The 230,686-nt window shown below is 44.1% G+C and carries 190 protein-coding genes, 2 tRNA genes and 3 pseudogenes (2 of these 195 only partly in view); 88 read left to right on the top strand and 107 right to left on the bottom strand.

From position 1 onward, the window contains the following. Positions 1-241: the 5' end (the start) of a rhomboid family intramembrane serine protease gene (locus ACZIX4_RS14300; protein WP_463336322.1), read on the bottom strand. Its footprint begins 530 nt before the window's first position; only the first 241 of its 771 coding nucleotides appear in the window; its start codon is at positions 239-241; the stop codon falls past the left edge of the window. A gap of 84 nt (positions 242-325) precedes the next feature. Further along, positions 326-904 (bottom strand): hypothetical protein, encoded by a 579-nt coding sequence (locus tag ACZIX4_RS14295; RefSeq protein ID WP_463336321.1) that lies wholly within the window; start codon positions 902-904, stop codon positions 326-328. 160 nt (positions 905-1,064) lie between these two features. On the opposite strand from ACZIX4_RS14295, the gene ACZIX4_RS14290 reads away from it, so the two are divergent. Beyond that, the gene (locus tag ACZIX4_RS14290; protein WP_463336320.1) at positions 1,065-2,342 is read left to right on the top strand and encodes a replication-associated recombination protein A; all 1,278 of its coding nucleotides are present in this window, start codon (positions 1,065-1,067) and stop codon (positions 2,340-2,342) included. A 171-nt stretch (positions 2,343-2,513) separates the two neighbouring features. On the opposite strand, the gene ACZIX4_RS14285 is transcribed toward ACZIX4_RS14290, so the two are convergent. The 6 genes from ACZIX4_RS14285 to ACZIX4_RS14260 form a co-directional block, all read right to left on the bottom strand. Next, positions 2,514-3,281 (bottom strand): hypothetical protein, encoded by a 768-nt coding sequence (locus ACZIX4_RS14285; protein ID WP_463336319.1) that lies wholly within the window; start codon positions 3,279-3,281, stop codon positions 2,514-2,516. Beyond that, on the bottom strand, positions 3,282-3,971 hold the full coding sequence (locus tag ACZIX4_RS14280) for a YjjG family noncanonical pyrimidine nucleotidase (protein WP_463336318.1): 690 nt from the start codon (positions 3,969-3,971) through the stop codon (positions 3,282-3,284). 1 nt (position 3,972) lies between these two features. Beyond that, positions 3,973-4,470, bottom strand: a complete 498-nt coding sequence (locus tag ACZIX4_RS14275) for a hypothetical protein (protein WP_463336317.1) — start codon at positions 4,468-4,470, stop codon at positions 3,973-3,975. After that, positions 4,463-5,764 carry an ABC transporter permease gene (locus ACZIX4_RS14270; RefSeq protein WP_463336316.1) on the bottom strand — a complete coding sequence of 434 codons (1,302 nt, stop codon included), beginning with the start codon at positions 5,762-5,764 and terminating at the stop codon, positions 4,463-4,465. The genes ACZIX4_RS14275 and ACZIX4_RS14270 overlap by 8 nt, the downstream gene beginning before the upstream one ends. 2 nt (positions 5,765-5,766) lie before the next feature. After that, a complete protein-coding gene (locus ACZIX4_RS14265; protein ID WP_463336315.1) occupies positions 5,767-6,393 on the bottom strand; it encodes an ABC transporter ATP-binding protein in 627 nt (208 codons plus the stop codon). Between the two features lie 170 nt (positions 6,394-6,563). After that, positions 6,564-6,950 (bottom strand): hypothetical protein, encoded by a 387-nt coding sequence (locus tag ACZIX4_RS14260; protein WP_463336314.1) that lies wholly within the window; start codon positions 6,948-6,950, stop codon positions 6,564-6,566. 304 nt (positions 6,951-7,254) lie between these two features. Here ACZIX4_RS14260 and ACZIX4_RS14255 point away from each other — a divergent pair, with 304 nt between their 5' ends. From ACZIX4_RS14255 to ACZIX4_RS14240, 4 genes are all read left to right on the top strand, one after another. Further along, positions 7,255-7,593 carry a hypothetical protein gene (locus tag ACZIX4_RS14255; RefSeq protein ID WP_463336313.1) on the top strand — a complete coding sequence of 113 codons (339 nt, stop codon included), beginning with the start codon at positions 7,255-7,257 and terminating at the stop codon, positions 7,591-7,593. A gap of 203 nt (positions 7,594-7,796) precedes the next feature. Further along, positions 7,797-8,834: an NAD(P)-dependent alcohol dehydrogenase gene (locus tag ACZIX4_RS14250; protein ID WP_463336312.1), complete on the top strand. Its 1,038-nt coding sequence runs from the start codon at positions 7,797-7,799 to the stop codon at positions 8,832-8,834. 70 nt (positions 8,835-8,904) lie between these two features. Further along, positions 8,905-9,912: an aldo/keto reductase gene (locus ACZIX4_RS14245; protein WP_463336311.1), complete on the top strand. Its 1,008-nt coding sequence runs from the start codon at positions 8,905-8,907 to the stop codon at positions 9,910-9,912. 55 nt (positions 9,913-9,967) lie between these two features. Further along, entirely contained in the window at positions 9,968-10,879 is a 912-nt protein-coding gene (locus ACZIX4_RS14240) for a helix-turn-helix domain-containing protein (protein ID WP_463336310.1), read from the top strand. 119 nt (positions 10,880-10,998) lie between these two features. Here the strand turns inward: ACZIX4_RS14240 and radC are convergent, their stop codons facing one another. Then, positions 10,999-11,697, bottom strand: a complete 699-nt coding sequence (gene radC, locus ACZIX4_RS14235; protein ID WP_463336309.1) for a RadC family protein — start codon at positions 11,695-11,697, stop codon at positions 10,999-11,001. Between the two features lie 98 nt (positions 11,698-11,795). Between radC and ACZIX4_RS14230 the strand changes: the two genes are divergently transcribed. Together ACZIX4_RS14230 and ACZIX4_RS14225 are read left to right on the top strand one after the other, a co-directional pair. Next, the gene (locus ACZIX4_RS14230) at positions 11,796-12,374 is read left to right on the top strand and encodes a DUF1287 domain-containing protein (protein WP_463336308.1); all 579 of its coding nucleotides are present in this window, start codon (positions 11,796-11,798) and stop codon (positions 12,372-12,374) included. A gap of 404 nt (positions 12,375-12,778) precedes the next feature. Continuing rightward, positions 12,779-13,804: a family 43 glycosylhydrolase gene (locus ACZIX4_RS14225; protein ID WP_463336307.1), complete on the top strand. Its 1,026-nt coding sequence runs from the start codon at positions 12,779-12,781 to the stop codon at positions 13,802-13,804. A 159-nt stretch (positions 13,805-13,963) separates the two neighbouring features. Here ACZIX4_RS14225 and ACZIX4_RS14220 read toward each other — a convergent pair whose 3' ends face one another. Beyond that, positions 13,964-15,322: a UDP-N-acetylmuramate--L-alanine ligase gene (locus tag ACZIX4_RS14220; protein WP_463336306.1), complete on the bottom strand. Its 1,359-nt coding sequence runs from the start codon at positions 15,320-15,322 to the stop codon at positions 13,964-13,966. 193 nt (positions 15,323-15,515) lie between these two features. On the opposite strand from ACZIX4_RS14220, the gene ACZIX4_RS14215 reads away from it, so the two are divergent. After that, the gene (locus ACZIX4_RS14215; protein ID WP_463336305.1) at positions 15,516-15,758 is read left to right on the top strand and encodes a type II toxin-antitoxin system ParD family antitoxin; all 243 of its coding nucleotides are present in this window, start codon (positions 15,516-15,518) and stop codon (positions 15,756-15,758) included. Further along, the gene (locus ACZIX4_RS14210; RefSeq protein ID WP_463336304.1) at positions 15,755-16,051 is read left to right on the top strand and encodes a type II toxin-antitoxin system RelE/ParE family toxin; all 297 of its coding nucleotides are present in this window, start codon (positions 15,755-15,757) and stop codon (positions 16,049-16,051) included. The genes ACZIX4_RS14215 and ACZIX4_RS14210 overlap by 4 nt, the downstream gene beginning before the upstream one ends. 32 nt (positions 16,052-16,083) lie before the next feature. On the opposite strand, the gene ACZIX4_RS14205 is transcribed toward ACZIX4_RS14210, so the two are convergent. Further along, complete coding sequence (locus ACZIX4_RS14205) at positions 16,084-17,148, bottom strand: type I restriction endonuclease (RefSeq protein ID WP_463336303.1); 1,065 nt, start codon at positions 17,146-17,148, stop codon at positions 16,084-16,086. Positions 17,149-17,250: 102 nt separating this feature from the next. On the opposite strand from ACZIX4_RS14205, the gene ACZIX4_RS14200 reads away from it, so the two are divergent. After that, positions 17,251-17,622, top strand: a complete 372-nt coding sequence (locus tag ACZIX4_RS14200) for a group III truncated hemoglobin (RefSeq protein ID WP_463336302.1) — start codon at positions 17,251-17,253, stop codon at positions 17,620-17,622. Positions 17,623-17,835: 213 nt separating this feature from the next. Further along, positions 17,836-18,894, top strand: coding sequence for a 3-oxoacyl-ACP synthase III family protein (locus tag ACZIX4_RS14195; RefSeq protein ID WP_463336301.1), 1,059 nt, complete (start codon positions 17,836-17,838; stop codon positions 18,892-18,894). Positions 18,895-19,127: 233 nt separating this feature from the next. Here ACZIX4_RS14195 and ACZIX4_RS14190 read toward each other — a convergent pair whose 3' ends face one another. The 3 genes from ACZIX4_RS14190 to ACZIX4_RS14180 form a co-directional block, all read right to left on the bottom strand. Next, the gene (locus ACZIX4_RS14190; RefSeq protein WP_463336300.1) at positions 19,128-19,919 is read right to left on the bottom strand and encodes an ABC transporter ATP-binding protein; all 792 of its coding nucleotides are present in this window, start codon (positions 19,917-19,919) and stop codon (positions 19,128-19,130) included. Then, positions 19,916-20,659, bottom strand: a complete 744-nt coding sequence (locus ACZIX4_RS14185; RefSeq protein ID WP_463336299.1) for an MlaE family ABC transporter permease — start codon at positions 20,657-20,659, stop codon at positions 19,916-19,918. The genes ACZIX4_RS14190 and ACZIX4_RS14185 overlap by 4 nt, the downstream gene beginning before the upstream one ends. Positions 20,660-20,860: 201 nt before the next feature. Next, positions 20,861-21,712 carry a glycosyltransferase family 2 protein gene (locus tag ACZIX4_RS14180; RefSeq protein WP_463336298.1) on the bottom strand — a complete coding sequence of 284 codons (852 nt, stop codon included), beginning with the start codon at positions 21,710-21,712 and terminating at the stop codon, positions 20,861-20,863. Between the two features lie 59 nt (positions 21,713-21,771). Here ACZIX4_RS14180 and ACZIX4_RS14175 point away from each other — a divergent pair, with 59 nt between their 5' ends. After that, positions 21,772-22,641, top strand: a complete 870-nt coding sequence (locus tag ACZIX4_RS14175; RefSeq protein WP_463336297.1) for a glycosyltransferase family 2 protein — start codon at positions 21,772-21,774, stop codon at positions 22,639-22,641. After that, positions 22,641-24,116: a lipopolysaccharide biosynthesis protein gene (locus ACZIX4_RS14170; protein ID WP_463336296.1), complete on the top strand. Its 1,476-nt coding sequence runs from the start codon at positions 22,641-22,643 to the stop codon at positions 24,114-24,116. The genes ACZIX4_RS14175 and ACZIX4_RS14170 overlap by 1 nt, the downstream gene beginning before the upstream one ends. A gap of 151 nt (positions 24,117-24,267) precedes the next feature. Here ACZIX4_RS14170 and ACZIX4_RS14165 read toward each other — a convergent pair whose 3' ends face one another. From ACZIX4_RS14165 to porU, 12 genes are all read right to left on the bottom strand, one after another. Continuing rightward, positions 24,268-28,548 (bottom strand): gliding motility-associated C-terminal domain-containing protein, encoded by a 4,281-nt coding sequence (locus ACZIX4_RS14165; protein ID WP_463336295.1) that lies wholly within the window; start codon positions 28,546-28,548, stop codon positions 24,268-24,270. Positions 28,549-28,685: 137 nt separating this feature from the next. Continuing rightward, positions 28,686-29,288 carry a SprT-like domain-containing protein gene (locus ACZIX4_RS14160; RefSeq protein WP_463336294.1) on the bottom strand — a complete coding sequence of 201 codons (603 nt, stop codon included), beginning with the start codon at positions 29,286-29,288 and terminating at the stop codon, positions 28,686-28,688. An 18-nt stretch (positions 29,289-29,306) separates the two neighbouring features. After that, positions 29,307-29,987 (bottom strand): SDR family NAD(P)-dependent oxidoreductase, encoded by a 681-nt coding sequence (locus tag ACZIX4_RS14155; protein ID WP_463336293.1) that lies wholly within the window; start codon positions 29,985-29,987, stop codon positions 29,307-29,309. Then, a complete protein-coding gene (locus ACZIX4_RS14150; protein WP_463336292.1) occupies positions 29,987-30,940 on the bottom strand; it encodes a M28 family peptidase in 954 nt (317 codons plus the stop codon). The genes ACZIX4_RS14155 and ACZIX4_RS14150 overlap by 1 nt, the downstream gene beginning before the upstream one ends. Before the next feature lie 38 nt (positions 30,941-30,978). Further along, entirely contained in the window at positions 30,979-31,590 is a 612-nt protein-coding gene (locus ACZIX4_RS14145; protein ID WP_463336291.1) for an alpha-ketoglutarate-dependent dioxygenase AlkB family protein, read from the bottom strand. Positions 31,591-31,642: 52 nt separating this feature from the next. After that, positions 31,643-31,792 (bottom strand): hypothetical protein, encoded by a 150-nt coding sequence (locus ACZIX4_RS14140; RefSeq protein ID WP_463336290.1) that lies wholly within the window; start codon positions 31,790-31,792, stop codon positions 31,643-31,645. Further along, positions 31,792-32,265, bottom strand: coding sequence for a DUF6934 family protein (locus ACZIX4_RS14135; RefSeq protein WP_463336289.1), 474 nt, complete (start codon positions 32,263-32,265; stop codon positions 31,792-31,794). Before ACZIX4_RS14135 ends, ACZIX4_RS14140 begins: the two co-directional genes overlap by 1 nt. A gap of 528 nt (positions 32,266-32,793) precedes the next feature. After that, on the bottom strand, positions 32,794-34,479 hold the full coding sequence (locus ACZIX4_RS14130; protein WP_463336288.1) for a 2-oxo acid dehydrogenase subunit E2: 1,686 nt from the start codon (positions 34,477-34,479) through the stop codon (positions 32,794-32,796). An 8-nt stretch (positions 34,480-34,487) separates the two neighbouring features. Then, entirely contained in the window at positions 34,488-35,489 is a 1,002-nt protein-coding gene (pdhA, locus tag ACZIX4_RS14125) for a pyruvate dehydrogenase (acetyl-transferring) E1 component subunit alpha (RefSeq protein ID WP_463336287.1), read from the bottom strand. Between the two features lie 192 nt (positions 35,490-35,681). Continuing rightward, positions 35,682-36,164, bottom strand: coding sequence for a cytidine deaminase (locus tag ACZIX4_RS14120; protein ID WP_463336286.1), 483 nt, complete (start codon positions 36,162-36,164; stop codon positions 35,682-35,684). A gap of 3 nt (positions 36,165-36,167) precedes the next feature. Next, on the bottom strand, positions 36,168-37,406 hold the full coding sequence (porV, locus tag ACZIX4_RS14115; protein ID WP_463336285.1) for a type IX secretion system outer membrane channel protein PorV: 1,239 nt from the start codon (positions 37,404-37,406) through the stop codon (positions 36,168-36,170). Between the two features lie 42 nt (positions 37,407-37,448). Next, positions 37,449-41,318: a type IX secretion system sortase PorU gene (porU, locus tag ACZIX4_RS14110; protein ID WP_463336284.1), complete on the bottom strand. Its 3,870-nt coding sequence runs from the start codon at positions 41,316-41,318 to the stop codon at positions 37,449-37,451. A gap of 204 nt (positions 41,319-41,522) precedes the next feature. On the opposite strand from porU, the gene gldJ reads away from it, so the two are divergent. The 4 genes from gldJ to ACZIX4_RS14090 all read left to right on the top strand — a co-directional run bounded on the left by gldJ (position 41,523) and on the right by ACZIX4_RS14090 (position 46,907). Continuing rightward, on the top strand, positions 41,523-43,196 hold the full coding sequence (gene gldJ / locus ACZIX4_RS14105) for a gliding motility lipoprotein GldJ (protein ID WP_463336283.1): 1,674 nt from the start codon (positions 41,523-41,525) through the stop codon (positions 43,194-43,196). A gap of 65 nt (positions 43,197-43,261) precedes the next feature. Next, positions 43,262-44,545 (top strand): UDP-N-acetylmuramoyl-tripeptide--D-alanyl-D-alanine ligase, encoded by a 1,284-nt coding sequence (locus tag ACZIX4_RS14100; RefSeq protein WP_463336282.1) that lies wholly within the window; start codon positions 43,262-43,264, stop codon positions 44,543-44,545. Positions 44,546-44,700: 155 nt separating this feature from the next. Then, complete coding sequence (locus ACZIX4_RS14095; RefSeq protein ID WP_463336281.1) at positions 44,701-45,444, top strand: alpha/beta fold hydrolase; 744 nt, start codon at positions 44,701-44,703, stop codon at positions 45,442-45,444. Positions 45,445-45,623: 179 nt separating this feature from the next. Beyond that, the gene (locus ACZIX4_RS14090) at positions 45,624-46,907 is read left to right on the top strand and encodes a Glu/Leu/Phe/Val family dehydrogenase (RefSeq protein ID WP_463336280.1); all 1,284 of its coding nucleotides are present in this window, start codon (positions 45,624-45,626) and stop codon (positions 46,905-46,907) included. A 311-nt stretch (positions 46,908-47,218) separates the two neighbouring features. On the opposite strand, the gene ACZIX4_RS14085 is transcribed toward ACZIX4_RS14090, so the two are convergent. Further along, positions 47,219-47,779: a DUF6642 family protein gene (locus ACZIX4_RS14085; RefSeq protein WP_463336279.1), complete on the bottom strand. Its 561-nt coding sequence runs from the start codon at positions 47,777-47,779 to the stop codon at positions 47,219-47,221. 110 nt (positions 47,780-47,889) lie between these two features. On the opposite strand from ACZIX4_RS14085, the gene ACZIX4_RS14080 reads away from it, so the two are divergent. The 3 genes from ACZIX4_RS14080 to ACZIX4_RS14070 all read left to right on the top strand — a co-directional run bounded on the left by ACZIX4_RS14080 (position 47,890) and on the right by ACZIX4_RS14070 (position 57,054). Next, complete coding sequence (locus ACZIX4_RS14080; protein ID WP_463336278.1) at positions 47,890-49,575, top strand: pseudouridine synthase; 1,686 nt, start codon at positions 47,890-47,892, stop codon at positions 49,573-49,575. Between the two features lie 138 nt (positions 49,576-49,713). Further along, positions 49,714-52,485, top strand: a complete 2,772-nt coding sequence (locus ACZIX4_RS14075) for a carboxypeptidase-like regulatory domain-containing protein (RefSeq protein ID WP_463336277.1) — start codon at positions 49,714-49,716, stop codon at positions 52,483-52,485. Positions 52,486-52,497: 12 nt separating this feature from the next. After that, a complete protein-coding gene (locus ACZIX4_RS14070) occupies positions 52,498-57,054 on the top strand; it encodes a TonB-dependent receptor plug domain-containing protein (protein ID WP_463336276.1) in 4,557 nt (1,518 codons plus the stop codon). Between the two features lie 226 nt (positions 57,055-57,280). Here the strand turns inward: ACZIX4_RS14070 and ACZIX4_RS14065 are convergent, their stop codons facing one another. Together ACZIX4_RS14065 and ACZIX4_RS14060 are read right to left on the bottom strand one after the other, a co-directional pair. Then, positions 57,281-58,207 (bottom strand): glycoside hydrolase family 43 protein, encoded by a 927-nt coding sequence (locus ACZIX4_RS14065; protein ID WP_463336431.1) that lies wholly within the window; start codon positions 58,205-58,207, stop codon positions 57,281-57,283. 434 nt (positions 58,208-58,641) lie between these two features. Further along, positions 58,642-58,848, bottom strand: coding sequence for a hypothetical protein (locus tag ACZIX4_RS14060; RefSeq protein ID WP_463336275.1), 207 nt, complete (start codon positions 58,846-58,848; stop codon positions 58,642-58,644). Between the two features lie 171 nt (positions 58,849-59,019). Here ACZIX4_RS14060 and ACZIX4_RS14055 point away from each other — a divergent pair, with 171 nt between their 5' ends. Together ACZIX4_RS14055 and ACZIX4_RS14050 are read left to right on the top strand one after the other, a co-directional pair. Beyond that, the gene (locus tag ACZIX4_RS14055) at positions 59,020-60,825 is read left to right on the top strand and encodes a tetratricopeptide repeat-containing sensor histidine kinase (protein ID WP_463336274.1); all 1,806 of its coding nucleotides are present in this window, start codon (positions 59,020-59,022) and stop codon (positions 60,823-60,825) included. Next, complete coding sequence (locus tag ACZIX4_RS14050; protein ID WP_463336273.1) at positions 60,822-61,571, top strand: LytR/AlgR family response regulator transcription factor; 750 nt, start codon at positions 60,822-60,824, stop codon at positions 61,569-61,571. The genes ACZIX4_RS14055 and ACZIX4_RS14050 overlap by 4 nt, the downstream gene beginning before the upstream one ends. A gap of 24 nt (positions 61,572-61,595) precedes the next feature. Here ACZIX4_RS14050 and ACZIX4_RS14045 read toward each other — a convergent pair whose 3' ends face one another. From ACZIX4_RS14045 to ACZIX4_RS14035, 3 genes are all read right to left on the bottom strand, one after another. Continuing rightward, positions 61,596-64,007: a glycoside hydrolase family 2 TIM barrel-domain containing protein gene (locus ACZIX4_RS14045; protein WP_463336272.1), complete on the bottom strand. Its 2,412-nt coding sequence runs from the start codon at positions 64,005-64,007 to the stop codon at positions 61,596-61,598. A 180-nt stretch (positions 64,008-64,187) separates the two neighbouring features. Next, complete coding sequence (locus ACZIX4_RS14040) at positions 64,188-65,606, bottom strand: T9SS type A sorting domain-containing protein (protein WP_463336271.1); 1,419 nt, start codon at positions 65,604-65,606, stop codon at positions 64,188-64,190. Between the two features lie 189 nt (positions 65,607-65,795). After that, a complete protein-coding gene (locus tag ACZIX4_RS14035) occupies positions 65,796-67,382 on the bottom strand; it encodes an ABC-F family ATP-binding cassette domain-containing protein (protein ID WP_463336270.1) in 1,587 nt (528 codons plus the stop codon). 528 nt (positions 67,383-67,910) lie between these two features. Between ACZIX4_RS14035 and ACZIX4_RS14030 the strand changes: the two genes are divergently transcribed. Continuing rightward, positions 67,911-69,212 carry a phage integrase SAM-like domain-containing protein gene (locus tag ACZIX4_RS14030; RefSeq protein ID WP_463336269.1) on the top strand — a complete coding sequence of 434 codons (1,302 nt, stop codon included), beginning with the start codon at positions 67,911-67,913 and terminating at the stop codon, positions 69,210-69,212. Between the two features lie 311 nt (positions 69,213-69,523). Here ACZIX4_RS14030 and ACZIX4_RS14025 read toward each other — a convergent pair whose 3' ends face one another. Continuing rightward, positions 69,524-69,760 (bottom strand): helix-turn-helix domain-containing protein, encoded by a 237-nt coding sequence (locus ACZIX4_RS14025; RefSeq protein WP_463336268.1) that lies wholly within the window; start codon positions 69,758-69,760, stop codon positions 69,524-69,526. A gap of 87 nt (positions 69,761-69,847) precedes the next feature. Between ACZIX4_RS14025 and ACZIX4_RS14020 the strand changes: the two genes are divergently transcribed. Both ACZIX4_RS14020 and ACZIX4_RS14015 read left to right on the top strand, forming a co-directional pair. Then, a complete protein-coding gene (locus ACZIX4_RS14020; RefSeq protein WP_463336267.1) occupies positions 69,848-70,216 on the top strand; it encodes a hypothetical protein in 369 nt (122 codons plus the stop codon). After that, positions 70,216-71,043, top strand: coding sequence for a hypothetical protein (locus ACZIX4_RS14015; protein ID WP_463336266.1), 828 nt, complete (start codon positions 70,216-70,218; stop codon positions 71,041-71,043). Before ACZIX4_RS14020 ends, ACZIX4_RS14015 begins: the two co-directional genes overlap by 1 nt. Positions 71,044-71,098: 55 nt before the next feature. On the opposite strand, the gene ACZIX4_RS14010 is transcribed toward ACZIX4_RS14015, so the two are convergent. From ACZIX4_RS14010 to ACZIX4_RS14000, 3 genes are all read right to left on the bottom strand, one after another. Continuing rightward, a complete protein-coding gene (locus ACZIX4_RS14010; protein WP_463336265.1) occupies positions 71,099-72,016 on the bottom strand; it encodes a hypothetical protein in 918 nt (305 codons plus the stop codon). After that, positions 72,016-72,291 carry a helix-turn-helix domain-containing protein gene (locus ACZIX4_RS14005; protein ID WP_463336264.1) on the bottom strand — a complete coding sequence of 92 codons (276 nt, stop codon included), beginning with the start codon at positions 72,289-72,291 and terminating at the stop codon, positions 72,016-72,018. Before ACZIX4_RS14005 ends, ACZIX4_RS14010 begins: the two co-directional genes overlap by 1 nt. A 504-nt stretch (positions 72,292-72,795) precedes the next feature. Next, positions 72,796-72,877 (bottom strand) — tRNA-Leu (locus tag ACZIX4_RS14000). A 144-nt stretch (positions 72,878-73,021) separates the two neighbouring features. Between ACZIX4_RS14000 and ACZIX4_RS13995 the strand changes: the two genes are divergently transcribed. The 3 genes from ACZIX4_RS13995 (at position 73,022) to ACZIX4_RS13985 (ending at position 75,927) form a co-directional block, all read left to right on the top strand. Next, positions 73,022-74,410, top strand: a complete 1,389-nt coding sequence (locus tag ACZIX4_RS13995; protein ID WP_463336263.1) for a dipeptidase — start codon at positions 73,022-73,024, stop codon at positions 74,408-74,410. A gap of 205 nt (positions 74,411-74,615) precedes the next feature. Continuing rightward, positions 74,616-75,161, top strand: coding sequence for an RNA polymerase sigma factor (locus ACZIX4_RS13990; protein WP_463336262.1), 546 nt, complete (start codon positions 74,616-74,618; stop codon positions 75,159-75,161). Next, entirely contained in the window at positions 75,151-75,927 is a 777-nt protein-coding gene (locus tag ACZIX4_RS13985; protein WP_463336261.1) for a hypothetical protein, read from the top strand. The genes ACZIX4_RS13990 and ACZIX4_RS13985 overlap by 11 nt, the downstream gene beginning before the upstream one ends. Positions 75,928-75,958: 31 nt before the next feature. Here ACZIX4_RS13985 and ACZIX4_RS13980 read toward each other — a convergent pair whose 3' ends face one another. Continuing rightward, positions 75,959-76,735, bottom strand: coding sequence for a hypothetical protein (locus tag ACZIX4_RS13980; protein WP_463336260.1), 777 nt, complete (start codon positions 76,733-76,735; stop codon positions 75,959-75,961). Positions 76,736-77,033: 298 nt separating this feature from the next. On the opposite strand from ACZIX4_RS13980, the gene ACZIX4_RS13975 reads away from it, so the two are divergent. After that, on the top strand, positions 77,034-77,516 hold the full coding sequence (locus ACZIX4_RS13975) for a hypothetical protein (protein ID WP_463336259.1): 483 nt from the start codon (positions 77,034-77,036) through the stop codon (positions 77,514-77,516). A gap of 74 nt (positions 77,517-77,590) precedes the next feature. On the opposite strand, the gene ACZIX4_RS13970 is transcribed toward ACZIX4_RS13975, so the two are convergent. Beyond that, entirely contained in the window at positions 77,591-78,529 is a 939-nt protein-coding gene (locus ACZIX4_RS13970; RefSeq protein WP_463336258.1) for a hypothetical protein, read from the bottom strand. Positions 78,530-78,552: 23 nt separating this feature from the next. Here ACZIX4_RS13970 and ruvC point away from each other — a divergent pair, with 23 nt between their 5' ends. The 7 genes from ruvC (at position 78,553) to ACZIX4_RS13935 (ending at position 83,217) form a co-directional block, all read left to right on the top strand. Continuing rightward, positions 78,553-79,107 carry a crossover junction endodeoxyribonuclease RuvC gene (gene ruvC, locus ACZIX4_RS13965; RefSeq protein WP_463336257.1) on the top strand — a complete coding sequence of 185 codons (555 nt, stop codon included), beginning with the start codon at positions 78,553-78,555 and terminating at the stop codon, positions 79,105-79,107. Between the two features lie 10 nt (positions 79,108-79,117). After that, positions 79,118-79,444, top strand: a complete 327-nt coding sequence (locus ACZIX4_RS13960) for a cupin domain-containing protein (RefSeq protein WP_463336256.1) — start codon at positions 79,118-79,120, stop codon at positions 79,442-79,444. A 43-nt stretch (positions 79,445-79,487) separates the two neighbouring features. After that, positions 79,488-80,621: a radical SAM family heme chaperone HemW gene (gene hemW / locus ACZIX4_RS13955; protein WP_463336255.1), complete on the top strand. Its 1,134-nt coding sequence runs from the start codon at positions 79,488-79,490 to the stop codon at positions 80,619-80,621. 104 nt (positions 80,622-80,725) lie between these two features. Continuing rightward, positions 80,726-81,490, top strand: coding sequence for a cyclase family protein (locus tag ACZIX4_RS13950; protein WP_463336254.1), 765 nt, complete (start codon positions 80,726-80,728; stop codon positions 81,488-81,490). A gap of 204 nt (positions 81,491-81,694) precedes the next feature. After that, a complete protein-coding gene (locus tag ACZIX4_RS13945) occupies positions 81,695-82,066 on the top strand; it encodes a hypothetical protein (RefSeq protein ID WP_463336253.1) in 372 nt (123 codons plus the stop codon). 19 nt (positions 82,067-82,085) lie between these two features. After that, positions 82,086-82,451, top strand: a complete 366-nt coding sequence (locus tag ACZIX4_RS13940) for an MmcQ/YjbR family DNA-binding protein (protein ID WP_463336252.1) — start codon at positions 82,086-82,088, stop codon at positions 82,449-82,451. Positions 82,452-82,461: 10 nt separating this feature from the next. Then, entirely contained in the window at positions 82,462-83,217 is a 756-nt protein-coding gene (locus tag ACZIX4_RS13935; protein WP_463336251.1) for an enoyl-CoA hydratase/isomerase family protein, read from the top strand. Between the two features lie 85 nt (positions 83,218-83,302). Here the strand turns inward: ACZIX4_RS13935 and ACZIX4_RS13930 are convergent, their stop codons facing one another. The 16 genes and pseudogenes from ACZIX4_RS13930 to ACZIX4_RS13855 all read right to left on the bottom strand — a co-directional run bounded on the left by ACZIX4_RS13930 (position 83,303) and on the right by ACZIX4_RS13855 (position 108,520). Further along, positions 83,303-84,403, bottom strand: coding sequence for a DUF4407 domain-containing protein (locus ACZIX4_RS13930; protein WP_463336250.1), 1,101 nt, complete (start codon positions 84,401-84,403; stop codon positions 83,303-83,305). Between the two features lie 154 nt (positions 84,404-84,557). Then, the gene (locus ACZIX4_RS13925; RefSeq protein WP_463336249.1) at positions 84,558-86,588 is read right to left on the bottom strand and encodes a M56 family metallopeptidase; all 2,031 of its coding nucleotides are present in this window, start codon (positions 86,586-86,588) and stop codon (positions 84,558-84,560) included. Continuing rightward, positions 86,588-86,956: a BlaI/MecI/CopY family transcriptional regulator gene (locus ACZIX4_RS13920; protein WP_463336248.1), complete on the bottom strand. Its 369-nt coding sequence runs from the start codon at positions 86,954-86,956 to the stop codon at positions 86,588-86,590. The genes ACZIX4_RS13925 and ACZIX4_RS13920 overlap by 1 nt, the downstream gene beginning before the upstream one ends. A gap of 532 nt (positions 86,957-87,488) precedes the next feature. Beyond that, on the bottom strand, positions 87,489-87,779 hold the full coding sequence (locus ACZIX4_RS13915) for a hypothetical protein (RefSeq protein ID WP_463336247.1): 291 nt from the start codon (positions 87,777-87,779) through the stop codon (positions 87,489-87,491). 118 nt (positions 87,780-87,897) lie between these two features. Continuing rightward, positions 87,898-88,767: pseudogene (locus ACZIX4_RS13910) on the bottom strand (RHS repeat-associated core domain-containing protein); the annotation flags it as partial. A 245-nt stretch (positions 88,768-89,012) separates the two neighbouring features. Then, positions 89,013-89,474 (bottom strand): hypothetical protein, encoded by a 462-nt coding sequence (locus ACZIX4_RS13905; RefSeq protein WP_463336246.1) that lies wholly within the window; start codon positions 89,472-89,474, stop codon positions 89,013-89,015. Next, on the bottom strand, positions 89,467-90,114 hold the full coding sequence (locus ACZIX4_RS13900) for a M91 family zinc metallopeptidase (protein WP_463336430.1): 648 nt from the start codon (positions 90,112-90,114) through the stop codon (positions 89,467-89,469). The genes ACZIX4_RS13905 and ACZIX4_RS13900 overlap by 8 nt, the downstream gene beginning before the upstream one ends. Positions 90,115-90,123: 9 nt before the next feature. Further along, positions 90,124-90,249 (bottom strand): annotated as a pseudogene (locus ACZIX4_RS13895) (RHS repeat-associated core domain-containing protein); the annotation flags it as partial. A 26-nt stretch (positions 90,250-90,275) separates the two neighbouring features. After that, the gene (locus ACZIX4_RS13890) at positions 90,276-90,446 is read right to left on the bottom strand and encodes a hypothetical protein (RefSeq protein WP_463336245.1); all 171 of its coding nucleotides are present in this window, start codon (positions 90,444-90,446) and stop codon (positions 90,276-90,278) included. Between the two features lie 183 nt (positions 90,447-90,629). Beyond that, the gene (locus tag ACZIX4_RS13885; protein ID WP_463336244.1) at positions 90,630-91,172 is read right to left on the bottom strand and encodes a hypothetical protein; all 543 of its coding nucleotides are present in this window, start codon (positions 91,170-91,172) and stop codon (positions 90,630-90,632) included. Positions 91,173-91,181: 9 nt separating this feature from the next. Then, positions 91,182-91,976, bottom strand: a pseudogene (locus tag ACZIX4_RS13880) (RHS repeat domain-containing protein); the annotation flags it as partial. 318 nt (positions 91,977-92,294) lie between these two features. Then, complete coding sequence (locus ACZIX4_RS13875; protein ID WP_463336243.1) at positions 92,295-92,837, bottom strand: hypothetical protein; 543 nt, start codon at positions 92,835-92,837, stop codon at positions 92,295-92,297. A gap of 3 nt (positions 92,838-92,840) precedes the next feature. Next, positions 92,841-94,130, bottom strand: a complete 1,290-nt coding sequence (locus ACZIX4_RS13870) for an RHS repeat domain-containing protein (RefSeq protein ID WP_463336242.1) — start codon at positions 94,128-94,130, stop codon at positions 92,841-92,843. A gap of 62 nt (positions 94,131-94,192) precedes the next feature. Beyond that, a complete protein-coding gene (locus tag ACZIX4_RS13865) occupies positions 94,193-95,290 on the bottom strand; it encodes a hypothetical protein (protein WP_463336241.1) in 1,098 nt (365 codons plus the stop codon). A gap of 11 nt (positions 95,291-95,301) precedes the next feature. Continuing rightward, positions 95,302-105,876 (bottom strand): SpvB/TcaC N-terminal domain-containing protein, encoded by a 10,575-nt coding sequence (locus ACZIX4_RS13860; protein ID WP_463336240.1) that lies wholly within the window; start codon positions 105,874-105,876, stop codon positions 95,302-95,304. 1 nt (position 105,877) lies between these two features. Continuing rightward, positions 105,878-108,520 carry a T9SS type A sorting domain-containing protein gene (locus tag ACZIX4_RS13855; protein WP_463336239.1) on the bottom strand — a complete coding sequence of 881 codons (2,643 nt, stop codon included), beginning with the start codon at positions 108,518-108,520 and terminating at the stop codon, positions 105,878-105,880. 741 nt (positions 108,521-109,261) lie between these two features. Here ACZIX4_RS13855 and ACZIX4_RS13850 point away from each other — a divergent pair. From ACZIX4_RS13850 to ACZIX4_RS13830, 5 genes are all read left to right on the top strand, one after another. After that, positions 109,262-109,939: a response regulator transcription factor gene (locus tag ACZIX4_RS13850; protein ID WP_463336238.1), complete on the top strand. Its 678-nt coding sequence runs from the start codon at positions 109,262-109,264 to the stop codon at positions 109,937-109,939. Beyond that, the gene (locus tag ACZIX4_RS13845; RefSeq protein ID WP_463336237.1) at positions 109,932-111,203 is read left to right on the top strand and encodes a sensor histidine kinase; all 1,272 of its coding nucleotides are present in this window, start codon (positions 109,932-109,934) and stop codon (positions 111,201-111,203) included. The genes ACZIX4_RS13850 and ACZIX4_RS13845 overlap by 8 nt, the downstream gene beginning before the upstream one ends. A gap of 59 nt (positions 111,204-111,262) precedes the next feature. Continuing rightward, entirely contained in the window at positions 111,263-113,668 is a 2,406-nt protein-coding gene (locus ACZIX4_RS13840; protein ID WP_463336236.1) for a TonB-dependent receptor, read from the top strand. 68 nt (positions 113,669-113,736) lie between these two features. Beyond that, positions 113,737-115,695, top strand: a complete 1,959-nt coding sequence (locus ACZIX4_RS13835; protein ID WP_463336235.1) for an LTA synthase family protein — start codon at positions 113,737-113,739, stop codon at positions 115,693-115,695. Positions 115,696-115,798: 103 nt separating this feature from the next. Further along, the gene (locus ACZIX4_RS13830) at positions 115,799-116,563 is read left to right on the top strand and encodes a phosphatase PAP2 family protein (RefSeq protein ID WP_463336234.1); all 765 of its coding nucleotides are present in this window, start codon (positions 115,799-115,801) and stop codon (positions 116,561-116,563) included. A 222-nt stretch (positions 116,564-116,785) separates the two neighbouring features. Here ACZIX4_RS13830 and ACZIX4_RS13825 read toward each other — a convergent pair whose 3' ends face one another. From ACZIX4_RS13825 to ACZIX4_RS13765, 13 genes are all read right to left on the bottom strand, one after another. Then, positions 116,786-117,298, bottom strand: coding sequence for a hypothetical protein (locus ACZIX4_RS13825; RefSeq protein WP_463336233.1), 513 nt, complete (start codon positions 117,296-117,298; stop codon positions 116,786-116,788). 187 nt (positions 117,299-117,485) lie between these two features. Further along, positions 117,486-117,560, bottom strand: a tRNA-Val gene (locus tag ACZIX4_RS13820). Between the two features lie 84 nt (positions 117,561-117,644). After that, on the bottom strand, positions 117,645-118,859 hold the full coding sequence (locus ACZIX4_RS13815) for a bifunctional folylpolyglutamate synthase/dihydrofolate synthase (protein WP_463336232.1): 1,215 nt from the start codon (positions 118,857-118,859) through the stop codon (positions 117,645-117,647). A gap of 54 nt (positions 118,860-118,913) precedes the next feature. Beyond that, entirely contained in the window at positions 118,914-120,140 is a 1,227-nt protein-coding gene (locus ACZIX4_RS13810) for a Glu/Leu/Phe/Val dehydrogenase dimerization domain-containing protein (protein WP_463336231.1), read from the bottom strand. 70 nt (positions 120,141-120,210) lie between these two features. Further along, positions 120,211-122,229: a tetratricopeptide repeat-containing sensor histidine kinase gene (locus ACZIX4_RS13805; RefSeq protein WP_463336230.1), complete on the bottom strand. Its 2,019-nt coding sequence runs from the start codon at positions 122,227-122,229 to the stop codon at positions 120,211-120,213. A 67-nt stretch (positions 122,230-122,296) separates the two neighbouring features. After that, on the bottom strand, positions 122,297-122,449 hold the full coding sequence (locus ACZIX4_RS13800; protein ID WP_463336229.1) for a hypothetical protein: 153 nt from the start codon (positions 122,447-122,449) through the stop codon (positions 122,297-122,299). A 34-nt stretch (positions 122,450-122,483) separates the two neighbouring features. Beyond that, on the bottom strand, positions 122,484-122,636 hold the full coding sequence (locus ACZIX4_RS13795; protein WP_463336228.1) for a hypothetical protein: 153 nt from the start codon (positions 122,634-122,636) through the stop codon (positions 122,484-122,486). Between the two features lie 33 nt (positions 122,637-122,669). Further along, complete coding sequence (locus tag ACZIX4_RS13790) at positions 122,670-122,822, bottom strand: hypothetical protein (RefSeq protein ID WP_463336227.1); 153 nt, start codon at positions 122,820-122,822, stop codon at positions 122,670-122,672. 33 nt (positions 122,823-122,855) lie between these two features. After that, positions 122,856-123,008: a hypothetical protein gene (locus ACZIX4_RS13785; RefSeq protein WP_463336226.1), complete on the bottom strand. Its 153-nt coding sequence runs from the start codon at positions 123,006-123,008 to the stop codon at positions 122,856-122,858. A gap of 38 nt (positions 123,009-123,046) precedes the next feature. Then, positions 123,047-123,199, bottom strand: coding sequence for a hypothetical protein (locus ACZIX4_RS13780; RefSeq protein WP_463336226.1), 153 nt, complete (start codon positions 123,197-123,199; stop codon positions 123,047-123,049). A gap of 35 nt (positions 123,200-123,234) precedes the next feature. Continuing rightward, positions 123,235-123,387, bottom strand: coding sequence for a hypothetical protein (locus ACZIX4_RS13775; protein ID WP_463336225.1), 153 nt, complete (start codon positions 123,385-123,387; stop codon positions 123,235-123,237). Between the two features lie 34 nt (positions 123,388-123,421). Beyond that, positions 123,422-123,574 carry a hypothetical protein gene (locus ACZIX4_RS13770; protein ID WP_463336224.1) on the bottom strand — a complete coding sequence of 51 codons (153 nt, stop codon included), beginning with the start codon at positions 123,572-123,574 and terminating at the stop codon, positions 123,422-123,424. 183 nt (positions 123,575-123,757) lie between these two features. Continuing rightward, positions 123,758-124,570, bottom strand: a complete 813-nt coding sequence (locus ACZIX4_RS13765) for a LytR/AlgR family response regulator transcription factor (RefSeq protein ID WP_463336223.1) — start codon at positions 124,568-124,570, stop codon at positions 123,758-123,760. Between the two features lie 114 nt (positions 124,571-124,684). Here ACZIX4_RS13765 and ACZIX4_RS13760 point away from each other — a divergent pair, with 114 nt between their 5' ends. Then, positions 124,685-125,362: a response regulator gene (locus ACZIX4_RS13760; RefSeq protein WP_463336222.1), complete on the top strand. Its 678-nt coding sequence runs from the start codon at positions 124,685-124,687 to the stop codon at positions 125,360-125,362. On the opposite strand, the gene ACZIX4_RS13755 is transcribed toward ACZIX4_RS13760, so the two are convergent. After that, entirely contained in the window at positions 125,357-126,436 is a 1,080-nt protein-coding gene (locus tag ACZIX4_RS13755) for an anhydro-N-acetylmuramic acid kinase (RefSeq protein WP_463336221.1), read from the bottom strand. The genes ACZIX4_RS13760 and ACZIX4_RS13755 overlap by 6 nt on opposite strands. Positions 126,437-126,522: 86 nt before the next feature. Here ACZIX4_RS13755 and ACZIX4_RS13750 point away from each other — a divergent pair, with 86 nt between their 5' ends. From ACZIX4_RS13750 to ACZIX4_RS13740, 3 genes are all read left to right on the top strand, one after another. Then, positions 126,523-127,665, top strand: a complete 1,143-nt coding sequence (locus ACZIX4_RS13750; protein ID WP_463336220.1) for an acyl-CoA dehydrogenase — start codon at positions 126,523-126,525, stop codon at positions 127,663-127,665. A gap of 438 nt (positions 127,666-128,103) precedes the next feature. Continuing rightward, entirely contained in the window at positions 128,104-128,448 is a 345-nt protein-coding gene (locus ACZIX4_RS13745) for a helix-turn-helix domain-containing protein (protein ID WP_463336219.1), read from the top strand. 86 nt (positions 128,449-128,534) lie between these two features. Next, complete coding sequence (locus tag ACZIX4_RS13740; RefSeq protein ID WP_463336218.1) at positions 128,535-130,925, top strand: ATP-binding protein; 2,391 nt, start codon at positions 128,535-128,537, stop codon at positions 130,923-130,925. Between the two features lie 235 nt (positions 130,926-131,160). Here the strand turns inward: ACZIX4_RS13740 and ACZIX4_RS13735 are convergent, their stop codons facing one another. The 9 genes from ACZIX4_RS13735 to topA form a co-directional block, all read right to left on the bottom strand. Then, positions 131,161-132,519, bottom strand: coding sequence for a sigma-54-dependent transcriptional regulator (locus ACZIX4_RS13735; protein WP_463336217.1), 1,359 nt, complete (start codon positions 132,517-132,519; stop codon positions 131,161-131,163). A gap of 135 nt (positions 132,520-132,654) precedes the next feature. Further along, the gene (locus ACZIX4_RS13730; RefSeq protein WP_463336216.1) at positions 132,655-132,948 is read right to left on the bottom strand and encodes a hypothetical protein; all 294 of its coding nucleotides are present in this window, start codon (positions 132,946-132,948) and stop codon (positions 132,655-132,657) included. A 178-nt stretch (positions 132,949-133,126) separates the two neighbouring features. Further along, positions 133,127-136,408 (bottom strand): T9SS type B sorting domain-containing protein, encoded by a 3,282-nt coding sequence (locus tag ACZIX4_RS13725; RefSeq protein ID WP_463336215.1) that lies wholly within the window; start codon positions 136,406-136,408, stop codon positions 133,127-133,129. A 156-nt stretch (positions 136,409-136,564) separates the two neighbouring features. Further along, positions 136,565-137,479, bottom strand: a complete 915-nt coding sequence (gene porN, locus ACZIX4_RS13720) for a type IX secretion system ring subunit PorN/GldN (RefSeq protein WP_463336214.1) — start codon at positions 137,477-137,479, stop codon at positions 136,565-136,567. Positions 137,480-137,497: 18 nt separating this feature from the next. Beyond that, positions 137,498-139,027 (bottom strand): type IX secretion system motor protein PorM/GldM, encoded by a 1,530-nt coding sequence (gene porM / locus ACZIX4_RS13715; protein ID WP_463336213.1) that lies wholly within the window; start codon positions 139,025-139,027, stop codon positions 137,498-137,500. 66 nt (positions 139,028-139,093) lie between these two features. Further along, on the bottom strand, positions 139,094-139,726 hold the full coding sequence (porL, locus tag ACZIX4_RS13710; protein ID WP_463336212.1) for a type IX secretion system motor protein PorL/GldL: 633 nt from the start codon (positions 139,724-139,726) through the stop codon (positions 139,094-139,096). A 73-nt stretch (positions 139,727-139,799) separates the two neighbouring features. After that, on the bottom strand, positions 139,800-141,188 hold the full coding sequence (gene porK / locus ACZIX4_RS13705; RefSeq protein WP_463336211.1) for a T9SS ring complex lipoprotein PorK/GldK: 1,389 nt from the start codon (positions 141,186-141,188) through the stop codon (positions 139,800-139,802). 147 nt (positions 141,189-141,335) lie between these two features. Further along, positions 141,336-142,493, bottom strand: a complete 1,158-nt coding sequence (locus ACZIX4_RS13700) for a formimidoylglutamase (protein ID WP_463336210.1) — start codon at positions 142,491-142,493, stop codon at positions 141,336-141,338. Between the two features lie 6 nt (positions 142,494-142,499). Continuing rightward, positions 142,500-145,010 carry a type I DNA topoisomerase gene (topA, locus tag ACZIX4_RS13695; RefSeq protein WP_463336209.1) on the bottom strand — a complete coding sequence of 837 codons (2,511 nt, stop codon included), beginning with the start codon at positions 145,008-145,010 and terminating at the stop codon, positions 142,500-142,502. 219 nt (positions 145,011-145,229) lie between these two features. Here topA and miaB point away from each other — a divergent pair, with 219 nt between their 5' ends. The 8 genes from miaB to ACZIX4_RS13655 all read left to right on the top strand — a co-directional run bounded on the left by miaB (position 145,230) and on the right by ACZIX4_RS13655 (position 154,735). Then, positions 145,230-146,675: a tRNA (N6-isopentenyl adenosine(37)-C2)-methylthiotransferase MiaB gene (miaB, locus tag ACZIX4_RS13690; RefSeq protein WP_463336208.1), complete on the top strand. Its 1,446-nt coding sequence runs from the start codon at positions 145,230-145,232 to the stop codon at positions 146,673-146,675. A 187-nt stretch (positions 146,676-146,862) separates the two neighbouring features. After that, on the top strand, positions 146,863-148,146 hold the full coding sequence (locus ACZIX4_RS13685) for a sigma-54 interaction domain-containing protein (protein ID WP_463336207.1): 1,284 nt from the start codon (positions 146,863-146,865) through the stop codon (positions 148,144-148,146). Next, the gene (locus ACZIX4_RS13680; protein ID WP_463336206.1) at positions 148,136-148,660 is read left to right on the top strand and encodes an LptE family protein; all 525 of its coding nucleotides are present in this window, start codon (positions 148,136-148,138) and stop codon (positions 148,658-148,660) included. The genes ACZIX4_RS13685 and ACZIX4_RS13680 overlap by 11 nt, the downstream gene beginning before the upstream one ends. A 90-nt stretch (positions 148,661-148,750) precedes the next feature. Continuing rightward, complete coding sequence (locus ACZIX4_RS13675; protein ID WP_463336205.1) at positions 148,751-149,749, top strand: tetratricopeptide repeat protein; 999 nt, start codon at positions 148,751-148,753, stop codon at positions 149,747-149,749. Positions 149,750-149,757: 8 nt separating this feature from the next. Then, positions 149,758-150,108, top strand: a complete 351-nt coding sequence (secG, locus tag ACZIX4_RS13670; RefSeq protein WP_463336204.1) for a preprotein translocase subunit SecG — start codon at positions 149,758-149,760, stop codon at positions 150,106-150,108. 151 nt (positions 150,109-150,259) lie between these two features. Then, on the top strand, positions 150,260-150,535 hold the full coding sequence (locus tag ACZIX4_RS13665) for a co-chaperone GroES (RefSeq protein ID WP_411409843.1): 276 nt from the start codon (positions 150,260-150,262) through the stop codon (positions 150,533-150,535). Positions 150,536-150,576: 41 nt separating this feature from the next. Beyond that, positions 150,577-152,208, top strand: a complete 1,632-nt coding sequence (groL, locus tag ACZIX4_RS13660; RefSeq protein WP_463336203.1) for a chaperonin GroEL — start codon at positions 150,577-150,579, stop codon at positions 152,206-152,208. 175 nt (positions 152,209-152,383) lie between these two features. Further along, a complete protein-coding gene (locus tag ACZIX4_RS13655; RefSeq protein WP_463336202.1) occupies positions 152,384-154,735 on the top strand; it encodes a hypothetical protein in 2,352 nt (783 codons plus the stop codon). Positions 154,736-154,771: 36 nt separating this feature from the next. Here ACZIX4_RS13655 and ACZIX4_RS13650 read toward each other — a convergent pair whose 3' ends face one another. The 9 genes from ACZIX4_RS13650 to xrtF form a co-directional block, all read right to left on the bottom strand. After that, positions 154,772-155,683, bottom strand: a complete 912-nt coding sequence (locus ACZIX4_RS13650) for a YARHG domain-containing protein (RefSeq protein ID WP_463336201.1) — start codon at positions 155,681-155,683, stop codon at positions 154,772-154,774. Positions 155,684-155,816: 133 nt separating this feature from the next. Next, the gene (locus ACZIX4_RS13645) at positions 155,817-156,704 is read right to left on the bottom strand and encodes a YARHG domain-containing protein (protein WP_463336200.1); all 888 of its coding nucleotides are present in this window, start codon (positions 156,702-156,704) and stop codon (positions 155,817-155,819) included. Next, positions 156,701-157,372 (bottom strand): DUF2306 domain-containing protein, encoded by a 672-nt coding sequence (locus ACZIX4_RS13640; RefSeq protein WP_463336199.1) that lies wholly within the window; start codon positions 157,370-157,372, stop codon positions 156,701-156,703. The genes ACZIX4_RS13645 and ACZIX4_RS13640 overlap by 4 nt, the downstream gene beginning before the upstream one ends. Before the next feature lie 684 nt (positions 157,373-158,056). Beyond that, positions 158,057-158,431 carry a hypothetical protein gene (locus ACZIX4_RS13635; protein ID WP_463336198.1) on the bottom strand — a complete coding sequence of 125 codons (375 nt, stop codon included), beginning with the start codon at positions 158,429-158,431 and terminating at the stop codon, positions 158,057-158,059. 111 nt (positions 158,432-158,542) lie between these two features. Further along, on the bottom strand, positions 158,543-158,881 hold the full coding sequence (locus tag ACZIX4_RS13630) for a heavy-metal-associated domain-containing protein (RefSeq protein ID WP_463336197.1): 339 nt from the start codon (positions 158,879-158,881) through the stop codon (positions 158,543-158,545). Positions 158,882-159,088: 207 nt separating this feature from the next. Beyond that, a complete protein-coding gene (locus ACZIX4_RS13625) occupies positions 159,089-161,344 on the bottom strand; it encodes a TonB-dependent receptor (RefSeq protein WP_463336196.1) in 2,256 nt (751 codons plus the stop codon). Positions 161,345-161,418: 74 nt separating this feature from the next. Next, positions 161,419-161,838 carry an HYC_CC_PP family protein gene (locus ACZIX4_RS13620; RefSeq protein WP_463336195.1) on the bottom strand — a complete coding sequence of 140 codons (420 nt, stop codon included), beginning with the start codon at positions 161,836-161,838 and terminating at the stop codon, positions 161,419-161,421. Between the two features lie 54 nt (positions 161,839-161,892). Then, positions 161,893-162,333: an exosortase F system-associated membrane protein gene (locus ACZIX4_RS13615; RefSeq protein WP_463336194.1), complete on the bottom strand. Its 441-nt coding sequence runs from the start codon at positions 162,331-162,333 to the stop codon at positions 161,893-161,895. After that, positions 162,311-162,856: an exosortase family protein XrtF gene (xrtF, locus tag ACZIX4_RS13610; RefSeq protein ID WP_463336193.1), complete on the bottom strand. Its 546-nt coding sequence runs from the start codon at positions 162,854-162,856 to the stop codon at positions 162,311-162,313. Before xrtF ends, ACZIX4_RS13615 begins: the two co-directional genes overlap by 23 nt. An 81-nt stretch (positions 162,857-162,937) precedes the next feature. Between xrtF and ACZIX4_RS13605 the strand changes: the two genes are divergently transcribed. The 5 genes from ACZIX4_RS13605 to ACZIX4_RS13585 all read left to right on the top strand — a co-directional run bounded on the left by ACZIX4_RS13605 (position 162,938) and on the right by ACZIX4_RS13585 (position 168,164). Then, entirely contained in the window at positions 162,938-163,393 is a 456-nt protein-coding gene (locus ACZIX4_RS13605; RefSeq protein WP_463336192.1) for a GAF domain-containing protein, read from the top strand. 182 nt (positions 163,394-163,575) lie between these two features. Further along, a complete protein-coding gene (gene rpsO / locus ACZIX4_RS13600; protein WP_463336191.1) occupies positions 163,576-163,845 on the top strand; it encodes a 30S ribosomal protein S15 in 270 nt (89 codons plus the stop codon). A 139-nt stretch (positions 163,846-163,984) separates the two neighbouring features. Continuing rightward, on the top strand, positions 163,985-166,306 hold the full coding sequence (locus ACZIX4_RS13595; protein WP_463336190.1) for a polyribonucleotide nucleotidyltransferase: 2,322 nt from the start codon (positions 163,985-163,987) through the stop codon (positions 166,304-166,306). A 125-nt stretch (positions 166,307-166,431) separates the two neighbouring features. Beyond that, positions 166,432-167,871: a TlpA family protein disulfide reductase gene (locus ACZIX4_RS13590; protein WP_463336189.1), complete on the top strand. Its 1,440-nt coding sequence runs from the start codon at positions 166,432-166,434 to the stop codon at positions 167,869-167,871. Positions 167,872-167,927: 56 nt separating this feature from the next. Then, positions 167,928-168,164, top strand: coding sequence for an addiction module component CHP02574 family protein (locus ACZIX4_RS13585; RefSeq protein WP_463336188.1), 237 nt, complete (start codon positions 167,928-167,930; stop codon positions 168,162-168,164). A gap of 365 nt (positions 168,165-168,529) precedes the next feature. On the opposite strand, the gene ACZIX4_RS13580 is transcribed toward ACZIX4_RS13585, so the two are convergent. The 3 genes from ACZIX4_RS13580 to ACZIX4_RS13570 all read right to left on the bottom strand — a co-directional run bounded on the left by ACZIX4_RS13580 (position 168,530) and on the right by ACZIX4_RS13570 (position 171,072). Further along, complete coding sequence (locus tag ACZIX4_RS13580; RefSeq protein ID WP_463336187.1) at positions 168,530-169,129, bottom strand: CDP-alcohol phosphatidyltransferase family protein; 600 nt, start codon at positions 169,127-169,129, stop codon at positions 168,530-168,532. Positions 169,130-169,354: 225 nt separating this feature from the next. Then, positions 169,355-170,128 (bottom strand): LA_2272 family surface repeat-containing protein, encoded by a 774-nt coding sequence (locus ACZIX4_RS13575; RefSeq protein ID WP_463336186.1) that lies wholly within the window; start codon positions 170,126-170,128, stop codon positions 169,355-169,357. A gap of 119 nt (positions 170,129-170,247) precedes the next feature. Next, the gene (locus ACZIX4_RS13570) at positions 170,248-171,072 is read right to left on the bottom strand and encodes an LA_2272 family surface repeat-containing protein (protein ID WP_463336185.1); all 825 of its coding nucleotides are present in this window, start codon (positions 171,070-171,072) and stop codon (positions 170,248-170,250) included. A gap of 100 nt (positions 171,073-171,172) precedes the next feature. Here ACZIX4_RS13570 and ACZIX4_RS13565 point away from each other — a divergent pair, with 100 nt between their 5' ends. The 6 genes from ACZIX4_RS13565 to ACZIX4_RS13540 all read left to right on the top strand — a co-directional run bounded on the left by ACZIX4_RS13565 (position 171,173) and on the right by ACZIX4_RS13540 (position 176,755). Next, positions 171,173-172,135, top strand: a complete 963-nt coding sequence (locus ACZIX4_RS13565) for a hypothetical protein (protein ID WP_463336184.1) — start codon at positions 171,173-171,175, stop codon at positions 172,133-172,135. A gap of 200 nt (positions 172,136-172,335) precedes the next feature. After that, on the top strand, positions 172,336-172,887 hold the full coding sequence (locus ACZIX4_RS13560) for an RNA polymerase sigma factor (RefSeq protein WP_463336183.1): 552 nt from the start codon (positions 172,336-172,338) through the stop codon (positions 172,885-172,887). Continuing rightward, positions 172,877-174,613: a hypothetical protein gene (locus tag ACZIX4_RS13555; RefSeq protein ID WP_463336182.1), complete on the top strand. Its 1,737-nt coding sequence runs from the start codon at positions 172,877-172,879 to the stop codon at positions 174,611-174,613. The genes ACZIX4_RS13560 and ACZIX4_RS13555 overlap by 11 nt, the downstream gene beginning before the upstream one ends. A 213-nt stretch (positions 174,614-174,826) precedes the next feature. Then, positions 174,827-175,690 carry a sigma-70 family RNA polymerase sigma factor gene (locus tag ACZIX4_RS13550; RefSeq protein WP_020212501.1) on the top strand — a complete coding sequence of 288 codons (864 nt, stop codon included), beginning with the start codon at positions 174,827-174,829 and terminating at the stop codon, positions 175,688-175,690. A gap of 233 nt (positions 175,691-175,923) precedes the next feature. Next, positions 175,924-176,430: a Panacea domain-containing protein gene (locus ACZIX4_RS13545; protein ID WP_463336181.1), complete on the top strand. Its 507-nt coding sequence runs from the start codon at positions 175,924-175,926 to the stop codon at positions 176,428-176,430. Further along, complete coding sequence (locus ACZIX4_RS13540; RefSeq protein WP_463336180.1) at positions 176,408-176,755, top strand: hypothetical protein; 348 nt, start codon at positions 176,408-176,410, stop codon at positions 176,753-176,755. Before ACZIX4_RS13545 ends, ACZIX4_RS13540 begins: the two co-directional genes overlap by 23 nt. Here the strand turns inward: ACZIX4_RS13540 and ACZIX4_RS13535 are convergent. The 3 genes from ACZIX4_RS13535 to ACZIX4_RS13525 are packed head-to-tail and all read right to left on the bottom strand — an operon-like array spanning position 176,752 to position 182,212. Then, the gene (locus ACZIX4_RS13535; RefSeq protein WP_463336179.1) at positions 176,752-178,056 is read right to left on the bottom strand and encodes a TolC family protein; all 1,305 of its coding nucleotides are present in this window, start codon (positions 178,054-178,056) and stop codon (positions 176,752-176,754) included. The two genes, ACZIX4_RS13540 and ACZIX4_RS13535, sit on opposite strands and share 4 nt — an antisense overlap. 2 nt (positions 178,057-178,058) lie before the next feature. After that, positions 178,059-181,136 carry an efflux RND transporter permease subunit gene (locus tag ACZIX4_RS13530; protein ID WP_463336178.1) on the bottom strand — a complete coding sequence of 1,026 codons (3,078 nt, stop codon included), beginning with the start codon at positions 181,134-181,136 and terminating at the stop codon, positions 178,059-178,061. A gap of 2 nt (positions 181,137-181,138) precedes the next feature. Next, positions 181,139-182,212: an efflux RND transporter periplasmic adaptor subunit gene (locus tag ACZIX4_RS13525; RefSeq protein WP_463336177.1), complete on the bottom strand. Its 1,074-nt coding sequence runs from the start codon at positions 182,210-182,212 to the stop codon at positions 181,139-181,141. Between the two features lie 182 nt (positions 182,213-182,394). Between ACZIX4_RS13525 and rpe the strand changes: the two genes are divergently transcribed. The 3 genes from rpe to ACZIX4_RS13510 all read left to right on the top strand — a co-directional run bounded on the left by rpe (position 182,395) and on the right by ACZIX4_RS13510 (position 187,331). Further along, a complete protein-coding gene (gene rpe / locus ACZIX4_RS13520) occupies positions 182,395-183,057 on the top strand; it encodes a ribulose-phosphate 3-epimerase (RefSeq protein WP_463336176.1) in 663 nt (220 codons plus the stop codon). A gap of 395 nt (positions 183,058-183,452) precedes the next feature. After that, positions 183,453-185,687, top strand: coding sequence for a TonB-dependent receptor (locus tag ACZIX4_RS13515; protein WP_463336175.1), 2,235 nt, complete (start codon positions 183,453-183,455; stop codon positions 185,685-185,687). Between the two features lie 216 nt (positions 185,688-185,903). Next, positions 185,904-187,331 carry a glycosyltransferase family 2 protein gene (locus ACZIX4_RS13510; protein ID WP_463336174.1) on the top strand — a complete coding sequence of 476 codons (1,428 nt, stop codon included), beginning with the start codon at positions 185,904-185,906 and terminating at the stop codon, positions 187,329-187,331. Between the two features lie 73 nt (positions 187,332-187,404). On the opposite strand, the gene ACZIX4_RS13505 is transcribed toward ACZIX4_RS13510, so the two are convergent. Beyond that, a complete protein-coding gene (locus ACZIX4_RS13505; RefSeq protein ID WP_463336173.1) occupies positions 187,405-188,217 on the bottom strand; it encodes a purine-nucleoside phosphorylase in 813 nt (270 codons plus the stop codon). Continuing rightward, positions 188,189-189,214 (bottom strand): tetraacyldisaccharide 4'-kinase, encoded by a 1,026-nt coding sequence (gene lpxK / locus ACZIX4_RS13500; protein ID WP_463336172.1) that lies wholly within the window; start codon positions 189,212-189,214, stop codon positions 188,189-188,191. The genes ACZIX4_RS13505 and lpxK overlap by 29 nt, the downstream gene beginning before the upstream one ends. Positions 189,215-189,528: 314 nt before the next feature. On the opposite strand from lpxK, the gene ACZIX4_RS13495 reads away from it, so the two are divergent. Together ACZIX4_RS13495 and ACZIX4_RS13490 are read left to right on the top strand one after the other, a co-directional pair. After that, complete coding sequence (locus ACZIX4_RS13495; RefSeq protein WP_463336171.1) at positions 189,529-190,053, top strand: hypothetical protein; 525 nt, start codon at positions 189,529-189,531, stop codon at positions 190,051-190,053. A gap of 87 nt (positions 190,054-190,140) precedes the next feature. After that, on the top strand, positions 190,141-191,235 hold the full coding sequence (locus ACZIX4_RS13490) for a Nif3-like dinuclear metal center hexameric protein (protein ID WP_463336170.1): 1,095 nt from the start codon (positions 190,141-190,143) through the stop codon (positions 191,233-191,235). Between the two features lie 456 nt (positions 191,236-191,691). Here ACZIX4_RS13490 and ACZIX4_RS13485 read toward each other — a convergent pair whose 3' ends face one another. From ACZIX4_RS13485 to ACZIX4_RS13470, 4 genes are all read right to left on the bottom strand, one after another. Next, positions 191,692-193,533: a fibronectin type III domain-containing protein gene (locus tag ACZIX4_RS13485; RefSeq protein ID WP_463336169.1), complete on the bottom strand. Its 1,842-nt coding sequence runs from the start codon at positions 193,531-193,533 to the stop codon at positions 191,692-191,694. Between the two features lie 298 nt (positions 193,534-193,831). Further along, a complete protein-coding gene (locus ACZIX4_RS13480) occupies positions 193,832-194,671 on the bottom strand; it encodes an SDR family NAD(P)-dependent oxidoreductase (protein ID WP_463336168.1) in 840 nt (279 codons plus the stop codon). Between the two features lie 18 nt (positions 194,672-194,689). Beyond that, positions 194,690-195,529 carry an SDR family oxidoreductase gene (locus tag ACZIX4_RS13475; RefSeq protein ID WP_463336167.1) on the bottom strand — a complete coding sequence of 280 codons (840 nt, stop codon included), beginning with the start codon at positions 195,527-195,529 and terminating at the stop codon, positions 194,690-194,692. A 95-nt stretch (positions 195,530-195,624) separates the two neighbouring features. Next, positions 195,625-196,521 (bottom strand): helix-turn-helix domain-containing protein, encoded by an 897-nt coding sequence (locus ACZIX4_RS13470; RefSeq protein ID WP_463336166.1) that lies wholly within the window; start codon positions 196,519-196,521, stop codon positions 195,625-195,627. A 401-nt stretch (positions 196,522-196,922) separates the two neighbouring features. On the opposite strand from ACZIX4_RS13470, the gene ACZIX4_RS13465 reads away from it, so the two are divergent. Continuing rightward, a complete protein-coding gene (locus ACZIX4_RS13465; RefSeq protein WP_463336165.1) occupies positions 196,923-198,005 on the top strand; it encodes a sensor histidine kinase in 1,083 nt (360 codons plus the stop codon). A 9-nt stretch (positions 198,006-198,014) separates the two neighbouring features. Further along, positions 198,015-198,734 (top strand): LytR/AlgR family response regulator transcription factor, encoded by a 720-nt coding sequence (locus tag ACZIX4_RS13460; protein WP_463336164.1) that lies wholly within the window; start codon positions 198,015-198,017, stop codon positions 198,732-198,734. Between the two features lie 205 nt (positions 198,735-198,939). Here the strand turns inward: ACZIX4_RS13460 and rluF are convergent, their stop codons facing one another. Beyond that, positions 198,940-199,845 carry a 23S rRNA pseudouridine(2604) synthase RluF gene (rluF, locus tag ACZIX4_RS13455; RefSeq protein ID WP_463336163.1) on the bottom strand — a complete coding sequence of 302 codons (906 nt, stop codon included), beginning with the start codon at positions 199,843-199,845 and terminating at the stop codon, positions 198,940-198,942. A 178-nt stretch (positions 199,846-200,023) separates the two neighbouring features. Further along, positions 200,024-201,469 (bottom strand): cellulase family glycosylhydrolase, encoded by a 1,446-nt coding sequence (locus ACZIX4_RS13450; RefSeq protein WP_463336162.1) that lies wholly within the window; start codon positions 201,467-201,469, stop codon positions 200,024-200,026. Between the two features lie 314 nt (positions 201,470-201,783). On the opposite strand from ACZIX4_RS13450, the gene argS reads away from it, so the two are divergent. From argS to ACZIX4_RS13425, 5 genes are all read left to right on the top strand, one after another. Next, positions 201,784-203,568, top strand: a complete 1,785-nt coding sequence (gene argS, locus ACZIX4_RS13445; RefSeq protein ID WP_463336161.1) for an arginine--tRNA ligase — start codon at positions 201,784-201,786, stop codon at positions 203,566-203,568. Between the two features lie 35 nt (positions 203,569-203,603). Then, positions 203,604-205,286 carry an SGNH/GDSL hydrolase family protein gene (locus ACZIX4_RS13440; protein WP_463336160.1) on the top strand — a complete coding sequence of 561 codons (1,683 nt, stop codon included), beginning with the start codon at positions 203,604-203,606 and terminating at the stop codon, positions 205,284-205,286. Then, on the top strand, positions 205,276-206,712 hold the full coding sequence (locus ACZIX4_RS13435; RefSeq protein ID WP_463336159.1) for a LysM peptidoglycan-binding domain-containing protein: 1,437 nt from the start codon (positions 205,276-205,278) through the stop codon (positions 206,710-206,712). The genes ACZIX4_RS13440 and ACZIX4_RS13435 overlap by 11 nt, the downstream gene beginning before the upstream one ends. Before the next feature lie 7 nt (positions 206,713-206,719). Further along, positions 206,720-208,387 (top strand): MBOAT family O-acyltransferase, encoded by a 1,668-nt coding sequence (locus ACZIX4_RS13430; RefSeq protein WP_463336158.1) that lies wholly within the window; start codon positions 206,720-206,722, stop codon positions 208,385-208,387. 119 nt (positions 208,388-208,506) lie between these two features. Then, positions 208,507-209,871 carry a peptide-N-glycosidase F-related protein gene (locus ACZIX4_RS13425; protein WP_463336157.1) on the top strand — a complete coding sequence of 455 codons (1,365 nt, stop codon included), beginning with the start codon at positions 208,507-208,509 and terminating at the stop codon, positions 209,869-209,871. Positions 209,872-209,933: 62 nt separating this feature from the next. On the opposite strand, the gene ACZIX4_RS13420 is transcribed toward ACZIX4_RS13425, so the two are convergent. Genes ACZIX4_RS13420 through ACZIX4_RS13410 form a run of 3 tightly spaced genes read right to left on the bottom strand, consistent with a single transcriptional unit; the run spans position 209,934 to position 213,940 of the window. Continuing rightward, complete coding sequence (locus tag ACZIX4_RS13420; RefSeq protein WP_463336156.1) at positions 209,934-212,468, bottom strand: TonB-dependent receptor plug domain-containing protein; 2,535 nt, start codon at positions 212,466-212,468, stop codon at positions 209,934-209,936. After that, on the bottom strand, positions 212,465-213,361 hold the full coding sequence (locus ACZIX4_RS13415; protein ID WP_463336155.1) for a FecR family protein: 897 nt from the start codon (positions 213,359-213,361) through the stop codon (positions 212,465-212,467). The genes ACZIX4_RS13420 and ACZIX4_RS13415 overlap by 4 nt, the downstream gene beginning before the upstream one ends. 57 nt (positions 213,362-213,418) lie before the next feature. Then, the gene (locus ACZIX4_RS13410) at positions 213,419-213,940 is read right to left on the bottom strand and encodes an RNA polymerase sigma factor (protein ID WP_463336154.1); all 522 of its coding nucleotides are present in this window, start codon (positions 213,938-213,940) and stop codon (positions 213,419-213,421) included. Between the two features lie 659 nt (positions 213,941-214,599). On the opposite strand from ACZIX4_RS13410, the gene ACZIX4_RS13405 reads away from it, so the two are divergent. The 9 genes from ACZIX4_RS13405 (at position 214,600) to ACZIX4_RS13365 (ending at position 224,586) form a co-directional block, all read left to right on the top strand. Continuing rightward, the gene (locus tag ACZIX4_RS13405) at positions 214,600-215,064 is read left to right on the top strand and encodes a hypothetical protein (protein WP_463336153.1); all 465 of its coding nucleotides are present in this window, start codon (positions 214,600-214,602) and stop codon (positions 215,062-215,064) included. Between the two features lie 212 nt (positions 215,065-215,276). Further along, on the top strand, positions 215,277-215,960 hold the full coding sequence (locus tag ACZIX4_RS13400) for a hypothetical protein (protein WP_463336152.1): 684 nt from the start codon (positions 215,277-215,279) through the stop codon (positions 215,958-215,960). Between the two features lie 598 nt (positions 215,961-216,558). Beyond that, on the top strand, positions 216,559-218,268 hold the full coding sequence (locus ACZIX4_RS13395) for a type VI secretion system amidase effector protein Tae4 (RefSeq protein WP_463336151.1): 1,710 nt from the start codon (positions 216,559-216,561) through the stop codon (positions 218,266-218,268). Between the two features lie 5 nt (positions 218,269-218,273). Further along, positions 218,274-218,642, top strand: coding sequence for a hypothetical protein (locus ACZIX4_RS13390; RefSeq protein ID WP_463336150.1), 369 nt, complete (start codon positions 218,274-218,276; stop codon positions 218,640-218,642). 226 nt (positions 218,643-218,868) lie between these two features. Beyond that, on the top strand, positions 218,869-219,264 hold the full coding sequence (locus tag ACZIX4_RS13385; protein WP_463336149.1) for a hypothetical protein: 396 nt from the start codon (positions 218,869-218,871) through the stop codon (positions 219,262-219,264). 185 nt (positions 219,265-219,449) lie between these two features. Further along, complete coding sequence (gene ffh, locus ACZIX4_RS13380; protein WP_463336148.1) at positions 219,450-220,787, top strand: signal recognition particle protein; 1,338 nt, start codon at positions 219,450-219,452, stop codon at positions 220,785-220,787. Between the two features lie 199 nt (positions 220,788-220,986). After that, positions 220,987-221,868 (top strand): bifunctional 5,10-methylenetetrahydrofolate dehydrogenase/5,10-methenyltetrahydrofolate cyclohydrolase, encoded by an 882-nt coding sequence (locus ACZIX4_RS13375; RefSeq protein WP_463336147.1) that lies wholly within the window; start codon positions 220,987-220,989, stop codon positions 221,866-221,868. Positions 221,869-222,016: 148 nt separating this feature from the next. Next, the gene (locus ACZIX4_RS13370; protein WP_463336146.1) at positions 222,017-223,240 is read left to right on the top strand and encodes an aspartyl protease family protein; all 1,224 of its coding nucleotides are present in this window, start codon (positions 222,017-222,019) and stop codon (positions 223,238-223,240) included. A 119-nt stretch (positions 223,241-223,359) separates the two neighbouring features. Then, the gene (locus ACZIX4_RS13365; protein ID WP_463336145.1) at positions 223,360-224,586 is read left to right on the top strand and encodes a retropepsin-like aspartic protease; all 1,227 of its coding nucleotides are present in this window, start codon (positions 223,360-223,362) and stop codon (positions 224,584-224,586) included. 51 nt (positions 224,587-224,637) lie between these two features. On the opposite strand, the gene ACZIX4_RS13360 is transcribed toward ACZIX4_RS13365, so the two are convergent. Next, a complete protein-coding gene (locus ACZIX4_RS13360) occupies positions 224,638-225,066 on the bottom strand; it encodes a lipocalin-like domain-containing protein (RefSeq protein ID WP_463336144.1) in 429 nt (142 codons plus the stop codon). Positions 225,067-225,167: 101 nt separating this feature from the next. Further along, positions 225,168-225,695, bottom strand: a complete 528-nt coding sequence (locus ACZIX4_RS13355; RefSeq protein WP_463336143.1) for a DUF6584 family protein — start codon at positions 225,693-225,695, stop codon at positions 225,168-225,170. Positions 225,696-225,854: 159 nt separating this feature from the next. On the opposite strand from ACZIX4_RS13355, the gene ACZIX4_RS13350 reads away from it, so the two are divergent. The 3 genes from ACZIX4_RS13350 (at position 225,855) to ACZIX4_RS13340 (ending at position 230,245) form a co-directional block, all read left to right on the top strand. Beyond that, a complete protein-coding gene (locus tag ACZIX4_RS13350; protein ID WP_463336142.1) occupies positions 225,855-226,634 on the top strand; it encodes a zinc ribbon domain-containing protein in 780 nt (259 codons plus the stop codon). Positions 226,635-226,685: 51 nt separating this feature from the next. Continuing rightward, positions 226,686-227,561, top strand: a complete 876-nt coding sequence (locus tag ACZIX4_RS13345; RefSeq protein WP_463336141.1) for an alpha/beta hydrolase — start codon at positions 226,686-226,688, stop codon at positions 227,559-227,561. A gap of 272 nt (positions 227,562-227,833) precedes the next feature. Next, a complete protein-coding gene (locus tag ACZIX4_RS13340) occupies positions 227,834-230,245 on the top strand; it encodes a TonB-dependent receptor (protein ID WP_463336140.1) in 2,412 nt (803 codons plus the stop codon). Positions 230,246-230,392: 147 nt separating this feature from the next. Here ACZIX4_RS13340 and ACZIX4_RS13335 read toward each other — a convergent pair whose 3' ends face one another. Then, positions 230,393-230,590, bottom strand: coding sequence for a hypothetical protein (locus tag ACZIX4_RS13335; RefSeq protein WP_463336139.1), 198 nt, complete (start codon positions 230,588-230,590; stop codon positions 230,393-230,395). An 86-nt stretch (positions 230,591-230,676) separates the two neighbouring features. After that, positions 230,677-230,686, bottom strand: partial view of a Fic family protein gene (locus ACZIX4_RS13330; RefSeq protein WP_463336138.1) — the final stretch only. 782 nt of this gene lie beyond the right edge of the window; only the last 10 of its 792 coding nucleotides appear in the window; its start codon lies off the right edge, out of view — the gene reads right to left on this strand; the stop codon is at positions 230,677-230,679.

The following is a 230,686-nucleotide window of genomic DNA, read 5'->3' as shown; positions in this document are numbered from 1 at the left end:
CGGCTATGAGCAAAAAAAGCGGTATGCTGTTGTTGTATATATGCTGAAGGCTGCCGTGCAAAAACGGGCTGAATATAATGCCGCGTAAGCCACGTATGGTGCGGGGCATAATGCCGTACTGGTTAAGGTACAGGTGGTATTTTGTTTCGGCCCAGTAGCAAATCCAGATGGAGAGCACGGCAACAAGCGGCCACAGCACTACCGAGGGCGAAAAACGGAAAGGTTCGTTATCCTGTTTCATAGGCTTAGGATAACTCAAAAAGGCAACCAAACTTTTTTTCCTGTTAAAATGGCAGGCATCTCTACGGCTATACGTTTACGAAAATCAGGCTTTAATAAGCTTCATGCATTGCTGTAAAATAGCATCCTTGTCAGTTTCCGGTATGGCTATTTGTGCCAGCACATTGCGGATGTTTTCATCAGTATGCTTAAAAATATTATTCCTGATTGCATAAAATTTGCCCTGGTATGAGAAAAGCAGGCTACCCCGCTTTACATTCTTATTATCAAATGTATACCAATTATCATCGTATACCGTTACCCCAAAGCTCTCAAAAAGCCTGCGGTGCATAAACCCGTCATATTCTTTCAGGCGCTCAATATAAAGCGTACTGCTCTCTCCTCTAAGATGCAGCAAAGTAATCCTGCTGTCGTATATTGGCACATAAAGCTTTTCTGTTTCCAGTACACCCTGCTTTACCGCAAAGTTGCCGGTTATAGTATCATTATAGTATACGGCCGTACCTTCCCACTTACCGGGAAACGATATACGTGCTGAGGATGTATGATGGTGTGGCAAAGCCCCAGTAAATATAATAAGGTTCAGCAACGGGGATAATCCGCCGCCATTTTGGGCAATTCCCATCGAGGGGATAAGCAACAGGAGTACAAGTATCTTTTTCATACTAATAACAGATTGGTTTAAAATGACATACACCCTATAAATGTAGCTATTTTCCTGTTTCGGTCAAAAACTTTAACACCGCAAAACACTGGCCCCAAACAAATTATAACACTTTACCAAAGCAGCCGCACAATAGTTTTAAAATCCGTAATTTTACGCTATGGAAGCACCCTTGGCAGAACGCATACGCCCGCAGCATTTATCAGAATACATAAGCCAGCAGCACCTTGTGGGGCCAAACGGCTCGCTTACACACCAGATAGCCCGCGGCATCATCCCATCGCTTATACTGTGGGGGCCTCCTGGCACAGGTAAGACTACCCTTGCGCAGATAATGGCACAGGAAAGCAACCGCCCGTTTTATGTACTGAGTGCCATAAACAGCGGCGTTAAAGACGTGCGTGAGGTGATAGATAAAGCCAAGCAAAGCGGCGGTATGTTTACCACCAAAAACCCTATTCTGTTTATTGATGAGATACACCGTTTCAGCAAGTCGCAACAGGATTCGCTGCTGGCGGCGGTAGAGCGCGGTTGGGTTACGCTTATAGGTGCCACTACCGAGAACCCGAGCTTTGAGGTGATTCCCGCACTACTTTCGCGCTGCCAGGTATACGTGCTGAACCCTTTTACGCGCGAAGACCTTGAAGCCCTGCTGCACCGCGCCATGGAGGTAGACAATGTACTGAAAACAAAAAACATAGACCTTAAAGAAACGGAAGCACTGCTGCGCCTTAGCGGTGGTGACGGCCGCAAGCTGCTTAATATTTTTGAGTTGGTTATTAATGCCGTTGACGGCGATACCATAGAAATAACCAACGAACGTGTGATGCAGCTGGTGCAAAAAAATACTGTGCTGTATGACAAAACGGGCGAACAGCACTATGACATTATTTCCGCTTTTATAAAAAGCATGCGCGGCAGCGACCCTAACGGCGCCGTGTATTGGCTGGCCCGTATGATTGAAGGTGGCGAAGACCTGAAGTTCATAGCCCGCCGTATGCTTATCCTGGCCAGTGAAGATATAGGCAATGCCAACCCCACTGCACTGATTATGGCAAACAACACCTTTCAGGCAGTGACTGCGATTGGTTATCCTGAGTCACGGATAATATTAAGCCAGTGTGCGGTGTACCTGGCCAATTCACCCAAAAGCAATGCCACGTATATGGCTATTGGCAAGGCGCAAAGTGTAGTGAAGCAAACCGGCGACCTGCCTGTACCGCTGCACCTGCGCAATGCCCCTACCAAACTGATGAAGGAACTGGGCTATGGCGACGACTATAAATATGCCCACGACTACAATAATAACTTTGCCGACCAGGAGTTTTTGCCCGATGCTATAAGCGGCACTGCTTTCTACGAACCCGGTGCCAACAGCCGCGAAAATGCCGACCGCGAGGCCCTAAGGAAGCGCTGGAAAGGGAAGTATGGGTATTGAGAAAGATGCTGAGATACTTAGATTCTGAGACGCTGAGTTTCTCAGCAGCTAAGTTTACACTCATAAGAAATAAGAAAAGGCTTCACCTAATTTTCAGTGAAGCCTTTTATATATGACTTAATATCTTTTAAAAACTAAGAATCTAAGCGTCTCAGAATCTCAGAAACTTTATTAAAATTTGATATCCAACTTCTCGCTGATTAGCTTGTCGTTTTGGTAGTATTCGAAAAACCATTCGTTGCCTTTTTTAAATACCACACCATTTTTGGTATCGCCCACAGCGGTGTATGAATCGGGTTGCGATGTTTTGTACATTTTCAGTACCACTTTAGGTGTGCTGTCTACCAGCTGGTAACCGTTGGCAATAGGCTGTGCAAATAGCGTATTCTGGTTTACTACCTGTTGAGGCACCACTGCCGGGGCAGCGGGTGCAGCAGGTACAGCCGGAGGTTGCGGCACGGCAACAGCCTGCCCCTGGCCTGCAAAATATTGCGCAGAAGCGGCATCGCCTACGTAAGTGTAATTAAGTTTTTCTAATGCCTGTGCGGCTTCGCGGGTAGCTTCAAAATAGGCTTTACTAAAATCTTTGTTCTTGCTGGATCCCTGTTCTGACGTAAAAATTGTTTTCCCGAAACAGTCTTTAATCAGTATACTCACCTTGGTAGTAAGCATACCACTGTTATTGTCCAGATCGCCATACAGCGCACGGCAGCGGTTAAGGGCTACTTCGGCAGGCAGCTGCTCGTCTACAAACAATACCTTGAAGCCGTATTTTTCAAAGGCCAGCTTGGTAATCTGGTTCAGGTTATACTTATTCTCTTCCTTAAAAAATTCGAATTTCCTTGGAAGGATAACATATTTATAGTTGTTGATGATTTCGCTTTGGGCAAAGGTAATGCCACTGAAAAGCAACGCGATATACAGCGCAATCTTTTTCATTTATAAGAGGTTTTTAAGTTCAAGGAGATGGTTTACCTGCGGTATGGTAACCGGCGCTTCGGCACGGTGCTCGTTAAAGAAAATAGCATCAATACCGCAGTCTATAGCACCCTGCACATCGGCTTCTATGCAGTCGCCTATCATTACACTGTGGTGCTTTTCGGCTCCGGCAGCAGCAAGTGCATATTCAAAAATAGCAGGGTGCGGCTTTTTGCAACCGGCATTTTCGCTGTTGGTCACCGTTTCAAAATACCCTTCCAGTCCACTGTTTTTCAGTTTGCCTTCCTGCACGGTATGGAAACCGTTGGTTATAATATGCAGGCTGTACATGGGTTTCAGGTATTCCAAAATTTCAATAGCACCTTCATACAGGTGGTTGTTCAATGGCAAATTGGCCACATATTGTTCCGACAGCGTTTCTATAAGCGTCTCGCTTACTTCGTACTCCAACGCATCGAATACATCCTTCAGTCGGCCGTAGCGCAACTGCTGTTGGGTGATAAGCCCGTCGCGGTACAGTTTCCAGTAACCGGCATTTATAGGCACGTGCAATGCCACGAATTGTTGTATATCAACCGCTACCCTATTTTCGGTAAGTATGTGTTCAAAGGCTAAAGCCGAATTCTTCTCGAAATCCCACAGGGTATGGTCGAGGTCAAAAAAGATGGCTTTCTTATTGTGCAGCTTCATATTATTTAACCACTTCGGCGTTTTCTATGTGGTAAATCCAGTCGTCCACATCGCTGTCGTTATAACGGAACGTACCTTTCAGTGTAAGGTATTCGTCAGTCTTAAAGCGTTGCCCCGGGTTTTTCAGCTTAATGCCCATAATGGTTTCAGGCCCGGCCTGCCCACAGAAGAAACACGCCTTAAACATATTTTTACTTATGGCGTAGCTCTTGTTATCTATAGGGATAACAAAGCCCGTCATTACAATTGGCTTGCCCTGTTTGGCTTTCAGCGTGGTGTTTATTACCGGGTACATTACCCCTTCCGGATAATCTTTGCTCGGTTTCTTCAGGTATTTTATTTGTCCCAAAAGCTTCCAGCTCAGGGTATCGGCATAGGCAAAAGTGTTTTCGCCGCTAACCGAAACTTTAGCAGGTGCCGGGTTTGAAGACGGCAGGCCTACCGAAGTAAGTACCACGCCCGATAGTGCCACAAGGGCTATAATGAGTGTTTTACGCATTTGCAAGTGTTTTAGAAATATTCAATCCATACGCCTTAACCGCGGGTATTACGGCTGCCAGTATGCCCACAAAGATAGTAAGCCCCAGCAAATATCCTTCCTTATCCCAAACGAACTCGTAGGGGTTAAACGCCATTTTAAATTCTGACTCACTGGTACCCGAAATAAGGCCCAATCCTATACGCCCAACAATAGTGCCAAAGATGAAGCCGGTAACACACAGCAGCAGGCTTTCTATAAGTACCAGCAGTAGCAGTTGCAGGCGGCTTGCACCATTAACGCGCAGCAGGGCAAACTCGTATTTACGTTCCTTTAATGTATTGTAAAGCGCAATGAATATGCTGATACCCGAAATAAGCATGATGCCGTATGCCAGGTATTGCAGCGCCTGCAGCCCTATACCGAACAGCGAAAACAACCTGTTGATTTCCACCCCCGGTGCGGCAGCCTGCATCTTGGTATTCATGGCTACCATATTCGGCCAGATTACATACGCCTTAGGCCCGCGGAACTTGATAAGCGCCGCCGTTATTTCGTGGCCCTCACCTTCATGGGCTTCTTCATCGTGGTGGTTTTCCTCGTGATGGTCCTGCTGCATATAATCCACAGGCTCATGGCCTTCGTGTGCGTGGTCTTCTTCATCGGCATCATCATGGTGCGCTTCGCCTTCATGGTGTGCATGGCCGTCGTGCATGCCCCATACGGTAGGTATGGTACACAGTATAAGGTTATCCACTACCTTGCCGGTAGGTTCGGTTATGCCCGTAACTATGTAAGCGTGTTCTTTGTGTACCTCACCCTCGGCAGCGTCGCCGTGTGCACCAAAGAATTTATCGCCAACCTCAAGGTTCACTTTTTTTGCAATATCGCTGCCTACTACCACCTGGTAATCTTTAGTGAATACGGCACCTTTTTGAAGCTTTGCACCATAGTGCGTAAGGTATTGCGGCGTGGTTCCCACTATGCGGTAGCCCTTGTAGTTATCGCCAAAGGCCAGCGGAATGGCTTCCTTCACCATAGGGTTGTGCATCCACATTTTGGCCTCGTCATAGTTAATGTTCCCGGTGGGAGAATCTACCTGGTACACCGCCGAAAGGATAAGCTGCAACGGGCTGCCCTGTGCTCCCAGCACCATATCGATGCCGTCTATATTATCGTTAAATTTCTTTTCAAACTGTTCCTGCAACAATATCAGCAGGGTGATGATGGCTACGCTGGCCGTAAGCAGTACAATGCTCAGGGTGGTATTCAGCGGCTTGTGCCAAATGTTTTTCCAGGCTATTTTAGTAATCATGGCTACAGTGCTATCTGGTTAGTAAAACGGTCTTTCAGCCTTTGGTCGTGCGTTACGATAACCAGCGCGGTGCCGTACTGCTTAGCCAATCCCGAAAGCATATCGGCCACAATAAAGGCATTTTCATCGTCCAGGCTGCTGGTAGGCTCATCGGCAAGTAACAACTGCGGGCTGTTTACCAATGCACGGGCAATGGATACGCGCTGCTGCTGGCCTATGCTGAGTTGCGACGGTAGTTTGTGCAGGTGTGCTTCTAATCCAAGTTGGGTAAGCAATCCCGTTGCTTTATCGGTGGCTTTCCTGCCATTGCCCAGCCACGATGCAAGCACCACATTATCCAGCACCGAAAGCGCCGCTACAAAGTACGACTGCTGCAATACAATGCCTATGTGCTGCCCACGGAAACGGTCGAGCTTTTTATCGGAAAGGGTTTCTATATCAGTACCACCTATGGTTACCTGCCCCTGTTGCGGGCGCAGCAGCCCTCCCAGAAGGTGCAGCAGTGTGGTTTTCCCCTTACCCGAACCGCCTGTAATCAGCAGGGTTTCGCCTGCCTGCGCCGTAATATCTGGAAAGGAAAAATCAGTGCCCTTCCCGTAGGAAAAGCGTATATTTTGGGTCGAAATCATGTACTTATTTAATAAGCATGCAAGATACGCAAAGCGCAATTATTATAAAAGTAATTTTATAGTGTGTGGCCTGGCTAAACCACAACAAACACCCTTATTTCAGCATGGCTATTGTGTAGATTACAATAAATACAATAGGTTGCGTACAGGCTTAAGAATTAACACTAAGGTTAAGAAGCCTGCGCATGGTTTTTCATATCAAAGATAAAGATATTGTAAGGCTCACCGCTTTGCAGGGTTTCATCGGTAAAATCGCTAAGGTATACATCGCCGTGCATCAGTGCGTTAAGGCAGCGGTTGTATATGGCATCGCGGCTTTTAAGGTCGGCACGGTTAAGGTCCAGCCGTATCTCTACCATTGTTTTATAAGCTGCGCCACGCGAGGTATAGCCCGGGGAAATGTGGTAATTTTGGGTAAGGTTAAAATCTACCAGTTCCAGTTTATGCTCGGTCATTTTATTAAGCACCTGGCTCTGTACCTCGCGCATACGCATACGGGGGTCGGGCGGTACTACAAGGCAGTCCCTGCAATAAAATGTCATTGTATAATTGTCCATATCCAAGCAATTTTGGTGTAAAATTAAACCTTATAATCCATTCAACCATATGGATTAACAAAGCGCTAATACAATATGAGGTTTTTTTGCACAACTTTACCAGTTACACCTTCATTTTTTAGATTTTTTAAACATATGCTCCGTACTTGCCCGCCTGCATTTAAGACGGGAACAACCTGATGCACACAAAACCGCCCCCGCAACAGGCTAATAATTATTATAATAGCACCTGTTATTACTACCCAAAATTGAGTACTTTTATAAACCTCTTTAAAAGGCATTAACAACTATAAACCAATGAATTATGAAACATATTTTCTTTTGTTTTCTTTTTGTGATTATGGGTTGTAAGTCCGGTAAAGATGCGGGCAATTTTGAAGTTGTAACAGGAACTGCACGAAATGATAAAGCCGGGGCCGTACTAAGCAGTAGCCGTGGCACATGCCTAATGTCGGGCTTAAGCCATTGGGATAGCACTTACGTAGGTAAAACACTAAAGGTAAAGGGACATTTTGATTTACATGTTGGTGAGGATGTTGTAAACATTAAAATCAATGACACCGTTTATCCATTTGCAGCGCAAATGTATCATAGGTATTACCTTGTAAAAAATGCTACATGGGAATTGTACGATCCTAATTAGGTTTTGTTTCAAACCACTAAAATCAAAACTATAATATTCAACTTGAGTGAAGCTGCCCCCTCTCTTTTGGAGAGGGCTGGGGAGAGGCAGCTAAAAAGTATCAATTTGGCTACAACGGCATTCAATTTGGCTACAGCCAAAACGGATGGATTGTGCCAACTTTGTACTATCAGATTAAAAATAGACAAATAAAAACAATAGCCATGACAAAAAGTAAAGGATATGCGGCACAAAGCGCCGAGACTGATTTAGCCCCCTGGAATTTTGAACGCCGCGAAGTAGGCCCGCACGATGTGCTTATAGATATCATGTACTGCGGCGTGTGCCACAGCGACCTGCACCAGATTAAAAACGACTGGTTCCCGGGGATATTCCCTATGGTGCCGGGCCACGAAATTGTGGGCCGTATAGCAGCCGTGGGCGCTCATGTAAAAAAGTTTAAGGTGGGCGACCTTGCCGGTGTAGGCTGTATGGTAGACAGTTGCGGCCACTGCGAAGACTGCACCCACGACCTGGAACAGTTTTGCAGCCACGGTGTGCAAACCTATAACGGCCTTGGACATGACGGCGTGCCTACCTATGGCGGCTACAGCAACAACATTGTTGTAAAAGAGGAATTTGCCCTGCACGTTTCAGATAAGATAGAGCTTGCAGCCGTGGCTCCGCTGCTATGTGCCGGCATTACTACCTATTCGCCACTACGTTACTGGAAGGTAGGTCCGGGGCATAAGGTAGCCGTACTGGGGCTTGGCGGCCTTGGGCATATGGCGGTAAAATTTGCCGTAGCCTTTGGTGCCGATGTTACTGTGCTGAGTACTTCGCCGGCTAAGGAGGAAGATGCCAAAAAACTGGGCGCACATCATTTTGTGGTAACCAAAGACCCTGAGCAGGTAGCCGCTGCAACCAAAACCTCTGATTTTATTGTAGATACGGTGTCCGGGCCGCATGATGTAAACATGTACCTGGGCATGCTGAAAAGCCGTGGCACACATATAGCCCTGGGCGCCCCTAACGAGCCTTACGTAATACCTGCGTTTTCGTTACTGGCAGGCGGTAAAGCCATAGCCGGCAGCGGTATAGGCGGACTGGCCGAAACCCAGGAAATGCTGGACTTTTGCGCCGAGCACAACATCGTATCAGACATTGAAGTCATTGATATTAAAGACATACACGCAGCATACGAGCGCATGGAGCGCGGCGATGTACGCTACCGTTTTGTAATAGATATGGCTACGCTGTAACTTCAACAATAATAAAAAGAAACAGAACGCTTTACGGGATTTCAATATTCAATCATTAAACAAAAACGACATGAGCATCAGTAAAATAAACTTAGGAAACCAGGGCCTTATAGTACCCGCAGTAGGCCTGGGCTGTATGGGCATGACCACCATAGCCGGAAACGATATATATGGCAAAGCCGATGAAGCCGAAGCTATAGCTACAATACACCGTTCGCTGGAACTGGGCGGTAACTTCTTGGACACCGCCGACTTATACGGCCCGTTACTTAACGAACGCCTGATTTCCAAAGCCATTTCGGGTAATCGTGACAACTACATTATTGCGACAAAATTTGCCTGGGAAATAGATGATAACGAGCAGCTTACATGGCGCATTAACGGTAAAAAAGACTACGTAAAAAAAGCTGCCGAGCGTTCGCTTAAAAACCTGGGTACAGACTATATAGACCTGTACTACATGCATCGCCTTGACCCGGAAACGCCTATTGAAGAAACCGTAGGTGCTATGGCCGAGCTGGTTAAGGAAGGCAAGGTACGCTACATAGGCCTGAGCGAAGTTGCCGCCGAAACCATCCGCCGTGCGCATGCCGTGCACCCGATAACGGCACTGCAAAGCGAGTATTCGCTCTTTGAGCGCAGCGTGGAGGAAGCAGGCATACTTGATACGCTTAAAGAGCTGGGAATAGGCTTTGTACCGTATTCGCCGCTGGGCAGGGGCTTTATTTCGGGAGATATAAAAAGCCCGGATGACTTTGCAGAAAACGACTTCCGCCGCAGTATCCCGAAATTCCAGGGGGAACAGTTTTACAAAAACATTGAATTGCTTGAGGCTATAAACCAACTGGCTGCCGATAAAGGGGTTACACCTTCGCAGTTGGCCATAGCATGGACGGTAAACAAAGGTTTTGTGCCGATACCGGGTACCAAACGCGTGAAGTATGCCGAACAAAACCTTGCGGCGGCTGATATTACCATCACTCCCGCAGAAATGGAGCGCCTGGAAAGCATAGTGTCGCTGGGAACCGATACCGGCAACCGCTACGACGCATCGGGCATGAATATGGTGAACCTTTAATATAACTAAAGAAAAGCTATCTTTACGGTAGCTTTTCTGCTTTAAAAAATAACTTATGAAAAAGCCTGCAAAACCCATAATCCCAATAGCTACGATTACAGAACTGCACCGCCTGCTGGGCATCAGGGAGCCTGAACACCCGCAGGTTAGCATTGTAGATCTTGCTGAACTGAAAGGTTCGCATACTGATTTCTCACAGGGGTTCGCACTTGATTTTTATATGATTGCCGCCAAGCGCGACTTCACCGGAAAAATCCGCTACGGGCAAAGTTATTATGATTTTGATGAAGGTGTGATGAGCTTTCTGGCGCCCGGCCAGCTGTGCTATGAAGATGAACCTTCAGACCGCCCCGCAAATGGTTTTATGCTGCTCTTCCACACTGATTTTATACAGGGGTATGCCCTGGCAAAAAGCATTAAGCAGCACGAATATTTTTCGTATAACAGTAAGGAAGCGCTTTATGTTTCCAAGAAAGAAGAATTGCTCATAGACCAGATACTGAACAATATAGCCAACGAATACCACGGCAACATAGACCGGTTTACACAGGATGTAATAGTATCGCATATAGAGTTGCTGCTTAACTACTGTAACCGTTTCTACAACAGGCAGTTCATAACCCGGAAACAGGCCAATAACGACCTCGTAGGCAAACTGGAGCAGGCGCTTAACGACCATTTTAACGGTACCGAAACCTGCCTGCCCAGGGTAAAAGACCTGGCCGACCACCTGAATGTTTCACCCGGCTACCTCAGCGATATGCTGCGTGCACATACCGGGCAGAATGCCCAGCAACACATACACAACAAACTGATAGACAAAGCAAAAGAGATACTGGTAAACACGCCCCTTACCGTAAGCGAAATAGCCTACCGACTGGGGTTTGAGCACCCGCAATCGTTCAGTAAATTATTTAAGGCAAAAACCGAGGTAAGCCCACTGGAATACAGGAAGTTGTTTAATTAGCTATCAGTTGTTAGCTATCAGCTGTCAGCTTTAATTGAGCAACTTATTTTTCTTAAAATCTGGAGTTATGCCAATGGCTGAAAGCTGACTGCTGACTGCTGACTGCTGACTGCTGAAAGCTACAAAATTCCTTCATCAGCAAAGCTAAAATAGCTGTGTTCGGTAACGATAACGTGGTCTAACACTTTAATATCCAGCGTTATGCCAGCACTTTGCAGCTGGCGTGTTATCTGCTTATCGGGGCCGCTGGCCTGCAGCACCCCACTGGGGTGGTTGTGAACCAAAACAATGGCTACCGCGTTGTGTTCCAGTGCAGTTTTATAAACCAGGCGTGCATCTACAACGGTGCCGGTAAGGCCGCCTTTACTCAGTTGGGTCTTATAAATCACCTTGTTAGAATTATTAAGGTAGAGCACCCAAAACTCCTCGTGCGGCAGCTCCCCTATTATCGGCTGCATAATCTGGAACACTGATTTACTGCCTGTTACCCTGTCCAGCTCGCGTACCGCCTCATCTCGGCGGCGGCGTCCCAGCTCCATGGCAGCAGCTATGGTTACAGCCTTTGCCTCCCCTATCCCCTTAAACTGCATCAGCTGTTTTATGGTGAGTTTTCCCATGGCATTCAGGTTGTTATCTGCTGATTTCAAGATGCGTTTGCTCAGTTCCACGGCGCTTTCATTGCGGCTGCCCGAACCTATAAGTATGGCTATCAGCTCAGCATCGCTAAGTGCGGCCTGCCCTTTAAACATCAGCTTTTCACGGGGTTGGTCGTCTTCAGCCCAGTATTTTATGGAGAAGTTAGTAAGGTTGTCTTCCATGGTAAATCGCGGTTGGTTATTTCACGAAGATACATATTTTTTACCGATGTTAAAATACTATACCCGTAAGCCACAGCGTTAGTTATAAAAACCACGCCATGAAGCACTTACTCGCCCTACTGCTGCTTATTGCATGCAGCCAAAACCCTGATAAACAGCAGGATTTTTACGGGAAGCTATCCGATGCTGCGATTAGTATCATCGACCCAAATGTAGCATACAACTCAGCCTATACCTCCATACCCTACCCCAACGGCGATGTGCCTAAAAACCAAGGCGTTTGCACTGACGTAATAATCCGAAGCTACCGAAAACTGGGCATCGACCTGCAAAAAGAAGTGCATACAGATATGGCGGCCAACTTCGCTAAGTACCCGAAAACATGGGGTTTACGCAGTACCGATACCAATATAGACCACCGCCGTGTGCCCAACCTTGAGGTTTTCTTTTCCCGCAAAGGGACAAGCCTGCCAAAAACCACTAAACCAACCGATTACAAGCCCGGAGACATCGTTACGTGGAGGTTGGCAAACGGCCTCCCTCATATTGGCCTGGTGGTAGACAAAAAAGGAGCCGGTGGCAGGTACAAAATGGTACACAATATCGGCAACGGGCAGGTGATGGAAGACTGCCTTTTCAGCTATACCATTAATGGACATTACAGGTACCAAAAATAGTGTTGATAACTTTTTGGCCCAAGCCAAAAACACCCGAATATTCCACAATTTTTACATTCTTTTACAATTTCCTGTGGAAGATTAGACTTGCCTAAAAATCACAAGCAACTGTTTTTAAGCAAATTAAAATTTTGACCCTTTCACACCTAACAGGTAATATTCCACATTTTTACTGAAAGAATGCGTTCAGTACAAGTTATGATTTTTTGTTTCAGGTTTAAAGTTTAAAGTTAGAGCTTCACTCAAATCCTTAAACTTTATGGGTTGTTTTTTTTTAAATTTCAGCTGGTATAGACGGTCGAGTAGGAACTTGAAACCTGAAACTTTAAACTTGGAACAAACCCCAACTATAACGTTGTAATTTTTCTTATCTTGCATAAGTGTAAAATAAACATTTATAACTTATGTTCAGAAAACTTCTTCTCTGCTCCCTGGCTTTTATAGCCGTAAATTCTTACAGCCAGGAAGTACCGCCACCCGAACTGCCGGTGCTACCCTTCAACCCTAAAAATCCCGGCGTGCACGATCCCGTTATGGCCAAAGAAGGCGATACGTTTTATGTATTCGGCACAGGTAAAGGGATTACCACCATGTATTCTAAAGACCTGAAAACATGGACAGAAGGCAAACCCATCTTTGACAAGTTACCCGAGTGGGTACTGAAGGCACTGCCAAATTTTAAAGGCGACATCTGGGCACCAGATATTATTTTCTATAAGGGGCAGTACCATATTTTTTATGCCTGCAATGCCACGCCCGGCAAGCCCGATGCTGCCATAGGCCATGCTACCAGCCCTACCCTCGACCAGAAAAGCCCGAAATACAAATGGACCGACCAGGGTAAAATAGTGCAGTCAGTTTTAGGGCGCGACCTGTGGCAGGCCATAGACCCTAATGTGGTGGTAGACGATGCGGGTACGCCGTGGTTTGTATTCGGGTCGTTTTGGGACGGGATTAAGGCCGTAAAGATGACGCCTGACATGATGGGCTTTGCGCATCCGGAGGAATGGCATACCATAGCCCGCAGGCCTACTACCCAAAAGCCTTACAACTACGGGCTGGAAGACAGCCAGATAGAGGGCGCGTTTGTGTACAAGCACGGCGAGTACTACTACCTGTTTGCCTCGTTTGATATGTGCTGCCGTGGGGTAAACAGCAACTACCATGTGGTGGTAGGCCGCTCTAAATCAGTAACCGGACCGTATGTAGACAAGCCGGGCTACGACATGATAGACGGAAACGGTACCGACATTGCCATAGGCGACGGCGTGAAATGGGCTGCGCTGGGGCACAATTCGGTTTACAAAATTGACGGTAAGGAATACTTTGTGGCACACGGATATTCTATAGCCGACAACGGCGCCAGTAAGCTGATTGTCACCGAACTGAAATGGGATAAAAACGGATGGCCGTATATAGAAAAGTTTTAATTTGTTTAAAGTTTAAAGTTTCAGGTTAAAGCTTCACTCGTACCCAAACTCCCGACCCTGAAGGGGTCGCGTGTATTAGCCCCGGACAACGTCCGGGGTATATTGCAATATAAAAGCTGAGTGAAACTAAATCTGAAATCTACCTTCTAAAATCTGAAATTAAATCAGGTCCTTCACCTCATCAAAGTTCAGCCCACCGTAGTTGCCGCTACTCATTAATAAAAGTGCAGCGCCGTTGGTATCGTATTTCAGGTGGTACAGGTATTCTTTAAACGCAGCCGGATTAGTATAAATAATCAGGTCTTCGCGGTTAAAGGCTGTAGCTATTTGTTCGTAGGTCACCTCTTCAAGCTGCTTGATTTTAACCACATCAGGACTGTAGAATACCACCGCTACATCGGCAGCATCCAGCGCGCCACGATACTCCTTAAGGAACTCAGCATTAAGGCTGCTGTAGGTGTGCAGCTCCAGGCAGGCAATCAGGGTTTTGTCAGGATACTGCTCCTTCACCGCCTTAGTGGTCGCAGCCACTTTACTTGGCGAATGCGCAAAATCCTTATAGGCAACGTTCTTTCCGTTCTCGGCTATTTTTTCAAGGCGCTTGCTGGCTCCTTTAAAGGTAGCAATGGCCTCGTAGAATTCGGCTTCGTCTACACCCATGCACTGGCAAATCCATTTGGCACCCGCAAGGTTATTAAGGTTGTGCGCGCCAAACACCTCTATAGGCATAGGGCCTTCGGGTGTGGCAAGCAGCGTAACGCCGTTCTCCACGGCATACTCGGGCGTGCTGTACGGAATACGTCGTATCGGGTTGGTCGATGCCTCCGAAATACGCTTTACCTCAGGGTCATTTTCGTTATATACCAAAATCCCGCCGTTGGTTATCTTCTGTATAAAAATCTCGAATTGCTCCACATAATTCTCAAACGTAGGGAACACGTTAATGTGGTCCCACGCGATGCCGCTTATCAGGGCAATGTTGGGCTGGTACAGGTGGAACTTCGGCCTGCGGTCCATAGGGGACGACAGGTATTCGTCGCCCTCCAAAACAATGAAATCGTTATCTGACGTAAGGTGCACCATGGTATCAAAACCTTCCAGCTGCGCGCCCACCATATAATCCACATCTATATCGTGGAAGTGCATTACGTGCAGTATCATGCTGGTAATGGTAGTCTTTCCGTGGCTTCCGCCAATAACCACACGGGTTTTGTCCTTGCTTTGCTCGTATAGAAACTCGGGGTAACTGTATATTTTCAGGCCAAGTTCCTGCGCCTTAAGCAACTCAGGGTTGTCGGCTTTGGCATGCATGCCCAGGATAATTGCTTCTATGTCGGACGTAATACGCTCCGGGAACCAACCCAGTTCGGCAGGCAGCAGCCCGGCTTTTTCCAGGCGGGTACGGCTGGGTTCAAAAATGGCATCGTCGCTGCCGGTTACGTGATATCCTTTGTGGTGCAGGGCAAGTGCCAGGTTGTGCATGGCGGCGCCCCCTATAGCGATAAAATGTGTACGCATTTATTGGGAAGTTTCGTAATGTAATGTTTCGCCCAAATGTAGCGAATAGATTTTAAAAATGTAAATTTGGAGGGAAAGAACCGATGGGAGAATTTACATTCCGCAACGCTAACCATTTCATCTAAAACTTTAAAATCAAATTTTAACACTCTTAAATACCATTTTTTGGTATTTTTGATAAAATGAAAATTTTATGGCTAAGAACACTTCCATCCTTTTAGGGCCTCACTTCGATAATTTTATCAGTAGTGAAATCGCTTCAGGCAGGTATAAATCAGCCAGCGAGGTTATCCGTACAGCACTCCGGCTGTTAGAAAACGAAGAAGACAAAATAAAAAAATTAAGGGCCGAGCTCGAAGAAGGTGAAAATAGCGGGTTCATAGAAAATTTCGACCCGCAGGCACACTTAGAAAGCCTTCATAAAAAACATTCATGAAACGGTATCGGATTTCAAGTAGGGCTTTTCTGGATTTGGAAAACATTTGGAAATATACAAACTATAAATCGTCTAAAGAACAGGCTGACCGATACTATAGTCTTTTAATTGCCGAAATTGAATACATTTCTCATCACCCTGACATTGGAAGGGATATGCACCACATAAAGTTGGGTTATAAAATGACCAAAGTAAAATCACACCTTATTTTCTACAGGGAGGGGTATGACGGGGTAACTGAGATTATCAGAATACTCCATGAGATGATGGATATATCAAGTAAATTCCAATAAAAAACCGCCCTGTGAGGGGCGGTTTCAATTTTCTATTTATCATAAAACTCCACAATGCTGAGGAGTTTATCTGCGTAACTATAAATATCCTCGCTACTTTGGATTTCAAATTTGGTTTCCTTTTTCTCCTCATCAAAAATGCCGATTACTTTTTTCTTGTCTGTAAAGTATAACCTGCAAATAGTTTTCCTGTTGTTATCATCAAACAAAATAGCAAAATATGATTGGGCATCACGATAATGAATCCTGTTACCCCTCACCTTTGCACAAAGAATAGCTTTTACTATATAGAAACCTTCAAGCTCATCGGCCGTAGTGATAACTTTACTATCTTCAACTTTGGCCTCAATATATTCTTCTTCGATTATTTTATCCTGAATTTCAGATTCGTTTAAAGCCAGTTTAAGCCTATCTGTAACTATGTCATTTATCTGCTGGGCAAAAGACTTTTTAGTCAGGTTTGTAAACTGGTCTAAAACCTTTTGGGTAACCATACCAGGATAAACCTGCTTGGCAAAAAACTTAACAAACTCAGCCGATGGGTTGTTTATTTCCTCGTTGATAAGCTTCTTAAGCTCTCCGGTAAATTTCAGCTCACTTGCCGTATTTACAATATTGTTGAAATCAAAATAGACCTTATGGAATTTCTTTAATTCTTCAACCTGATTGTCTTTTATTTCGGTTACATCAAAGGAAAAGAAAGGCTTGTCATCCATTTTATTTGGCTCAACCAAATCGGTATAGAACCTGTATTCGATACCGTTTGTCAGGATCGCAAACTTTGCGGTTGTTGTATGGAAATACCTGAACAGTTGCGATTCATTATGCACATTCAGGTTGCCCGCATGATGTTTACATTCAATAAGTATAATAGGTGCACCATCTTTTAGTATGGCATAGTCTATTTTTTCGCCTTGTTTTATGCCGATGTCTGCTACAAGTTCAGGCGTTACTTCAAAAGGATTGAATACATCATACCCAAGTTCTTTTATAAAAGGCATTATAAATGCATTTTTTGTCGCTTCCTCTGTAAGAACCTGGCTCTTTAGGGTTTGCACTCGTTCCCCAAGAGATTTAATTTGTGTTTTAAAATCCATGATGAGATTAATTGGTTAATTATTGTGATAAAGTTAGTGTTTTTTATTTAACAATCTTTAACGCAATATTCTATTTACTTTTGTAATATAAAAACTCCCGCCATGCACGACATACACTCCCGCCACGACCTGGAACAACTGCTGTGGGCGTTTTACACCCGCCTGCTGGCCGACCCTTCCATAGGCTATATATTTACCGATGTGGCCAAAATAAACCTGGAGAAACACATGCCGTCGCTTACTGATTTTTGGGAACAAAGCCTGCTGCAACGCAACGGTTACCGCAAAAATGTAATGCAGATACACCTGGACCTCAACGCGCTGGAACACCTTACCGCCACACACTTCACCACATGGCTGGGGCACTTTAATGCTGCGGTAGACGAAATGTTTGCCGGGGAAATAGCCGAACTGGCCAAAACACGCGCCCTTTCCATTGCTACCGTAATGCAGGTGAAGCTGTACAACCAATAATTTTTCCTCTGTAAAAAGTTTATAAAAACAGCTAAAAATTCAAACGTTTTAGTTGTTAAAACTCCATTTTAGCACCATATATTCAGCCGATTACACAATTTACCGACACCTGTTAGCGTTTTCACAATTGTTATGCACGCATATTGTTTTGACTGGTTTACTCAGATTTAATGTTTACATTAGCAAAACATAAACAAACGAGAAAGAGGACTTATGAATATTAAAATAACAGGCTCCGGCAGCTATATCCCCACAAGGGCTATCCCCAATATAGATTTTGCCGGCCACCAGTTCCTGGACGAGGAAGGCGTACCGCTGCCCTACCCTAACGAGGTGGTTACGGAGAAATTTAAGCAGATAACCGGCATTGAGGAACGCCGCTATGCCGACGAAGATTTGCTTACCAGCGACATTGCTTACTTTGCCGCCCAAAAGGCCATAGAAAGCTCGGGTATCGACCCGGAAACGCTGGATTATATTATCCTGGCACACAACTTTGGCAACGTAAAGCACGGCGCCATACAAACCGATTCAGTTCCCAGCATTGCCAGCCGTGTAAAACACAGCCTGCGCATTAAAAACCCGCGCTGTGTGGCTTATGATATACTGTTTGGCTGCCCGGGTTGGGTAGAAGGCGTTATACAGGCTATGGCGTTTATAAAGTCAGGTATGGCTAAGCGCTGCCTGGTTATCGGCGCCGAAACCCTGAGCCGCGTGGTAGACCCGCACGACCGCGACAGCATGATTTACAGCGACGGTGCCGGTGCTACCGTGATAGAAGCCACCGAAGACGAAGGCGGCATACTGGCACATGCAAGCGCATCGTTTACCTATGATGAGGCTTACTTCCTGTTCTTTGGCAACTCGTACAACAAAGCGCACGACACCGATGTACGCTACATAAAAATGTACGGACGCAAAATATATGAATTTGCCCTGAGCAATGTACCTAAAGCCATGAAGGAATGCCTGGAGAATAGCGGTATAGACATCAGCGAGGTGAAGAAAGTACTCATACACCAGGCAAATGAAAAGATGGACGAAGCCATTATACAACGCTTCTATAAGTTGCACGGCACCACCCCACCCGATGGCGTTATGCCTATGAGCATCCACAAGCTGGGCAACAGCAGCGTGGCTACCATACCTACCCTGTACGACCTGCTGGTAAACGGCCTGCTACCCAACCAGGAGCTTAATAAAGGCGACGTGGTTATCTTTGCCAGCGTAGGCGCCGGCATGAACATCAATGCGTTCACTTACAGGGTGTAAAGGCCTCACCCCGGCCCTCTCCACCCGAGCGTAAGCGAATTGGCGTAGCAAAGGAGAGGGAGCAGCTTCACTCTAACATCCCGTCATTGCGAGCGGAGGTACGGAGCGAAGCAATCTCATTATTAGCAACATATACCTTTAATAAGATTGCTTCGTGCAATGACAGGAGAAAACAAAACACAACAGCCACCCGAAAAGGTGGCTGTTGTGTTTTATATCAGGCAATGCCGTGATTACTTCTTATCGTTGTGGTGGTTCTCTTCCTCTTCGGCAAGCAGGCTTTCGCGTACTTTCTTAAACAGGTCGCTTGAGTATACAAACTCCACAATAGATTTGTTGCGGGTTTCCAGTATCTGCTCGTTGTTTCCTTCCCACTCCTTAATACCGTTTTTCAGGAACACGATTTTCTCGCCTATCTGCAGTACCGAGTTCATGTCGTGGGTGTTTATTACGGTAGTAATGTTGTACTCTTTGGTAATTTCCTGTACCAGTTCGTCTATCACTATACTGGTTTCAGGGTCAAGGCCCGAGTTAGGCTCATCGCAAAACAGGTACTTAGGGTTGTTTACAATAGCACGGGCTATGGCTACCCTTTTCTGCATACCGCCCGATATTTCATTCGGGAACTTTTTATTGGCATCCTTCAGGTTTACGCGGTCCAGAACCTCGTTTACACGGCTCCTTATTTCGCTGCCCTTTTTATTGGTAAACATTTGCAGCGGAAACGCCACATTCTGTTCTACCGTCATACTGTCAAACAAGGCACTCCCCTGGAACACCATACCTATTTCGGTACGCAGGTTTCGCTTTTCATCGGATGTAAGCTCGCCATATATACGTCCGTCAAAGGCTATGGTACCGCTGTCGGGCGTGTGTATGCCCAGCAGGGTTTTCAGCATTACGGTTTTACCCGATCCGCTTCGGCCTATGATAAGGTTGGTCTTGCCGGCCTCAAACGTGGTGGAAATACCCTTTAGCACTTCGGCATCGCCAAACGATTTTCTTATGTCTTTAACTTCTATCATTGGCTCAAAAGTAAAGTAGTAATAATGTAATTGATAAGGATGATAACCACACTGCACCACACAAATGATGTGGTACTGGCTTTACCTACCTCAAGCGCTCCGCCCTTCATGTAAAAACCGTGGAACGACGGTATGGTAGCCAGCACAAAGCCGAACACCGCTGTTTTAAAGAAGGCATAAAACACGTGGAACGGTATAAATTCGCGCTGTATACCCTGCAAAAACTCCTCGCTGCCTATAAAGCCGCCGTATACACCGGCCAGCCAGCCGCCCATAATACCCAAAAACATGGATATGGAAATAACAAACGGGTACAACAGGAACGCAATGATTTTAGGGAATACAAGGTAGTTAAGCGAGTTAACCCCCATAACCTCCAGTGCATCTATCTGTTCGGTAACGCGCATGGTACCGATGCTCGATGTAATGTACGAACCCGCACGCCCGGCCATAATGATGGATATGAACGTAGGGGCAAACTCCAGTATTACCGACTGCCTGGTGGCAAAAGCGATAAGCGATTTCGGGATAAGCGGATTGGTAAGGTTAAGCGCCGTTTGTATGGCCACAACCCCGCCTATAAAGAACGAAATAAACGCCACTATACCCATGGAGCCTATAATAAGGTCGTCTATTTCTTTAAATATTAAGGGCCGCATTACCTGCCATTTGGTAGGTTTATTAAATACCTCCTTTAGCATCAGGAAGTAACGGCCTATTTGGTCTAAAGCTTTTATCATGTAATGTGTACGAAAATATCGGCTAAAGTACCGATTTACATCCGTTATTTAATTGAACTTAATAGTTTTTTAATAAAAAAGCTGCTGAGCTACTGAGATTCTAAGCTGCTGAGCCACTTAGCTGCTGAGCCGCAAAGTGATTTAAATCAGTGTCATTCGCGTCCTATTCTGTTCGTAAAAACTGCGACTAAATACTGAAAACTACTTAAAAACCTTCTGCTTCATTTTCTTCCAGCGGTACGCGCGGATAAATTTCGCCTGCTCTGCCGTTACCAGCATTTGTTTTTTATCGGCCTTCGCTTTCAGGAAACCGTTTATATAATCTATGAATAACAGCGGCTTACCCTTACGCATGGCCAGCTTGGCACCCGCTATCGCAGTAATAATAAATCCATAGCCCAGGCTGTAAAACGCTTCGCCCTGCTTGTAGCGTGCTGCCTTGTTGTAGTTGGCTCCGGTAGGCTTCAGGTGTTTTACCTTCAGGCTTTCTATGGTAACTACCTTCCAGTTATAAAACTTAGCAATCAGCTCATCGGCGGTATCCCAACCCATGGCAGTACGCAGCCCGCCCATCTGGGCAAACAACGCCTTACGGTACGCTTTAAACGCCCCGCGGATGTGGTCTTTATCGGTAAGGTTTTCCAGTATCCATTCGCCATTCTTTTCTATGTAGGCAAAACCCCCAGCCATGCCCACGGTGTCATCGGCTTTAAAAGCATTGAGTACCGTTTCAAAATAATCGGCAGGGAGTATCAGGTCGGCATCCAGCTTTACAATGATGTCGTAATCTTCGTCTACCGTGGCATACCCGGCATTAAAGGCCTGTATTACCTTACTGCCCGGCAGGTGTACTGCAGCCGAGTCTTTGTTTACCAATGAAATCCATGGGTATTGCGCGGCATATTGGCTCACAATCTCGCCGGTACGGTCGGTACTGTTGTCATTTACTACCACGGCTTTTGCGGGGAGTACGGTTTGCGCCGCAAGCGAATCGAGCGTTACGCCCATAAAGGCTTCTTCGTTGTGCGCAGGTATTATTACATAGTATTTCATACTGAAATATAAAAGAAGTGCAAATATCCTTAATTTTGCCGTAACCGAAAAACGAAACCTTGGATAAGAACGTATTTGTAATTATTGTTACCTACAACGGCGCCCGCTGGATAGATAAGCTTATACCGTCGTTGCTGGCATCGTCTTATCCGGTGCAGATTATAGCGGTAGACAACCAGAGTACCGATAATACCGTAGCCCTGCTGCGACATTACCCCGAAGTAGATATTGTAGAAACCGGCAGCAACCTGGGTTTTGGCAAGGCCAATAACATAGGGATGCAAAAGGCGTTGGCGCTTGGTGCCGATTACCTGTTCCTGCTGAACCAGGATGCATGGGTGTTTGATGATACGGTAAGCAGCCTGGTTACAAATATGGAAGCCAATCCGCAAATAGGTTTGCTTAGCCCGATGCACTTCCAGGCGAACGAAACGGAGTATGACACGTCTTTCGCAACGTACCTTAACCGAAAAACAGGCGAGGTAAATGGACTGCCGTTAGTACCCTTTGTAAATGCAGCAGCATGGATGCTGAGCCGCGCATGTGTAGAAAGAGTCGGTTATTTCGAACCGCTGTTTGGGCATTATGGCGAGGACAGGAACTATTGCGACCGTGTGGCGTACCACAACTTCCGGATTGCCATAGACCCGAATGCCAAAATTGTGCATGACCGTGTGATTACGCGTAATTTTACTAAAGACATTACCCAGAGCCAGTATAAAATCCTCTCGGCATTAATCAACCCGAAATATAGCCTTATGCAGGCGTATGTACATGGCGTTAAGGAAACCCTTGGGCTGCCAAAGTATTTTGCCAAATTTTACGGTTGGGGTAAAGCCCTTTCCATGCTGGGTAAGCTCAGCGGCTACTACCTGAAATTTTTGTTTAACCCCGCGCCTGTAAAAGCCGCCCGAAAACGCGCCCTGTAATGGAAAAGCAACGTGTAGCCCCCATAAAACAGGTGGTTTGGTTTGCCCTATTTAATTATATGGGTACCGGTATCGGCATTATATCGTCGCTGTTGCTGTACCCGAAGAATTACGTGTTCCAGGGCATGATACGCTATATAGACAGCGTATCGCAACTGCTGTTCCCCGTTATGGTACTGGGGGCCAGCCAGGCACTGATAAAGTTTTACCCCGCCTTAGACGAACGCCGCCGCAAACAGCTGTTCAGCTACAGCATGCTGTCGGTAATCGTGGTGAGCCTGGTAGTGTTGTTAGGGTTGGTTATCTATGCCAATGTATCGGACGATGAATTTATAGGGCTGGTGTATTATGCCTATCCCATAGCCATAGTGCTGGCCTTTGTAGAGCTTTTTAAAAAGCAGTTGCAGGATCTACAGCGCATAGCCGCACCCACACTGTTTGAAAAAATAATCCCGAAAATCACCCTGCCGCTGGCATTCCTGCTGTTACTGTACGGCTCGGCAAATGTAAATACGGCAATATGGGTATACATGGCAGGCTTCGGGCTGATATTGCTGCTTACAGGAAGCTACCTTTTTAAGTACTATAAACCCGGCTTTAATTACCGCTTTAAGACCCTTTTTGGCGAAATTTCACGTAAGGACTATTTCCGTTACAGCCTGTATGCGCTGGCGGGCAGCCTGGGTTCGCTGCTGGCCTTCCGGATTGACGGGCTCATCATCCCGAACTACATTTCCATGGAGGCAAACGGGGTGTTCAGCACGGGTTCTATACTGGCGAGTACACTGCAAATACCTGCCGTGGGCATGTTTGCGCTGTATGCACCCATTATTTCCAACTACCTGAAAGACCACAACTTTAAGGAACTCGACGTAAAATACAAAGAAATCGCCCGACTGCTGTTCTTCATCGGGGCAGTGCTGTACGGCTGTATTTTCCTGGGCGTGGAAGACCTTTTCCGCCTGATGCCCGATTACAATAAACTTGCAGCAACCGTTCCCATTATCCTGATACTGGGCTTTAGCGTGCTCATCAACATGGCTACGGGTTTTAACGGCGAAATAATAACCTACAGCAAATACTACCGTTTTAACCTGATAGCCGTTGCCATACTCGTAGTGCTGAACGTATCGCTTAACCTGTTGTTCCTGGATATGGGTTACGGTATTGTAGGCGTGGCATGGGCGTCACTTATCAGCATGACGATATTTAACATCAGCAAGCTGGCATTTATTTACAAGAAATTTAAGTTGCTGCCGTTTGATGCCAAGTTCTTTAAAATGGGGATGATATTCCTGCTGGCGGGCTTCGCGCTGCACATATTGCCGCAGCTTGGTTCGCACCTGTTTACACTGATTTATAAAATAGGGACGTATGTAGCGGTTACCGTTTTTGCCGTATACAAACTAAGGCTCGTGTACCAGCTGAATGTATGGATAGAGCAGGCTATGAAGAAATTCGGGTTTGTGAGGTAATCAAATACACTAATACCACTTTCCGGTAGAGACGCATTGCATGCGTCTCGTGTAAACCATTATACAAGACGCATGCAATGCGTCTCTACACAAAAAACAAAAAAGCCCTCATTACTGAGGGCTTTTTCTTTGCAGACATTGATATAAGGAATTATACTTTCCTTAAAAGGTACACCCATCCGGTAACCTGCTTACCTTGAGACAGGGTTATAACATAGAAATAGGTACCTGTAGGCAGGTCGCCCTTATCTGACTGGCCATGCCATTCGTTTATGTAATCATTCTTTTCGTATACCTGCATGCCATACCTGTTAAATATTTGCAGGTGCCTTACATCCAGGTTGCTTAGGTCAAACTCATTGTTACTTTCAGGGTCGCCCGGCGAAATACCGCGTGGTATAAAGCAATGTGTATTATCCACTTCTATTTCTGCGAAAGCGCTACAGCCGTTTTGCGTGGTTACGGTAGCTATATAGGTACCGGTAGCGCCATCAGTAATATCTGCCAACTCCCCTACTGCGGTAAATCCGCCCGGGCCTGTCCAGTCTATAGATGCCACATCGGCTATTTCACCAATGTTTGCCACCTGTATTATATAGCGCTCGTTTTCACAGCCTGCATCCAGCACTACCTCAAAGGCATTGGTGTTTGGCGAAACGGTAAAATCAAGCGGGGTGGTACAGGTACCGTTAGAAACTTCTACTGTATAAATACCCGTTTCAGAAATCTGTATCGAGCCTGAGTTAACACTTGCCTGCAGGCTGCCATCGTGGTACCAGGTATAGGTAACAGACCCGGCTGTAAAGTTGCCCGGCACTACATCAAGCTGAATGGTTTGCCCATCGCACAGCACCGTTTCACCGCTAAAGGTAAACTGAGGGTATGCACTAACCTGTACACTTACCGTACCTACCGGCGATGCACAGCCGTTTACGGTAACCGTAAGGCTATACGTTCCTGAAGTTGCCATGGCAGCACCTGCAATCAGCGGGTTTTGCTGTGCAGATGTAAAGCCGTTAGGGCCCGTCCATGCGTAGATAGCGTTAGGCACCGTTGTGGTGGTAAGCTGTATATCGGCACCTTCGCACAATGGCGCTACTGCCGCAATGGCCGGTTGCACCGGTATATCGTTCAGTGTTATGGTTACTATAGCCTCATCGGGGATGTTACAGAAGTTGTTTACCTCATATTTAAAGTGGTACACGCCTGCCGCTACACCCGCTGTATCAAAATCAGCATTGGTAAGCGTACCCGATCCGTCTACATCGGTCCAGGTACCGCCGGTGGTATACCCTGTACCAAGGAATGTAGTAAGATCTACAGTGGTACCGGTATTACACAGGGTCTGTGCTCCATCGGTACCGGCATACGGCAGCGGGCTTACGGTAAGGGCTACAGTAGCCGGTGGCGACGTACAGCCGTTTAGCGATATGGTAACCGAGTACGTACCCGACTGCGCCACGGTAACGTTATTCAGTAACGGGTTTTGTAATGACGATGTAAAGCCGTTAGGGCCTGTCCATGCATAGGTAGCACCCGCAAGGGTATTGGCGCCAAGCTGCACATCGGCACCTACGCACACACCCGGTACTGCAGTAAGCACAGGGATTTGCGGCGTGTCTTTAAGCTCTATGGTTATGGTAGCCGAATCTGTAAGGCTACAGAAACCGTTTACCGTATACGTAAAGTGGTAGATACCCGCAGCCATGGTTTGGGTATTAAATACCGAACCCGTAAGCGCGCCGGTAGCATCGTCATCGGTCCAGGTACCGCCTGCATCGGTAGCAGTGCTTAGGTAAGTGGCAAGGTCTATGGCAGCAAACGGGTTGCATATGCTTGCCGAATTATTGTTACCTGCATTTGGCAGGGCGTTTGGTGCTATGGTATAATCCAGTTGCTGGTTAAGGCACGATTCAGGATTTTCAGCAATGATATTCAGCACATACGTACCCGCATCGTTAGCCGACGTATACGACGGGAACGTAAGCGTAGCCGATGTACTCAGTATGGTTGCCGGGCTGCTTTGTTCGTACCACTGGTAGCTCAGGAAGGTGTATTCCGGTACGCTAAGGGTACTGGCCTGGCCTTCGCAGAAGCCGTTGGCAGTTATCACTATAGGGTTTTCTTCAGTAATGGTAAACTCGCGGTTACGCATGTTTCCGCAGCTGTCTACCACCTGGAAAATATACACTGCAGGCTCCAGTCCGCTAAAAAGGTTGCTGTTACCGTTGTCTACATCAAATGTATCGTCGCCGTTTTTGCTGGTTATATAGTACGTAAACGGCGGCACACCGGTAACCTCAAGGGCCACTTCGGTAAGGCCGCCTGCACACGGAAAACTGTACGCATTGGTTATTTGTGGCCCACCGTCAAAGTCAAATTCATAAAGGCTAGACGTACAAATACTGTTAAAGCTGCTTCCGTTACTAAAGGTGTAGAATACCTTCAGTATCCTGAAATGGCCGGTATACGGGTTATTCAGGTTAAGCCCAAGCGCTATATTTACCGCGTTGCCTAAATTTGGCAGCCCCGAAACATAGGGATTACCTGTAAGCGGATGCCCCCATGTATTGGTATCGGGATTATACTTCTGCAACCAGAACGACTGCACATAGCTGCCGTTACTTTGGTGGTCAAACTGCACATCAAATGAACCGCAGTGCTGTATTATGCTAACATCATTTGTACCAATGGCATAGCCCGTTACTGTAAACGTCTGTGTTTGTGTAAAGTTACACTGGTCTGTAAGCTCTATTACATAATCGCCTTCGGGCAGGGTATTCATAAAGAAGTTGCCCTGGGTATTGCCCGGCGCTGTATTTATATTAGCGCTAACATCCTGCGGTAGTGTGGCAGTATAGTTGGCCGGTGCCGAAATTATGGTAGCTTCCTCAAACTTTGTATTGGCATCTATGCTGAATATCCTTACCGAACCAAAGCCTATTTCGCAACCGGCGCGGTTGTTTACGTTAACACCCTCAACTCCTGCACTGGGTGCCAGCGTGCCGGGGTAGTTGTCAAATTCTTCGCCACACTCATCCAGTATGTAAAATGTATAGTCGCCCAGGGGCACATCGGAAATCACCAGGTCGCCCTCGTCATTTATACCGGCCGAAGCATCAAACGGCAAATCACCCGGAAAGCCTTCAGGGGCCGTAAGCACTATAACCTGTACAATATCCCTGCCGCTTACCGATATGGTAATGCTCCCGGTAGTATCGCCACATTCGGCTACGGCATCTACTATTGGCTCTATTTCAGGCATTTCTATTTCAAAGGTCTTGGTAGCGGTACGCCCACAGGCGTCGGTTATCTGTGCGGTATAGGTACCTACAGGAACCGGGTTTGTCTCCGAACCGAAATCAGCCGATGGCGAGTTAAACGTAGGCTGCTGGCTGTTAAAGCTTTCTGCATCAAAACCTGCCGGCGCCGACGTAAAGGTTACCGTCCATGGAGATAAATATACAAATGGCTGTAGTGTAAACATAGCACCTGTACACCCGGGAAAGTCCGGGGTAACGCCAAGTTCTATCTTGGCAAACGAAGGGTTGTTTGGCCGCGTAAATACGTGACCGCAGGCATCGGTTATTACAAGGCCGTAGCCGTAATTCTGGTTATGGTAAAAAGGTATTACGGCAGTTATTGCCGGTGGAAACCCTGTAATATCAGCTTCATTTACCGTAGTGGTTACTACCGTAGGCGCGCCGCTACCCGGTGGATATACAGTATACACCGCCGTTAACGGAAACGTTAGGTTAGAATAATTAAACGAGTTAATCGTCTTTATGGAGTTACAGGTAACCAGCTGGCCGGTATCCAGGCCATTGCTTATAAAACTTATGCTGGCGGTAGCTTCCTGTAGCGTTACCGAAACAACTACGGCTTCGCCGCAGTTATCATACACACGTACCTGGTAAAACCCGGCGGGCAGGCCTGTAAACAGGTTAGACGTTTGCAATGGCTTGGTTACCGGCCCTGAAATAATTTCGTAAGACACCGCCACGCCCTGCAACACGTTTACTGTTATAGTACCGTTGTTTTCACACGTTACCGGCCCCGGTACGGGTGTATACAGCAGGTTTACAACATTATTGGCTATTGTAGCCGTAACGGTTGCACTGCTGCTTTGCCCGTTTAATGACTGTGTGGCCACCACCTGGTATGTACCCGCCGAAAGGCTGTTTACCGATGTAGCGCTGGTGGTAGTAAGTGGTGTAGTGGTATTGGGCAGTAAGTATACCGCATAGCTCAGCGTAGCCCCGGCTGCAGTGCCGGTTGTGCCGAAGGTTAGTGTACCGTTACCAAGGCAGGTTTGCGCAGTAGGCGTTACGGTAAGCGTAAACGCGGGTAACTGTGCAAATGCGCCAAATGAAACGAACAACAATAACAGGTGGAATGGGATTTTCCCCAGTGAACGTAAAATTTGATTCATAGCAGGTTTATCATAATAGATTGGCAATCGTAAATATATGTTAAAAAAAACATAATCTACATAGAAGCATACAATTTTAACAGAACATGTTAAAATTGTTTTCCCCTACCTGTGCCTATTAACTTTTCTGCAAAATTTTACGCCTGCACCAGCTCTACCTCGGCATTTGGGGCAAAAATGAAGGTACGCCCCGTATTTACTTCCAGGCATTCAAAACGTTTAAGGCGCTGCGCCCCCTTGCGGAACAGCTTGCCGTTATGTATTCGGAACAGCGCCCCGTACGGCACCTCAAACATATAGGTTTTAGAAGGGTCGCGCTCGTCAAATTGTTTCAGTGCCAATGAAAGCGTGGCATCGGTATCGCTGCTGGCCTTAGGGTTTTTAAAGTGGCGTGCCAAAAGCGGCAACAGCTGGTTCGGGAAGATTTCGGGCCTGATGAATGGTACCATCAGCTTCTGGAAGGTGCGCTTCCACTCCTCCCCGTGCGGCTTTATATTTCGTCCGTAGGTTTCAAAAGCTGCCAGGTGGGCTATTTCATGCACCAGCGTAATCAGGAAACGGTATTTGTTAAGGCTGGCATTTACAGTAATACGATGGTAACCCGAAGCATCGCGGTGGTAATCGCCGTGGCGGGTTACGCGTTCGTTTACGATTTTCAGGTGCACACCGTAGTGCCGTATCATTTCAAATACGGGTTCTGCGGCGTGTTCCGGTACATATTTCAGTAAAATATCCTTCACTTATACTTTTCCAAAAAATTACGGCGTAGTGCTCGATACCTGTAATACCTTGCCGTTAAAATAGGTATTCCCCGTAAGGGCAAAATTGTATATATAATCAGCCATTTGTGCAGCCGAAAGCGGTGCCTGGTACCCCGGGAATGCTTCCTGGAGCATCTCGGTATTTACCGCGCCAAGAGCCAATACATTAAAAGCAATGCCCTGCTCCTTATATTCCTCCGCCAAAAGTTCTGACAGGGTTATTACCGCACCCTTGCTGCTGCTGTAGGCCGCAAGCCCGGCAAACTTCATGGTGCCCTGTACGCCACCCATACTGCTTATGGTAACCACATGGCTGCCCGCAGGCATGTACGGCAGCACTACCCTGTTCAGCGCAGCTACGCCAAATACGTTTACTTTATAAATATATTCAAACTCCTCTGCGGTGATGGCTGTAAACGGTTTCAGCACCAAAGCCCCCGCATTGTGGATAAGGATGTCAACCGATTTCCAAGTCTGGCTTATAAACAGCCCGATTTGCTCCAATGCCACAGTGTCGCTAAGGTCTACCTGAAGGCAGGTGATGTTGCCATGTGCCAGCAACTCCTGCGATGTTTTCCTGGAAATAGCCAGCACGTTGTGTCCGGCATTGGCAAATTGCAGGGCCAGCCCATGGCCTATGCCACGGCTGGTCCCCGTTATGATGATGTTTTTACCCATTATTCTTTTTTCATTACAATATCGCCTGCCGGTGCGTTCACCATTTTGTCTACCACAGGTACCATTTGCTGTATAAAGGCTGTCATGGCCTTCAGGTCCATGTGTTCAAAATCGTCCTGCACCTTGTGGTAGTAGGCAAAGTTTTCGAAGTCAAAGGTACAAACCGTTTGTGCAGGTTTTTTAAATTCCTGGTAAAAGCTGTAGTTATCACTACGGCGGAACAACTGGTATTTCATTTCCACATCCAGGTAACCAATCAGTTTTTTACCTGCATATTCGTTCATTTTATCGCCCATATTGGTCAGGTGCCAACCGGTTATGTAAGCCAGTATGTCGCGGTTCATCGGTACACCCACCATCTCAAAGTTCAGCATGGCATACAGGTTAAAATTTTTCTCCTTCAGTTTAGCCGCAAGCGACTTAGAGCCCATAAGCCCGGCTTCCTCCGCAGAGAAAAAGCAGAACAGTATGCTGCGTTTGTTGTTTTTCATTTTGCCAAAGTACTTCACCAGTTCGGCTACGGTAGTGGTACCGCTGGCATCGTCGTTAGCGCCATTGTATACGGTATCGCCGTTTTCGCCCTCAGGGTCTACACCTATGTGGTCGTAGTGTGCCCCCAATACTATAAACTCCTTTTTCAGCACCGGGTCGGTCCCTTCAATATAGCCCACAATGTTGTAGGTAGTACTTTTAAAGTTGGTAAGCGTGTCCTTGTAGGTCTTAAAATACGGTTTTACGCCGTTCTTTTTCAGGATGTCTTCCAGGTACGCTCCGGCCTGCTCCAGCCCATGGGTACCCGCAAGGCGGCCCTGAAGCTCATCTGACGACAAATATTTAAGCGTAGCCGAAACCGAAGCCTGGTCTACTATATATTCTTTGGGTTGTTTTTTCTGCGCGCACGAAACGCTTATACATGAAACGGCAAGCAGTGCCGACAGGAAAAGTTTTTTCATAATGCTGTGTTTGTTTTGGCTAAAATAAGAAATAATACCTATTGCTCCACAATAGTGCGGAAGGTAAGGTTTACCCGTGGGCGCGTTACTTTTTTTGTGGGTGGAAGCCGGTGCAGCCAATGCGTTTGGGTGGTGCCTTTCATAACCAGCAGGCTGCCGTGTTCTAAAAATACCGAGACCGTTTCCTTCGTCTGCTTGTGCTTAAAGCTGAAGTTACGCTCCGCCCCGAAACTGAACGATGCAATAGCGCCATTTTTCTTCAGCATAATTTCGGCATCGCTGTGCCAGGCCATGCCCTCATCGCCACTGTGGTACAGGTTCAGCAGGCAGGAATTGTAGGTTTCGCCGGTACGCTCCTCCGCGAGTTGCTTCAGTTGCAAAAGCTCAGGTGTCCACGGCAGGGCGTGCTTTGTAGTGCGGCTGTAGGTATAACTGAATGGTTTGTCTCCGTACCACGCCACCTTACGTTTGGTCACCACAAGGTTCCCGAAGATGATGGCCTCATCGTTGCGCCATTCTATCTTTTCAAGGAGGCTTTCCAGGTAATGATTGGCCTGCGCCAATGGCAGTACACGGCCGTAGTAGTTTACCTCGCCATCGTGTGGCAGAAGGTTTTGGGAGCTATCGGGAAAGGGATTGAAAAGATCCATAAGAATCCTGAACAGAAAATGTATATAAAAAAATCCCCTTTACGGGGATATATTACGATTTAATAACAATATTGTATTTATTCACTTCCTCTAATTTATCAGAAGTAAAACTCACTGTCTTGACTTTATCAAGCCCTTTATTTACTGCTACTTTTTGGGTAGCAGGTACCTGTTTTGTTTCTTTTTTTATCACCGTTTTCATTATCCTCTCCTTTTGATGAAAAATGCTTCAAAATCTGTTCCGGAAGTAAATGGGACGTTAGTCAGTTCGCCTTCCTCATTCACTATAGCACCAAATATATGAAATGTTTCTGACAATTCTTTATAATTCCTTGTTATTGCAATCCTGTAAAGCCTTGTCCTTGCCGGGGTACTACCCCTGAATAAAATGAACCTTTCCGGATAAACTTCGGTAAAATCATATACAGATTGTGCTACCGTTGCCAACACTACATCCCTATCACCATTATCAGTAACCACTATATCATCTATTTTCAATTCACCGGTAACTTCATCCAGGTATACTATATCGCCGAAGCCCAAATTATACACCTCTTCATTATTCGTTACCGAATACCTGATTGCTTTAAGAATTTTGCCGTTAATCCCATTACTGGTAAATGTATATATAGTATGGTCACTGTTAACTTCAGTGTCATATTTGCGGTAGTCCATTGGTTAGTTTTTGGTTCTTAAATATAAACAAAAAACAAATGAAGCCGGAGTTGGTTTTGGGAGCTATCGGGAAAGGGATTGAAGAGGTCGAGCATAGTGTAAAGATACGGATTAGTATTGCAACAGCATCACCGCTCCTGCAAGGTCTTGGCGACCTTGTAGGTGTAGCTTATTTAAAACCTACAAGGTTGAAAAAACCTTGCAGGTTAATGCATCAACTCAATGAGATTGCTTCGTTCCAATGACAGAGCGTGAAAAACGCAGTGAATATCCAATCCAATCCGGGCAGTCATTGCGAGGAACGAAGCAATCTCATCCTCATTAAATAAGCTTCCCCCCGCCGGCGCGAGCTTCCGGCTCGTGTCAAATCACAACCGGTACGATCGCGACGCTCGCACCAGCTTGACTCGTATACTATCAGCGTTCTATAGTTAACCACCCCGCCCTAAGGGCACCCCTCCGGGGGTGGGGAATAAAAAAACCCGCACTTTTCAGTACGGGTCCTTCATATAATGTAAACGCTGTAGCTTATGCAAGCATGGTTACAGGGTTTTCAATGTATTGTTTAAGCGTTTGCAGGAACTGTGCACCTGTAGCGCCGTCGATAGTACGGTGGTCGCAGGTAAGTGTTACAGTCATGGTGTTACCTACAACAATCTGGCCGTTTTTAACTACCGGTTTCTGTACGATAGCACCTACAGAAAGGATAGCCGAGTTTGGCTGGTTGATAATTGAGGTAAACTCCTGGATACCAAACATCCCAAGGTTAGACACGGTAAACGTACTTCCTTCCATTTCGGCAGGGGTAAGTTTCTTATTACGTGCTTTACCGGCAAGGTCTTTAACACCTGTACCGATTTGAGACAGGCTCATCATGTCGGTAAATTTAAGTACCGGAACCACAAGACCGTCTTCTACCGCTACAGCAACACCTATGCTGATGTGTTTGTTGTAGATGGTAACATCCTCTTTCCACTGGGTGTTTATTTGCGGGTGCTTACGCAGTGCCATAGCACTTGCCTTAATCACCATATCGTTAAACGACACCTTAGTATCCGGCACAGCGTTGATTACGTTACGGCTTGCAATGGCGTTGTCCATATCAAGCTCTATAGTAAGGCTGTACTCAGGCGCAGTGAATTTAGACTCACCAAGACGCTTGGCAATAACCTTACGCATTTGGTTGTTTTTCACTTCTTCAGTAGCAACTTCACCGGTAGGAACATATACAGGAGCAGCAGCTTTAGCAGGCGCAGCTTCAGCCTTGGCAGGTGCGGCAGCGGCAGGAGCCGGAGCAGCAGCGGCTGCAGGTGTGTAGCCTTCTACGTCTTTCTTAACGATACGGCCGTTTTCGCCGGTACCTTTAACTTTGCTAAGGTCTACACCTTTGTCTTTAGCTATTTTACGGGCAAGAGGCGAAACAAATACCCTACCGCCATCGGCAGTAGTTACTTCTTCCGTTTTCTCTTCCTTAGTATCTTCTTTAACTTCGGCCTTAGCCTCTTCCTTCGCAGGAGCAGCTGCGGCAGCCGGTGCAGGGGCACCGCTTGTAAACGCGCTTACGTCAGTACCCGCAGGGCCTATGATGGCAAGTACGCTGTCTACAGGGGCGCTTTCGCCTTCCTGTATACCTATGTAAAGTAGTGTACCTGCATTGAAGCTTTCAAACTCCATAGTAGCCTTATCCGTTTCTATCTCGGCAAGGATATCGCCTTCTTTAACGGTGTCGCCTACTTTCTTAAGCCATGTAGCCACAGTACCTTCGGTCATGGTATCGCTAAGGCGCGGCATGGTAACTATCTTCACATCTTTAGGAAGCTCGGCAGCAGGGGCTGCTTTTTCTTCCTTAACTTCAGCCTTAGGCGCTTCTTCCGCTTTTGACTCTTCTTTTTTCTCTTCCTTAGGCTCTTCGGCTTTACCGCCTGCCGAGCTTCCGTTAGCAGCACCACCTTCAAGAAGGGCTTTGTAATCTTCGCCTTCTTTACCAATGATTGCCAAAACGCTGTCTACAGGGGCGGTATCGCCTTCCTGTATACCTATATATAGTAGGGTACCTGCGTCAAAAGCCTCAAATTCCATAGTGGCCTTATCGGTTTCAATCTCAGCAAGTATATCGCCTTCTTTAATAGTGTCTCCCACTTTTTTAAGCCACGTAGCCACAGTACCTTCGGTCATTGTGTCGCTAAGGCGCGGCATGGTTATAATCTTTGCCATCGTTTTAATTATAGTTTATGTGGTAAAAACGGATAATTCTCTTGTGCGTACACTACGTCGTACATTATGTTCAGGTCCGGGTACGGAGACTCTTCTGCAAATTTTTCGCACTCTTCCACAAGGTCTTTCACCCTTTGGTCAATTGCTTCAATTTCTGCTTCAGTAGCGTAGTTATTTTCTTTAATAACATCAAGAACCTGAGTAATAGGGTCTATCTTTTTGTACTCTTCTACCTCCTCTTTAGTACGGTAGTGCTGCGCATCACTCATAGAGTGGCCACGGTAACGGTACGTTTTCATTTCAAGGAATGTAGGCCCGTCTCCACGGCGTGCACGCTCTATAGCTTCGTGCATGGCTTCAGCCACTTTTACCGGGTTCATACCGTCTACAGGTCCGCATGGCATTTCGTAGCCAAGGCCCAGTTTCCAGATATCTGTGTGGTTAGCCGTACGCTCTACAGAGGTACCCATGGCGTAACCGTTGTTTTCTACGATGAATACTACAGGAAGTTTCCACAGCATGGCCATGTTAAACGCTTCGTGAAGTGAACCCTGGCGTGCAGCACCGTCACCAAAATAGGTCATGGTTACACCGCCGGTTTCAAAATATTTATCGGCAAAGGCAAGGCCGGCGCCAAGTGGAATTTGCCCACCTACAATACCGTGACCGCCATAAAAGCCTTTTTCTTTTGCAAAGATGTGCATAGAACCACCAAGGCCCATAGAGGTACCGGTAGCCTTACCAAGAAGCTCTGCCATAACGCGGCGCGGGTCTACACCCATGCCTATAGGCTGAACGTGGTTACGGTAAGCAGTAATCATTTTATCTTTACCGCCCAGTTCCATAGCGTGTAACGCCCCGGCAAGTACTGCCTCCTGACCGTTATATAAGTGAAGGAAACCCCTTACTTTTTGCTGAATGTATAAAGCCGCAAGTTTATCTTCGAATTTCCTCCAAAACTGCATGTCCTCATACCACTTCAGGTACACTTCTTTTGTAATTTCTTTCATTGCTCAATTAATGTTGCTTCTTGGTACTAATTAATCCTTTTATAAGAGAATGCAAATTACCTGTTACGCCTAATTTGCGAAAGGCAAAAATAGCACATCCCTTTTATAACTAAAAAATTTAAACCAAGTATTTTACTATTTTTTAAAACACCGGCAAAAAATAAAGGGATTGAACCCAACCCCTTTATGATTTTATAAATATTCGCCACCAAATACAAGGGGCAATAAATTTTTTAACGATTCGCTGCAATATACTTTACCCTCTTCGCCCATAAAATAAATCTCTATAGGGCTGTCCTGTTTCAGTTCATACTCGGCTATACTTTGCCTGCACGCACCGCACGGAGGGATAGGTTCTGTAACCACTTTGTTTTCGGCTGCTGCCGAAATGGCCATAGCCACCACAGCTGCATCGGGGTATACCGCACCGGCATGGAAAATAGCTACGCGCTCGGCACACAGGCCGCTGGGGTAGGCTGCATTTTCCTGGTTGCTGCCCAGCACCACTTCACCATTACTAAGCAACAGCGCCGCACCCACATGAAATTTCGAGTAGGGTGCATACGACCGCTTGCGTACCGCTACAGCCTGCTCCATAAGCAGGGCTATGTGCTGCGGCAACTCAGCAGTGTTGTTGTATACGGTAAACGTTGTGGTGAGCTGCAGTTTCTCCATATCCTAATATTCGTCCCACTCGTCGCCGAAGTTAAAGCTCAGCGAGAAACGCAGGGTGTTCTCCAGCGGGTTCCTTACGGTAGAAGCCGAGAACAGGTACGAAAAGTCGATTTTTAGCGTGGTATATTTAAACCCGGCACCCAGCGAGAAAAACTTACGGGCACCTTTTTCTTTGTTTTCACCAAAATACCCAAGGCGCAGGTTAAATGCTTTGTTGTAGGTATATTCTGTAGCAAGCGAGTAGGTTACCTCTTTCAGCTCTTCAGCAAAACCATCAGGCGCGTCGTTAAACGACTTAAAGATACCGCTTACCCAGTTGGTGTTTTTATAATCAGTTATTTTTTGGGCATAGGCATCGTCTGCTGCCTGTTCTTCGCTGCCGCTTATTTCGCCGTCGCCGTCGGTATCTACAGCCTGTACAATAGCAGGCGGCGTAGGCACCAATAGTTTTGTAGCCTCAAGGCTTACACCCACGGTGTTGTACTCGTCAAATATAAAGTCGAAACCACCACCCAGCCTCATGTTAGAAGGCAGGAAGTTGCTGCTCAGTGTAGTATCGCTGTCGTAGCTGATTTTCGGGCCAAGGTTCTGGAAGTTAAAACCCAGCCTCCAGCGGCCGTCAAAATCATCATAAGCTTCTTCCTCGCTCTGGTAAAAACCCGAAAGGTCAAACGCGTAAGACAGTGCAGCATTGGCATCGGCACTACTACCGGCCACAGCTTCGGCCACCTTAAGGTTTGAGTTGATAAACCTACCGGCTACTGACATAGAGAAACGCTCGCTAAGCTTTAGCGCATACGAAACGTCTACCGCAAATTCATTTGGCGAACGGGTAATTACGGTTTCATCCGGGTTATCAGTCTGCCTAAGCTCAATATCACCAAGGCTGAAGTAACGGATACTGGCACCAAAAGCCATCCTTTCGTCAAACTTATTAAAGTAGGTAAGCTGGCCAAGCGAAATATCGTTGGCTATGCTTGTTAAATATGGCGTATAACTAAGGGACAGCCCATGCTCGCTGGTAGCAAACGCATATTTGGCAGGGTTCCATTGTTGCGAATACACGTCAGTTGAAGTGGCTACACCCTGGTCTGCAAGGCCGCCGGCACGGGCATCAGCCGCTATAAGCAAAAACGGTACACCGGTGGTAATCACACGGTTTTCAGCATTGCTGTTCTGGGCTTTTGCCACCTGTACTCCTGCGCCCATGAGGCAAAGCGCTGCTAAAACAATCTTTTTCATTTAGGATTTTTATTGTATTAGGGGAAACAAATATACTATTTTTTACAGCAATACAAGCTTTTCAAACTTTTCTGCCTTCTTATTACTTGATGTCGACTTCACGGTGAGCTTATAAATATACACGCCCTTGCCTATTTTATCGCCAAAATCATCGCGCCCGTCCCACTTTATTTCGCGGCTTAAAAAGCCCTCAGTGGTTACCTGGCTGTTTATCGTTTTTACTATTTTTCCCGTTACGGTAAATATCTGCACCTGCACATCCAGCGGCTCCAGCGGGCGGTTGTGGTTAAACCAAAACTCGGTGTAGCTTACAAACGGGTTAGGGTAATTAAGCACCTTTTCCAGCTTCAGCTCGTCGCTGCCGGCCACTACAAACTGTATTTCGGCAGTAACAAGGTTGTTGTACACATCCCACGCCTTAAAGGTAAGGGTGTGCAGCCCCGCCGCCAGGTTACGGAACGGGTAGCGCACCGTACCGCGGGTATAATCATCGGCCGAAGCCTCATAATAATCGTTCATAACATACTGGGTGGTTTCGTCGCCATCCAGTATACCTATTATATCGTGGCCTATACCGCTTGAGGTATTAATACCGTGCAAATCTTCAAGGTAAGCCAGCAGCACAGGCGAATCGTTAGTAATACCACCCGACACAAAGTTTTCGTCGTTCATGTACAGCTTTACCGTAGGCGGGGTATTATCGGCCACGGCATTGTTGTTTACACCTCCCACTTTTATATCGGTACTGTAACCGGTGCGGTCGTCCAGCCCGGCAAGCCTGTCAGCATAAAAACTCACACGCGCATTACCCACAGGAACCTTAATATCGCGCGGCACCACAAACCCTACCGAAAACTCACCATTCACCACCGTAGCATTACCACGGAAAATGGTTTCACCCAACGTACTGAAAGGAATCGGCGAACCCTGGTCGTCGTTAACAAGGGTAGTACGCTGCACATCTTTATCAAACACAGTTACTTCTATTTCCCCGTTAAAGCTGCTTTCGGGCGCTCCGGCTTCATTAGTTACCTGTCCCGTAAGTTTTACGTATGCCAATGATTGCAGTACATCGGTAGACTGCGCCACGGGCACATCGTTTATTTTGGTAAGCACCACTTTTTGTTTCGGTATCGCAAGGCTCAGCGCCGGGTCTCCTATAAACGACACACAGGTTACAAACTGCGAATCATCTGAATCAAACTTTGTAAGCCTTAAAGATTCGGCCATGGTAGGGTATGTATACGTATTGTTACCCCCATTATACGAATACAGGTAGGCCGACAGGTTTATATTAAGCTCTACCGCCGCCGATATATATATGGACCTCGTGGTGGTGATCATAGCAATGGCTCCACCGGTAGGGTTTTTATAAATATACTCCCCGGCAGATTCCTCCATCGGGTTGTCAAAACGGGTAAGGTCGCACGTGGCAGTTATAAACAGCGAAAACTTGTAATCGTTTTTCAGCTCCTGTGCATCTTCGGTAGTAAACACCCTTTCGCTGGCCATACCGCGCGGGCCGCCGTGCCCCAGGTAGTTTACTACAAGCGCACCGTTATTTATATAACGTATAAGTTGCTCTTTGGCTTCAGGATAGCGCTCACCACCCGAAGTAGCCTGCTGCACATAAGAATCCAGATACACCTTACGCATGTTGATGAAATTCTTGTACGAGCCTATATTGCCCGCTATCACTTCCAGCGTATCGGTAAACTGATCATAATTGGCATCCATATCGTCGGCCAGCATTACATATTCGTTCCGCCAGCGCCCGTAAGACGTTTTATCCAGGTACTGCTTTACTTTTTTCACCATTTCGGCAGCATCAGCCGCATTGGTAACCAGCATGCGCCCGGTAGCTATATCTAAACCGTAGTCATATATAGAAGAGCCACTGACCAGCATACGCCCTTCAGTATCGTCCATAGCACCGTAAAAGTCATCGGTAACAAAGGTATTCGTAGTACTGTAGTTCAGCTCGCCTGTTTGCGGCAAATATATGCCGTGCACTGTAGGCACTATATTAGTATTGCCCGATACACGCCTTTTATAATCAAATGACCCCTCACCAAAAAGGTTAAGGTATTTCACCCTCTTATCAGCAGCCGAGGCATTGTTGTATACGTATTTTACAAAATTGCGTATAGCCCCTATATCCTGCTTGCCCGACGAAAATTCCTCGTATATATCTTCAAGGTTTACCACCTTTACTACCATGCCCGAATAGTTACGGTGGATGTTAGCCAGCTCCTCAGCATTAGAGTTCAGCGACTTTGGGGTAATAATAAGATATTCCACATCCTGGAATTGCCCCTGGCTGTTCCTGAATATAGTACCTTTCAGGTTTTGGTTGGCCACACGGGTTTTGCTTTCGCGAAGCGGCGTATAGTAATCGCCCGGCACCACGGTAACATATTGGCGTACCTCGCCTCCGTTAGCCGCAAACGAAAAAGCAGCACCGGCTTCGTTAGCCAATGCTGTGGTATTATATATATCGGTAACATCCCACACCTCACTGATGCCCGATGCGCCTGTAAAATTATACTGTATAACACCCAGCTGCGCAGCCGCCGCATTGTAGCGGAATGCATATTGCCTGCCACTGCCCTTCAGCTGGCGCTTGGCCTCTATATTAATATAATCAAGCCATGCCTTGGCCGATGGCACACCATTATTATTATACGTAAGCTTTACCTTTACCGTGCTTCCGGAAGGTGTAAAAGTACCAGAATAATATCCGTCCTTTGCCGCAATATCAGCACTTGTATTTGATGCAAACGTCATGGTATTCACCACACTGCCGTTTACATCAATACTCATATTGGTAGCCACAATGGCATTAGCCGCCGCACTTACGGTTATTCTCGCAGGTGATGCCGCATCTACATCGGGCACCTCAAACTCAAATTCCTGCTCGTTTTCCACCTCAAAGCTTTCGCCGTGCCATTTACGCCCCAGGTGGGCTATATTTTCGCGGTCCAGCTCATGGAACTGGTAATCGTCAAATGAGGTTAGCGTTACCGCAGGCGTACCCGTAGGCTGCACCATAGGCTGTATACGCTTGCCGTTACCCGTACCTGCCGTTACATAATAATAGGAGTTATCGGCATACAGGTTATTATTGGTAAGGCTTTCAGCATTCCAGCCGGTAACGCCTTCGGCATAAAACAATATATAATCGGCACTGTCAAACTTCCCGTCTTCCTCACCCACAAAGCGTACGGCGTTTTCGGTAAGGTCCATAGGGTAAGCAGTACTGTTCAACATGGGCAGCATGCGGCCGCCGTTGCCGTATATCCTTATAGTGCGCGGGTCTACATTGGTATCAAACCCCAGGCTGCTTAAAAAAGACCTGCTCAGCCGGTACACACCCGATTTGGTTACATAAAAACGGTACCAGCTGTTAGTATTCAGCACTGAGTTGGTTACCGCAGCTACAGCCGTTACCCCTACAGCCTGCCTGCCTGTAGCCGAAGCCGGTGTATAACTGTAGCTGAATGATTTTATACGCTTGTAGCCACTCCCCTCCTTTATTATAGGAGACAGCTTAAGCAAACCCTTCCATACCCCGCGTGCATTAATGGCCTGCAGGGAGGCATTATGTGCTGTAGGGAGCAGTTGCGGCTTTATATCACCCAGGTCGGTTTTGGTAATGTTTTCGTATACTATATTAGTAATGCGCAGCGATGCCGGGTCTACCGGGCCGTTTGCAGAAAAACCCTTAGAAAACACCAGTTCGCCCGACGCGTAGTACACCATATACTTTTTATCAAAATGGGGTATATTATAAGTGGTATTCCCTATGGTTTCAGGCGATACAGGCTGCCAGTTTAGCACCACTTGTTGTGTTTGCTGGGCAAAAAGTGCACTAAAACAAAAGAATAGTATGTAGGGTAATGGGTTTTTCATCATCTGGAAAACGTAAATAAACGGCTTATATTACGGGCAAAAAAAAATAATTCATAATTACCTCTGCAATATTACTCTAAAACTACCGTTAATGAAATGAACACTTAACACAATTTTATATTTTTGGCAAAAATTTTAAAACGGTGTTGCAGTTTAACGGTTAATTATTATATTGCGCCACGAAATTTATTTACCTACAGAAAGATGAAAGTTAACAAAATCACGGCTTTAAACATGTTGCTCGCTGTGGCGGTAACGGTGGGTTTTACCAGCTGTAGCAAAAAAGGCTCGGGCAGTGGTAACGTAAGTACCGCTACGGGTTGGAAAATTAATGACAAAAAAGGTGGTTTCCAGCACAATTCTAAGTACAAGAAGCAGGAAGCAGCACCGGGGCTGGTAGAAGTTGAAGGAGGAACCTTTACTATGGGTAGGGTTCAGGACGATGTAATGCACGATTGGAACAACGCTCCAACCCAGCAACACGTACAGTCTTTCTTTATGGATGAAACTGAGGTGACCAATGTAATGTACATGGAATACCTTGACTGGCTTAAGAGGGTTTTCCCTCCTGAAGAAGAAAACTACAAGAACATTTACGTAGGCGCACTTCCTGATACACTGGTATGGAGGAGTTCACTTGGATATAACGAAACTATGGTAAACAACTACCTTAGGCACCCTGGCTACAGCAACTATCCTGTAGTAGGTGTTAGCTGGGTACAGGCCGTAGAATTCAGCAAGTGGAGGACAGACCGTGTGAACGAAAACGTGCTTGAAAAAGAAAAATACCTTAAAAAAGACGCTAAGCTTACCGATATATCTGCCGAAAGCACTTTCAGTACAGAAGCTTACCTTGAAAGCCCTAACAAAACGTATGGTGGTAACGAGGAACTTGTATACAAAGGAGCCGGTAACAAACTTAACGGTAAAGAAAACGCTAAAAACGTATATGCCCAAAGGACTTCAGGACTTATACTTCCTGAGTACAGGCTACCAACCGAAGCTGAGTGGGAATATGCTGCTATAGCCCTTGTAGGTAACCGCGAGTACAACCTGTACAGGGGTAACAAAAAATATCCTTGGAAAGGTATGTATACCCGTAACGGTAAAAGGACTAAAAAAGGCGACCAGCTTGCCAACTTTAAACAAGGTAAAGGTGACTACGGAGGAATTGCTCACTGGAGTGATGATAACGCAGATATCACTGCACCGGTTAAACAATACCCTCCAAACGACTTCGGCCTTTATGACATGGCAGGTAACGTGGCAGAATGGGTAGCTGACGTTTACCGTCCTATCGTAGACGATGAAGGAAACGACTTCAACTACTACAGGGGTAACGTTTATATGAAAAACAAAATTGGTGAAGACGGCCGTGCTGAACTTGTAACTGCTGAAACTATCCAATACGATACACTGGCTAACGGACGTATACAGTACCGCAACCTGCCTGGACAAATAGCCCAGGAGCCTATTACTAAAGATGATGCTTACCTGCGCCAAAACTATACACGTGGCGATAACAGGAACTTCAGGGATGGTGATAAGCAATCTATCCGCGATTACTACTCGTTTGGTGCCGAAGACGGAGCTCTTTCTGATTCTGATGCTACTAAAAAGATGTACAACTCTCCTGAGAACAAAGTACTTTTAGATTCAGGTGCACAGAAAAGGCTTGAAGATGCCAAGAAAAGAAGTACCCTTGTAAACGATGACGTAAGGGTATTTAAAGGTGGTTCTTGGAGAGACAGGGCTTACTGGCTAGATCCTGCACAAAGGAGGTACTATCCTCAGGATATGGCTACAGACTACATCGGTTTCCGTTGTGCAATGTCTAAAGTAGGACCAAAATCAAGCAAAAAAACTGCCAGAAACTAATTCTGTAAGACATAAATTTAAGAATAATGCCCTAATTTTAGGGCATTATTTTTTTTATATACCCTATGGATATAAACACCCTGTACAGCCGCTACCTGCAATGTACCGTAGTATGTACCGATACCCGTAAGATAACACCGGGCTGCTTCTTTGTAGCCCTTAAAGGTGAAAACTTTGACGCCAACACTTTCGCGCAGGCAGCCCTTAATGCAGGTGCACTATATGCCCTGATAGACAACCCGGCCTATGAAGTACCCGGCAAAACACTGCTGGTACACGACAGTCTTACCGCGTTGCAACAGCTGGCACGCCACCACAGGCAACAGCTGGGCCTGCCCGTAGTAGCCCTTACCGGCAGCAACGGAAAGACCACTACTAAGGAACTGATAAACGCCGTACTGAGCGCCAAATACAAAACCACAGCCACCATAGGCAACCTTAACAACCACATAGGCGTACCCCTTACCTTGTTATCTTTTACCAAAGACACTGAGATAGGCATTGTAGAAATGGGTGCCAATCACCAGAAGGAAATAGAATTCCTTTGCGATATAGCCGAACCAAACTTTGGTTACATTACCAATTTCGGCAAAGCGCACCTGGAAGGTTTCGGCGGTGTAGAGGGAGTAATTAAAGGGAAGAGTGAGCTGTATGCATACCTCTCGGCAAATACAAAAATGGCTTTTGTAAACCTTGACGACCCCATACAGGCCGACAAAACCAAAGACCTGCCACGCTACACCTTCTCTGCAGGAAAACACAACAGCGATGTAACCGTAGATTCCATTGAGGCTAACCCCATGGTGAGCCTGTACTATAACAAATTCCACATACAGTCGCACCTTATAGGCATATACAATGCCGCCAACATTACCGCAGCAATAGCTATAGGCCATTATTTCCGTGTGCCGGACAACCAGATTAAGCAAGCCATTGAAGGCTATATCCCTGCCAACAACCGTTCGCAGATTACCGAGAAAAATGGCAACAAAATAATCCTTGATGCCTATAATGCCAACCCAAGCAGTATGGCGGCAGCTATAGCCAACTTCATACAGCTTGATGCGCCGCATAAAGTAGCATTTTTAGGCGATATGTTTGAGTTGGGCGAAGAAAGCCCGGAAGAGCACCGCAAAGTAATTGCCCTGCTTGAAGATGAAACGGATATAGAAACCTATTTCGTCGGCAAGGACTTTTATGCAAAAAGCGTACCCCTGCCCCACTTCCATTTCTTTGAAACCTTCGACAGCCTTAAGGAATACCTGCACGGCAAGGCATACACTAACAACACCATACTGATAAAGGGAAGCCGCGGCATGGCCCTGGAACGTACCCTTGAACTTTTATAATTGAAACTCCGGCTCCGTCCGGAGTTTTTGTTTTATCACCAATCTTTCTCCGCCGAAAATCGGTTTTAGCAAAATTTTATTAGTATACTAAATCGATAGACTATATATATTTTAAAAAGTTTATTATATTTGCCTTCAGGAAAAAGCCACATACTATGGAACACGCCATAAAAACACACTTTACAGGTACCGGGTCAGACAGGAAAGATATTATCCTGCTGCATGGGCTATTTGGCGACCTCAGCAACTGGGCCGCCTTTGAAAAACGCTTTAAAGGGTTACTGAACATCCACATACCACAGCTTCCGTTGTACAGAAAATCGGAAGGTAAGGACACGCTGAACCATTTTGTCAATTTCCTTGAAACCTACATCGAAGAAAACAACATAGAAAAGCCGGTACTGGCTGGTAATTCGCTTGGTGGGCATATTGCCCTGCTCTATACATTAAAGCACCCTGACAACGTAGAAAAGCTTATCCTTACCGGAAGCTCAGGCTTGTATGAAAGCACACTTGATGTGCCATTTCCGCGTATAAACGATTTTGGTTTCATATCAGGAAAAGTACGCGAGGTGTTTTACAACCAGGAAACCGCCACAGACCAGCTGATAACACAGGTATTCAGCACCATACAGGACAGGAACAAAGCACTTAGCGTTGTTCGTACCGCAAAGGCCGCACGCAACCAAAACCTGAGGGATGCCCTGAACAATATTAAGTTGCCCGTACTACTCATCTGGGGTAAGCAGGACATTGTAACCCCGGTAAGTGTAGCAGAGGAATTCTACTACCTGTTGCCGAACTCGCACCTTGTACTCATAGACCATTGCGGGCATGCCCCAATGATGGAACAGCCGGAGGAGTTCAACAAAAAAGTATCAGAATTTATAAACGCATAGACCAATGGGACGCTTTATACCACAACAACAACTTACTGTAATGTGCTGCTGCAAACGAAAGATACCGTGTTGCAAAAGCTGTTATGCCCATATATGAGCCAGGCCTTTTACAACACGTAAAGGGCTTTTTTTATGCCTTGAAATTAAATTACTATCAACAATATTTTTCTTTTTTAACCATGAGTACACAAACAACCGTACTGGATCCGTACCAATCAATGATTGACAGGTTTAACCTTGCAGCAGATATACTGAAATTGCCCACCGCACTGCGCCAAAAACTGAAAACGCCTGAAAAACAGGTACTGGTCAACTTCAACATAACGCTGGACAACGGCGAAATAAAAAACTTTGAAGGCTACCGCATTATACACTCCACAGCATTAGGCCCGTCTAAGGGTGGCATACGGTATGATGCAGGTGTACACCTTAACGAGGTGAAAGCCCTTGCCGCCTGGATGACTTGGAAATCTGCCGCAACCGGCATACCGTTTGGCGGTGCAAAGGGCGGCATCATCTGCGACCCGAAATCACTTTCTAAAACCGAACTGGAACGTCTTACACGTGCCTATACTAAAGCCCTTGCAGACACATTTGGCCCGGAAAAAGACGTACCCGCCCCCGATATGGGTACCGGCCCGGATGAAATGGGTTGGCTGATGGACGAATTTTCACTGCTACACGGCAAGCCCATACATGCGGTGGTTACAGGCAAGCACCTCCACGCCGGCGGCTCTATCGGCCGTGTGGAAGCTACCGGTAAAGGCGTAAGCATTATTACGCTACTCACCCTGAAAAGGCTGGGCCTCTCCCCTGCCCATACCTCAGTAGCCATACAGGGTTTTGGCAATGTAGGCTTGCACACAGCGCTGTTCCTGCACCAGCACGGCCTTAGCATTACTGCCGTAAGCGATATTGATACCGCACTGTACAACCCCGATGGTATAGACATTAACGACCTAATCAGTTACTATAATGCCAACGGCAAAGCGCTTGCAGGCTATCCGTATGCAACGGTAATCCCCCATGAAAGCCTGCTTAAGCTGGATGTGGACGTGCTGATTCCTGCTGCAAAGGAAGATGTTATTACCGCAGAAAATGCCGATGCTGTTAAAGCAAGTATCATCATTGAGGCGGCAAACGGCCCGGTTTCATCTGATGCAGATGCAATACTGAACCGCAAAAACATTACCGTAGTACCCGATATTATAGCCAATGCAGGCGGGGTTACGGTTTCGTATTTTGAGTGGCTGCAAAACTCGCACCTGGAAACCTGGGATATAGCCACCGTAAACGGCCGACTGGAAGAAATCTTAACCCTGAGTTTTGAAAAGCTCTTTACAACGGCATCACTGCTCAGCCTGCCGCTGCGTACCGCCGCTTATGTAATCGCCATAAAAAAAGTAGCCGACACCATTACAGCCAAACAGGCACTGCCCGGCGGCACTTATATTGCCAATTAATTTATGTTCTTGTTGTTACGTCGCAAGGCCGTCCTGATAAGGGGCGGTTTTGTTTTTTAAAGGTGTGAATAACAAAAACAGGAATATATATTTACCGCGAAATTTTACCACTAAGTCCACAAAGGTTTTTCACAAAGTAGCACGAGGTTTTCCGCCATAGGCGGAAGGGCACAAAGCCAGTGCGCAAAACTTCGTGAACTTCAATCCCAATTATTGGGATTGTTATCTTTGTAAAGATTATAGTTATTAGCCTTGTGTATCTTCGTGAAAAACCTTTGTGCCCGTTGTGGTAAAATAATTTTAGGTCATTACTAATAATACAACCTGAAATCAAGCAGTTTGCACAGCGCATAGTGCTTTTCATGTAGTTCTTCCACTATATCCACCACATCATCTGAATCGCTGAACAGGCTGAAAAAAGCCCTGTCCAGCCCGCTGCTGGAAATAGACAACGATGCCTCACCATAACCCGAAACGGCCTTGGCTCCTGTAATATCCAAAAAGTACTGCGCTACCTCCTCATCTAAGTCGAGTGGTTTGGCATTAGAAAAATGGAGCACCTTACCTTTCAGCTTGCCTTCAAACAATTCGGCGATTTCCTCAAAGCTGTAGTAGTAGCCGTTCAGCCGTACATTGTTGGCCCCGCCGGGCATCACCAGGTAAATGATTTCGTAGTTTTTAAAATTATGGTCGTCATACAGCAGTGCACCCAGGCTTTCCTCAAATCCTTCAATGGTATCGCAGGTTTTGTAGATACTGTCGATACCCTGCTCACGGGCAAGCTGTTGCAGCACATTGAACACTTCGGTACCCTTATCTTTCTCAACATCGGGCACACCCTCCAGGCAAAAAATAAATTTTTCATCGTCCATACTACAAAGTTACATTTTCATCGGCAAAATATGCGTTAAATTACCCCTCCCCCTACCACCCATGCAGAATATAACTTACTTTCGCATCCTGAAAAAACAGTTTCAATACTTTGGCACAAACAGATAACAAGCTCACGTACTTTTCTAAGGAAACGATAGACGGCATTGCCCTGCCACAGCGCTTTACATTCCCGTTTTTTTACGAGCCGCACCCGCTTACCCGTATTGCCGCCGATGCGTTGCAGCACTACCTGCAGGAGCAGGCTAACCTGGACCATAACTTCGGGCTTACCGAAGGGCAGGAAGGGTTGGTTATCGGAAAAATGTTTGGTGTGCTGGTGGTGCAGGATAAGGACGGGAAAGTAGGGTATTTGTCGGCTTTCTCGGGCAAGCTTGCCGGAAGCAACGACCACCCACGCTTTGTACCGCCTGTATTTGACATGCTTATTGAAGACAGTTTTTTCCTGAAGGAACAGTACATACTAAACAGCATTAACGACAAGGTAAAGGAAATTGCCACAGGCGAAACCTACCTCAGTTTAAAGCAGGAGGTTGAAACGCTTTCGGCACAGGCTGAAGCCGAAATCAACGCGGCTAAAAAGCTGTTGAAAGACAATAAAAACCTCCGTAAAAAACAGCGCCAGCAACAAAAAGCCGTGCTTGCTGTCGAAGCTTACGCCGAATTTGAGGCGTACATGATAAAGCACAGCCTGCACGACAAGCACCAGTTTAACGTGCTGTGTGCCGACTGGCAGCAAAAGCTGGATGCACTGAACGCTGAAATAGCCCCGTATGAGGAAGAAATGGAAGCACTGAAAAAGGAACGCAGGGAGAAATCGAATGCGTTGCAGCAGCAGCTTTTTGAGCAGTATTCGTTTTTGAACCAATACGGCGAAACCAAGAGCCTGTACGATATTTTCCGCGATACGGTGTTTGGCAAGCCGCCTGCCGCTGCGGGTGAATGCGCTACGCCAAAACTGCTTCAATATGCATTCCTGCACGGGTACAAGCCTTTGGCCATGGCCGAGTTCTGGTGGGGCGCCCCGCCAAAATCGGAGATACGCCAGCACGGGCAGTTTTACCCTGCCTGTACCGGCAAGTGCAAGCCCATACTGGAACACATGCTGGAAGGGATTGAGACTGAGGATAATCCCTTTGCGCTGAACCCTGGGGAAGGGAAGCAACTGGAAATTGTATACGAAGACGACCATTTTGTAGTGGTAAACAAGCCTGCCGAACTGCTGTCAGTACCGGGTATACTGGTACAGGATTCGGTATATACCCGCCTGAAATATACCTGGGGCGATACCGAACCGCTTATCATCCACCGGCTGGATATGGCTACTTCCGGGCTTTTGGTGGTTGCCAAAACCAAGGATGCCCACAAGGACATACAACGCCAGTTCCTGAAACGTACAGTGACCAAACGCTACAGCGCCCTGCTAAGCAAAGTACTTACCGAAAATGAAGGCGAGATACACCTGCCCCTGCGCGGCGATATAGACGACCGCCCACGGCAAATGGTATGCTATGAGTTTGGCAAAAAAGCAGTGACCAGATGGAAAACCGTACTCCGTACGGAAAGTACTACCAAGGTACACTTTTGGCCTCTTACCGGGCGTACGCACCAGTTGCGCATGCATGCCGCCCACGAAACCGGACTGAATGCCCCCATTGTAGGCGACGACCTGTATGGCACTGCCAGCGACAGGCTGCACCTGCACGCTGCCTTTCTGGAATTTGTACATCCGGCGACGGGGAAAACCGTAACTTTTGAAGCTGCGGAGGAGTTTTAAAAGTATAGCAAACTAACTTTTACACAAACGTTTTACCCTGTTATACAAACGTTTATAATTTATATTTAAAAAACTTCACCTCCCGCTCCAACCTTTTCGTGAAATAGAATATCCTTATAAGTACAAATAACCAATCTTATGAGGTATTTATATTTACTCATCCTGCTCCTGCCCTTTATTGGCTACAGCCAGGAATTCACCTATAACGGTAAGGTAAGCGACAACGGTATGGGCATGCCCGGTGTAAGCATCTGTGTACAGGGTACCCGAAACTGCACCCAGTCTGACCTTGACGGTAACTATTCCATACGCGTTAAAGCCGGTGATGTACTGGTGATAAGTTCAATAGGTATGGCTACCAAAACCATACGGGTGGGCAATGCATCGCCACAAGCGGACATTAACAAAGAGGTAAAACCCATTAAAAGCGATGATTTTTCTAAACTGCTGGAACGCGAAAAAGACACTGTGCTTATTTCAGTACCATCGGGTACTACTGTTTACATGCCAACCAACCTAAGCTACCTGCATGGCCTGGCTTTGGTTAAAAAAAACAAAGATGATGTGTACAACATGAAATACAGGTACCAATACGCCAAACTGTACCTGGAGCTGTATCACGAATTTGCAATCGGCATGCCCATACGACTGCCCAAACTGCAAAGCCAATACGCACAGGGGCAGAGCATGAACGGCGAGGCCACCTACCTAAGTCCGGAAACAGGCGAAATATTCAGCTGGGGGCCTGCTGTAAGCACACTGGAAACCTCTGGTACACCTACCGCCTACTATCCTGATGGGAACATAGTGGCAGCGGGTTCGGGGAATGGTAATGCCGTACCGCTGTATAACCGCAACGGTTTTTACCGCAATTCGTTTGAGCAAAAGACTAATGTGGCTGCACGGTTGGTAATAGATAACGAAGACCTGATGAAACTTACCCTGGGCTACCGCAACAGCAACGGCACACTGCCTACCGCCAAAAACGACGAAATAAGCAGCACCTTAGCTTTTTATAAAAACCTGGACAATCACAAACTTTCGGCAAACCTGAGCTTTAACCGCAGCGAAAACAACCTGAGCAATGCCAACTTCATTTATAACAAAGCCATTTTTGCCAATGCGGTAACGCCTGCGCACTATAACAACAATGCCGGTAAACTGTTACCTAACGGCCTGCCACGCAGCTACAGCAACCGGGAAAACAACCCATACTACCTGCTAGGCTACAACCGCGACGAAAACACCGCTACACAGGCAGGTATAGCCCTTAACGATGTGTATAGAAATGATGATAAAGAAAACACCATAAACGTGGTGGCACAGTTATCGGACACTAAACTTACCGGGGGTAATGTACCGTTTGCGGCGCAGGTAACTGACCCTGCTTATTCGGTTAGGAAAGAAAAATACAACCTGGTTAGTGCTTACGATGAGTTAAAATTCGATTTTGATTATGGTGACTTTTTGGGCGTACGCCTTGGCACCACCTATCAGCAACGGACACTAAACCGCCTGTACAGTAACGGTTATGCTTCGCTTGAAGATTATCCCGGTAATGCCGCTACACAATACCGCCTGAAAAACAACCAAAACCGTTTTGAAACCACACTTACCGCTAATGGCGGGTTTAGGGTAGAAGATATTGCCTCCTATCATGATGAACTGAACCTGGAAGGGTCGGCGGGGCTTACCTATTCCTCTACAGTAAAAAGTGATATTTATGGCAATGCTGCATTAGGCTTTGTTTGGAACCGACTGATTGGCCGAAATATTGACCTGTTCGGCAATACATCGTACAAGCAATACGAACCCGGCCTGCAAAACAACAACCTGTACTTTAACAGCCTGAGGTATACCACTGCACAGTTTAAACAGATGGACAACAACGTGGAGCTGTTTACCCCTAACACCACTACCCTTACCCGCGAAAACAACTATACCGCAGGGGTGCGCTACAACGGCAGGATACATGGCGAACTGGAACTCTACTACAAAAAAGTGCACAATATGTACGCCCCGGTGTTTGATGGCACCACATACAACTGGCAGCCTGCGGTAGACTACTACCAGCGCGGCCTGGAACTAAGCCTTACCTATAGCCGCCCGCAGCACGCCTATGGCAGGGGCTTTGGCTATATGGTAAATGCCAACTTCACTACCTATAAAAACAAGGTTACCGGTATTTCGGGGGGTGGCAGCCGCATACCCATAGCGGGCTTTGCCGATGTAAACAAAAACTACATGGTGGGCAAGCCTCTGGGCACCATAGTGGGCAGTGCCTACAAACGCGATGCCAACAACAACGTAATTATAAACGACGAAGGTTTCCCCGAAGTGGCCGATGCACCCGCCGCCATAGCTGACCCCAACCCTGATTTTGTAGCGGGGCTGAACAATACCTTTTACTTCCGTAAATTTAGCCTGGGGCTAAATTTTGACTGGAGCCAGGGCGGGCAAGTTTGGAACGGCACACAGCAAACGCTTAATTATTATGGCGTATCGGCAGCTACGGCAGCGCAGCGCAATGTTACGGGTTATGTGTTTAACGGCGTTACCACAGCAGGCCAGGCCAATACGCAGCCTGTTAGCTTCTATGATACTACACTACCCGTAACCCAAAACCGCTGGGTGCGCTACGGTGTGGCCGGCGTAGCCGAAAGCGCTATAGAAGACGCCACCTACTTCAGGCTGAATAACGTTACCCTTTCGTATACTAACAACCTGGACTACTATACCGAATCGTTGACCTATACGGTAACGGCCTTTATGAACAACGTGTTCATAGCATCGCGCAGCAGGGCTTTTGCCTCTAACTCCATGTTCAATTCCGCAGAAACAGCAGGCCTTGATTATTTTAATGCGCCCATGCTGCGCATGTACGGCCTTTCTGTTTCAGTTAAATTTTAACCTCCCTCCGCCATGAAAAAATTATTCAGCATACTACTGCTACTTGCCGCCGGTACCGTACTGGGGCAAACCGCTGCCGTAAAAACCTACTATAAACAGCAGCAACCCGAAAAGGTATACGCCCACCTGAACAACGTGCTGTACCTGCCCGAAGAAACCGTGTATTTTAAGGTATATACCACCACGGCAGACAACCGCCCCGTACCCATAAGCGACTATGTGTACGTGGACATCATAGACCCATCGGGTAAAAAGGCCGAAACCCAGACCTATATGGTAGAAAACGGCGGTTCGGCAGGTTCGTACAAAATAACCGCAGATGCCCCAGCCGGTATGTACATGCTGAAAGCCTACACCCGCCTTCAGGAGCAGCTGAACGACCCTCCGTTTGAGAAGCAGTTCTTTGTGCAGAAAACCATTGCCCCAAGGGTACTGATGACGCTGGACTTTAAAAAGAAAGGCTATGGCGCAGGCGAAACCTGTGAGGCTGATTTTGTATTGAAAAACATAGAAAACCAGCCGATACGCAAGCACGACCTGGAAGCGGAGATTTTTATTGCAGGCAAAAAGGCCGATGTGGTAAAGGCCGTTACCGATACCGAAGGCAAGGCTACCATACGCTTTACGCTGCCGCAGGACCTGAAGTCGAACGACGGGATTGTGAACGTGAAAATCATGTACGACAACCTTCAGGAATCGGTTACGCGCTCCATCCCCATCAACCTTAACTTTGCCGATTTGCAGTTTTTGCCTGAAGGCGGAAACTATATTGCAGGCCATGCCTCATCGCTGTTTTTCATTGCCAAAAATGAATTTGGCAAACCGCTCGACGTGTCAGGTTATATACAGGACAGTAACGGCAACAAGGTGCAGGACTTTACCAGTTATTACGATGGTATGGGCAAAGTAAGCTTTACGCCACAACGCGGGCAGGTTTACTCGGCAGTGATTACGGCGCCGTTCCGTTCAAGCAGCATTTATGCACTGCCTGAAGCATTGGCCAAAGGCTATACCCTAACCGTAAGGGACAGCGCTCAGGGATTGGAAGCATCTGCATTTGCCCCGAAAAATGCCAAATGCGAATTGGTATTGCGCAGCCAGGGTAAAATAGTAAAACAAATACCGTTTACCGCATCGGGTGAAACCGACCAAAAATATATCCCTACCGAAGGCCTGCCTATGGGCATGTATGCGTTATCGCTTACGGCAAACGGCGAAATTGTAGCCGAACGCCTGGTGTTTGTAAACTATACCGATGGCCTTCAGATAGAAATAACCACCGATAAAAAACAGTACCTGCCCCGCGAAAAAGTGCAGGTTAGCCTACTGACCAAGGACAAAAACGGCAAGCCCGTACCCAGCAGCCTGTCGGTTTCGGTGGTAGATGAAAAGCTGCTTACCTATATAGACGACAAGCAGCACAACCTGCTTACATGGATGTTCTTCGGCTTTGAACTGAAGGGCAAGGTACACGAACCGCGCTTTTATTTTGACACCAAAGAACCGTTGGAAAAACGTACCGCCGCGCTGGACCTGCTGCTGAACACCCACGGCTGGAGGCGCTTTGCACAACCGGAGCTCAACAGCTACGACGGTACGCCCATAACCCTGCTGCCCGAAAAAAGCAACGATGTGGAAGGCTTTGTCCTGGATGAAAAGGACAAGCCCGCATCGCTAAAAATATACCTGATAAGCGACAGCGGCAAGGTGTACGAAACCAAAAGCAGCAAGTCGGGTTACTTTAAGTTTGCACGTACGCATTTTGAAAAAAGTGCCGTGCTGATTACCGAAAGCCGCAACAGCAGGAAATACACCATAAAAAGTTCGGTGGCCGACCTGGCTCTTGTACGCCGCATGAAAGAGGAACGCAAAATAGCTGTAGCCGATGAAATGGCCGCCGTAATGCCGGGCAAGCCTGCCGTAAAAGCCGATGCGAATGCCAAGTTGGAAGAAAGAGAAAAAGAAGTAGCCATTGGTGGCGATATAAACCTTGAGGAAGATGCAAAAGCCCTGGAAGAAGTAGTGGTAATAGGCTACGGTACAATGAATAAAAAGGCTGTTACAGGGAGCGTGGCCACTGTTACAGCACGCACCATTGAAGGCCGCCCGAATGCTTCGTTTGTGCAAACCCTGCAAGGCCAGGTGGCGGGTCTTGACATAACTACCGGTACCGGGCAACCGGGCGCTAACGCAGATTTAAAGATAAGAGGGGCACGCTCTGTTTTCAGTGCGTCAGATCCTTTGGTAATAATAGATGGTGTGCCGCAAACCAGCGATGCCTTCAGGAATATAAACCCACAGACAATAGAATCTATTAATGTACTTAAAGATGCCGGGGCTACCTCTATTTACGGCAGCCGTGGTGCAAACGGGGTAATTGTAGTGAATACAAAAAACCGTAAACAGGGTTCGGGGATTTTGCTGGGCAGGCATTACCAGTACACGTTTGAAGACATCAGCCGGACAAATTCCCGTAAGGTAAACACGCCTGCGGCCTTTTATGCCCCGGTGTATACCACTACCGAAACGGAGCAAAAAACCGATTTCCGCAACTGCCTGTACTGGAACGCCACCGTACAAACCGATGCGCAGGGCAAGGCAGCCTTTGAATATTATAATTCCGATGAAACCTCGGCCTATACCATTTGGGCGGAAGGCACCTCGTATAAGGGCGACCTTGGCCTTAGCAAGCTTACTTACAGCATCAGCGAACCGCTGCAAACCGACCTGAAGCTACCGCTGTTTGCTACCGAAGAAGACGAAATAAAAATCCCGCTGTGGATTAAAAACAACAGCGATAAAAACATTAGCATAAATGCCTCGCTTACCACCCTCAACAATATTGAAACACAGCAACCCACAGCTACTGTTAGCCTTTCGGGCAATGAAAGCAAGATGGTGTACTTTGCCGTAAAGGCTGTAAAAGCAGGCGAAAAGATACCGGTGCAGATAACGCTTAGATCTGACAAGTACCGCACCACCATTAACAAAACTGTGGATATCTATGCCAAGGGCTTCCCTAAGACGTTCAACTTTTCGGGCACCGAAAGCGGCAGCCAAAGCTTTGCCATAGAAAACCCAGTGCCGGGCAGCATCCAATCGGAAGTAAAGTTTATAACCAACCCGTACAACGAAATTACAAACGGGCTTGAAGCCATGCTGCGTGAACCGTATGGCTGCTTTGAGCAAACCTCATCTTCAAACTACCCGAACATTATGGCGCTGCAACTGCTGGAAAAAATCGATACCGACCCATCAGTTAAGGGTAAAGCGATTAGCCTGTTGCAAAAAGGCTACAACAGGCTGATAGGTTTTGAGTGTAAAAGCGGCGGTTTCGAGTGGTTTGGGCACGACCCCGGCCATGAGGCCCTTACCGCGTACGGCCTGCTGCAATTCCACGAAATGCAACAGTATGTAAAAGTAGATAAGGCTATGGTAAAACGCACCGTAAAATGGCTGTATTCTAAAAAAGACGGCAAGGGAGGCTTTGGCCACCGCCAAGGGCTCGATGCCTTCGGTGCAGGCGAACCTAAGGCTGCCAATGCCTACATCGTATACGTACTCTCGGAAATTGGTGAAACGGATTTTAAAGCCGAATACAAGGCTACTTTGGAGGAAGCCTATAAGTCTAAAGACGTGTACCGTTCGGCATTGCTGGCATTGGCTGCGTACAACCTTAACGATATGGATGCGTACCAAAAGCTGATAAGCAACATACGCCAGGCCACCAAAGGCATGAACTTTGACGTAGAAGCCGAAAGCACCGTGGTAAACAGCTACAACATATCTAAAAAAATAGAGTGGACGGCATTTTATGCATTGGCACTGATGAAAGAAAAACAGATAACACCTGAGTTGCCCGACCTGCTGGGCTTTATACAATCGGCTAAAAGGTTGAATGGTTATGGTTCTACACAGGCTACGGCACTGGCGCTTAAAGCCATTACCACCTTCTGCGAAATTACAGGCTACAGCAGCAATATGCCTACTGTGGGCGCCACGGTAAACAGCACTGTACTAAACACTAAGGATACCAACAAAAGTGGCAACATAGCTGTAAGCACTACTACCAACGTAGCTGCCGGCAAGAATTCGGTAAACATAACCATAGACGAAGGCAAGCGCGTACCGTACCTGTTCTACGTAACCTACGCCAGCTACCAGCCCGAAAATTCGCCACAGTGCCAGTTGGCCCTGAAAACAGCCCTCACCCGCAATACCGTAAAAGTGAGTGAAACCACCCGCCTGGAAGCTGCAATAACCAATACCACAAAGCAGGCTGTACCAAACCCGCTGGTACGCATAGGCATACCGGGCGGTACTACCCCCGAGATATGGCAACTGAAAGAACTGGTAGAAAAAGACGTGATAGCCTACTACGAAATGTTCGACAGTGAGCTGGTGTTGTACTTCCGCAGGTTTGAGGCCGGGGAAACCCGCAAGATAAACATCGACCTGAAGGCGCAGGTACCGGGCAGTTACAAGGGTGTAGCTTCATCGGCCTACCTGTACTACGATAACGAGAACAAAAACTGGAACAACGGCCTGCAGGTGCAGGTAACGGAATAAGGCTTTTTTAGATAATGTATTTTTACCACAAAGCCCACAAAGTTTTTTCACAGAGAACACAAGGCAAGGATTAACCGCCTTCGGCGGAAGGGCACAAAGCAGGGATGTAAAACCTTGTGTACTTCAACCGCAAATTGAGATTGCTATTTAAAAAACTTTGTGGGCTTTGTGAAAAAACTTTGTGTACCTGGTGGTAAAAAATCAGGAAGTAATCAGGAAACTACTTCTACTCCACCAAAGGCCAGGTTATGGTAGCGCCCGGTTGCAGCGAAAGCGTACTGCCTGTTAGCGAAAGCGGTACTATTGCAGTTTTCCTCGGGTCTACCTTGCCGGGCGAAAAATGCGTATGGAATACATATCGCATGGTACCCGCAGTATCATAAAAAATATCGCCATGGCCGGTTCCCTGGTAACCCAACAGTGCACTGGAAATGATAGGGCTGCCGGATTGTTTTACCCAAGGGCCGGTAGCACTATTTGATGTAGCATAGCCCACGGCGTAATCCGGGTTCCTGAAATCATTAGCCGAATACACCAGGTAATACAGGCTGCCGTTTTTAAACACGGTAGGCCCTTCGGTTACGCCCCACGATGCGTTTTGGGTGTTCTCCCACTGCTCGGTGGCGTGTACACATTCGGTAAGCGTACCGGGTTTTATAGCACTGAAATCATCTTCCAGTTCCGCTACAAAAATGCGGTTGCCGTTATCAAGGCGTACATGGTACAGGTAAATTTTGCCGTTGTCAAAAAACACAAACGGGTCTATCTGCTTTACTTCCGAAGGTATCGGGTTACCCACATTGGTAAACGGCCCCAGTGGGCTGTCGCTTTCGGCAATGGCTATCTTTTCATTGGCAGTATACGCCATATAAAACTTGTTATTATGCTGGAAAACCTGCGGGGCCCAAAAGCCGGTATCGCCATAACCGTCACCTTTTTTAAAGGCAAAGCCGTCATGGAGCCCGGCGGGGCCACTCCAGATTTCAAGATCCGTAGAGGTGTATACCAAGAAGCCTTCGCCCGGTATATTCGGGTCGGTTTTGGTACCGTATAGATAATAGGTGCCGTTCAGGGCAAATATAGTCGGGTCGGCCAGGTAAGGGTTAAGTTTGGTGGTGGTAACCTGCCCTTTTTTGTCGTCAGAACTGCACATCACCAGCATGGGCAACGCCAGCAGGCACAGTATAATTTTGGCAAATAGTTTCATGGATTTGGTTTTTTACAGATTGTAGTGTCTATTTCGTTTTCGCAAAATAGCCGATTAAAACCCGAAGCGTTGCAACCGATTCATTCCGGAATCTGTTCAAATTGTGCCAATATCTGTACTGGGGCGCATTTTTAACCTGAAATGTGGAAAAAGCAGGATGGATTGTGGTGTAAAGTGGAACACTATTGAAACGGATTGGGTGGATTTTTTGAAACCTACAAGATTTTGGAAACCTTGCAGGTTAACTGTGCCTGATACTCTCCGGCTCCTGCAAGGTCTTCAAGACCTTGTAGGTGTATACCTGAATTTTCATAAAACAAAAAAACCTTCAGCCGTTGGCTAAAGGTTTTTAAGGATTTGGTTGGTTGCTGTGCGTATACTTATTGCTTAGCTACAGTATCGTTAGCAGCAGCAGTTTCTGTAGTGTCAGCAGCCGGTGCAGCAGCAGCATTAGTGTCTACAGCAGCAGTATCTCCAACAACTTCAGTAGTTTCAGGCTCAGTAGTTTCAGGTTTTTTGTCTCCACAGCTTACAAAGCTAAATCCAGTTGCAAGAACTACAGCGGCTAATACAAATTGCTTTTTCATGATTCTAAGTTTTTTTAAAAATTATTTACTCGGTTAATTATCTGATACAAATGTACCACCCTTGTACCACCGTTTTTTGGAGAAAGGGTGAAACGGGGTTTTCACTTGGTAAAAGCGATAGGAAAAGCGTGTAAAAATGGATTACCTTTACACTACTAATACTAACACCGCATGTACCGCCCCTGTATACGACTGTTTTTACTGCTCTTAACCCTGCTGGCAGCCCCGCTGTTACAGGCACAGCATGCCAAAAAGGAAACCCCTGCCGAAATAAAAAAGGCGGCGGGCGACCTGGAAAAAGCGCTGATAGAAAACGACGATTATAAAATAGCCCGCAACTATGAACTGTTGGCACAGGAATTCGCCGATAAGGATGATTTACCACAGGCCGCCAAAAACCTGTTGAAAGCACTCGGTATTTATACCCAGGCCAAAGATGCCGACAGCAGGGCAAGGGTATTACGCAGCATAGCCAAAATACAGGAACGGCAGAAACAATGGGTGGCGGCCTCACGCAGCTATAAATCTGCTGCCGAAAGCGCTACCGGAAATGCCCTGAAAACATTAAACAACAACGACTACAATCGCCTGAGGAGCCGTGGTAATTTGGTCGTAGAAGCACGGTACCTTGACCAGAATATACAGTTGCTGAAAAAAGGAAATAATAAAAGGGAGGTTACCGATGCTTACGTACAATTGGCCCTGCTGAACCTGAAACAGGCCGACAGCACCAATGCTTTGGAACAATACCGCAAAGCACTCCCCTACGCTGCCAACCTGCCGGGCAGGGAGTTTAAAATTTACAGTGAGATTGCCAAGCTGTACGTTTCGGGGAAGCGGTATGATGAGGCGGTGCAGATTGTAAAGCAGCTATTGACCAAAGCCGCCGCCGTTAAGGACACCGATACCCAGGTAACCCAGCAGCAATACCTCGCCGCCATATACTTTGAAACTGGTGATACCGACAATGCGGTTAAAGCACTTAAAGAGGCTTATACCTTAGCGGGTGCCAACGGCAAAACATTCGATGCGCGCGAAAGCCTGCTAAAGCTTACTAACCACTACAAAACAACCGGAAACGACACGGCAAGCCTGGCGCTGTACGAGGGTTTCCTGAAGAACCTGGACCGTATTATCCTTTCGGATAAGTCGCTTACCGATGCCAAAACCTTTAAGGTTACCGAGGAGCGCATCCGTACTCTGGAAAATGAAAAGAAACTAAAGGACGAACTGATAAGCCGCAAAAACCTGTTCAGTTACTTCCTGTTGGGCGCTACGGTAATATTGTTGCTACTGTTAGGCTTAATTGCCAAGGCATTGCGTTCGATAAAAACCAAGAACAAGGAAATCGCCCTGCAATCATTACGCCTTGAAATGAACCCGCATTTCCTGTTTAACAGCCTTAACAGCGTCAACCAGTTTATAGCGCAGAATAATGAGTTGGCAGCCAATAAGTACCTTACCTCCTACTCTAACCTGATGCGGAATACCATGGAAAATTCCAATAAGGATTTTATTACGCTGGCCAATGAAACGGAGAACCTTACCAAGTACCTGGAGCTGGAATACCTGCGCTTTAAGGATAAATTTGCCTTTGAAATACACGTAGACGAAAAACTGGACCCAGATGCCGTGTGGGTACCAAACATGGTGTTGCAACCGCACCTGGAAAACGCCATTTGGCACGGGCTGCGCTACCGCGAAACCAAAGGCCTGCTAAAACTGGCTTTTTCATTGGAAGGGAAAAATGTACGCATTACGGTGGACGATAACGGCATTGGCATCACCAAAAGCAGCGAACTGAAAACCCGTAACCAGAAGGAACACCACTCCCGCGGGCTTACCAATACGGGCGAGCGCATGGCCCTGCTGAACGAACTTTATAAAATGGATATGGCATTTAGCGTAAGCGAAAAACTGCCACCCGAAACCGGTACGGTGGTTACCGTTACCATACCCCTTATACACAAACCATGATGAACGTAACGAAAATAAAAAGTGTAATTGTAGAAGACGAAACCGCTGCCCGCGAGGTGCTGAAGAGCTACCTGGCTAAATACTGCCCGCAGGTAGAGGTGATAGGCGAAGCACAAAACAGCCGCGAGGCCATTCCGCTATTGCATGAGTTGCAGCCGCAGCTGGTATTCCTGGATGTGGAAATGCCGTTTGGCAATGCGTTCGACGTGCTGGAAGCCTGCGCAGGGCTTGATTTCCAGACGATTTTTGTTACGGCTTTTTCGGAATATTCGCTGAAGGCGCTGAACATGAGTGCGGCCTACTACCTGCTGAAACCCATTAGCATAGAGGAGCTTATTGTCGCCGTAAACAAGGTGTACCAACAGGTGATGAACAAGGAACTCTTTAACCGCAACAGGGTTATTGTAGAGAACTTCCGCGAGCCTAAGCCCGAAAAACAACAGGTAATACTCCCCACGATGGAAGGCTTCGAGGTGATAAAAATGGAGGAGATAATGCGCCTTAAAGGCAATGGTAACTTTACCGACCTCTACCTTACCAACGGCTCTAAAAAAATGGCCTGCCGCTTCTTAAAGCACTTTGACGAAATGCTGCCACTGCCATTTATACGCGTACATAAGTCGCACATAGTGAATCTCAACTTTGTAAAACTGTACAACAAAGGCGGCTACATAACCCTGCAGGACAATACCGAAATAGAAATTTCGCCCACCTACAAAGAAGATTTTCTGAGGAATTTTAAGTAGTCAACCTGTGTAATATCGATATACTTATTTTGTTAAAAGCGTTATTTCCGAACTCTTTAAACCATCTGCAGAAACAATAAGTTTAGTTTTTCCGGCCGTTTTACCCGAACGTAATATCGCGAGGGCAAACCCATTATGCATTGTAATATGGTCGGTATTGAAAAGTTCGTTAGTAGTATGGTCGCCGTTGTCTACAGATATAAGCTCTGCCACACCAGATACCCGGAATTTTACTGTTCCGGTTGCATCTGCAACCACACGTCCCTTGCTGTCTACGGCATAAACCTTAATATATTTCAGGTTAGCCCCTCCAGCTTTCCAAAGTTCTTTTTCGTTTTCAACTTCTATTTTAAGGGCTACTGCCTTACCGGTAGTTTCCAGTGTATGCCTGGCTACTTCTTTCCCGTTGTTTTTAGCCACAGCAACAATAGTCCCTTGCCCATAAGGTACTCCCTGCCATAGTATCTTATTTCTCTTGTCTATATTTACAACATCATTTTTTTGGACACCGAAAGATTTTCCGTTAACCAGGAGTTCCACTTCTTCGACATTCGTATAAGTATACACGTCATATTTTTTCCCTGCTTCCCTGTTCCAGTGCGACGAAACATTAACGGTACCAATAGTTTGCTCATTCCACTCCATACTCTCGGCAGCTTTATCCACTACACCAATGTGTACAAGAGGCTCACTGCTGAATGCGCTTTTTATAAGATAGGCCTGCGGGTAAGGCTGAAGTGCATGGTTAAAGTAGGAAAAGTTCCAGCCTTTGCGGGGCCATCCGTTTGATTCTCCCCAATACTCTATAGCACCCCAATAGGCAAGCCCCACCATTTTATCAAGGTCCATACCGAAATAAGGCGCCAAAAGCTCATTGGTAGTAGCTTCACTTTGATAGATTATCATATCAGGCGCGTGTTTAAGGTATTCCTGATAATTGGCATAGCGGTAATTAAAGCTGGCTACCTCAGTAATCGTAGCCAGCTCCGGTGGGAATATTTTTGTATTGAAATCCGCATCATTCTTATTAAGCCCTCCCGCGCGTGAAGGGTGCATCGCTACGGTAGTTTTGCGTGTATTATCGTAACGTTTTACTAGTACATCAACGATTTTGTAGGTGGTTACACCCCAGTCTCCGGTATCAAAACCGGCCAGGTCTTCGCGCATTTGCAGCTCGTTACCCAGGCTCCATAATATAACAGACGGATGGTTGCGGTCGCGCTTTATCCATTCGGGGACCATCTTGTACCACAGTTCTGTAAACGGCTTCTTACCCGGCCAATACGTTTCTTCACTCCATTTATCCGACAGTTCGTCTACAATGAGTATACCGTGCTTATCGGCCAGTTCCATAAATGATTTTGAATACGGGTTGTGTGAAGTACGCACATGGTTAAAACCAAAAGCCTTTAACTGTTTAAATAATCGTTCTATTGCATCATCGTATACTGCAGCCCCCAGTGTACCCAGGTCATGATGGTTTGCTATACCCTTCAGGATAACTTTTTTTCCATTCAGCATAAAACCATGCTCACGAGAAAACTCTATAGTGCGTATCCCAAAATTTTCCGTTACATTATCTATTACCTTTCCGTTATATGATACAGTAACTTCGGCTTTATAAAGGCTTGGCGATTCACAAGACCAAAGCTGCGGCTGTGCAATAGTTACTGCCGGTAATGGTACTTCAATCTTCCGCAGCTTATTACCCTGCGGAGCTGCTATCCTGGTTTCTGCAACCTGCTTACCATCCGGGCCGTATATTTTTGCCATAATCTGTACATCTAACCGCTTACCGGTTATACCTTCCATTTCCACCTGTACGTTGACTTCAGCCTGTTGGCCCGAAATTTTAGGCGTGGTAATATAAACCCCATTACGGGCAATGGCTATGGTATCTTTTACCACTAAATGCACATCACGAAACAACCCGCCCCCTGTATACCAGCGCGAACTGCCATTTTTTCCTGTAGAAGCGTGTACAGCCACAATATTCTCTCCCCCGTAATTTAAAAGCTTGCTGATATCGGCCTCGGCACCAAGATAGCCATAGTCTACATCCATAACTTTGGTACCGTTTAAGTACACCTCCCCATACAGCATAAGCCCTTCCAGATCCAGCAGTACCTTTTTGCCTTTCCATGCAGCATTAGGTTTAAATGATTTCCTGTACCATGCGGTGCCCATGGCTTTAAACCCACGCCCGCGGCTCGCTTTTTCATCCCACGGTTGTTCCATCTGAAAATCGTGTGGCAAATCGAGCTTACGCCAGGCACTGTCATTATAGTCAACGGCCGAAGCATTTTCTTCCTCACCAAAATGAAACTTCCAGTCATAGTTAAATAGCTGTACTACTCTTTTATTGTTATCTGTTTTTTGTGAGAAGGATAATAAAGGGAGTAGTATACTTAATAGTAAAAATATCTTGCTTTTCATAAAACAGTAAGGTTCTGATATACTTGTTGCAAACGTATTGTTTTCCGCGCTATAAGGTATCCTGACCTATCCTGAAAACGATTTAGTACTACTTGCAAAAAAGATTTTGAGGAACTTTAAATAAAAATCCGGGCTGTTGAACATGATTCAACAGCCCCAATTTATTATATTTCATTACGGTTAATTCTTAACCAGTTTCTTTGAAACCACAGCTCCGTTACCGGCTTTAAACAACACGGTATACACACCATTAGCAAGGCTTTTTACATCAAAGCTTATCTTGTTGTTTACGGGGGCAATAGTTGTTTTAAAAACATTCCTGCCCGAAATATCATAAACCTCTATAGTATCGTATTCAGCTTTGCCTTCAAAAGATACGGTTACCACATCGTGTGCAGGGTTTGGCGCCATGCGTATCGTATTTTGGGCAAAAGCATCTACAGCTGAAGTAGCCACGCAGGTATATACCAAAAACGGTTCTAAGTGGTGTACATTATCCCCCGTACCCAGTTGAGAATTTGTATTATTCCCCCAGGCATATAAATCGCCGTTGGTTTTTAGCCCCAGTGTATGTTCGCGCCCGGCACTTACTACAGCCCAGTCAGTATCGGTGCCTATCTGTACCGGTACGTTTTTATCTATCGTAGTACCGTCGCCTACCTGCCCGTAATCATTTTGGCCCCAGCCCCACAGCGTACCGTCGGCTTTTATGGCAAACGAATCGTTAAAGCCTGATTCTATAAACACCCAGTCGGTATCGGTACCTATCTGCATCGGGAAACTTATCAATCCCTGCTCAAATTCAGGTCCCAGGCCTAACGGCCCCGTACCGCTGCTCCATACACCACCAAAAACATACAGGCTGCCATCGGTCTTTAATGCCAGGCAGTGAATACCGGCATGTGCCCCTTTTACAGCAGCCCAATCAGTATCGGTACCTACCTGCATAGGGTAAGGGACAGTTGTATTACTTAAATCCTGCGCCAGCGCCCCACTGCCGTTACCACCCCACGACCATAAGGTACCATCGGTCTTTAAACCAAAAGAAGAAAGCACCCCGGTGGTTACCCAGGTCCAGTCTGTACCCGTACCTATCTGTATGGGAACCAGGCTGGGTAAAGTAGACGAATTACCCAGCTTGCCGCTATAGTTAGAACCCCATGCCCACAGTGTACCATTGTTTTTTACACTGAGTGTATGCTCGCGGTTAGAGCTAACCTGTTTCCAGTCGGTAGCGGTGCCTATCTGAACAAAATTATACACCTTATAAAAAGTTTGTGCAATACCGTTGCCCAGCTGGCCCTGATCGCCCAGGCCTGTACCCCAAAGCGAACCGTCATTTTTAATCGTGAAGGTTGTTGTTGCCCCGGCAAAAATTTTGCTGTAATCGGTACCGGTGCCTATTTGCGTAGGTGTGTTCACATCACCGGTAGGGCCAAGGCCCATATTGCCCAGGTCTACCAGTCCCCAGCCCCATGAGTATATGGTGCCGTCATCTTTCATGATTACAGACTGGTGTTCTGAAGCCTGTATGTTAGTAATACACTGGCTGTAGCCCATAGCAGAGCATGCCAGCAAAAGCAGGGTAATCTTTTTCATAGTAAATGGTTTTTTAGGTTTTTACTAACTTAACATTTTTTCTGAAGAAAACCGCCACTAAACAGGCTATCACCCTAAAATTCAATAAATAACAAATCCAGGATAAAAAACTAATGATTCTTTTTTAAACATAATACCACACATACTAAAAATAGCAATACCACAGTTTTTTGATAACCTATAACGTTGCTACAACAATAATGTACGCCCTGCACCTATTTCGTTAAGGAACGTTTCGTCATGGGATACTACTATAAGCGCGCCTTTGCACTCTTTGGCAGCAGCCGTAAGCATTTCTATATTGTTAATATCGAGGTTGTTTGTAGGCTCGTCTAAAATAATGATGTGGGGTGGCGTGCTTATTATCGTAAGGCAGCACAGCAACAGTTTAAGGCGTTCGCCACCGCTTAGGGTACTGCACGGCTTATCCCAATGTTCGCGTGTAAACAGGAAACGGTTCAGCCGTATTTTAATGTCATGCTCTTCAAGCCCGGAATCGTTAAACTGCATGGCCTGACCGTATATACTCAGCGAATTGTCTATCAGTGAATAATCCTGGTCGATGTACAGGCAATGGATCCCCGCATTGTGTACCGTACCCTCAGTAGGTTGCAGGCATCCGGTAATAAGCTGTATCAGTGTGGTTTTACCGCTGCCGTTAGCGCCTTTCAGGGCTATGCGTTCGCCGGCAGTAATTTCAAGGCTTAACGGATGCTTCCATATAGTAGTGGCGCCATAACTGTAGTTGACACCCTGTAGTTTTACTAACACCTTGCCATTATGGGCGGCCGAATCCCTGAAGCCAAACTTCATTTTGGCCGGGTCGTTTACTTCGGCACGTAAACCCTGCAAATCCTTACTGATGCCGTCTATCTTTTCGGCATGCACATCCCTCAGCTTAGATGAAGTAGCCTCGGCATTGTTTTTAAGCGTATTCATCATAATACGGGCTACACCGGCTTTTTCCTGCTTGCCTTTGCCCCGTGCATCCAGTTTTTGCTGGCGTATTATGGTTTCCCGTTCTTTTTCACGGGCTTTGCGCAATGCTTTTTCTTTCGATTGTATGTCCTGGCTCAGGGCATTTTGCTCTATTGCTTTTTGCTGCACGTAAAAATCGTAATTGCCGCCGTAGCTTTTTATCCCTTTGCTGCTAAACTCGCACACCCTGCCGAACAACCCGAGCAACTTACGGTCGTGGCTCACGGCAATAAGGGTTATTTTAGCCGAAGGGATATATTCATACAACAGCTCCCTGCCCGCAGCATCAAGGTGGTTGCTTGGTTCATCCATCAGTACCAGTTGGGGTTGGTGGATTAAAATCCCCGCAAGGAAAACACGAGTCTTTTGCCCGCCGCTCAGCGCCCCCATACTTTGGGACATATCTATACCCGAAAGGCCCCAGTGTTGCAGGGCTTCGGCACAGCGTTCTTCTATGCCCCAGTCATTGTCCAGCAGCTCGAAGTTGGCTTCAGTGGCATTGCCGTTTAAAATTTCACGGAGCGCCATAAGCTTATCCCCTACCCGGAGCGCCTGTCCCACGGTAAGGTGGTCGTACTGCCCGAAAACCTGGGGCACCGTGTACAGCGTAGCACCCACATCCAGATGGCCTGATAACGGTTGTAATTCGCCTGATATTATTTTTAATAATGTCGATTTGCCCGCACCGTTATTGCCTGTTATGGCAACTTTTTCGTACGCGTTTATAGTAAGGCTGATATTGGTAAACAGCACATCTTTATTCAGATGTGAATATGAAATGTTTTGAAGGATAACCATAATTTCTTTCTTAGTGATGAAACAAACCATAACCGCTGTGTGGCGGCTACTTTTATTTTTACTAAAAGAGATTACTTTTTACATTTCGTTACCTGTGGTTTTACGGTGCAAAGATAGCAATCTTTTACGAACCGTACCGTGGAAAATTCTTGTTTACACCACTGCTATTTATACACTATATTTGTACTAATCACTTTAACTAACCATGAAACCTTTTGGTATCAATTAATATTGATCCGAAAAAATTTGAGCGTAAAATTTCAGGAATAAAAAAAGCCTCTGAAAATCAGAGGCTTTTGTTGTGCGGGTGATAGAAGGCGAATCCAGTATAAACTGACGTTTTTCTAAGTTAGACACAATCAACTAAACCCTTATAAATAAGGGGAAAAGTATAAAGTTGCATTCACTTGAATACGATTGAATAAAGAGCCGCAAAGCAAATAGTGGGGGAAAATTGGGGGAATTTTGAGATAGCCCCTGTCCTACAGCCACTAACTTTGTAAAGCCAAAAACAATTAAAAAAGTGATATGTCAACAACAAAATTTAGAGTAAAAGGAGACAAGGATTTCAACAGTATTTACGTGAGGTTTAAACAGGGTAGCCAGTTCGATATTGAACTATCTACAGGCTTGGAAGCTCCCAAAGGGAGGTGGAGTGATGCAAAGCAACAGGTACTACAAACTACAGAAATAGATTATAAAGCTGTAAATAGCAAACTGAAAGCTTTAGAGGCATTTCTAAGCAAGGAGTTTCAACTTACAAAGCTGGATGAAATAACTATTAACAGCAGGTGGCTCAAAGAAAAATTAAGTACTTTCTTTAACAGGGAAACAGCAAACCCAGATATTGACAACAAAGTGTTTGTTACCAACTACATAAAGCAATTCATAGAAGAGTCAAGGACAAAAAAGAGCAAAAAAAACACACCAATTAAGCCTCGCACCATACAGCACTATCAAACCACCTTAAATAAGATTATAGACTTTGAGGCGTACTTAGGGAAAAAGCTGAAATTAATTGACTTAGACCTGAAGTTTCATACTAAGTTTGTTCATTACCTTGAAAACCATCAATTTCTTAACCCAAACACTATTGGTGGGTATATTGACGACATAAAGTTGTTTTGCAGCAATGCTGACAAAAAAGAATACCGTGTATCTAAAGACTATAAACTGTCTGAGTTTTACACACCAATCAACTCTACCTCTGATATTTATCTTAATGAATTAGAAATCAATAAAATATATAACACCGAGTTTAGTCAGGATTACTTAGATAATGCGAGGGATTGGCTTATAATAGGGGTTTGGACTGGTTTAAGGGTGTCCGACCTTCTAAAACTGAAAGCGGAGGATATTATTGAAGGTTTTATCTATAACACTAATCAGAAAACAGAGTATCCAGCTATTATACCTATACATTCACAAGTGAGTGCTATCCTTGAAAAAAGGGAAGGACAATTCCCTCGTCAAATAAGTGACCAAAGGTTCAACTCATACATCAAAGAAGTTTGTAAACAGTCAGGCATTACAGAAAAGGTATACGGTGCAAAAATTGACGAATTAACAGTTGATATTGACGGCAAGAAGGAAACTATACACAGGAAACAGAAAAAGATTTATTCCAAGCATGAATTAGTTTCATCTCATATTTGCCGAAGGTCATTTGCTACTAATCACTATGGACAGATTGATACACTAACTATAATGAAGATAACTGGTCATAAAACTGAAAATCAATTCTTTAAATACATAAAGATTACACCGAGAGAATATGCTGAAAAATTAAAGGCTCACTGGAATACTTATATGCAGGGTAAAGCTGCCTAAACTGCAAAAGATTACAAACTGGGAGGCGGGTAGGGTAAAACCCTACTTGCACCCCGTCTTATTTAGGACAGAGGGTACGGTTATGACCAGAGAAACAATTTTATAAAAAACGATATAATATAAAAGGAAATTATTGCAACTCCGAGCAGCCTGTGAAATTGTTATTTACATAGTATAATAAGGTAGCTACGGTGGTAGATGTAAATTATAAATTTACGGATATATAAAGACAACGATAATCCCTATATTTATACAAGCTAAACAGCTCATTTTCTTTGGTTTTAAGGAAAGCTACTCAAATTGACTGACACTTAATCAGTTTTAAGTTTAAGGTCTAAAAGTTGCTTCGGTTCTACATCTAAGGCATTGGCAATTTTGACTAATGTCAGTACAGTTGTGTTAATCTTAGCCTGCTCAATTCGCTGGATTTGAATTTTAGGCAGTTCAGCATCATCAGCCAAATCTTGTTGAGAAAGGTTTTTCTCCTCTCTCAACCTCCGAATATGGATACCTAAATCCACCAGAAATTTGTCCTCTGAAGTTTGCATATTCAAAGGTCACAACAATAAAAAACCTCACGGATACATTTGTGTATCCAATTTTATATCTTTGTAGTAACCTTTAAAAGCCACCTAATGAAAAAAGCTTTACTTTTGACAGTAGCGATTCTGCTACTTAGCTGCTCAGGCTCCGATGACAATAGTGCTACATCGCAAAACAATGAAATCAACCCTCCTACTTGGATACAAGGGACATGGCTCAATCAAGAGTTTCTGGATGCTGGTGTTTCTTCAGGATTTAAATTTACTTCGGACAACTTCTGTACTGTGTTATATAACAATACTACGTGTTATAAAGAGCAACCATTAGAGTTTGATGAAATTTCTACAAGTACAAGCTATGAAATTGTTCTAACTGGCTCTGGTACAGGCGTAACTTATCATTTTACAAAGATTAGTAATACCCAGATAGAAACAAATGGTGTAACTTATACGAAGCAATGATGAAAATACTACTTTTTATTTTGTTAGTATCTCCTCATCTTAAAGCGCAGGATGTTTGGGTAAACAGTTATACCACAAGTGAAGGCACTTATGTTGAGGGGCATTATAGGACTCCACCCGACAATACGGTCAACAACAATTACAGTACTTTAGGTAATGTCAATCCTCATACAGGCGATTGGGGAACAAAGCCTCGTGAAAGTTCATACTATTACGATGTAAACTACGTAGGCAGCACAAATCCATTGGCAAATGTTATGCCTGCACCAGTCTCAAAGGTTGAAAGCGATTACTATAAGTCGGAAGCTAAACATGTAGAAAGTTTGTACCAAAGTAAAGACACCGCTTTTCAAAGTGAATATAGCCAGAATTACAAAGACTATCTGTATGAAAAAGAACACTCACAGCCATTAAAAGACTTTGAAGATAATAAGACTAAGTTTTACACCTATCAAACACATACAGATACCCCAGATACCCCAGATACAGAAAACAAGTTGGGTGCAACTGTCGGTTTTTTAATATTTGCTTCCCTGTTAATTTTTGTCCTATTAATTTTCGCAATTCCTAAAACCAAAAAATATATGACCTTTGAAGAAGCACTTAAAGTTAAGAACACATATCCCATACCATATAAGGCAAATGGAACTCACTACATCATTAAAATTGTACCTGCTTTGATTGACGATTATGCAAGGTTCTTAGCAGATTTTAGACTACAAGATTTATCTGATGAGGATGCTAAAAAGTATTCGACGAATGGCAAGTTTAAAGTAGAAGGTTTGATATGTGTTGCTTTCAATGTACATCAACTTCCTTTACCCTAAACAAAACGCCCGGCAGGGCGTTATTGTTATAGGTATTATAGTTGACATTCCAGCCCTAAGCAGCTACTTTTATTGTAGTAAGTGAGCACCCCATCATTTCGGAAAACTTTTCAGCCACTTTACTAAGAATTTCCTTTTTTGTGGTATCTAAGCCATATTTAGCTAAAAGGTCATTAAACCTTGCCTTCCTGGTTCTTCTTACTTTATCGGTCTTATCTCTTGCCAATTTCTTCCAGTATAAAGGGTTAGTGCACTCCATAAGCAATTTCTTATCCTCTTGAGAAATATTGACATCCGAATAATCATCAACAATCATTAGCTTCTGTAGCTCCTCAATCAGAAAAGCGTATAATGTTGTCATAGTGTTTTCCTTTAGCAAATCTTCAAGCCTAAACACCCCTAAACTTTGAAGTTTACGTTTACTTGTGATTTTGACTTCAACTCTTAAGATATTACTTTTCAATCTGTATTGTTTAGCCTTATTGTAAATCTTTAGAGAGTAATCCGTTTTTTGATACTCTTTGAAGTCCCCCCGTCCTCTAAATTTTTCATCCCGCTGGTGAGAGCCATAATCATACATTAGGAGATTGAAGTCTAAAAACTCCTGTGGGGGTTTTGATATATAAATATTTAAGCCAAACTCTAAATTAGTTAAGGATGTTTTGTCCTCAATCTGTAGAGTTTTCATAAGGTGCAATATACTCTCATTGGCAGATGAAAAGCAGAGGTCATTATAGTTCTGGTCAAGCCCTCCTTTTATAAGATTTGTTAGCTTATGTATGCTGCCGTTCCCAAAAGCCCCTTTACAGGTCAATACTACTTCCATATTGAAATATTTCCCTTTCAGAGGACAATCCTGCATCTCACTTGTAAAAACGTTGTATTTGGCATTTAAATCGATTACATGGGTGCTGTTGATATGGTTCGCTAAAATCTCCCTTTCCCGAACCCAAAATTTTACGTTATCTATCATTATGCTGCTGTACTTAGTCGGTTCATAATGTCCTCACGTCTATATAGTACCCTGCCCATCACTTTTTTTGCGAGTAATATACCTTGCTTATTCCAATCGTGTAATGTAGTCAGGGAAACATTTAGCATCTCACTAACCTCTTTTCGGGTTAGCAGCTCTTTTACTATAGGTTTAGTTTCCTCACAAGGAGGGCATTTTTGAGGCGGTACAGCCTCTTTTATTAACTGAATTAAGTCTTCTTTCGTTAGGTCGATAATTCTTACTGTTTGTGCCATCTTTAAAAATAAACATTAGTTATCCAGCCCAGAATAATGTTTTTACTGGGAATGAATGAGTTAAAAAAAATTACTTGATACTAAATGACTCTTTTGTGTACACTTAAAGTCGGTTGGTTTTGCTTCGGTAAGGGGGATTACCTGACATTCCGAATACAAAGTTACGGCAAAGTAGAGGGTTTCACAAGCAGTAAATTGGAAGTGTTAAAGTATTTGCAGGATTTAAAACCCTTACGAACAACAACTTAACATCGAGTTAATTTAAGTTCATACAAAAAGGTATGTTTTTTAAGAAAACTTTGACTAATTTTTAACTACAGAAAAGCACAGAAGAAAAATAATTTTGTAACTTAAAGCCGAAATTAGGTTATTCAGTTATATAAGGCTGGATAAAAATATGTTCAAAAACACAATAACTCAGAAAACAGGGGGGCTTTTAGGGGAATTTAAAACCATAAAAAAAGCCTATCAACTGTATTTCAAGTTAATAGGCTCTTTGTTCAGTGCGGGTGATAGGACTCGAACCTACACACCGTGAGGCACCAGATCCTAAGTCTGGCGTGTCTACCAATTTCACCACACCCGCAGGTCAGTAATACTTGACAGTGTTTGTTTCATTATTACGGGTGCAAATATACGGCGCTTTTCCACATCTGCAAGCAAAATGGGCAAAAATTAATTATTATTTTTTCTGTACATTTGGCTTAAAATCGTATATCTCTCATAATAAATGGATAACATAAAAAATTATGTCGGCCAAAACAAAGACCGATTTATAAACGAACTGATTGAACTCCTTAAAATACCCTCGGTTAGCGCAGACAGCGCCTACAGCCAAGACGTAATTAACACCGCCGATGCGGTGCTTGCCAGCCTTAAAGCCGCCGGATGCGATAAAGTGGAACTGTGCGAAACACCCGGCTACCCTATTGTTTACGGTGAAAAAACCATAGATCCTGCCCTGCCTACAGTACTGGTATACGGCCACTACGATGTGCAGCCTGCCGATCCTATTGACCTGTGGACCTCTCCCCCTTTTGAGCCGGTAATTAAAAAAACAGAGTTGCACCCTGAAGGGGCCATCTTCGCCCGTGGTGCCTGCGACGACAAAGGGCAGATGTACATGCACGTAAAGGCGCTGGAATACATGATACAAAACAACAACCTGCCGTGCAACGTAAAGTTTATGATTGAGGGCGAGGAAGAAGTGGGTTCGCCAAGCCTTGCCTGGTTTGTAGAACGCAACCAGGACAAACTTAAAAACGACGTTATCCTGATTTCAGATACGGGGATGATTTCTAACCAGCAGCCCAGCATTACTACCGGCCTTCGCGGCCTTAGCTATGTAGAGGTAGAGGTTACCGGACCTAACCGCGACCTGCATTCTGGTCTTTACGGCGGTGCTGTAGCCAACCCTATAAACATACTGGCCAAGATGATTGCCCAGCTTCACGACGAAAACAACCACATTACCATACCGGGCTTCTACGACAAAGTAGAGGAACTGAGCCGCGAAGAGCGTGACGAAATGGCAAAAGCGCCGTTTAGCCTTGATGCGTACAAAAAAGCGCTGGACATTGAAGACGTGTACGGCGAAGCTACCTACACCACTAACGAGCGCAACTCTATACGCCCTACGCTTGACGTAAACGGCATTTGGGGCGGCTATACCGGCGAAGGTGCCAAAACGGTTATTGCAAGTAAGGCCTACGCCAAAATATCGATGCGCCTGGTGCCTGACCAGGACTGGAACGAAATCACAGAACTGTTTACAAAACATTTCACTGCTATAGCACCTAAAGGTGTAAAAGTAAAAGTTACCCCACACCACGGCGGTCAGGCATATGTAACCCCTATAGACAGCATTGGCTACCAGGCCGCTGCCAAGGCATACGAAGAAAGCTTTGGCGTAAAGCCGATACCGGTACGTTCAGGAGGTTCTATCCCTATTGTGGCGCTGTTTGAAAAAGAACTGAAAAGCAAAACAATAATGATGGGCTTTGGCCTGGATAGTGATGCCATACACTCACCAAACGAGCACTATGGCATTTTCAACTACCTGAAAGGCATTGAAACCATTCCGTTGTTTTATAAGCATTTTGCGGAGCTTTCGAAATAGTTGTTGGTTGCCAGTTGTTGGTTGTTAGAAACATCACTCGGCATTTTCTAACCATTGAAACAAATGTTACGTATGAGGGAAGCTCCCAACAACTATCAACTAACAACCAAAAAAATCTGCCTAAGTGCAGATTTTTTTTATGCCCGTTACAACCCTTTCGGTATTATGTGCATCTTTATAAAAAAGATACTGAACCGCTGACCACATGACTGAAGCCCAACTCATAGCAGGCTGCCTGCAAAACGACCGTAAGGCCCAGCACCGGATGTACGAAACATTCGGGCCGAAGGTTATGGGCGTATGCAGGCGCTACATGAAAGACCGCGAACGTACCGAGGAAATGGCCATGAACGCTTTTTTAACGGTGTTCCAAAAAATTGGCACTTACAAAAACGAGGGTAGTTTTGAGGGTTGGGTGCTGCGCATTGCGGTAAACTGCTGCCTGATGGAACTGCGCAAGAAAACCGACTTTAAGAACGAAACCGAGCCCGACGCCGTGCTGATACCCGTATTGCCCGATGCCGACAGGCTGGTGCAGGAAGGCGACATAGAACAGATGCTGAAAATACTGCCCGAAGGCGCCCGTGTGGTGTTTAACCTGTATACCATAGAAGGCTACAAGCATAATGAAATAGCCCAGATGCTGAACATAACCGAAGGAACCAGCAAAAGCCAGCTGAACTACGCCCGCGAAAAACTGAAGAAAACTTTTTTTAACCCGGTAAAAAAATCTGCTCCCCATGGAAAATAACGAACTGGATAATTTTTTCAGGCAAAATGCCCATAAAATGGACGAAGCTCCAGATGATGCCCTATGGCAACGCATAGAGCAGCAGATGGCTGTGGATGCCATTGCCAAAACCCCGTGGTGGGCAGGCAAAGGGCTGTTCGCGCTTATTGGTGCGGGGGTTATTGCAATCGGGGCTTTAGCATACATAAGTTTATCTGAACCAAAAACAGTACAAAAGCAAGACCAACCAACCATTATTAACAATGGCCCCGTGCTACCTCAACCCGAAAGTGCCACGACAGTTACTGATACTGTAAAACCGGTTAAAGCTATACCGTTTAAGGCTATACAACCTAAGCCCGTTGTAAAAACAGGTACCATTGCCCCTACTTCGGGAAAACAGCAGGCAGCAATTCCACCGACAGCAGATAGCCTGCCGAAGTTTAAACCATTTTCGTCCAATGTAGCTGCAAAACCGGCGGTAAAAAGTTTAAAGCTATCAGTAAATTATAACCGCAAGCGTACCGTGATTACCGTACTGGAACGCAACCTGAGCCGCGAACGGTTTGACAGCCTTACTGCAGCCAGTGTAGCAAAATACAAGGACAACAACGGCATGCAGCTTATTGTAAAGGCACCCGGCGGCGATGTATACCGCTACACCATACCCGATAAAAAGGACTGCAACTGCAAACTGGACAGTATTGTAACTACAAACGTGCTTTCTAAAGCCGACACCGTAAAAAAGATGGATGTAAAAGTGGACTACATCCGAAGGTCACCGTAAATAATAAATGCCGCTCTGTGAGCGGCATTTATTATTTATAACTTACTGTTGTATACCCAAACCCGATATTAAAATCAGGGTATTTTTTTATTGCGTGCAGCGATGGTTCGTTAATCGCTTCCCATTCCACGACCTTGCGGTTCGGGTTCTTCACATACGTTAGCGTTCCCTTTGGCCTTTCCGTAAGCGGGAAATTTGGCTGGCAGTAGTCCATATAAAAACGCTCATTGCCATCCGCATCCTTATAGGTTGCGTAATTTGGCTTTGCTTCTGAAAGCACACCCTCAGCATCACAACGCCCTATAACGGTAAGCTGCACAAAGGCGCCGTTTTGCGGCAGGGCAACTTCCTTATCAAGCTTTATGATAAATTCTTTGGCATTCTCTGCATTGGTAATTATGGCAAGCTGCTCAAAGCCTTCTATTTTATCACCGGGTGCATTATTCTGGTTTTCCAGCAGCTCTATCTTTACAAGGGTAGTAAAATTCACTTTTTCAAATACTCCCGGATGCCCCTCTGCCTCAAAGGCAGCTTTCATAAGCGGCAAGGTAAGGGTGCTAAGGTAGGTATCGGCTTCTTTCGGTTTCACCAAAAACGCATACTGCATGTTTATGGCCGACATGTACAGCCTGCCATTATCCTGGTGCCTTACCGGCTTCACGGTATGTTCCGTACGCTTTTTGGCAACATTAACCTGTTGTACCATGCCACTCGGTTGCGACGGGTTTTCGGCCAAAGCCACATCATTCGGGGTTTGCTGGCCCATTGCTGCGGCACCTGCAAGAAGAAGGGAATAGAATATTTTCATAGTTTCGGGTTGATTAAGATTGACAAAGCCTAAGGTAAGGAAATTCCGTAAAGCACAGGGTAATAACATCATAAAAAATCAGCCACGAATTACACTAATTTACACTAATCCTAATTCATTTTAAACCATTTTTTGAAATTCAACAATTGAACCATGGCTGAAATTTGTGAGAATTAGCGCAATTCGTGGCCAAAACCCAATAAAAAGGCATATAATGCCTTTGCCCCGAAATAACGGCAGGCACTAAATAAATTTTCCTTATTTTTGGCTAATGTTATAAAAACACGGTTGCCACTTCATGAAAAAATCAGCCTTTTTATTGCCTTTCATGCTCATTTTGTGCTCCTGCAAATACTTCGAGAAGCAGGTGCCGAATGAGGAAGAACTGTTGCAGCAACGGCTGAAGGAAATCAACTGGAAGGAAGTGAGCAGTTACCCGTCACTTGAAGGCTGCGATGCCATAACCGACAAAGAGCTGAAAAAAGAATGTTTTTTCAGCAGTATGGCACGGCTGGTACAGGAACGCCTGGGGGCAGATACTATAGCCATGCTGCACCCCTGCATGGATACCATAACCCTGAAAGTAACCGTATACCCCGATGCGCGCGTGGAGTTTGAACCGCAATTCCCGGCCGATACCACAGGCTACAGCCGCAGTAAATTTGACAGCATCATAAAAGCCCGCCTGGCTGATTTCCCGAAAATAGAACCCGCACAAAAAGAGGGTATCCCGGTAAAAAGCCAGTTTGTAATCCCTATTATTTTAGATTCGGGGGAGTAACCATAAATATTTTCCTCGCAAAGTCGCGGAGGCGCAAAGCTTTGCGCCTCCGCGACTTTGCGAGATATATAAAATTACCTTGCCCTCTTAAATGTAAGTACAAAGTAACTGCCCGCTACTACCGGCAGCACTATGTTCAGCAGCCATTGCAGGGTAGCTACAAGTACTACTATCCATTCATCCACACCTATTTTCCCAAAGAAAAACACGGCAACACTGCCGCGCACGGCAAAATCGATAAACGTAAAATTCGGCAATGACGAACCCAAGAAGTATATCCCCGTTATGGCAGGCAACATTATATAGGCAGGTACCGTAACATCAAAAAGTACAAAAAGTAAATAGTGCTGTATCGCAATGCACGAATAACGCAGCAGCGCGTAAAGCATATTACGGCGGTGCACGCTTTTCGGCAGGGCCTGTATTTTTTCTATCAACCGCTGTATTGAGTAGCCTTTTATGGTAATTTTTCGCGAAGCAAAAACCAGTCCCGCTACTACCGCAATGGCAGCAAGTATAAGCAGTAACAGACTGTTTGGGATAACGCTGTACATAACGTTGAATGCAACAAGCCCGCTAAGGCCCGCCAGTATGGCTATGATCATCTGCACGCCGTTGCACACCAGGTTAAGGAACACCACCTGCCCTGCTTCCTCTTTCTTATAATAGAAAGCTTTGGCAGCGTACTCCCCCAGCCCGTTTGGCGTAAAAATGGCTGCTGTAACTGCCGCCAGCACCTGTGCCGCAGATTTACCCAACGATATAGGCCGCAGCGTACCGGCCAGCGCCTGCCACTTCAGCACCTCCAGGAAACGGTTCATTACCGTAAGGAAGACTATTGCAATGATAAGCCACACCGCGCCCGGCCTGCCAAGCGCTTCAGATAAACGTTCGGGGTCGAATTGGTTGCCCGTGGAAACGCGTTGGTAAATGAAATAAAATGCGCCGGCCACCACCAAAATTTTGGCAATAAGAACAAACAATTGCTTAGCTTTGTCGGGCAGGGCTTTCATCCCGCAAAAGTAACGATTTTACCTTGGCAAGCGAACGTATTATATTAGGCATTGACCCCGGCACCACTATTATGGGCTTCGGGCTTATACGGGTGGTGAATAAAAACATGCAGTTTATACAGCTGAACGAACTGAACCTTAGTAAATACGACGACCACTACCTGAAGCTGAAACTCATCTTTGAGCGTACAATAGAGCTTATAGAAACCCACAACCCCGACGAAATAGCCATTGAGGCGCCTTTCTTTGGCAAAAACGTGCAGAGTATGCTGAAGCTGGGCCGTGCACAGGGCGTAGCTATGGCGGCAGGGCTTTCGCGCCAGATACCCGTTACCGAATACGAACCCAAGAAAATCAAAATGGCCATTACCGGAAACGGTAACGCCAGCAAGGAACAGGTGGCCAAAATGCTGCAACAACTCCTGGGCCTGAAAGAACTGCCCAAGAACCTGGACAGTACCGACGGGCTTGCCGCAGCCGTGTGCCACCACTTTAATACCGAAAAAGCCACTGTAACCGGGAAAAGTTACAGCGGATGGGATGCTTTTTTAAAGCAAAACCCTGAGCGGGTTAAATAAAACCTATACTATGGAACCATTTTTTATAAACGAAAACAATGCATGGCAACCCGCAGGTGACGGCATTACCCGCCAGATAACCGGCTACAACAACGGCCTGATGATGGTAAAGGTAGCCTTTGAAAAAGGTGCCATAGGCACATTGCACCACCATGTACACACGCAGGCCAGCTACGTGGCATCGGGTGTATTTGAAGCCGAAATAGACGGCAACAAGCAGGTACTAAAAGCAGGTGATACCTTTTTTGTGGAACCAAACCTGGTACATGGCGTAGTATGCATGGAGGCCGGTGTGCTGGTAGACGTGTTCAACCCGCATAGGGAAGACTTTTTGTAGCAGCGCGCTAAAGGTTGTACCTTTGCGGTAACAAAAAAACCTGATGGCCGGAATTTACATCCACATACCGTTTTGCAGGCAGGCATGCCACTACTGTGATTTCCACTTTTCCACTTCCATGAAAAAGCGGGAAGAAATGGTACAGGCATTAGCTCGCGAAAACGTATTGCGAAAGGATGAATTGGGCAATGAGGTTATAGAAACCATTTACTTTGGCGGCGGCACACCATCGGTACTGACAAATGAGGAAATTCAACTCCTCATAGATACCGTTTACCAAAACCATACCGTAGCCGATAACCCGGAAATTACCCTTGAAGCCAATCCTGACGATCTTTCGACTGAACGAATTAACGAATTACCAAATTACCGAATTAACAGATTAAGCATTGGCGTCCAGTCGTTCTTTGAGGAAGACCTGCAAATGATGAACCGTGCCCACAATGCCACACAGGCCGAAGCCTGCCTTACCGAAGCCGTAAAGCATTTCGATAATATAACGCTCGACCTGATATACGGTATACCCGGCATGGACAACACCCGCTGGATGCAGAATGTAGAAAAGGCACTATCGTTTGGCATTCCACACATCTCCAGCTATGCACTTACCGTAGAGCCGAAAACCGCACTGCACACACTGGTAAAAAAAGGCATCATATCGGCGCCCAGCGATGAGGCCGCACACGAGCAGTTCCTACTGCTGGCCGACCGACTACAACAGGAAGGCTTTGTGCATTATGAGCTGTCCAACTTCGGCAAGCCCGGTTACTTCAGCAGGAACAATACAGCCTACTGGCTGGGCAAAAAGTACCTGGGCATAGGCCCGTCGGCACACAGTTATAACGGCACACACCGCAGTTGGAATGTAGCCAATAACACGCTCTACCTGAAAGCCCTGGCAGAAGATAAGCTCCCCGTAGAAACCGAAGAACTCACCGTAACCGACCGTTATAACGAATATGTTATGACCGGCCTGCGTACCATTTGGGGCGTAGATGCTTTGCGGATTAAAAATGATTTTGGTTCGGAATATTCTGATTACCTGTTGCGCGAAGCCACGCCTTTTGTAGCACAGGGGCTGCTTTCGTTTGAAAACAACACCCTAACCACTACCCGCAGCGGAAAGTTCCTTGCAGACGGTATTGCCAGCGATTTGTTTTTTGTAAATTTGGAGTAGTTATTACACAGAGATATACGGAGGTTTCACAGAGATACACAGAGAATTTGCCTCCGTGAAACTCTGTGACTTCTCTGGGTTTCTCTGTGAAAATTATACACAACATGTTTATAACCATAGAGCACCAAAACAAAACATACAAAGCCGACCTTTCCAAGCCTTTAGACATATCGCTGCCGCTTACCGGCGACAGGCAAAACCCCATAGCCTGGTACCTGGAGCAGCCCATAATACGCCCTGTACAAATGGGCGAATGGACCGGGCAGGTAGCCCGTGGCGCTTCAACCAACTTTAATAACATTGCGTTTAACCCCCACGCACACGGCACCCATACCGAATGCCTGGGGCATATTACCTACAACTTTTACAGTATTAACAAGGCGCTTACCACGTTCTTCTTCATTGCAGAGTTGGTTTCGGTTATGCCCGAGGAAAAGGACGGCGACCTGGTGATTACCAAAGCGCAGATAGAGCAGGCATTGAATGGCAAAACACCTGAAGCCATCGTCATCCGTACCCAGCCCAACCTTGAAGTAAAAAAGCATAAGAACTACAGCCACAGCAACCCTCCATACCTTGAGGAAACAGCGGCTACTTTTATACGCGAAATCGGCATCAGCCACCTGCTTATCGACCTGCCCAGTGTAGACCGCGAGGAAGACGGCGGTGCACTCCTTGCCCACAAAGCATTCTGGAACGTAACGGACACACGCAACCTCAACACTGATGCCCGCCATAACGCCACAATTACCGAAATGGTGTTTGTACCCGATATGGTGACTGACGGTACTTACCTGCTGAACCTGCAAATAGCGAGTTTTGACAATGATGCAAGCCCGAGTAAGCCGGTACTTTATGAGCTATTTTAAATGATGAATTTTAAATTTTGAATTACACCACTAGACATTTTCAATTAAAAAATATAAACAATAAACTGAAAATCAACTATTTAACAGTCAAAACATTTATTTTATCGATTTAAAAGCAGTGTTATAGAGAGTAGGAAACAAGTCCCAAGATTAATTTTTGAATTGTTGTTAGCCATAACTTTGAGAAAAATAAAACTCAATATAATGGAAGAATTTAATAAAAAAAAAATCGACGGATTTTTATTCGAAGCCTGTCATCTTGCACCAGTTCATTCGGGAAATGAAGGAGCTATAATAATATTTAATTTTTCACAAAAACCTCTGATTTCAATTAGTATTAAATCAGAAAATGGATCAAAAAAATTAGTTCACGGTAGTTATGTAATTTATAGAAAAAAATCAGATTTTTTTATTCGGATCACTGATATTATTTCTCTTGATAATACATTTAGGTTATATTTAAGCAGTAATTACTATGACAAAATTGAAATACGATGCAAACAAATCAATTCAAACGAAATCCTCGTAGATTTTTTCAATTTTTATCGTATTCATTTGGTGAAAGCGTATGGCTAACTTAAAAACTTTCGACTTTATGACTATTACAGACCTATACGACTACTGCCTTGCCAAGCCCGGTGTTACCGAACACTTTCCGTTTGATGAAGACACCCTGGTGTTTAAGGTAGGCGGCAAAATGTTTGCATTGTCTTCGCTGTCGGAATGGGAAAAGGGCAACCCGGGCATCAACCTGAAATGCGACCCGGCACGCGGCGAGGAACTCCGTGCAGAATATGACGGCATAAAGCCCGGCTACCACATGAGTAAAGTGCACTGGAACACCGTAATCGTTAACAGCGATGTACCTGCTAAGCTGCTGCGCGAACTGATAGACCATTCATATGAATTGGTGTTTAACAGCCTGACCAAAAAACTCCAGGCAGAAATCAATACAAAATAACCAAACAAAAATGGACGCATTTGTAACTTCAGATATACAAAACGGCATTGCCACCATAACTTTTTTTCATCCGCAGGGAAATTCCATGCCCGGCATACAACTGGCACGCCTGGCCGGTGAAATAACCACACAAGGCGAAAATCCCGATGTAAAAGTAATCGTGCTGAAAAGCGGTGGCGAAAAAGCATTTTGCGCAGGGGCTTCGTTCAGCGAACTGCTTTCCATAACCAATGAGGAAGACGGCAAGGCATTTTTTTCAGGCTTTGCCAATGTTATCAATGCCATGCGGAAAGCGCCCAAGCTCATTATAGCCCGCGTACAGGGCAAAGCCGTGGGCGGCGGTGTGGGGCTGGCCTGTGCAGCCGATTATACATTGGCCACAACAGCCGCGGAAGTGAAGCTGAGCGAACTGACCATAGGCATAGGCCCGTTTGTAATAAGCCCGGCGGTGGAGCGTAAAATAGGCACGTCAGCATTTATGCAGATGAGCATGGACGCTACCGGATTTTACCCCGCAAAATGGGCACAGGAAAAGGGCATGTTTGCCGAAGTGTTCGATACTATAGCAGCGCTTGATACCGCCACAGATGCCTTGGCACAAAAACTCGCAACATACAACCCCGAGGCCATGCGCCTGCTGAAACAGGTAGCCTGGCAGGGTACAGAAAACTGGGACACGCTTCTTGCCGAACGCGCACAAATGAGCGGCTCACTGGTACTGAGTGATTTTACTAAGGAAGCGCTGAACAGGTTAAAAAGTTCATAGTTTATTGTTCATTGTTAGGTTCGGGTAAACAGCGAACAATGAACAATGAACAATAAACTATGAACAGAAGAAAGCTTCGCTTTTGCTACATTACACTTTTCTGCCGGTCGCTAAAGCGGTCAGTGTGCATTTGCAGCATTTCTATGGCCTTTTGCTTTTTGTAATTGTAGAGTTCGCGGTCGCCGCGCAGTTCGGCATATACATCGTCATAAATACCGGCATCGGTGGCTTCCAGCAGTTGGCGCTGGTGGGTATTTTGCGCCAGGTTGGTACGCATGGCAGCTTCCACATCTTCCAGCTTAAAGTCGTATTCCCCTTTTGGAGAAAGCAGCTTGGCTATAATCGGCGATGTTTCTATAGCCAAAAACAGCAACATGATAAATAACGACGGCAGCATGGGCAACTCATTCAGAGCATTAATACGCGCCATAAGCCCGTCAAAACCTTCAATAACCGGCTGTGTATCCGTCACCTTTTTATCGAGGTCGGCCTGCAGGGTTTTGGCGGCCTTTTCGTTCTCGGCTATTTTGGCTTCGTTGCGTTTACGCAGGCTGTCCAGCTGTTGTTTGGCAGCATCATGGCTTTCGCGTTTTTCTTTATAGATAGGGCCCTTACCCATTTTTTTAGTACCGGCACTACCTTCCGCTTCAGTAATATAGGAGTTATACAAACCGGCGACTTCTTTCTCCTTACGGGCTACTTCGGCGCGCAGGCTGTCGGTCTGAGCTTTGTTTTTGTCTAAATCCGACTTAAAGAAATTGCTCACCTGCTTTTTGTTGGCAATAGCCATTTCGTTTTTCTCCTTAAGCAGCTGGGCATCGATTTCCTTCTGGAAAATTTTTATTTCCAATGGTTTTGAAATTACCACGGCAATGATGATTGCCAGGATGATGCGCGGTGTAGCCTGCCACAATTCCTGCCCGAATCTCTCGCGCTTGCGGATTGTGGAAACGATAAAACGGTCCAGGTTAAAAATGAGCAATCCCCATACCAGCCCGAAGAATGCGGCAAGGTATACGTTGTCAAATACGGTGTACAGCGCATAGGCAGAGGCTATCCAAGCCAGCAGTGCAGTAAAGAATACGGTGGCACCTATGCCCGCGTATTTGTTTTGCTCCCCGTTAGAGCAGGTTTCGATAATGTGCTTATCGGCACCGGAGCAGGTGATAAAAAATTGTTTCAACATACTGTTCTTTTTGTTTTTGATGATTGATGATGCTGCAAAGATAACGTGAATTTAACAACGAATGGTATAACGCACTGATATGAATTGTGTTAAAAAGAAATATCCGCCCCCTTGCGGAAGCGGATATTGAAAGATAACTAAACGGAAACTCAAATTAAGCTTTAGTGTTTATGGTTATGGGCAGGTTAAATTGCGAACGTACTGTTTCGCCACCTTTTTTACCCGGTTTCCATTTCGGGGTAATGGTTTTCATTACACGTATGGCTTCATCGCCCATACCCAGGGCCGGTTCACGCAGTATTTTAAAGTTAGACATGCTGCCGTCCATCTCTATGACAAACGACATGTATATCCTGTAAACCGAATCTTTCTTTGTATCCGGCACCTTAAATTCTTTTGATATAAGCCTGTAAAACTCCTGTAGCCCTCCGGGAAACTCCGGCTGTATATCTACTTTCGACACATTATAAACAGGCAGTTCATAGCCTTGCACCACTTTAATTTCTTCTTTAACTTCTTCTGCTTGGGAAGAGCTAACTGCCTTTATACGCATAGAACCGTTTTCTTCAGAATATTTACTTTCATTCTGGTCTACAAATAAATTTGTTTTGTGCAGTTCTCCCTTATCATCTTCATAGGTTATTAAAATGCGGGCATATTTTGTACCAGGTACTTTAAACAAATCAGGGCGGGCTATCCTTAGCGAATCGTTTTGCGCCTCTGAGTTTTTATATACGTTAATAGCCTTTATCTTGTCAGACGGTGGCCATTTATACTCCCCGCCCCTGTCTACTTTATTTTCTACAGCGGCTTCCTTACCGGCAACTACTTTACCGTCTTTATGCTCTTTAGCAATATTCATGCGGTAAACATCTGACGGATAATGGTATTTTTTTAAGTTCTTTTCGTAGTACGCATCGGTGTACAGGTTGTACTGGTACTCCTGCGGGAATTCTACACTACGGGCATTGTTATAGACAAAACTACCAGTATAAGAACTAAAGTCCTCAGGCTTGTAATTGTATAATATGTTGTTGTTTACATGTACCCCGTCAATCCACAGCGCATATTTCTTCGCATCTTTTAGCTTCTCATACTCTTTGGCAGTCGGGTGTTTTTTAGTACGCCTTGGGGGTACGTCAAACATGTACTTTGTTTTTTCGGCCGGGGTAAGTTCCTCATATTTCTTATCGATGCTTACACCGTTTGCCTTGTCTTCAATAATTACACGCACGCCGCTATAATATTCGTCACGGTCCGGGGCTGAGGCGGTTTTCGGCTCAGGTTGTACTGCGGTTTCTTTTTGTTGGGCTATTACCTCATGGCACAGCAGTGTTGTGGTTAGTGCTATTACGGGCAGCATCATGGCCTGTAGCAGCGTCTTTTTACCTTTTGTGGTGGATTTGGTCATCATTGCAAAACGTTTTTTTGTTAAACTAAAGTTTATACTGCTGGCCAAAGCATAAGCCAAAGGCGGTGTGGCCTTGTCCAGCAGCAATAATTGATAGGTGGGTATGTTAAGATGTTGGTGTATTACAGCTTCATCGGCCAGGAATTCGTGGTTGGTTTGTATGGCCTTTTTATACAGATACAACAGCGGATTAAACCAAAATACGGTTTTAAGCAGCTCTGTAAACAGCACGTCGAGCGTATGCTTCTGGCGAACGTGTGCCAGTTCGTGCGTAAGGAGTTCCGGTTCTATAAGACGGCGGCTGTATTCATTTTCGCCAATAAAAATATTGCCCATAAACGTATGCGGAAGCGCATCTTCTTTAAGCAATACAAGCGTTGCACCTTTATATTCAGATACCGTACTGTTCCTTTTAATCCTGTAAAAGCGGGCTATATTTATGATAAAGCGGATGGCAAGCACCGCAACTACCAAAATATACCCTGCAATGGCAGCAAACACCCAGTAATCGGTTTGCGGGGCGACGGGTTGGGCTACTGCTACCGGTAATGAGGCAACCAGTTTTGTGGCTTCAAGCGGCAACTGCTCTATGGGCTGTGCCTCGGCTTCTACATATATGGGTATGGTAATTAATGGCAATACCAGCGAAAGTACAAGGCCGCTTAAAAGGTAAAAACGGTTAAAGCGGTACATCTTTTCGCCGGAGAGCAACAAGTAGTATGCCCCCAGGAATACGGCCAGGAACACGGCTGATTTTAGGATATAAGTTCCCATTACTTCCTTTTTTCAAGTTCTTTGTCTATAATCGCGCGGAGTTCTTCAAGTTCGGTATCGCTCAGGTTGGTTTCTTTGGTAAAGAATGAGGCAAACTGCGCGGCAGAGTTATTAAAGAAGCTTTTTATCATTCCGTTTACCTGTTTAGAAAAGTAATCGGATTTTTTCACCATCGGGTAGTACTCACGGCTTTTGCCGTATTCCTTGTAGCCCACAAAGCCCTTTTCAGACATACGTTTAAGCAGCGTGGCCACGGTTGTGGCTGCAGGCTTCGGATCCGGGAAGGCATCAATAAGGTCTTTCATAAATGCTTTTTCCTGTTTCCACAGAAACTGCATCAATTGTTCTTCGGTTTTGGTTAACTGCATATTCTACAATTTTAGAACTATTTCTACAAATGTAGAACAAAAATTGAAATAATATACAACAAAGAAAATTTTAACATAAAGGTTTATCCAGGGGCTGTTAGTAATATAGCACCTGCTACCCAAATGGTCCGGATGGAAATAATAAATATGTAACAGTCCTTGTACATGGGTATTGTACATATTAGCTGGCTCTACAACAGGTGAAAACGTTAGTGCCGGTTGCAAATTAAATAACGTACGTATATTGGTTTGTGCCTCCGCTACCGTATTAGTACTTGGAGTACGCAACAGTGTTTGGGCAACTAACTCAAGCCCGGAAAATTTACCATTCACCAATGATTCCGGGTAAAAACCAAAATTATTAAGCGTACCCGTTTTGGCACTTATGCGTTCACTGCCTGTATAGTAATGCTTAGTGTATACCAGTGTGTTAATTCCCTCGCGCTGGTGTACCGCCTTACCCATCATCAGTGCACTGGGGTACAGTATTAAGTCATCTTAAGATTTAAAAAATTCTAAAAGTTCTATTTTACTATTCAAAACTGACCCTTTTATTACCCCAATATAAACCTTTGCCAATTGAATCAACGATTATATTCAGTTCTTTATAGTGATTGTCACGGCCAAGATATATCCCTGAAATTTTCCTTGAATCCACATAAAATATTGTATCAAGCTCATCAACAGTAAATTTTACTTTAACAATTTTACTTGATAATTCATCGGTACAAAAATCAGAGCAATATGTTTGTGGATCCAAAGGGTCCGGGGTCACTATTTTTTCGTTGAGATTTTCATATAATACGACATCGTTCACTTCCAATTTAACTTTTTGATTTGGAAAGAGATAATGCTTATGAAAGTACATCTTCTTTTTACACTCTGAACATGAGTAAAATAATATTAACACTCCCGTTAGACATATAATAAAACTATATTTTTTAAAAATCATCATAATGTTTACTTAATATGGGTTTACCTGCTCGCCAACTTTCAATTTTTTCAGAAATACTATTATTATATATGGTGTTTCTATTTAATTTACCATTCTTATAGTTTTGATAAATTGCTTCAATTTGATTAGATTTCAATTCGACCCCTAATTGGTGATTTGGATTTTTGCCTGTGCCATACATAAGGTTGCCATCATCTCCCATATTTATTGGATTAACTAATCCATTCGTAATCAAACCACCATCATCTCCGGGATGTTCTAAACCAGCGGTATGTCCCATTTCATGCGGTATAGTCCTTTTATTCTCACCACTAATTATACTTTCAGCAGTTGCGACTGATATTCCAATTTTTCTTCCATACGCATCTGAAACTCCATTAACTCCTTTTGCAGTAATTCCCTCGAATTCTGAATCAGAATATATAATTATTAAATGATCGGATTTAGATAGAATTTCATTTTCAGAATCTATTACTCTTAAATCCACATTTATAGATACTTTAACATCTCCTGAAACATTGTCAGTTGTATAAATATTTTTTATACTGGAAACAATCTGGCTCTTAAGTTGAGTCATATCCAGCTTTTCTCCCGAAGCATTAAGTATTGCTCCTTTAAAGTGGATATTGTAACTTACCGTACCATCTTGTTTGCTTACACTTTTCGTTATAGTCCAATCGTTTCCATCAGAATCGATTAATAAAACAGGATTATTCATACAATAAGCAAATGAGCTAATACCCGGATATTTATCCGCTAATGGGTCCACCCCTATAAAAATACTCATTTTAGGGTCATAATAGCGGGCGCCGTAATAATAATTTCCCATCTCCTCATCAAATTCTTTACCGTTAAATTTGAAGGGCTGTTATTAGAGTTCAGGTGCTCCTCAACTAACGTTTCCCCAAACGGTAAATACTCTATGTGCTGGCATACGCGGCCTGAGGCATTGGTCATATAACTGCTGCTACCCAAATGGTCCGGGTGGAAGTAGTAAATGTTTCGCTTGTTTAGTTCTAATTTTGGAATATTTTTGAAATGATTACAGTATACTTGAAAAACTAATTTCTCTCTATCGTCTTTTAAAGAATAATAGAGAAGCTAATTTTCCATGGCTAACTTCCTTAACTTACTGTAAATTTTTCTTACCGATGTATTTGTGTTTTGGCCTCTTCCAAAAAATCTATATTTCTTATTATTAACTATAGTAACAGCTGATGTTGCATCATATACTTCTATGTCATTGTATTCAATTGGTTCAGCAGATGACATTTCTATTAATTTTTTAAACTCATTACAATCTTCGATAGCTAAATGAACCATTTTACTTAATTCTAAGTCTGTGAGTTCGGTTTCTTTGTTTATTGAGACATCTTCCTCTAATAATGAGCCGTGTTGAATTTGCAAAGTACAATTATCAAATAATATTACTTTATATACATTACTTAACGAACCACTTTCTCTAAAAATACAAACAATAAGTTCATTTGAATCTTTAGGATTACTACTAATACAAAAATGATTCCATATTGCTAAAAACATAATGATAATAATTTTAATCATACTTTGTCCTTTTTGCATAACCTTGTTCTTTACGTAATTTATTTTCAGAATATCTTGGAAGTTTATTTACTGTTTGAGTTGGAATCCCTGTTGTTTGCAATTCTTCAACACGCTCAGATTTACGTTGTACATATTTACTTACTCCATCGAAAAATTCATATGTTTCTTTTTCACTCTTCGGAATCTGAACACCCTTCATATCTCTTATAGCATGTACCAGCTCATGGCCTAATAATATATGAGACGGCACAATTTCATCTGTAATATTTTCATCTTTACCTTCAGTAAGCGTACAATAGTCTTCCATATTAGAGGTAAAATCTACATAAACAATTGCATTCGTCCCTACACCATTTGTCCCATTAGGTATATTTTCTTTTTTATCTGCACTCTCACCATATCCATAACCTTCTTCATCTCTTGTAATCATTACGGTTTTCTTACTACCTATCAATTCCTTGATTAAGGATGTTCCTGTTTCCAATTTTTTTCCTTTATTTTGACCTCCGTGTTGAACTATTTTAACCTCCCCATTCACAATTTTCAATTTATCATTTGTCAATTTTTGTAAATCAGCTAAAACCTTTTTCTGTTCTTCTGCGCTCAGTTTTTTATCAATCCCAATATGTTCAGCCTCCATTCCCGTAGGGTCTATTAATTTCACAGGATTATTCAAACAATAGGCAAACGGGCTAATACCCGGGTACTTATCCGCTAAAGGATCCATCCCTATAAAAATACTCATTTTAGGGTCATAATAGCGGGCACCGTAGTAATAATTGCCCGTTTATCTCACTGATTTTATTGGTTTTGGTGTTCGATGAATCTCCGCTTTGCTACGATTTCATCATCAAATTCTTTACCGTTAAATTTGAAAGGGCTGTTATTAGAGTTCAGGTGTTCTTCAACCAGCGTTTCCCCAAAAGGTAAATACTCCATGTGCTGGCATACGCGGCCTGAAGCATTGGTCATATAACTGCTGCTACCCAAATGATCCGGGTGGAAGTAGTAAATATTTAGCTCATTTTAAAACAACAAAGACAACCCTAAGACTGTCTTTGTACATTGATTAATATAAATTTTATTATGAATTTCAGATGATTAAATGCTGTGTCGATTAAAATGCATAAAATGAAACATTACCATTATCTAATATTAATACTCTTTAACCATGAATAAAGTTTCATAGTTACATGTACAAGAACAAGAAAAATTTAATTTTAATCGCCGCTTTACACTCATCGTTTTGTATTTTAATAAGCAATTAAAATCAATATCTTCTATTTCATATGAATAGGATCCCTTTACAAAACGAGATTCCTGAATTAGGAGAACATCAATAAACTCCAAAATATCCAGGGTTTCAAAACCACCTAATCTATAAAATCTACAATCAGTAATACTATAGGCTAAGTAATAAGGACATTCTTTTTGAATCCGAATTGAATTACCACTGTCAAGTCTATATGGTTGTGAAAACACAACTTTCAAAAAGATAAATTTCTTATAATTTGTTTTCAAAAAAACTATCTCTTGATTTTCAATATCTCTAATAATGTTTTCTTTACTGGTAATTCCAAACTGACTTACTGTTAATAGTTTTGCTTTGAAACCTATATTAGTAGAATCTGTCGCTGAAATTTGAGATTTCATCCCTACACTAAGTAACATAAAAAAGTAAAACAAAATATATTTCATATTATATTATTAAGGTTTGTCAGGTATATTTTTTTCAAATTCGTCAGCTCTGGCAGCGCTAGGATTTCCTGGATTATGTCCACCTTGTAAATCAACTCCTTGTGAATTCATTTCTTGTTTATACTCCATGTAGCATGCAGTGTTTTCAGCATCATAATTTGCATGACCCATTTCATGTTTTACTACCTCTAATTCTGTCGGAAGATGCCCATCTAAAGCAGGTTCAATTGCAGGATCAATAATAACTTTAATAGAGTTTACACCAAATGTAGTTGAAGGCCGAACTTCACCAGAATTTGAAATTAATTCCTCATAGGAAGTATGTCCATTTTCATTTTTTAATCTATCAGTTTGTAAATATACATCCACTTTCTCTCCATATTCATTTTTTAAATTATCCATCCTATTGTAAATGGTTGGATTTTTTTTCTTAAGTAATTCAATTTTTTGTTCTGTCATTTTTGCATGTTTCTCATATTGCCTTTCTAATTTTGAAAGTGATTTAAGACTTGACTTTGCGTTCAAATACTCTTGATATTTAGATGAGTCGCTAAAATCTTTTTCTTTTTTTCCATACTGAGATTCTAAATTTGAAACTTTCTGTTGCGCGACACTAACCGCGTTTTGAGCTCTTCTATGCATTTCTTTATCACCATTAATTACATCTTTTCCATCAGGATCAATTAAAATAACAGGATTATTCAAGCAATACGCAAAAGGGCTAATCCCCGGGTACTTATCCGCCAAAGGATCCACCCCTATAAAAATACTCATTTTAGGGTCATAATAGCGGGCGCCGTAGTAATAATTACCGGTTTATCTCACTGATTTTATTGGTTTTGGTGTTCGATGAATCTCCGCTTTGCTACGATTTCCTCATCAAATTCTTTACCGTTAAATTTGAAAGGACTGTTATTGGAATTTAAATGTTCTTCAACCAGCGTTTCCCCAAACGGTAAATACTCTATATGCTGGCATACGCGGCCTGAGGCATTGGTCATACAGCTGCTGCTACCCAAGTGGTCGGGGTGGAAGTAGTAAATGTTTAAATCTCGAAGTAATATTTTAGATTAAGTGTTTTTAGGAAATAACACTTAATCTAAAATATTACTTCTCTTTCATTTAATTTCTATTTTTAATATTGGGCGATGTTGTTCTATATCCGCCTTCTGATTCGTCTGAAGAGGTTATTATATCTCCAAATCTGTTATCAAACGTAACCCAAAAATTTTTCTCATACAATACATACCCCTGCTTTATATTTTCCTTTTTATTCAATAAATTCAGCAGTTGTTCATTAGTATAATGTCTAGTTGAAAATATCTGATCAAAGTCCATTAAAAGAGGATATGTCTCACCATCAATATATAAAAAACGATTTGAATTTTGCACAAAAAAAACGTCAGTTGTATCTACCCCTTTTGAATCACATAAAGTCAAATCATAATAAAGTTTTTTATAATTTAAAGATTTTTCTATAATGAAATATAAGTTCTTTTTATTTGAAATCAACTTTTCATCTTGTATAATATTTTTAAACCATATCTGAACTGTGTCAGGTACTATGTAAATTATTTTCTGTTTTTCTGTTACTTCACTATTTTTAACAGAAGAGCAACTTATTAAAATTACAGAAGTCCAAAAGATAATTAACTTAAATTTCATATTTTATTGGTTTAGTTTTATATAATCCTGTAAAACCTCTTTTCCGATTTGACTAGTATCTTTGGTTGTACCTCTTCTTACTCCTTTTGGTATATCAGGATTAGTCATATTAATTGTATTCCCTCCAGACTGTTTCCCTCTAAAGGATTCGATTGCATATATATTAAAATTACGTTTTACAGAAGTTTCATGATCTGCCTTTGAAGTTCCGGGTCTGTTTTCTAAACCTGAAGCTGCTTTATCGTGAGTATGAATTTGTCCAATCATAAACATGTCATTTTCATCGAATCCTTTAGTTACAGCGATATCAGCACCATTTTTTTCACCAGGGGGGCCAATTACACTTGTAATAATTCCAGTTGGAAGACCTTTATCATCCTCACCTCTCTGTAACATAAAGAATGCTTGTCTTTCATGAGTAGAATCATTAATTGTTTCGTCATTTATCTGATTAATATTGGATTGAATCGTGCTATTGTCAATTTGAATTATAGTGCTGTTTGATTGAAGATCAGCTGTTGCTTCGCTTGAAGAGGTTCCTTCAAATTTACGATCAATATTTCCCCAATCAGTTCCTCTTATAATTCTTACTTCATTTGTGCTTGAACCATCTGTGCCTAAAACTTTTCCTGATCCCCATTCTATGTAAGTATCTTCTCCTTGCATCCCAGTAGGATCAACAAATCTCACAGGATTATTATAACAATACCCATAAGCATCAAAAGTTTCGTCAACAAGCGGATCCACCCCTATAAAAATACTCATTTTAGGGTCATAATAGCGGGCGCCGTAATAATAATTTCCCGTCTCCTCATCAAATTCTTTACCGTTAAACTTAAACGGAGAGTTATTAGAATTTAAATGCTCGTCTACAAGCGTTTCTCCAAATGGTAAATACTCTATATGCTGGCACACACGGCCTGAGGCATTGGTCATATAACTGCTGCTACCCAAATGATCCGGGTGGAAGTAGTAAATGTTTAGTTTTTCTAAATTATGGCTGTTGTAATCAGCTTTAGGTTCTATAACCGAAGAAAACACCGGCGGCGTAACCCCAAAGGCAGTATGTATGTTACTAATGTTGGTTTGCGCATCCTGCACCGTGGCATTACTTGGGGTACGCACGGTATTATAGCTTAGCGCAGACATCTTTTGGCTTAATAGTGCATCCGGGTAAAACCCAAAACTTTTCAGCGTGTTGGTTTTAGCGCAAATACGTTCGCTGCCTATGTAGTAGTGTTTGGTATATACCAGTGTATTCTCAAAACGCTCATGCACGGCCTTGCCCATCATCAGTGCGCTGGGGTACAGCATTACGTTGTCCTTAACCTTTTGGGCTACCTCATTGGCATTTGCTAATTTTGTTTTAAAGTTGTTATCTGATTTTTTAAAACTCTTTGCTTGATATCATTATATTCTTTAACTGATATTAAATTTCCTGTTTTAAGAAAATCTTTTGAGTTCACATTTTGGATTTGCTGATAATCATTTACTAATGTCTCTGTTGTTGTACCGTCACTATTATCTATTACCATATTTTTTGTTAAAACACCCTTATTATTTACCGTGCTAACATAATATCCTTCTTCAAAATACTCAATTATTTTACCTTTTTGAATTTGTCCTAGAAAATACTCAATCTCTATTTTTTTATTTGGCAGAAATTTTTCAATAGATATAATTTGATTGTCTGAAACAGCAACCTTTAATTCAATCTCCTTCATTTTATTAAATTCAAGAAATTCAAAATAATTATTTTTAGTTAAATCGAATATTTGCTTATTTTGTTTATATAACCTTTGAGATGACAATATCCCTTTTTCATCCCAAAGTATTTGTTTTTCTTGAGACCAATAATATGTAAGCCGTTTTTTATAATAACATTTGTACTGAATTATTGTTTTATCTTGTACAGCATAAAGAGTGTCATTTTTATAATATAAACCATCAACAAATTTTTCATTTGAAAAAATAGTATCTCCTAAAAAATCAGGAATTTCTTTACTATAGTCAATAATAAACATTTGTTTACTACCGTTAAAAAATCTTTGCTTAAGAATGTTTCCTTCTGAATACTCTGAAATTAATTTTAGTTTCCCATTATTATAAAACTCCTGATATGATTCGATATCAAAATAACTATTAAATACTGTTTTTTTAATTACTTCACCATATTCTTCACGGATATATTTTTGACCATTTTTAATCATTTTTTCTATAATTTCACCTTTAGGGTCATAACACTTCTGATCAAAAATTACCCCTCCTTCAATTTTAGTAAAACACAAACCCTTTTTAACTATTTTATTAATTTCTTTACCGTTCGTATCTTGAAATAATAACGTTCTATTAAGTGAATCTTTTTTCTGAGTATACGATTTTAACACAATAGTATCATTTTGAGAGTACATATGTGTAAAAAAAATAAACATTAAAAAGAGATAAGTTTTCATAGCCATACTGATTAAAAAATACCAAATCTTGCTTTATCGACCTGAATTGTTCCCTCGGATTCTCTCCTCGTAGCGTTTTGTGCACGGGGGTCAGAAAAATTAAAATTTATAGTTGTACCTGTTCTTGTCCCATTATCTGGAATCGTAGTTACATTTCCATGTGTAAGCTGATTAGGATCTACACCCGCTAAAACGAGGGAATTGATAACTGCATTTATACGTAAATCCCCACCTGCTTGCTGTGACAAGTTCTTCTTTTCCCCGTTTACCATAATGTTACCCAATTTTGATAATGGTACTGCAGTCTTACTTCCTTTAATACTTGTAGTAACAGAAACCGAAATATTCTGTCCAGTTTCTTTCAATATCTCAGCAATTTGATTAATTTTTTCAGTAGATTCAGCTTCAATAGTTGTACTACCTACGCCATCAACTTTTTCAAAATGAATGTCAAATGAGGCTTGAATCTCACTTGTATGATTATCTGAAATACTATAACCTGCTCCCTCAAAAGTTTGGGCTTGTGTAAGGTATATAAAAGTACTGCCACTCTTACCGTCACCGGGGCTTATATTGTACATATCATAAGAATCATTTGAATTGGACAAATTGCTAGCCCTACCTAAATCTTTTTGTATCATTAGATAAACCGCAGTACCAGGGTAGTCTTTCTTTAATTCAGCAATGCGGTTATTTAACTGTATACTATTGGTCGGCGGGTCTCCAGCACCATCAACTCCCTCCATCCCTGTAGGATCTATTAATTTCACCGGGTTATCAAAACAATAAGCAAACGGGCTAATACCCGGGTACTTATCCGCCAAAGGATCTACCCCTATAAAAATACTCATTTTAGGGTCATAATAGCGGGCGCCGTAGTAATAATTTCCCGTCTCCTCATCAAATTCTTTACCGTTAAATTTGAAAGGGCTGTTATTAGAGTTCAGGTGCTCCTCAACCAACGTTTCACCAAACGGTAAATACTCCATATGCTGGCACACACGGCCCATGCTGTTAGTAATATAATTGCTGCTACCCAAATGGTCCGGGTGGAAGTAGTAAATATGTAACAGACCTTGTACATGGGTATTGTACATATTAGCTGGCTCTACAACAGGTGAAAACGTTAGTGCCGGTTGCAAATTAAATAACGTACGTATACTGGCTATATTGTTTTGTGCCTCCGCTACCGTATTTGTACTTGGGGTACGCAACAGCGTTTGGGCCACTAACTCAAGCCCGGAAAATTTACCATTTACCAACGATTCCGGGTAAAACCCAAAATTATTAAGCGTACCCGTTTTGGCGCTTATGCGTTCACTGCCTATATAGTAGTGTTTTGTATACAACAGTGTATTAATTCCCTCGCGCTGGTGTACCGCCTTGCCCATCATCAGTGCACTGGGGTAAAGCATTACATTGTCTTTAGCTTTTTCTGCCCCTGGTATTGAATTATAGGCAACATCTATACGGTCATAATTATAGCGCACCACACGTTGCCCACCTGCGTCATAGGTATATACAGCTATGGGGTGGTCTGTAGGGTCGTCGGGTTTCAGGTCTACCGCACGCAGGCGGTTTTCCTCATCCCAAAGGTTTTTACGCAGGCTTATTTCCAGTTCGCCCACCGTTTCCTTTATTTCGGTTTGGTTACCATTGGCATCATACAGTAGCTTTTTATGCCTTATACGCGGGTCTTCGGCATCCGGGTTTTCTACATAGGCAGGCGTTTCGGTAAGGGTACGCACTGCATGGGGCTGCTGGTAGCCATATGCCCCGGTGCCCGGTGCTTCTGCTACAAAAGCCCCTGTGGCATAGCCGTCATAATCCAGTATATAGCTTGATTTTTGCACTGCATTTTCATATATTTCATCTATCCATTCAGATGCGTCGTTTACTTCACCCTGCCATTGCCTCATCTGTTTCTTTTTAATGGTATGGTCCTGGTTATATTCCATTTCCACTATATATTGCTGGCGCAGGTAGGGCGTATTCATGTCATTTGGCCCGGTATAGTGCCCATTGGCATATGTAAGCCTGTTGTACTGGTCATAATAAAATTCATTAAATACAGGCCCGCCAAGCTGACCAGCAGCGGGCTGATTCATTTGTGTATCTTCTATTACCAGTATGTTAGAAAGTGCATCATATGAGTATGCCCTTTCTGCACTGTAGCCCGAAAAATTGTGGTATAATTTCTGTAGCCTGCGCCTTGTGTCATACGTATACGTTGTTTTGGTATCGTTACCGTATTTTATGCTTGCTCGTTCTCCATATTCAGTATACAGTATTTCTTTAACCACTACTTGGTTAGCATTATCATTACTGGCTATACCTGTCATTTGGCTGCTTATTTTATTCAGCATACCGGCCTTGTTATAATCATAGGTTACCACTTCCTGGTCCGGGTACACTATTTTTTTCACACGGTTCCAGCTGTCGTATTCCCACTCGGTATAAAACCAGTACGACTGGTAGCCCGCCACCGCCACAGAGCGCAGGTTTTTTGTAAGCTCACCCATAGTACCGTACCCAAACAACTGTACACCACTGGCGTCTTCCTGATACTGCAGGCGCCCTATAGCATTGTTTTGTATTGCAAGCTGGTCGTTTGGCTGCCCGTAAGTATACTTTACCTCATTTTGCGGGTTTTGCGGGTAAGCTACCCTTATAAGCCTGCTATAATCATAATAATATTGTATTTTCTGTCCACCGTTCATAAGCAGATTAGAGTTGCTTTGCTCAGTCATACGGCTGGCTTTATCATACTTAAAGGTTATAGAGCCCCTGTCGGGGTGGTTCATGCGTATTTTCCTTCCGGCCATGTCATATACATAAGTAGTTTCATAGCCCTGGTTGTCTGTTACCTTTGTAAGCTCGTTAATGGCATTAAAGGTAAATTTTGTGGTTAATTCGTCATTTTGTATTGTTTTTACCTGCCTGCCGCGCGCATCGGTATACACAGCCATTGTTTGCATGTTTTCGTTTATGGTATATTGCAAAAGCATATTATCCTCTAACCCATAAAGGATTTGGGCATTTAGGGATTCACCCGGCTGCTGTACAGACCGCACCCTGTCTTTATAATCATACTGCATTTTTACCGGCTCTATATCGCTTATGTTTGCATTATAATTAAATATAGCAGAAGATGCGGCAATGGCACTAACAGTGTTTTGAGGAAACGCTATATTATCTATAATAGGCAGATACGTTTCTATGGTGCGCCCCCAGTTGTCTTTTTTCTCTACACCGTTTACAAGCCACTTCATTTCGCCTTCTACCTCGGTTCCTTTCTTTACCTGTATGGGTTGCCCAAAACCGTCAGACAGGCTTACCGTAAGCAGGTGGTTAGTGCTTGTTACCCCACCGTTTGGCACATATTCTGAATCGTAATGGCGCGTAAGGGCAAAGTGCCTGCTGTTTTCTGGCTGGGCAGTGCCCGGCATTACTGCCGCATAACTACCCGAAGCCAACCTTACATAAGGATCTGTTGTAGCAGTTGTAGCGGGTAGCCCTTCATACTCCATACGTATGGTCCATGCCGGGTTACCTGAAATTTCTGTAGCCATTTCATTTGGCCCGGTTACTTCTATAACCCTTCCACGGTTGTCTATGCGGGTACGCATCTTCTTACTGTTTATATCTGTAGTAAGCACCGGTATACCAAAGAGGTAGTTATATTCCATATCAGAATCTTCCCCATAAGAATTAGAAAAATGTACCGGGAATGTATTTAGTACGGTATCGTATTCTATATTCTTTTTGTAGAACTCAGTATTTGTGCTGTTCTTATTGTCAAGCGCATCTACCTCCGCAAGGTTACCAAAGCTATCATATAAAAGCTTAACCGTACTTTGTTCGGTACTGTTTAGCTTGGTAGTTATGGTTTGTAGCCTACCAAAATTATTATAGGCTGCCTCCCTTTGTCGCATTGGCGTTAAACCGTTAGTGTTTTTATAAACCTTTACTGTTTTTGGTAAGCCATATGCATTTTCGAGCATACTTAAAGATGTTTCGTAGGTTATTGCTGTCCTGAAAGCATCATCCGCATCTACCCCATAGTCAATATAATTTGTAAGGTTACCGTGGGTATCATAGGCTGTAAAGTCCTTTACTAAGACCATGCCGTCGCCACCGCCTTCATATGATGTGGAGGTAACTTTTGCTATGGCAATAAATAGCCTTGTTTTATCTAAAAGTTCAGATGCGGTTGCTATATTAAAAAGACTTGGTTGTATATAATTATCAGCAGCACTTGCAGCCATATTTACTGCCGGCGCATCCGGATCAAGCAGGTTATAAAGTGTTTCTTCCTCTGTAAGTACTACACCGGCAGCATCAATCAATACCGATGATTTTTCGCAGCCGCTCAGGTAATAATTATCTGTATGGTATGATTTTACAACGGTACGGTACGTCTCATTTGTATCAGGGTCTATCTGCTTTATATGTACATTTCCAAATCCTAAAAATTCGCGCTCCCTACGGTTGTATTTAGGATCCTGGTATAAGGTTTCTGTAATATGTATCCCCGGCCTGTACTCATTGTCTTGTGTAAAGCCATCGTTAGTGGTAACGCGGTGCACTACCCATTTACTATTTGGCATATCATACGTATTAAGCGTACGTGCGTACTGTACAAACCAGCTGCCGCCTAAGGCTGTATTTACCTTTTTTAACAGGTTAGCCTGGTCTACCATGTTAAGATGGGCAGTAACATCGCCATTTGTGCCTCCATTTTTTATAAGCACATCAGGCCTGCCGTCACCATTAATATCCTGGAAAGTGCTTAATTTTTGGTTAAGTCCAATATTAGCACCGGCTGAAGGTGTTATGGTTACTTTAAAAGGTATCCCAAAAATCGAAAATGAAAAACCAAATGTAAAAGCAAAGAAGGTGTTTACAGAAATTGACCGGTCTCTTTCAATATCATCACTTTGATTATACAACATAAACTGCTGGTTATCAAATCCTGTCCCCGTATTCCTGAAATAAACATAATCGCCGATAGTATTTTTAACAATCAGGTCGGGTAATCCGTCTCCGTCTATGTCACTAAGCATAGTTTTCATATTTGCAGTACTGTATGCACCACCAATGCCCGCCGCCATAGAATTATTCTGGCTTACACCGCCTCCGCCGCTAACACTTACCGAATAATTTTCGCGCAGGCTTGTTGTAAAACTCACACCTAAATTCACCGGGGTCCAGTCTATCTGTTCTGTAAAACCATATCCTGTGTTTAAGCGGACTAATACGTTTTGATCCTGGCTTATAAGTATTTTGTCGGTTAATCCGTCTCCATTTATATCGGCCCATTGATAGGCATTATGAGACTCCCCATCGCTGGCATTAATCCCTGCGCTAACATTAGTCCTCGTTTTATTTTGTCCGCCGGGATTACCGTCAGTACCTGTAGAGTTAGGCTGCTGGCAGGGTATGGTTACACCCACGGTTTGGTCTGAGCTTGTGTCTCCCGAAGAAAAGTCATTGTCTTTAACAAGCGATGTAAGGCTTCCCAGCATATTGGTATACTGTATCTTTCCACCGGTAACCAGCTCAGGGTATCTGTCTCCATTAAGGTCTACGTACTGGTTAAGCACCTTAGACTCAGCTTCACTATATGTACCTGAAGCAAACGATGCACCTCCGCTTACCGCAGTACCTTTAGACTGTGAACGTTGCCTCATGCCCGGAAACATATTAGAAGGCGGCGACTGTGTGATTGTGGCAGGGTTTATATAAACATCATAAAGATTTGCCTCACCAAAACGGCCTATAGTTGTGGTTAGTGTGCCGTTTGTATTCAATTTATATGACGATGCAATTACAGACTCGTTAGCATATTGCGAACTTTCATTTTCCTGGCCGTATATAGTATACCGTACTGCGGTATCGTCCATGTCCATATTATCCGGATCTATGGTTTCAGGATTATTTTGGTAACCATTTACCTGGTCAACCTCCGTTTGGTCATGGTCAAAAATAGACATGCTTATAGGATTGTCGCCAAAGTTTTGCACAGCCGAATTTGGTACAATATCGCCATTATCATCGTGCTGGTATTGCAGGCCTCCATTATAAAGGAAACGGTTCCAGCCACGGTAATTATAGTTTATAAGTCCTTTTGTACGGGCTATAAATGGCCTTGTAAGCTCAGTAGTAGCATCAATAGGGAATGAATACCCTGATGGTATGATAGACAGCATTATTTTCCTGTTAGATTCTAAATCCACACTGTCATTTTCAAGATAGAAGGCAGAGTATATGATTTTATTGTTATCAATAATATCTTTAACCTGGTTTTTAGTAAGGACATATTCCCAATATGTGGAATCCATTGTATTATTTAAATCTATTATATCATTTAGATTATAGCTTTTTAATAAATACACCTGGTCTGTAGCATCATCTTTATATACATAAATCTTAATACTTTTTAAAACTGTTACAGACCCACTGGCAGATTTTACCTTTATCATCCAGTTAGCCGTAGCGTAGTTGCCACCTTCAACTAAAGGCTCAAAATTCTGGTTTAAAAAATTATGGCTTATCTTCACCATTTGCTGGTTGCCATCTCCGGGAATATTAACGTCTATTGTAGGGTAAGGCAAGTCAGTGCTTTTAAACCAGTATCTTTTTTGGTTAATATTATCGTCAAAGTTCCTGGGTGACAGTGGCAGTACTATTGGGGTCGCTGCACTATTATTGGCATCAGAAAAAGAGGGCTTCCAATCTATGTTTTGCCAGGCAATATTAGTGTAACTGCTTATATAACATGCAAGCGAGTAACTGTAGCCATTAGTATCTAATGCCATCTGTATATTATCATTTGGCATGGTTACCGTGCTGCTGCCCGGAATATCTTTATACATTGGCGATAAAGTGTTTAAAAACTTAATAAAGTCTTTATGGTAAGTGGCCACAAGCTGTGTTACCCCTGTTTGGATATTGGTCTTGTATACCTTAACACTAAAGTTTACAGCATCTGAAAGTGCTGATATGGCAGGAGTAATAGCAGGCAAGTTAAAATTAACATTAACAAGGGTGTAACCCGGTATTTGCACATCGCCTCCATTGCTCATAATAAAATCATCTTTAGCATCATACACCTTTATGGCCTTGCCATTTTCGTCGGACATATTGAGGTCTGACGCCGAAAAATCATCTATAGCCGTGTAGGTAATTTTGGGGTTCCACTCATAAGTACCGCCGTAACCATATTGCTTATTATGTATCCTGAAGAAAATCCTGTCGCCTTTATTAACTTCTTTATTATTTAGGGCCAAATTAACCGGGGTATTTATAGTATTTATAGGGTTGCCCTCTTCTGTAAGCCATTGGCTTGCATCTCCCGAAGTAGCCCCGGCTGATGCCTTTTCTATGCTCAGCCTGAAACTGTTTGCCTGTGTTCCCGGGTTCTCTGCAATAAGCTTAGCTACACCTGTAATATCAATTGTGCCGTTAAAGGGTGCCTCCCATAGCAGTACATGGTCAAACTGGGGGTTTTGTTCCCTCAGTTCATCAAGGGTTTCCAGTTGCAGGGAAGGTATAACATCCGGGGTAATAATACCCGGTACTATCTTATTCTCGGTTAAGTTTACATTTGTCTCAAACGACCTGTAAGCAGGGTCTGTCTGCGATGGGGCAGTCCGGTTAAACCTTACCCTCCCTTCGGTTATAATATCCACCAAACCATCGCCATTTACATCGGAAAAATACCCATCAGTGGTAGACTTTGTCTTGCTCCAGCTTTTCCCTATAGAAAGATAGCTGTACGTAGCATCTACACCGGCACCTACCGTCCTGGATTTGGTTTTACTCAGTTCCAGGCCCGGAAGGACAATTTGTTCACCGAAACTTGTTTCTGCACCCAAATTAGGGCGATAGTACGTACCGTTAGAATTACTTATAACCTTATCTGGCAGGCCATCGCCGTTAACATCTACAAAGCTTACTGTAGTGCTTAGGTTACTTATACTATAATTGCCCGACAGGCCTATTGTAGCGCTAATATTAGAGGGGTTTTGGCCTAAGCCAAAGCCTCCCCTAAGCCCAAATGAAGCCCCGAAGGTAGTAGACGTACCCAATAAGGATCCGATAGCATCTATACCTGCAACAGGCGGCATTAATGCACTTACAACACCGGAATCTTCATTACCCTGCCATTCTGTACCTGTACCCGAAATAACAGATGACCCCGTTATACCATAATATTCCATAGTATTAGAGTAAAACAAATTACCCTGGGAATCAACCTCTGAAATCTGTTCTAACTGTGTTTTACCCAAAATGGCATTATTATAGTCAAAACGGTATGTCCTTATCGTTTTGGCCGGTTGGCCAGATTGTATAAATGAAACACGTACTTCAGTAAGCAGGTCCTTAATTACATTTAAATATCCGTTACGTGCGTTTATTATTACATCTGCACGGTTAAGCAGAGTATTGCTTTGGTTAGGTACTGTAGTACTGTATGTATTGCGCCTAAACTCTACTTCATAGTAATTTCCGGCATTAGCACTATGCTTTGTGTACTGTATTTTTTGTACGTAAAAACCTTTACCTGTTACAGTGCCACTTATAGCAGGTGTTGTATGGTCATAAAAATAGTCAACATAATTACCATAGGTATCCATAGTCCTTTTTAAAGCCCAATGGGTAATATTCCCGTCACCGTCTCGTATTACGGTATTATCGTCTACTAAATTGTCTGCACCTCCGTAATAGCTTTTATTTCCCTGCTTGTCTGTAACTTCCCAGTAGTAGTTATCTGTGTCTATACCTATGCGCAGTATCCTTAAATAAGCGCCCTCTTTACGTTCGTAGAAAACTTTTTTGGGGTTAGGCGTGTTGCGGGTAATGTTGGCCGTCCTGTTAGGGGTAGTATATTCACCATTAAAGTATTGCACAAGGTCTGAACCGTTTAGTGAATACATTTCGGTCTCGTAAGTCGGGTTAAAAAGCGGTACACCCCATTTTGTATTTAATGTAATTGCAGGTGTAGAGAGGTTCCATCCCACGCCCATCCATCCGTTTCCGGCATCACTGTTATAAGAAACCTGTAAAGACGGCTGCATACCGTTACGCCCCTGCGGAAGCTTTATGGGGAAACTTGTTGCAGCATTACCTGTATTATTTGCCCCTGGTGGCTGTATGCTTACAATGCCGGATGCAGGATCCGCATACTTCATGTCTGATATGGTAGTTGGGGTAAAGCTACCCGTTTCTGGCGAGTCAGGTACTTTTATAATGCCATTTATATAGTCTGTTTCGTTTTTATAAGTTGTGGTTATTATTTCATTATTGTTATTATCAAGGCTATCCGTATCAACGCTTTTCCAGGTACGCTCACTGTTATCATAATAAAATGTTTTTATGTCCCTGGCGGTATATCCCTCCGGGATTTTTTTGGGGTCGTATTTTATATGGATTTTTACCCCAATACTGTCTGGCATGTGCACTTTTTTAATGCGGTAGCTTTCAAACTCACCGGCAGTTACGTTTTCTAAATCTTCATTTAGCATACGTATATCCTTAAATTTTAAACCCGATACTTCAACCCATCCGGCTATTTTTTTGTCGGCTGTATACATCTCCACACACGCCCCAGAATACTGTTTCCCTGCCTCTAAGCCATCTGCTTTAAAAAGTATACTGTTGTTATTTAACTCTGTATCAAAGCTAAATTCGGTTGTAATGGCATTATGTTCTACAGGGACTGTTATGCTCTTTTTTACATCCCCTGAAAGGTAATTCAGCGTTATTTTCTTAGCTGACGAAGAAATGTTATGGAGTATCCCTTCAAAAACCCCGTTTACAACCTCAATATATTCACCGTTTACTTCAAACTGCGAAATACCTGTACTTTGCGTAATACCGCTTATATAAGCTACCCCATTAGTATAGCTTATAATTTTCCCGTCGGCTACTTTAACCGGGGCTTCGTTAGTTTCTTTATGTTTAAGCGTTATCCTTGCATTTCTTATTTTGTATTCATAACCTTCAGATTGCCGCCTGTTAAAAAAAACTTCATTTTTTCCCGGCTTCATCGATGATACCGATACGTTTTCGTTTACAGCAATCCAGGTAGTTGTAGGGGTTATTATATTACCTCCGTAAGCTATATTACCATTTATACTTTTAGTCGTTTGGGCAGCACTGCCAAGGCCGTAAAGCTCATAACTAAGGACTATATCATATTTACTGAAGTCTGCATTATCGGGCAGGTAAAACGTAAAAAAGTTATCGTATAAATTCTCTACACCTTCGGCATACGGGGTGCCTATACTCCCTGATTTTTCTGTAGCATAAAAAGTATCAGAAGCTTCAGCAGGAGTATAATCCGGTAACGGATTGGCCGGAATTATCTTTGTTTCTGCCCCTTCGCCTGCAACACTGCCTGCACCGGTATAGTAGTTATTTGCGCCACCTTTATTAGTAACCTGTTCTTTACTTAAACAATATTCAAGCACAATTTGCTGTACGGGCTGCCCATATACTACAAGGTTGCTTAATATTGAGGTAAAAAATAAATTATTTACATATGATTTTCTTAGCCTGGAAAATAAACTTGAAGCCATATTATTTAATAATTACTTTGTTGGTTAGTGTGGTGTCGTTGGTTCTTGTGGTAATAAGGTATGTGCCTGCAGTAATCAGGCTAAATGGTATTTTGTAGGTTGACCGGCCAGAAATATCAGAACTGTGCAGTAATGCTCCTGTAGGGCTGTAAATGTATACAGTACCTCTAAAGGTTTTGTCTGAAGTTATTTCATAATAAAATGTAGTGCCTGATTTGCTGGGATTAGGATATACCTTTGCGCTTATACCATCGGCCTCTTTTATTGGCTTCTTTTTACCAGGTTTAGCTGTTATCCCTATATCACTTTCCTCAATACTATACCCCCTTAATAAAGTAACTGTTTCAGATATAGAGCATCCTGAATCAAGATTGTTTATAATCAGTTGAATTTCATTAGATGTAGCCGTATTAGTGCCCTGATATACATTAACTACCGGGCTGTTAATATCCATTTGTGTACCATTAAGATACCATTCAAAGCTTACATTGGGGTTTGAAACATATTGAGATACATCTATAGTAAACGGAGTATTACAAATTGTGAATATTGGTGAGGTAGTATTTAAAGGGCAGTGTTGCTGTATTTCTCCGGCAAGATTTATTGATATACCTTCTAATGGAGCACTAAGCTGAATATTTTCCTGGTACATTTCGCCATTAGCATCTACAGAAGTCAGGGTGTAGTTGCCAAAAGGGACATTTTCAAATGTATATGACTCCGTATTGTGCACCTGGCTTATGGTTTGCATACTACCGGATAGTGCGGTTGTAAACGGAGGTATACCCCCGCTTAGCGATATAGATACTTCGCCTTGTGTATCATCACATTCTACTTCCGGATGTACTACTGCTGCAAAGTTATAGTATACAATAACATTGTCCGACTCCTGGCACATACGGTTACCACTTGTTACCGTTACAGAATACTCACCCGGTTCGTTTACTGTTAATGTTGGAACATAAACCTGTAACGGCACCCCATCTTTGTACCATTCATAAGTTGCCGTTGGATCCAGTACGTTTGCTCCTGCATTAAAAGTCACTTGCTGCAACGAGGCGTTAAGTACTACATCATTGCCCAGGTTTACCGGTATTTGCGGCTGCGCAACATTTAGGCTTGTGCTTGCGGTGTTAGACTGAGAATCTGTAACACTCACAGTATATGTATTTGGGGCTACAGCAATAAAAGGAAAGGTGTTACTGTTTGTATTAAAAACGGCGTTATACCCCGCCCCATTTTGTATAGAGATATGGTAAGGTGCCCTGCCGCCGGTAATAACCACATAGCTTTGTATATTGTTGTCGTTACAATCACCCAACTCGTGGCGTAACTGTACTATTAACTTAGGGCCTACGCCAAAGGTAAACTGGTCATAGATGCCGTAATCGGTATCAAAATAAACATCTTCAAAAAAGCCGTACTGTAATCCATCCATATCAGATGGTTCATAATATTCTACATACTGGCTGTTAAAATCAGATAGCTGAAGGTTATTTGCATACCTGTCATGCAGCATCCAAAGCTTTAGCTGCGGATTAGCAGTTAGAATTTCATTAATTTCACCCGAAAGGTTAAATTTAAAAAACATATTAAACAGCCTGCTTGCTTCACCTGTATTTTGTGAAAGCCACCTACGGTATAGCAGCCTTACGTTATGCGTATTTACTGTTTGTACTACCTCATTAATTTCGCTGTTGTCTCCAAAAACGATGAAGTTATTATCCGGGATATTAACAAGCTCCTGCTTCAGCTTGTTAGTAGCCATCAGTTCACCAACTGATGCAATTAAATAATCCCTGTTATGGGCACTTTCACTTTGTAATTGGTTTAAACCGGATATATTGTCTCGTCCAATACCAAAAACCCGGTCGTAGAAATCATCATAATTTTCCGTGCTCCAAAAAACAACATTCTTAGAATTACGATAAGGAGCGCCGGAATTAAGTGTTATGCCGTACTTAAGTGCAAGATATGACTCCACCCTGTTCTTTTGGTTATAAGTCAGTTCGAATGGAAAACTTATAAATTCCGGAAAATTTCCTGAAAAATAATTAGCAGGAGGGGTAGATGCGGTAATGCTTTTGCCTATGTAAAAGCTGGTTTCGCCTTCTTTGCCAAAACTTTTTATTTTCTTCTCGGTTTGGTATATATTCCAGTTATAAAAATAGACATTTGCATTCTGATTAGCCTGAAAAGCCAATTTTTTAGTATTAACATATACACTTTTATTAGAAAGGTCAAACCGGTTAATTATAGTATCGGTAGGGGCTAAATTTGGTATCCCCTGCTTCCATGATGTGGTTAAATGAGAATAGGTTGGTTGGGTTTGCAGCGGTTCACCCACAAAAAAAATATTCCGTGAGGTTGTGCTTTCTAAGGGAGCATTATAAAAAATACACAAGTGCTGTGTATTTACAGAATGGTTAAAATTAAATAACGACAGTGGCATCGCATTGTCTGGACACGCCTGTATACGGATATCTACTTCCGCATTGTTTCTAAACAGGCCTACAGCTATATCGTTATGGTTTACAATATACCAAACTTCTGCACCGGCTACACCACCCGGAAAGTTAACTTGGCTAAATGCCGTAAGAAAAAACAAGCATGCTGAAATTGAATAGAGTAATTTCTTATCCATAATTGACAGTTATTGGTTGGTAAATATTAGCAAAAAAATTTTCCGGTTTAAAGCTGTTTGATATAGAGTCTTTCAATTAAAAATATCATAGACACTATACGCCCTAAAAATATATCTGTATTAATTCATTTCAACTAACAATAAGCGTATCAGCCACATTGTATATTTTCACAATTTAGATATACGGCTCATTACAGAAAAACAATTGTACTAAACTATAATAGTTTCCTGACTAAAAATTACTAACGGAATACTCTTGCCTTTAACCCCTTTTAACCAATACTTGCAACTGTCAATATCATTCTACCATAATATATATAAAGGGAGGAAGCTGGTTATACTTCTTTGATAATCAAATATATTGATTTTAATTATTCAAAAATCACTTGTTAAAAATTTCACAATTTGAACTCAAAAATTTAACCTTAGACACGGTTTTTGTAAAGAAATTAAAGCTTGTTTACATCTTATTTTTACATTAATTTTTCAATGCATAAAAAAGTGCACTACAAGCATTTTAAATTTCGATTTACACAACCATTTACAAGTTGTTTCTTACGCATTGTACACAATTAAAAATATACCGATTTTCATATTTTAAGGTTACAACCCTAGATAAGTTTAACACCCACAAACCATGAATCAATGTTTACGGGCATTATTCTAAATTATAATGTAAGCGTCGCTCTTTATGTGTACTTATTCAAATTTCCTTCAAAATCTATTTGCTACCTTGCAGGTATGAAAGTGCTGATTATAGAAGACGAACCTGCCATAGCAAGCAGTATAAAAGACTACTTTAAACCTAATGGAATACAGTGCGAAAGCGCCGCCACAGCCCGTGAAGCGCTGGATAAAATAGGCATGTACGAGTACGACTGCATACTGCTGGACCTGATGCTGCCCGATGGCGACGGTTTTGATATACTTAAAGAGCTGAAACACCTCAACAAAACAGAAGGTGTTATTATCATATCGGCTAAGGAAACCCTTGAAACCCGCATCGAGGGTTTTAACCTTGGTGCCGACGATTACCTTACCAAACCCTTCCACCTCTCTGAGCTGTTAGTGCGCATGCAGGCGCTCATCCGCCGGAAGAATTTTAACGGCAGTAATGTGATAACCTTTAATGAAATCTCGGTTGACTTACTGGGCAAAAACGTAACAGTAAACAATACCCGGCTGGATATTACCAAAAAAGAGATAGATTTGCTATTGTACTTAATAGGCAACCAAAACAAGGTACTGAGCAAAAGCGCCATAGCCGAACACCTGAGCGGTGATATGGCCGATATGCTGGATAACCACGATTTTGTGTATGCCCACATAAAAAACCTAAAAAAGAAGCTTACCACAGCCGGAGCCGGAGATTATATAAAAACCGTATACGGCCTGGGGTACAAATGGCAGTATGAGTAAAACGAAGCTGTTAAATAAAACCACCCGGAGTTTCCTGATTTATGCCGTACTTATTTTGCTGGCATCGGCACCGGCGTTTTATTTCATCAGCCAGTGGCTGTATGTGTACGAAACCGACGAGGTACTTATTTTCCACAAACAAGATTTTATAGTAGACAGCCGCCATACGTTTACAGATGAAGACATCATGGCTTGGAACAAATACAACCGCGATGTAGAAATTGTGCCCGACATGGGTATAAAAAATGATTCTATTGTGGGTAAATCGTTATACGAAGTAACATCGGGCGAAATGGAACCCTTCCGTATACTCTACGCCCCCGTAACCATAAACGGCAAAAAATTTACGTATGTAGAAAAAACCAACCTCGTAGAAATGGAGGGTATGGTGGTGAGCATCGCTATGATGTTTTTGTGTATCATCGTAATATTACTTGCCGGAATCATTTACATATCAAGGGAATCAGCGGCTAAAATATGGCAGCCTTTTTACGATACATTACGTAAAATACAGGATTTTGAAATAGATAAAAACCGGCAGCCACAGTTTGCCCCTACCGATATTAAAGAGTTTGATTCGCTGAACAAAAGCATTGAAAAACTTATTGAGAAAAATACCGCCATTTACAAAAGCCAGCGTGAGTTTGTAGAAAACGCCGCACATGAGCTGCAAACCCCATTGGCTTTATTCCAAACCAAGGTAGATACACTGGCGCAATACGAGGGGCTTTCTGAAGAACAGTCAGAACTCATTGATTCATTGAACAGTGATATTTCACGGCTGAACAGGCTGAACAAAAACCTGCTGCTGCTCTCTAAAATTGACAACGACAGCTATTTTGATAAACAAACAGTAGTATTTAACCAGCTTATAGAAAAGCACATAGTTTTTTTCAGGGAGCAGGGTGAGCCGAAAAATATTTCGTTCGGGTTATTCCTTGATGTGCCACTTACCGTTACCACCAATGCCGCGCTGGCCGAGGTACTTATCAACAACCTGTTTATGAATGCCATAAGGCACAATGTACAGGATGGAAAAATAAACATTACCACTACCGCAAACGCTGTAACATTTGCCAATACAGGCCTGGACAATCAGTTGGATTCTGATAAGCTGTTTAACCGTTTTGCGAAAGAAAACCCCTCGTCTCAGGGCAACGGCCTGGGGCTTGCTATTATAAAAAGGATAGCCGAACTGAACAACTGGGTTATCTCATACAGATTTGATAACAATTTGCACCATTTTACAGTAACTTTCCCATAATTCAGATTTACTTCTAATTCAGGTTGCAACTTCGCTTTATCAAAAAACGAAGTACGATCATGAAGAATAAATTTGCATATATACTGGTAATGATGCTGACGCTGTTCTGCTATAAGGCTACAGCCCAGTCAAAAATGGTAACCCTGAGCGGTACCGTTAAAGAAAATGCTGCTACTCCCCTACCTTACGCCAATGTGATTTTAAAGAAACCGGACGGCACTACTTCAGGCGGCACCATAACTAATGAGCAGGGCAATTTTAGCCTTGCTGCCGCACCTGGAAAATATACGCTCGAAGTATCTACGTTGGGATTTTCTACCCTGCAAAAAGAGGTATTTGTAGGCATGCTTTCAGACTATCTTGATGTAGGTGATGTATTGCTTTCGCCCGATGCAACGCAGCTCAGCGAAGTGGTTATCAGTACAAAGCAGGATGCGGTAAATAATAAAATGGACAAAAAAACCTTTAGCCTTGCCGATAATATTGCACAGAGTGGCGGCTCTGTATTGCAGGCCATGCAAAACCTGCCGAGCGTTACCACACAAGACGGTAAGGTGCTGTTGCGCGGTAACGACAAGGTTATGATACTTATAGACGGTAAACAAACCGCTCTTACAGGCTTTAACGGGCAAACCGGACTTGATAATTTGCCTGCATCGGCCATAGAAAAGATAGAGATTATAAACAATCCGTCATCTAAATACGATGCTAATGGCAATGCGGGTATCATAAACATTATCCTGAAAAAGAATAAGGATGAAGGGTTTAATGGTAAAGTAGGTCTATCGTCGGGCTACGGTGCGCTTTGGGAACGTAAGGCCAACCTGCCCACCATACGTCCGCAGTACCAAATGACACCAAAAATTAACCCGTCGCTGTCGCTTAACTATCGTAAGGAAAAAGTAAACATCTACTTTCAGGGCGATTACTTATATACTGAAACACTAAACAAGAATGAGTTTGTAGACCGTACTTATGATGACGGTACCATAATACACCAGCAAACCAAACGTAACCGCAATACGCACTTTACGAACCTGAAAACGGGCATTGACTGGAATTATAACGATAACAATACCCTTGCCTTCACGGCACTCTTTGGCAGTGAAAAAATCATAGACCACGGCGATGAACCGTTTTTCAATGCCGACTATTCGCAACGGCTGCGCCTGTGGCAGTTCATGGAAGACGAACTTAAAACCACTGCCATGGCATCGGCTACATACCAGCACCGTTTTAGTGAAGCCGGGCATGTACTGAACTCGGGTATTAACTACACCTTTCACCGGGAAAATGAAAAGTATTTCTTTGACAACTATATGCCAACATATACAGGTAAGGATGCCTTTAAGTTATTGTCAGACGAAAATGTACTGGATATAAATATTGACTATATTAAACCCTTGGCGGCAGGCAGGCTGGAAACGGGATTTAAGTTCCGCAACCGCATAATACCAACAAACATGCATTTTTATCCCGGGCAAAACTCGGTAATAGATGCCGATGCCGGGGGCAGGGCTACGTATGAAGAATCGATACCCGCCGTGTATGGCAACTATATTTATGAAACCGATAAAATTGAGGCCGAAGCCGGTATACGACTGGAATACCTGGACCTGGAGTATGAGGTAAACCCTAACCACCCTGTTTACAAAAGCGATGGCTATCATTACCTTCAGCCATTTCCTTCACTGCGCTTTGCGTATAAGCTAAACGATAACCATAAACTGTCTGTATTTTACAACCGCAGGGTAGACCGCCCTAACGAAGTTGACATAAGGATATTTCCGAAATACGATGATGCCGAGATTATAAAAGTGGGTAACCCCGGCCTGAGGGCACAGTTTACCAATACTGCCGAACTGGGTTATAAGGCCACATTAGGCAAAGGTTACCTGTATGCATCGGCTTACTATAAGCATGTGGAAGGCACCATAAGCCGTATAGCTACCACGGTGCCGGGCAGCACATTTATATACAATGTATTCCAGAATGCGGGCAACAGCAGTATGGCAGGTGCCGAGGTAATGTATTCGCAAAAGCCGCTGTCATGGTATGCCTTTAACCTTAATGCTACGGTATATAAAAATACCATCGACGCTTTTACCGTACACATCCTCTACCCTGAGCCTACAGATTACTCTGCCACAAAACAACAAATAACATCGGGCAACGTAAAGTGGAACAACACCTTTACCTTTTCGCCTACACTCACAGGCCAGCTTATGGCAGCCTGGCTGGCACCTGACATCATTCCGCAAGGGAAAACACTGTCGCGTTTTTCTACTGACATCGGACTAAAAAAGACCGTGCAAAAAGGCAAAGGCGAGTTCTTTGTAAACGCTACCGATTTGTTTAGCACGCTTGTTATCCATAAGGATGTACAGGGAGACGGTTTCCGTTATACCAGTAAAGATTACTACGAAACCCAGGTAATCCGTTTCGGGTACAATTATAAATTTTAACCTGAATATTAGAAATTCTAATTTAATTCAAAATTGGTTTGGAAACTTGCTGAACTAAATGTAATCTTATGTTTAAGAAATTGCAATCGGCAGGCAGGTTTACTGTGCTATTATATTTTGTATTATGGTTCCTTGTAATATCGCTGCTGCTGCGTATCGTATTCTTTTTATGGCAAAGCGATGATGTATCGTGGAACATACTTCACATACTGCAAACCCTGCTTACCGGCCTCTTCTTTGACTTGGGCACCGTAGCTTTTATAAGCATTACGGCAGCGCTTTACTACGCAGCCCTGCCAAACCGCTGGGTAGGCAGCCGTACCGATAAAATACTGGTATGGCTATTTACAGGCCTTACCCTTTTTATACTGGTATTTACCTTTTTTGCCGAGATTACTTTTTGGGATGAATTCAGCACCCGTTTTAATTTCATAGCCGTAGACTACCTTATTTACACCCACGAGGTAGTGGCAAACATACAGCAGTCTTACCCATTGCCATTGCTTATAGGTGGGGTACTGTGCATTACCGGCGGGGTATTGCTGCTGTTTTATAAAGGAGGCGCTTTTTACAGCACCTTTACCACAAAAGCATCCTTAAAGCAAAGGGGTTATGTACTGGGCAGTACCGTAGTTACGGCTTTCATGTTTGGTTTTTTTGTAAACAACAGTATGGCCGAATGGAGTACCAACCGCTACAATTCTGAAATATCAAAATCGGGTATTTACTCCTTTTTTGCAGCCTTCCGTAACAACCAGATGAAGTACGATGAGTTCTACACTTCTGTAGATAATGATAAAGCTTTCGCCACAATTAAAAAGAGGTTGGGTGGTGCCAATGTCCTTTTTAACGGCGAAGGCTTTTCTATACACCGCACCATTACAGACAGCTTACCGGCTACCGAAAAGAAAAATGTGGTGTTTATCCTTGTGGAAAGCCTTAGCGGCAGCTTTATGAAAGAGTTTGGCAACAAGGAGAACATTACCCCGTTCCTGGACAGCCTGGCGCAAAAAAGCGTATTTTTTGACAACCTGTATGCTACCGGTACCCGTACCGTACGCGGCATGGAAGCCGTAACACTGTGCATACCGCCTACACCGGGCCAAAGCATCGTAAAACGCCCCGAAAATGCAGGCCTATATACTGTAAACAGTGTGTTTAAGGCCAAGGGCTACGACAGTAATTTCTTTTACGGCGGCGATGGCTATTTCGATAACATGAACGCTTACTTTGGCGGAAACGGCTTCAACATATACGACCGTGGCCGTGGCAGCGTACTGAGCGACGATATTAAGGCAGTCCGTAACAATATTGAAGACAATGAGGTAACCTTTGAGAATGCCTGGGGTATTTGCGATGAGGACATTTTCAACAAAATGCTGAAAGTAGCCGATAAGCAGTACGAATCAGGCCAGCCGTTCTTCAATTTTGTAATGACTACCAGTAACCACAGGCCGTACAGCTACCCTTCGGGTAAAATAGACATCCCTTCGGGTACGGGACGTCCGGGTGCGGTGAAGTATACCGACTTTGCCCTGCGTGAGCTTTTTACTAAAGCCAAAACAAAACCATGGTATAAGAATACAGTGTTTGTTATCATAGCCGACCACTGTGCCCACAGTGCCGGAAAAGACGATATAGACGTGGCCAACTATCATATACCGGCCTTTATAGTGAACCTGCCGGAGAGCGAAAACAAAAAGATACACAAGCTATGCAGCCAGATAGACCTGTTCCCTACCCTGTTCGGGCTGATGCACTGGAGCTATGAGTCGGACTTTTTTGGTAAGGATGTTTTAGATAATGACTTTGAAGAACGCTCACTTATGGGTACGTATCGTAAGCTTACACTTATGAAGCAAAATAAGGTGATGATACTCAGCGACCAGAAAAAGCAGGCTTTTTATACCTGGAACAAGCAAGACAACAGCCTGAAGCCGCTGCCTATGGATAAACCGTTCCTTACCGAAACCATAGCCTGGTACCAGACTGCCGACTATCTTTTTACAAATAAATTGCTGAAATAGGTACCGTTCAGAAAAAATTCAAAATCAGTACGGACATTCACTAAAAATAACAGACATAAACGTATGGCATAGAATTACACTAACTCTTTAAATCTCCTGAAAAATGAGAAAGTATGTAATTTTATGCACAGGCCTGCTTGGCTGCCTTTTCGCACAGGCACAAAACGCTACTGTAACCGATACTATAGTAGCAGACACAACCTCTACCCTTACATTTAATTACAAGCAACTAATAGTCCCTGCCGCGCTTATAGGTTACGGAGTTATAGGTATAGAAAGCGACCAGCTAAAATCATGGAACCGCCAAATGCGTGACGAGGTTAAGGAAGACATTGACGAAAAAACATCTATAGACGACTTTAGCCAATGGACACCCGCCGTATCGGTTTTTGCGCTTGATGCCTTTGGGGTTGAAGCAAAGCACAGCCTGCGTGACCGTACGGTTATCTTTGCGACTTCTTACGCTATTATGGCTACTACGGTTTTCGGGCTAAAATCTATAACAAAAATAGAGCGCCCCGATGGTACCTCTAAAAACTCTTTCCCATCAGGGCATACTGCCACGGCTTTTGCCGGTGCCGAAATGCTTTGGCAGGAATACAAGGATAAATCAATATGGATTGGCATTGCCGGATATACCGTTGCAGCCGGTACAGGCGCATTCAGGGTGTATAATAACCGCCACTGGATTACCGATGTAGCAGCCGGTGCAGGCATAGGCATTTTAAGCACAAAAATAGCGTATTGGGTAAACCCTTATATCAGCAAGAAACTTTTTGGTTCGAAAGGAGAAAGTAAGTCCACATCGTTTATTATGCCATATTATGATGGAAGGACCACAGGGCTAAGCTTTGTAAGGACGTTTTAAACAAAAAAGCGACATTGTTTCCAATGTCGCTTTTTTTGTTTCTGTTGGCTGTCAGGGATTGCAGTCGAACACCTTGTGCCTATTTTGATGTTTTTTTAAATTTAAAATTAATGCATAACGTTCCTTAACTTGATGAAGTACTGACAAGGGGAATGATTGATTTTAGATGTTTCAAACAACCATGAGATTTTCTAAACGGACACTAATATATTAGGTTTTTGGCTATTTGTACAAACTCCAAATATCATTATAAACTCCAATTATTGCTAATGAATGATGATTAGAGAATTGGGCACTGTATGAATATTCTGAGCTGTAATCACTTTTCGTTTCGAAAAAGAAATTCACATCATATTTGAAAATATATTGATTATGCGGATTGTCACTTTTATCAAAATCAATATTTTTCTGAAAATCGATCAAATTAATTTCATTTATTTCAAACTTCCCATTCTCCTTAATATAATCAGGATTGCCAATACGAACTATCTTTTCAAACTCTTCAATGGCTTTTATTCCCCTTGAATTTATGGGCTCCACATTTTTTAAAATATGTTTTGCAAATACTTCTATTAGTTTCCAATCAATTTCAACACTTTGGATTTCTTGAAATATAAAAATCGACTCATGAAAAGAGAAATACAGATCATAACTTAAGAGTTGGATTTTTGAAAACCATTCACCAGAATCCCTTCTTACAAATATCAATTCATTATTTTCTGCGATTATTCTCATAAAATTATTTATGGCTTATAATATTATGGGCTATATAGATGTGGTTTCTTTGGATAAGTTTTACAATATTACAACAAAAGCAGAATACCGCTACTGAAACTCTTTAATAAATTAAAGGAAATAGTTTGCAAGGCCTACCATATAAAAAAAAGCGACATTGTCTTCCAATGTCGCTTTTTGTCTTTTGTGGGCGATGAGGGGTTCGAACCCCCGACCCCCTCGGTGTAAACGAGGTGCTCTGAACCAGCTGAGCTAATCGCCCTTTCGGGTTGCTTTACGTCGCTGTGATTAGTTCCGTATTGCGAGTGCAAAGATAGCACGGTTTTTTATATCTGCAAGCGTTTGCCTATAAAATTTCGGCCACTACAAAGGTACTTCCCCCTACATAAATGAAGTCATGCGCCCCAGAATCCTGAAGCGCAGCAGCATAAGCAGCATTTACATCCGGAAAAATTTTTCCTTCAAGGCTGTATTTTTTTGCTTCAGTTGCTAAAATTTCAGCGTCCAGGCCACGCGGCACATCGGGTTTGGTAAAATAATACTGTGCATCCTTCGGGAAAAGCGGTAAAATTTCATCGAGTTTCTTATCATTTACTACCCCTAACACAAAGCGAAGGGTTTTATACGGCTGTGCCAGCACCTGCTGTAACACCGGTTTCAGCCCATGGCTGTTGTGTGCCGTATCGGCTATGGCTACAGGGTTGTCGTGTATTTGTTCCCAGCGGCCACGCAAGCCTGTGTTGTTAACTACATTCAACAGGCCTTGCTGTATTTGGCTCTCGCTTATTTGCAATGCGTCTTTCAGCACTTCTATCGTCTGTAAAACCGTAGCCGTGTTCTTTTTCTGGTAATCGCCTTTCAGGGCGCTGTCATACCCGGGCCAATCCCTATCTGAAGCAAAATAAATATCAGACCCTGTTTCCTCCGCTTTTTGCTCAAAAACCGGGCGTGTTTCGGGTGTGTACTCCCCTATAACCACAGGTATTCCAGGCTTTATAATACCGGCCTTCTCCCCTGCTATGGCTTGTAGCGTATCACCTAAAAACTGCGTATGGTCCATACCGATATTGGTTATAACCGATACCAACGGGGTAATAATATTGGTACTGTCCAGCCTGCCGCCCATACCGGTTTCTATTATGGCTATATCTACGTTTTCCTGCACGAAATAATCAAACGCCAACCCCACAGTCATTTCAAAGAAGCTAAGCGATTCCTGCTCAAAGAAGGCTTTATTACGCGCAATAAAATCTACCACAAAGGTTTCGCTAATGTCCTGTCCGTTTATTTTAATCCGTTCCCTGAAATCTTTAAGATGGGGCGAAGTATACAAACCCGTTTTATAGCCCGCCTCCTGTAATATACTGGCCAGCATGCTCGATGTACTGCCTTTACCATTAGTACCGGCTATGTGTATGGCTTTCAGCTTTCGCTCGGGGTTACCCAGATGGGCCGCGAGCAAAAGCGTATTGGTAAGGTCTTTTTTATACGCCGAAGCCCCCTGCAGCTGGTACATGGGCAGCTGGCGGAACATCCATTCGGTAGTTTCTTTATAATTCATGTTTAATAAAAAATGGGGCTGCAAAAGCCCCATCTAAATTATGTAAATATTGTATTACACAAGCTGCCTAAGGGCAATTTCAAACGCGGTAAAGCTTACACCTGTTTTAGCATTGTTTTCGGCATAAACCGACTCTATTGCTTTCCTGATGATATCGCTTGAATCTTTAAACACAGCCTCATCGGTCATAGATACCTTGCTGCCCATAAAATAAGCAAATACCCTGGCCATACCACAGTTTGATATAAAGTCAGGGATCAGGCTCACCTTCTGGTCGGTAGCTTCCATTATAGGCCCGAAGAAAATTTCCTTATCGGCAAACGGCACGTTCGCGCCACATGAAATTACTTCCAGCCCGGCAGCTATCATAGCATCTACCTGTTCGCCGGTTACCAGCCTTGATGCAGCGCAGGGTGCAAAAATCTCGGCGCCTACGTTCCATACTTTTTCATTCAGCTCGGCAAACGGAATCATATTAGACGCTACCAGCTTGTTACCGTCCTTATCCAGGAACATCTGTTTTATTTCTTCAAATGTAAAGCCATTTTCATTGATAAGCCCGCCATCGCGGTCTATAATACCCACTACTTTGGCCCCCAGTTTTGCCAGGTAAAATGCCGCAGCCGAACCTACGTTACCGAAGCCCTGCACTATAGCCCTTTTACCTTCTATACTGCCGCCATAAATATTGTAGTAATGGTTCACCGCTTCGGCCACACCATAACCGGTTATCATATCGGCCACAGTATACTTACGGTTTACGTCAGGCGAAAAAGCCGGGTTTTCTATCACTTTCACCACACCCTGGCGCAGCTGGCCTATGCGGTTTATCTTATCGGCTTCGGTAGGCTTAAAGTGGCCTGTAAACACACCTTCCTGCGGGTGCCATACACCACACTCCTCGGTAAACGGTATTACTTCGTGTATTTCATCTACATTAAGGTCGCCACCGGTACCGTAATAGCTTTTAAGCAATGGCGAAACCGCCTTGTACCAGCGTTTTAGTACACCTTGCTTGCGCGGGTCATTCGGGTCAAAGTTAATACCCGATTTGGCACCGCCTATAGCCGGGCCCGATACCGTAAATTTCACTTCCATGGTTTTGGCAAGCGAAAGCACCTCATTCATATCAAGGCCTTTTCGCATGCGGGTACCACCACCGGCAGCACCACCGCGAAGCGAGTTAATTACCGTCCAGCCTTCGGCTTCGGTTTCACTGTCTTTCCAGTTAAAAACTATCTCAGGTTGCTTATTTTCAAATTTTTGTAAAAGTTCTTTCATTTAGCAGTGCTTTGTTTGTGTGGCACAAATATAACAAAGATATTTTGAGTTTTTCTCATCAAAATATCCATTACAATGCAAATTGTACATTAATATTAGCACCCTCCCCTATAGTAGAATCTATACGCAAAACACCGTTTAACGACTGGGTGCGCTGGCGCAGGTTTTTAAGCCCTATACCGCCCGCTGCAGCCTTGGTATCAAAGCCCACACCGTCATCATGCACATTTACCACTATCTTTTCACCATCACGGCGTATGTCTACATAAGCATTTTTAGCCTGCGAATATTTATTTATATTCTGTAATGACTCCTGCACTATACGGTAAATGTTTACCTTATGGGTATTCGGCATGGCATCCCAGTCTATGGCATTATCAAGGTGCAGTTCAAAGTTGGTCCCGAAATTATTTTTCTGCGTATTAACCAAAAAGTAAAGCATATCGGCAAAATCCTTACCCTGCACCAGCTTGGCACTGCGGCTCAGGTCATGCGATACCGACCGTATTTCCGACTCAAGCGACTGCAATTCTTTAATATAACCCTTACGTTTTAGTATGGTTTCATCATCACTTTTCCGGTTGCTAAACTCCAGGTTAAGGCGTACAGCGTAAATATTGTTCAGTATACCGTCGTGCAGTTCCATGGCTATACGGTTCTTTTCTTCAGACCTGGCCGACTCTACGCGTTGCTGCTGCTCAAACATTAGCTGGTAAATTTCCTCGTTTGCTTTCTGTTGTTCCTGCAGCATTACAAGCTCCTTGTTTCGGGAGTTCAGGTAATAGATAATAAAAATAGCCGCAACAAACAGCAATACCACTACCGATATGCCTATTATGAAAGAGTTTTTGCGCACCAATGCATCTTTTTCATCTTTAAGCTGGGCCGTTTCATACTCTATACGGGCATATTTGTTACGGTTTTTAAAGGCGGTGGTTTGCAGGCTGTCGTTCAGGCTGATGTACTCCTTGGTATATAAAAAACTCTTCTTCCTGTCTATTTGCCCAAGCCGTTCCAGGGCTTTTAGCTTATCGGGGTTGCTGTTTATTTCGTTGGCATAAAAGTAGCCCTTCTTATAGTACAACTTAGCCTTAGAGGTATCTTTTTCATGCACATAATAATCTGCCAGGTAAATATTGCCTCGCATCAGGCCTTCTTTATCAGCCATGGTATCGCTCATAAACAATGCTTCATTAAGCATGTTTTTAACATCATCCTTTTCACCTTTCAGTAGTTTGGCTTTTGCCATACTTTCAGTAATCCTTACATATAGTTCAGATCCCTTAGGCGCCTGCGAAGATTTAAGTCCCCTTTTATATTGGGCAATAGCCTGGTCATACTCTTTCCTTTTCTCATGCACAGACCCTATATTATGGTAACATATAACCCTGAACAACTCTTTATTATCTTCGCTATACTCTTTGCTCGAAAATTTTTCAATCTGGTCTAATGCCAGCTTATAATAATAAATGGATTCATCAAAATTTTGTTGTTCATTAAGGGCGGAGGCAATTACTACAAGGCATTGGTATATTTCGTAATTTTTATTTTGCTCCCTGAATAATTTAAGAGCCACCGAAGCTTCTGACTCACAAAGCACATATTCGCCCACATCGTGCAGCACATAGGCTTTATACATTATTACCGAACTGAGGTCCGGGTATTTTATAGATTTATAGTAGTTCTCGGCGTCTTTATAAAATATGAGTGCGGTATCTTTAACGCCCAGTTCATAATAGGCAAGCCCTTGCAGGTATGCTGCTTTACCCAGGCCTATTGTATCTCCTGCCGACCTGGAGAGCGATGCAATCTTTCTGCTTAACGCAAGTGATTTTTTAAAATCCCTAAGGTTAAAATATTCAGCCGAAGCCCTCCTGTAATAATTCCGGGTTAAAGAATCGTTTTTAAGTGTAGCGATTGAAAGCGTAACAGAATCTAAATATTTTATTTTTTCGTGCCGGGGCAGTAAGGGTGTTTCTACTTTTGAAAAAAAACGTTCAACTTTTGTTACAGAGCCACTACGGTCGCCGCTTTCGCAGGAAAGCAGGGTAATGCAAAGCACAAAAATTATACTTAGGTAGGTTTTCAAAATTTTTGAGGGCGACAGTGTTTGTACTATCGCCCTCAAAAATAAAAAATTAAATATATAAATGCTATTACGGATTAGCCTTAGTTGGAGGCAGTATACCTGTAGCGTTATCAGCTTGTGTAGTATTTGAAGCCTGTAGGTCGCTATCATCGGCTGAGCAAGAAACAAATGTTGATGCTACTGATGCTACAAGGGCTATGGTAAGGATAAATTTTTTCATGGTAGTAATCTTTTAGTGTGTGTGGTGGATGTAATTACGGACGCGCTTTAGTAGGAGGCAGTATACCCGTGGCTTCTTCAGCCTGTGGAGTGCTTGATGCCTGAAGGTCGCTATCGTCTGCTGAACAAGAAACAAATGTTGAAGCTACTGATGCTACAAGGGCTATGGTAAGTATAAATTTTTTCATGGTAGTAAATCTTTTAGTGTGTGGTGGATGTAATTACGGACGCGCTTTAGTAGGAGGCAGTATACCTGTGGCTTCTTCAGCTTGTGGAGTGTTTGATGCCTGAAGGTCGCTATCGTCTGCTGAGCAAGAAACGAATGTTGATGCTACTGATGCTACAAGGGCTATGGTAAGGATAATTTTTTTCATGGTAGTAGTAATTTTAAAATGTTGTTGGATGTATTACGGACGCGCTTTAGTAGGAGGCAGTATACCTGTAGCTTCTTCAGCTTGTGGAGTGTTTGATGCCTGAAGGTCGCTGTCGTCAGCTGAACAAGAAACGAATGTTGATGCAACAGATGCAACAAGGGCTATAGTAAGGATGAATTTTTTCATGGTAGTAATTCTTATGTAATTTATAATGTGGAGTAGTATTATGGACGTGCTTTAGTAGGAGGCAGTATACCTGTAGCTTCTTCAGCTTGTGGGGTGTTTGATGCCTGAAGGTCGCTGTCGTCAGCTGAACAAGAAACGAATGTTGATGCAACAGATGCAACAAGTGCTATAGTAAGGATGAATTTTTTCATGGTAGTAATTCTTATGTAATTTATAATGTGGAGTATTACGGATTTGCTTTAGTAGGAGGCAGTATGCCGTTTGCTTGTCCTGCCTGGGCAGTGTTTGTAGCCTCAAGGTCGCTGTCGTCGGCTGAACATGAAACAAAAGTTGATGACAATGACACAACCAGTGCGAATGCAAGGATGAACTTTTTCATGGTAGTAGTAATTTTAGTATAGTAATTGGATGGATTATGGACGCGCTTTAGTAGGAGGCAGTATGCCTGTAGCTTCTTCGGCTTGTGGAGTGTTTGATGCCTGTAGGTCGCTGTCATCGGCAGAGCAAGACACAAGAGTCGATGCCATTGACGCAACCAGTGCGAATGCAAGGATGAATTTCTTCATGGTAGTAAATTTTTAGTCGCTTAAATATTTTGTTTTCCCCTCAGAAACAAACTGTTATGTCGTTTGTTCCTGAAGCAAATTTATATAAGCACCTGCGTTTTCACACCATGATTTTGGTCGGTTTTAGCCAGTTAGGGCCGTTTGCGAGAATTTAAACTCTTTTAAAGGGTAAAATGCACAAATTTAGATGTACTCGGGAGCTATTTTTTTAATAATGGCATCTATACTGTCTTTAAAAGTTTTACTGAAAGACACCGAAACCTCGTTATTATTCAGGTAACACAGCGATTTTCCGGTATTTATGCGAGACACGTAGTTACTATTTACAATATAACTATTGTGTATTCGATAAAAGAATGAAGGCAGGTTATTTTCGTAGTGTTTCAGCGTTTTATATGCCGTAAGCACCTTGCCATTGTAAAGGTGGAAATCGGTGGTATTATTATCTGCCTGCAGGTACACTACATCCTTAAGCGCTATAAACTGGTAGTCACCATATGACTTAATGCATATTTGAATATCAACTTCAGAGCGCCCTCCATCGGTGCCGTTTCGTTCAAACTCGGGAGCTTCTTCTATTTCCCTCGGATTTTCAGACACTTGCGACGCAGCGGTACCACTAAGCGGTATAATTTTCTGGAATTTAAGGAGCGCCTTACGTACTGATACGGGCTGTACCGGCAGCAACAGGTAATCAAAAACCCCGGCATTGATAGCATCAAAAGCAAGGTCTTTAGTATCAGACAGGATTATAAAATAAGGCAGTTCATTAAGGTAACGGTACAACTCGTAGATTAGGGACAGGTTTATGCTGCCGCCATCTTTTTTTACCGTTAAAAAAACCAGTTCCGGATTCGTTTCTATAATAGTATCTACAGCCTTGTCTTTTTCGGAGGCTACCCCCACGCAATGGTAGTCCGGAAAGTCTTCAAGGAGGTGAAGCGTTTCCTGTATATTCGATGAATCGTCATCTAATATAACATAGGTGTATTGCACAGGCGGGTGACTTACTATTTAATGGATAGAATTAGCAAATTAAATAATTAAATTTTAGTAATTTTACACTGAAGCAATTTTTTTGAAATTTTGCTATTTGACTGAGCCCAAAAAATGAACAAGGAATTACGAATACTGATAGTTGACGACCACCCTATGACCGTTGACGGTTATATAAATGTGCTTTCTGAAGAAGGCTACCCAGGTTATGAACTAACTTTTAATAAAGCGCTTAACTGCAAAGAAGCATTTGAAATAATATCTAACCCGGAAACCAAACCCGATGTGGCTTACCTGGACCTGAGCCTGCCGCCCTATCCTGAAGAAAAAATATTTTCAGGGCTGGATCTTGGCATACTTATGCGAAAGACCCATCCGGACTGTATTATCATCTTTTTAACAATGCACAGCGAGGCATCGCTTATAGAGCGCCTTATAGATGCCACTAACCCGCAGGGCATATTGTGCAAAAGCGATATAGATATAGATGAGTTTGTAAAAGCTTTCAATATTATATTCGGGGGGCAAAAGCACTTCAGCAATAAAATACAGAAATCGCTTAAAGACCGTACGCTTGATAACTTTAAGCTGGACAGCTACGACCGCCAGATACTCATGCGCCTTAGTGAAGGTATTACCAAAACAAACATACCTAACTATGTACCGCTAACGCTGGATAATATTGAGGAGCGTATAGACAACGTAAAAAAACTCATCCTTAAAGGCGAAAACCTTAACGGCGACAGCGATGCCGCCCTGGTAGAAGCCGTAAAAAAAATGGGCATACTATAACGTATATATATACCCACTGCTGTGGTTGTGCGGCGCACCGGTAACACTTGCCAGTACATTATCTTCTCCCCTGAGCTTTAATACACCTAATAGTGCAAATATTAATGCTTCCTTATATTGTATAGCCTTATCATCGGGTATTACAATTTGGGTATGGGGCAGCAGGTTTTGCAGGCTGCTTATTAAATAGGTATTATAAGCGCCGCCGCCGGTTATCAGCAGCTTGCCGTCTTTAGCAGCAGGCATGTTGTTTATTACAGCAGCTATTTGCCGTGCTACGTGGCGGGTAAAGGTGCGCAACTTATCTTCTGTCTGGATATTAAACTCCTCAATAAGGGGCAGTACAACTTTATTTACATATTCCACCCCTAACGATTTAGGGTATGGTGCAGCATAGAAATCCAGGTTATCCAGCTTGTCCAACAGCACAGCATTCAGCCTGCCGCCTTTGGCTATGGCACCACCGTCATCATACGGGTAACCCAGCCTGTTAGCATAATAATTAAGGACTGTATTAACCGGGGATATATCAAAGGCCACGCGCTTACCATCTTCTTCAAATGATATATTGCTGAAACCGCCCAGGTTCAGGCAGTAATCGTACCCCGCATACAGTAGCCTGTCGCCAATAGGCACCAGGGGCGCACCCTGCCCGCCCAGCTGCACATCCTGCACCCGGAAATCACATACCACTGTATTGCCGACCAAATTTGCAATCTGAGGAAGATTGCCTATTTGTAACGTGACGCCGTTTTGTGGCTGGTGCAATATGGTGTGTCCGTGCGAACATATGGCATCAAGCCCGGTAATGGCATGCGCAGCTATAAAATCGGCTATTGTTTTACCTAACAATTCTGTATAATCATTGTTTAAAGCTTCGAGTTGGGCAGCATCATAATTTACCGCTTCTTTCAGCATCTTAACCCACTCGTCAGTATAGGGTACGGTTTCGGCTTCGTGTATTTTATAATCCCAGCCCCCTTTATTTTCGGACAGAGTAATTCGGGCTATGTCCACGCCATCAAGCGATGTACCCGACATAACTCCTAAAACGTTGTAGTTATCCTTAAGCATGGCCTAAAATTAGTCCTTTTTTTTGAAAGATTACCATTAAATCCATACATTTGGGCGTAATCAAACAAAAAAGTAATTCAATTATTATGGACTTTCAACTTACTGAAGAGCATTTAATGATACAGCAGGCCGCCCGCGATTTTGCACAGCAGGAACTGCTGCCCGGCGTTATAGAGCGCGACGAAAAACAACAGTTCCCGTATGAGCAAATAAAGAAAATGGGCGAACTGGGTTTCCTGGGCATGATGGTAGACCCTGCCTACGGAGGCAGCGGGCTCGACACCATTTCGTACGTACTGGCTATGGAGGAGATAAGCAAGATAGATGCATCGGCTTCAGTAGTAATGTCTGTAAATAACTCGCTTGTATGCTGGGGGCTTCAGGCTTTCGGCTCAGAAGAACAGAAACAAAAATACCTTACCCGCCTGGCCACCGGCGAAGTTATAGGCGCATTTTGCCTTAGCGAACCCGAAGCAGGCAGCGATGCCACATCGCAAAGGACCACAGCAATAGACATGGGCGACCATTACCTGCTTAATGGTACCAAAAACTGGATAACAAACGGCGGTACTGCCGATGTATACCTTGTTATAGCACAAACCCACCCCGAGCTGAAGCACAAAGGCATTAACGCCCTTATTGTAGAGAAAGGCATGCCGGGCTTTGAAATAGGCGCTAAAGAGCAAAAACTGGGCATCCGCGGCAGCGACACCCACTCCCTTATGTTTACCGATGTTAAGGTACCAAAGGAAAACCGCATTGGCGAAGATGGATTCGGGTTTAAATTTGCCATGAAAACCCTTGCAGGCGGACGCATTGGTATAGCATCGCAGGCGTTAGGCATAGCATCGGGCGCGTATGAGCTGGCACTTAAATACAGTAAGGAGCGTAAGGCTTTTGGCAAACCCATCTGCGAGCACCAGGCCATAGCCTTTAAACTGGCCGATATGGCGGTAAATATAGAGGCTGCGCGCCACCTTTGCCTTAAGGCAGCCTGGGATAAGGACAACGGGCATAACTACGACATGAGCGGTGCTATGGCTAAGCTGTTTGCCAGCCAAACTGCAATGGATACTGCCGTAGAAGCCGTACAGGTGCACGGAGGTAACGGCTACGTTAAGGAATACCATGTGGAAAGGCTGATGCGCGATGCCAAAATAACCCAGATATACGAAGGCACCAGCGAAATACAGAAGATTGTAATATCGCGCGAGGTGCTTAAGGATTAATTTTTAACTAAACCTTATTTTATACAGGACAGGCTCTACGCCTGTCCTTTGCTTTATAAAGAAGCCTGAATTATAAACAGATAATAGATAAAATACCGTTTTATTGCCTTATTAACCAGAAAAATCTAAATGGTCAATAGTACTGTATTAACTAACATTAGTCATAAAATCGAGGTTTTATTTGCATCTTAACAGAAAAACGTTGCATTACATCGAAAAAACGCTTATGGATTTTAATTTAAATCTTATGTTTTAGTAATTTTACTTCAAAATAAATGCTTTAGCCCGCCTGTTATCAGATTTTTTTGCACAACAGTAAAGGCTTACAGAGCAACCGTGTCTGGGGGGAGACGGTACTCAGGATGTAAATAAAGTATTACAGGAGCATTTAGCATTCAACTATTTAACATAAACGTATCCAACTAAAAAATTACTATTATGAACGTAATCGGTCAACGTATTAAGAAACTACGAGAGGAGAAGGGTATTACCCAGGACGCAATGGCAGTACAACTTGACGTTACGCAAAGCAACTACGGCCGCCTTGAAAAAGACGACAGGAGGCTAAACGTGGTAAAACTGCTTAAAATAGCCCGCATACTGGATGTAAACATTATGTATATGTTTAACGGTATGGCTGAAAGCGGAACTGAGCATGCTAAAGAAAGCGGCCTTACGCAGACGAACAAAGAAGTATACGAAATACTGGTAGAGAGCCTGCGCGCAGAAATACAGCATCTTAAAGAGGAAGTTAACTTCCTGCGTGTTATAGTACGAAGCTAAATGTATGCCCGCCATGTGCGGGCATACTTTAATCGTAGCTATGCCGTTTATACTTAACTACTGAAAAAAATCAGTACCTTTATTACATGGTACAAAAACCCAAGGCGGTTAAATACAAAGTTATTTCCGGCTACGTGCTGCTTTTTGCCGTTGCCGTATTATCGGTATGGTTTGCCTATAACGAAATACTTAAAATAACCCCTACTAACAGGCTTTCGGGCGATAATGCCCGCATTATCCGCATAAGTAATACCGTAGCGGCGCTTTATTCTTCTGAGGCCATAAGCCGCAGCGCCATACTGTCTGCCGATAAAGCCGAGCTGAAACGCTACTTCCGCCTTACCGACAGCATAGCCGGTGTTATAGATTCCATTAAAAAACAATCGGAACCTTCGCAGGGAAAAAAGTTTGACAGCATACAGCTGCTCATCCAACGCAAAAAAGCCAGCGTTGCCGATATTTTTAAATTCCGCGAAGACCATAAAGATGACGAATATTATGCCGGTGCTATTTCGGGTATGCGTTCGGCATACGATTCAGTTTGGCAAAGTATAAAACCGGTTACTACCGATAAAAAGAACCAGTACGAGGAACTCGCCACAAAACTGCTGTCTAAGAAACAGTTCGATTCCCTAAGCAAACTGCCTATAAGCAATGACGTATACAAAGAAGAATCGTTAAAGGTGCTTATGGAAATGCGCAAAAAAAGCTTTAAGGCTAACTACCAGTTGTACCGCCGTGAACAGAAGCTACTGGAAGAGAACCGCATAATATCCGACAGGATGCGTGCATTACTTAGCTCATTGGAAAATGAATCGCTTAAAAAATCCTATACCGAAATAAGCACTGCCCGTACCACCATGAACAAAACTGCCAAAACGCTGGCATGGGTAGGCGCCGGTACCTTACTGCTGCTCATTGTATTGGCATGGGTTATTATCCGCGACCTGAGTATCAACCAGGATTACCGCCGCAGGCTGGAGATACTGAACCGCGAAAACGAAGAGCTGCTGCGCACCAAGGGTATGCTTATGGCTACCGTAACGCATGACCTGCAAACCCCGCTAAACAGTATACTGGGTTTCCATGAGCTGCTGAAAAATTCTGCAATAACCGCAGGGCAGCGCGAATACCTGGACAACATTAAAGAGTCTGCCGGGTACATCATGAAGCTGGTAAATGACCTGCTCGACTTTTCAAAGCTGGAAAATAACCGCATCTCTGTAGAAGAAGTTCCTTTTAATGTAAAAAGGACCATAGAGGCTACCTGTACGTCGCTTGAACCACTTGCTGAACAGAAAGGTATAGAACTGAACTGGGACATAGAAGATGTGCTGGACAAGAACTACCTTTCTGACCCATACCGTATAAAGCAGGTGCTTACCAACCTGGTAAGTAATGCCATTAAATTTACCAACGAAGGTTCGGTAGAGGTCACTGCCAAAATTGAAGGCTTTGAAATACTGATTTCGGTAATTGATACCGGCATCGGTATAGCGCCCGATAAACACGCTGCGGTGTTCCGCGAGTTTACCCAGGCCCATGAGGGCATAGAGAAGAAATTTGGCGGTACCGGATTGGGCCTTACCATTAGCAAACGCATTACCGAGTTGCTTGGCGGCACTATTACCCTGGAAAGCCAGGAAGGCCAGGGTACCATCTTCACCATGTCCATACCGTGTGTGGCTGCGAAGAATGACCCTGAAGCTCCAACCAAAACCGCAGGCAACATTGATATTTCCGGGAAAAACATTGTTGTGGTAGACGACGACAGGATGCAACTGCGCCTGATGAAGGAGCTGCTGCAAAACAACGGTGCTAACGTAACCACCGAAGCCAATGCAGCCAACGTGATTGGCCTGCTGGAAAACCAACACGCAGATGTAATCCTTACGGATATACAAATGCCGGGTATGGATGGCTTTGAACTGGTACAGAAAATCCGCAACCACGGTAATCCACACATAGCGGCACTGCCCGTTATAGCGCTTTCGGGCCGACGCGATTTGGAAAAAAGCCGCTATACCGAAAGGGGTTTTACCGGCGCCTGCCACAAGCCTATAAATTTTGAAGCGCTGAAAGCCCTTATAGCAGGCACTACACCAACAGAAAGCACCAGTACTGCCAGTTCACAGAAAGTAGAAAAACTATACGATTTACGCAGCCTGTCGCAGTTTACGCAAGACGACCCGGCATCATTAAAACTGATTATAGATACATTTACGGAAAGCTCTGCCGAGAACTGTACGGAACTTCTAGCAGCAGCCGAAAGCCACGACAATGACCGCCTGGCACGTATTGCCCATAAAATGATACCAATGCTGAAGCAGATGGAAGTACACAGCATAGCCACGCTCCTACTCCCATTAGAAGAACAGACACTGCCATTTAAAGGCGCTGAAAGGATAGCCTATTGTGAGCAAATATGTACCCAAATGGATATGTTGTGCGGGTTGTTGCAAAAGGAAATTGCCTAATTGTGTTCTTTTACCACTAAGGACACAAAGTTTTTTCACAAGGATACACTAAGTTAAACCCTGTATTTTTTTCATAGAGAAAACAATCCCAATAATTGGAATTGAAGAACACTAAGCTTTACGCACACCACTTTGTGTACTTCCGCCTACGGCGGTTAAGAACCTTTGCTTTGTGCCCTTTGTGAAAAAACTTTGTGTACTTAGTGGTAAAATTAAACTCGCAAAATAAGTCGGATTATAAATCTATATTATACAACTTAAGTTTATTGTACAGCGTTTTACGGTCAATATCTAAAAGACGGGCAGCTTTAGATTTGTTGTAGTTTGCCTTTTCCAAAGCCTTTATAATGGCGGCCTCCTCATTTTCTTTGGTATACCCAAAACCTGATGGTTCCTGCGGTTGCGGCTCGCGCATTTCCACCGGAAGCACATCTATAGAAATTACATCGCCACGCTCCAGCAATACCGAGCGTTTTATGATGTTCTTCATTTCGCGTAGGTTGCCCGGCCACGGATATTCTTTAAACAGCTGTACCACCTCAGTACTGAAACCGGTTATTTCTTTACCCAGTTCACCATTAGCTGTATGGAGGAAATGCTTGGCAAACACCATAATATCCTGTTTACGATCGGCAAGGCGCGGTACGCGTATACAAAACTCGTTAAGACGATGGTATAAGTCTTCCCTGAAATCGCCTCGTTTTACAGCTTCATTCAGGTCTTCATTGGTAGCGGCTACTACCCTAATATCTACATTAATTTCATGGCTGCTGCCTACGGGTTTTATTTTACGCTCCTGTAGCGCACGCAGCAGCTGCACCTGTACTTCATACGACAGGTTACCTACTTCATCCAGGAACAGTGTACCACCGTTAGCCGCTTCAAAGTGGCCGGTCTTATCATTTACCGCACCGGTAAACGAACCTTTAAGATGCCCAAAAAACTCACTCGATGCCAGTTCCTTTGGTATGGCGCCACAGTCCACCGCTATATACGGTTTGTCAGCACGTCTGCTTTGGTCGTGTATAGAACGTGCTATATGCTCCTTACCTGTGCCGCTGTCACCTATAATAAGTACCGACATATCGGTAGGCGCCACAAGGCTTATGTGGTCGTGCAGTTGCGATGAGTTGCCGCTGACACCTTTTACAAAGGCAGGCACACCCACAGTTTTTTTCTCAGTTATTGTTTTAGACGCTTTAGCCTCTGTATTTTCTACAGCCGGGGTTTCCGTTTTTTTAAGCGCCTGACCTATAAGGTGGAGTATTTCTTCGGGGTTAATGGGTTTGCCTACGTAGTCTAAGGCTCCCAGTTTCATGGCATTTACAGCCGTTTTTATATCGGTATAGCCCGTCATCAGGATAACGGTAGCCTTAAGCGAATTTTCGCGTATGTATTTCAGCAGCTGCATGCCGTCGGCATCGGGCAGGCGTATATCGGTAAGTACCACATCATACTCCCCGTCCTTCAGCAGTTCCATGGCCTGCGTACCGGTAAAGGCATTTTCGGCATTATACCCCTTTTTCTGCAAAAAGGTTTTCAGCATAACACAGAAAGCCGTATCATCATCAACTACAAGTATCTTAGCGCTCATTTGGGGATAGAAAGGATGTTATTTGCAAATGTAAGTGAAAACAACCTTTGATAATGTTAATAAAAAACAAAAGGGAACTATCGTTCCCTTCTGCCGAAGAATTTAATTCTTCAAATCACCTTACTATATGTCTTATTATTTTTGTTCTTTCAAAAACTCACCTTTTGAGTTGTAGAATACTGTAACCTGTGTTTGCTCTTTTTTAAGCACCAGCTTGTATTCAGAGTCTTCAGAAGCATATGCTTCGGCTATGGTATAACCTTCGTATTTTTCGGTAATCTCTTTCAGTACTGCCGCAGCCACTTTGTCGGTTGCAATCTTGGTATATACTTTTTCCTGGTAAACAGTATCGTTAGTACAGGTGCTTGCAAATGTGTGGTGTGCTGTAAGCAATCCGGCTGCAAAAATTATTAAGAGAAACTTTTTCATAGCAATGGTTTTGTTTGATTTTGTTTGATTAGGTAAATGCAAAATACAGGCCATTTGCCAGAACAAACCACCGACCGCCATAAAACCTTTGAAAAACAAAGGCTTATCTAAATTTCAGCTAAATAATACAGAAATAAAAAAGTGTGGAAATTCCACACCCTGTTGTAGAAATTCCACACTATCTCAACAATGAGAAGTGGCCGCGGTGCACCCGACCGTCATGGCGTTGTATCATGAACCAATAGTCGGTAGCCGGTAGCGGCTGCCCATGGAAAGTACCATCCCACCCTGATGAGTTTGGCCCAAAAGTAAAGATAAGTTTACCGTAGCGGTCAAAGATGCTGATTACCATATCTGGCTCCAGTCGTGAATACTGTATGTACCAGGTTTCGTTATAGCCATCACCATTCGGGGTGAAGAACTTAGGATAATACATTAGTGAAACCTTTCGCTGTACGGTACCGCATTGCTGCTTATCGCGCACAAAAATGTCATAAATACCGGTAGGCAGGTTATTAAACACATAATCGTCCTGGTAATTAATGCCGTCTAACGAATATTCATAATCGTTAGGGTTATCCATTATAATGGTAATGCTGTTTTCATTTTCGGTCCAGTCCACAGTTTCAATCCCTCTTATAACCGGAGGCTCTACCGGAAGCACCGTAATTGTAGCTTCAGAAGAACATTGGTTTAACGAAGAGTAATTAGTAACCGTTACTGTATAATCGCCCGGGTCGCTAACCGTAATAGACTGGGTAGTTTGCCCACCAGGAGTCCATAAATAAGCATCGAAACCTGCACCCGCACTAATGGTTAGGTAGCCCGTTTCCTGACAAAGAAACTGTTCTTCATCTACCGCAAGGTTCGGCCTGGCCCCAACTTCAATCACAAACGGGTAAATATCAGGGCAAAGTTGCACAAATACGTGGCTCATGCGTACATAAATGGTTTGCGGGTTGCTTGTATTTATGTAGTTTTCAGGATTTAGTATAGGATTCACCTGATTTTCAGCATCAGATTCGCTCAGGTAATAAACAATATTATAAGCTTCTGCAGCGGCGCCATTAAGTACGGCAACGTTTTGCTGTGTAAGATCAAACTCCTGGAACAATGATTCGCCCGGGTCCACACACTGCGACATGCTTACCGGCATACCGGCGTCTACAAGGTCGGGCAGCTTTGTAATATCCCTCACCAGGCTACGCGAGGCGAGGCAGGAGTTTTCTACCACAAACTTATAGGTGCCATCGGGCAGGTTCATAAATACGCTGCTGGTACCGTTATCCATTACTAAGGCATTGGTAGCGGCATCGTAGGCGTAATAGTGCATTGGTGCAAGCCCGGTAGCATCAACATATACATTATTTGGCGAACCCTCGCAGCTAACGCTGTAGATGTTGTTTATAGTTACATCATAATAATACTCAAACGGGTCGCCCAGCACTTCGGTACACACTTTAGTGCTTACACCGTTACCGGCAGTCTGGAATGCTTTTACAATCCTGAACATTCCGTAAAACTGGAAATTATAGTTAACCTGTCCGTTGTTCAACGCGATAGAGTTATCGGCAGTAGGGATTGCCCCATCAGTATAAACAACACCTGTATCAGGATGCCCCCACACATCAGGATTGGAAGAAACCCTGTGTTGCAGCCAGTACGTAGCAGTAATCCCGGTAACATTAGCATCTACCATAGAAATGTCAAATGAGTTACACTGCGGCTGAAAAACATATGGAGTTGTATCAGGATGATAGCCCACTACCGTAACACTCACGTCATCTGATATACCGCAAATATCGGTACCAGAAAAGGTGTACGTCCCTTCAGGCAGGTTATCCATATACACCCGCCCGTTAGATGGGTCTATCAACGGAGTAACATCAAAAGGAACCGGTTGTGTATAAGCTGCAGGCGCCGCAGTAAGCGTTAGGCTCACCAGCTTTCCGTTTAAGCTATTGACTGTAATTGTACCGAAACCTTCGGTACAATCCGGTGTAGTTGAAGCCGCAAAGTCCCTCGGTGTAAATGGAGGAACCGTAACAATAACATTTTCATAAACGGCACCGCAATCATCGGTAAGGGTAAGCGTATATGTGCCCAAAGGCAAATTTGGCACCACAAGCCTACCGGAGCCATCAATAAACGAAGACACATCCTGGGGCAATGTGTTAGTGTAAGCCGGAGGGGCCGACACTATAATGGCGGTAACAATCTTACGGTCGGGTATACTGACAACTATACGACCCAAGTCAGAAAAGCAACCATTATTAGCCCCTGTCGCAACAGGATCGGGCTTTAATTGATCTATTTCTATCTGGAAAGGCGCACTCGTACGGTTACATGCATCGGTTATAGTAACGACATAAGTACCCTCAGGCACAGCCATCGTTTCTCCACCAAATGATTGTGGCGAAGTAGTATACGGCCCGGGGTAACCCACATTGTAAGCCACAGGGTCAAAGCCAGATGGAACCGTTGTAAAATTTACAGTGTATGGCGGATTATAATTATTAGCTATCAGGGAAAGATAATAATTACCACAAGGGATAAGGTTTTGAGACAACACCACTGTAGGTAATGGATCGAAAGCATTACCTCCACTATTAAATATTTGGCCACAGCCGTTAGTAATAGAAATATCATACGTGTAAATAACACCCTCAAGATAAGGCAAAGTGTTACTAATTTCCAGAGTTGTAGGGTCACCGTCATTAATAGTATGATTAACCACAATATCGGGGTCGCCGTTAGAAGGATGTATAGTATAAACTATAGTAAGCGGATAGCTGATTATAGTACCATCAGGATACGAAATAGTATTTTCAAGCAGTACACTAGTACAATCTCCCGTTTGCACTTCATCAATAGTTGGCGAAGTTATTGTAGGCGACTGTGCCGTAAAAAACACTGTAAAGGTTCTCACAAAACCATCACCACACTCGTCATACACCCTAACATTATAAGTACCGTCTACAAGGCCTGTAAACACATTAGAAGTTTGTGGAGGGGCAGTTACAGGACCGGTGACAATTTCATACAAACTGGCAGTACCTGCAAGCATAATCACAGTCATCTGGTTACCCGAAGTACAACCGGTTGAGGCAAATTCTGCGTCAAAATTCAGTTCAACAGGAGTAGCTTCATTAATGACAACTTCGGTGGAAAAACTACTGCTGTCTGAACCAAGTGTTTGTAAAGCAGTAACCAGGTATGTACCCGCTTCAAGTCCCGAAACTGTAGGCTGGCTGGTAGAAATTATCTGGAACATATCGGGCAACCTGAACACTGTAAACAAAACCGTTGAACCCGGCGTGGCATTATTTACCGTAAATGTCATGGTACCGTTACCAAGGCATGTTTCGTCTGTGGTAGCAACATCTACCGTAAAGCCCGGCAATTGCGCAAAAAGCATGGCCGGAAGCAACAAACAAAACAATGTAAATAATCGAATCATGCCCGTTGAGATATTAAGGGTAAACGTATGTTAAAACAAATTAGTATACAAATTTTAAGCCGAAAAAATTGTGTAGGTAAGGGCGCACAAATATATGAAAATCAGTAAAAAAAAAGCCAACCCGATGGGTTGGCTTAATTATATTTTGATTAAGAATTAGTAATTCCACATATCCTGTTCGAAATTGCGAATCTTTTCTTTAATCCTTTCTGCTTCAAGAAGCTGCATTTGAGACTTATCTTTAAGATATTTTTCAATATCACGGTCGCCATACACGTTCTCCTCTTTTAGGATTTGACCTGTAAAACGCCTTGAGTTAAGAAGGTGGTCAAATGTAATTGGCATAGCAGAGTTTTTCTCGTTGAACGCCTTTGCTTTGTGTAGCAGAGGACGTGCTGACGGGAAGTAAACCCAGAAAATCCTTATGTAAGTCTTAGCACTCTCATCGCCGCCCATTGTATATACATCGGGAACAACCGGAGCAATAGCCATCATACGGTATTTAAGCTCACCCTGGCGCTTGTCAAAGTACCAGTAACCCATTACTTCGTAACCTGCAACATCAATTGCCTTAATATCGGTCCTTACAATAAACTCTTCGCTGATTTTCTTCTTACCGCTAAGGTAAGCTTTCCTGTCAGAGTTCATTTGCTCGATACCGGCATCAGTAGTATCAATCTTTGTTAAAGACTTTTCAATATCTTTTAAAGATTTCTTGGTTGTAAAATAACTGTCGTCATAAACTTCAGTTATCTTCCCTTCTTTAACCGCTGTAGATAATACATCGTAAAGCGGCTTACGATCCGGGCCAAGATTTTGATCTACCGGGAAATATAGCGGGAAGTTAACGCGCTGGTTTACATCGATAAACTCCCACACTTTCCTACCTAATAGGATATCCCTGTCACCCACATATCCATAAGGAAGCGGATTGTCGTTATCTAAAGATTCCTGTGCTGCTGTCTTCTTGCCTATTTCAGCAGGGGTTTTTGCATTCAAAAGATTTGATTGTGCAAAACCGGTAGCAGTAAGGAAAAATAAAACAGCTAATGAAAATAACTTCCTGCTCATTTAAACTTAAATTAATAATTATTGAACTTCGTAAGTACATTGAGACACACGCTTGGCAGCCTGGTCAATACCTTCGAATTTAGCTTTGATTTCTGAAATTACAATCAGGTCACCACGGCCTGCTTTTTCAACAGCAGCCTTAGCCCTTGCATCAAGTTTGTTACCTGAAACAACGATAGTAGGCTGACCAGGAACCCTGATGTTAAACTGTGTTACAGTTACATTAACAGGGAAATCGAAATCTTCCAGTGTAGCAGTTACAGTAGAGTTCTGAAGGCTTGACTTCGGACCTTTAGCAGCAACCTCACTACGTATCATACCTGTTGGAGCAGGTATACCTTTAATACGGAATGCTTTCTTAGCAGTGAATGACTTACCTCCAGGCATCTCTGCAGTAACATTGATTGTTACTTCAGTACCAGAATTTGGAGTAAGAACAAACTTACCAGGACCACCTGCGGCACGAAGGCCAGGAGCAGTAGCCTTAACTTTATCAGCACCGATACCGGCAACAGATATTGCTATAGGGTTGTCTACACCACGGTAAACCACGTTCATTTTCTCAGCAGAGATTGTAGCTTCTTTAGGTTGAGGAACTACAACATACTTACCTTCGAAAGCAAGCGGAACAGCTTTTCCGTCTTCAGTAAATACGAATTTACCTTTGATATCATGCTCACCTACACCGGCAGCACTGAAATCAAGCTTAGCCTGACCATTTTCGATTTTACCAGGACCTTGAAAATCAGTAGGAACAGTATTCTCATCATAACGACCAAGAACAACTTTACCGGTTACTTTTTCACCTTCAAAGTAAGCATTTTTATCAAGTACTACAAGCGCAGTATAGTTCTTCATTGAGCTTTGCTCAAGAGCCGCTTTACCAAGGGCGATGTTATAAACACTTGCCTCAAGAACTTCCACATTGTTCTGCATTGCAGAAAGCTTAGTAAGTGATGCAATTGCAGGGAAACCTTTAAAGTGATAATCAAGATATTTCTTTTTCACACCTTCGCCATCAGTAATATCAGCAGTACTAAACTTACTGTCTATTTCAGTAATAAGCGGCTTATACTTAACATCATTACCTATAGCAGCTTTCATATCTGCCTTATACTTTTCGATAGCAGCAACAACTTCTTTACCTTTAGTAGAATAACCATCACCGGCAAACCAAGCTTCGTCAATTTTGTCGCCTTTATCCATCTGCTCGTATGGCAATTTACCATGCTCTTTTTCAATTTCTTTAGTAATATCGCCTTTAAGGCCTTCGATATATTTAAAGAAACCTGCAGAAATTGTTTTTACCTTTTCAGATATAGCCAATGCCGGCTTAAATGATGGCGACTCAACAGCTTTAGCAGCTAAGGCGTTATACATCGCAGCATTAGTTTTATTTGCTTCTATGTTTGAAGATTCAAACTGCTCATTCATCAGACCGAAAGCGGAAAGTACCTCTTTCGACATATTTAAGGCCATCATAGCGATGAAAACCAGATACATCAGGTTCACCATCTTCTGCCTTGGGGTTAATTTACCTCCTGCCATTTCTAATTAGTCTCTTTTTTGTTTTTAAAAAAATCGTTGATCAATTATTACTAATTAGCAATGTAATTAGCCCCTGTTGCCCATAGCAGAAAGCATTCCGCCATATACACTGTTTAGCTGAGCGATGTTTTTAGTCATAGCAGCCATTTCACCTTGTAGTTTAGCAGCGTTCTCAGCGATGTCTTTGTTAGCAGCAGCATTACGCTCAGCGCTTTCAAGCTGTATTTTGTAAAGACCGTTAAGTGCTTCCATTTGTGCAGCAGCAGAAGTCATTTCTTCGCTGTATTTTTTAGTTGAAGCAACAGCATCAACAGTAGGAGCTATACCTTTAGCAGCAGATTCGAAGTTTTTGATGCTGTTACCAAGGCTAGACATAAGCTCACCGTCAATTTTAGCTTCTTTAAGAAGAGTGTCAAGTTTTTGAGAAAGAAGGCCAGAAGCTTCAGATGGAGATTCTTTTTTAGCATCTTTCTTTGTTGGCTCGCCGCCAGCTAGCTCAGGATAAACAAGAGACCAGTCAAGTTCTTTGTGTACAGGTTCGAAAGCAGACATAGCGAAGATGAACGCCTCAGTACCAAGACCGGCAATAAGCATTCCACTCGCACCAGGCCAGTGCATCAGTTTAAATAGTGCTCCGATGATTACAACCGCTGCTCCAAGACCATAAGCCATGTTCATTACTCTTTGTGGTAGTGCCATAATAAATAATTTTAGTTTTTAGTTAAGTTAATTAATATTCAAAAAATTAAGTTGGTACGTATAGATTTTTAATTTATTGCCTTGTTGCAGTACTTTCAGTACCCATGTAATCCTGTACAGTCCTGAAACCTATGTAACTCCTTGCAGAATCCCTGTATTCCCAGTCGCGGGTAGCATTTTGAAGGAAGTAAGCAACGTCTTTCCAAGAACCACCACGAACAACTTTACGTTCGTTTTTACGGTCGTTAACGTTAGGGTTCATTGTAGAAACATATTCGTAAGAACTAGCATCGTAAGATGAATCCGTCCACTCAGATACGTTACCTGCCATGTTGTACAGGTTAAAATCGTTAGGATCAAAAGAGTTAGCCTCTACAGTGTAAAGCGCACCGTCTGCAGCGTAGTCACCCCTGTTTGGCTTGAAGTTAGCAAGGAAACATCCGGTGTCATTCTTAGCATAAGGACCACCCCAAGGGAAAGTACCTGATTGCAGGCCACCCCTTGCAGCATATTCCCATTCTGCTTCAGTAGGAAGACGGAACTGGTTTACAAACTGCCTTTTCTTAGATTTTTGGAATGTATTTTTGTAAAGCGTCCTCCATGCACAGAAAGCTTTAGCCTGATCCCAGCTTACACCCACTACAGGATATTCACCGTAAGCATCATGCCAAAAATAGTCATTGTGCATAGGTTCGTTGTACGAGTAAGCAAAGTCCTTAATCCACACAGTGGTATCAGGATATACCTGTACTTTTTCAGGCACAAGGTATTTACTCCTCTTATTCCTGCTGTTACCAGTAGATTTATCTTTTGCAGCAGCTTCTATATCAAGCCACTTATACGTAAACACAAGTTTAGATACATCAAGAGTCTTTAACCCGTTATAAGACTCTGATTCCGGCAAATACATAGAATCCATTACTTCCACATAATACTCATCCGGGTATTTTTGCGGATCGTTAATAAGCTTAGCTTTGTGGTTAAGCTTACGTCCTGAATACGGATCATTAGGATCAAGACCTACACTATAGTAGTTCTCATACATATACTTATCGTAAGGAGATTGCTCCTCACCTTCAGCAGCCTGATCTTTAAATGCGTACTCACCTATACCTCCGCCACCTGGTTTCTGACCCTGCTCATCTGCAAGAATAGCAAGCCTTGTCCTGATAGTGGAATCCTTTACCCACTCTACAAACTGGCGGTATTCGCTGTTTGTAATCTCTGATTCATCCATATAAAATGAACGAACAGTAACAGTCTTGGTAGGAGCATCCTGAACATTAGCCAAATCGTCGTCAGACTTACCCATGATGTAAGCGCCACCAGGAACCAAAGTCATACCATAAGGCTTCTCAGGCCTCCACTTTTTTCCTCTAACACCCACTAGTTCTCCACGGTCACTGGAGCCACAGCTGATTAGTAACGATAAAGTTGCTGTTAATGCAATGAACTTCTTCATAAATTCGGGTTATTAATGTATTCTATTTTTAAGGGCGTAAACCTATTTATATTTTTTTAAAAAAACAATTTTTTTAGTCAAAAAAGCTTTCGGCAGCAAAACAATTAACAAGTTCAACTTTTTAAGAGCTTTTTTATATAAAAACCGTTAAATTATATTCTTTCTTTGAGCTTTCCATAATCGCTCAGGATACTCATTATTACAGGCCGTTAGGTAATCTTGGTAGCTACATGGTAATAACGCGGTAGTTTTAACTTTATTATTGCCAATTTTACTACTAAACACGTCAATCCACCAACGATCTGTTACATCACTCTTGTAAAACACCATCTCTTCCTCATCAAGGGCAACGATATATTTGGTATAGTTTTCACGGCTGCCGAACGGAAATTCGCCCGACCTGAAGTTAACACCTTCTATAAAATACCAAAGCACCTGTGCTATCAGTACCGATTCCTGCTTTGTATCGCTATGGTTAAATATACCGAATGACGAAACTTTGTCGCTAATACCTGAGTACCGCGCTAAAATACAAATTTCTTTGCCATCAAAACCATTTGGCATAAATTTAACAATATTACCCGAATCACCTGATTTTACAACATTCATATCTATACTCACAAAATCAGCATCACGGAACACCGGTTCGGCCACAGTTATATCCTTACACACCTCACCCAGCCTGTAAGCATCGAAGTACAATTTCTCTATAAGGTCTATTTCCTCCTGCGAGTTAAAGTAGGTCTGGTACCCCACATTACTGTAATTAAACAGGTTGTGCGGCTCCTCTATAACCATACGGGTTACAAACGAACGCGCCGACATAGATTCGTCTTCCTTACCGAAGTCAAAACGGGCATCTACGTTTACGTAGTTCACCATCTGTTCCAGCTTGTCGTAACCACGGTATACGGCATACGCCAAATCCTGCGCTCCGCCTATAAATACTGGTATTACACCCTGTTTCAGCAGTTGCTCGGTAACGGTTTTTACCAGATAATATGTATCACTTATGGTATCACCCGGTTGTATATCACCCAGGTCGGCCATATTTACATGCCAGTTGCCCGGGTACAGTCCATAAAATTCTTTACGTATATAATTAAGGTGTACGTGCGGGCGCTGCTCATCGAGCTGCCCACGGTTATCCAGCACACCTATAAAAGCCACCTTAACCGTATCCAGCTCAGGGAAACCGGCTTCAGCACTGTGTACTATTATTTTTTTGCCCAAAGACTGCACCGACAGTTCCTCGCGGAATGCAAGCACATTTTCGTTTACCGGCTGTAAAAATTCAAATCCCATACGGTATTATTTCTTTTTGGCAGTAGTTGTTTTCTTTGCAGCAGGGGCTTTTTTAGCCGCAGCCGTTTTCTTGGCTGGTGCTTTTTCGGCTATCATAGCCTGCACCTGCTCTAATGTAAGTGCCGCAGCATCTACATCTTTATTAAGCTCTATTTTAACCTTACCTTTAAGGATCACCGAACGGCCCCAACGTGCTTTTTCTACGCGGATGCCCTCGCTCTCCCAGTTATGGAGTACCTTATCCTGGTCTTTTTGCAGTTTGTCTTCTATCAGGTTTACAATATCGTCCTGGCTCAACCTGTCGAAATTGTATTTCTTGCTCACATTGATAAAAATACCATTCCATTTAATGAACGGCCCGAAACGGCCCACGCCCTTTTGTACCGGCTGGCCTTCGTATTCGCCTATCGGGGCATCAGCCTGTTGCTTCTCCCCTATCAGTTCTTTCGCCCTTTCAAGCGTTACATCCAGCGGGTCTTCGCCTTTTGGCAATGAAATAAAGGTTTTACCAAAACGCACATACGGGCCAAAACGGCCGTTATTCACCTCTACCTCCTCACCCTGGTAGTTACCCAATACTTTCGGCAAGGCAAAAAGCCCAAGCGCCTCATCAAGGGTTATAGTACCGATATTTTGCTCCGGAAGCAGGCTCGCAAATTGCTTCGCCTCGTCGTCCGGTTCGCCTATCTGCGCCATTGGGCCAAATTTACCCAAACGCACACTTACCGGCTTGCCCGTAGCCGGGTCTGTACCCAGTATACGTTCGCCCGACTCGCGTTCTGCATTCTTTTCAACATCCTGAACCGTTGGATGGAAGTGGCTGTAAAAGTCTTCCATCATCTGCGTCCAGTCTTCATCACCCGAAGCTATGGCATCAAAATCCTCCTCTACCTTAGCGGTAAAGTTATAATCAAGTATGGTATCAAAGTGGTTTACCAAAAAGTCGTTTACTATGGTACCGATGTCGGTGGGTACCAGTTTACCTTTGTCTGAACCCACATTCTCACTCAGCAGTTCCTGCTTTATACCGCCTCCCCTAAGGGTAAGCTGCGCATATTCGCGGCGCTGTCCTTCAAAGTTACCTTTCTCCACATAGTTCCTGCCAATGATGGTACTAATGGTAGGTGCATACGTAGACGGACGGCCTATACCCAGCTCTTCCAGCTTCTTAACCAGCGCAGCCTCAGTATAGCGGGCAGGCGGGCGGCTGAAACGCTCGGTAGCGGTTATGTAGTTATTAGCAAGCCTTTCGCCTACGCGAAGTGCCGGCAGCATACCTTCCTGTTCTTCTTCGTCATCGTCATGCCCTTCAAGGTATACTTTCAGGAAGCCTTCAAACATCAACACCTCACCCGAAGCAGTAAATTGCTCCTTGTGGTTGTTGGCATCAATTTTCACATTGGTACGCTCCAGTTGCGCATCGCTCATTTGCGAAGCCACAGTACGTTTCCAAATCAGGTCGTAAAGCCTTGCCTGGTCACGGTCTATGTTTACACCGTGCAGCGACATATCTGTAGGACGGATGGCTTCGTGCGCCTCCTGTGCCCCTTTACTCTTGGTATTGTAATTACGCGGACGGCTGAACTCCTTACCGTACGAACGGATGATTTCCGCTTCGGCAGCAGCCATAGCTTCGTTGCTCAGGTTAACGCTGTCGGTCCTCATATAGGTAATAAGACCCGCTTCGTACAGCCTTTGCGCCAGCATCATGGTAACACCTACTGGGAAGTACAGCTTACGTGCCGCTTCCTGTTGTAGTGTAGACGTGGTAAATGGTGCGGCCGGAGATTTTTTGGCCGGTTTGGTTTCAAGGTCGGCAACTTTATACGCCGAACCGATATTTTTATTCAGGAAATCCTGTGCTTCCTGTTTTGTAGCAAAGTTTTTTGGCAGTTTTGCCTTGAAGGTTTTCCCTGCTTCATTGGTAAATTCGGCAGTGATACTAAAAGAAGCTTCGGCTTTAAAGTTTTGTATTTCACGTTCACGCTCTACGATAAGACGTACCGAAACCGACTGTACCCTACCGGCAGAAAGGCCGCTTTTTACTTTTTTCCAAAGCACGGGAGACAGTTCGTAACCCACAAGCCTGTCCAATACACGGCGTGCCTGCTGCGCATTTACCAGGTTGTAGTTAATGCCGCGTGGGTTTTCTATGGCTTTTTGTATGGCAGTTTTGGTAATCTCATGGAAAACGATACGCTTTGTTTTCTTCTGGTCCAGTTTTAGTTCTTCCGCCAGGTGCCATGCTATCGCCTCACCCTCGCGGTCCTCATCGGAAGCCAGCCATACGGTTTCTGCCGATTTAGAAAGATCCTTGAGTTTCTTTACCAATGCCTTTTTATCGGGCGAAACTTCGTACTTTGGTTTAAAGCCTTTTTCCACATCCACACCCATTTCCTTACTCGGAAGGTCGGCTATATGTCCGTAGCTGCTTTCTACCTGATAGTCTTTCCCTAAAAATTTTTCAATGGTCTTTGCCTTTGCAGGTGACTCAACGATCACTAAATTCTTTGCCATACAAACTCTTCTTTGGGGGCAAAAGTATATGTTTTTTTTAAATATAGTGTTTTAGTGTTTTTAAAATATGCCATTTTAAGGCACGTTTAAGCCCCCATACATATTATATATGTATATATAGTCGAAAAAATTTTCTGCGCTACGGCTGTCAACTTGGCAGTATATTGAATTTTATCTATATCTTTGCCCCTTCTAAAAGCAAGATGCAGTAGTGTATTTATGGAAAAGATAATTGAAGAGAACAAGCAGGGCAACAGCCTGGTGCTGGAACAAAAGGAAGGGAACACCAAAAAACTGTTTATAGAAAGCTACGGCTGCCAGATGAATTTCTCGGACAGCGAAATCGTGGCGTCTATCCTGGCCAATGAAGGTTATAACACTACCCAGAATTTAGAGGAAGCCGACCTGGTACTGGTAAACACCTGCTCTATACGCGATAAGGCAGAACAAACCGTGCGCAAAAGGCTGGAAAAATATAACGCCGTAAAAAAAATAAACCCGGGCATGAAGGTGGGCGTACTGGGCTGTATGGCCGAGCGCCTTAAAAGCCAGTTCCTGGAAGAAGAGCAGATTGTAGACATGGTGGTAGGCCCTGATGCCTACAAAGACCTGCCGAACCTGCTTAAGGAAGTGGAAGAAGGCCGCGATGCTGTAAACGTTATCCTGAGCAAAGAAGAAACCTACGGAGACATATCTCCCGTAAGGCTTAACAGCAACGGCGTTACCGCATTTGTATCGATAACCCGTGGGTGCGATAATATGTGTACCTTCTGTGTGGTGCCGTTCACCCGTGGCCGTGAGCGCAGCCGCGAGCCGCAAAGCATTATGGAAGAAATCCAGCAGCTTTGGGACAAAGGCTTTAAGGAAGTAACACTGCTTGGCCAAAACGTAGACAGCTACCTGTGGTACGGCGGTGGACTTAAAAAAGACTTTGAAAAAGCCAGCGATATGCAAAAAGCTACTGCGGTAGATTTTGCACAACTGCTGGATATGATAGCCATCGCGTTCCCGAAAATGCGTTTCCGCTTCAGTACTTCTAACCCACAGGATATGCACCTGGAGGTAATAGAGGTTATGGCGAAACACCATAATATATGCAAATACATACACCTGCCGGTACAAAGCGGCAGCACCCGCATACTTAAGGAAATGAACCGCCAGCACACCCGCGAGGAATACATGGCACTGGTAGACAACATTTACCGCATTATCCCGGATATTTCGCTTTCGCAGGACATGATAGCAGGTTTCCCTACCGAAACTGAGGAAGACCACGCCGATACCCTGAGCCTAATGGAGCACTGCCAGTACGACTTCGGGTTTATGTTTGCCTACAGCGAACGCCCGGGTACGCTTGCCGCCCGTAAAATGGCCGATGATGTTCCGGACGATGTAAAAAACCGCCGCCTTACCGAAATCATAAACCTGCAACAAAAAATGGCACTGGAGCGTACCCAGCGTTTTGTAGGCCAGGTGGTTGAAGTACTGGTAGAAAAAACATCCAAACGCAGCGATGCCCACTGGAGTGGCCGTACATCTCAAAACACCACAACGGTTTTCCCTAAGGGTAATTACAAGCCGGGTGACTTTGTAAATGTACTAACCTACGAATGCACCACATCTACCTTGATAGGTGACGCTGTGGGGTATAGCGAAATGCAATAAATTCTTAGTTTAAGGTTTCAGGTTTAAAGTTTCAGGTTGACGGAGTCTGAAAACAGGTTCGATTTTCACGTCACACAACTTGAAACATGGAACTTTAAACTTGAAACCAACAACAAAAAGTATCGCTTAAGTAAGATTTAGGGATTGAGTAAAAACTTGAAACCTTAAACTTGAAACAAACAAATGTATGGAAAGCGTACAAGCCATAAAACAACGATTTGAAATAATAGGGAACGACCCCAAACTGAACCGCGCAGTAGAGAAGGCCATACAGGTGGCCCCTACCGATATTTCGGTGCTGGTTACCGGAGAAAGCGGTGTGGGTAAGGAAAGCATCCCGAAAATTATACATGCCCTCTCCCACCGCAAACACGGCAAATACATAGCTGTAAACTGCGGCGCGATACCCGAGGGAACTATAGACAGCGAACTCTTTGGCCACGAAAAAGGCGCCTTTACCGGGGCAACCTCTACCCGCGAAGGGTATTTTGAGGTAGCCGACGGTGGTACCATTTTCCTGGACGAGGTGGGCGAACTGCCGCTTACCACCCAGGTACGCTTACTGCGTGTACTGGAAAATGGCGAGTTTATAAAAGTTGGGTCGAGCCAGGTACAGAAAACCAATGTACGCATTGTGGCAGCGACCAACGTAAACATGTTTGATGCCATACAAAAAGGCAAGTTCCGCGAGGATTTGTATTACAGGCTCAGCACAGTAGAGATTATGCTCCCTCCCCTGCGCGACCGTAAGGACGACATCCACCTGCTGTTCCGCAAGTTCGCATCAGATTTTGCACACAAGTACAAAATGCCGCCTATAAGGCTGGAAGACGATGCCGTAGCTTCATTAATGAAATACCGCTGGAGCGGAAATATCCGCCAGCTGCGCAATGTTGCAGAGCAAATTTCCGTTTTAGAAACGAACCGTAATATAAACGGCAGCGCATTGGCATCGTATTTACCCGATGGCGTGGTGAGCAACCTGCCTGCGGTTATCCCGGATAAAAAACAGGAAAGCGACTTTACAAACGAGCGCGAAATACTGTACAAGATCCTATTTGACATGCGTGCAGATATTAACGACCTGAAAAAGCTGACCATGGAGCTGATGCAAAACGGCAACAGCAGCAAGGTGCAGGAAAACAACAAGGGCCTTATACAGCGCATTTACGGTCAGGACGGGAACAGCCGCGAGTACGAAGAGGCCGACAACGACTACTACAGGCCACAACCTGTGCAACGTGTGGAAAGCCTGCCGGAGCACCACGATGACGACGATGATGATTATGACGGCAATTACCTGTATGCCGATACCGTGGAAGAAGAGGAAACGCTTCGCCTGGACGAAAAAGAAATAGAACTGATTAAAAAAGCCCTGGAACGAAACAAAGGCAAACGTAAGGCCGCCGCCGATGAGCTTGGCATTTCGGAAAGGACGCTATATAGAAAAATAAAACAATATGACTTATAAGTCTTTTTTACGCGTGTTACGCATACTGCCGGCTGTGCTGGTACTGTTTACCCTAAGTGGGTGCGGGATTTACTCGCTTTCGGGTTCTAACATAGACCCTAAGGTAAAAACTTTCCAGGTGAATTACTTCCAGAATACGGCAGAGGTGGTGGAACCGGGTATAGAGCGTACCTTTACCCAAAGGCTGCAAAACCTGATACAGAACCAGACCAACCTGAGCCTTACCAACAGTAACGGCGACCTGCTGTATGAAGGCGAAATTACCGAATACCGCGTAACGCCTATGACGGCTACTGCCAACCAGACGGCTGCGCAAAACAGGCTTACCATCAGTGTCATGGTGCGCTTTACGAACAAATACAAGGAAGACGACAACTTTGAAAAGCGCTTTAGTTTTTATTACGACTATCCCGCTAACAGCATGCTTACCGGTTCTACACTAAGCTCGGCACTCGAAGAAATCTTTGAACGTATAACCCAGGATATCTTTAACGAGTCGCTGGCGAAATGGTAATTAGCTGTTGGTTGTCGGTTGTTGGTTGTCAGTCTTACTCAGACTACGTGAAGCTTCCAACAACCGACAACCGACAACCATCAACTAAAATTGAATACAAAAGACTATACATACCTGCTTAATAAGCCTTATTCGTTAACCGACAGGCAGGCTGCGGAACTGGAAAGTATCCTCATGGAATTCCCGTACCTGCAAAGCGCGCGCGCGGTGTACCTGAAAGGACTATACAATAAAGACAGTTTCCGGTATAACGGCGAACTAAAAAAAACGGCAGCGTATACCACAGACCGTACGGTTTTGTTTGAGTTTATAACTTCAGAGGAGTTCAGGAGTATCGATTACAACCAGCTTGAAGCAAAAGAAAAGGCTGTGGCAGCAATAGAAGTCGCTGAAGAAATTACTGTTGCCCCTGCCTCTGTTTCCGCAGAAGAACCCCAATTAAAAGCCGACCCTACCCCGCTAAGCAGTATCGAGAAGCTGGAACGCTCCATAAAAATGCTAATTAAGGAACCGGAACCCGAAGCAGTTGCCCCGGCAGTTGTGGAAGAAACCGCCCAAGCCGAAGAGACTCTTATAACTTTAGAAATCACCGAACCGGAACCTACTCCTGCCCCATCAGCAGAAACCGAACAGGAAACCACTATAAAGCCCGAGCCTATCGGCAGCCCGCTGAAATTTGGCCAAAGCGAAAAACATTCTTTTGCCGAATGGCTGCAACTTTCGAAGCTTAAACCTATAGACCGCAGCATACCTGCACCGGAAACAGAGGCCGCCCCTACTGAGGAAAAAACCCCTGAAGTGCCAACAGCACTTGATAAAAAACTGGAGCTTATAGACCGATTTATAGAGGCCAGCCCTAAGATAACACCGGTTAAAGCGGATACATCGGCATGGGAAAACCTCAGCAAAAAAACCGGCGATACACCGGGGCTGATGACCGAAACACTGGCGCGTGTATACCTGGAACAAAAAAAATATGCAAAAGCCATACAGGCTTATGAAATTTTAATTTTGAAATATCCGGAAAAAAGTGTTTTCTTTGCAGACCGTATTTTAGAAATAAAAGATTTACAACAAAATAACAATTAATAAGAACAATGATTAGTTTCAGTATTTTCCTGGTATTTATAACCATTGTGAGCTTCCTGCTTATCGTGGTAGTTATGGTACAAAACCCTAAAGGCGGAGGCCTTTCTTCATCAATAGGCGGCCCTCAGATAATGGGTGGTGTACAAAAAACAACAGATTTCCTAGACAAAAGTACCTGGACACTTGCTGTAATACTGGTATTGCTTATCATATTCTCTAGCCTTAGCCTTGGTGCAGGTGGTTCATCTGAACCGCTGATTGACGAAAGCGCTGTACCGGCTACACAGGCTCCTGCAAACGGTGCTGCTGCTCCTGCCACAGGAACACCGGCTGCCCCGGCCGCACAACCACAGAAATAAGAATATCTGTAATATATTTTCAAAAAAATGCCAGCCTGTCAAAGCTGGCATTTTTTTTACATGTAAATTTGGCAGTAATTTAAAATGGCACAATTTCTGAAAAACTGTTAGCAACAAAATAATTTTAACAAACAAAAAAATAACAATACATATGGCTTTAAACATTAAACCGCTTTCAAACCGTGTTCTGGTAGAACCGGTAGCCGCCGAAACACAAACAGCTTCAGGCCTTTTTATTCCTGACACTGCTAAAGAAAAACCATCTAAAGGTGTTGTTGTTGCCGTAGGTAACGGTACAAAAGACTATGAAATGACCGTAAAAGTGGGCGATACCGTGCTTTATGGCAAATATGCCGGCACAGAACTGAAGTTTGAAGGTAAGGATTACCTTATTATGAAAGAAGAAGAAATCTTCGCTATCATCTAAGGAGTTTAATTGTTTGACAAAAACCATAAAAGAGAAACAAAATGGCTAAAGAAATAAAATTTGACATTGAAGCACGCGACGGCTTAAAACGTGGTGTAGATGCACTTGCAAACGCAGTAAAAGTAACCCTTGGCCCTAAAGGCCGTAACGTTATCATCAGCAAATCATTTGGCGGCCCTACCGTAACTAAAGACGGTGTGTCTGTTGCCAAAGAAATAGAGCTGAAAGACACCCTTGAAAACATGGGTGCACAGATGGTAAAAGAGGTTGCCAGCAAAACAAACGACCTTGCAGGTGACGGTACTACTACTGCAACCGTACTTGCACAGGCTATTGTAAAAGAAGGCCTTAAAAACGTTGCCGCAGGTGCTAACCCTATGGATCTGAAACGTGGTATAGACAAAGCTGTTGTAGCTATTGTAGGCGAACTTGCCAAGCAAAGCGCTGAAGTAGGCAGCACGTCTGAAAAAATTAAGCAGGTGGCTTCAATTTCTGCCAATAACGACGAAAGCGTGGGCGAACTTATCGCTACAGCTTTTGAAAAAGTGGGCAAAGAAGGTGTAATTACCGTAGAAGAAGCAAAAGGTACCGATACTTACGTAGACGTGGTAGAAGGTATGCAGTTTGACCGCGGTTACCTTTCAGCTTACTTTGTAACCAATTCTGAGAAAATGGAGGCTGAACTAGACAGGCCTTACATCCTTCTATACGACAAAAAAGTATCCTCTATGAAAGACCTGCTTCCGGTACTTGAGCCGGTTGCACAAAGTGGCAAACCGCTACTTATCATAGCTGAAGACGTAGATGGTGAAGCCCTTGCCACCCTTGTGGTAAACAAACTTCGCGGCGCACTTAAAATCGCTGCTGTTAAAGCCCCGGGCTTTGGCGACCGCAGGAAAGCGCTTCTTGAAGACATCGCCATCCTTACAGGTGGTACCGTAATTGCTGAAGAGCAAGGCTATACCCTTGAAAACGCTACCCTTTCTATGCTGGGTACTGCAGAAAAAGTGGTTATAGACAAAGACAACACCACAATTGTAAACGGTGCAGGTACAGAAGACCTTATCAAAAACCGTGTAAACCAGATAAAAGCCCAGATAGAGTCTACTACAAGCGACTACGACAGGGAGAAACTTCAGGAGCGCCTTGCTAAACTTGCAGGCGGTGTAGCCGTACTTTACGTAGGTGCTGCAAGTGAAGTGGAAATGAAAGAGAAAAAAGACCGTGTAGATGATGCACTTCACGCTACACGTGCCGCTGTAGAAGAAGGTATTGTAGCCGGTGGTGGCGTTGCCCTGCTACGTGCCAAGAAAGCGCTTGCCGACGTTAAGGCCGAAAATGCTGATGAGGCTACAGGTATCCAGATCGTATCTCGTGCTGTGGAAGCCCCGCTACGTACTATCGTAGAAAACGCAGGACTTGAAGGCAGCGTGGTGGTTTCTAAAGTAGCAGAAGGCGAAGGTGATTTCGGTTACAACGCCAAGACTGACGAGTATGTAGACATGCTTGCTGCAGGTATCATCGACCCTAAGAAAGTAACCCGTGTGGCCCTTGAAAACGCTGCATCGGTTGCCGGTATGATACTTACTACAGAGTGTGCACTGATTGAAGTAAAAGAAGAAGGAGCCGGAGGCGGTATGCCAATGGGCGGCGGTATGCCGGGCATGATGTAATCATCTGCATTTTTTCAAAATCATACAAGGGACGCTTCAGGGCGTCCCTTTTTTTGTATGCATACATGCTAAAGTGCGGTAAACGCCGTTTAACACTTGAGCTATATACAATATAAAGATTTATATTTGCATTGAAATCAAACCAATTTCTTAAAACCAATTTACACATTACCACATGAAAACAAGCTTAGGGCACAAACTTGCCGTAGTGTTATTGTTATTATTTTCCGCTTGCTTTGCCCAGGACAAGGAAGCTGCCGGCAAGGCACTTACCGATTATTTTTTCCTGGAGCGTGAAAACATACACCTGCAAACCAACAAAAGCGTATACATAAGCTATGAAGACGTATGGTTTAAAGGATATGTTTTCCACCGAAGGAAGAATGTACCGTTTTTCACCACTGTAAACATCTTCGCATCATTGATGGACGAAACCGGAAAAGTACTGGAAACACAGTTGGTTTACGGCAACATAGGCGGTTTTCAGGGGAGTTTTAAGTTGGGCAGCAGCCTTAAATCAGGGCGTTATTACATACAGTGCTATACCAACTGGATGAATAATTTTGCAGAAGACGAATCGGCTGTTGCAGAATTTACGGTAATCAATCAAAGTACCGGGGCTGGCACTGCGCTTGCAGGCCCAGACCCTTCTAAATTGAATGTTGACATTGCCCCGGAAGGCGGTAATTTTGTAGCGGGTGTTACCAATATCCTCAGTATACATGTATCGGACTGCAACCATGAACCAACCGAAGTTACCACCGCCGATATTACCGACAGCGCAGGCAACGTGCTGAAAAAAGTACAGATAAGCAAGCTTGGTTACGGTCGTTTTGACATTGCCCCTAAGGCCGGCGAAACCTACAAAGCTATTGTAACGCATAACGACAAAACCTTTGAAGTACCATTACCTGTAGCAGGTTCTGGCATTACACTTGAGGTTAATAACTACCTTTCGCCCGACAAAACTACGGTTACCATACGTACCGATAACCCCGCCAAATACAAATCGCTTTTATTGCTGGTACATAAAGACGACCATGTGAATATGTATGAAGTGCAAGCAAAAGCGGAAATAAAACTGGCTATATCCAATGCCGACCTTGCTGAAGGACTGAATACCATACGCCTGCTAGACGCCGACCTGAATGAGCTGGCCCAACGCGCAATTTTCAAATTCCCGACAGCGGCAACAGCAGTTACCGTAAATCGGGATGGCGAAAATGTGGAATATGTAGAACTTACCGGTAAGCTAAACCACCCGGCCATGTTTAACCTGAGCATGACGGTACTGCCCGAAAATACCCTAGCACTGGAACAGGATAACGATATTTATTCTTCCCTATGGATATTACCTTACATTCAAACCGATAAAAATGCCCGTGGTAAATACTACTTTAACACCATAAGCCGTGCAAAAGCCTATGAGCTGGATATGTACCTTATGGGTAAAGCCAGCAAATACAAGTGGAATGACATACTAAAAAACCCGCCTAAGAGCAACTATAGCTTTGACATGGGGGTTACGCTTAAAGGCACATTACCGGAAAAACTTGCAGGGAAAACCGGCAAGAAAGACCGCGTGCAATTGTATTCGCTTACTGCCGGGCTTAATGAGTATACTAATGTAGATGATAACGGCAATTTTGAGTTTGACAAGCTGGTGATACGCGATTCTACCCATGTTAGTTTCAGCCTGATACCCGAAGGTGGCAAAGCTAAAGTGTTTGATGTTAAGCCTAAGATAACCGATGGTCTCAAGGATTTCAACAAAAAGTACAAACCTGCACAACGCTGCTATATAGCTACTGCTAATACTGCTGCACCCGAAATACCGGGATTTGTACCTGATGCCATAGAGCTGGAAGAAACAGTAATCAATGCCAAGCGCCTTAAATACGAGAGGAGCTTTGGTAACGGTAACCTTAACGGCGTAAAAATCGGGGATAAAGAAGGTAATGCCTACCGTAATGTAATGCAGTACATCATATCTCGCGGATCATTTAATGTAGACCCGGGAGGTATAGGCCGTGACGCACACATCTACTCGCGCCAACGAAACAGTATGAATGCTGCACAAAGCGAACCTATTATCTATATAAACAACTCACAGCTGCTGGACCACAACCAGCTTACCATTATAACTATGGACGAGGTAGATGAAATTTATATTAGCTCTACTGCACTGGTGCCTTCTGTGCGCAACTTCAGCGGGATAATAAAAATATACCTGAAACCCGCCATGGCTTATAAAACAAAAGACAGGAATGCCACACCCGATATTATTGTAACCAATGGATTTGAAAAATACCCTGTATTTAAAAACAAGAAGTACAACTATAGTTCGGCAGGGTTTGAAAACTTTGGGGTAATAGACTGGCAGGCCGAGATAATGACCGATGAAAACGGCAGCTTTAAGTTTAAAATACCAAACATCAACCTTAAAAAGGTTAAGGTTTTGATAGAAGGCTTTAGTGCCGACGGTAAATTAATTTCTGAAATAAAGACATTAGAATTTAAACCATAAAAAAAACGGGAGCAATAATTTGCTCCCGTTTTTTTATTACCTCCCAAAGTATTCATAATGGTCGGTAGCGTATTGTTCCATGCGTTTTAGCAGGGCTATATTGTCTTTTTCAAGCTTGGTAAGCTCTTTATCCACATTAGCTGATACCGGCACATACCATTCTGTAACCTCAAAGAAATAGCGCAGTGATGTCCGCTTAAACGAATACCCATGGCGCGCAAAAATGGTGTTACGGATAATTTCAAGGTCTAACTTGCTAAGGTTTTTTAGTTCCTCCTCACTAAGTTTTTGTGTAGAGCCATTCAGCTTAAATACCTCATCAGATGCCTCCCTGAAAAGCTCCAGCACTTCTTTTTCCTCTTTTATTTCTTCACCTTCCTTGTAGGTATATACAGTATCTTTAGTAATGGATGTCCCCCAGTCTATCAGTTCACTGTCAGGGTTCAGCATCTGGTCAGGATTATATTTAAACTCACGCTGCACCAGTTCAAGTTTTTTTACCTTTACCTTTCCCGGAGTAGGTATGTAAGCTTTCCATGTACCAAATATAGTATCGTTTACCATCGTAAGTTCAAAGGTACCAGCTCCTTCCATAGTGCCGGGTTCCCTAAGGGTAAACCGTTTATAACCATGCTTATCCTGCCTCATTTCTCCCTTAACAGGGCGTGCTTCACCATTTATGATACTTACCCCGTATACCGTTTTATCAATAATACGGTTTATCTTCAGGCTAAGTTTGGCACTTTCCTCCCGTGTCAGGGTAGTATCATAATCCGATTCGTTATAATCGTCATTACGCATACCCGTCCAATAGCCATACAGCCGTTTGTGGGGTTCGTTGTTAATTTCATGATAGGCTATGGCCTGTGGCTTGCCCGTGGTTTCTTTTTCGTCCTTGCAAGAAACTAACGCAAGGGCCGCTATAATACAAAGTAGCGCTTTTTTCATTGTTAAGGGTTTTAGTTGGCACTCATTACGATATGCTATCGTAAGGCGAAGATATACATTTTAATAATATCGGGGGCAAAAAGAAAGGCCGCCTTACAGCAGCCCCTCTCCCATTTTAAAAAACCAATACAATTTACCTGCCGAAGGATTCATAATAATCATTGGCATATTTTTCCACACGTTGCAGCAGAGTAATATTTTGTTTTTCAAGCTTTGTAAGCTCGGCATCAACATTGTCTGAAATCGGTACGTACCAACTATACTGCTCAAAAAAATCACGTAACATTTCGCCCTTAAACATCAAACCATGCCTTGCGTATATGGTGTTCCTGATTATCTCAAGGTCAAACTTGCGCATGTTTTTCAGTTGCGACTCTGTAAGCTTTTGTGTTGATGCATTTACAGAATATATATTTTTTGAAGATGTGCGAAACTGCGTGCGCCTGTATACTTTTTTCTTTTCCTCTTTTTTATCTTCCTTTTTAGGATTATCCCAATCAATAAGTTTATAATTGTCTAAAGGCATCACAGCCGCATCATAAACAAATTTTGTCTTGAGTAAAACAAGAGGTATTTTACTTTCGCCCTGAAATTCAGAAAAACTTCCTTTAAGTGTATCACCGGAAACCTCAAAAGTATAAGAACCTTCGCCATCCCCATCACCCGGTTCTTTAAGGGTTACAAGCTTTTTGCCACCGTCTTCTTTATAGGTACCGTTTAAAGAGCGTTGTTTCCCTTCCACAACACTATTGCCTACAACCACCCCTTCGGTTATTCGGGTTATGTTAACAGTTATACGCTGGTCAGCTACATCCAGTATATCTGAGTCATAACTTAAAAAACCTGTCCATATACCATACATATCGGTATGCTCATCCTTTACCGATTCTTCAGGGGTTACATTGTCATTCACAGCCAGTAGGCCGTCCATGCCTTCATTTTCGGTTGCCGGGGTATCGGCGTGCCTTTGGCAGCTAAGCAACATCAGTAGCCCGGCTGCAAGTGTTAACATTTTTCTCATGGTTGTTGTTTTAAACGTTGGTATTTATAGTAAATAATCAATTCGGCAATGATAAGGTTTGGCACCCAGCCCGCCCAGGCTATGATTTTATAGGTTTCCATAGGCGGCAGTTGAAACAGCACCACAATAACCACCTTCCACATACGCAGGGTTACCGCACTAAGGCACAGTGCATAGCTGCGTATCATCCAGCGGCGGTGGGCGGCAAAATCACGTGCGGTAATACGGCGCATGGCCAACCATGTAGTAACCCACCACAGTACACTGAGCAGCACAAACGATATTTTACTTGGTAAACCGCCATTAGCATACACACCCATGTACAATCCGCTGGGTGCGGCTATGGCCAAAAGCAATACCACATACCCGTAACCCGACCAGCGGTGTAGCTTTTTCCCTGCCCTGCTGCGGAACGTAAAGAACTGTACAAACCCCAGCAGCAGTACAAATATGCTGGTGTATACATGGCTGTAAAAGACATAGCGGTATTCGGGCAGGGTGGTTACCTCGGTTTGCTTTATCATTAAAAAAGCCACATTGGTGTTGTACGGTATATAATCAAGCGTGAGGCGTACCATGAGCCAGAAGAAATACGCAAAGGCCGCCACCGGCAGCAGTACCGTGTACGAATAGTTTCCGTTTATGGTGCGTAAGGTTTTCAGTGCCATGGGGTTGGTATTAGCTTAAACATAAAACGCTGAATGCTATGAGATTATTTTAAAGATACAAAAATAATACGGCCACCCTAAAAAAGAAAATCCCCACATGGAGATGCGGGGATTTTCGTAACCAACCAATTAAAAAACACCTTGATACTACGAGAGTATCATATTGTTAGTTGCATTATGGCATGCAACGCTTAAAGAGTAATTTTTTCTGTCAATACTATATCTTTTTAAAATAATTCCCTCCCCCTGGCGAGGAAGGGAATTGTCAACCAACTAATTAAAAAACACCTGATATTGTGCAGTTTCGGCACATATAATCTTTAACAACTATCAACCTATTACCCCGCTGCTACTTGAAAAAAAAGGACTGTGGTGTTTACGATGCAGTCAGCGGGAATTATAGGTGACGTGTGTTTGGTATATATAAATCTTTATAGAAATGAACGTGTTTGTTGTTCCCCGTAAAGGGTAAAAAAAGGAATACCGGGTAGCAAACAGGCGTGCCCACTGCCGGTATTCCGGGCAATTAACAACTTATTTTGAAATGCATCCTCTAACTCACAGGACACATTAGTAATAACGAAATTTAAAAATAGAAAGATTAAAACCGACGTACAGATGAAGTATGAAACTGTGCGGGTTTTATGTAAGCAGCGCGTGGGACCAACACACACCGCAAAAGGTTTAGAGGTGGTATTTCCAGTTACAGTACAGGTCGTATAACGGGATGTGGTAATTGTCTGTATAAAGTGCAAGGCTGTTACCGGTTAGCAAGGCTGTGCTTAGCTGCGTTGTAACGTTTGGTGTTGTGTAATTGTAAAACAGTACAAGGTCGGTATCGTCGCCGTCTGCATCGGGCAGCTGGTTCAGTACCTCAGGGACGGCCTGTTTTACGTTGGCAGCAAACCATGTTTTGGCAGATGCTTTTTTATCGGCAGTTGCCATAACCGGAAGCCTGTAGGCAAACCCTTTGGCTACACTTGCAAAAAGGAAAAACAACACCATGCACAGGGTGGTTGTCCCTTTGCCTTTTGTTGTTATGTTCTTTAGTGCTTTCATGTTGCCTTATTTGTCTGATACAAATTTATGGCATTTTATAATTACCTATCCTTAGGGTTTCCTTAAAAAAATACCCCTCTCGGTAAGAAAGGGGTACTGTATCAATATTTATTAACCTCGCTTATACTGGCAGCAGCTGTGCAGGTTATTATAAGCCTCTTCGGTAGCCTTTACCTTATCGGTATCATGGCCGCTTTTGGCTACAGCAGTACGCACATCGTCTGCGCTGCACTTGGTTTCATCTATAATAATGTGCAGGGTTTGGTCGTCCTCGTGCCACTCAGCCGATTTTACCCCCTTAACGGTGTAGGCCGCTTTTTCTATACGGCGCTTGCACTGGTCGCAGTTGCCTTTAACCTCCACATCGTACTTGGCGGCTTTTTTCTTTTCCTGCGCCTGCATGGTAAAGCCCGCAAGCATGATAAGCAATACAAAAATGATTTTTTTCATGGTACTGTATATTTATAAAATTGTTTTTAATCTACTATATTTTTTAACCACCCCGGCTTTCAGCTCCTTACCGTCAGTCATTGCGAGCGGAGAAACGGAGCGTGGCAATCTTTTAGATTACTTCGTCGTGCCTCCTCGTAATGACAGACGATTGAGTGAGCATTCCCCTCCTTTGGAGGGGTGCCCGTAGGGCGGGGTGGTTTTTGATTATTTCACTTTAAATCGTAACCCGGCATAATACATTTGCCCGAACACAGGGCCATAGACCAGCGTAGTATCAAAATACTGGCCAAAAGGGTCGTTAGCACCTACTATGGCATTGCTTTGCCTGTAGTTGCCTATGTTCTCGCCGCCTACATACACTTCAAACACGCTGCTGAAACTGTGTGTTACCTGTGCGTTCATGGTAGCGAATGCCGGTGAGTAATCGCCCCTTTGGTACTCGGTAGGGTTGCTGCCCGTATAAGGTAAACGCTGTTTATCAAGCCAATTGTATGTAAAGTCGAATTTCCATTGCTTGCCGCCTTCGTGTACGTGGGTTTCATAAGACACGTTTGTGAAGAAACGGTTTTTGGCCTGTAGCGTTTTTTCAAACCTGCCGGTGTTGTAATCCGTTTGTATGTCGTAATACTTATACGAAGTGCGTACCTTAAAGTGCATGGTAATCTCATAATTCAGGTCTACCTGAAGGCTGTTTGCAAAGCTTTTACCGTCAAGGTTGTAGAACGAAACCTCCTGCGGGCTGGCAAAGGCATCTACCACCACCTGGTTTTGGAAATCGGTGCGGTAAAAATCTACGGCAAGTTCCAGGTTGCGGTTAAACACTGTGAAGTTCTGTACAAAGCTTACACCGTAGTTCCATGCAATTTCCGGGTCAAGGCCATACAGCTTGCCACCTTCATTGGCAATATAAAACCTACGCGACGACCCGAAGTACTGTTGGTTTTCGGCAAAGATATTCGCAGCGCGTTTGCCCCTCCCGGCAGAAGCCCTTAGGGTTGCCTTTTCCCATGGGTTATACTTAAGGTGTAGCCTTGGTGCACCAAAAGCACCCAGGCGGTTGCTGTAATCAAAACGTCCGCCCAGCACCAGGCTGAAGTTATCGGCATTATCATATGTGTATTCAAAGAACGCCCCTGCCGAATTATCGGTACGGTCATAATCGCGGCCATTATCGCTAAAGTAAAGATAGGCAAACTCATTATACCTGTCATACGTAGCGCTAAGCCCGGTAGAGAACTTGTTCATGGTGTTGTCTACAATAGAGCTGAAGATAAGGTTGGCATAGCCACTTTTCTGGGCAATATCGTACTGGTTAAACCCGAAGTACGATTCCTGGTTGTGGTAGTTAAACGCCGTTTGCAGGCCAATGCTTTGGTAGGGCATATCGGGCCATACATAGCCCAGCTTAGCTGATGCATCTACTTTATCGGTATTGATTTCGCTACCCCAGTGGTTGGTGGTGAACTTATCCGTGTCGGGATCAAAGTCTACTTCACCTGCCTGTTTTTCATCGCGCATGTAGCGCAGGTTGATAAAACTTACCCAGCCTTTTTCCACATCGTGGTATTCCCAGCGGTTCATCAGGTTTATCTGCTTGGCCAGCGGGTTATCCAGGAAACCGTCGTTGTTCATGTCGTACTTGCCTACGCGGGTATTGCCGTGTACAAATAGCATGGTATTCCATTTGTCCGATACTTTTTGTTTAAAGTGGGCATTCAGCTCATAACGGCCACCCATGCCTGCATACGCATTAAGGAAAAAAGGGTCGCTGTTTTCAGGCTTAATAAGTTCGTAGTTTATTTGGCCCGAAATACTTTCAAAACCGTTTATTACCGGCCCGGCGCCTTTGGTTACCTGTATGCTTTCTACCCAGGTACCCGGTACAAAGGTAAGCCCGTAGGCCTGCCCGGCCCCGCGTACCGCAGGGATATTTTCTTCTGAGATGAGAAGGTACGGACTGGTAAGCCCCAGCATTTTTATCTGGCGGGTACCGGTAAGTGCATCGCTGAAGTTTACGTCTACCGATGGGTTGGTTTCAAAGCTTTCGGCTATGTTACAGCAGGCAGCTTTGGTAAGTTCCTTAGCACCCATGGTACTTGTATTTAATGCCGAAACCTGGTTTCGCCTCAGGCTGTTCAGGGTTTTATCTACGGTAACGCCCTGTAGCTGTTGGCCTCCGTCGGGTTTTAGCTGGTGCGATATGTGTTGTGGCGTATGTATGTGCAGTGTGTCGCTTTTGTAGCCAAGGTAGTTTATTACCAGCATCATGTTTTCTTTAGAAAACGGTATGGTAAAGTCGCCATTACCATCGGTAGATGTGGCTATAGTGGTGTTGAGCCAAAACACATTGGCTCCCGGTAGCGGCTGGCTCTTTTCGTCGAGTACCTTTCCGGTTACATTTTCCTGGGCATTAGCAGTATACAGCCCAAGAAACAATAATATCACGAGGATTTTATGCATAAAAATGAATTTCAATAGTTAATGATGTGTTTTTCCCAACAGAGGTTGGGAACCCGTCAAAAAAACTATGAAATTCAGGCGTATAAAACGTATTGGCAATACAGTTTGTAGAGTGGCGGTGCATTGGTTTCGGCATAAAATGCAGGTGCATCTTTCTGTACAGAAAGCGGCTGTTCATAAGTGAAAAGCGCTGCATTGTAAGCTTCGGAAACGTAAAAAGCACCCAAATCCAGCTGTAATGATTTTACAAGGGTTTTGTCGCTTTTGTCCTCCAGTTTTACCACGCCGTGCTTGCAGCAGCTTTTTTTGGCTGCACCCGCACAGCAGGTTTTCTTGTGGTGCTCTTTCGGCATGTCGCAGCGTACTGCCGACTTGTACGTAAGCTTTAATTCAGAAACCTGGCCGTGGCAAAAATGCACATTGAGCATCAGGCCCATATTGCTGAACAATACGAGTGCCGAAAGTATAATGCTTATGTACCTTTTTAGTTTCACTGCCGCAAAGTTATGGAAAGTAATGTTTTACTAACGAAAATATCCCGAAAAATATTATGCCTTTATGTGTTTCTGGTAATAGAACGCAGGTAAAAACAGCAACAGCAGCAACGGTTGCATAAGGAACCTGCGCAGGTAGAACACACCTTTTTGCGGTGGTGCATCCATACTGAGCACAGCATATAGCCCTAAGGCAAGCAATATAAACAACCCGGCATAAAGCACAGCCGTTACCTTTATTATGGCGATGTCCTTAAATGCCAGCCACAATATACCCAACGACAGCAGCGTATTCAGCGCGTACCTGAAAAAGTAGCCCAGCATCAGCCTGCCCATATCATAAGGCGGCAACGGGGCGTTTCGCGTATGTTTAAAAAACACCAGTAACGGATCGTAAAAGAGGCTTTGCTCAAAGAAGCGTACACACACCAGCAGCATCAGCAATATTGCTATACCTGCCCAGTGTAGGGGGCTAAGGGTTGGCTTTTTTTGCATTGGAATAAAATTTAGTTACCCAAACAAACCACAAGATAAACACCACACCGTATATAAACAGCGGAAAGGCTATATCATGCAAAAAACGCCAGTACTCACGATAATAAAACCCGGCAAAGGCCAGCAGGGTAATGCGTACTATATTCAGCACGTGTATGATGATTATGCCCGAAATGATAAAAACCGCTACCTGCTTAAAGCGTGTATAAAACGCCGCCACAAACGCCGCAAAAAGTATCATAACGCTTACGGCATTACAGCCTTCCACTATGCGCATTATCTGTTTATCATTTACAAAAAAGCGCCATGCGGGTACTTGCGTATGTGGCTCCAGATGCGATTCATGGCCAAACTGGCGTACCATCCATGAGGTTTGTCGCGAAACCACATCGGTAATACCGTCGGGCTCCAGGCCGGTATATTGAGATAAATAAAGCCAGTAGATGCCCGCCAGCACTATGTAGCAGCCTGCAAAACGCAACAGAAACATAAAGAAGGCTTTGTTGTCTGAAATGAATTTCATTGGGGACAATTTTTAACAAAAATATATAAATCGGCCGTGGCATACTAAGTACCTTTGCATAAAATTTAGAAAGCTTAACAAATGACATTTGAAGAACTTCAACCGAAAGTTACCGATATACTGGAACACGACAATATACTTCGCGAAGATAAACTACTGCAATTGTGCCATTTATTGCGCGATAATATAGACTATTATGACTGGGTGGGCTTTTACTTCCGTAATGGCGACAAGGAAGAACTTATCCTTGGCCCTTATGCCGGAGAGCCGACTGACCATACCGTGATTCCGTTCGGTAAGGGTATCTGCGGCCAGGTGGCCGTAAGCAACCAGAACTTTGTGGTGCCCGATGTTACCGCACAGGACAACTACATAGCCTGCAGCATTACTGTAAAAAGCGAAGTTGTGGTGCCGCTGTTTGTAAACGGTGCCAACATAGGCCAGATAGACATAGACAGCAACGTGCTTGATGCCTTTGACGAAGCAGACGAACGCTTTTTGGAGTTTGTGAATGCGCAGGTAGCCAAATTGTTTTAATTTGTTTCAGGTTTCAAGTTTAAGGTTTAAGGTTTTCACTCAGTCCTAAGAGCCGTAAGAGTAAGAACCTTAAACCTTAAACTTGAAACAACATTTTCTTGCTTGTCAGCAAAAAATGTTTACCTTTGCACCCAAAATCGGGAAAATCCCGGATACATAATAATCATTTTAATAATATTAGCATGTACTTAACTAAAGAAGTTAAAGCGGAAATTTTCGCTAAACATGGCCAGGTTGCTACTAACACCGGTAGCACAGAAGGGCAGATTGCTCTTTTCACATTCAGGATTAACCACCTTACAGGTCACCTTAAGAAGAACCGCCACGACTACAACACTGAGCGTTCTCTTGTGAAACTGGTAGGTAAAAGGAGGAGCCTTCTTGACTACCTGAAGAAGAAAGACATCAACAAATATCGTGAGATTCTGAAAGAACTTAACATCAGGAAATAATCGAATGAGAAGAGGTGCCCGCGCGCCTCTTTTTGTTTTATGGCATTTACAAAAAAAGTTTTGGTTTTTCATTGGGTACTAAACAACTACACAACAACACAACAAACAACACCCATTGTTTAATCAAAAAAATTAACAGATGATTCCAAACGTAATCAGGGAAACTATTGACCTGGGGGATGGACGTACCATCTCAATTGAAACGGGAAAACTGGCCAAACAGGCAGACGGATCTGTAGTAGTACGCATGGGCGATACCATGCTGCTGGGTACAGTGGTATGCGCAAGGACAGCAAACCCGGGGGTAGACTTTTTACCGCTTACGGTAGACTACCGCGAAAAATTTGCCGCTGCAGGCCGCTTCCCGGGAGGCTTCTTTAAACGTGAAGCCCGCCCAAGCGATGCAGAAGTACTAACCATGCGCCTTGTAGACAGGGTACTGCGTCCGCTTTTCCCGGATGACTACCACTGCGAAACACAGGTGATGATACAGCTGATGAGCCACGACGAAAACGTGATGCCCGATGCTCTTGCAGGCCTTGCCGCTTCGGCTGCCCTTGCAGTATCAGACGCGCCTTTCTACACACTGATTTCTGAAGTGCGTGTAGGCCGTGTAAATGGTGAGTTTATCATTAACCCAAGCAAGGCACAGCTTGCAGAAAGCGACATCGACATGATGATTGGTGCCAGCGCTGACTCTGTAGCCATGGTAGAGGGTGAAATGAAAGAGATATCTGAAGCCGAGATGGTGGAAGCTATTAAATTTGCCCACGAAGCCATTAAAGTGCAGATTGCCGTACAGGAAAAACTTAGGGCTGCTGTAGCCAAAGGTTTCCGTGAGTACGAGCCTGAAGCAAATGACGACGAGGTGAAGGCTAAAGTATACGAACTGAGCTACGACAAGTACTTTGCCATAGCACAGGAAAGTTCTGCCAAGAGCGAGCGTTCTGAGAAGTTCGGTATAGTGAAGGAAGAAGTAATTGCTGCCTTTACTGAAGAAGAGCGCCTTGAAAAAGGTGAGCTTATTACTAAGTACCTTTACAAAGCGCAGAAAGAGGCAGTACGTAACGTAATCCTTGACCTGGGCATACGCCTTGACGGCCGTAAGACAAACGAAATACGCCCTATATGGTGTGAGGTAGATTACCTGCCTTCTACACACGGTTCGGCAGTATTTACCCGTGGTGAAACACAGGCGCTTGCTACGGTAACCCTTGGTACATCTCGTGAGGCGAACATTATCGACCTTCCGTCTGAGCAGGGTGAAGACCGTTTTTACCTGCATTACAACTTCCCTCCGTTCTCTACAGGTGAGGCTAAACCACTAAGGGGAACATCAAGGCGTGAAGTAGGCCACGGTAACCTTGCACAACGTGCACTTAAAAACATGCTTTCTGAAGAGAACCCGTATACTGTACGTGTGGTATCTGAGGTGCTTGAATCTAACGGTTCGTCATCTATGGCTACCGTATGTGCCGGTACACTTGCCCTTCTTGATGCAGGTGTGAAGCTTAAAAAGCCGGTATCAGGTATCGCTATGGGCCTTATCTCAGACGATGCTACAGGCCGTTGGGCTGTACTGAGCGACATCCTTGGTGATGAAGACCACCTGGGTGATATGGACTTTAAAGTAACCGGAACGGCTGACGGTATTACCGCCTGCCAAATGGATATAAAAATTGAAGGCCTTCGCTATGATATTATGGAGAAAGCCCTTGAACAGGCTAAAGAAGGACGCCTTCACATCCTTGGCAAGCTTACAGAAATTATAGCTGAGCCTCGCGAAACCGTGAAACGCCACGCTCCGAAAATCATCAAGACTACGATTCCTGGCGATTACATCGGTGCGCTTATTGGCCCTGGTGGAAAAGTTATCCAGGAACTACAAAAAGCTACCGGTACTACTATCGTTATTAACGAGGTAGAAGGTGTAGGCGAAGTAGAAATCCTTGGTGTAAGCCCTGAAGGTATGCAGGCTGTCCTTGATAAGATCGACTCTATCGTATTTAAGCCGGTTGTAGGTGAAACATACGAAGTGAAAGTTATCAAGGTACTTGAATTTGGCGCAGTGGTAGAATATACCCAGGCTGCCGGAAACGAGGTACTGCTGCACGTAAGCGAGCTTGACTGGGCACGTACTGAAAACGTAACCGACGTAGTGAACATGGGCGATGTGTTTAATGTAAAATACATCGGTATAGACCCTAAGACCAAGAAGGAAAAAGTATCGCGCAAAGCGTTGCTACCTAAACCTGAAGGGTACCAGGAGCGCCCACCACGCGAAGACCGTGGACCAAGGGATAACCGCGGCAGGGACGACCGTGGCGGACGCGATAACCGTGGGCCAAGGGACAACCGTGGCGGCAGGGACGACCGTAACTCACGTGACCGCGGCCCAAGGGAGGAACGCAGGAACGATGCCCCACGTGAAAACAAGGGTGACGCACCACAAGAATCTTAATCATACTGAAATAGGTTAATTCTGATAAGAAACCTGCTACTGTAAAAGTGGCAGGTTTTTTTATGCCCGTACCGTTGCTTTTTTTGTACTTTAGTAGGGCTATAACATAAACCAAATCAAGCCTTATGAAAAATATCTGCTTTTTCATTTCATTCCTGTGCACGCTGGCCATACAGGCAAAACCCGTAATCATTACCGGAAAAATAAACGGGAAGTTGCCCGATGTTATCCGCTTTACAGCACCGGTAAACAGTAAAACCGGATTTGAGGCCTATTATACCACCACTGCCGATGCGCAGGGTAATTTTGTTATAAAAACAGAAATAGAATATGTTGCGTTTATAGATATTTACCACGACTTTAAATTTGCAGGCTGCATTGTGGCGCAACCGGGTAATGTTTACAGCATCATCATTAACGAAGAAAAAGGCAAGGTTACCTCTGAGATTTCTTCTAAAGATGCTGAGGTACAAAAGCTGTACAATACCGTATTGGGTACCCAACGCCTTGGGGCTGCGGTAGACCTTTCGCAGAAAACAATCAACATAGCTAACGCAGGTGAACTGAAACAAACCTATACCGCAATGCTGCAAAAGGACACCGATGCTTTTACAGCGCTGTACACTTCAAAAAAGATAAATAAGGACGTTTACGAAGCGCTAAAACACGAACGTAAGTTTTTCTATGCGGTGTCTATGGCCTACAACATCCTCACACAAGGAATGAAAGCCGGGCAGGCCGATGCAACATTGGCTCCCGAATTGATTGCACTTGAAAAAGAAACACTGCTGTACAACACCACACCACTTACCGAAATTCAGCGCGATCCTTTAGGGTATTACTACATACAGGTGGCACTTACGTTCAGGTCGTATGAAGGCAGTAATTTCAAACCTTCTCAAACTACTGAAAAATCTTGGTTTGATACCTCGCGCGATTGGCTGGATGCCGGCAGGCACGAATATTTTATGGCAGCCAGCATTGCCAATGACCTTGCCGAAGGCAGGAAAGAAGAAAGCCTGCTGCTGCAATATGAAGACTTTAAAAAGGCCTACCCAAAAAGCACCTATACAAAATTCCTGGAGCCGGGCATAGCCCCTATTGTTACATTCAGCAAGCAAAAAACCACACTTGAACATGCTGCATTTGTGGAAGGGTATGACAAGATAAATAACCTGGAACAGTTGGCAGCCAAATTTCCCGGGAAGAAACTATACATAGACGTTTGGGCTACCTGGTGCGGTCCCTGCCGTGACGAGTTTAAACACAAGGAGCAACTTTATGCCACGCTGAAAGAGCACGATGTAGCGGTGGTGTACATTTCCCTTGACGATGATAACAGGGACGAGGCCTGGAAAAAGATGATTAACTACTACGCGCTGGAAGGCCACCACCTGCGTGTGAACAAACAGTTTGACACAGAACTGGGCAGGTTGTTTGACCATGGCGGGAGTATATCAATACCCTGGTACATAATGATAGGGAAAGATGGGGCTGTTAAAAAACTACATGCCGCCGCTGCTTCGAATCCTGAGGAGTTAAAGAAGCAGCTTGAGGCATTGTAGTATTTTGCGTCATCAGACAATAGTTTTTTTTGTATTTTTGGTTCAAAGGATTTGTTATGAAATTGCAATACATATCAGATAGCGAAGGTAATACTACTGCAGTAGTCATACCTATTGACGAGTGGAACGAGATAAAGGCAAAACATGCCGACATTGCTGATGCAGAGAATGATTATGAGCTGCCAGAGAGCGCTAAAGCAATGCTTGATGAGCGTATAGCTACAGAGAAAAAATCTGATTTTTTACCTGTTACTGAAGTCCATAAACGGTTGAGAGAAAAATATGGCTTATAAGGTTATATTATCACCCAAAGCAATTTTAGACATCGAAAATACCTTTGAATATTATTCAAATAAAAGTTTGCAGGCACTTAAAAATTTGAATAAAGAACTTGAATCGGCTTATGAGGCAATAAGTATTAATCCTTACTATAAAATAAAGTATAAAAATGTAGCGGGGTTTTCCCCTCAAAAAGTTTCCTTTTTTGATTTTGTATACTATAGATGATATTGAAAAAACTGTTTATATCTATAGCGTTTTCAATACTTACCAAAATCCGGATAAATATCCTCTTAAAAAAGCGGACACATTCTGAGTATAATAATAAAGCTGCCTTATGGCAGCTTTATTATTTTATGAAAGAACTCAAGTTCAGTATTTATCCGTTAAACAACTTGTTACGTTTGATGTCCCTTCCCTGTCGCAGTTGCCAGGCATGCCAGGCACTGGGTACATCGTGTGTCCATTTGGGCAGCAGGAAGATGATAAGGTATACATCGATATGCGAAATGATGCCAAATATTACGGCCAATGCAAACGGAATCCCGGCATAGCCAAAACCTAAAATGGATGTAAAGGCAGCAAACAGCGTTATACCCCACAATTTGCTGAGCAGTGCATGCGTGCAGGTTTCCTTGCCGAATTTAGCAAAGCTGAATGCATAGGTAAGCCCTTCCATTACAAAAAGCGTGATGATGGCGTAGCGGTTCCCGATGATGATTTCGGGGTTCAGTACCCAGCCGCACCAACCCGCGCAGAGCCAGAAAACGACATCTACCTGACTGTCCAGGCGGCGCATAAATGTTGTGGATATGCCCTGTTTCCGGGCGATGATGCCATCAAATATGTCGGATAGTATACCTAATAGCAGTAGCCCGGCCAGCAGTAGCCGAAGTGGTTCGCCAAAGCTGTAGGTTAAATAAATCATGAACGGACCCAGCAAGAGCCTGAACAGTATAAGAATATAAGGTAATTTCATTTTTTAAAGCTTCTTAGTTTCTTAGCTTCTGAGATACTGAGTTTTTTCAGCAGGCTCAAAAGTAGTTTTTATAATTGATAGTTATTCCGAGATTTAACTTCGTTCAGCCTTCGGGGTCTCCACTCCGCTACGCTTCGGTCGATCCGAGGGTTATGCCCGAACTAGCGAAGCAAATGGAAGATCAATCCCGATTGAAGCCGCTCAGTGGCTAAGCAGCTAAGTCGCTCAGCCGCTTCTCCTGAAATTCCAATTCACAATCGGCAATGAACGCTTTTCATTTACATTCCAAAGGCCTATCTGTAAGCCCCGGCATTTTTTGGCTTCGTTGTACAGGCCTATTTGCAGGCCGTTCATTTCCCGGTAGGAGAAGTTGAATGCGCTTATCGTAATCCCTTTAAAATAATCAGCCTCGTTAATACCGCCCAGCATTACTCCATTAAATTTTTTAGCCGAATTGATAAATGCCAGGTGCAGCCCCTCGCCTTCTACACACCAGTTACCTATACCTGATATAAATAGCCCGTTCATTTTACGGCTGCTGTGGTACAGTCCGGACAGGAAAAAACCGTTGCTTTCCAGCCCTACATTTATGGGCGAAATCCCCATGCCGTTTATGCGCGCATTGCCCCTAAAACCCGTTAGTGAAACATTCAGCCCGTTTACGGTAGCTTCTAAAGTTGTGTTATCCTTACGGTCTGGGTTGGGCCGTGTACCCAGTATGGCGAAAGGCGCTAATGGGTTTAGTTCCAGGTTAAAGCCGTTTACCGTTACGGGGCGGTCGTCAAAAACACTCAGGCCAATGCCCAGGGTCATGCCGTTTACCTTATTGGTGCTGGCAGGCAGCGGCGTAAACCTGAAGGCACGGGTTTTCAGTGTGTCCTTAACAAACACAACTGTTTTTACGGGTTCGGTGCGGGGTTTTATGTCCTGCGTTAATGTGTCGGCTTCCTGCGCAAATACGGTTGCGGAAAGCAATAGTGCGATGATTAGTGTTTTCATTTTTTAAGCTTTTTAGCTGCGGGGCTTCTTGGCCCCTGAGCAGCAGATTGGTTATAATTTATTTATGTAGTTAAAAAACACCCGATTGAAGCTGCTCAGTGGCTAAGCAGCTAAGTCGCTCAGCTGCTCCTCCTGAAATTCCAATTGATAATAGGCAATGAACGTTTTTCGTTTACGTTCCAAAGGCCTATCTGTATGCCACGCAGTGTTTTGGTACGGTTAAACAGCCCTATCTGAACGCCTTTGAATAACTCGGGTGGTGCTATTACGTTATTGAAAGCACCTATCTGCACCCCGGTGAATGTCCTTGGTTTGCCCAAAATGGAATTGATTAAACCCACCTGCACACCTTTAAAGTCGGTATATTCATTGTTTATTGCCGAAAGTTGCAGGCCACGCCCACGGTACACGTCGTAGTTAAAAAACGACATCATAAGGCCTTTGGCATAAATGCTGCCGGCACTACAGCCGCCTATGCTAATCCCGTTGCAGGAATAGGAGTAGTTGCCAATACCGCCTATGGTAATGCCGTTTACATTTTTTAGCGACTGAGTCACTGCCGAAACCGTTATACCGTTTACATCGGCAAAGGCGTTGGTGCCACAGCTCAGGTTAATGCCGTTGATGATTTCGTTCGGGATTTTTTTACCAAAGGCGGCATAGTCTTTTTCATCGGAAGGGTAATTCACCTGGTCTACCGGGAAGATGATGGTAAACAGCAGCAGCGACTGCGACAGGGGTTCTATACGCAGGCCGTTAGAGCGTACGCTTACGGTATCGCTCTCTAAATAGGTATCAGACCCTATACCGGCCGATATGCCATATATGTCGCTGTCGCCCGTGGTGTACAGGCCGAAGGGAATACGCACTTTGCGTTTTTGTGCCAAAACTGTTGCCGGTAACAGCATAAGCAACAGCAGTACTAAAATTCGTTGTGTATTCATAATAATAAGGTTTTTGATATACCAAACTTATTGTTATAAATGCAAGTGGTTCTGTACAAAACAATTATCTTTACGAGGCGTTTTGCGAAAATCACAAATCATGACCAACCAGGAATTATTGCTTAAACAAATACGTAAGCGCTCGGCACCCGATGCATCGCTTATAGATACCATAGCTACGGTACTACAGGTGTCGTATGATGCGGCCCACCGCAGGGTTTCGCTGAAGAGCCGTTTCAGCATAGACGAAACCATTACCCTATGCAGGCATTTCGGTATTGGTATGGACAGCCTTTTCAGGGGCGATGAGGTGGTGCTTACGCGAAAGACCGCCGAAATACGCACCCCGCACGATATGGCGCGTTACCTGAAGGAATCGGCTGATAACATCGGCATGTTTGCTACTATGGAGGGTGCCAGGATGTTTTATTCGGCCAAGGACATACCGCTGTTCCATACGGTGGGCGGCACATTGCTCAGCAAGTTTAAGATATATGTGTGGCTCAACCTGCTTTCGGGAGAAGGGCCGCACAACCGCTTTGAAGATTTTACGGTATCGGTACCGTTGTTAGAACACGGCGAAGCGCTCCGTAAAGTATACAGCAGCCTTGAGGTACATGAAATTTGGAACGATACCACCATAAACAGTACCATGCAGCAGCTGTATTACTATTACAAGTCGGGGCTGCTGAGCCTGCACAGCGCACAATTACTATGTGCTGATTTGGCACAGATACTTACCGATGCAGAAAACCGCTGCTGTGCCGACGGCAGCCGCTACCACCTGTATTATAACGAACTGCTGATACTGAACAACAACGTGCTGATTACCGCCCCGCAAAAGCAGTCGCTTTTTGTGCCGTATACCATGCTGGGTTATTTTATTACAGACGATGCAGCCACGTGCAGCAATACCGAACGGTTCTTTGGCCAGCAGATAAAAAACTCCATGCTGCTTAACAGTAGTGGCACACGCGACCGCAAAGTGTTCTTTAACCGGGCACACCAAAAGATAGAAGGTTACCTGCAACGCATGCGCACCGAGAGTGAAACAGGGTTTTAAGAAAAAAATAAAATATTTTTTATGTTTTAACGCAACCTTTTTAAAACCCCGCAGACTATAAGATATAAACACTAACAAACAAGCTAAATCAAAAACCACGCACTTTGTTTTAGTAGTCCAAAAAATGCTATGAAAAAGAAAAAACACCAGTTGGACTTGAACCTGTAAATTGATTCTATGATTTAAAAAAATTACCGGCTTTGGACCTCGATAAAGTAATTAAGGGCTGTATAAAAGGAAAGGCTGCCGCACAACAGGAACTGTATGTGGCCTACCGTGCTATGCTTTTTTCACTCAGCCTTAAGTACTGCCGTAACATTGAAGAAGCCGAGGACAACCTGCACAATGTGTTCATAGAAATTTTTACAGGTATTGGTCGGTATCAGGGCAAAGGCTCGTTTGAGGGCTGGATGAAGCGCATCACCATAAATAAGGCTATAGACAGCTATAAAAAGATGATAACGCTGGTTCCGGTTAAAGACGACCTGCCCCAGGATACCACGGTTACCGAGGAGGAAATGAATGTGCCGGCCGAATACATAATGCAACTGGTACAGGCGCTGCCGGACCAGTACCGCTTGGCGTTTTGCCTGTACGAACTGGATGACTATTCGCACAAGGAAATTGCCGGTATGCTGGGCATCAGCGAAAGCACCAGCAAAAGCAACCTGCACAGAGCCAAGGCGCTGCTAAAGCAGAAACTTGAAAAAAAAAATAACGTATTTCCAACCTACGTAAGCAATGGAGGATAATAGCAAAGATATAGGGCGTGCTATAAGAGCTAAGCTGGAGGGTTACAACAAAACACCCTCAGATGCTCCGTGGGAAAAAATACAGGCCCACCTGGAGCAGGGCCGCCGCCGGAAAAAGCGGCAATTTATGTATTGGTTAAAACGTACGGCCCCGGTTTTACTACTGCTGTTACTGGCAGGAGGCTACTGGCTGTACATTAATACTAACGAAAATAATAAGATAAATAGCAGTGCTACAGAAAACCTTCCTGCAACTGGCCAAGGGGCAAGCAGTGGTGCGGCCAACCAAAATAATGGGATTGCCAATGGTGATACCGCAGATGGCAAGGGGCAACAGCAATCTACTAATAATGATGCCGCCGCCGATGGTAACGTGCTTACAGAAAGGACTCTTCACGGGGCTGAAAGCGGCAGGGATGCTGCCGCGATAAAACAAAGTACCGGTACGCTTACTAAAGGGAGCAAAGGTACAAAAGCCAATACGGCTGTTTCGGTAAACAATGGAGTGACTGATACAGACAATAGTAATACAAATACTAAAGCTGCCGGTATGTCGGGTAGTAAGTCTTCCCGTAAGAACAGCCAGGCTAAAGGCAGTAGTACAGGTGCTTATGCAGTTGGCAGTATTACTAAAAGTAACAGTACACAAAAGCAGGGTTATAATAAAGGTAAACGTCCCGGTATAACTGCTACAGCAGACGATGGCGTCTCTGGTACAAATGATAGTAGTGTGGCCGGGGTTAAAAAATCGGGTGGTAAAGGCGCTAAACGCAAGGCAGCCAACGCTAATGCCAAAAACAATAAAAATACGGTAATCACTCAGGAGAAAACCGATGATATTGCTGACGAAAGCAAGGACAACCCTCAGGAAACTGCTGCTAAAAACAGCGTACACAATTACAGGAACAACAGGGCAAACCCCGTGGTGGCTTATGTGTGTGATACTGACAGTTCCTGTGTGGTAAAACAGCATAAAGACAGCATACCGAAACAAAATAAGAACAAAACCAAAAGTAATCAGGATGGTACTGCTGTAAACCTTGACTATAAAGAGTTTTACGCCTTTGCCTACGCGGTGCCTGCAGAGTTCATGTTTAAGGATAGCCAAAGCCTGATAGACGCAAGGCTAAACGGCAATTCGGCAGATACTAAACTTTCTGTAGGATACGGCGCTTATATAGGCTACCGTTTTTCGGCGAAAGCCAGCCTGCGTGCCGGGGTTATGTTTGCCAAAATTGAGCAGGAAACCAAAAATGCGGTGGCATCAGAAGGTGGCGCAACTTTGGCCGATTTTACCGGGGTAGACTATAAGAATGGGGTATCCAACCAAACGCTGGCAGATGCTTTTGGCGACAGCAGCTTTAACCTTGTACAAAAAACATCGCTGCTGGAAATACCGTTAGAATTTGAATACCGCTTAACGTCGGGAAGGTTTGGCATCAGCGCGCTTGCCGGGGTGAGTGCCATAAGCATTAGTACTAATACACTTACTGCACAAGGCAATGGGCTTAGCATTAAAACCGGAAGCATCAGGGCAAATGACAACATCAGTTTCAGTACCGGTGCAGGAGTACAGCTGCATTACGCCATCACACCGTCGCTTCAAATAAATGCCGAGCCGTACTTTAAATATTACATGAATACCTTTAACAAGGAACCAAACGATACAAAACCGTTCAGCATTGCCCTAAGGGCCGGGCTGCAATATAATTTTGACCTTAAATAATTTTAGTTTTTACCTAAGCTAAGCTAGTTTTCTCCAGGAAATGCCGCACCAGGTACAGGGTGCGGTATTTTCATTTTTTATAACTACCTCATTACAAAGCATAAAACTTTACAATTTGTTAAAAATAAAAATATTTTGGCCTGCTGTGTAACCTTTTTAGTGCTCTGTACGTATAACTACTGAATATTAAATTTTAACTCAGGAGTTTTATACATGAGACAGTTAAAAATTACAAAGCAGGTTACCAACAGGGAAACTGCATCATTAGACAAATACCTCCAGGAGATTGGTAAAGTGGATTTGATCACTGCGGATGAGGAGGTAGAACTGGCACAGCGCATAAAAGCAGGTGACCAGCGCGCCCTTGAAAAACTGACTAAAGCTAACCTTCGTTTTGTGGTATCGGTTGCAAAACAGTACCAAAATCAGGGCCTTACGCTGCCCGACCTTATTAACGAAGGTAACCTTGGCCTTATAAAAGCCGCCCAGCGTTTTGACGAAACACGCGGTTTTAAATTTATCTCATACGCCGTATGGTGGATCCGCCAGTCGATACTTCAGGCACTGGCCGAACAGTCACGTATTGTAAGGCTTCCGCTGAACAAGATTGGTTCTATCAACAAGATCAACAAAATGTATGCCCTGCTGGAGCAGAGCAACGAACGTGCCCCAAGCGCCGAGGAAATAGCCAAAGAGCTGGATATGACCGTAAACGACGTTAAGGAAAGCATGAAGAACAGCGGACGCCACCTGTCTATGGATGCACCGCTTGTGGAAGGTGAAGACTCTAACCTGTATGACGTACTTCGCTCTGGCGAATCGCCAAACCCGGACAGGGAGCTTATCCACGAGTCGCTTCGTACCGAGATAGAGCGTGCGCTTGAAACACTTACCCCTCGTGAGGCTGACGTAGTAAGGCTGTATTTCGGCCTTGGCGACCAGCACCCTATGACACTTGAGGAAATAGGTGAAACCTTTGACCTTACCCGTGAGCGTGTGCGCCAAATTAAGGAAAAGGCCATAAGGAGGCTAAAGCATACATCGCGTAGCAAAATACTGAAAACCTATTTAGGCTAATTGCTTCAAAACGAAAAATCTACAAAAAGGATTTTCGTATTCAGAAATTAATTTGTATTTTGCAGCCCTAAAAGGCTTAAAAAACATATTTTTTTAAATATAAAAGTACCAACAGTTCAATAACTGTTCGTTTTTTGATTGATGATTGAACTCCGGCTGATTACCGGAGTTTTTTATTTTTACAAGGCAGTAAAGTTTACTATATTTGTATAAACCACTCAAAGGAAAGCGCTATGGAAAGTGTAAATGCGGTAGCTAATGAGTTTTTAAAACTCGCAGATAAAACAGGCAGGAAATTAACCAATCTACAGCTGGCCAAGTTGTGCTATATAGCGCAGGGGTTTTCGCTTGCCTTGCTGGACAAGAAAGCATTTCCCGATGCTATTGAAGCCTGGAAATTCGGCCCTGTTGTACCATCGCTATACCATGAGTTTAAGCACTTTCAATCGGAACCGATTAGCTCAAAATCTATTATTGCCAAAAGCCCTACCGAGTTTGTAACCCCGGAGGTTAAAGACGAAAACATAAAAAAGGTAGTAACCCTTACATGGAACCTGTATAAAGACGTATCAGGTAGTGATTTAGTGTCTCTTACCCACCAGGGCAATACGCCATGGTCATTATCATACGAGCCAAGCAGGAATAAAGTAATTAGTGACGACCTGATTAAAAGATACTACACCAAGTTTGTAGGTAACCTTGAACAAAAGTTTATCGATGCAAGGAACAGGACAGCTTGATTCATTACTGAGGGATATAGATTCAACCTCACTTAACACTACAGACCTGAATGACGTTGCCAACCAAAGCACACTTCAGGGTGAAGAAATTGCTGACCGTCAGCAAGACCGGAAAGAGCGTAAAAAATACGCACTGTTGGTGTTTGTCTTCCTTGTGTTTTTTACCCTTATAGTATTGGGTGTTATCGTATCTCAGGGGTTCAATAACTTTACCTGTTTTTACTTGTCCGATACAGTACTGGTAACGCTTATTACCACATCACTGGCTACAGTTGTGGGTATTTTTCTTATTGTAATGCGTTACTTGTTTAAGCAATCTTCTTAATTCCCATTAAGCGAAAGATTTCCCGCAAGCTCCTTAAGTCCCACTTCTGATAGTTTAGAGTTAAACTGTGCCGTACTGCTGCGTGCCAGTGCATTTACATAGTTCAGCTGGGCAGTGCGTACTTCCAGGGTAGTTATGGTACCTATGCGGTATTTCTCCATGGTGATGTCCAGGTTTTGCTCTGCTATGCGTACGTTATTGGCCTCCAGCTTTACCAGCTCCAGGTTGGTCATATACGTTTGGAACGCCGTAATCAGCTGGGTATTTATTTCCTGCGTCTGCTGGTCTATCAGCACTTTGGTGTTTTCTATTTGCAGTTTGGCAATCTTCTCATTACGCTTTTGCAAAAAGCCGTTGAAAATATTTATCCTTGCCGTAAGCCCATAGCTGAAACCGTTACCCCTATTCGTCCGCGCAAACCCCAAGCTTGATTCAGTATCGGTAAAAATATAACCCGTGGTAACACCCACCTGTGGGTAGCGTGCAGCCTTTACCTGTTTCAGGTTGAGCTCGGCTACGTTTTTATTAATCAGCGCCAACTGTAACAACGGGTTTTGCTGCCCTGCAAGGTTCAGCAGGTCGGGCAGTACCAGTTTGCTATCGGTAGCTACACTGTCGGCTACTTTAAAATCGGAAGCCAGGTCGCGTGCCAAAAGCTGGTTCAGTAGCGTTTTGGTGTTCTTATATTGTGTTTGCTGGTTCAGCAGGTTCGTCTGGTCGGTATTCAGGTCCACTTCCACATTAAGCACCTCAAGCTTGGCAGCCTTACCTATCTTAAAACGGTTTTGGGCGGTGGTTACACGCTGTTTGCTTATCACTACAGCAGTATCCAATGCCTTCAGCATTTGCTGTTGCTGCACCAGGGTGTAGTAGGTTTCCATAACATCGCCCACGGTAGTGGTTACGGCGTATTTCAGTTCAGCCTCACCCTGTGTCCTTAATGTTTTAAGCTGGTCATAGCGCGCAAACATCCCGAAGCCGTCAAATATCGTCCAGCCAAGGTTTACCCCGTATGTAAGGCTGTTGTTCTTGGCACCGTTAAGTTCCTGTACAGTACCATCGGTACGCACTTGCTTACTGTCTTGTATGCTATTGTTTTGCGCAAGCGAACCGTACAGGTTGGGCAGCAGGCCGGCATTGGCATAGCTTACGTTTTCCTGGTCTATTTTCAGGTTGTTACCTGCCAGTTGTATGTCGTAGTTGTTTTTCAGGGCAATGGCCACGGCATCTTCCACCGTAAGCAGGGGCTGTGCAGAAGCTGCAAACGAAAATGCCAATAGTATATACAGATATAACCTCATAGTTACAGGTCTTTAATATTATCAAATTCCGGCCTGTGCTTGCGCGGGCGCGACCACATATAGTAAATAGCCGGGATTACAAACAGGGTAAGCAATAGCGAAAATACGGTGCCGCCTACAATAACCACACCCATACCGATACGGCTGGTAGCGGCTGCACCAAGCGACATGGCAATAGGCAATGCACCCAATGCTATGGCAAGACTGGTCATTAATATGGGGCGAAGGCGGCTTTCAGATGCTTCCATAATGGCTTCGTATTTTTCCTTGCCTTCCTCACGGAGCTGGTTTGCAAATTCCACAATCAGGATGCCGTTTTTGGTTACCAAACCGATAAGCATGATGGTACCAATCTGGCTGAAGATGTTCCATGTTTGCCCGAACAGCCATAGCGAAAACAACGCCCCAGCTACTGCCATAGGCACGGTAAGGATAATGATAAACGGATCCAGGAAGCTTTCAAACTGCCCGGCAAGTATCAGGTAAATAAGTAGTAGTGCCAAACCAAATGCAAACAGTGTATTAGAGCTACTTTCCACAAAGTCGCGCGACTCACCGCCAAGGTCGGTTGTAAAGGTTTCGTCCAGTACCTTAGCCTTAATGCGGTCCATGGCCTCAATACCGTCGCTGATACTCATACCCGGTGCAAGCCCTGCCGATACGGTAGCGCTCATGTAGCGGTTGTTATGGTACAGCTGTGGCGGGCTGCTTTCTTCATCTACCTTAACAAGGTTATCCAGCTGTATCAGTTCGCCGGTGCTGCTTTTTACGAATATCGAAGTAAGGTCGAGCGGCTTTTCACGGTCGGCTTTATCAAACTGCCCTATAACCTGGTACTGCTTGCCATTCATCATAAAATATCCGAAACGCTGACCGCTTAATGAAAGTTGTAGGGTCTGTGCTACATCAAGCAACGACACGCCAAGGCTTTGTGCCTTTTGTCTGTCAATAGTTACGTTAATCTCAGGCTTGTTGAATTTCAGGTTAACGTCGCTTGCCGCAAAGGTAGGGTCGTTGTTTACCTCGTCCATAAACTGCGGTATCTTTTCGCGCAGCTTTTCAAAATTCGGGGCCTGTATAATATACTGTATCGGGAAACCGCCACGCCTGTTTACGGCTATGGTAGGCTGCTGCTGTACGGCCACGCGGGCATCGTTGTATTTTTTGGTCCATTTGGTAAGGTTGTCGGCTATTTCCTTCTGGCTTCGTTTACGATCTTCGGCATCCGAAAGGGCTATACGTATACGTCCACTGTTTACCGCACCACTACCGAAACCGGGTGAAGTAATTACCAGTGCCACCTGCTTTTCTGGAACGGAGTCGTTTATCAGCTGTTCCATTTCCTGCATAAAGCGATCCATATAATCGTATGAAGCACCTTCAGGACCGGTAATATTAAGGCCGATGTTACTACGGTCATCATACGGTGCGGTTTCTTTTTGCAGGGTACTGAAGAATAATATAATTAGCCCCACACAAAGCCCGAGGATAGGGAAACTAAGCCACTTACGTTTCATAAAGCCGATAAGCATGCCTGCATAACCTTTGTTCATTTTTTCAAAGTACGGCTCGGTAAGGTCGTAGAATTTCGATTTTTTGTGGACACCTTTTATAAGGTAGGCGTTAAGCATGGGCGTAAGGGTAAGCGACACGAATGCCGATACCAGTACCGCCGCCGCAATAACCACCCCGAATTCCCGGAACAGCCTGCCTACAAATCCTTCAAGGAATATTACCGGAAGGAACACCGCCGCCAGCGTTATGGAAATGGAAATTACCGCGAAGAATATTTCATTGGCTCCTTTTAATGCCGCTTCTATTGGGGTCATGCCCTCTTCCACTTTTTTGAAGATGTTTTCGGTTACTACGATACCGTCATCCACTACAAGCCCGGTAGCCAGTACTATAGCAAGGAGCGTAAGTACATTTATGGAGAAACCGAAAATATACATGATGAAAAACGTAGCAATAAGTGATACCGGAATGTCCAGTAACGGGCGCAATGCAATAGCCCAGTCGCGGAAGAACAGGTAAATGATCAGTGTTACAAGGATAATGGAAATACCAAGGGTTTCCGCTACTTCCAGTACTGATTTTTTAATGAAACGGGTGTTGTCCAGTGCTATGTTCAGCTTCAGGTCGCCCGGAAGTTCTTTCTTCAGCTGGTCGTATTGCGCATAAAAAGCATCGGCAATCTCTATATAGTTGGTACCCGGTTGGGGGATTACCGCAAGGCCTACAAGCTGCATGCCGTTGTTGGCCATTTTGGTTTCCACATTTTCAGGGCCAAGCTCGGCACGGCCCACATCGCTTAGCTTTACAATACGCTCCCCTTCCGATTTTACAATGATGTTGTTAAACTGTTCAGGAGTAGCCAGGTTACCCAGTGTTTTTACGGTAAGTTCGGTATTGGCACCGGTAAGCTTACCCGTAGGCAGCTCCACATTCTGGCTGTTAAGGGCGGTACGCACATCGGCTACGGTAACCCCGTAAGCATTCAGCTTTACCGGGTCTATCCACATGCGCATGGCATATTTCTTTTGCCCCCATATCTGTACCGAACTTACGCCCGGTATGGTTTGCAGGCGTTCGGCAATCACGTTTTCGGCATAGTCGCTCAGTTCCAACGTGCCACGGGTGGCGCTCTGTACCGTCATGGTAATAATCGGTTCGCTATCGGCATCGGCCTTGCTTACTACCGGCGGGGCATCAATATCCTGCGGAAGGCTGTTCGTCGCCTGCGATACCTTATCGCGTACATCGTTTGCTGCTTCCTCAAGGTTCTTTTCCAGTTCAAATTCTATGGTAATGTTGCTGGAACCCTGGTTACTGCTCGATGATATGTTCCGGATACCGTCTATCTGGTTGATGGCTTTTTCAAGCGGCTCGGTAATCTGCGATTCTATAATGTCAGAGTTGGCCCCGGTATAGTTGGTACGCACATTTATCTGCGCCGGGTCTATACTCGGAAATTCGCGCACACCCAAAAACATGTACCCTATAAACCCGAAGATGATAATGGCCACGTTCATTACTATGGTAAGTACGGGGCGCTTTATGCTCAGTGTACTCAGGCTCATGGCTATTGCTGTTTAGGGGTTACCGTGGCTTTTACAGGCGAATCTTTTTTCAGTGCCAAAACCCCCGAAGTAATTACCGTATCTCCGGCCTTAAGCCCGTCCAGCACCACCACATCAGTAGCAGTACGCGTACCTGTGGTTATCATGGCTTCATCGGCTTTGCCGTTTCGTACTACGTATACTTTTTTACCGCCCTGCACGGGTACTACGGCTTCGGTAGGCACCATGTAGGCATTGGCAGTTTTATCAAGCGGCAGGATAACATCGGCAAAAGTACCCGGTATCAGCTTGCCACCCGGATTATCAGCCAACGCACGGATGCGTAGTGTACGGGTAGAAATATCAACCGCAGGCTCAGTAGCATACACGGTAGCGATGTTCTTTTTATCGGAACCGGAAAGTGAGAAGTCCACTTTGGTGCCGGTTTTTATCTGAGAAGCATATTTTTCAGGGACAGAGAAGGTGATTTTTACCTGGCTGCTGTTTACCAGCGTGGTGATGATGGTTTGCGGAGTTACATAGGTACCCGGCGAAATGTTCCTTAATCCTATAGTACCGCTAAACGGTGCACGGATAGATGTTTTGGCTATCTGTGCGTTTATGAGTTGGGTTTGTGCCTGTGCGGTTTTAAAGTCGGCGCTGGCTATGTCGTATTCTTCCTGGCTAATGGCTTCCTTTTGCAACAGCAGGCGTGCACGGCGCTCGTTTTCGGCGGCAAGGGTTTGCCTGGTCCTCGCTTCGTTAGCCTGGGCACGTAGCTCGATATCGTTTATCTTTACCAGTACCTGCCCCTGGCTTACAGAAGCTCCTTCCTTAAAGTATATTTTTTCGGCAATGCCGGTTACCTCACTGGTAAGCTGTATCTGCTCATTGGCCTCTATAGACCCGGAAAGCGACAGCGTATTACTGAAATCTTCGGGCTGTACCACTATGGCATTTACGGCAGTGGGCTTCTTATTGGCGTCTCCGCCACCGGCCTTGTCCTGTTTCCCTTTATTGTTTTCTGATATGCGGTAGTAAATAAGTCCGCCAAGCCCTGCTACGAGGACGGCGTACACTATGTATTTTATTTTCATATAATAAGGTGGCTATAACAACGCAAAGCTATGATAAAGCCCGTGTATTACTTTGTTAAAAAAATCTTAAATAGGACGAATGCAATTCGTCCGCATCCTTTTTAAGACACAATACATTACCGAAAGTTTAATTGCCGAAGTAAAATTTTATCTTTGCACCGTAAACAACACTATCTTATATAATGAAAAACACACTTATAGCCCCGTCTGTGCTTTCGGCTGACTTCGGAAACCTGCAGCGTGATGTAGAAATGATAAACAGCAGTGAGGCCGACTGGTTCCATGTAGATATTATGGACGGCGTTTTTGTACCCAACCTTTCTTTCGGTATACCGGTGGTAGAGGCCATAACGCGCCACGCAAAGAAAACCATAGACGTACACCTGATGATTGTAAACCCTGATCCGTACATTAAAACTTTTGCACAGCTGGGTGCTAATAACCTTACCGTGCATTACGAAGCCTGTACCCACCTGCACCGTACATTACAGGCCATTAAGGCTGAAGGCATGAAAGCCGGTATAGCCCTAAACCCGCATACCAATGTAGAGCTGCTGGAAGATATTATTAATGATACCGACCTTGTGTGTATTATGAGCGTGAACCCTGGCTTCGGGGGGCAGAGCTTTATAGAGCGTACCTATGATAAAATCCGTAAGCTGAAGGAAATAATTGTGCGTAACGGCGCTTCTACCCTTATAGAAATAGACGGTGGTGTAAGCGATAAAAACGCTGCAAAGCTTGTAGAGGCCGGTGCCGATGTGCTGGTAGCGGGCAACTACGTATTTAAAGCGGAAGACCCTGTAAAAACGGTAGCGCACCTTAAAAAGATTGCTTCTGTTTAAAGAATATTCAGAAAGCCTCCACTAAATGGAGGCTTTTTTATTGCTTATTTGGTAACTACAGATATTCATATTTTAAATTTTAACTAAATCAACATGAGTTTTTGCCTTAAATTTCAAGAATAAAACTTTTAATATTATATTATTTAAAAATTTAACAAAAATAACAACTTTACACTAAATTTTAAGAAAACTCATTTTCAGATATGGATTAAATTTATACTTTTAGCATATCATTAGCATTTTATTCTGGTTTAAATGCTTTGACTAAAACAAAGTGTGTATTTTTTCTTTTTGACAAGTAAGCCCCGCAGATTTTCGGGGCTTATCTTTTGTGTAAAAAATATTTTTTAGTCTAAACTAAATTTATAATTTTGAAAAATAAATTTTAGGTTTAGATGAAAAAAATTATTCTTTTACTCTTTATAAGTATTTCTGTTTATGCGCAAAACGGCAACGGTACAGTCAGCGGTGTCGTAAAAGACAATAAAGGCGCCGTTCTGGAAGCGGCTGCCCTGAACATATATCCGGCCAATACCACCGTGTTTTCCGACAGCACCGGACACTATACTATAAGCATCCCCGAAGGCAGCTATACGCTTTCGGCAGAGTATTTCAGTTATAAAACCGTAACCAAATCCATAACCGTAAAGGCGGGCGAAACCCTTACGCAAAATTTTGTGCTTACCGTTACCGAAAATAACCTTGACGAAGTAGTAATAACCGGCACCATGAAAGAAATGAGCCGTTCGGCCAGCCCCGTGCCGGTGGAAATCATCACCCCGAAACTCTTTAAAAAGAATCCTACACCGAGCCTGTTTGAAGCCGTGGGTATGATAAACGGTGTTATGCCGCAGCTGAATTGTAACGTGTGTAATACAGGCGACATCCACATAAACGGTATGGAAGGCCCTTATACCATGATACTGATAGACGGCATGCCCATAGTTAGCGCCCTGAGTACAGTATATGGCCTTAGCGGTATACCTAATAGTATTGTAGAACGCATTGAGGTGGTAAAAGGTCCTGCTTCGTCACTTTACGGTAGCGAGGCTATGGGTGGGCTTATCAATGTGATTACCAAAAGCCCTGAAAAGGCCCCGGTGGTAAGCGCTGATTACTTTATGACGAGTTGGGGCGAACTGAATTTTGATGCGGCTACACGTACTAAAATTGGCAAGGCGACATCATTGCTCGGTGTAAACTATTTTAACTATAATGTAAAGGCCGACAAAAACCGCGATAATTTTACCGATGTTACCCAGCAGAACCGCGTTTCCATATTCAACAAATGGAGCTTTAAACGGAAAGACAACCGTGTAGCTGCCCTGGGTGCACGTTATGTATACGAAGACCGCTGGGGCGGCGAAATGCAGTGGAACAAAAGCTTCCGTGGCAGCGACAGTATTTATGGCGAAAGCATTTACACCAGCCGTATAGAGCTGATAGGCACCTACCAGTTGCCTACTACCGAAAAGATTTTTACGCAATACTCCTACAACTGGCACAACCAAAACTCATGGTACGGCACCACACCTTACATGGCTACACAGCAGGTAGGCTTTGTGCAGGCGTACTGGGACAAGCAGCTTACCCCGGCGCACAGCCTGCTTGTGGGCGCGGCACTGCGCTATACACGCTATGACGACAATACCCCCGCAACAGCATCGGAAGACGGAAGTGAAAACAAGCCGCAAAATACCCCGCTACCGGGGCTGTTTGTACAGGATGAATGGACCATGACCGAAAAACACAAGCTACTGGCCGGCTACCGTTTTGATTACGATGACAACCACGGAGCTGTACACTCGCCGAGGATAGCGTATAAATTTTCGCCGGATGTACAGAATACGCTTAGGGCGAGTTTTGGTACAGGCTTCAGGGTGGTGAACCTTTTTACAGAAGACCATGCCGCACTTACCGGGGCCCGACAGGTAATCATTAGCGAAAGCCTGAAACCCGAGCGTTCGTACAACGGTAACCTTAACTATGTATGGAAGCTGCCCGCCAAGCCCTTTCTACTGAATGTAGATGCTACGGCTTTCTACTCGTACTTTACCAATAAAATTATCGGGGATTTTGAAACCGACCCGACAAAGATTATTTACAGCAACCTGAATGGTTATGCCGTGTCACGCGGGCTTGCCACAAATGTGGAGCTGATGTTTAACTTCCCGCTGAAGCTGATGGCCGGGGCTTCGTATACCGATGTTTTCCGTATGGAAGACTCGCAACGTATACAGCAACTGCACGCCCCCAAGTGGAGTGGTAACTTTATAGCCAGCTATAACCTGCCGAATAATTATACTGTAGACGTTACGGGCAACTGGTACGGGCCTATGCGCCTGCCGATATTGCCAAACGACTACCGCCCCGAATATTCGCCATGGTTTTGCACAGCTAACATACAGTTCACTAAAAAGTTTGATTACGGGCTGGAGTTGTATGCCGGGTTTAAAAATATATTCGACTTTGTGCCGAAATACAGCCTTATGCGCCCCGAAGACCCATTTAACCAACACGTAAACGACCCGGTAAACAATCCTAATGGTTATACTTTTGATACGGCATATAATTATGCATCGTTACAGGGCAGGCGCATGTTTTTAGGAATACGGTACAGCCCTATGTAGAGATTAGCCTCTCCCCTCCCGATAGCTATCGGGATTCTCCAAAAGAGAGGGAGCAGCTTCACTCAAACTTAAATCTGTAGAAAGTTGTAGAAAACACTTCCACACTTTCTACAGGTTTAAAAATGAGCACACTACATATTGCTTTGATTTACAGCAATAATGCGTTGCGGCACGGCTGTTGCACACCTGTATGCGTGTAACCCGTAATCCGCACTTATGAAATCAAGTATTACATCAGCCAACATAACCATAAACAACAGTTTTGTCCCCCGGGAAACTGATACTGTTGAAAGTATTGACTTAGAAACCACTGAAAAAAAAAAGAACATCAACCTTAGAGGCACGCTTATACTTGCCTGTACTTTGATACTATTGCTTGTAGGTTCATACCTGGTGTATTTACTACAACCGGAGTTTGATGCCCTGTATCAGGAACGCATCAATACCTTTTGGGGGCGCAGCATTATTGTAACCAGTATTGCGCTGCTTGCTATTAAAGGAATGTTTTTCCTCTATAACCTCTACCTGTATTCTAAATACAAACCCATTAAATCAGTAAGTGATTCCCAGTTACCTATTATAACGGTAATAGTACCCGCATACAACGAGGGGCAACTGGTTTGGCATACCCTCCAGAGCCTTGCCGCCAGCGATTACCCTGTGCACAAGCTACAGCTTATAGCCATAGATGATGGCAGTAAAGACGATACATGGCAATGGATACAGCAGGCAAAGCACGATTTGGGCGACCGTGTTACCATACACAAGCAACCTAAAAATATGGGCAAACGCCATGCACTATATTACGGCTTTAATAATGGGCGAGGCGATGTATTTGTTACTGTAGACAGTGATTCGGTTGTGAAGCCGGACACCCTGAGGAACCTGGTTAGCCCATTAGTGGTTAAAAAAGACTGCGGTGCCGTAGCCGGTAATGTACAGGTACTGAATAACCGAAGTGCCATATTGCCAAAAATGCTCAATGTAAGCTTTGTGCTGAGCTTTGAGTTTATACGTTCGGCAGAGAGCAGCCTGGGTTCGGTAATGTGTACGCCGGGAGCGCTTGCGGCTTACCGCCGTGAAGCCGTTATGGCCTGCCTACCCGAATGGATAAACCAGAAGTTTATGGGGAAAAAATCGGATATAGGGGAAGACCGCGCCATGACTAACATGATTATGAAGCAGGGTTATCACGTACTGTTCCAACGCAATGCATATGTACTGACCAATGTGCCTGAAAAGTACAAAGGGCTGTACAAAATGTTCATCCGCTGGGGACGCAGCAACATCCGCGAGAATATAAAAATGGCGACATTTGTATTTAAAAACTTCAGGGAGGAGAATAAGGCCGGTACAAGGCTGTTGTTTGCAAACCAGTTGCTTACTACCATTCTTGCATATCCCTTCCTTATACTGATGTTTTACTTTATACTGTCGCATCCGGCACTGTTTTTAAGCTCTACACTTATGGGTATACTGCTGTACTCCAGCTTTCCGGTGTTCTTTTATACAAAGCGCTACAACAAGTTTAGCGAATCGCTGTATGCTTATGCCTACAGCCTGTTGTATACTTTCAGCCTTTTCTGGATAACCCCTTATGCTATTATTACCGCAGGTAAAAGCGGCTGGCTAACCAGGGGCTAACATAAATTAAAATCAGGAACAAAAAACGCAGGCTTGGCCTGCGTTTTTTGTATACTATGAAAAGCCCGCGCTATTAACCTCTTGCTATCAGTTCTTTTATAAGTGTGCGCACTTTAGGTTCGGCAAGGGCAGCAGCCTGCAGCACCTCATCGTGGCTTACTGAGCCTACACCATCACTGTCACCCATATCGGTAATGACAGATATACCAAAACACTCCATATCCATGTGTCGGGCTACGATTACTTCGGGCACGGTACTCATCCCTACGCAGTCGGCACCCAATATTTTCACCATACGGTATTCAGATAGCGTTTCAAACGTAGGCCCCTGCAAGGCCAGGTAAATCCCGTCCTTAACATCTATCCCCTGCTCCACCGCAATCTCTTTAGCTTTGGCAATAAGCGCATGGCTGTAGGGTTCGCTCATATTCAGGAACCGTGGTCCAAAGCGTTCATCGTTATGCCCACGCAGCGGATGCTCAGGCATCAGGTTGATGTGGTCATACAATATTACCACATCACCTACGTGGTAGAATGAATTTACCCCACCCGACGCATTGCTCACAATTAGCTTTTCTACCCCTAGGTATTTCATCACCCTTACCGGGAAGGTAACCTCTTGCATGCTGTAACCTTCATAATAATGAAAACGCCCCTGCATGGCCACTACATTCTTGTTGCCTATTTTACCAAAGATAAGCTTGCCTGCATGTCCCTCTACAGTCGACACAGGGAAGTTAGGCAGCTCGCTGTATGGCAAGGTGTGTTCTATAGTGATATCATCGGCAAAACCGCCCAGGCCCGAGCCCAGTATTACACCATACTGCGGGGTAAACCCGGTTTTGTTTTTAATGTAATTAACGGTTTCCTGTACTTCGTTCCACATAATGTAAAATGGTTTGGTTAAACACATCGCCACCCGATATAAAACGGCTTTTTATAGGCAGGTAAAACAACCTATCGGCGGGTAATTTACCTTTAAGGCGCATATAATCTTTTTCGGTGGTAACTATAGGTTTTATTTCGCTGAGTTGCTTCAGTTCTGTAATTTCGGCATCCGTAAAATCATGGTGGTCAGCGTAAGTTTTTACCTCATCGCCTCCCGTTTGCAAATGCGCGTAAAACGGCTGCGGCTTGGCAATTCCGGCCACAAGTATTTTTGGGGTATTTTTAATTTCGGCTACAGCCAAAGTCCCCTCTTCAGAATACACAAAATCATCGTAAGCAATGCTTGTAAAAAACACCTGTTGCCCCATTTCGGGCCTCAATTTCATTATAATACGCTGCTGTTCGGCTTCAGGTAATGATGGCGGGCATTTGGTTACCACAATAACACCGGCACGTTTTGCCCCTGCCCTGCTTTCGCGGAGGTTACCTGCAGGCAGTATAAAATCATCTGCATAAACATCGCCATAGGCCGTAAGCAGTACATAAAACCCTGCCTTTACCTTTCGGTGCTGGTAAGCATCGTCCAGTAGTATCACTTCAGGCTTTGGTTGCAACCCTAAAAGATTGTTTATACCCTCTACCCTGTTGGCATTTACCGCCACACGTATATTTTTAAACTTGCTGAAAAACTGGTACGGTTCATCACCTATGGTTTGTGCGGTAGCAGTATCATCGGCCAGTATGTAGCCATTGGTTTTGCGGCCATAGCCACGGCTCAGCACAGCCACATTATACTGCTGCGAAAGCAAGCGGATAAGGTATTCGGTTTGCGGGGTCTTGCCGGTGCCGCCGGTACTAAGGTTGCCCACCGCAATAACAGGCACGTTAAAACTATGGCTTTTAAAAATACCAGTGTTGTAAAACACATTCCGCAGGCCGGTAATACAGCCATATATAAGCGAAAACGGGAGTAAAAGCAACCGCAGGTATTTCATGGTTAAAAGAGGTATTATGCAAATGTAGGGGTTTACGCCCACATACGTGGCAGGCATTTATCATACGAAAGAAAAGTTGTGCAAAATTTAACGCGGTTTACACAAAACCCGTACGGCAACCACAGCATTATTGAGATTGTATTTCAAAAAGAAATAATTTTTTAACTGCGAAATAATTAAAAAACGGCTTTTGCAACTTTTTTACCAAGGCTATCTGCCAAAACAATAAAAATCATAAAGTTTTAACGGAAACATTTGGATATAATTCCCGTTTTTCCTTTTTTTGCTGTTCACAAAAATTAATGTGTAACCGAATGAAAAAGATTATATTTCCGCTTACTTTCGTTGGCATACTGTTGGCCGTATCATGCTCAGATGAGGACGAACTACCAACACAAAGTTATATAGGTTGCCAAACGTGTGAAGTAGCCGGCACAGCGCCTAACTATGTACCTGAAGATTATGAAGCCTGTGTGGGTATAATATCTGAACAAGTACAGACTATTGACACTGCCGGCAATGTGGTTAACACTACTGTCCTTGACACATTTTTATTTGTGAACGGTGCCAATACCGGCCTTAAACCTGCACACTATTTTTCACTATACTGCGACAACGCTTATGACCCTGCACTAAACACAGGAGGAAATGGCGGTGGTGGCACAAACGGAAACGAAAACTGTGTAATTTGTGATGCTTATAGCCTTTTGGGTGTACCGGTTCCGGAAATGGAAGTTTGCCAGGGCGAAGACGGTAACGCTTACATAGATGGTGAAAGCACAGGAGTACCATACAATTCTTATGTACAGACATTAGAAGCGGCTACTGACTGCCATTAATATAAACTAAAGATATATATTAAAAAACTGCCATAAGGCAGTTTTTTTGTTTTTGTACCTTTGGTAAAACGATTACAGCACACCATCATGAAGATTAAAGACATATTCCCCATACTTGAAAAAATGGCTCCCCTGGCATATGCCGAAGATTTTGACAATGTGGGCCTTCTTACCGGTAACGCCACAGATACCCTTACAGGTATACTGGTATGCCACGATGCATTGGAAAATGTAGTAGATGAAGCCATAAATAAGCAATGCAACCTTATTGTGTGCTTCCACCCTATACTATTCTCCGGGCTGAAGAAAATAACCGGGAAAAACTATGTAGAAAGGGCCGTGGTAAAAGCCATTCAAAACAACATAGCCATATATGCAATACACACAGCACTGGACAACCACCGCAATGGAGTAAACAAAATATTTGCCGATGCGTTGGGCCTTACCAACACTAAAATACTGGTCCCGAAAGAAGGGTTTATACGCAAGCTGGTTACCTATACTGTCCCTGAAAACCATATACAGCTGCGTAATGCATTATTAGCCGCCGGGGCAGGCAATATAGGCAACTATGAAAACTGTAGCTTTAACAGCCACGGTACCGGCACTTATCAGGATAACGAACACAGCAACCCAGAAATAGGCCAGCGTGGAGAATTTATGGAGGCGCAGGAAATAAAAATTGAAGTGACGTTTGAAAAACACCTTGAAGGCGCTGTACTGAAAGCTCTTTTTGAAAACCACATTTACGAAGAGGTAGCTTACGAAATTTACACCCTGCAAAACCGTCATCAAAACATAGGGCTTGGCATAGTAGGCGAACTACCACAGGAAATGCCTGAAGAAAGCTTTTTAGGGTTTGTAAAAGACAAAATGCAAACCGGGGGTATACGGCACAGCGCCTTTACCGGAAAAAGTATAAGGAAGGTAGCCCTGTTGGGTGGAGCCGGGAGCTTTGCCATAAAAAATGCTATAGGTGCCGGAGCCGATGCTTACCTTACAGCCGACCTGAAATACCACCAGTTTTATGAAGCGGAAGGCAAGCTACTCCTCGCCGATATAGGCCACTACGAGAGTGAACGCTATACCGCACGCTTTATGGCTGATTTTTTATGCAGTAACACTACCGGGATTACTGTGCTTGAAACTTTTGTAAATACTAACCCCGTGCATTATTTTTAAGATATAAAAAAAAGCTTCCTGCGGATTCCTGCAGGAAGCAATCTTGAATCTTGAAATCTTGTACAAATGGAAGGCAGATAAAGAATCCGTGCTGCCTGTTTTATAAAAACGCTTCCAAAATTATCCTATTGTATATCAGGGAGAATTTTGGGAATTGTAGTTTGTTATAAAAACAAATTTAACACTTTTTTATGTTATAAAAATACCCATGACTAGGTATTTTCCACAAAGTTATTAAGAAAAAAGCGGCGGCCCTCCTGTTGGCCGCCGCAACATTGATTAGCCTAAAAATTAAGTGTAAGGCATAGAAGCCCCGATACGACCTTGTTAAATGAGAAAAATTACTTAATTAATGGCTAATCGTCTTTATTTAAAATACTCTGGGAGAAAACAATATTAATATTAGTTACCGGCCACTGCCCCTATGGGGCAGCGGACCCGGAGGCTATAAAAAATTTACTTCTTTATTAGCTTTACTCTCTGCGATTGGCCTCCGTTGGTAACTGATAGAACGTATACACCCGCAGCCAGGTTAGCTGTGTCAAGGCTGGTGGTATTAGCATTTACATTTTGTTGTTTCACTATCTGTCCGGTAATGTTGTACAGCACCAGGGTATCTATACCACTGCTGTTGCTTACCATCACATTTTCTGTAGCAGGGTTAGGGCTTACAGTAAGTGTTTTGAATATATCGTTTTTCACGCCGCTCGTTTCAGCAGGCGTAGTAAATTCGGTAACCACCCATTCGCTAAACAGCGGGCCACAAAGTGTACCTGTATACATATAGTATGTGGTATCTGGCAATAAGTCAGTCAGCGAAACCGTAAACGCTCCTGATGCTGCAGGTGCAGCAGGTGGCGTATCTGCCGTACCCAAACCGTAGAAATAAACAACCACAGGAGAGTTACCCTCTACAGGTGCTGCCCAGTTTAGTGTAGCCGAGGTTTGCGTAATGCCTGTAACCTCAACTTCCGCAGGCACACCACAAGCATTTTCTTCTATACTGAAGTTATCTACATATATGCTGCCTAAACCGGCTTCACTATGTGCGTTAAACCCGAAATAATATACACCCGGCTCGTTTACTTGTATAAAGTTTGTTTCGCTAAGCAGCTTTAATGCTCCTGTAACAGCAGGGCTTGCATCTGTAGGCACACCGGCAGTAGCATCAGGGTTGTTCACCAGCATAAACCTCAGGCTTTCTGTCTGGTCAGGATTGCTGTTGCCGTAGTTAAAGCTTATTTTGTAGCGTACTCCCGGTTCAAGTTGTATACCTTTGGTAAAAAACCAGGCATCTGCAGCCTCAGTATTACCGGTATATTGCAGTACCTGGGTATCAAAACCGTTGCCCGGTGCCGGTGCAGCAGCCCAACCATTGCCGTTTGCAGAAGTATTTACACTACACTCAGGCAGTGCAGGGGTATCTGTATAAGAAAAATCAATAGAATACGGCACGGTAGCCACATCGTCGCACGCAGGGGTGGTAAACGCCACAGGGGCTAACCAATCGCCAAATGCAGAACCGCAAAAGCTCCTTAAATGGAAGTAATATTTAGTGGCAGGCTGTAGTGAATTTACCGTTATCGTTGTTGGCGAAATCAGGTCAAAGTTAGCAGGCTCTTCAGCAGATGTAGTTACTGCATAAAAATATCCGTTAGGAACAGGCCCTACAGGAGCTGTCCAGCTGAATGAAGCACTTGTAGATGTTATGCTGCCTTTTACAATATCTGTAGGCGCAGGACATGTATAAGGCTCTATAGTAATATCATCCAGATAAAGGGTACCCTGCGAAGCTGCGCTGTTAACATGAAATGCCAGGTAGTATGTACCTGATACCTGTGTAGAGATAGAGTTACCTATGTAATACAAAGTAGCGTCACCACCTGTAACAGCCGGTTGGATGCCTATTTGCGACATCACAGCTGTGTCAGTAGCACCGTTTGACAGAAAAGTTGTAAAACTTTCGGTAGTACCGCCGTTATTACCATACTTGTACGAAATCCTGTAATTTGTACCGGCTACCATATCAAAGCCTTTTGTAAAAAACCAGGCATTGGCAGTCTCAGCATTCGATGTATATGATAAGGCATTATTATCAAATCCAAAACCGGGATTGTTTGTAACTTCCCAGCTGTTTCCGGAACCTACATTTATTGCCGTTGTACAATCGGGCAATGTAGGTGCAGTAGCGGTTTCAAAGTCCAGTGTGTAAGGGATAGTTTCCACTGAACATTCCTGTGCACTGGCTCCGTAAGAGAGGCCGAGCACAAGTAATGATGTTAAAGTAAACTTTTTCATTTTCATTTTGGTTAAAATTGCAAGTATTGATAGTTTTTTATCGGTCATGCAACATTAACCAAAAAATTAAAGCATTGTTAAATTACTGCTTTATAAATAGAGCGACACCGCTGAGAAATTGAGTGACATTAAATTTTTAAAACACTGTAATTTAAATAATTAAAAAAATTCGAAATCTTTTTCGTAAACAAAAATCCAGAAGTGTAATTTTAACAATTACGTCATAGATCTTCCAAAAAATTAAGCTTCCGCACCCTCTCAGGCACGGAAGCTTTTATGTAAAAAGTAACTGCAAAAATTAGTTTGCGGCAAATTCTGTAGAAGTGCTCAAGGCTTCCCAGGTTTTTATTTCGCTGTTTACAAATTCATTTTGCTGTCTTGCTATGCTTACCGCATCCGAACCAAGGAACAGGTATAGCGGTGCTTTTTCGGCAGCTTCGGCTTCAATTATAGCAGCCACTCCCCTTACTGGGTCGCCCGGCTGGTTGCCATTTATCTCTTCCTGGTGTAGCAGTACCGATTCCCTTACACTGGCGTATTCCGCAATAGGATTAGCAGGTAGCGCCATAGAAGTACCTTCAAGGAAATTAGTACGGAAATAGCCGGGAAGCACCAGTGTAGCCTTAATGCCGAACGGCGCTACTTCATACGAAAGCGATTCGGTAAAGCCTGCCATGGCAAACTTGGTAGCGCAGTAAATACCCCAGCCCGCGAATGCACCGGTATATCCACCGATAGAAGCAATGTTAAAGATATGACCGCTACCCTGCTTACGCAATTGCGGCAATGCTTTACGGATAACATTCAGCGCACCGAATACGTTAACATCAAAGTTGGTACGTGCTTCCTTGTCGCTTAGTTCTTCTATACCGCCTATCTGACCGTAGCCGGCGTTGTTTACTACCACGTCTATAGATCCAAATTTGGCTATAGTGTTGTTTATGGCGGCTTCCACGCTGCCTTCGTTAGTAAGGTCTACCTGTAGCGGCAGCAGGTTGGGGTGTGTACCCGCAGCTTTTTCAAGCCCGGCTATGGTGCGCGATGTAGCAGCAACGTTATGGCCTGCAGCTAATAATTGGGCAACAAATTCCAGCCCGAAGCCCTGGCTGGCTCCGGTAATAAACCATGTCTTCTTCATTTTATGGGAAATTAAATATTAATAATCAGTAGAAATACTTGTTTGTTTATTTTCTTCCAGCTCTTTAGTAAGGCTGGCTATTTTGGTAAGCGCCCTGTTGTAGGCATCGGTACCCAGGAACAGGTGTACCGGAGGGTTTTCGTCAAAACCGGCTGCTATCATTACGGCTGCAGCTTTTTCGGGGTCACCTGCCTGCTGGCCGTCCATGGCACGGTAGCGGTTGTGCGATGCACGGATGTCTTCATAAGCTGCAATGGGGTTTTCGGGCATAGCCAATGAATCATCAGTAAGGAAACTGGTACGGAACGCGCCCGGGGCTACCAGTATCGCTTTAATACCAAAGGCTTTTACATCTTCAGCCAATACTTCGGTAAGCCCGGTTACGGCAAACTTAGTAGCGGCATACGGCGCCCAGCCCGTAGCGGCGGCAAACCCGGCAATCGACGATATATTAATAATGTGGCCGCTTTGCTGCCTGCGCATGTGCGGCAGTGCATGGCGTATGGTATTTATGGTACCGAACACATTAATGTTGAATGCGGTACGTATCTCGGCATCAGTAAGTTCTTCAAAGCTGCCACCTATACCGTAGCCGGCATTGTTTATCAGTACATCAAGGGTACCAAAGGCTTTTTGTGTAGCATCAATGGCTTCTTTTACCGAAGTGTCATCGGCAAGGTAGGCATAAAGGGGTAAAAAGTTGGGGCTGTCTGAGCCTACTGCATCAATAAGCTGGGCAATGCTGCGCGAGGTAGCAGCCACCTTCTGGCCTGTTTGCAGCAGTTGTTTTACAAGGCTAAGTCCAAGCCCTTTTGAGGCCCCGGTAATAAACCAGGTTTTTTTGGTTTTGCTGTGCATAACTATTTGTTTTTATTTACAGGACAAAGTTACGGCAGCGGCAAAGGGCTGTGCTATCGCAAATCAAACCGAAAATTGCAAAAATCAAACAACAGCTATACAACCCTGAAACGGCGTGGGGTTTCGCCCGTATGCTTCTTAAAAAAGTTATTGAAATGGCTTGGTTCTTCAAAGCCCAGGGTATTGCTTATTTCGGCTACGTTCCAGTCGGTATGCTTCAATAAAGCACAGGCTTCATCGGCAAGGCGTTCATTAATAAGGTTGGTCGTGGTTTTACCGGTAGTGGCTTTTACGGCACGGTTCAGGTGGTTAACATGTACCGAAAGCGCATCAGCATAGTCGGCCGCAGAGCGCATGTTCATTTTATGCATGGGCGTCTCTACCGGAAACTGGCGCTCCAGCAATTCCCTGAACACTGCTGTAATACGCGTGCTGGCATTAGGATGCTCGTATATAGTGGTATTGGCCGCTTCGGTTTTCAGCGCGAGGTGAATCATTTCGGTTAAATAACTGTGCAGCAGATCATATTTAAACGGATAATCACTGTCTATTTCTTCGAGCATTTTTTCAAACAGGGCCGAAAAAGCCTCGCTTTGGGCATCGTCTAATGTATAAGCAGGCTTACCACCCGGTGAAAACATAGGCAATTCATTTAGCGGTATGCGTGATTTCTCGGTAAAGAAACCCGGCGTAAATATGCAGAAATAACCGGTTGGGTCAGGGGCAAGGTATTCCCATGTATAGGGTACCTGCGGATTAAAAAAGATAAGCGAAGTACCGTTTACCTCTATACTCTTATCGGCATAGTGGTAGCGGTTGTGGCCTTTAAGCAGTGTTACCTTGTAATAATCGCGGCGGGCATAATGGATAGGCTTGTCGTGACTGCACTCCTCCAGCCTGAAAACATTCATGTGGCCTGTTACCTTATTGACACCTTCCGGCACGGGGCGATTTTTATCGGTATAAAACTGTTCTAAGCTTTCTGTTTTCATAACCGTGCGTTATTTATTGCAATATTCAAACAAAGATACGTATTTCTATATAAAAGTGTATCCGTCGCTGCTATTTACCGCTTAACCATTCGGGCTGCCAAAAATACCGTTTAACATATTTTTCACTTTCGTATTACAGAAACTGCTACTTTTGAAATGTAATTAAAAACCAGTAATCATTACCAATTAATTTTCAACCATGATAACAGTAGTAGTACACGTAATTAAAGTAGCTATCCATTTTGTAGTTTCTTTGTTTTAAGAAGATACCATAACACGGTCATCAATCAAAAAATCGACAGTTGCGGGCTTCATCACCCCGTAAGGCAGCTGGCGTATACGAGTAAAAATTTGAGTTAGTTAAAAGGCAGTGTAGTCACTGCCTTTATTTTTACCAGGATATGACGTTTTTATATAAAGTAAAATACCACATCTATACGTTTGCAGGCTTCCTGCTGTACATACTCTGTACGCTTACCGCCATTAAAATATATATTAAGGTAAACCTTGATACAGATAGTATAGCAAAGGCATACCAGTCTGTAGGCTATTATGTGGCCGAGGCTTTGGTATGCAGTTTTCTGGCCTACCTGATTTCACTGCCCCTGCTATGGGTGGTTGAAAAAAATTCCGACTTCAGCCGTTACCGTACCGCAATGGGCGGCAAAGTGGTGGTTACGTTTGTAGCTGTACAGGTGGTATACACCCTTATTCTTTGGCCTGCACTGTCGTTGGCCAACCGTTTTATTGTGGGCAAAAACCTGGAAATACCCCAGTATGTAAAAATATTGAACATGTCGTATTTTGCAGCCATGTTCCTTATATGGTTGTTTACCATCATCACCATAAAACTGGTACAACACCTTAAACAGGTACGGATAAAACAGCTGCAGCTGGAAAACAACCTGCGCGACTCGCAACTGAATACACTGAAAGGCCAGATAAACCCGCACTTTATGTTTAACAGCCTGAACAACATACGCGGGCTGATACTGGAAGACACCACCCGTGCCCGCGATAGCATAACCCGCCTGAGCGAAATGCTGCGCTATACCCTTACCAAAAACGACACCAACACAATACCTCTGAAAGAGGAACTGCAAACGGTAGACAATTACATAGAAATAAGCAAGATACAGTTTGAAGACCGCCTGCAATTCAGTATGGATATTGATACCGATACGCTGAATATAGCCATACCCCCTATGATAGTGCAAATGCTGGTGGAAAATGCCGTAAAACATGGTATAGGTAAGCTAAAAGAAGGCGGCCTTGTGAAACTGTGTGTAAAGAAAGGTGACGACAACATACTGCGTATCGGTGTACTGAATTCGGGCAGGCTGAGCATGGCCGAAGGCGGTACCCGCCTGGGGCTGGAAAACATCAGGAAACGGCTTTTCCTTATCTTTGGCGACAAGGCAAGCTTTACCCTGGAAGAAAAAAATGATTTTGTGGAAGCCTCTATTACCATACCGCTAAATTAAGTTGTAAAAATGAGTACGATTAAAACCATAATTGTTGAAGATTCGCGACTGGCACGGAACGAGCTGCACGAGCTTATAAAACTGCACCCCGATATTGAAGTTGTTGCCGAAGCCGAGAATGCCGACCAGGCGTACGAACTCATCAATAAACTGCAGCCCCAGCTTATTTTCCTGGACATCAATATGCCGGGCAAGGATGGTTTTGAACTGCTTGAAATGCTACACGAGGTGCCGCTTGTGGTATTTACCACGGCTTTTGACGAATATGCCATAAAATCTTTTGAGTACAACGCGCTGGATTACCTGCTGAAACCCATAAACGAAAAGCGTTTTGCCGATGCGGTAGAAAAGGTAAAATCTAAAATAATCCAGGTACAAACCCCACAAGGCCCGCTGAACGAAAACAGCCAGATTTTTATAAAAGAAGGCGAAAAATGCTGGCTGGTGCGCATTGCCGACATACAACTGTGCGAGATTGTGGGCAACTACACCCGGGTGTATTTTAACGGCAACCGCCCGCTAATTTACAAATCACTGAACCAGGTGGAGGAACGCCTGCCGCAGCACCTGTTCTTCAGGGCGAACCGCCAGCAGATTATCAACCTGCAATACATAAAAAGCGTGGATAATGCCGTAAGCGGTAAGTTGGCAGCCCTGTTACAAAACGATGTGGAAGTAGAAATATCGCGTAGGCAATCGGTACTATTTAAGGATATGCTGAGCCTTTGATGTGCTATTTTTTTATTTTCTATTGATTACTGCACAAAGGGCCGCAGATGATATGGATACTCGCAATCACAGATTTAGTATAATATCAAACAACCGTCTTGGCGAGGCACGAAGCCATCTCATAGTGTATACCTTTAAAATACACACTCCTAACCCCTCTCAAGAGAGTAATAGCTTCACTCATGCCTTTTTCAGGATTGAAAAATTAACGTCCCTGCCTGTTACCACCCTTAAAACCACCATCTCTTTTATCGCCGGGTTTACGGTTAGTGCCAAATGGTTTTTTATTGGCATCCCTGTTATTCTTAAAACGCTTAGGTGCCCGTTGCTGAGAATTGCTCCTTGGGGCAGCAGCAGGTTTTGAGTTTTCGGGTTTTGGCAAGCTCGCTTCCTCAGTTTTACTTGACGGTTCTATAAGGCGGTTTAGTTCTTTTAATTCGGCAGCGGTGAGGTCGCGGTAACGACCTACATGCACATCCAGCGAAATATTCACAATACGGATGCGTTTCAGCGCGGTAACCTCATAATCCAGGTATTCACACATGCGGCGAATCTGACGATTTAACCCCTGCGTTAGTATAATACGGAACACATATTTGCTCACCTGCTCTACCAGGCACTTGCGGGTTATGGTTTCCAATATCGGCACACCGTTACCCATTCGCTGAATGAAGCGGTCGGTTATCGGTTTGTTTACCGTAACAATGTATTCTTTCTCGTGGTTGTTCCGTGCGCGGAGTATTTTGTTTACAATATCTCCGTCGTCGGTCATTAGTATCAGTCCTTCACTGGCTTTATCCAGCCTGCCTATCGGAAAAATACGCTTCGGGTAGTTGATATAATCTACAATATTGTTTTTCACCTCCAGGTTGGTAGTACACTCTATCCCCACAGGCTTATGGAACGCCAGGTACACGTGCTGGCCACGCTTTTCAGAAATAAGCTTGCCGTCTACACGCACCTCGTCATCGGGGCTGACTTTAGTACCCATTTCGGGCACGGCACCGTTAAGGGTTACGCGTCCCTCCTCTATCAGCTTATCAGCCTCGCGGCGTGAGCAATAGCCTGTTTCCGAAATAAATTTATTAAGACGTTTCAGTTCCTGTTCCATGCGGCAAAGGTACGTATTTTAAGGGAGATTTTTAATAAGCCTCTCCCCAACCCTCTCCAAAGGAGAGGGAGCAGCTTCACTCAACCACCCCTCATCACAGGTTACCATGTGAGGCCATCAAAAAAGCCATCTGTTTTCACAGATGGCTTTCACCCAAAAAAATATATGAAAAATGTATCTATTGTAATATAGAGGCCAGTATTTCAGGGTACACTATTTCTCCGGTATTGCGGTTAAAGATACCCAGGCCATGGTTTCCGGTAACGCCATTGTCCCAATACACCGGCACAAGGCCGTGTGTACGTGCCGAATTGCTCACATAGTGCACATAATAGTTACGGAAGGTTTCGCTGCCCGCTACATCTGAACGGAGTATGGCACCGAATTCACCCAGAATAACACCTACACCCTGGTCGATGAAATTGGTTTTCATCTTCTGGAACTGCGCATCTACATACGACTCATTCGCCCAGGTTTCGGTAGCCGACGGGTCGGTAGCGATAGAACCCCACTGTGTAATAGTAGTATTTTCGTTCAGCGCAAAGTTATACGGGTCATAATAGTGCACTTCCATCATCAGGCGGTTAACAGCAATATCCACATCTTCCGGCACCTGCGCGAAATTCACGGTGTGGTCTATATTGGTATTAAAACCCTGCACCACAAGGTAACGGTACGCATTTCGCCCTCCGGTAGAGCGCACAGCATCAACAAAAGTCTGATTAAAGCTGTTCTGCGTGTTGTAGTACTCTGCCGTAGGGGTATTGTAATTCCCCTCTACCATAACCTCATTGGTTCCGGCAAACAGCAGGTGGTAGTCATAATCACGGAAATGCGTGGCTATCTGCTTCCACATTTTACCCAGACGGTCGTTTACATAATCTTTTTGCGCTGCGGTAGGCTGTATCCAGCCGCCGTCCCAGTGCTCGTTCATAATTACGTACATGTTATTTGCTAATGCATAGTTTACCACTTCTTCCACGCGGCTCATCCACGTAGCGCTTATGGTATAATCAGTAGCATTAGAAAACACACTCCACGACACCGGTATGCGTATGGTATTAAAACCGGCCGCTTTTACTGCATCTACAAATGCATGGGTGGTGGCAGGGTTGCCCCAGGCCGTTTCGCCACCTATAGCTTCAAGGCTGTTGCCAAGGTTCCAGCCCGTACCCATCTGGGCGGTAAGCTCTACGCTGGTCCAGGTGCCCATATTGCTGGCATCGGGAGCTACATCATACACTATACCTACCGGCGGCACAAAGGCATCCTGGGTGATAACCAGCTGGCGTGTTTCGGTATCAGATGTAACAACAATAGTAGCCGAGCGGGCCTCGGTAGATTCGTTTGCCGCTACGGTAAAGTTAAGGTGCGCCATGCCCGTGCCGCTGGTACCCTGAATGGTTACCCAAGCTGCGGGGTTGTTTATCGTCCACTGGCGCGCGGGGTCGATACTGATGTTCAGGATGTTGTTACCGCCTGCTGTAGCAAAGTGCAACGTTTCGGGTGTTACAGCAAAGGCTATTTCACTATCCGTGCTTTTGTTATCGTCAGACGAACATCCGGGTGTGGCTGCAAACAGGAGGAGCAGCACAAAAAACTTCAAAAAATAATTTGTTTTCATTATCGCGAAAGAGAGTTTGGTTACAATGTTTGGGTTTGGGTATAATGTTTTCGCAATTACTCCAACTATATCGTTTTATATAATGGTTAATATGACCACAAGTGTACAGTATATTTTTGGTTTCGGCAAAATATTTAGCTTAAAATTTTTGTTTTAAAAATCATTTATGATTAAAACCGTCATATTTACAGAATTTAACGTAGAGACGTTGCAGTGCAACATCTCATTCAAAAAAATCCCTAAGACGTTGCAGTGCAACGTCTCTACAAAACCAAAAAATTGTATCTTTGCACGCTTAAAAAAAATTACAACCCATGGCATTACCCGAAATCATAACGCAACACGTACAAAATGCGGTGCAGGACCTGTATGGCATCAACCTTGAAAAAGTTGAGCTACAGGCTACAAGGAAAGATTTTGAAGGCGATATCACCGTGGTTATTTTCCCGCTGCTGAAGCTTGTAAAGGGCAACCCTGCCGAGCTGGGCAACAAAATCGGGCAATACCTGGTAGACAACGCCGGTATTGTAAGCAGGTTTAATGTAGTTGCAGGCTTCCTGAATATAGTAATAGCCGACAGCTACTACATCAACTTCTTTAACGAGATTAAAGGCGATGAGAAATTCGGCTTTAGCACCCCTGCTGAAGACGGTAAGGCGGTAATGGTAGAGTATGCTTCGCCAAACACCAATAAACCCCTTCACCTGGGCCACGTGCGTAATGTATTGCTGGGCTATTCGGTAGCGCAGATACTACAGGCATCGGGTACTAAAGTGCACAAGACACAGGTGGTAAACGACCGTGGCATCCACATCTGTAAAAGTATGCTGGCTTGGGAGAAATTCGGCAACGGAGAAACTCCTGAAACAAGCGGCCTTAAAGGCGATAAGCTGGTAGGTAAATACTATGTGGAGTTTGACAAGGCGTACAAAAACGAAATCAACGGACTTGTAGCGGGTGGCGCTACCGAAGACGAAGCCAAAAAGAATGCCCCTATCATCCTTGAAGCCCAGCAAATGCTTCTTGACTGGGAAGCCGGAAAACCTGAGGTAATTGCCCTTTGGGAGAAGATGAACGGCTGGGTGTACGAAGGTTTCGATGCTACATTTGAAGCCATTGGCGTAGACTTCGATAAAAATTATTACGAAAGCAACACCTATTTATTAGGTAAAGATATAGTAGACGCAGGCCTTGAAAAAGGTGTGTTCTATAAAAAAGAAGACGGTTCGGTATGGATAGACCTTACCCCTGACGGCCTTGACGAAAAACTGGTACTGCGCAAAGACGGTACTTCGGTATACATAACGCAGGATCTTGGCACTGCTGTGCAGCGTGTTAAGGACTTCCCGGATGTGGGCGGTATGGTGTACACCGTAGGTAACGAGCAGGACTACCACTTTAAGGTGTTGTTCCTTATCCTGAAAAAGCTTGGTTACGACTGGGCAGAGCACCTGTACCACCTGTCGTACGGCATGGTAGACCTTCCTTCGGGCAAGATGAAAAGCCGTGAAGGTACCGTGGTAGATGCCGACGACCTAATCAGCGAAATGGCAGAAACTGCACAGAATATAGCCGAAGAACTGGGCAAACTCGACGGATATTCAGATGAAGATAAGGCTCGCCTGTATAAAATCATCGGCCTTGGTGCGCTTAAATACTACATACTGAAAGTTGACCCGAAAAAACGCATATTGTTCGACCCTAAGGAGTCGGTAGACTTTGCAGGCAACACCGGGCCATTTATACAATATACCTACGCGCGTATACAAAGCCTATTGCGCCGTGCAGAGTTTGACTTTGCCACTACCCTTTCACCGGAGCAGGTTAACCTTCACGAAAAGGAAAAAGAGCTATTGAAACAGGTAGCGCAATTCCCGACCGTAATACAAAGCGCCGCTGCTACCCACAGCCCTGCGCTGGTGGCTAACTACACCTATGATTTGGTAAAAGAATACAACTCGTTCTACCAGAGCATACCGGTACTGGGCGCTGAGGCTGAAAATGAAAAAATATTCCGTGTGCAGCTGAGCAAAAAAGTGGGCGAAACCATAAAGCTGGCATTTGGCCTGCTGGGCATCAACGTGCCTGAGCGCATGTAATTTTTGGAATCCCTATATAAAACAGGACTATTGTAGTGGAACCGACAGATAACAAAAAGAACGACCGAAACTTTTTCAGGGCCTACATTATCGTAGCCGTGGCTGCTTTGACAATGCTGGGCTTCCAGAAAGTTTTACCCGAAAAAATATTTACCGAAACTACCGCAGGCACCAAAAACGTGGCGGTAGACAGTATGATGCTGGAGGCTGTGCATGCAGATTCGGCAGCAGATACCGTGCCTGAAAAAGATACGCTTGCCCATGCTAAAATCACCTTTGAGGAAACCTACGGCGTGAAATTCCCATCTGAGGAATTTGACGATTACAAAGGTTTCCAGCACCTGATACAGTTTTACGAAAAGCTGATGCAGCTGGAAAAAACCGGCGAGGGTAATGTACGCATTGCTTACTTTGGCGATTCCATGACCGATGGCGACATGATAGTGAAAGACCTGCGCACCAGCATGCAAAACCGTTTTGGCGGCGAGGGTGTGGGCTTTGTAAGCATCGCATCGGAGTCGGCACAATCGCGCAGCACCGTTACACACCAGTTTTCCACCAACTGGAAAACCCAGAGCTACCTTAACGTAAAGCATCCTACAAGGCCATTTGGCGTTAACGGGCGTGTATTCTTTGTGAAGCACGACACCGTAAACACTACCTGGGTGCGCTATGCAGGTACCAAGCTGAACCACCTTACATCGTTAAACAACCCTACATTATTCTACGGGCGCAGCGGCAACCGTGACGCTTCACTGCGTGTGGTGGTGGGTAAAGATACATTGGTAAAGAAACTAAACCCTTCGTCGTTACTGAATACCCTGAAGCTGTCGGACAATTACAAAGGCTTTAAGGCCGACTTCATTAAGGCCGACACCATACCGTTTTACGGCTTCAACTTTGACGATGGGCGCGGCGTGCATATAGACAACTTCAGCACACGCGGAAACTCGGGCTTACCGAACAGCACGTTCAACACTTCGCTGATGAAAGCGTTTAACGAGAAGCTGGGGTACGACCTTATTGTACTGCAATACGGCACCAACATACTGAACAACGGTTCGCTGAAATACAACTGGTACGAACGCAGCATGACACGTGTGGTGGCACACCTGCGCGAATGCTTCCCGGGGACAACGATACTGATTATTTCCACTGCGGATAAGTCGACCAAGTACGGCACCGAAATGAAAACCGATTCGGCTGTAGTACCGGTAGCCATGGCGCAGAAACGTTATGCCGTGAAAAGTAATTCGGCATTCATCAACCTGTATACCCTTATGGGTGGCGACGGCAGTATGGTGCATTGGGTGGAAGACGAACCGGCACGTGCCAATAAAGACTATACGCACTTTAACTTCCGTGGCAGCAAACAGATTGCCGACCTTATTTACGGCCAGCTGAACAGCGGTTACGAAAAATACAAGGCACTGCGTGGCGGCAAGCCATTGCCAAAAGAAACAATAGATACCACCGCACCGGTAGCCAAGCCTGTGCCTCAGGCCCCGGCTGCAAAACCCGCAGACAGTTTTAAGACCGTGGTTAAAAAGACAACCCCGGCTACGGTAACACCTAAGGCCACTATCCCGGTGAAAGGCACTACCCCTGCCTTACCGAAAGACAGCGCCAAAAAGCCTGCACCCCAGCCGAAGGAAACCAAAGTAAAACCGGCAGCACCCGTAGTACAACCTGTAAAAGACACCGCCGATGTGCAGTAAGCTCACAGCCCTGATAGTACTACTGTTGGCTTTTACAAAAGCGGCAGCACAGGTACCACCTGCGGTTACCGAGACGGCTATAGTGGTAACCGATTCGCTTGCCGATATAGACACTACCGATGTACCGGGCAATAATATTATTACCAATGCCCATGTAATGCGCCAGTTGTTTGAAAAGCTGTACAGAATGGAGCAAACCGGCACCGGCAAAATAAACATAGTACACATTGGCGACAGCCACATACAGGCCGACCTGATGACCAATGCCATACGCAAAAGATTGCAAAAACGCTTTGGCAACGGCGGCGGCGGGTTTACCTTCCCGCACCAGCTGGCACGTACTAACGGCAGCTACAACACCCGTTTTAAGAGCAATGCTTCATGGGCCAGCCGCCGGAATATACTGCCTACAGACCCTGCCTTTACCGTTGGCCTTAGTGGTATAGCCCTTGAAACCCGTGAGGATTTTGTGGTGGAACTTAACGTAAGGGATTCATCGTATGACTTTAACACCATACGTATTGTTACCCCAAACAACGGCGACGATTTTGACCTGGCTACCAGCAGCCGAACCATAGTACTGGAAAGCACCGAACCGAAAAAGATAACCCATCGCATAAAAAACGGTGAGGTACTGGGTAGCATCGCCGAAAAATACGGAGTAAGCGTTGCCGCTATAAAGCGCACAAACGGCATGAAAACCGACCGCATCCGTGCGGGGAAAACCCTAAAGATACCTACCGACGAAAAGGTAAAACGCGACGTAAAGCGCAGTGAGTTTATTCCGCTGGCACTGCAAAACGATACGCTTACGCACTATTACTACAGCAAACAGGCGCTTGACAAAATATACCTGCTGCCCCACCGCGGACAGAATGAGTACAACCTCAGCGGCCTGGTACTGGAAAACGACACACCCGGATTGCTGTACCACAGCATTGGGGTAAACGGTGCCAAAGCCAGCGACTATAATAAGTACCCGCTGTTCTTCCGGCAGTTGCCTGCACTGAAACCTGATTTGGTCGTGGTATCACTGGGTACAAATGAATCTTTTGATAAAATGACCGAGGCCGACTATATGGCGCAACTGAATACGTTTATAAACAACGTAAAGGCTAATTGCCCCAACACCGCCATACTGATTATGACACCGCCGCCATCGCTGTTCCGCCGCAAGTATCCTAATACGTTTGCCGCTTCTTATGCGGGCAGTATCATAGCGGGTGAGGAAGCAAAGCAATACGCCACATGGGATTTGTTTACCGAATTTGGCGGATTGTACGGCGTACCGAAAAATGCCAAACGCGGCCTGATTAATACCGACCGTGTACACTATACCAAACCCGGCTACGAAAAGCAGGGCCGCCTTTTTAGCGAAGCGTTTATAAAGGCATACGACTATTTTAAATCAAACAGGGACAAGTAAGATAACAATGCTGCTGAACGATTATTTATCGCAAATAACCATTGAAGACCTAAGGCACTGGTTTTTATACAACCCTAAGGAACCCATGCTGTTCAGTACAGCTAAATTCCTGAGGTTATTCCTTATATTTTACTTTTTCTACGGGCTGCTGCGCAATACCTTCCGCCCAAGGCTGGCTTTTACCGCCGCATTTTCCATTTACTTTTACTACCTGTGCAGCGAAAGGTATTTTGTACTGCTCATTTTCAGCACCGTGGTAGATTATACGTTGAGTTACTTCCTGTTCCGGGAGCAACGCACGTTGCCACGTAAAATATACCTGTGGTTCAGCGTGGCTGTAAACCTGGTGTTTTTGGGCTATTTTAAATACGCTACATTCATTGCGGAGAGTGCTAACGAGCTTTTCGGCTGGCAATACACCGTACACAAAGTACTACTGCCGGTAGGCATATCGTTCTTTACGTTCCAGTCGATAAGTTATATCATAGAAGTATACCGCAAGGAAATAACCCCTACCAAAAACTACCTGGACTATCTGTTCTTTGTGTCGTTCTTCCCACAGTTGGTAGCAGGCCCTATAGTGCGTGCCAAAGACTTTTTGCCACAGATATACAGTAAGCTGGTACTTACCAAAGACGACGTTACCCACGCATTCTTCCTGATTATAGGTGGTCTTATAAAGAAGACAATAATATCAGACTACATCTCCATAAACTTTGTAGACCGTGTTTTTGACGCACCGGATCTGTACACCCCGTTTGAAAACCTTATGGCGGCCTACGGCTATACCATACAGATTTATTGCGACTTTTCGGGCTATAGTGATATGGCCATAGGTATAGCGCTGTTACTGGGCTTTAAACTGCCTACCAACTTCCGTACACCGTATAAATCGGCAAGCATTACCGAATTTTGGCGCAGGTGGCACATATCGTTGTCTACCTGGCTGAAGGACTTCCTGTACATATCTGTAGGTGGTAACCGAAAGGGCACCCTGGCAGGCTTCCTGTTCCCCGCATTGTTCTTTTTCGGGCTGATTGTATGGGGCATCAACTATGCGAGCGTAAGCAATGTACCGCTTATCATCAGCATCAGCGGGCTTGTGGTGTTTACACTCACTTTTGTTTTGGCAAAGGAAAAAGAAAAGACCATGTTTACCAATGTAAACCTGCTTACTACCATGTTGCTTGGCGGGCTATGGCACGGCGCCAGCCTGCGTTATATAATATGGGGTGCATTGCACGGCATAGCACTGGCAGTACACAAAATATGGATGGAGTTTTTCCCATCGAAAAAAGACAGCAAGCCAACAGCATTTTCCGCCCTGTGGAAATTTATTGCAGTCATCATCACTTTCCACTTTGTGGCCTTTTGCTGGATATTTTTCCGCGCCCGTAATTTTGATATTGCCCTTGGGCTTATCAACAACATCGGCAAACTTACCTTTGACCCTGAGCAATGGAAAACCATCATCATTGGCTATAAAAACGTATTCATGCTTATGGCTATCGGCTATGCATGGCACCTGCTGCCTGAGGGTATTTCGCTTGCCATGAAGCGCTCTTTTGCCAAAATGCCGGCGATAATAAAAGGCATAATAGTAGGCCTTGTTTTCTGGCTGGTGTATGCTGCAGCTTCGGCAGGACCGCAACCGTTCATATATTTCCAGTTTTAAATGTAACATTCTGAGAAGAATTAGTGTTTTTAGCCAAAAAAGTATTTTTTGAGTAGGCAATTTCGTGTTTCGCTTAAATATTTTTTGGTATTTTTGGCGCTTAACTTATTTACTCTGCGATGAAAAAAACACTACTACTTATTGGTTTACTGACTTCGGTTTTTGGCTATAGAGTATCGGCACAGGCTACTGAGCCCTACACACTACAGGTATATGACGACGCTGTATATTACGGCATGTATGAAGGTACTGTAGACGAGCCACTACCGGAAGATGCACAACGTAACAACAACTCTTCTTACGGAAAAAAAATTACCGAAGAACAAATAGCCCTAATGGGGAACATGCTTACCCTTACAGTTCATGCCGAAGCGCTATGTGACGACTATGACCGTATAGGTAACGTTAACCTGGCCTTTGTACCAAAAGGTGCTACATCTTACAACTACAGCGAAGTTAGCAGGATAGAAATTGCAAGGTTTATAACCCCGTTTATGAACAACCTTACGCAAACCCCTACACAGGTACCTTACGTTTTTGAAATTAACAACGTAGCTACTATACTGCACGACCCTGTTCTTTCTTCAGAATATGATTTTTGGATAGAACTTGAAATCTACGGTTACCAAGGCTCATCTACACAAGGTGGCGCCGTATATGATTTCCCTAACATATGTACAGGAAGGAACGACGTATACAAAGGATCACTTACGCTTGATTCTGAATACGACGAAAACATCCCTACTGGCGACCTTGTATTCCAGGAACTGAGTTTCAAATATGAAATGAAAGACTATACCCTTGACGGTACAGATGTACTAAGCCAAACGGTTAAAACAATTGACTTTACACTACCTGAAGCAGTTACTGACGGTTATTTTTATGTGGTAATGTCTAACCACGGTTCTAACAATGGTGGTGAAGAATACAAAAACAGGTGGCATTATGTATACCTTGACGGTAACGAAGTATCAAGCTTTAAACCGGGCAAGAACTGTGAACAGTACAGGCAATACAACACTATGGGTAACGGCGTTTATGGCCCTTCGCCAAGGAGCAACACCTATTGGCTGAGCCGCGCATGGTGTCCGGGTGCAAAAATAGACACACGCGAAATATCATTGGGCAACCTTGCTGCCGGAGAACACAGCTACAAAATGGATGTACCGGACGCTACATTTGCAGGAAACCAGGGATACTTCCCTATGTCGGCTTACTTCCAGGGCTATGCAGCTACTGCAGGTACAGATAATGTAACCAAAAACACTTTTACTGTATTCCCTAACCCTGCTACCGATGTAGTTAACCTAAAAAGCAACGGTGAGCCTGTAAAAGGATATGAAGTAGTAAATACACTGGGCCAGACTGTACTTACAGGTAACGGCGAAACCGTAAACATGAGCCAGCTGCAAGCAGGTATGTACATGGTTAAAGCGCAGTTTACAAACGGCCAGGTAGCTACTCAAAAAGTTATCAAAAAATAATTTTGTTTTAGTTTATCAATATTTTTGATAGATCCGCCTGCTGTGCAGGCGGATTTTTTTTGCTAAAAACTAAACCTCAGCACTGCATTTGGTGTGCGGCGCAATGCGTAGGTGTTTACCGTTTCTATAGACTGGCTTACGTCGCTTACACGATAGTAGCGGTTCAGCAGGTTCTTGCGGTTAAGCAAATTGATGACAGAAAAACCTGTATATAACTGCGTCTTTTTGCCAAACTGAAGCGTATACCCGGCAGAAAGATTTACTTGGAAATAGGTATTAACACGGCGACCGTTAGGATAATCGTATAATATGGAATAGGTTCCGCCACCTTCTAGCGGGGTATCAATAAGCGGGGCGGTATAAGGGCGACCGCTTAACAGCTTGGAACCAAGCGATACCTTCAGGTTTTTATATTCGTAAGTTATTGCATTGTTTACGGCATGCGGTTGTTCAAAATTACTCCTGAAATTTTGCGGGTCGAATGAACCGAAATGGTATCGGTTGTGGTTATACGCATAACTAAGCCAGATGTAAAAATGCTTAAACTGCTTTTGTATAAGCACCTCTGTACCAAATATTGCGTAACTACCCGTAGCCGTTAACCCTTCAAACTGATCCTGGAAACCCTGTGCACCGGCAGTGATGCCTTTCACCTCCTTATAAAAGTTATCTATAGTCACCAGCCAGTCGTTGTGTTTCCACCCTGCGCCTATAGCAACCTGGCTGCTACGCTGTATGGGCACATCGGCATTATTAGCCAATACCCAGCGGCGCTTTTCCACACCCAGGAAATCATCCTGAAGGCCTACCATTTGCGTCGCGGTCTGGCTTTTCCGTTCGGCTTGTAATTGCACTTTCAGCGCAGGCGAAACCCTGTAGGATGCACTGAGCCTTGGCTCGGCAATAACCAGCCCGAACTTCTCAAAATAATTAAGCCTTAACCCTCCCTGTGCACGCCAGCGGCTGCTAAAGGGTGTATAATCGGCCTGTGCGGAAAATGCATGCGTGCGCAGCACTTCCTTTACTTCCAGGCTGTACTGCGGATAGTTGATGAGGTCGCGGTTTTTAATACCGGTTTCGTTATACTGGTAGCCCGCTTTTATGCTAAGGCTGTCACTGGCTTTGTAGGTATACCAAAGGTGTGCACCATTGTCATTAATAATATTCTGCTGAAGTGTGGTACGCCCAAAATCCAATTCAGAATTTAGTGCATCTACATTGTAGTATGAGTAGTAAACACCTACATCTGTACTGTGGCGGCTGCCCCATTTCGATTTTAAAGTTGCGGCGCCCCCCAGTGTAGTTTGCTCAAGGTTACTGCTCTTTATTACCAGCCCGTAAGGCATAAAAGTGCTTTGGGTAAAATCGAGTGTATTGCGAATGCCTGTACCATCTATGTACAGGTGGTGTTTTTGGTTGAATATCTGGTGGTATTGCAGCGTAGCATCGTAAAAATAAAACTCCTTGTCGCTTTTATAAAAAACGTAATCACTATCGTTGCTCTTTACCTCAGTATCCTGAAAGATACGTTGCGAATAGCGCGTATAAGTAGGAAAATCAAGCACGTCTGTAAACGAACGGCGTGCAGCCACCTCAACGTTAGAGGTTGGCGATGTTTTAATACGGGCAGTACCGTCTACCCCTATCATATTTACACCCACACTCCCGCGGGTGTCACCTATTTCATCAGGGTGCGATGATATATTTACGGTGCTGGAAACACTCTCCCCGTACAGGGCCGATGTACCGTTCTTTGAAATTTCTATACTATGTGCAAGGTTAGGATTCAGTGCCGATATAAGCCCGAAAAAATGCCCGGTCTGGAACAGGCGGATACCATTCCAGGTAAACAGGTTTTGGTCATGGCTGCCCCCGCGTACGTTTATATTATTCACGGTTTCGTCTACGCTGTTTATGCCAGGAAGCTGCTTCATGGCTTGTAGCACATCAGCTTCGGTAAGCCCCGGCAGTATCCCAAATTTTGCCGGTTTAATGGTATAGGTGCCGTTTGGGCTTAGGGTAATACCTGTAGCCAGATAGCGTTCTGCCACCACTTCGGCCAGTTCGTGTACATCGGGCTCCAGCCTTATTTCGGCACAGTCGCCGTAGGTTTCGGTTACCGAAAATTTCAGGGGTTTGTACCCGGCCTGTTCTACCATAAGTGTGGTAACATCGGCAGGGAATTCAAAATAGCCGTCGGCGCCGGAAAGTACACGCGTTTGCCCGTATTGAATTACTGAATTTTCCAGTATCAATCCGGTTTCATCGGCAACAAAGGCACAACGCGTTTGGGATTTTGGGGTATTTTTGGGGGGCTGGTATACGGTAATATATGCACCGTTTTGCTTAAACTTAAGCAGCGTACGGTTGCTTATATATATCAGTTTTGCACGCAGCGGAAGCCTTTCTTCAGGAGGGAAGATGGAATGCCCCGCTACATCATTTTCGGCAAAATTAAATTTGATATTATGCTGTTTGGCAATACCCGAAAGTATCTTTTTCAGTTCAATACTTTTCTGTTCGGACGACTGCCCGTAAGCGGCACCGAAAAAAAAAAGCATTACCGTTAAAAGCAGATACTGGGTATCACGCGTCATTCAGCCGATAGTATAATTTCTTTACCCTGTTTTTTATACGTTAAGCCATATGGCAGCGAAAACATATCAAGGGTTGTTTCCAGGTTCTTTACCGGCAGGGTACCACTGTAGCCGCCTTTAGCATTCAGTTTGCCCTGTACTTTTATCTTTACATCAAACTGGCGTTCCAGTTCGGCAAGTACATTTTCTGGTGTTTCTATGCTAAAATCTACCTCGTGGCGGTTTACCCATCCGGGTTCTTCTTTCTTAACGCCGGGTATGTGCAGGTTATTGCCATTATCATACGCTACGGCCTTACCCGGGGTAAGCAGTACGGTTTCATTTTTGGTAGTAACCCTTACCTTGCCTTCGTAGCAGGTAACATCAAGGCGGTTGCCGCGCACTTTTACATTAAAGCGTGTACCCACTACTGTTACAGTACCCTGAGGGGTTACCACATCAAAGGTTTTGCCTTTAGCCGCCTTAAAAAAGGCTTCACCGTTAAGTTCCAGCCTGCGGTTGTTATCCCAGTTAAAGGTTTTAAATTCCGCTTCAGAACCGGCATTAAGCGCTACCTCAGAATCATCGGGCAGTAAAAACGCATTTGTAGTACCTGCCACCGCAGCCTCTGTAGTAACACGGGTTGCATACAGGTATACCGAAATACCCACCGCCACTAAAAGTGCGGCAGCCACACGGCCAAACCAGTCATTAAGCCTGCGTACTTTAGGCGTATTTTGGTTCAGCTTCTGCTGTTGTATACGGGCATAAAGTGCCTCCATATCGGCCTGTGGAGCCACCAGCTCCGCCGAGTATTGTTTTATTTTGCTGTAAGTGGCATATTCCGGCAACGACTCAAACTCCATCAGCTCCTGCGCATCCATCTCATCGTTTAGCCACTTTGCTAACTTCACATCTTCCATCTTTTTTGCATCTTTTGTTACTCTATAACAGTAATATACTAAAATACCCTACCTGAAATTATCAATTTGTTTACGAAGGTCCTGCAGGGCACCGTGCAGGCGCTTTTCTACCGCCTTAACACTTATACCCAGCATGTCTGCTATTTCGTGGTATTTCTTCCCTTCTATACGGTGCAGCAAAAAAGCAGTACGCTGCGCCTCACTAAGGCCCGCTATGGCTTTTTGCAGCTTTACCTTAAACTGCTCTTCCTCCATTAAAAATTCAGGATTCTGTACATCAGCGCCTGATTTGGCACTTTTCTTGGCATATTGCAGCACCACCTTCTGGTGTGCCACCTGGTTTAGCGAAGTGTTATTGGCTACGGTATAAATAAATGCCTTGGCCTTTTCGGGCGGTACGCTACCGCAGTTTTCCCATAGTTTTATAAAGGCTTCCTGCGTTACGTCTTCGGCCTGGTCTTCGTTGCCAAATTTATAATACAGGTAATTGCGCAGCGTTTTGGCATGCTTCGCAAAAAAGTTCGAAAACGTGATTTCCTCACATATTCCACCGGTTCTTTCTATATCCATATGCCGCTGGCTAAATTCGTGTTTAAGTTAGCAATTTTTCTGCTATGCGGGGGTACCCTATACAAAAATAGCATTTTTAGGGGTAAACATTAAACAGCCTAAACAGGTTTTTCCCTACCCTCAGCTTACTATTGGAAGGCTATAAAGAGTATCATATAGAAACAGACATACTTCATCCAACCGTATATGCCGAAATACTGTGACATCTGTTCACTGCCATCTTAAAAGCTTTAAAAAGAAGCAAAAAGTACTGTGTAGCGCAATCGCCAGTAATTACTACCAGTTTAGGAACACGCCCAGTTATTTTCCAAAATATTTTAAAAAAAGATGAAATATTTACTCCCAATACGTTAATTTTTTCTGAAAATCACTTTGATATTTGTGAAAAAAAAATTAAATTTCGGAACATTTGAGTTTGTTATTAATTCTTTTGGCCAAGTAAACCTTAGTTGATAGTTTTTAATGAAAGAGGCCTGTCGAAACACCTGCGGCAGGCTTTTTTTGTGTCCTGTTTCGAATAATAAACCAAACCCTCCAAATTCTCGGCTGAAACCACGCAAAGCCACTTTTAACCTTCCTTAAACAAAAGAATTAACGAATATTGCGTTACTTGTAACTGCGATACGACATTGTTTTTACTAAAAAACGCAATTAACACTATGAAACTGACGATGAAAACCCTGAAGCCGGCAGTGGCTGTACTGCTGCTCGCCCTTACCTCCTGCTCTGACGATGACAGCAACAACAATGTGAACGGCAATGCGACAGCAATAGCCAATAACATGAAAAGTGGCACGTGGCGCATAACCGGCTTCACTGAAAACGGCAATGATGAAACCTACCATTTTACCGGTTACAACTTTACCTTTTCTGAAAACGGCATCCTTACCGCCACTAACGGCACCAACACTTACAACGGTGGCTGGAATGTAGAGGACGACAACAGCGATGACGATGATGATTACAGCGATATTGATTTTAATATTGCCTTTGACAACCCCGCAGAATTTACAGAACTTACAGACGACTGGCACGTATACCAGCGTACCGGGGTAAAGATTGTACTGATAGACGAAAGCGGCGGCAATGGCGGCACTGATTATGTAACTTTTGAAAAAAATTAAAAAAACACCTAACATAAGGTAGGGTATTTTTTTACCTGCCTGTTATAACAGGCATACACAGTATTGGAAAGTATCCCATCAACAGAGGAAATGATATAATGAAAAAGAAACGCGTCAATTAATTTTCTCCCGGCCGGTACTGTAACAGGTATCGGCCATCTTTTTTTGTTTAAATGGGTTTAAAATATTTCCACCCAGTCAATGTAGTTGTTATGAAAAAGTACACACTTTTTTTTACGGTCCTATGCGCCATAACGGGTATGCTGTGCTTTTCATGCCAGGAGGAAAGTTCTGTAGAAAATAATTCCGGGGCGCTGGGACCTTATTCAACTGTAACAACACTATTGCAGGCTGCTACCGTAAACGAAGCCGACGCAGGCTATGTGATAGACAGCACACATTGCTTTAACATTGTACTTCCGGTTACGGTTACCGCAAATGGCCAGCAGGTGCAGGTAAACTCCGAAAGCGATTATGCTACAGTAGCCGGTATATTTGGGCAAAGCAGCACTGACACCGACCATCTGGAATATCAGTTCCCAATACACATCACCTACCCCGGCAGCCCTACAACCTACGAAACCGGCTCGCAGCAGGAATACAATAACTACATTAACAGCTGCGACACTACGCCTTCGCTGCAAAGCGGCTCCGTAACCATAAATTACCCTATAACCGTTTTAGGATATAACAGCGGCAACCAGTTGCAGCAAACGTACAGCATGAATGATGATACAGAGCTGTATAACTTTTTAATAAGCCTGCGGGAAAACCAGTACTATACCATAAGCTACCCCATAACCCTTACCATGCCCGATCCCGGCACCCTAACAGTAAGTGATAATGGCGACTTACTGGAATTCTTACAGCTGGCCCAGGCTAACTATGGCAGATAACCTGCTGATCCATTATCTTAAGGACATGTAATAAATGTTATAAATATTTCAAGTTTTTTCCACTTAAAGACCGGCCGGGGGAATTGGCCGGTCTTTTGCTCTTTAAGGATTTTACCACAATGAGATATTTTGGTGTTTTTTTACCACGAGGTGCACAAAGGTTTTTCACGAGGTTCACAAGTAAAATAAATTAAGATAACTACTCATAAAGGCCACAACGCTTCATGTTCTTCCGCCTACGGCGGGAAGGCCTGCCCCTGTGTATCTTCGTGAAGAACTTCGTGTACCTTGTGGTAAAATTTTAGGAACGCGTATATATGGGTAAAACAATAGTAGAGTTGATATTTAAGATAAGCGGGTAGGGAAAATCATTATTCAGTTGTTTTAAGTGTAGTCAAAAAGAATTTAGTTTTTATATTTCCATTTGTTTCGATTATTTAATGAAGGAACCGGCTTCATCCCAGGAGGCTGGTTTTTTTTGTTAATTTTAGGTTAAGAGTGTTGGTAGGTTGTTCTTTTTGAATTAAATATGTCTAAAAAACCACCATCTTATGAAAATCTTTACTAAACATTCCCTTATTGCATTCGTGCTTTTTTAATGACACTATTCATGGGCTGCTCTACTGAAAATGTAGTTACTGATAAAGGTAGGTCCAGTGAGTTAAAATCAAAACTAATTGGTTATAATGAATTGTCGCAAAACCCGAAATTATTACAGAAACTTGATGAAATCAATCATGCTAAGACGCTATTGAAAAGCATAAAAAGTAATAACTATGATTTTTCAATAAATACCGAAAAAGTGTTACTTATAGAGAAAGGGGATTACAAGTCATATACATTTGTAATACGTAGGGATTCAATAAATGGATACTTTGAGAATCTATTCCTGCATCCATATAAAAATGGATACTTAGCTTACTTATTTCGGTATGATTTACGAAAATATGATCTAAACGCGCTTAACAACGGGACAGCTATTGCCCAAAATTTCAGTGAATTACAATTTACTTCTCTTGAAGATTTGGATTTAGGGAGCGAAATAGGAGTTGATATAGAAACAACTGCTTATGGCGGCGGATCAGGTTTAGGGGTTATCATGTATGAAGGACAATGTTGGAGGGTTAATCACGTTTGGGAAAATGATGAAGGTTTAATTATGTGGGACATAATCTTATGCCCTGGCTGTGAAGGTTGTGGAGATGGTTTTAGTAGTTCTGGCAGTTCAGGTGGTGGTTCTTCAAGCGGAGGTGTTGCTATGCAACAATATTTGGCTATATGGGATCTTGCAGGTGGATCAGGCGGATCAGGCGGATCAGGCGGAAGTGGATCCGGAACAGGCGGCGGTGGCAGTTCAGGTGGAGGGTCAAATTCCGGAGGATACAATCCTTTTAATCCACCAGTACAAGATGTAAACAATCCAAATCCAACACCTGGTGGATCCGGCTTATATTTTGACAATCCTATTATAGGAATATTGTCTCCCGATTTCAATTCGCTCGAACTTTTTAAAAACAGCTTAACTTCTCAACAAAAGGCTTTTTGGGAGAACCAAAACAATATTGGGATTGTCAAAGCACTCAAAGATTATTTGGTTGACAATAGTTTTGATACTCAAAGTAAAAATTTTGTAAGATGGGCTATAGGATATTTCATTCTCCATCCAAATACTCCAATAGACCTGTTTAAAAGTTGGTTTATGGGGGAGTCTGAAGGAGAAGATGGAGTATATGATGCGGAATATTGGGAAAATCCAAACTTGACATTTCCTCCACAAAATCTTCCTAGCTGGAATGCATTCAATAGCGCTTTTCCAAAAAAGAATGGAAACCACATGCCAAGTAGTGAGGTTTATCAGTTAGTGGGAGGACAACTGTATAGTAATCATTTAGCTAATCAACCAGCATACAGCAATGCTTGTGCTATAAGGGTTTCGCGTGCCTTGAATTATTCAGGGGTTGTGGTTCCAAATATCCCGGGACAAACTGAAAAAGGAGCCGATAATAAAAATTATTTTATAAGTGCTGCAAACTTAAATGCATGGATGAAAAAAGTTTTTGGAAACCCAACCAACCATTTTACCGGTATACAAGGAGGAGCCCAAGGAGTAAATTTTCCTGCATTATTGGCAAATAAAAAAGGAATTTACATAATGATTCCTAAATATCCGGCTTATTTTGCTTCGGGACATGCTGATATTTGGAATGGAATTAGTTGTAACAGTAGTTGTTATTTCAATATTGAACAAACCCTTCCAAATGGCAATTCACAAGGTGTTGCATACATTAACCTTTGGCAATTAAATTAACCAAAATGAAAAGTATAGCTATAATTAGTTTTTTAATTTTATTTATAGCCTGTTCACCCAAACAGGTTGTAAAGGAAAACGAATGGATAACTGCTTATAAAAATACGGCCTGCATAGCATGTATGAGTGAGCTACAAGAATGCAATAAGAATGATATTTCTAATGCCATAAATTTCGACCTGATTGGCAATACTTTTTATTTTAAGCAAGCTGATAGTTTAGGGAAGTTATATGGTTTAGCTATTAAGCCTTCACCGAATATGGATTATGAGGGGAGAAAAATAATCACTAACTCCTGTTTAGAGTTTTATAATAGTAAAAAGTTAGACAGTATATCTCAATTAGCATATAAGGATTATTTGGCACATCAGTGAAATTAAACATTAACCCACTTTATCGCGGTTTTAGATCCGACAAGTAACAAAAAGGGGATTTATATTTTAATCTCCAACTGGCCTTCACAATTCGGAGCGACTGGACACTCCTCTTTTTTCAAAAATCATTCATGTACTGGGCATTGTTATTTTAATGCTGGTGGAGGTGTCGCTTACATTAATTTTTGGAATTTAAATTAATAACAATGAAAAATCTTTTTTTTGCTTGTCTCTTTGCTTTTTATATTCTTGTAATTGTCATAAAGCTAAGGTTAACAATGGATTACATGGGGATTTCCCTCCAAATGAAAAACAAGCATGGATTGAAGCCTATAAATCGGAATGTTTTATTTCATGTCTTGGCGCGGCATACGGGAAGTCTTTTGATTCTTTAAACGCCATCGATGTTTCATCTTCTGTCAATACTGAAATAATTGGTTCCGAAATTTCTGATAGAGTAGATTCTATAGGCTTTAAAATCGGCAAAGTTAGGTCTTTTGATGAGGGAGATTTTGCCGGAAAGAGATCTATTGTAAATAATTGCCTACAATACTACAACTCAAAAGAGTTGGATTCTCTCGCAGAAAATGCATATAGTATATATAAAAAGAAGACAAACTAATACAAGAAAAATGGGCTTAAGCAGTAAAAAGATAGACAGTATACCTCAATTAACAAATAAGAATTATATGACACATCAGTGAAATTAAACATTAACCTGCTATAAAGCAGGTTTTTTATTTACATAACTCCTTACTTCAAAATCAAATCCTTAAATTTGCACCTTCTATAAATGAAACCACGAGTATGTTTGATAATTTAAGTGAGAAATTAGACAAAGCGTTCCATATACTAAAGGGACATGGCAAGATTACCGATGTAAACGTAGCCGACACCCTTAAAGAGGTGCGCCGTGCCCTTCTTGATGCCGACGTTAACTTTAAGATAGCCAAAGATTTTACCACCCGCGTACGCGATAAGGCCATAGGCGAAAACGTACTTACTACGCTACAGCCGGGCCAACTAATGGTAAAAATAGTGAAGGATGAGCTTACCGAGCTTATGGGTGGCGATGCTGCGGGCATTAACCTTAGCGGTAACCCTTCGGTTATACTTATGAGCGGCCTTCAGGGTAGTGGTAAAACCACCTTCTCCGGTAAACTGGCTAATTTCCTTAAAACCAAAAAGAACAAGAAACCACTACTTGTAGCGTGTGATATTTATCGCCCTGCGGCGATAAACCAGCTGCATGTGGTAGGTGAACAGATAGGTGTGGAAGTATATAGCGAAGAAGGCAACCGCAACCCTGTGGAAATAGCCCAGAACGCTATAAAGCACGCCAAGGCAAACGGCTTTAACGTGGTTATTGTGGATACCGCCGGCCGCCTTGCTGTAGACGAGGAAATGATGAACGAGATTGCAAACGTTCATAAAGCTATAGAACCACAGGAAACCCTGTTTGTGGTAGATGCCATGACCGGCCAGGATGCCGTGAATACTGCCAAGGCATTTAACGACAGGCTGGATTTTGACGGTGTTATCCTTACCAAGCTTGACGGTGATACCCGTGGTGGTGCAGCCATCACCATTAAATCGGTAGTAAACAAGCCGATTAAGTTTGTGGGTACCGGTGAGAAGATGGAAGCTATTGATGTGTTCTACCCGAACCGTATGGCCGACCGTATCCTTGGTATGGGTGACGTGGTGTCGCTTGTAGAGCGCGCACAGGAGCAGTACGACGAAGAAGAGGCACGCAAGCTACAGAAAAAAATCGCGAAGAACGAATTTGGCTTTGACGATTTCCTTACACAGATACAGCAGGTAAAGAAAATGGGTAACATGAAAGACCTTATAGGTATGATACCCGGTGCAGGCAAAGCCCTGAAAGATGTAGAGATTGAAGACGATGCCTTTAAGCACATAGAGGCCATAATACACAGTATGACACCGAAAGAGCGCAGCAAACCTGCCATAATTGATGTAAAACGCAAAAACCGTATAGCAAAAGGAAGCGGCACCAGCATACAACAGGTAAACCAGCTACTGAAGCAGTTTGACCAGATGAGCAAAATGATGAAGATGATGCAGGGTGGTGCCGGTAAAAACCTTATGCGTATGATGGGTGGCATGAAAGGAATGCAGTAATTTTAGTTTCAGGTTTAAAGTTGCTCACTCAACCCCTAAACCAAGTGGTTTTCCGTACAGCTTAGCCGACCGAGTAGGTAACTTTAAACCTTAAACTTTAAACAAAAAAAAACACAACAACACACAATAAGTAACTACTGGTTTTTAGAATTCGAGTAAGTAACTTGAAACTTTAAACTTTAAACCTGAAACAATAAGAATGACACTACTGGACGGAAAAAAGGTCTCTGAAGACATTAAGAACGAGATTGCTGCGGAAGTGGCAAAAATGAAGGAGCGTGGCGAAAAGGTACCTCACCTGGCTGCAGTGCTTGTGGGTAACGACGGTGCCAGCCTTACCTACGTAGGCAGTAAGGTAAAAGCCTGCGAGCGCATAGGTTTTGAAAGCACACTGATAAAACTTCCGGCTACGATAAGTGAGGTGGAGCTGCTTAAAAAAATAGAGGAGCTAAACCAGGACGATAACATAGACGGTTTCATAGTACAGCTTCCGTTGCCTAAGCAAATCGACGAGCAGAAAGTACTTATGGCGGTAGACCCAAGCAAGGACGTGGATGGTTTCCACCCTGAGAACTTTGGTAAAATGGCGCTGGATATGAGTACGTTTATACCTGCTACACCATTTGGCATCCTGGAGCTTTTAGAGCGTTATAATGTAGAAACCGCAGGTAAACATACCGTGGTTATAGGCCGCAGCCACATTGTAGGCCGCCCTATGAGCATCCTTATGGGCCGCAAGGGCTTCCCTGGCAACAGTACCGTAACCCTTACGCACAGCCATACCAAAAACATTAACCAGATAACCACACAGGCCGACATTATCATTACTGCCCTTGGTGTACCAAACTACCTGAAAGCCGAAATGGTGAAGGACGATGTGGTAATCATTGACGTGGGCATTACCCGCGTTGTAGATGAAACCACCGAAAAAGGCTACAAAATTGTAGGCGACGTGGATTTTGACAATGTAAGCAAAAAAGCCAGCTACATTACCCCGGTACCGGGCGGTGTAGGCCCTATGACCATTGCCATGCTGCTGAAGAACACGCTATTGGCAAGGGAAATGCGCAGGGCGAAATAATTGTTAACTTATACATACAAAAATACAGGAAAGGCAGTCTATTACAGATTGCCTTTTTTGTTTGTTGTGAACACACTAAGTAGAGGTTAAATATCGTTTTACACCAGCAATAGCAAGCTTTTTACTATATTTACCAAAACCAATTATTATGAAATACCTTTTATTTATGTTGCTGTTGCCGGCACTTGTTTTGGCGCAGACACCTGCCGAAAAACAAGCCCTGGCCAACCGTGACAAGTACCTTTTTTCTACTAGGCCGGTACAAAAGAAATTTGAGAAAACCATACCATTCAGCTATGAGCCCAACAACCAGATTATAGTCCCTGTAATCATTAATGGGAAAACCTATCATTTTTTGTTTGACACCGGCGCTACTACTATCGTCTCTCGTGAAATAGCCAAAGAACTGGCTTTGACAGCCTTGTTTACTAATACACTCCAAGACGGCGCGGGTTCTGTACAGGAAGAAATTTTTTATAACCTTCCCGGTATACAGATGGCGGGAATTGATTTTGAAAACGTAGCCGTAGTGGCAGGCGATATGAAAAAGTTTGACGATGTGCTGTGCGTACACATAGACGGGCTGCTGGGTACCAACATACTCCGCAGTTGCTACTGGAAGGTAGACTACAACAACGGGCAGCTCACTTTTTCAGACAGGCAAATAAAGCCCGCTAAAGGTATGTATGCCGTAGATTTTAGGGAGAATTTTTCGGGAACGCCGTTGCTGGAACTGCATATGGGCAGATACCGCGTAGAAATGTTTATGGATACCGGGTACTCTAAAGCGCTGTCTATACCGGACAGCCTGTACTTCAGGGCAAGGAAAAACCACGAGCGCCCTTTTAAAAAAGGGTTTGGTACTACTACCGTTACGCTTTATGAAAACAGCCATAAAGAAAAATACATTGGGCTTTTAGACAGCGTTTATGTGGGTAACAAGCGCCATCTTATCCTGGATCCGCTTACCGATGTAGACCACGCCGATACCTTCCTTATAGGCAATGAGGTTTTTAAAGACTTCGGCGAAATGGTACTCGACTGGAAAAAACACCGCCTCTACCTGCCTGAAAAAACGGTAACCAGTAAAGACAAATATGCTTCATTTGGCTTTTCCCCATTGTTCATAAATAATAAAGTGGTGGTAAGCGTAGTGTGGCAGGGCAGCGAAGCCTATGCACAGGGGCTTGCGGTAGGTAGTGTAATTACGGCGGTAAACGGGCAGGATACTACTAACATAACCCACGATGCGTGGTGTGGACTGCTGGACGTTTTTGGATATAACAAACCTGCCGAAATAAAAGTAAGCGCCCAGGATAAAGAGGGTAAAATAACCGAACACGTCCTGAAGCGGGTAGAATTACTACGATAGGAAACATATCTTCTTCACTATAAACAGCAGTCTTTACAGATTGCTGTTTATATTTTCCGGGACTTTATTCCCTACCTGAGACAGTAAGTTTTTTGTTATATTTACTAAAACCAATTATAATGAAATACCTTTTATTTTTTGTTTTATTGCCTGTATTTGCTTTGGCACAGCAAACCCCGGCAGAAAAACAAGCGTATGCTAACCTGGAAAAGCACCTTTTTTCTGCCAGGCCTGTACAAAAGAAATTTGTAAAAACCATACCGTTTGATAGCAGGCCTAAAAAGCACATCCTTGTCCCGCTTACCATTAAAGGAAAAACCTATAATTTTATATTGGACACCGGTGCCAGTACTGTAGTGTCTGAGGAAATAGCGGCAGAGCTGAAACTGCCTGTGCTGTTTGAAGGCAACCTTAAGGATGCAGCAGGTATTGAGAAACGGGGTGACTTTTATAAAATACCCAGCATCAATATAGCCGGGATTGACTTTAAAGATGTAGCGGTAATTACCGGTGAGATGAAAAAGTTTGAAGATGCTTTGTGCCAAAAAATAGACGGCCTTTTGGGTACTAACATAATTCGCAGTTGTTACTGGAAGATAGATTATGTTAATGGGCAGCTCACGTTTTCAGACCGGGAAATAAAACCTTCTGAAGGCATGCATCCCATAGATTTTACGGAAAATTTTGTGGGTACGCCAATACTAAAAATGGATACGGGCCAGTACCGGGTAGCCATGCTTATGGATACAGGCAGTAACGCCGGATTGTCGATGCCAGACAGTGTATATTTTGATGTAAGGAAAGGACACGAACGCCCGTACAGAAAAGGCTACGGCACTAATTCGGTTACGCTGTTTAACCCTGAGTATAAAGAGAAATACCTGGGGCTTTTAGACAGCGTGTATATTTTTGACAGGCACCATATTCTCCTGAATCCCATCGCAGACATAGACGATGCCGAGGTGTTCATTGTAGGGAATGAGGTGTTTAAAAGCTTTGGTGAAGTAGTGTTTAACTGGAAAGAACACCGCATTTACCTCCCTAAAAAAACAATAGACAACAAAGACCGGTATGCATCATTTGGGTTTTCACCATTATTTACAAACAATAAACTGGTAGTAAGCGTGGTGTGGGAAGGCACGGAAGCCCATATCAAAGGCCTTACCGCAGGTATGGTAATTACCGCGATAAACGGGCAGGACACTTCTAAAATAACAATAGAGGGCTGGTGTAAATTAATCGGGTTGTTCGGGGAAAACAAACCGGCAGAAATAAATATAAGTGTACAGGACAAAGACGCTAAAATAACCAACCATACCCTGAAAAAAGTAGAATTGCTGAGATAAAAAAATCCCAACCTCGCGGTTGGGATTTTTTTATTATAGTCCAGGCTTTACTTATTCTTTAGGAACAAACTTCATTACAAGCCCTTCAGCTTCCAGCGACAGGTGCTCGTTAGTTATTTCCTTTACAGTGTATACTTCCGGCCTTTCGCTGCTGGTAATTGTCAGCGTTTTATTATCCTCGCTCAGCGCCCATGTGCCGTCTACAGTTTTCCATTGGTTGTCTGGCCCCATAGTGTACGACTGGTATTTGCCTTCAGCCTTAAAATCCTGGGTAGCTTTACCTTTCAGTTTACCCATAACCTCACCAAACATTTTCTTGAACATTTCCACCTGCTCCGGCGGTAGTTTTTTAATCAGTTCGGTAGTATCTATGGCGTCCAGCGTCCATTTTTTCTGGATGATTTCCTTAGGTTCTTTCGGGCCGCAAGCCACTGCCATAACAGCTATGAAAGCTATCAGCAAAAGGTTTTTGATTTTCATTGAAGTTGATTATAAAATTTTAAAAGTTATATACTGTTTGTTGCAATTACGGTGTAATGATACAACTTTATTTTGATACGGCAGTAATCAAATGTTTTTTACTACTGAAGCAGCTTCTTTGCCTCAGTGAAAACGGTTACTACACCCATAACGAAAGTCAGCAGTAAAATTAAGGCGATAATCAGGCAGCCAAAAGCATACAGACGTTCTTTAATTTGTAGCCCCGATTCATCCCTTGGCGGGATATTCAGGTGCTTTTTATAACTTTTAAGAGTTATCGGTTCTGTTTCCTTTTTTAGCTTTTCAATCCTTTCTCTTGCATATATGGGCAGGTTTTCTTCATTCCCGCGATACTTAAGGTCTTTAAGTGCCTGCCGGGTAGAATAATTAACACTCTTCATGTATAGATTGATGCATGCCTCACGGGAATCATTTGGGATGCAAAGCAGCCAGTGAAGCCCGGCCATATCGGCAAAGCCTGATTTATAGTAGAGTTCTGCTAAATTTTCGCGTGCACGCAAATCATCAGGATACACATTGATGATGTTTTTAAGGCGGAGGATAGCCTTTTGTTTCAAGCCTGCGTCGGCTTCCTGTTTAGCAAGCCTTAGTTGGCGCTCAATGTCCATAATGATAAATTGGTGGGTTATAAAACGCCAAAAACTTCAACACGAAGTATAAGGCGCAACAAAATAAAAGATAGTTCGTTACAGAACCAAAAAATTTTATAATTTTGCATTCATTTTATCTGAAGAAATAAAAACTCTGTTATAAGCATTTACAAAATTATGGCTAACATTAAGGAACTAAGCGTTGAAGAAAAGTTAAGAGCACTTTATGATTTACAGTTAATCGACTCAAGGGTTGATGAAATCAGGAGTGTAAGGGGAGAACTTCCGCTGGAAGTGGAAGACCTTGAAGATGAAGTAGCAGGGCTTAGCACCAGGCTTGACAAGCTGAAAACCGACCTTGAAAGCATCGAAGAGCAGATAAAGACCAAGAAAACGGCTATAGAAGATCACAAAACGGCTATAAAAAAATATACGGAGCAGCAAAAAAACGTGCGCAACAACCGTGAATTCAATTCCCTTACCAAAGAGGTAGAGTTCCAGGAACTGGAAATACAGCTTGCTGAAAAGCACATTAAGGAAATGAAGGCTTCTATAGAGCACAAAAAAGAAACCATAGGCCAGAGCCAGGAAAAGCTTGACGGTAAGAAAACACACCTTGAGCACAAAAAATCTGAGCTTGATGCCATAATGGCCGAGACTGAAAAAGAAGAAAACTTCCTTATAGAAAAGTCTAAAGAATACCGCGACCAGATTGAAGCCAGGCTTCTTGCCGCTTACGACCGCATTCGAGGAAGCGTACGCAACGGCCTTGCTGTAGTATCTATAGAAAGGGGTGCCAGTGCAGGTTCGTTCTTTACCATTCCGCCGCAAACGCAAATGGAAATTGCCGCCCGTAAAAAAATACTTACAGACGAGCACAGTGGACGCATCCTTGTAGACAGTTCTCTTGCCGATGAGGAAAAAGAAAAAATGGAACAGCTTTTTGCAAGCATCTAAATAACACACAAGCCTCCGAAAGGGGGCTTTGTTTTTACTACCCTACCCCGCATGCCTCCTATTGTTGCTAAAATCGTTGCAAAACTACTGGGGCTAAGCATTAACCTGCTTAGCTACATAGCGCCTGCCAAAGCCACGGCGCTGGCCTACCGCTACTTCAGCAAGCCGCTTTATGGCCAACTGAAGCGTGACGACCTGCCCGGGATTTTGCGCGAAGCGGAATTAGAGACCATACTGCACAACGGCGGAAACTTCCAGACGTATATATGGCAGGGTAATGACACCAAAGTATTGCTGGTACATGGCTGGGAAAGCAACTCCGCCCGCTGGAAACTATTGATAAGCTACCTTCGCAAAGCCGGATGCACCATCATTGCACTTGACGCTCCTGCTCACGGTTTGTCGGACGGGAAGGAGTACACTATTCCACGCTATGCCGAATATGTAAATGTACTGATACAGAAATACCAGCCGCAATACCTCGTGGGCCATTCACTCGGCGGGGCTACGGTATTGTATACCCAGGCGCACTACCCTAACCCGTACATAGAAAAAATGGTGGTACTGGGCGCTCCCAGCGAACTGACCATTGTACTGAACAACTACCGCAAAACGCTGGGCCTGAACAAACGCATCTTTAAAAACCTGAAAAAGCATTGTACCGACCGTTTCGGGCTGGATCCTATGGCGTTTTCGGCGGCGGCCTTTGCCCGTAAAATTGACGTTCCCGGCCTTATAGTACACGACCGCGAAGATGAAACGGTAGCATTTTCGGAAGGGCTGCGTATTGCCAAAGCCTATACCAACGCCAAATTCATTGCCACCAAAGGCATGGGGCACCGCCTGCATGATGACAGGCTGTACAACCGTATTTACGCGTTCCTTTTTGAACAGGAAGGTGAGGTTTCCATTGAGGAAATCGCTTAATACAGTTTTCAGTTTCAACGCTATTACGAAAGCCTTACCCAAATTACTTTACAGCCCAAACTTCGCACCTTCGTACCTTCGCAGGAAAAATTCTCCCGAAAGTGGATTATCTCCATAAAACAAACCATCTGCAACACAACCATATAACTTTTTACTGAAAAAAGTTTAGGAAAATGTGTAACAAAACAAAAAGGCATTAGTCATATAGAGGTCAATCATCATTGCGCTGCGGCAGGTGAAAATGTGCCGTAGTGAGAATTAAAAAACGAAAAATGAAATTAAATGTACTGTTGGTGCTGCTATTTGGCAGCATCATGACCCTTACTGCCCAAACCAAAGGCAGCATCTCCGGAAAAATTACCGACAAAACCTCGAAACAGCCCCTGCCTTACGTTAGTGTTATCGTTAAGGATAATGGCACTACCGTAGCCAGTGACGTAGCTACAGATGAGGGTGACTTCAACATAAAAAACCTGCCAGTAAAAGCCTACACGGTAGAGATAATATTTATGGGATATAAAACCCAGACGGTAACCGCCACGCTTACCGAGGGCAAACCATCGGTAAACCTGGGCACCATAGCCCTTACCGAAGAGGCCACCACACTGGATACCGTAGAGATTGTAAAGGAAACCAGCACCATAGAACAAAAAATAGACCGCAAGGTAATAACTGTGGGGCGCGACCTTACTACCGCCGGTGCTACTGCCAGCGAAATAATGAACAACATTCCATCGGTAAACGTGGACCAGGACGGTAACATATCGCTTCGTGGCAACCAGAACGTACGTGTACTTATAGACGGACGCCCTACCACCATAGATGCCGCAACGTTGCTGAAACAGATTCCGTCTACATCCATAAAAAAGATAGAGCTGATAACCAGCCCAAGCGCCAAGTACAACCCTGAAGGTATGAGCGGTATCATCAACATCATCCTGAACAAAAACGCTAACGACGGCTTTAACGGCAGTTTTAACGCAGGCCTTACCTTTGGTGAAACCCCAAAATACAACAACTCTCTGGATATGAACTACCGTACCGGTAAGGTGAACTTCTTTGCCAATGGCGGTACTAACGGCGGTAAGTATTTTAACGGTGGGCGCGTAAATCGTTTTGATACCGGCGGTGAAACCCTTATAGATGTTATGAACGACAATACCGGCTTTTTGGCCAAGTTGGGTATGGACTACTACATCAACGATTTCAATACGCTTTCGGTATATACCAACCAAAACCAGGGTACAGGCGAAGCTTCGGTAGATAGTGACATCACCTACCCTGCCGGCAGTCCTTTTGACAACATCATACAGAGGAACGCCATAGACAGCGACAACCACAACAACACGTACAACCTTGCGTTTAAGCACAAGTTTGAAAAGGAAGGCCATAATCTTGATTTTGAAGCCAACTACAACACGGTGAAAAGCACCCAGGATGCCGATTATGCCACTACTACCGGCGCAACCGATCCTGTATATTATAACGACGATGTGCTGGACAAGCGCAAGAACGTAACGGCCAACTTGGATTATGTAAACCCAATTAACGACAAGACCACGCTTGAAGCCGGTGCCGAAGCCCGCATTATACGCAGCGACAACGAATACCAGACTACACGCGTACTGGAAAACCCGGCACTGCAAAACTCGGTGTACAGCTATGACAACGACATTTACTCGCTGTACGCTACTTTCGGGCAAAAGTTTGATAAGTTCAGCTACCAGTTGGGCCTTCGTGGTGAGCATTATAAGGCTAATGCCGACTTTAACAACGGCGACACTACTTTCGAAAACAAATATTTTACCGTGTACCCATCGGCGTTTGCATCATATGCATTAAGCGACAAAAGCACCGTACAAATGAGCTACAGCCGACGCGTAGACCGCCCGAGCCTGGAGCAGACCAAACCGATAAGGGAGTTCAGTACTCCGCAGTTTACATCATTGGGCAACCAAAGGCTGGAGCCGCAGTTTACCAACTCTATAGAGGCCAACTACACCCGCATGTTTGGGCAGGGCTCATCTATAACCGGAGGTGTGTTTTACAGGCTTATTAATAACGAAATCAACCGTGTGATTTACCCGGACGAAACTACGCCAAACACCCAGGACCTTATTATGAGCTATGCCAACTTTGGCCACAACAACTCGTATGGTTTTGAGATTTCGGCAAACTATAAGATTACCAAATGGTGGGATATACAGCCTGCTATCGACTTCAGCAGCATTTCGCAGCAGGGTATAGTAGCGGTACTGGTAGACGGCAGCGATACGGAATTTGACTTTGTAAACCGAAGGATTGATGCCAATGCCTTTAACGCACGAATGAACAGTAACTTCAGGGTAAACCAGCGCCTTAGCTTCCTGCTTTTCGGGTTTTACCGCGGGCCTGTAAACGGCGTACAGAGCAGGAGCCACGAAATGTATAAGGTAGACAGTGGCGCACGCTATACGCTACTGGATAATAAAATGACCATAAGCCTGCGCTTTAGCGATATGTTTAAAAACATGCGCTACGGGTTTAACGGCAACAACCCATTCCCGCAAGAGGGTGAATTCCGTTGGGAAAGCCGCACGGTATACTTCGGGCTGAACTATATGTTCGGTTCGGGTAAAAACAGGGCTATGCAACGCAAAATGCGCGAAGATAATACCAAGCAGGGCGGTGGCGGTATGTTCTAAACAACTGCTCCCCTACTGCTGAAACATACAGCACTGCGCAAATAAGTGCTATTTTTCATATCAGATTTTAGGTTGGTAAGGCCCCGCGGAAGTTTCGGTTTCCCGGGGCTTGCCTTTTTTAGCCTCCAAATCCCTAAGTTTTAAAGCCTAATGATGGAGAGCCTTTCGTATTATGGCTGCAATGATACAAACAGCAGCGAGTACCGCTACGATTATTGCTTTGTATTTATTGGATTGCAGGTATTTACTGAATTCGCCATCGGTCATTTTATCCCCGGAACGTATTATAAACATAACCGAAACGGCAAATATGGCAAGGCAAATGATTATAGGAAAGATGATCATAGCGGTTGATTTAAATCCAAATATAAACAAAAAACCTGCAGCCTTTCAGCCACAGGTTTCTTGTAATTGAATGAACGCCTATTACCTTACGCATCA

The organism is Flavobacterium niveum (assembly GCF_055231775.1).
The sequence above is the reverse complement of the archived record's forward strand: the minus strand, read 5'-3'. Positions and strand labels throughout refer to the sequence as shown.

Bases quoted from the DNA above. Each gene is read 5' to 3' on its own strand.
- ACZIX4_RS14010 (WP_463336265.1), bottom strand. From the start codon at position 72,016: ATGATAGATAACGTAAAATTTTGGGTTCGGGAAAGGGAGATTTTAGCG.
- ACZIX4_RS14250 (WP_463336312.1), top strand. From the start codon at position 7,797: ATGACAAAAAGTAAAGGATATGCGGCACAAAGCGCCGAGACTGATTTA.
- ACZIX4_RS13565 (WP_463336184.1), top strand. From the start codon at position 171,173: ATGACCAACCAGGAATTATTGCTTAAACAAATACGTAAGCGCTCGGCA.
- ACZIX4_RS14165 (WP_463336295.1), bottom strand. From the start codon at position 28,548: ATGAATCAAATTTTACGTTCACTGGGGAAAATCCCATTCCACCTGTTA.
- ACZIX4_RS13845 (WP_463336237.1), top strand. From the start codon at position 109,932: ATGAGTAAAACGAAGCTGTTAAATAAAACCACCCGGAGTTTCCTGATT.
- ACZIX4_RS13425 (WP_463336157.1), top strand. From the start codon at position 208,507: ATGAAAAAAACACTACTACTTATTGGTTTACTGACTTCGGTTTTTGGC.
- ACZIX4_RS13700 (WP_463336210.1), bottom strand. From the start codon at position 142,493: ATGGGATTTGAATTTTTACAGCCGGTAAACGAAAATGTGCTTGCATTC.
- ACZIX4_RS13815 (WP_463336232.1), bottom strand. From the start codon at position 118,859: ATGAATTATAAAGAAACTACCGAATGGATGTTCCGCCAGCTGCCCATG.
- ACZIX4_RS14030 (WP_463336269.1), top strand. From the start codon at position 67,911: ATGTCAACAACAAAATTTAGAGTAAAAGGAGACAAGGATTTCAACAGT.
- porL (WP_463336212.1), bottom strand. From the start codon at position 139,726: ATGGCACTACCACAAAGAGTAATGAACATGGCTTATGGTCTTGGAGCA.
- porN (WP_463336214.1), bottom strand. From the start codon at position 137,479: ATGAGCAGGAAGTTATTTTCATTAGCTGTTTTATTTTTCCTTACTGCT.
- ACZIX4_RS13855 (WP_463336239.1), bottom strand. From the start codon at position 108,520: ATGGATAAGAAATTACTCTATTCAATTTCAGCATGCTTGTTTTTTCTT.
- ACZIX4_RS13465 (WP_463336165.1), top strand. From the start codon at position 196,923: ATGACGTTTTTATATAAAGTAAAATACCACATCTATACGTTTGCAGGC.
- ACZIX4_RS14135 (WP_463336289.1), bottom strand. From the start codon at position 32,265: ATGGACTACCGCAAATATGACACTGAAGTTAACAGTGACCATACTATA.
- ACZIX4_RS13405 (WP_463336153.1), top strand. From the start codon at position 214,600: ATGAAACTGACGATGAAAACCCTGAAGCCGGCAGTGGCTGTACTGCTG.
- ACZIX4_RS14140 (WP_463336290.1), bottom strand. From the start codon at position 31,792: ATGAAAACGGTGATAAAAAAAGAAACAAAACAGGTACCTGCTACCCAA.
- ACZIX4_RS14075 (WP_463336277.1), top strand. From the start codon at position 49,714: ATGAGGTATTTATATTTACTCATCCTGCTCCTGCCCTTTATTGGCTAC.
- ACZIX4_RS14040 (WP_463336271.1), bottom strand. From the start codon at position 65,606: ATGAAAAAGATTACCCTGCTTTTGCTGGCATGCTCTGCTATGGGCTAC.
- ACZIX4_RS13615 (WP_463336194.1), bottom strand. From the start codon at position 162,333: ATGCAAAAAAAGCCAACCCTTAGCCCCCTACACTGGGCAGGTATAGCA.
- rpsO (WP_463336191.1), top strand. From the start codon at position 163,576: ATGTACTTAACTAAAGAAGTTAAAGCGGAAATTTTCGCTAAACATGGC.
- ACZIX4_RS13810 (WP_463336231.1), bottom strand. From the start codon at position 120,140: ATGAAAGAACTTTTACAAAAATTTGAAAATAAGCAACCTGAGATAGTT.
- ACZIX4_RS13470 (WP_463336166.1), bottom strand. From the start codon at position 196,521: ATGAAAACAGAAAGCTTAGAACAGTTTTATACCGATAAAAATCGCCCC.
- ACZIX4_RS13355 (WP_463336143.1), bottom strand. From the start codon at position 225,695: ATGGACATTGAGCGCCAACTAAGGCTTGCTAAACAGGAAGCCGACGCA.
- ACZIX4_RS13570 (WP_463336185.1), bottom strand. From the start codon at position 171,072: ATGAATACACAACGAATTTTAGTACTGCTGTTGCTTATGCTGTTACCG.
- ACZIX4_RS13625 (WP_463336196.1), bottom strand. From the start codon at position 161,344: ATGCATAAAATCCTCGTGATATTATTGTTTCTTGGGCTGTATACTGCT.
- ACZIX4_RS13540 (WP_463336180.1), top strand. From the start codon at position 176,408: ATGCAAGGAACAGGACAGCTTGATTCATTACTGAGGGATATAGATTCA.
- topA (WP_463336209.1), bottom strand. From the start codon at position 145,010: ATGGCAAAGAATTTAGTGATCGTTGAGTCACCTGCAAAGGCAAAGACC.
- ACZIX4_RS13995 (WP_463336263.1), top strand. From the start codon at position 73,022: ATGGATAACATAAAAAATTATGTCGGCCAAAACAAAGACCGATTTATA.
- ACZIX4_RS14290 (WP_463336320.1), top strand. From the start codon at position 1,065: ATGGAAGCACCCTTGGCAGAACGCATACGCCCGCAGCATTTATCAGAA.
- ACZIX4_RS14225 (WP_463336307.1), top strand. From the start codon at position 12,779: ATGTTCAGAAAACTTCTTCTCTGCTCCCTGGCTTTTATAGCCGTAAAT.
- pdhA (WP_463336287.1), bottom strand. From the start codon at position 35,489: ATGAAAGAAATTACAAAAGAAGTGTACCTGAAGTGGTATGAGGACATG.
- secG (WP_463336204.1), top strand. From the start codon at position 149,758: ATGATTAGTTTCAGTATTTTCCTGGTATTTATAACCATTGTGAGCTTC.
- ACZIX4_RS13785 (WP_463336226.1), bottom strand. From the start codon at position 123,008: ATGAAAAAATTCATCCTTACTATAGCCCTTGTTGCATCTGTTGCATCA.
- ACZIX4_RS13645 (WP_463336200.1), bottom strand. From the start codon at position 156,704: ATGAGAAAAATGTTAACACTTGCAGCCGGGCTACTGATGTTGCTTAGC.
- porK (WP_463336211.1), bottom strand. From the start codon at position 141,188: ATGAAGAAGTTCATTGCATTAACAGCAACTTTATCGTTACTAATCAGC.
- ACZIX4_RS13770 (WP_463336224.1), bottom strand. From the start codon at position 123,574: ATGAAGAAATTCATCCTTGCATTCGCACTGGTTGCGTCAATGGCATCG.
- ACZIX4_RS13950 (WP_463336254.1), top strand. From the start codon at position 80,726: ATGTTTATAACCATAGAGCACCAAAACAAAACATACAAAGCCGACCTT.
- ACZIX4_RS14215 (WP_463336305.1), top strand. From the start codon at position 15,516: ATGGCTAAGAACACTTCCATCCTTTTAGGGCCTCACTTCGATAATTTT.
- ACZIX4_RS13790 (WP_463336227.1), bottom strand. From the start codon at position 122,822: ATGAAAAAAATTATCCTTACCATAGCCCTTGTAGCATCAGTAGCATCA.
- ACZIX4_RS13400 (WP_463336152.1), top strand. From the start codon at position 215,277: ATGAAAAAGTACACACTTTTTTTTACGGTCCTATGCGCCATAACGGGT.
- ACZIX4_RS13575 (WP_463336186.1), bottom strand. From the start codon at position 170,128: ATGAAAACACTAATCATCGCACTATTGCTTTCCGCAACCGTATTTGCG.
- ACZIX4_RS13410 (WP_463336154.1), bottom strand. From the start codon at position 213,940: ATGGATATAGAAAGAACCGGTGGAATATGTGAGGAAATCACGTTTTCG.
- ACZIX4_RS13480 (WP_463336168.1), bottom strand. From the start codon at position 194,671: ATGAAGAAGACATGGTTTATTACCGGAGCCAGCCAGGGCTTCGGGCTG.
- ACZIX4_RS14060 (WP_463336275.1), bottom strand. From the start codon at position 58,848: ATGAAAAAGCAATTTGTATTAGCCGCTGTAGTTCTTGCAACTGGATTT.
- ACZIX4_RS14020 (WP_463336267.1), top strand. From the start codon at position 69,848: ATGAAAAAAGCTTTACTTTTGACAGTAGCGATTCTGCTACTTAGCTGC.
- radC (WP_463336309.1), bottom strand. From the start codon at position 11,697: ATGGAAGACAACCTTACTAACTTCTCCATAAAATACTGGGCTGAAGAC.
- ACZIX4_RS13685 (WP_463336207.1), top strand. From the start codon at position 146,863: ATGGAAAGCGTACAAGCCATAAAACAACGATTTGAAATAATAGGGAAC.
- ACZIX4_RS14145 (WP_463336291.1), bottom strand. From the start codon at position 31,590: ATGGATCTTTTCAATCCCTTTCCCGATAGCTCCCAAAACCTTCTGCCA.
- porU (WP_463336284.1), bottom strand. From the start codon at position 41,318: ATGAAAAACCCATTACCCTACATACTATTCTTTTGTTTTAGTGCACTT.
- ACZIX4_RS13760 (WP_463336222.1), top strand. From the start codon at position 124,685: ATGAACAAGGAATTACGAATACTGATAGTTGACGACCACCCTATGACC.
- ACZIX4_RS14220 (WP_463336306.1), bottom strand. From the start codon at position 15,322: ATGCGTACACATTTTATCGCTATAGGGGGCGCCGCCATGCACAACCTG.
- ACZIX4_RS13605 (WP_463336192.1), top strand. From the start codon at position 162,938: ATGACATTTGAAGAACTTCAACCGAAAGTTACCGATATACTGGAACAC.
- ACZIX4_RS13800 (WP_463336229.1), bottom strand. From the start codon at position 122,449: ATGAAAAAATTTATCCTTACCATAGCCCTTGTAGCATCAGTAGCATCA.
- ACZIX4_RS13980 (WP_463336260.1), bottom strand. From the start codon at position 76,735: ATGAAAATATTCTATTCCCTTCTTCTTGCAGGTGCCGCAGCAATGGGC.
- ACZIX4_RS13595 (WP_463336190.1), top strand. From the start codon at position 163,985: ATGATTCCAAACGTAATCAGGGAAACTATTGACCTGGGGGATGGACGT.
- ACZIX4_RS13475 (WP_463336167.1), bottom strand. From the start codon at position 195,529: ATGCACAGCAAAACCAAAAAAACCTGGTTTATTACCGGGGCCTCAAAA.
- ACZIX4_RS13875 (WP_463336243.1), bottom strand. From the start codon at position 92,837: ATGAAATTTAAGTTAATTATCTTTTGGACTTCTGTAATTTTAATAAGT.
- ACZIX4_RS14065 (WP_463336431.1), bottom strand. From the start codon at position 58,207: ATGTGCAGTTCTGACGACAAAAAAGGGCAGGTTACCACCACCAAACTT.
- ACZIX4_RS13430 (WP_463336158.1), top strand. From the start codon at position 206,720: ATGCTGCTGAACGATTATTTATCGCAAATAACCATTGAAGACCTAAGG.
- ACZIX4_RS13375 (WP_463336147.1), top strand. From the start codon at position 220,987: ATGACACTACTGGACGGAAAAAAGGTCTCTGAAGACATTAAGAACGAG.
- ACZIX4_RS13755 (WP_463336221.1), bottom strand. From the start codon at position 126,436: ATGCTTAAGGATAACTACAACGTTTTAGGAGTTATGTCGGGTACATCG.
- ACZIX4_RS14260 (WP_463336314.1), bottom strand. From the start codon at position 6,950: ATGGACAATTATACAATGACATTTTATTGCAGGGACTGCCTTGTAGTA.
- ACZIX4_RS13740 (WP_463336218.1), top strand. From the start codon at position 128,535: ATGGTACAAAAACCCAAGGCGGTTAAATACAAAGTTATTTCCGGCTAC.
- ACZIX4_RS14085 (WP_463336279.1), bottom strand. From the start codon at position 47,779: ATGGACGATGAAAAATTTATTTTTTGCCTGGAGGGTGTGCCCGATGTT.
- groL (WP_463336203.1), top strand. From the start codon at position 150,577: ATGGCTAAAGAAATAAAATTTGACATTGAAGCACGCGACGGCTTAAAA.
- ACZIX4_RS14120 (WP_463336286.1), bottom strand. From the start codon at position 36,164: ATGGAGAAACTGCAGCTCACCACAACGTTTACCGTATACAACAACACT.
- ACZIX4_RS14025 (WP_463336268.1), bottom strand. From the start codon at position 69,760: ATGCAAACTTCAGAGGACAAATTTCTGGTGGATTTAGGTATCCATATT.
- ACZIX4_RS13835 (WP_463336235.1), top strand. From the start codon at position 113,737: ATGTTTAAGAAATTGCAATCGGCAGGCAGGTTTACTGTGCTATTATAT.
- ACZIX4_RS13590 (WP_463336189.1), top strand. From the start codon at position 166,432: ATGAAAAATATCTGCTTTTTCATTTCATTCCTGTGCACGCTGGCCATA.
- ACZIX4_RS13640 (WP_463336199.1), bottom strand. From the start codon at position 157,372: ATGGCACTGAAAACCTTACGCACCATAAACGGAAACTATTCGTACACG.
- ACZIX4_RS13985 (WP_463336261.1), top strand. From the start codon at position 75,151: ATGGAAAATAACGAACTGGATAATTTTTTCAGGCAAAATGCCCATAAA.
- ACZIX4_RS14170 (WP_463336296.1), top strand. From the start codon at position 22,641: ATGGAAAAGCAACGTGTAGCCCCCATAAAACAGGTGGTTTGGTTTGCC.
- ACZIX4_RS14090 (WP_463336280.1), top strand. From the start codon at position 45,624: ATGAGTACACAAACAACCGTACTGGATCCGTACCAATCAATGATTGAC.
- ACZIX4_RS14245 (WP_463336311.1), top strand. From the start codon at position 8,905: ATGAGCATCAGTAAAATAAACTTAGGAAACCAGGGCCTTATAGTACCC.
- ACZIX4_RS13930 (WP_463336250.1), bottom strand. From the start codon at position 84,403: ATGTTGAAACAATTTTTTATCACCTGCTCCGGTGCCGATAAGCACATT.
- ffh (WP_463336148.1), top strand. From the start codon at position 219,450: ATGTTTGATAATTTAAGTGAGAAATTAGACAAAGCGTTCCATATACTA.
- ACZIX4_RS13865 (WP_463336241.1), bottom strand. From the start codon at position 95,290: ATGAAAACTTATCTCTTTTTAATGTTTATTTTTTTTACACATATGTAC.
- ACZIX4_RS13935 (WP_463336251.1), top strand. From the start codon at position 82,462: ATGGACGCATTTGTAACTTCAGATATACAAAACGGCATTGCCACCATA.
- ACZIX4_RS13920 (WP_463336248.1), bottom strand. From the start codon at position 86,956: ATGCAGTTAACCAAAACCGAAGAACAATTGATGCAGTTTCTGTGGAAA.
- ACZIX4_RS13730 (WP_463336216.1), bottom strand. From the start codon at position 132,948: ATGAAAAAGTTTCTCTTAATAATTTTTGCAGCCGGATTGCTTACAGCA.
- ACZIX4_RS13350 (WP_463336142.1), top strand. From the start codon at position 225,855: ATGGCTAACATTAAGGAACTAAGCGTTGAAGAAAAGTTAAGAGCACTT.
- argS (WP_463336161.1), top strand. From the start codon at position 201,784: ATGGCATTACCCGAAATCATAACGCAACACGTACAAAATGCGGTGCAG.
- ACZIX4_RS13555 (WP_463336182.1), top strand. From the start codon at position 172,877: ATGGAGGATAATAGCAAAGATATAGGGCGTGCTATAAGAGCTAAGCTG.
- ACZIX4_RS13885 (WP_463336244.1), bottom strand. From the start codon at position 91,172: ATGAAATATATTTTGTTTTACTTTTTTATGTTACTTAGTGTAGGGATG.
- ACZIX4_RS13365 (WP_463336145.1), top strand. From the start codon at position 223,360: ATGAAATACCTTTTATTTTTTGTTTTATTGCCTGTATTTGCTTTGGCA.
- ACZIX4_RS13825 (WP_463336233.1), bottom strand. From the start codon at position 117,298: ATGAGAATAATCGCAGAAAATAATGAATTGATATTTGTAAGAAGGGAT.
- ACZIX4_RS14035 (WP_463336270.1), bottom strand. From the start codon at position 67,382: ATGGTTATCCTTCAAAACATTTCATATTCACATCTGAATAAAGATGTG.
- ACZIX4_RS14045 (WP_463336272.1), bottom strand. From the start codon at position 64,007: ATGAAAAGCAAGATATTTTTACTATTAAGTATACTACTCCCTTTATTA.
- ACZIX4_RS14200 (WP_463336302.1), top strand. From the start codon at position 17,251: ATGCACGACATACACTCCCGCCACGACCTGGAACAACTGCTGTGGGCG.
- ACZIX4_RS14205 (WP_463336303.1), bottom strand. From the start codon at position 17,148: ATGGATTTTAAAACACAAATTAAATCTCTTGGGGAACGAGTGCAAACC.
- ACZIX4_RS14295 (WP_463336321.1), bottom strand. From the start codon at position 904: ATGAAAAAGATACTTGTACTCCTGTTGCTTATCCCCTCGATGGGAATT.
- ACZIX4_RS13420 (WP_463336156.1), bottom strand. From the start codon at position 212,468: ATGACGCGTGATACCCAGTATCTGCTTTTAACGGTAATGCTTTTTTTT.
- ACZIX4_RS13360 (WP_463336144.1), bottom strand. From the start codon at position 225,066: ATGAAAATCAAAAACCTTTTGCTGATAGCTTTCATAGCTGTTATGGCA.
- ACZIX4_RS13905 (WP_463336246.1), bottom strand. From the start codon at position 89,474: ATGATTAAAATTATTATCATTATGTTTTTAGCAATATGGAATCATTTT.
- ACZIX4_RS14055 (WP_463336274.1), top strand. From the start codon at position 59,020: ATGTACCGCCCCTGTATACGACTGTTTTTACTGCTCTTAACCCTGCTG.
- ACZIX4_RS13450 (WP_463336162.1), bottom strand. From the start codon at position 201,469: ATGAAAACAAATTATTTTTTGAAGTTTTTTGTGCTGCTCCTCCTGTTT.
- ACZIX4_RS13735 (WP_463336217.1), bottom strand. From the start codon at position 132,519: ATGAGCGCTAAGATACTTGTAGTTGATGATGATACGGCTTTCTGTGTT.
- ACZIX4_RS13545 (WP_463336181.1), top strand. From the start codon at position 175,924: ATGGAAAGTGTAAATGCGGTAGCTAATGAGTTTTTAAAACTCGCAGAT.
- ACZIX4_RS14265 (WP_463336315.1), bottom strand. From the start codon at position 6,393: ATGATTTCGACCCAAAATATACGCTTTTCCTACGGGAAGGGCACTGAT.
- ACZIX4_RS13635 (WP_463336198.1), bottom strand. From the start codon at position 158,431: ATGAAAGCACTAAAGAACATAACAACAAAAGGCAAAGGGACAACCACC.
- ACZIX4_RS13960 (WP_463336256.1), top strand. From the start codon at position 79,118: ATGGAACCATTTTTTATAAACGAAAACAATGCATGGCAACCCGCAGGT.
- ACZIX4_RS13370 (WP_463336146.1), top strand. From the start codon at position 222,017: ATGAAATACCTTTTATTTATGTTGCTGTTGCCGGCACTTGTTTTGGCG.
- ACZIX4_RS13585 (WP_463336188.1), top strand. From the start codon at position 167,928: ATGAAATTGCAATACATATCAGATAGCGAAGGTAATACTACTGCAGTA.
- ACZIX4_RS13345 (WP_463336141.1), top strand. From the start codon at position 226,686: ATGCCTCCTATTGTTGCTAAAATCGTTGCAAAACTACTGGGGCTAAGC.
- ACZIX4_RS14190 (WP_463336300.1), bottom strand. From the start codon at position 19,919: ATGATAGAAGTTAAAGACATAAGAAAATCGTTTGGCGATGCCGAAGTG.
- ACZIX4_RS13860 (WP_463336240.1), bottom strand. From the start codon at position 105,876: ATGGCTTCAAGTTTATTTTCCAGGCTAAGAAAATCATATGTAAATAAT.
- ACZIX4_RS13390 (WP_463336150.1), top strand. From the start codon at position 218,274: ATGAAAAGTATAGCTATAATTAGTTTTTTAATTTTATTTATAGCCTGT.
- ACZIX4_RS14285 (WP_463336319.1), bottom strand. From the start codon at position 3,281: ATGAAAAAGATTGCGCTGTATATCGCGTTGCTTTTCAGTGGCATTACC.
- ACZIX4_RS13945 (WP_463336253.1), top strand. From the start codon at position 81,695: ATGGAAGAATTTAATAAAAAAAAAATCGACGGATTTTTATTCGAAGCC.
- lpxK (WP_463336172.1), bottom strand. From the start codon at position 189,214: ATGAAATACCTGCGGTTGCTTTTACTCCCGTTTTCGCTTATATATGGC.
- ACZIX4_RS13335 (WP_463336139.1), bottom strand. From the start codon at position 230,590: ATGATCATCTTTCCTATAATCATTTGCCTTGCCATATTTGCCGTTTCG.
- miaB (WP_463336208.1), top strand. From the start codon at position 145,230: ATGGAAAAGATAATTGAAGAGAACAAGCAGGGCAACAGCCTGGTGCTG.
- ACZIX4_RS13745 (WP_463336219.1), top strand. From the start codon at position 128,104: ATGAACGTAATCGGTCAACGTATTAAGAAACTACGAGAGGAGAAGGGT.
- ACZIX4_RS13495 (WP_463336171.1), top strand. From the start codon at position 189,529: ATGAAAAAGATTATATTTCCGCTTACTTTCGTTGGCATACTGTTGGCC.
- ACZIX4_RS14255 (WP_463336313.1), top strand. From the start codon at position 7,255: ATGAAACATATTTTCTTTTGTTTTCTTTTTGTGATTATGGGTTGTAAG.
- ACZIX4_RS14150 (WP_463336292.1), bottom strand. From the start codon at position 30,940: ATGAAAAAACTTTTCCTGTCGGCACTGCTTGCCGTTTCATGTATAAGC.
- ACZIX4_RS13505 (WP_463336173.1), bottom strand. From the start codon at position 188,217: ATGTGGAACGAAGTACAGGAAACCGTTAATTACATTAAAAACAAAACC.
- ACZIX4_RS14100 (WP_463336282.1), top strand. From the start codon at position 43,262: ATGGATATAAACACCCTGTACAGCCGCTACCTGCAATGTACCGTAGTA.
- ACZIX4_RS13490 (WP_463336170.1), top strand. From the start codon at position 190,141: ATGAAGATTAAAGACATATTCCCCATACTTGAAAAAATGGCTCCCCTG.
- ACZIX4_RS14130 (WP_463336288.1), bottom strand. From the start codon at position 34,479: ATGGCAAAGATTATAACCATGCCGCGCCTTAGCGACACAATGACCGAA.
- ACZIX4_RS13435 (WP_463336159.1), top strand. From the start codon at position 205,276: ATGTGCAGTAAGCTCACAGCCCTGATAGTACTACTGTTGGCTTTTACA.
- ACZIX4_RS13655 (WP_463336202.1), top strand. From the start codon at position 152,384: ATGAAAACAAGCTTAGGGCACAAACTTGCCGTAGTGTTATTGTTATTA.
- ACZIX4_RS13630 (WP_463336197.1), bottom strand. From the start codon at position 158,881: ATGAAAAAAATCATTTTTGTATTGCTTATCATGCTTGCGGGCTTTACC.
- ACZIX4_RS14230 (WP_463336308.1), top strand. From the start codon at position 11,796: ATGAAGCACTTACTCGCCCTACTGCTGCTTATTGCATGCAGCCAAAAC.
- ACZIX4_RS14015 (WP_463336266.1), top strand. From the start codon at position 70,216: ATGAAAATACTACTTTTTATTTTGTTAGTATCTCCTCATCTTAAAGCG.
- ACZIX4_RS13535 (WP_463336179.1), bottom strand. From the start codon at position 178,056: ATGAGGTTATATCTGTATATACTATTGGCATTTTCGTTTGCAGCTTCT.
- porV (WP_463336285.1), bottom strand. From the start codon at position 37,406: ATGAAAAAGATTGTTTTAGCAGCGCTTTGCCTCATGGGCGCAGGAGTA.
- ACZIX4_RS14050 (WP_463336273.1), top strand. From the start codon at position 60,822: ATGATGAACGTAACGAAAATAAAAAGTGTAATTGTAGAAGACGAAACC.
- ACZIX4_RS14095 (WP_463336281.1), top strand. From the start codon at position 44,701: ATGGAACACGCCATAAAAACACACTTTACAGGTACCGGGTCAGACAGG.
- ACZIX4_RS13530 (WP_463336178.1), bottom strand. From the start codon at position 181,136: ATGAGCCTGAGTACACTGAGCATAAAGCGCCCCGTACTTACCATAGTA.
- ACZIX4_RS13510 (WP_463336174.1), top strand. From the start codon at position 185,904: ATGAAATCAAGTATTACATCAGCCAACATAACCATAAACAACAGTTTT.
- ACZIX4_RS13840 (WP_463336236.1), top strand. From the start codon at position 111,263: ATGAAGAATAAATTTGCATATATACTGGTAATGATGCTGACGCTGTTC.
- gldJ (WP_463336283.1), top strand. From the start codon at position 41,523: ATGAAAGTTAACAAAATCACGGCTTTAAACATGTTGCTCGCTGTGGCG.
- ACZIX4_RS13665 (WP_411409843.1), top strand. From the start codon at position 150,260: ATGGCTTTAAACATTAAACCGCTTTCAAACCGTGTTCTGGTAGAACCG.
- ACZIX4_RS13750 (WP_463336220.1), top strand. From the start codon at position 126,523: ATGGACTTTCAACTTACTGAAGAGCATTTAATGATACAGCAGGCCGCC.
- ACZIX4_RS13830 (WP_463336234.1), top strand. From the start codon at position 115,799: ATGAGAAAGTATGTAATTTTATGCACAGGCCTGCTTGGCTGCCTTTTC.
- ACZIX4_RS13780 (WP_463336226.1), bottom strand. From the start codon at position 123,199: ATGAAAAAATTCATCCTTACTATAGCACTTGTTGCATCTGTTGCATCA.
- rpe (WP_463336176.1), top strand. From the start codon at position 182,395: ATGAAAAACACACTTATAGCCCCGTCTGTGCTTTCGGCTGACTTCGGA.
- ACZIX4_RS13975 (WP_463336259.1), top strand. From the start codon at position 77,034: ATGAAAAAATCAGCCTTTTTATTGCCTTTCATGCTCATTTTGTGCTCC.
- ACZIX4_RS14280 (WP_463336318.1), bottom strand. From the start codon at position 3,971: ATGAAGCTGCACAATAAGAAAGCCATCTTTTTTGACCTCGACCATACC.
- ACZIX4_RS13870 (WP_463336242.1), bottom strand. From the start codon at position 94,130: ATGATGGGCAAGGCCGTGCATGAGCGTTTTGAGAATACACTGGTATAT.
- hemW (WP_463336255.1), top strand. From the start codon at position 79,488: ATGGCCGGAATTTACATCCACATACCGTTTTGCAGGCAGGCATGCCAC.
- ACZIX4_RS14005 (WP_463336264.1), bottom strand. From the start codon at position 72,291: ATGGCACAAACAGTAAGAATTATCGACCTAACGAAAGAAGACTTAATT.
- ACZIX4_RS13580 (WP_463336187.1), bottom strand. From the start codon at position 169,129: ATGAAATTACCTTATATTCTTATACTGTTCAGGCTCTTGCTGGGTCCG.
- ACZIX4_RS13890 (WP_463336245.1), bottom strand. From the start codon at position 90,446: ATGACCAATGCTTCAGGCCGCGTATGCCAGCACATGGAGTATTTACCT.
- porM (WP_463336213.1), bottom strand. From the start codon at position 139,027: ATGGCAGGAGGTAAATTAACCCCAAGGCAGAAGATGGTGAACCTGATG.
- ACZIX4_RS13940 (WP_463336252.1), top strand. From the start codon at position 82,086: ATGACTATTACAGACCTATACGACTACTGCCTTGCCAAGCCCGGTGTT.
- xrtF (WP_463336193.1), bottom strand. From the start codon at position 162,856: ATGAAATTCATTTCAGACAACAAAGCCTTCTTTATGTTTCTGTTGCGT.
- ACZIX4_RS14070 (WP_463336276.1), top strand. From the start codon at position 52,498: ATGAAAAAATTATTCAGCATACTACTGCTACTTGCCGCCGGTACCGTA.
- ACZIX4_RS14155 (WP_463336293.1), bottom strand. From the start codon at position 29,987: ATGGGTAAAAACATCATCATAACGGGGACCAGCCGTGGCATAGGCCAT.
- ACZIX4_RS14180 (WP_463336298.1), bottom strand. From the start codon at position 21,712: ATGAAATACTATGTAATAATACCTGCGCACAACGAAGAAGCCTTTATG.
- ACZIX4_RS14185 (WP_463336299.1), bottom strand. From the start codon at position 20,659: ATGATAAAAGCTTTAGACCAAATAGGCCGTTACTTCCTGATGCTAAAG.
- ACZIX4_RS13460 (WP_463336164.1), top strand. From the start codon at position 198,015: ATGAGTACGATTAAAACCATAATTGTTGAAGATTCGCGACTGGCACGG.
- rluF (WP_463336163.1), bottom strand. From the start codon at position 199,845: ATGGAACAGGAACTGAAACGTCTTAATAAATTTATTTCGGAAACAGGC.
- ACZIX4_RS14275 (WP_463336317.1), bottom strand. From the start codon at position 4,470: ATGCGTAAAACACTCATTATAGCCCTTGTGGCACTATCGGGCGTGGTA.
- ACZIX4_RS13340 (WP_463336140.1), top strand. From the start codon at position 227,834: ATGAAATTAAATGTACTGTTGGTGCTGCTATTTGGCAGCATCATGACC.
- ACZIX4_RS13990 (WP_463336262.1), top strand. From the start codon at position 74,616: ATGACTGAAGCCCAACTCATAGCAGGCTGCCTGCAAAACGACCGTAAG.
- ACZIX4_RS13970 (WP_463336258.1), bottom strand. From the start codon at position 78,529: ATGAAAGCCCTGCCCGACAAAGCTAAGCAATTGTTTGTTCTTATTGCC.
- ACZIX4_RS13925 (WP_463336249.1), bottom strand. From the start codon at position 86,588: ATGGGAACTTATATCCTAAAATCAGCCGTGTTCCTGGCCGTATTCCTG.
- ACZIX4_RS14240 (WP_463336310.1), top strand. From the start codon at position 9,968: ATGAAAAAGCCTGCAAAACCCATAATCCCAATAGCTACGATTACAGAA.
- ACZIX4_RS14270 (WP_463336316.1), bottom strand. From the start codon at position 5,764: ATGATTACTAAAATAGCCTGGAAAAACATTTGGCACAAGCCGCTGAAT.
- ACZIX4_RS13775 (WP_463336225.1), bottom strand. From the start codon at position 123,387: ATGAAAAAGTTCATCCTTGCATTCGCACTGGTTGTGTCATTGTCATCA.
- ACZIX4_RS14195 (WP_463336301.1), top strand. From the start codon at position 17,836: ATGAATATTAAAATAACAGGCTCCGGCAGCTATATCCCCACAAGGGCT.
- ACZIX4_RS13680 (WP_463336206.1), top strand. From the start codon at position 148,136: ATGACTTATAAGTCTTTTTTACGCGTGTTACGCATACTGCCGGCTGTG.
- ACZIX4_RS13850 (WP_463336238.1), top strand. From the start codon at position 109,262: ATGAAAGTGCTGATTATAGAAGACGAACCTGCCATAGCAAGCAGTATA.
- ACZIX4_RS13485 (WP_463336169.1), bottom strand. From the start codon at position 193,533: ATGAAAAAGTTTACTTTAACATCATTACTTGTGCTCGGCCTCTCTTAC.
- ACZIX4_RS13795 (WP_463336228.1), bottom strand. From the start codon at position 122,636: ATGAAAAAATTTATACTTACCATAGCCCTTGTAGCATCAGTAGCTTCA.
- ACZIX4_RS13650 (WP_463336201.1), bottom strand. From the start codon at position 155,683: ATGAAAAAAGCGCTACTTTGTATTATAGCGGCCCTTGCGTTAGTTTCT.
- ACZIX4_RS14210 (WP_463336304.1), top strand. From the start codon at position 15,755: ATGAAACGGTATCGGATTTCAAGTAGGGCTTTTCTGGATTTGGAAAAC.
- ACZIX4_RS13550 (WP_020212501.1), top strand. From the start codon at position 174,827: ATGAGACAGTTAAAAATTACAAAGCAGGTTACCAACAGGGAAACTGCA.
- ACZIX4_RS13525 (WP_463336177.1), bottom strand. From the start codon at position 182,212: ATGAAAATAAAATACATAGTGTACGCCGTCCTCGTAGCAGGGCTTGGC.
- ACZIX4_RS13515 (WP_463336175.1), top strand. From the start codon at position 183,453: ATGAAAAAAATTATTCTTTTACTCTTTATAAGTATTTCTGTTTATGCG.
- ACZIX4_RS13725 (WP_463336215.1), bottom strand. From the start codon at position 136,408: ATGATTCGATTATTTACATTGTTTTGTTTGTTGCTTCCGGCCATGCTT.
- ACZIX4_RS13900 (WP_463336430.1), bottom strand. From the start codon at position 90,114: ATGGAGGCTGAACATATTGGGATTGATAAAAAACTGAGCGCAGAAGAA.
- ACZIX4_RS13395 (WP_463336151.1), top strand. From the start codon at position 216,559: ATGACACTATTCATGGGCTGCTCTACTGAAAATGTAGTTACTGATAAA.